Origin of the sequence: Halomonas sp. HG01 (assembly GCF_000968715.2) — a bacterium.
GTDB classification, from domain to species: domain Bacteria; phylum Pseudomonadota; class Gammaproteobacteria; order Pseudomonadales; family Halomonadaceae; genus Halomonas; species Halomonas halophila.
In genome coordinates, this window is sequence record NZ_CP022134.1 from 1,122,243 (window position 1) to 1,342,486 (window position 220,244).

The following is a 220,244-nucleotide window of genomic DNA, read 5'->3' on the forward strand; positions in this document are numbered from 1 at the left end:
ACACCTGGTTGTCGGTGCGCCGGGTCTGGGCGCCGACGTTGTACTGGGATAGGATCCGCCCGGTGGTCAGCAGCAGCGGGAAGCGGCGATTGGCGCGCTCCTCGGTGGCCACGTACTCGGTGATCGCGAAGCGGCCGCGGCCGATCGGGAAGTCCACCTCGTGCATGGTCGGGGTGCCCTCGGGATGCTCTTCGTTGCACGGCCACTGCAGGCTGCCGAGCTCGTCGAGCTTGTCGTAGCTGACCCCGGAGAAGGTCGGCGTGAGCCGCGCGATCTCGTCCATGATCTCGGACGGATGCGTGTACTCCATCGGGTAGCCGAGTGCACGCGCCAGGTCGACGGTGACCTCCCAGTCGGCCTTGCCGGCCACCGGCGGCATCACCTTGCGCACGCGATTGATGCGGCGCTCGGCGTTGGTGAAGGTGCCGTCCTTCTCCAGGAAGCTCGAGCCCGGCAGCAGCACGTGGGCGTACTTGGCGGTCTCGTTGAGGAAGATGTCCTGGACGATCAGGCAGTCCAGCGAGCGCAGCGCCGCCTCCACGTGCTGGGTGTCGGGGTCCGACTGGGCGATGTCCTCGCCCTGCACGTAGAGCGCCTTGAAGCTGCCCTCGATGGCGGCGTCGAACATGTTGGGGATGCGCAGGCCCGGCTCGTCATCGAGCTTGACGCCCCAGGCATCCTCGAAGCGGCCGCGCGCCGCGACGTCGGCGACGTGCTGGTAGCCCGGCAGCTCATGGGGGAAGGAGCCCATGTCGCAGGAGCCCTGGACGTTGTTCTGGCCGCGCAGCGGGTTCACGCCCACGCCCTCGCGGCCGATGTTGCCGGTGGCCAGCGCCAGGTTGGCGATGCCCATCACCATGGTCGAGCCCTGGCTGTGCTCGGTGACGCCCAGGCCGTAGTAGATGGCGCCGTTGCCGGCGGTGGCGTAGGTGCGCGCGGCGTGGCGCACGGCCTCGGCGGACACGCCGGTGATCGCCTCGGTGGCCTCCGGGGAGTGGCGCTCCTCGCTGATGAAATCACGCCAGGCGCGATACGCCTCGGTGTCGCAGCGCTTGGCGATGAAGTCGTGATCCTCGAGGCCCTCGGTGACGACCACGTGGGCCAGGGCGTTGACCAGCGCCACGTTGGTGCCCGGGCGCAGCGGCAGGTGCTGGGCATCCTCGAGGTGAGGCGTCTTGAGCAGGTCGATGCGCCGCGGGTCGGCGACGATCAGCGAGGCGCCCTGGCGCAGGCGCTTTCGCATCAGCGAGCCGAACACCGGGTGGGCGTCGGTGGGGTTGGCGCCGATCACGATGATGGCGTCGGCTTCCATCACCGAGTCGAAGGTCTGGGTGCCGGCGGACTCGCCCAGGGTGGTCTTCAGGCCGTAGCCGGTGGGCGAGTGGCAGACCCGGGCGCAGGTGTCGGTGTTGTTGTTGCCGAAGGCCGCGCGGATCAGCTTCTGCACCAGGTAGGTTTCCTCGTTGGTGCAGCGCGAGGACGTGATGCCGCCGATGCTCTCGCGGCCGTGCGCGTCCTGGATCGCCGTGAGGCGCTTGGCGGCGAAGGAGATCGCCTCGTCCCATTCGACCGGGCGCCAGGGCTGGTCGATGGCATCGCGGATCATCGGCGAGGTGATGCGGTCCGGATGGGTCGCGTAGCCGAAGGCGAAGCGGCCCTTGACGCAGGAGTGGCCGTGGTTCGCGTCGCCGCCCTTGTAGGGCACCATGCGCACCAGCTGGTCGCCCTTCATCTGGGCCTCGAAGGAGCAGCCGACCCCGCAGTAGGCACAGGTGGTGATCACGCTGTGCTCGGGCTGGCCGGCGTCGATGACGCTCTTCTCCATTAGCGTCGAGGTCGGGCAGGCCTGGACGCAGGCGCCGCAGGACACGCACTCGGAGTCCATGAAGGCCTCGTCCTGGCCGGCGGCCACCGTCGAGTCGAAGCCGCGGCCGTCGATGGTCAGCGCGAAGGTGCCCTGCACCTCCTCGCAGGCCCGCACGCAGCGCGAGCAGACGATGCACTTGCTGGGATCGAAGCTGAAGTAGGGGTTGGAGTGGTCGGTCTCGGCGGCCAGGTGGTTCTCGCCTTCGAAGCCGTAGCGCACCTCGCGCAGGCCCACCGCGCCGGCCATGTCCTGCAGCTCGCAGTCGCCGTTGGCCGGACAGGTCAGGCAGTCCAGCGGGTGGTCGGAGATGTAGAGCTCCATGATGTTGCGCCGTAGCTTGGCCAGCCGGTCGTTCTGGGTGGTGACCTTCATGCCCGCGGCGACCGGGGTGGTGCAGGCCGCCGGCGTGCCGCGCTTGCCCTCGACCTGGACGGCGCACAGCCGGCAGGAGCCGAAGGCTTCCAGGCTGTCGGTGGCGCACAGCTTGGGAATGTTGATATCGGCCAGGGCCGCGGCGCGCAGCACCGAGGTGCCCTCGGGCACGGTGATCTCGACGCCGTCGATCTCGAGGCTCACCGGGGCCGCGTCGGCGGCGGGGGCCGGCGTGCCGAGGTCCTTTTCGTGCTGGCTGGGGTCGAAGTGCTGAATCATGAGCGGTCTCCTTCCGGCGCGCGCTGGAAGTCGTCGGGGAAGTATTTCAGGGCGCTCTGCACCGGGAAGGGCGTCATGCCGCCCATGGCGCACAGTGACCCGTCTTCCATGGTCTCGCAGAGCTCGCCGAGGAGCTCGAGGTTGGCGTCGCGGTTCTCGTTGGCACGGATGCGGTCGATGACCTCCACGCCGCGGGTCGAGCCGATGCGGCAGGGCGTGCACTTGCCGCAGGATTCGACCTTGCAGAACTCCATCGAGAAGCGGGCCTGCTCGGCCATGTCCACGCTGTCGTCGAACATCACCACGCCGCCGTGGCCGACGCCCGCGCCGACCTCGGCGAAGGTCTCGTAGTCCAGCGGCATGTCCCACTGGTTCTCGGGCAGGTAGGCGCACAGCGGGCCGCCGACCTGCACCGCGCGCAGCGGGCGACCGCTGGCGGTGCCACCGCCGAACTCTTCCATCAGGGTGCGCAGGGTGGTGCCGAAGGCCAGCTCGACCAGACCGCCGCGCTGGACGTTGCCGGCCAGCTGCAGCGCCAGGGTGCCGCGGGAGCGGCCCATGCCGTGGTTGGCGTAGGCCTGTGCGCCCTCGGCGAGGATGAAGGGCACGGCGGCCAGCGACAGCACGTTGTTGACCACGGTGGGGCGGCCGAACAGGCCCTCGATGGCCGGCAGCGGCGGCTTGAAGCGGACCAGGCCGCGCTTGCCTTCGAGGCTCTCCAGCAGCGAGGTCTCCTCGCCGCAGATGTAGGCGCCGGCGCCCAGGCGCACTTCCAGATGGAAGGCGCGGCCGCTGCCCTGGAGGTCGTCGCCCAGGTAGCCGGCGGCCTCGGCGCGCGCGATGGCGTCGTCGAGGATCTCCTTGGCCAGCGGGTACTCGGAGCGCAGGTAGATGTAGCCCTGGGTGGCGTTCACGGCGAGCCCGGCGATGGCCATGCCCTCGATCAGCACGTAGGGGTCGCACTCCATGATCAGGCGGTCGGCGAAGGTGCCGGAGTCGCCCTCGTCGGCGTTGCAGACGATGTACTTCTGGTCCGCCGGGGTGTCGAGCACCGTCTGCCACTTGATGCCGGTGGGGAAGGCCGCGCCGCCGCGGCCGCGCAGGCCGGAGGCCTTGACCTCCTCGACGATGTCCTGGGGCTCGAGCGCCAGCGCGGCCTCGAGGCCGCGGAAGCCGTCGTGGGCCTTGTAGTCATCGACCGACAGCGGATCGGTCACGCCGATGCGGGCGAAGGTCAGGCGCTGCTGGCGGGCGAGATAGGGGATCGACTCGGTCGGCCCCTGGGCCAGCGCGTGGCCGTCACGACCCTCGAGCAGGCCCTCATCGAGCAGCGACGGCACGTCGGCGGGCGTCACCGGGCCATAGGCGACGCGGCCGGCGGGGGTCTCGACCTCGACCAGCGGCTCGAGCCAGGCCAGGCCGCGGGAGCCGTTGCGCACCACGGTCAGCTCGAGGCCACGCCGTTCGGCCTCGCGCTCCAGGCGCGTGGCGACGGCGTCGGCGCCCAGCGAGAGGGCGGTGGTATCACGGGGAACGAAGACGCGGACGCTCATCCGAGCACCTCCAGCGGCTGGGTGCGGAGTTCATCGACCAGGGCATCGAAGCTCTCGGGCGTCACGCGGCCGAGGATCTGGTCGTCGACGCGGACCGATGGGCCGCAGGCGCAGTTGCCCAGGCAGTAGACGGCCTCGAGGGTGATCTCGCGGTCGGCGGTGGTCTGGTGGTAGCCGACGCCGAGGGTGGCCTTGGCATGGGCTTCCAGGGTGCGGGCACCGCGGGCCTGACAGGCCTCGGCGCGGCACACCTGGACCACATGGCGCCCCGGCGGCGAGGTGCGGAAATGGTGGTAGAAGCTGATCACCCCGTGCACCTCGGCGCGGGTGAGGCCCAGCGATTCGGCGATGATCGGCACCGCGCCTTCGGGCACATGGTCGAAGCGGTCCTGAAGGGCGTGCAGGATCGGCAGCAGGGCGCCGGGCTTGTGCTTCAGGGCGTCGATCTCGGCCTGGACCGCCTGGGGCGTCCACTCTCGGGAATCGTTCATCGAGTACCCCTGGTTATCATTGTAGCTGGCTTTTAAATATGCACGCTTCTTCATATTTTGGGCGGGGCGTGCGTCACGGTCGCGGTAAAGCTAGCATTGGTGTTTCCATGGCGAAATATGAAACTTACTTCACATGAAGCGTATCCGCATCACGCCGGCCTGGTACTTCAGCGACGAGGCCGGTAACCAGCTCGATCCCAAGCTGTTCGGCCTGCTCGAGGCGGTGCATCGCCACGGCAAGCTCACCCAGGCCGCCGAGGCTGTCGGTATCTCCTATCGCCATGCCTGGAACCTGCTCAACAAGTGGGGCGAGTTCTTCGGCATCGCCCTGGTCGACCTCGAGCGTGGCAAGGGTGCACGACTGTCGCCACTGGGCGAGAAGCTGCTGTGGGCCGAGCAGCGGGTGATTGCCCGACTGGGGCCGCAGTTGGAGAGCCTGGGCTCCGAGCTCAACCTCGCCATCCAGCAGACCCTCGAGGGCGTCAAGCCGGTGCTGCGGCTCTATGCCACCCACGGCTATGCCGTGGAGCTGCTCCCGGCCTATCTCGATGAGCTGCGCCTCGATCTCCAATATTGTAGTTCCCGTGAGGCCCTCTCGGCGCTGCATCGCGGGGCCTGCGATCTGGCCGGTTTCCACCTGCCGCGGGGGGAGGTCGGCAAGCGGGTGAGCCGCGGCTATCGAGACCTGCTCAAGCCGCGCAGCTATCGCGTCATCCGCTTCATCACCCGACGCCAGGGGTTGATCGTGGCGCCGGGAAATCCATTGGGTGTCAAAGGGTTGAACGATCTGGCCAAGGGCGAGGTGCGCTTCATCAATCGCCAGGTGGGGTCGGGCACCCGGGCGCTGCTGGACGGCCTCCTCGAGGGCGAAGGGCTCGCGACGCGGCGCATCCGCGGCTATGAACTCGAGGAATACACCCACTCGGCGGTGGCGGCCTATGTCGCTGCCGGCATGGCAGAGGTCGGTTTCGGGGTGGAGGCGGCGGCGCGGCGCTTCGGTCTCGACTTCGTGCCGCTGGCGCTGGAGGACTATCTGCTGGTCGGTCATCGGCGCAGCCTGGCGGAGCCCAAGCTGCAGTCGCTGTGTCAGGTGATCGCCGGCGAGGCGTTTCAGGCGGCGGTGGCGGAGCTGCCGGGCTATCGGCCGGATCGCTGCGGCCAGGTGGAGGGCATCGAGTCGCTGCTGCCGGATTGACGCACGCGGCGCCGGGCGGCGCCGCGTGACAGGCCTTGTTCAGGTCAGGCTCAGGTCAGGACATGGCCCAGCGCCAGGAAGCCGCCGGCGGTGATCAGGGCGCCGATCAGCGCGTAGGGGAACTGGGTCAGGCCGTGCTGCATCGGCAGGCAGCCGCTGCCCTGTGAGGACAGCACCGAGGAGTCGGAGAAGAAGCAGGCGTGGCTGCCGAAGCTCGAGGCCGACAGCAGGGCACCCACCACCAGCGGCATCGGGGCATCCATGTGCTGGGCCATGGGGACCACGATGGGGATCGAGATCACGAACACGCCCCAGGAAGAGCCCGTGGCGAACACCACTACCGCCATGGACACGAACACCAGGACGGGCAGCAGCGCCGGCGTCAGATAGGGGGCGAGGGCATCGATCATGAACTGGGTCATGCCCAGCTGGTCGTTGACCTCGCGCAGCACGAAGCCCACGGCGACGATGGCCAGCGGCAGCATCATGGTACGGAAGCCGTCCATGATGCCGTCCATCAGGCTGGCGAAGGTCGCCAGGCGCTGGATGAGGTAAAGCACCAGGGTGAACAGGGTGGCGACCATCACGCCCTTGAGCAGGTCGATCTCGAAGTAGGCGCTGGCACCGATCAGTACCGCCATGGGGGCGAGGAAGTTGAACACGCCGCGCCACGGCGACTGGTTGGGCGTCGTCTCCCCCAGGGCTTCGTCCGGGGCGCCGTCGGGGATCGGCTGGCCGGCCCGGGCCCGGGCTTCGGCGGCCTTCATCGGGCCGATGTCGGGCAGCTTGCCGCTGGCCACCAGCACCACCAGGCCCATGGCCACCCAGCCGTAGAGCATGAACGGGATCGATGCGATGTAGAGTCCCATGCCGGGGCCGTCGGTGGCGCCGTTGGTTTTCAGCAGTTCGGCGAAGTACACCGCCCAGGTGGAGATCGGCACCAGGATGCAGATCGGCGCCGCCGTGGAGTCGACGATATAGGCCAGCTTCTCGCGGGAGACGCCGAAGCGGTCGGTGAGACGCTTCATGGCCGCCGAGGTTGCCAGGGCGTTCAAGTAGTCGTCGATGAAGATCAGCACGCCCAGCAGCGCGGTGCTGAGCATCGACTGACGGCGCGTCTTGACCAGCCGGGTCATGACGTGACTGAAACTCAGGGTGCAGCCGGACTTCTCGAGCATGGCGATGAAGCCGCCCATCAGGCCGCAGACCAGGATCAGCCAGGCGATGGTCTCGTTCATCATCACCGACAGCGAGATGTCGGCCAGCTCGCCGACGAAGTCCTCCGGCTGCAGCATGATCAGGCCGGACAGCGCGCCGATGGCCAGCGCCTCGAGGGTGCGGTGCGTGGCAATGGCCACCACCAGCACGATCAGCGAGGGGACCAGGCTGGCCCAGCCGTAGTCGCTGCCGGGGTCGTGGGTCAGCGTCAGCGCGGTGACCGTGCCCAGCACGGCCAGCACCAGCAGCAGGGTGCGGCCGGTACCGTCCCGGGCCGGCAGCGAGGGTGAGAAGGGGTGGGTGGTGCTCATGACGACCTCCATCTTGTGGTGTTGTGAGGTTCGGCAGGCGCGAGGCGAGCCTTGGGTCGTTGTGATCGTTGCCGGCGCGACCGTGCCGCGTCCCCGCGGGCGGTGATGCCGCCCACGGTCGAAGGTGGAAGGATGGCTTTCCTGCTCAGACGTGGCGCAGGTACCAGTCGTATTCCAGCTTGCTGACCGCCTGCATGGCCTGGTCGCGCTCGGCACGGCGGTTGGCGAGGAAAACGCGCAGGAACTGTGGTCCCAGGGCTTCGGTGAGCGCCTTGCTCTCCTCGAGCAGGTCCAGGGCCTGGCTCCAGCTGTTGGTCAGGCTGGGGGCGACCTGGTCGTAGGCATTGCCGGTGATCGCCGGCGGAGGCGTCATTTGCTGGTGCAGGCCGTGTTCGATGGCCGCCAGCAGGGTGGCGACCAGCAGGTAGGGGTTGGCGTCGGCGCCGGCCACGCGGTGCTCCAGGCGCCGTGCGGCGTTGGGGCCGGAAGGAATGCGCACCGCCACCGAGCGGTTGTCGAAGCCCCAGGTCGGCGCCATGGGCACGTAGAGGCCGGGCTGGAAACGGCGGAAGGAGTTGAGGTTGGGCGCGAACAGGGCCATCGAGGCGGGCATCATCGCCAGCAGCCCGGCCACCGCCTGCTTGAGCCGGGGGGTGCCCAGCGGGTCGCCGTCTTCGGCGGCAAAGACGTTGTGCCCGCTCTCGTCGAGCAGGCTGATATGCACGTGGGTGCCGTTGCCGGCCTCGTCCCCGTATGGCTTGGCCATGAAGGTGGCCTCGAAGCCGTGCCGCAGGGCGATGCCCTTGATCAGGCGCTTGAGCAGCACGGCGCTATCGCAGGCCGCCAGGGCATCGTCGCAGTGAATCAGGTTGATCTCGAATTGACCGGGGGCGCATTCCTTCAGGGCGGTATCCAGCGGGAGGGCCTGGGTCTCGGCGGCGGTGTGCACCTCCTCCAGGAAGTCCGCGTATTCGTCGAGCTCGCTGATCGAGTAGAGCTGGCTATGCGTGGCGCGCTCGCCCGTCGCCGGTGAACAGGGCGGCTGCACCATGCCCAGTTCGTTTCGGCTGCGATCCACCAGGTAGAACTCCATTTCCACCGCCACCACCGGGGTGAGGCCTTCCCGCTTCAGCCGTTCGAGCACGCCGGCGAGCAGCTGACGCGGGTCGACGGGGTACGGGCCGCCGTTGCTGTCTTCCATGGTCATCAGCAGCTGCGCCTGGCGGCCATCGCGCAGCCAGGGCGTCGGCATCAGGGTGCCCGGCACGGGGCGGCAGACGCGGTCGCCGTCGCCGGTGTCCAGTCCTAGCCCCGTGGCTTCCACCGTGTTGCCGAGAATGTCCAGAGCGAAGACCGAGGCCGGCAGGTTGATGCCGTGCTCGAAGGCCTTCTCCAGGTTGTCGTGGGGGATGCGCTTGCCGCGTATCACGCCGTTGAGGTCGCTGATCAGCAGATCGATGCTGGTGACCTCGGGGTGGCGGGCCAGGAAGTCGCGGGCTTCGTCGACGGGGTAAGAGGGCATGATGACACCTGTTTTTAGGATGTTGGCATGGTCGTCATCATTGGTGTTCTTCGCTTTTGTTGTCAAATTTTTTACGTTTATGGCGCTTTTGACAATGTGGTGATTTCCGTATTTTTGATTTTTATCTCAATAATATCAGTGTGTTGTGATTTATTTTCTGATGCTGTCGCTTTCGTCGGGTTGGCAAGATTAAGCAACCAAGATATGTTGAGCAAACCATAACAACTTTCTGTCCTGTCGTTTCGAGGAGGCTGCCATGCAGAGCCGACCCCTGGTGGGAGTGATCGCCTGTCGCCGTGAGGTGGAAGGGCATCCCGCCCATATGGTGACCGACAAGTACCTGAGCGCGCTGCGCGACTACGGGCTCGAGCCGGTGATACTGCCGGTCTGGGAGGGGGGCGATGCCGCCGCTGTGACACCGCTGCTGTCACGTCTGGACGGCCTGCTGCTGACCGGGAGTTACACCAACGTCGATCCAGCCCGCTACGGCGCCGAGCGGGCGCCCGAGAACACCCGTGACGATCGTCATCGCGACGCCGCGGCCATGGCCTGGGTGCCGGCGGCGCTGGACCTCGGTCTGCCGCTGCTGGGGATCTGCCGCGGTTTCCAGGAACTCAACGTGGCCTTCGGCGGCAGTCTTCACCAGGCGGTTCAGACCGTGCCCGGCATGCTCGATCATCGCGAGCGGGCGGGCGAGCGGGCGGCCCAGTATGCGCCGGCCCACGAGCTTTCGATTCGCCCGGGCGGACGCCTGTCGGCGCTGTATCCCGAGCCTCGCTCTCGGGTCAACTCCCTGCACCAGCAGGGCATCGACCGCCTCGGCGAGGGCCTGACCGCCGAGGCCCAGGCGCCGGACGGCCTGGTCGAGGCCATCTCGGTGACCGATGCGCCGGGCTTCACCCTGGCCGTGCAGTGGCATCCCGAATGGCAGCCTCGGGAGCATCCGCTCTACGACGCCATCTTCCGCGGCTTCGCCGAGGCCTGTGGCGACCATGCTCGCGTCGCCGCCCCGGTCGCGACCCCGGCCTGATCGGCCGCGAGTGTCATCAAGGAGAATCATCATGCAGACATCGCAATATCAGGCCCGCGACCGCGCGCATCATCTTCATCCGTTCACCGATTTCAAGGCGCTGGGCGAGGAGGGCAGCCGCGTCGTGACCCATGCCGAGGGCGTCTACATCCACGACAGCGAGGGGCACCGTATCCTCGACGGCATGGCGGGACTGTGGTGCGTGAACCTGGGTTACGGCCGTCGCGAGCTGGTCGAGGCGGCGACCGCTCAGCTCGAGCGGCTGCCCTACTACAACACCTTCTTCAAGACCACGCATCCGCCGGCCCTGCAGCTGGCCGGGAAGCTCTGTGAGCTCGCCCCGGCACACGTCAATCATGTCTTCTTCACCGGCTCGGGTTCCGAGGCCAACGACACCGTGCTGCGCATGGTGCGCCGCTACTGGGCGCTGAAGGGGCGCCCCGGCAAGCGCTGGGTCATCGGCCGCGAGAACGGCTATCACGGTTCCACCCTGGCCGGCATGAGCCTCGGCGGCATGGCGCCCATGCACGACCAGGGTGGGCCCTGCGTGCCGGAGATCGCTCATGTCGCGCAGCCCTATTGGTTTGGCGAGGGCCGTGACCTGTCGCCGGAGGCCTTCGGGCGCCGCTGCGCCGAGGCGCTGGAGGACAAGATCCTCGAGCTCGGCGAGGAGAACGTCGCCGCCTTCATCGCCGAGCCGGTCCAGGGGGCCGGCGGCGCCATCATGCCGCCGGCGAGCTACTGGCCGGCGGTGAAGGCCGTGCTGGCCAAGTACGACATCCTGCTGGTCGCCGATGAGGTGATCTGTGGCTTCGGTCGCCTCGGCGAGTGGTTCGGCAGTCAGCACTTCGGCCTCGAGCCGGACCTGATGCCGATCGCCAAGGGGCTTTCCTCGGGCTACCTGCCGATCGGCGGCGTGCTGGTCGGCGATCGGGTGGCCGAGGCCCTGATCGAGGAGGGGGGCGAGTTCTTCCACGGTTTCACCTACTCGGGGCATCCCACCTGCGCCGCCGTGGCGCTGAAGAACCTGGAGCTGCTGGAGGCCGAGGGCGTGGTCGATCGCGTGCGCGATGATCTGGGGCCCTATCTGGCCCGGCGCTGGGCCGAGCTGGGCGAGCATCCCATCGTCGGCGAGGCGCGCTCGCTGGGGCTGATGGGCGCCCTGGAGCTGGTCGCCGACAAGGCCTCGGGTGCGCGCTTCGACAAGTCGCTGGGCGCCGGCAACCTGTGCCGCGATCTGTGCTTCGAGGCGGGGCTGGTGATGCGCTCGGTGGGCGATACCATGATCATCTCGCCGCCCCTGGTGATCACCCGCGACGAGATCGATGAACTGGTGCGCCTGGCCCGCCAGGCGCTCGACGAGACCGCGGCTCGCCTGGCCGAGCATGCGGTGACCGACAACGCCCCGCGAGAGGAGATTCGCGCATGAGCCCCGCCCCGACGACCCGTGACGACTGGCAGGCGCTGGCCGCCTCGCTGGTCGAGCAAGGCTTCGAGACCCGCGCCTACGTCGACGATGCCTTCGTCGACGCCGTCGACGGCGCGACCCTGACCACCGTCAACCCGGCCACCGGCGAGGCGCTGGCCGAGGTGGCGAGCTGCGACGCCGCCGACGCCGAACGGGCGGTATCGGCCGCCCGGCGCGCCTTCGACGCCGGCGAGTGGTCGCGCCTGGCCCCGGGCCAGCGCAAGGCCGTGCTGCTGCGCCTGGCCGAACTGATGGAGGCCCATCGGCACGAGCTGGCGCTGCTCGACACCCTGGACATGGGCAAGCCGGTCGGAAGTTCGCTCGGCGACATGGCCGGCGCCATCGGCTGCATTCGTCACCATGCCGAGTCCATCGACAAGCTCTACGGCGAAGTCGCGCCCACCGGCGAGGAGAGCCTGGGGCTGGTGCTGCGCGAACCGCTGGGGGTGGTGGCCTCCATCGTGCCGTGGAACTTCCCGCTGATGATGACCGCCTGGAAGATCGGCCCGGCGCTCGCCGCCGGCAACAGCGTAATCTTGAAGCCCTCGGAGAAGTCGCCGCTGTCGGCGCTGCGCCTGGCCAGCCTGGCCCGCGAGGCGGGCCTGCCGCGCGGCGTGTTCCAGGTGCTGCCGGGCTTCGGCCATACCGTGGGCAAGGCGCTGGCGCTGTCGATGGACGTCGACTGCCTGGCCTTCACCGGCTCCACCGGGGTCGGCAAGCAGCTGATGCAGTACGCCGGCCAGTCCAATCTCAAGAAGGTGTTCCTGGAGTGCGGCGGCAAGAGCCCGAACCTGGTGTTTGCCGACTGCAAGGATCTCGACAGGGTCGCCGAGCACGCCGCCGGGGCGATCTTCCACAACCAGGGCGAGGTGTGCATCGCCGGCTCGCGGCTGCTGGTCGAAAACAGCATTCGCGAGGCCTTCGTCGACAAGGTGCTGGCCGCCGCCGAGCGCATGCAGCCCGGCGACCCGCTGGACCCGGACAGCTTCATGGGTGCGATGGTCGACCAGGCCCAGTACGAGCGGGTGCTCGACTATATCCGCCGCGGCGTGGCGGAGGGCGCGACCCTGCGCGCCGGTGGCGAGGCCACCGCCATCGAGGGCAAGGGGCTGTTTATCCCGCCGACGGTGTTCGACGGCGTCACCGAGACCATGGCCATCGGCCGCGAGGAGATCTTCGGCCCGGTGCTGTCGGTGTTCGGCTTCGACAGCGAGGACGAGGCGGTGCGGCTCGCCAACGACAGCGACTACGGCCTGGCGGCCGGGCTGTGGAGCCAGGACATCGATCGCATCATGCGCGTCACGCGCCGGCTGCGCTCGGGCCAGGTGTTCGTCAACAACTGGGCGGACATGGACCAGACGGTGCCCTTCGGCGGGGTCAAGCAGTCGGGCAACGGGCGCGACAAGTCGCATCACTCGCTGGAAGAGTACTCCGATCTCAAGAGCGTGTGGATGACGCTGGCGCCCTGAGGGGCGGAGCCTGGAGCACTGATGGGGGAGGGGAACCCTCGACTTGCCGGCCGCGGTTCGCCGCGGCCGGCTTTTTTCGTGCCGCGGGCTCGGTCAGGAAACGGCGTCCTGGGCGGCGGCCAGGGGGGGGAAGGATTGCGGCGCTGTTCGCCGCGTGGCACACCCGTCACCTCGTCAGGCGATCGTCGGCCGGCTCGTTATGGGGGGGGCGTCGAATGAGCGCCGGGAGCGGAATTTTCTTGTACAATGGTTGTTTCTAAGTTGTACGAAATTCTGGCTCTTGCGGAGGAAATGGCATGTTGAACTGGCTCAAGCGAGACCCGCTTAAGAAGCTTCAGCGGCAGTACGAGCAGAAGCTGGAGGAGGCCATGACGGCTGCACGCAACGGTGACATGCGGTCCAATGCGGTGCTGACCGAGCAGGCCGAGGCGCTGCGGGCGGAGATTGAGCGGCAGAAGAGCTGAAAGCGGCGGTGGCCGGCTGGCCTGGCGAATGACCCGATCGAGGCGCGGTGCGTGGAGTCGTCCGCCCCACGCCTCATCCGGGAAAGGGGGGAGGATTAGGCCGTCGTGTCCTGACCGGCGCGGCGCTTGGCGACCGACTCGCCGCTCAGGCCGAAGTCCTGGGGCGCGATGTCGGAGAGCACGATGCGCACGCTCTCCGGGGTGCAGTCGATGGCCTCGACGCAGGCCGCGGTGATCTTCTCGATCAGGGCTTCCTTCTGCTCGGCGCTGCGGCCTTCGATCAGCTGGATGTTGACGTTCGGCATGGGGGTCTCCCGGGGTGGGGGCGATGTCCGGCGGTGGTGCCGGGGCGTCGCCACGTTCAGAAGCTGCGGGCCGGGGTGGCGCAGCTGACCAGTCGGCAGGCGACCTCGCCGACGTTGCGAAAGCGATGGGGGACGTTGGTGTCGAAGTAGTAGGCCTCGCCGGAGATCAGCACGCGGGTCTCGGCGCCGATGGTGATCTCGATCTCGCCCTCCAGCACTACGCCGGCTTCCTCGCCCTGGTGGGCGATCATCTCGCGGCCGGTGTCGGCCCCCGGGGGGTAGGTCTCGACCATGAAGTTCAGCGCGCGGGCGGTGCGATTGCCGCCGACCAGCTTGTAGATGACGTCGCCGCTGCCCACGTCGGCCAGCTCGTCGGCCGAATAGAACACCTGGTCGCGGCTCTCCAGGTCCATGGTGAAAAAGTCGCCGACGCTCATGGGGATGGCATCGAGGATCTTCTTCAGTGAGCTCACCGAGGGGCTGACCTTGCCCTGCTCGATGAGCGACAGGCTGGAGTGGGTGACGCCACAGCGCTTGGCCAGTTCGCGCTGGGAGATGCCTCTCAGTTTACGCAGGGCACGCAATCGCGCGCCGACGTCTTCTGCCATGGTTCATCCTCTGAAGTCGACGGGGCGGGCCGGTCAGGCCCGCCCCTCGGGGCTCAGCACAGGGCGTCGAGCTTTTCCTTGAGCAGGGCGTTGACCTGCTGGGGGTTGGCGGTGCCGCGGGAGGCCTTCATCACCTGGCCGACGAAGTAGCCGATCATCTTGCCGCGCTTGTCCGGCTCGGCGTCGCGGTACTGGGCGACCTGGGCCGGACTGTCCGCGATCACCTGATCGATCATGGCCTCGATGGCGCCGGTGTCGGTGACCTGCTTCAGCCCCTTGGCCTCGATGATGGCGTCGGCGCTGTTGTTTTCTCCCCCGCCTTCGCCGTGCCACAGCGCCTGGAACACCTGCTTGGCGGCCTTGCCGTTGATGGTGTCGTCCAGCACCCGGACGATCAGGCCGCCGAGCTGGTCGGCGGAGACCGGGCTGTCGACGATCGCCAGGCCCTCGCGGTTCAGGGCGCCGGACAGCTCGCCCTGGACCCAGTTGGCGGCCTGCTTGGCGTCGCCACAGACCGCATGAACGCGCTCGAAGTACTCGGCCATGGCACGGCTCGCCGAGAGCACGCCGGCGTCGTAGGCGGAGAGGCCGAGCTCGCCCTGGAAGCGCTCGCGCTTGGCGGCCGGCAGTTCCGGCAGCTGGCCGCGCAGGTGGTCGACGTAGGCCTGGTCGAGCACCACCGGCAGCAGGTCGGGGCAGGGGAAGTAACGGTAGTCGTTGGCCTCCTCCTTGGTGCGCATGCTGCGGGTCTCGTCGGCCTCGGGGTCGTAGAGACGGGTCTCCTGGACCACCGTGCCGCCGTCCTCGAGCAGCTCGATCTGGCGCTCGACCTCGAACTCGATGGCACGCTCGACGAAGCGGAAGGAGTTGACGTTCTTGATCTCGGCGCGGGTACCGAAGGCTTCCTGGCCCTTGGGGCGCACCGAGACGTTGACGTCGCAGCGCATCGAACCCTCGGCCATGTTGCCGTCGCTGATGCCCAGATAGGTCACGATGGAATGGATCGCCTTGAGGTAGGCCGCGGCCTCCTTGGCCGAGCGCATGTCCGGCTCGGAGACGATCTCCAGCAGCGGCGTGCCGGCGCGGTTGAGGTCGATGCCGGTCATGCCGTGGAAGTCCTCGTGGAGCGACTTGCCGGCGTCCTCCTCGAGGTGGGCGTGATGCACGCGGATGCGCTTGCTCTCGCCGTCGTCGAGCAGGATCTCGACCTCGCCCGGGCCGACGATCGGCTCATACATCTGGCTGGTCTGGTAGCCCTTGGGCAGGTCCGGGTAGAAGTAGTTCTTGCGGTCGAACACCGAGACCTCGGGGATCTCGGCGTGGATGCCGAGGCCGAACTGCACGGCCATGGCCACTGCCTGCTCGTTGAGCACCGGCAGCACGCCCGGCAGGCCCAGGTCGACGGCGCAGGCCTGGGTGTTGGGCTCGGCGCCGAACGCGGTGGAGGCGCCGGAGAAGATCTTGGAGCGGGTGGCGAGCTGGACGTGGACCTCCAGCCCGATCACGGTTTCCCATTGCATCAGGCGGTCTCCTCGGCGAGGTCGGGACGGCGCAGGTGCCAGTCGGTGGCCTGCTGGAACTGGTGGGCGACGTTGAGCAGCTGGGCCTCGGCGAAGTGGGTGCCGAGGATCTGCAGGCCCACGGGGCGGCCGCCGGCGAAGCCGGCCGGCACGCTGATGCCGGGGATGCCGGCCAGGTTGACGGCGATGGTGTAGATGTCCTGCAGGTACATCGACACCGGGTCCTTGTTGGCGCCCAGGTCGAAGGCCGGGGTCGGCGAGGCCGGGCCCATCAGCACGTCGACCTCCTCGAAGGCGTCGAGGAAGTCCTGGCGGATCAGGCGGCGGACCTTCTGCGCCTGCTTGTAGTAGGCGTCGAAGAAGCCCTCGGAGAGGGTGTGGGTGCCGATCAGGATGCGCCGCTTGACCTCCTCGCCGAAGCCCTCGCCCCGGGAGCGCTTGTAGAGGTCGATCAGGTCGGTCGGGTTCTCGCAGCGGTGGCCGAAGCGCACGCCGTCGAAGCGCGACAGATTGGAGGAGGCCTCGGCCGGCGCGATCACGTAGTAGGCCGGGATCGCATAGTGGGTATGCGGCAGGCTGACCTCGCGCACCGTGGCGCCAAGCGATTCGTAGACCGCGATCGCCTCGCGCACCGCGCTCTCGACCTCGGCGGAAAGGCCGTCGCCGAAGTACTCCTTGGGCAGGCCGATCTTGAGGCCGGACAGCGGGGCGTCGAGGCCCTCGGTGTAGTCCGGCACGCCGCGCGCCACGCTGGTGGAGTCGCGCAGGTCGTGGCCGGCGATGGCGCCGAGCAGGTGGGCGCAGTCCTCGGCGGTGCGGGCCATGGGGCCGGCCTGGTCGAGGCTCGAGGCGTAGGCGATCATGCCGTAGCGCGACACGCGACCGTAGGTCGGCTTCAGGCCGGTGATGCCGCAGAAGGCCGCCGGCTGACGGATCGAGCCGCCGGTGTCGGTGCCGAGCGCCGCCGGCACCAGGCCCGCGGCCACCGCGGCGGCGCTGCCGCCGGAGCTGCCGCCGGGCACGGCGCCGAGGTCCCAGGGGTTCTTCACCGCGCCATAGAAGCTGTTCTCGTTGGACGAGCCCATGGCGAACTCGTCCATGTTGGTCTTGCCGAGACTCAGGGTGCCGGCCGCGGCCAGTTTCTCGACCACGGTGGCGTCGTAGGGCGCGTCGAAGTTGTCGAGCATCTTCGAGCCGCAGCTGGTCTTGACGCCCCGAGTGCAGAAGATGTCCTTCAGTGCCAGCGGGAGGCCGGTCAGCGGGCCGGCCTCACCGAGCGCGCGGGCGGCATCGGCGCGATCCGCTGCTTCGAGCGCGGCATCGCCAGTAACGGTGATAAAGCTGTTGAGCGCGCCGTCATGGCGCTCGATGCGCGCGAGCAGATGTTCGGTCAGCTCGCGGCTGGAGAACTCGCCGGCCGCCAGGGCGGCGGCGAGTCCGGTCAGTGTCTGGTCGTGCATGGGGCCGGGGCTCCGTGATGACATGTCATTGACGACGAAAGAGGGAGGCGGTCATTCGACGACTCGCGGCACCAGATAGAGGCCGTTCTCCACCGCGGGGGCGCAGCGCTGGAAGGTCTCGCGCTGGTCGGCCTCGGTGACCTCGTCGGCGCGCAGGCGCTGGGTGGCGTCCAGCGGGTGGGCCAGCGGGGCGACGCCGTCGGTGTCGATCGACTGCAGCTGGTCGGCCATCTCCAGGATGCGGCCCAGGTCGTCGAGGTAGCGGTCGGCCTCACCCTCGTCCAGGCCGAGACGGGCCAGGTGGGCGGCCCGGAGAACGTCTGCGTGTTCAAGCGCCATGATCGGGTGTCCTCGAAAGGGTGGCAGAAAAGACCGCAGAAGTTATCACATTCGCGTCACGGCGGGCAGGGGCCAGGGGCGTGGCGCTTGCCGCTGGGGGGGTGCAGTGATACGGTTTGCCCCCGCACAGGGTCCCCGGTCTGCACTAGGTAACGACTTCATGTTCAAACGTTTGAGGGGGCTGTTTTCCAGCGATCTGTCGATCGACCTGGGGACGGCCAATACGCTGATTTACGTCCGCGGGCGCGGCATCGTGCTCGACGAGCCGTCGGTGGTGGCGATCCGCCAGTCCGGCAACATGCGCAGCGTGGCCGCCGTGGGTGCCGACGCCAAGCGCATGCTGGGCCGCACACCGGGCAACATCACCGCCATCCGCCCGATGAAGGACGGCGTCATCGCCGACTTCACCGTGACCGAGCAGATGCTGCAGTACTTCATCCGCAAGGTCCATCAGAGCACCTTCCTGACGCCGAGCCCGCGGGTATTGGTCTGCGTGCCCTGCATGTCGACCCAGGTCGAGCGCCGCGCCATCAAGGAATCCGCCGAGGGCGCCGGCGCCCGTGAGGTGTTCCTGATCGAGGAGCCCATGGCCGCGGCCATCGGCGCCGGTCTGCCGGTCGAGGAAGCCCAGGGCTCGATGGTTGTCGACATCGGCGGTGGCACCAGCGAGATCGCCATCATCTCGCTCAACGGCGTGGTCTATTCCGAGTCCATCCGCGTCGGTGGCGACCGTTTCGACGAGGCGATCATCGCCTACGTGCGTCGCCACTACGGCAGCCTGATCGGCGAGTCCACCGCCGAGCGGATCAAGGAAGAGATCGGCTGCGCCTACCCCGGCGGCGAGCTGCGCGAGATCGACGTGCGCGGCCGCAACCTGGCCGAGGGCATTCCGCGCAGCTTCACCCTGAATTCCCACGAGATCCTCGACGCCCTGCAGGAGACCCTGGGCTCCATCGTCGCGGCGGTGAAGAGCGCGCTGGAACAGTCGCCCCCCGAGCTGGCCTCCGACATCGCCGAGCGCGGCCTGGTGCTGACCGGCGGCGGTGCGCTGCTGCGCGATCTCGACAAGCTGATCGCCGAGGAGAGCGGCCTGCCGGTGGTCGTCGCCGAGGACCCGCTGACCTGCGTGGCCCGCGGCGGCGGCAAGGCCCTCGAGATGATCGATCAGCATACGTTTGAACTGCTCTCCAGCGACTGACGTTGGAAAGCGCTGATTTATTGCTGCGCTCGATATCCTGGCCACCGGCGGTGCCGGTACGCCGGCCCGGTCGGCTCTCATGTAGCAGGCTACACTGCGGGCGCTGTGCTCCGGCGGCGGCCAGGCTAGGCGCCCCCGCCTCTCGTCGCTCGCGACATAAATCAGCGCTCTCCCGCGGAAGCTAGAAGCACCAGGGGCGGGTGGCCTCTCGACGGCCTCGCCTAGGCGTCGCGGCAAGAGGCCCGACGCCGCCAAGGAGAATAGGGAGAGGACGCCATCAAACCGCTGTTCTCGCACGGCTCGGTGCCGGGGTATCGCATGCTGCTCTGCGCGCTCCTCGCCGTGGCCCTGATGTTCGCCGATCTGCGTTTCACGCGCATGGAGCCCGTGCGGGCCCAGCTGTCGACCCTGGTGGCGCCGGTCCAGTGGCTGGTCAGCCTGCCCAGCGACGCCCTCAACTGGGCGTCGCTGGCGTTTTCCGACCAGCGCGAGCTGCTCGACGAGAATCGCCAGCTGCGCGAGCAGATCCTGACCCTCTCGCATCGCGTCCAGCGCATGGCCAGCCTGACCGCCGAGAACGTGCGGCTGCGCGAGCTGCTGGATGCCACCCGCGAGCATGACATTCCCTTCATCACCACCGAGCTGCTGTCGCTGGACCCGGATCCCTTCAGCCACCGCATGGTCATCGACCGCGGGCAGCGCGACGGCGTCTTCGTCGGCCAGCCGGTGATGGATGCCGCCGGGCTGGTGGGGCAGGTGACCTCGGTGTCGGCCTACGCCAGCCGGGTGCTGATGGTGTCCGACGCCAGTCACTCGCTGCCGGTCCAGGTCAACCGCAACGGCCTGCGCTTCATCCTTCAGGGCACCGGCCAGTACGACGCCCTCGGCGTGCTGCACGTGCCGGACACCGCGGATATCCGCGAGGGCGACCTGCTGATGACCTCGGGGCTGGCCGGGCGTTTTCCGCCCGGCTATCCGGTGGCGCGGGTCACCTCGGTGGTCCACGATCCCGGCGAGCCCTTCGCCCGGGTCGAGGCCCGCCCGGTGGCCCAGCTGCAGCGCGCCCGCCATTTCCTGTTGCTGTTTCCGCCGGAGCCCCCCGAGGCGCCGGGCCGCGGGGGCTGGACGGTCGCGCTCGACCAGGCCGCCGTCCAGGCGGCGCTGGAAATGTTCGGTCCCGTCGAGGAGGACGAATAATGGCCGCACGCGCGACGGCGAGCCTGCCCTGGATCTGGCTGACCCTGCTGCTGGCGCTGTGCCTTCAGGTGATGCCGCTGGCCGATGGCTGGCAGATCTGGCGCCCGGACTGGCTGGGACTGATGCTGATCTACTGGTGCATGAAAGCGCCCCACAAGGTCGGGGTCTTCCACGGCTTCGCGCTGGGCATCCTGGTGGACCTGATTCAGGGCGCGCCGCTGGGACAGAACGCTCTGCTGCTGTCGCTGCTGGCCTTCCTGTGTGCCCTGGTCTATCCGCGTTTCCGGGCCTACTCGCTGCTCCAGCAGGCGGTGCTGATCCTGGTGCTGCTGGGCACGGTGCAGCTGGTGGAGCAGTGGCTGCGGACCCTGCTGGGCCCCTTCGCGATTCACCTGTCCTTCCTGCTGCCCTCGGTGATCGGGGCGCTGCTGTGGCCCTGGCTGACCACGCTGTTCCGCGTCTTCCGGCGCCGTGGCAGCGAGGAGTGAGCCGGATGACGATGTCCGATGCCGCCACCGATGCTCCCGAGCCGCCGCTGATCCGGCTGGCCTCCGCCTCGCCGCGCCGCCGGGAGCTGCTGGCCAGCATCGACGTGCCGGTCGAGGTGCATCCGGTCGACCTCGACGAGACACCGCGGCCCGGCGAAGCCCCCGAGGCCTATGTTCGACGCCTGGCCGAGGACAAGGCCCGGGCTGGGGCGCTGGGCAGCACGCTGCCCACGCTCGGCTCCGACACCGCGGTGGTGTGTGACGACGCCATCCTCGGCAAGCCGCGCGACCGCGAGCACGCCGCCGCCATGCTGCGCTCGCTGTCCGGGCGCACCCATCGGGTGCTGACCGCGGTGGCGGTGACCGGCCCGGCGGGCCTGCTGAGCGCCTGCGTGACCACGCGAGTGACGCTACGCGAGATCACCGAGGCCGAGGCCGCCGCCTACTGGGCCATCGGCGAGCCCGCCGACAAGGCCGGCGGCTATGCCATTCAGGGCCGGGCGGCGCTGTTCGTGTCGCGTCTCGAGGGCAGTCATTCCGCGGTGGTCGGCCTGCCGCTGTTCGAGACCGCTGAATTGCTGGCCCGACAGGGCGTGCCGCTGTGGAACCGCGCTATGTCATAATGCCTCGAGTTTCCTCTGGACAAGGATTTCCGCATGAGCGGTGAAGTACTGATCAACCTGACCCCGATGGAGACCCGGGTCGCCGTGGTGGAGAACGGCGTGCTCCAGGAAGCCTTCATCGAGCGGGCCCGGCGCCGCGGCATCGTCGGCAACATCTACAAGGGCAAGGTGGTGCGTGTACTGCCGGGCATGCAGGCTGCCTTCGTCGACATCGGCCTCGAGCGGGCCGCCTTCATCCACGCGCATGAGGTGATGCCCTCCGGGACCCCGGCCGACGAGCAGGCCTCCATCGGCCACCTGCTCCACGAGGGCCAGTCGCTGGTGGTGCAGGTCACCAAGGACCCCATCGCCTCCAAGGGCGCGCGCCTGACCACGCATCTCTCGGTGCCGTCGCGCTACCTGGTCTACATGCCGGACTCGCCGCACAACGGCGTCTCCCAGCGCATCGAGGACGAGCGCGAGCGGGAGCGGCTGCGCGAGCTGGTCGAGGCCGCCCAGGCGGAACAGACGCTGGAGGTGACGGGCGGCTTCATCGTGCGCACCGCCGCCGAGGGCGTCACGCAGGAGGAAATGGCTGGCGACATGCACTTCCTGCTGCGCCTGTGGCGCAAGGTCAGCGAGCGCAAGGTCACCGCCTCGGCCCCCAGCGTCATCTACGATGACCTGCCGCTGTTCATGCGCACCCTGCGCGACGTGATGCGCGACGACATCGAGAAGGTGCGCATCGATTCCCGGGAGAATCACGTCAAGCTGCTGGAGTTCGCCGAGGAATTCATGCCCTCGGCGGTGGAGCGCATCGAGCACTACGCTGGCGAGCGGCCGATCTTCGACCTGTTCAGCGTCGAGGACGAGATCCAGAAGGCGCTGGGACGCAAGGTCCAGCTCAAGTCCGGCGGCTACCTGGTGATCGATCCCACCGAGGCCATGACCACCATCGACGTCAACACCGGTGGCTTCGTGGGACATCGCAACCTCGAGGAGACCATCTTCAAGACCAACCTCGAGGCCGCCACCGCCATCGCCCGCCAGCTGCGGCTGCGCAATCTGGGTGGCATCATCATCATCGACTTCATCGACATGGAGGAGCCGGAGCATCAGCGCCAGGTGCTCCGCGTGCTGGAGAAGTCGCTCGAGCGCGATCACGCCAAGACCAAGTGCACCGGCGTCACCGAGCTGGGGCTGGTGCAGGTGACGCGCAAGCGCACCCGCGAGAGCCTCGAGCAGACCCTGTGCGAGGCCTGCCCGTCCTGCCATGGTCGCGGCACCCTCAAGACCCCGGAATCGGTGTGCTACGAGATCTTCCGCGAGATCCTGCGCGAGGAGCGGGCCTACAGCGCCGAGACCTATACGGTGCTGGCCTCCCAGCCGGTGGTCGATCGCCTGCTCGACGAGGAGTCCGCGGCGGTGGCCGACCTGGAGGAGTTCATCGGCAAGACCATCCGCTTCCAGGTCGAGGCCCACTACTCCCAGGAGCAGTACGATATCGTGCTGATGTGAGCCCATGTCGAGGACTCGCCTGGCCATTCGCTGGACCCTGACGCTGCTGGCGGCGGCGCTCACCCTGGTGGCGGTGCTCACCCTGGTGCTGCGCCTGCTGCTCGGTCAGGTCGATCAGCTCACCCCGCGCCTGGAGGCGCTGCTTTCGGCCCGCTTCGAGGCTGCAGTGAGCCTGGAGGCGATCGAGGGTGGGCTGGCCGGATTCGATCCCGAGCTCGAGCTGCGCGGACTCTCGCTGCGTGCGGCCGGCGGCGACCGGCCCCTGCTCGAGCTCGGCGACGCTCGCCTGCGGCTCGATGCCGGTGCCAGCCTGCGCGATGGCATGCCGGTGGTGTCCGATGCGCGGCTGTCCGATCTCACCCTGCATCTCTATCAGGCCGAAGACGGCCGATGGCACTGGCCGGAGCCGGCCGACGTGCCCCCCGAGCTGATTCCCGATAGCGAGTTCGATCTCGAGCGCCTGGACTTCTGGGTCGGCGTGCTGCTGCGCCAGCGCGCCTGGGCCGAGGACATCGAGCTGGTGCTGCACGGCCGCGAGCACGAGGCGGTGCTCGCGGCGCCGCGGCTGCTGATGGTCGGCGATGCCCGACGCACGCATCTGGAGGGGCGGGTGCGGCTGCGGGGCCGACCGGGGGAGGCCGCGAGCGTGGTCATGGAGCTGGTGCCGGGCGAGGGGCTGGACGATTTCGGCGCGGCCCTGCAGGCCGACATGAGCCTCGACAGCCTGACCGGGCTGTCGTCGCTGTTCGGCGTCGAGGGGCTGCCGGACTTCGACGACCTGGCGGGCGAGGCCCGGCTGTGGGGGCGCTGGACCCACGGGCGCCTGGCCGACGCGCGCCTCGACGTCACCGCGCCACGCCTGGTGCTGGGCACGACGGTAGACGACGCCGAGGCGTCGGATATCGTGCTCGACAACGCCATGCTGCGGGGCCAATGGCGGCGCACGGCCGGCGCCGAGGACTGGCAGGCCTGGGTGCAGGCCGACGCCGAGCAGGTCGCCGGCCCCGAGGCCTCGGCCGAGGCGCGAGCGCTGCCTCGGGACTGGTATCTTCAGGGCGACGACAGCGACTGGTGGCTCACCACCGGCCCGTTCGATCTCGAGGCCCTGGCCGCCTGGCGCTCCCGGCTGCCGCTGCCGGAGGCGCTGGACCGCGGCGTGGCCGCGCTGGCCCCGCGCGGGCGCATCGAGGCCCTCGGCGCCGGGGTGAAGGATGGCGTCTGGCAGGCCCGGGTCAGTGCCAGCGAGGTGAGCGTGGCGCCCTGGAACGAAGCCCCGGGCGGCGGTCCGCTGGCGCTGTGGCTGGAGGCCGACGGGAATCACGGCAGCGTGCGCTTCGCCGGCGGCGAGGGCAGCACGCTGGCCTTTCCCGAGGTCTTCGAGGCGCCGATGTCGCTCGATCATGCCAGCGGCGAGGTGAGCTGGCGCTACGACGGCGAGCGCGGCTTCGTCAGCGGGCGGCACCTCTCGGCGGGCTGGCGCGGCGCCGAGGTGAGCGGCGACTTCGGCCTGGCCACCGGTGGCACCGGCCGCGGCGGCTTCGGCCTGGCGCTGGATTTCCGTGACGTGGACGCTCGCTCGCGGCCGTTGATCGACTGGCTGCCGATGGTGGTGCTGCGCGAGGAAGCCCCGGAGCTCGCCGACTGGCTATCCGGCGGCCTGGCCGGGCGGGTGCCTGCGGGGGCGCTGCGCCTGCACGTGCCGCTGCGCGACGAGCAGACCGGGCTTTCCACCATCGAGCCGACCCTGAACCTGGATCTCGAGGTCGAGGCCGGGCGGCTGCCGTTCGCCGACGGCTGGCCGGCGCTGGATGACGTGGCCGGCCGCCTGCGCCTGCGCGGCGAGACCCTCGAGGCCGAGGTGGATGCCGCCGAGAGCCTGGGCATCCGCACCCGCGACGCCGAGGTGCGCCTCGAGGACGATCGGCTCTCGGTCAGCGGGCCGCTCGTCGCCGACGCCCCGGCACTCTCGGGCTATCTTGCCGCGATGCCCGTCGATGGCATCGAGGCGGTCACCGACTGGCAGGCCGAGGGGAGCGTCGAGGCCGGCCTGGACCTCGAGATGGCGTTGGACGAGCCCCAGGCGCTGCAGCTCGACATCGCCGGCGACGCCGACCTGCCGCGCCTGACCCATGCGGCGAGCGGGCTTTCGTTCCGCGACATCAGCGGGCCGCTGGCCTGGCGCCAGCGCGGCGAGGCCGGCTCCCTCGACGGTCGATTGAGCGGACGGCTGCTGGGCGGGCCGGTCAGCGCCACGCTGGCCACCGGCGAGGGACGTGTCGCGCTGTCGGGCACTGCCCGCGCCGGGGCGCTGACCGAGCTGGGCGCGCCGGCCGGCATCGGCGGCATGCTGTCCGGCCCGCTGGCCTGGCAGGGCGACGTGGATCTCGACGCCGAGACGCCGATCTTGAACCTGTCGAGCGAACTGCGCGACCTGGTCATCGACCTGCCGGCGCCGCTGGGCAAGCCGGCCGGCACGCCGCGGGACCTGCGCCTGACCTTCGCCCTGGCCGAGGCCGGGCCCTGGTCGGGCCGGCTGGGTGCGCGCCTCGGCTGGCGCTGGCGCCCCGGGCGCGGCGGCCAGGGGCAGGCCTGGCTGGGCCGCGAGGCACCGGCGACCTGGCCCAGTGAATCCGGCTGGTCGCTGCAGGCCTATCTGCCGCGCGTCGATGCCGAGGCCTGGGGCACCGCCCTGGCGCCGTTGTCCGCCGGCGTGGACGGTGCCGGCGAGGGGCTGGCGGGCAGCGGCGCCATCTCGCACCTGATGCTGGATACCGATTGCCTGAGCGTCGAGCGGCGCTGCCTGGGCTCGATGATCGTCGAGGGAGCCCCGACGGCCGGCGGCTGGGACCTGGCCCTGGACGGCAGCCTGCTGACCGGCCGGCTAGCCTATCGGCCGGGGCTTTCGCAGCCGCTCGACGTCTCGCTGTCGCGGCTGCGCCTCGACGGCCTGCTGCCGGCCGAGGCGGCACCGGTCTCCGCGGGAGGCGGCCGCCTGCTCGAGGAGCTGGAGGTGCCACCGACGCCGGTCGCCATGCCGGCGTCTCTCGAAGCGCTGCCGGCGGTTCGGCTGGGCATCGATGAACTGAGCTATCAGGGTCGACGGTTCGGGCCGCTGAACGCCCAGTGGCGGGCCGAGCCGGATCGCCTGGTGATCGATCCGCTGGCGCTGACGCTGGGCGAGATCGATGCCCGGGGCAGCCTGACCTGGGAGGCCGCCGGCCCCGAGGCGAGCCTGACCCGGGCACGGCTGGACATCGATGGCGGCGACCTGGGGTCGGCCCTGGAGGCGCTGGGCCAGCCGGTGGCGATCCGCAACGCCGAGACCCGCGTCGACGGACAGCTGGCCTGGCCCGGTGCGCCCTGGCAGTTCGCCCTGGCGCGCTCCCGGGGCAACCTGGCGGTCGAGCTGCGCGACGGTCGTTTCGTCAACCTGGAATCGCCCTCGGCGCGGCTGGTCGGCCTGCTCAACGTGGACAACCTGCTGCGCCGGCTGACCCTGGACTTCTCCGACGTCACCGGGCGGGGCACCGCCTTCGATCGTGTCAGCGGCGATGCGACCCTGTATGGTGGGGTGCTGGAGACCCGCGGTCCGGTCGAGATCGACGGTCCGGCCACCCGCTTCACCCTCGACGGCAGCGTCGACCTGGCGCGGAGGGAACTCGACCAGCGTCTGGGCATCACACTGCCGGTGAGCAACAACCTGCCCCTGGCGGCGGTGATCGCCGGGGCGCCGGTGGTCGGAGGGGCGCTGTTCATCGCCGACAAGCTGTTCGGCGACGCCCTCGACCGCGTGACCCGAATTCACTATCGCGTGGAGGGGCCCTGGACCTCGCCGCGCATCGCTCTGGAAAGTGCCGAATGACATCACACACGCAACCCCTGCTCGACCAGGCCGCCGAGGCGCTGCTGACCCCCGGCGGGCTCGATCTCGATGCCCTGGATACCGGCCTCGGCCACGCCATGGGCGCCGGCATCGACTACGCCGATCTGTATTTCCAGCGCAGCTGGCACGAGGGCTGGGTGCTGGAGGACGGTGAGGTCAAGGAGGCCAGCTACAACATCGACGGCGGCGTCGGCGTGCGTTCCCTGGCCGGCGAGAAGACCGGCTTCGCCTACTCCAACCAGATCTCCATGGAAGCCCTGGCCGAGACCGGTCGCACCGCCGCCGGCATCGTGCGCAGCGGCCAGAAGGTGGGCGCCGCGCCGCGCGTGGTGACGGCGCCGACGTCTCGCTATGCCGGCATCGATCCGCTGGCCGGACTCTCCGCCGACGAGAAGGTCGCCATGCTCAAGGAGGCCGATCGCGTGGCCCGGGCTGCCGACCCGTCGGTGAGCCAGGTCAGCGCCTCGCTGACCGGCGTCTATGAGGTGGTGCTGGTGCGTGCCAGCGACGGCACCCTGGCCGCCGACGTGCGCCCGCTGGTGCGCTTCAACGTCAGCGTGATCACGGTGCGCGACGGCCGCCGCGAGCGCGGGAGCGCCGGCGGCGGTGGCCGCTATCCGATGTCGCGCCTGCGCGACGAGAATGTCGCCGAGCGCTTCGCCAAGGAAGCCGTGCGCCAGGCGCTGGTCAACCTCGACGCCGTGGACGCCCCGGCCGGCCAGATGCCGGTGGTGCTGGGGGCCGGCTGGCCCGGCATCCTGCTCCACGAGGCGGTGGGCCATGGCCTGGAAGGCGACTTCAATCGCAAGGGCAGCTCGGCCTTCGCCGGCCGCATGGGCGAGCGCGTGGCCGCGCCCGGCGTGACCGTGGTCGACGACGGCACCCTGGCAGACCGGCGTGGTTCGCTGTCCGTCGACGACGAGGGCACGGCGACCCAGTGCACCACGCTGATCGAGGATGGCATCCTGACCGGCTACATGCAGGACAAGCTCAACGCCCGGCTGATGGGCATGGCGCCCACTGGCAACGCCCGCCGCGAGTCTTTCGCCCACATGCCGATGCCGCGCATGACCAACACCTACATGCGTGCCGGCCAGGACGACCCCGCCGACATCATCAAGAGCGTCTCACGCGGTATTTATGCCGTGAGCTTCGGCGGCGGCCAGGTGGACATCACCTCGGGCAAGTTCGTGTTCTCGGCCAGTGAAGCCTACCTGATCGAGGACGGTCGCATCACCGCGCCGGTCAAGGGCGCGACCCTGATCGGCAACGGCCCGGAGGCCATGGGGCATGTGTCGATGATCGGCCACGACCTGGAGCTGGATACCGGCATCGGCGTATGCGGCAAGGAAGGGCAGGGTGTGCCGGTGGGCGTCGGCCAGCCGACGCTGAAGCTGGACGAGCTGACCGTCGGTGGAACGCAGTCCTAAAGCTTGAAGCTGTAAGAGCGCCGCTTCGCGGCGGGAAGCTGGAAGAGAAACCCATGGCCTGACGGGAGGACTTCCAGCTTCAGGCTTCAAGCTTCCGGCTTTACAGCTCGGCGGTCTCGCGGATCAGCTTGAACAGCCGGCGGGCGTTGGTCGGCGGCTTGCCCTGATCGCGTTCGCGGCGGGCGTTGCGGATCAGCTGGCGCAGGGCCTGGCGGTCGACGTCGGGGTAGTCGGCGATGAAGGCCTCGAGGGCGTCGTCGTCCTCGATGAGGCGGTCGCGCCACTGCTCCAGGCGGTGGAAGGCGTGGTCGCGGCGCAGCTGCTCGCGGTCCATCTCGTCGAACACCGCCTGGATGCCGTCGAGGTTCTCGCGGCGCATCAGCTTGCCGACGTACTGCATGTGCCGGCGGCGGGCCTCACGGGCGCGGATGCGGCCGGTCTCCTCGATGGCCGCCAGCAGGTCGTCGGAGAGCGGGAAGCGGTCGCGTTCGGCCTCGCGCATGGCGATCAGCCGTTCGCCGAGCTCCTGGAGGGCATGCATCTCGCGCTTGAGCTGCGACTTGCTGGGCCGTTCGTCGGCCGAAGAGAAATCATCCTGGGTCATGCGGCGTCCTGATTCATGAGAGGGGCGTTAGGCATTGGCCCAGTATACCAGCCCGCCGCGTCGGGCTGGCCAAACGACCATGTTGTGTATCGGCCGCCTGGCCGGTCGAGTGAGGAGTCAAGACGATGACACAGGCTTTCGATGCCGTCGCCCAGCAGTCGCTGCTGGAAACCCGTGCCGAGGCGGCCCTGGCGCTGGCCCGCCGGCTCGGCGCCGATGCCTGCGAGGTGGGCGCCAGCGTCGACCAGGGCGTGGGCGTCAACGTGCGCGAGGGCGAGGTCGAGACCGTCGAGCTGTCCCGCGATCAGGGCATCGCGGTGACTGTCTACGTCGGCCAACGCAAGGGCAGTGCCTCGTCCACCGACGCCTCCGAGGCGTCGATTCAGGACGTGGTCGAGAAGGCCATGGCCATCGCCCGCTACACCGGCGAGGACCCGGCCTCGGGGCTCGCCCCGGCCGATCTGATGGCCCAGGAGCTGCCGGACCTCGACGTTCATCACCCCTGGGCGTTGTCCACCGAGGAGGCGGTCGAGCTGGCGCTGGCCTGCGAGAACGCCGGCCGCGGCCAGGCGGGCATCAGGAGCTCCGACGGCGCGGGGCTGTCCAGCGGTGAGGGCGTGCGCGTCTACGCCAACAGCCACGGCTTCCTGGGCAGTCAGCGCGGCAGCCGCCACTCGCTGTCCTGCATGCTGATCGCCGAGGACGAGCACGGCATGCAGCGCGACTACGACTACACCAGCGCCCGCGACCCTCGCGAGCTACTGGCGCCCGAGGCCGTGGGCGAGAGCGCCGCGCGGCGCACCCTGCGCCGGCTCGGCGGCCAGCGCCCGGCCACCGGGCGGATGCCGGTGCTGTTCGATCCGAGCCTGGCGTCGGGGCTGGTCGGCAGCTTCTTGAGTGCCATCGCAGGCGGCGCCCTCTATCGCCAATCCTCCTTCCTGTGCGACCGCCTCGGCGATGCGCTCTTCCCCGAATGGTTCTCGCTGCAGGAGAAGCCGCGCCTGGTGCGCGGCATGGCCAGCAGCGCCTTCGACGGTGACGGCGTGGCGACCCGCGACAACGTCTTCATCGATCAGGGACGGCTGGCCAGCTACATGCTGTCCGCCTACAGCGCGCGGCGACTGGGGATGGAGACCACCGGCAACGCCGGCGGCGCCCGCAACCTGCGCCTCAGCGCGCCGCTCGAGTCCCAGGAGGCGCTGCTCGCGCGCATGGATCGCGGGGTGCTGGTCACCGAGCTGATGGGTCAGGGCGTCAACGGCGTTACCGGCGACTACTCCCGCGGCGCCGCGGGCTTCTGGGTCGAGAACGGCCGCATCCAGCACCCGGTGGAGGAATTCACCATCGCCGGCAACCTGGCGACGATGTTCCGGGGACTGGTCGGCGTCGGCGACGACATCGACACCCGCGGAAGCATCCATACCGGCAGCTGGCTGATCGACGAGATGACCGTGGCCGGCAGCTGAGCCGGACACGGTAACGACAAAAAGCCCGCGAGACGCTCGCGGGCTTTTTTGTACGATGTTGTCGTGGTCCGGGTGCCGGTGCTCAGCGTTTCGGGCGGTAGTGTTCGTCCACGCCCAGCCGTTCGAGCAGGCGAGTGAACAGGAAGGCCTCGTTGCCCTTGAGCGAGCGGCTCAGGCAGTCCAGGTACTCGCGGCGCGGATAGCGCCGCCAGCGCGGTGCCTTGTAGGCATCGAGGTCGATGGCGAACAGGCGACCGTCGCGAACCAGGAAGTTGTCGGTGTGCAGGCCGCGGCAGTGAATGCCGTCGCGGTCGAAGGCGACCAGCGCGTCCAGATACTGTTCCTGCAGGTCGGGGGAGTCGAGGATCAGCTGCTTGAGCGGTACGCCATGGATGTTCTCCGTGACCAGCCGATAGGGGCGCGCCTCGACGATGGTCGGCGTGGCGATGCCGAGGGTTTCGAGCCGCGAAGCAATGAGGGCGAAGTTGCGCCCGGGGTAGGGCCGGATGCGCGCCAGGTAGCGCAGCCGGTCGACGGTCTTTGGCTGGAAGGTCTTGATGAAGTGGTCGCGCTCGGGATCGAAGTGGACTCTGGAGTACTTGCCGGTCTGGATCAGCTGCATGGTCCTGCTCGGTAGAGGGGGAGTGATGGCGCCGTCGAGACGGCCTCTGGTCAGGCTTCTTCGTCGAAGCGGGCCGCGAAGAGGGCTTCCAGCGCATCCAGCACCGCCTCGCCGTCGTCGCCGTCGGCCTCGAGGGTCAGTTCGGTGCCGCAGGGCGCGGCCAGCATCAGCAGCGCCATGATGTTGGTGGCATCGGCCTGCTGGTCGCCATGGCAGACGGTGACGCGGGAGGCGTAGGGTTGGCAGCACTGCACCAGGCGGGTGGCGGCCCGGGCGTGCAGGCCGCGCTTGTTGGTCAGGGTGAGCTTGCGGCTGGGCACGTGACTAGCGGTCCTTGGCGTCGTTCGGGTCGGGAAGCGTGAGTTGCAGGCCGAGCTCGCGATGGCGCAGGCGCACGCCGGCGTGGGTCTCGGCAAGACGCCGGGACAGTCGCTCGGCCAGGTAGGTGGAGCGGTGCTGGCCGCCGGTGCAGCCGATCGCCACGGTCAGGTAGCTGCGCTGGCTGGCGCGGTAGCGGGGCAGCCAGCGTTCGATCCAGGCCAGGATGTCGTCGGCCATCTCGTCGACCACCGGGTAGCCCTCGAGGAAGGCGATCACGCTGTCGTCGCGGCCGGTGGCATCACGCAGCCGCGGGTCCCAGTAGGGGTTGGGCAGGCAGCGGGCGTCGAACACGATATCGGCGTCCAGGGGCACGCCGCGCTTGAAGCCGAACGACTCGAGGGTCAGCGTCAGCCCTTCGCGGCGATGCCCGGCGACCTGGTCGGTGATGCGGCCACGCAGGTCATGCACCGAGAGCCGCGAGGTATCGATCAGCAGATCGGCGAGGTCGCGGATCTCCGACAGGGCGTCTTCCTCGCGATCGATCGCCTCGGCCAGGGTCATTTCGGTATCGCGGGTCAGGGGGTGTCGGCGCCGGGTCGCGGAGTAGCGCTCCAGCAGGATGCGTGCATCGGTGGTCAGGTAGATCACCTGGCACTGGATGTCGCGGGCACGCACGTCCTCGAGCAGCGTCGGGAAGCGTTCCAGGGCATGGGGCAGGTTGCGGGCGTCGATGCTGACCGCGACGGCGCTGCGCAGGGACTGGCCGCTGCGCAGCTCGTCGACCAGCGGTCCGAGGAGCATCGCCGGGAGGTTGTCGATGGCGTAGTAGCCGAGGTCCTCGAGGGCCTGCAGGGCGATCGACTTGCCGGAGCCGGAGCGTCCGCTGATGATGACGAGCTGCATGACGGATCGGGTCTCCTGGTCGGGGGCGGCCCTCAGCTGCGTCCGCTGGCGGCCGGTGCCTGTCGTCGGATGGCGTCGAGGAGGCTGTCGTGCAGCTCGCGCTGGCTGCCGGCCCGACGCAGGGCGCTGCGGGTCGCGGCGTCGTTCATCACGCCGGCGACCTGGCCGAGCAGGGCGAGATGCGCGTCGTCGGCTTCCTCGGGGACCAGCGGCACGAACACCAGGTCGACGGGTTCACCGTCGATGGCGTCGAAGTCGACCGGTTCGTCGAGCTTGAGAAAGCCGGCGATAGGGGCCTTGCAGTGAGGGTTGCGGGAATGGGGGATGGCGACCCCGTGCCCGATGCCGGTGCTGCCCAGGCGCTCCCGCCCGATCAGCCGGCTGAAGACCTCCTGGCTGTCGAGGCTGGGAATGTTCTGGGCGATGAAGGTGCTGAAGAACTCCAGCACCCGTTTCTTGCTCCCCCCGGGCACACCGAAGAGGGTGCGCTCGGGGGGCAGGATGGCTTCGAGTGACATGACTCAGCGGACGCTTGCGGCGCCCTGGGCGCGGGCCTGAGTCTTTTCCTTGTGCTTGACGAGCTGGCGGTCCAGCTTGTCGGCAAGGGCGTCGATGGCGGCGTACATGTCGGCGTCCATCGCTTCGGCGTGCAGATCGGCACCGGCGGCGTGCAGCGTGCAGGCGGCCTGTTGGCGTTCCTTCTCGACGGAGAGCGTCACCTGAACGGTGGTGATGTTGTCGTAATGGCGTTCCAGGCGGGAGAGTTTCTCCTGCACGTAGTCACGCAGGGGCTCGGTCAATTCCACGTGATGGCCGGTGAGGTTGACTTGCATGACACGCTCCTTGCTCCTTGGGTGGTGACTCGATTGTAACCCTTTTTGGTGCCTTGCAAACCCCCCGTGCCAGACGCGTTTTCATACTCTGGAACCCCCCCGTCGGGAGGGCCTCAGCCGAGGCGCTTGCGCTGGCTGGAGGAGGGGATGTGCATCGCTTCGCGATACTTGGCGACGGTGCGTCGGGCCACCTCGATGCCCTCCTCGGCGAGTAGGGTGACCAGCTTGCTGTCGGACAGCGGCTTGCGCGGCGGTTCGCCCTCGATCAGCTTGCGGATGCGGGCGCGGATCGCGGTGCTGGAGTGGGCATCCTCGCCGTCGCCGACCTGGCTCGAGAAGAAGTACTTGAGCTCGAAGACGCCGCGGGGGGTGTGGATGAACTTCTGGGTCGTGACCCGAGAGATGGTCGACTCGTGCATCTCCACCGTCTGGGCGATGTCGGCCAGGATCAGCGGCTTCATGGCCTCTTCGCCGTGCTCGAGGAACTCGATCTGGCGGGTCATCACCTCGTGGCCGACGCGCAGCAGGGTGTCGTTGCGGCTGGCCAGGCTCTTGATCAGCCAGCGCGCCTCCTGCAGGTGGTCCTTGAGGAACTGGTTGTCGTCGCTCTTGTCGGCGCGCTTGATCAGCGCCGCGTAGTCGGGCTGGATGCGCAGCCGCGGCATCGCCTCGGGGTTGAGCTCGACGCGCCAGCCCTGGGGCGTGTAGCGGGCGATCAGGTCGGGAATCACGTAGTCGCTGTCGCCGCTGGCGAATTCGCTGCCCGGGCGCGGGTCGAGGCCGCGGATCAGGCCGATGACCTCGTCGAGGGTCTCGTCGTCGAGCCCCAGACGCCGCTTGAGCAGCCGCCGGTCGTTGCCGGCCAGGGCCTCGAGGAACTGGCGTACCAGGCGGCGCGCCTGGGGCAGCAGCGGGGTGTCGTCGGTCAGGGTGGCCAGCTGCAGCAGCAGGCACTCGCGCAGATCGCGGGCGAACACGCCGGTGGGCTCGAACTGCTGCAGGCGCAGCAGCACCGCTTCGACCTCGCGGGTAGCGAGCCCGTCGAGGCCCTGGGCGCGCAGGCCGTCGCGCAGCTCGTCGAGCGGTTGATCCAGATAGCCGTCCGGCGTCACGGCATCGATCAGGCTCTCGGCGATGCGGGTCTCGCGTTCGTCGAGCTCGCTCATGGCCAGCTGCCAGACGAGGTGGCTCTGCAGGCTCTGGCCGGCGGCCTGGCGCTCGAAGTCGGGAGCCTCGCCGCTGCCGCCGGCGTCCTGGAAGGTGTCCGACCAGTCGCTGTCGACGCTGAGTTCTTCCGGAATCTCGTCGGACCAGTCGTCGTCCGGCGTCTCCCCGGCGGCCTGCTCGCCGAAGTCGTCCTCCAGCTCCAGCATGGGATTGGCTTCCAGGGCCTGTTGGATCTCCTGGCGCAGATCAAGGGTCGAGAGCTGCAGCAGGCCGATGGCCTGCTGCAGCTGGGGCGTCATGGTCAGCTGGGTGCCGACACGCAGTTGGAGGGATGCCTTCATGGCCATGGCAAGCGTTCCGGTCCTGCGGCAAAGAGGCCTTCCACCCTAGTGTGGGTGTGCCCGCCGTGCAAGCCTTTGCTCAGCAATTAGCATGCCAATGGCAATTGCCATGCCTGTCTGTGCATGGCGACAATATATCAGTGACTTGCGAAGCCAATAGGCTCAGAGTCGGAAGTCCTGGCCCAGGTAGACGTCGCGTACCCGCTGGTTGGCGAGGATGGCCTCGGCGTCGCCTTCGGCGATGATCTGGCCGTCGCCGACGATGTAGGCGCCGTCGCAGATGTCCAGCGTCTCGCGCACGTTGTGGTCGGTGATCAGCACGCCGATCTCGCGGGCCTTGAGCTGGCGGATGATGCCCTTGATGTCGCCTACCGAGATCGGGTCGACGCCGGCGAAGGGCTCGTCGAGCAGGATGAAATCGGGTTCGGTGGCCAGCGCCCGGGCGATCTCGACCCGCCGGCGCTCGCCGCCGGACAGGCTCATGCCCAGGTTGTCGCGGATGTGGGTGATGTGGAACTCCTCCAGCAGTGCCTCCAGGCGCGCCTTGCGGCCGGCACGGTCGAGGTCACGGCGGGTCTCGAGAATGGCCATGATGTTGTCGGCCACCGACAGCTTGCGGAAGATCGAGGCTTCCTGGGGCAGGTAGCCGATGCCGGCCTGGGCGCGTTGGTGCATGGCGGCGCCGGAGAGGTCGCGGTCGTCGATGACGACGCGGCCGGCGTCGGCCCGGACCAGGCCGACGATCATGTAGAAGGAGGTGGTCTTGCCGGCGCCGTTGGGGCCCAGCAGGCCGACGATGCGGCCCTGCTGGATCTCCAGGCTGATGTCGTGAACGACGCGACGGCGCTTGTAGCTCTTGGCGAGGTTCTGGGCACTCAGGGTCTTCATGGGCCGTCCTGCTGTTCCGGCTCCAGGGTCATGCGCACGCGCTGGCGCTCGCCGATGCCCTCGGCGTCGGAGCGGGCCTGCACCACCCGGCGGTCGAGGAAGTATTCGAGGTAGCCGCCGTCGAAGGTGTCGCCGCCCTGGTGCAGCTCGGCCTGGTCGACGAGCTCGATGCGCCGCTCGGCCACGTGGTAGACCACGGTGCGGCCCCAGGCGCGGACCAGGGGTTGATCGGGGGCGGGCTTCTGCTCCAGGTAGGCGCGCTGGCCGGTGGCGGTGGCGGTGGTCAGCTGGCCGGCCTCGTTGCGCTGGATCTCCACGCGGTCGCCGGTCAGCTGCATGCTGCCCTGCTGGATCTGCACGTCGCCCTGATAGACGGCGGTGCCGGCGCGGTCGTCGAGGTCCAGGCGGTCGGCCTCGACCTGGATGGGCGCGCTGGCGTCGCCTTCCAGCGCCAGGGCGGCGGGGGCGGCCAGCGCGGTGGCGAGCAGCGCTGCGCTGAGCAGTGAAGCGAGGGATCGCGTCATGACTCGGGGTCCTCCTGGGGGTCCGGCGGGTGGTGGCCGCGCACATTGTCGGTCAGTCGGGCGCGGTTGTCATCGAGCCAGGCGTCGAAGCGCTCGCCGCGCATCCACTGCGGCGGCTGGCTCAGTCGTGCCGGCGTGTCGCTCCAGGCGTGACCGGCGATGCTGTCGTAGTACAGGCGTTCGGTCTCGAGCCGCCAGCGTTCCTCGGGGGCGGTCAGCACCGCCTGCCCCTCGAGGGTGAGCAGGCGCTGGCCGTCTTCCAGGCGTCCGCGCTCGGCGTCGGCCAGCCATTGCCGGCCTTCGCTGTCGCGAAGCTGGGCGTGGGGCGTGGTCAGCCGGGTGACGTCGTCGATGGGCGTGTGCTCCAGGCGCGGCGTGGTGAGGCGCTGGTGAGGCGCGCCCTGGGCGTCGAATCGCGTCAGGTGCGCGTTCTCCAGGTAGTAGTCGGGCTCTCCCGTCTCGCCCTGGGGCGCGGGGCCCGGCGGTGCCTCGGGGCGCTGGTCGAGCAGCGCCAGGCCGCCGCCCAGGGCGAGCAGCAGCAGGAACAGCCAGGTGCGAAAGCCGGGACGAGGGAGGCGCATGGCGTCAGTCCTGGCCGTTCAGATAGGTGTCGAGCACGGCGTCCAGGCTGTCCTGGGCCTGGAGCAGGGTGTCGCAGATCTCGCGAACCGCGCCATGACCGCCCTCGCGTTCGGTGACCCAGTCGGCGTGCCGACGGATGTAGCTCGGCGCGCCGGGGACGCTGATGCCGACGCCGGCCCGATGGATCGGGGCCAGGTCGGGCAGGTCGTCACCGCAGTAGGCGACCTGGGAGAGGTCGAGTTCGAGGTCTTGGCACAGCTGGCGCAGCGTCGGCAGCTTCTTCTCGATGCCCTGATGCAGATGCCGGATGCCGAGCGCGCTGGCGCGGCGAGTGACCATCGGCGAGTCGCGGCCGGTGATCAGCGCCACCTGGATGCCGGCGCGCTGCACCAGCTTGATGCCGTGACCGTCGAGGGTATGAAAGGCCTTGAGGCTGTCGCCGTCGGCATCGAAGTAGAGGCGGCCGTCGGTCAACACGCCGTCCACGTCCAGGGCCAGCAGGCGCACCTGTCGCAGGCGCTGGACCAGGTCCGGGTTCAGCAGGGGGGCGTCGAAGGGCATGGAATCTCCTTGGGTCAGATGACGCCGCTGGCCAGCAGGTCATGCATGTGTAGCGCGCCCACCGGGCGGCCGTCATCGTCGACCACGGCCAGGGCGGTGATGCGGTTGTCCTCCATCAGCCGCACGGCCTCGGCGGCCAGGGTGTCGGGCGAGGTCCGTTTGCCGGGGGTCGTCATCACCTGATCCACGGTCAGCGACGACAGGTCGCTGAACTGATCCAGGGTGCGGCGCAGGTCGCCGTCGGTGTAGACCCCGGCCAGCCTGCCCTCGGGGTCGATGACGCAGGTGAAGCCCAGGCCCTGACGGGTGATCTCCAGCAGCGCATCGCGCAGCGGGCTGCCCAGCGCGACCTGCGGCAGGCGGGCGCCCTGATGCATCAGGTCCGAGACCTTGAGCAGCAGCCGCTTGCCGAGGCTGCCGCCGGGATGCGAGAGGGCGAAATCCTCGGCGGTGAAGCCGCGGCTCTCGAGCAGCGCCACGGCCAGGGCATCGCCCAGTGCCAGGGCGGCGGTGGTCGAGGAGGTGGGCGCCAGATCCAGCGGGCAGGCCTCGCGCTCGACGCCGGCGTCCAGGTGGGCCTCGGCGTGGCGAGCCAGGGTCGAGCCGGGGCGCCCGGTCATGCTGATCAGCGGGGTGCCGAGGCGCTTGAGCAGCGGCAGCAGGGCGGTGACCTCGGCGGTCTCGCCGGAATTCGACAGCGCCAGCACCACGTCGCCCGGCGTGATCATGCCCAGGTCGCCGTGGCTGGCTTCGCCCGGATGCACGAAGAAGGACGGGGTACCGGTACTGGCCAGGGTGGCGGCGATCTTGCTGCCGATGTGGCCGGACTTGCCCATGCCGGTGACCACCACGCGGCCGCGACAGGCCAGGATCAGCTCGCAGGCGCGCTCGAAGTCGCCGTCCAGGCGCGCGACGAGGGCGCCGATGGCCTGCTGCTCCAGCCGCAGGGTGCGTTCGGCGCTGGCCAGCAGGCCGGTGAGGGAGGAGGTGTCGTCTGTCATGGGAGGATTGTTGCCTGTCGCGGGGTTGGGCTCAAGGGCGGACGGCCGATTCGGCGCCGGCGGGCCACGCAAGAGGGCGCTCATTGAACCCGCTGAGGCCGTGCTGCGCAAGCCGGCACATGACGGCGCTGGCGCCCCGGTCGATGGTTAGGATACGATGTTCGATAATCTATCAGGGAATTCATTGGATGACCGATTCTCCCCTCATCGAGGTGGAGGGCCTGCGCTTCTCTCGCGGAGAGACGGAGATCTTCCGCGGCCTCGACATGGCGGTGCCACGCGGCAAGATCACCGCGATCATGGGACCCAGCGGCACCGGCAAGACCACCCTGCTCAAGCTGATCGGCGGCCAGCTCGCCCCTGACGCCGGTCGGGTGATGATCGGCGGCGAGGACGTGCACGCCCTGTCGCGCAAGGCGCTGTTCCGGATGCGTCGGCGCATGGGCATGCTGTTCCAGAGCGGGGCGCTGTTCTCCGATCTCGACGTGTTCGAGAACGTGGCCTTTCCGCTGCGCGTGCACACCGACCTTCCCGAATCGATGGTCCGCGACCTGGTGCTGATGAAACTTCAGGCGGTGGGCCTGCGCGGCGCCCGAACGCTGATGCCGTCGGAGCTTTCCGGCGGCATGGCGCGGCGCGTGGCGCTGGCCCGGGCGATCGCCCTGGACCCGGACCTGATCCTCTACGACGAGCCCTTCGTCGGCCAGGACCCCATCTCCATGGGCGTGCTGGTGCAGCTGATTCGCCGGCTCAACGATGCCCTGGGGCTGACCGCGGTGGTGGTGTCCCACGATATCAAGGAGACCCTGTCCATCGCCGACTACGTCTACGTGATCGCCGACGGCCAGGTGATGGCCCAGGGCACGCCACAGAGCCTCGACGTGGATCGCGACCCCAGGGTCAGCCAGTTCGTTCACGGCGAGCCGGACGGCCCGGTGCCGTTCCACTATCCCGCCAGGGATTTCCATGAGGACCTGCTGGGCACGGGAGGCGCGAGATGATGGCGATGATTCAACGTCTGGGACGCCTGGGCTTCGGCGTCGCCGAGGGACTCGGCCAGGCGACGCTGCTGCTCGTCCAGTCGGCAGTGGGCGTGCCCTCCGGCGAAGGGATCCGTCTGTGGCTGCGCCAGATGTACTTCGTGGGCGTGCTGTCGCTGGCCATCGTGATGGTGTCGGGGTTGTTCATCGGCATGGTGCTGGGCCTGCAGGGCTACACCATCCTGGTCGACTTCGGCGCCGAGGATGCGCTCGGCCAGATGGTGGCGCTGTCGCTGCTGCGCGAGCTGGCGCCGGTGGTGGCGGCGCTGCTGTTCGCCGGCCGTGCCGGCTCGGCGCTGACCGCCGAGATCGGCCTGATGAAGGCCACCGAGCAGCTCACCAGCATGGAGATGATCGGCGTCGACCCGCTGCGCCGGGTCGTTGCCCCGCGCCTGTGGGCCGGTTTCGTCGCCCTGCCGCTGTTGACCATCGGCTTCGGCGTGATCGGCATCTGGGGCGGCGAGCTGGTCGGCGTGAAGTGGCTGGGCGTCTTCGAGGGCTCCTATTGGGGCAACATGCAGGCCAGCGTCGAATTCGTCGATGACATCCTCAACGGCCTGATCAAGAGCCTGGTGTTCGCCCTGGTGGTGACCTGGATTGCGGTCTATCAGGGCTACGCCCTGGTGCCGACGTCGGAGGGCATCGCCCGCGCCACCACGCGCACCGTGGTCTATGCCTCGCTGGCCGTGCTGGGGCTGGATTTCGTCCTGACCGCCCTGATGTTCGGCGGGCTCGCCTGAGGCGGAAGCATGATGGCGGCTGTCGGCCGCCGCGGATTTGTGGAGACATGGAATGAAGCGCAGCAAGACGATGGAACTCGGAGTCGGCCTGTTCATGCTGGCCGGCATCCTGGGGCTCCTGTTCCTCGCCCTGAGGGTCAGCGGCCTGAGCCTCGCGCCCCCGGGCGACGACTTCCGCCTGGAGGCCAACTTCGCCAACGTCGGCGGTCTCAAGCCGCGTGCCCGGGTCACCATGGCCGGTGTCACGGTGGGGCGGGTCGAGAGCATCGACCTCGACACGGAGTGGTACGACGCGCGGGTGGTGCTGACGCTCGACGACGAGCTGGAAGGGGCGCTGCCCGAGGATACCACCGCCGCGATTCTTACCTCGGGACTGCTCGGCGAGCAGTACGTGGGACTGTCGGTGGGCGGCGCCCCCGAGACGCTGGCGGACGGCGATCGCCTGCGCGATACCCAGTCCGCCCTGGTGCTGGAAGAGCTCATCCAGCAGTTCGTGTCCAACATGGCCAAGGAGTGAACCCGATGAACGCAACGAGCCTTTCCCGGCGCCTGGTCGGCGCCATGACGATCCTGGTGATGTGCCTGATGGCGCTGCCGGCGGTCGCCCAGGCCAACACCCCGGAACAGTTGATCCGCGACAGCATCGACGAGCTGATGGGCGATATCGAGGGGCGTCGGGACTACTACCGCGAGCATCCCGACGAGCTCGAGGTCGTGGTCGACGACAGCCTCGAGCAGGTGGCCGATTTCCGCTATATCGGCGCCAGCGTCATGGGCCGCTATTTCCGCAACGCCACCCCGTCGCAGCGCTCGCGCTTCGTCGACACCTTCCGTCAGACGCTGATCGATACCTATGCCAAGGGACTGGTGACCTTCGATTACCAGGACATCCGCGTGCTCGACAACCAGGATGCCGGCCGCTACGAGGACCAGGCCAGCGTCGAGATGGAAGTGGTGGCCAGTGACGGTACCGTCTACCCGGTGAGCTATTCGCTGCGTCAGGATGACGGCCAGTGGAAGGTGGTCAACGTGATCGTCAACGGCATCAACCTGGGGCTGACCTTCCGCAACCAGTTCGATCAGGCGATGCGCGACCAGAATCGCGACTACGACGCCGTGATCGATGGCTGGGCGCCGGAGCTCGCCGTCGACGAGCTGGAGCAGGGCGAGGCAGGATGAGCGTGCTGCTGGAGAACGGTGCCAATCGCCTCGAGGTCGATGGCGAGGTGCTGTCGGTGTCCGGCGAGGTCGACTTCGACGGGGCCGCGGAGATTGCCGCCGCCGGCCAGCGCTGGCTTGCCAGCCAGAGCGAGGGTAGCCGCGTGGTCTTCGATCTCGGCGGGGTGGGGCGCGTCAGCAGTGCGGCGGTCAGCGTGCTGCTGGAGTGGACGCGCCAGAGTCGGGCCGGTGGCCTCACTCTCGAGGCGGTGCGGCTGTCGCCGCCGCTGGCCCGGCTGACCGAGGTCGCCGGAGTCGATACCCTGCTGCCGGTGGAGGCGAGCGTCGACGCCACCGAAGCGTGAGCGGCACCATGACGGCAAGGGGCCGGGAGCGACGGGCGTCGCCCCGGCCCCTTCGTGTTTCGAGGCTCGTCATGACCAGGCGTATCGTGTCGAGACTCGTCGGCTGGCGCGCATGTCGCCATACGCGCACGTCGCCATACGCGCACGTCGCCAACGGCGTCGCTTTTCATTACCATGGTCGGCCTGTTCGTCCCGTCATCGCATCGCGGTGGCGCTTTCACGGATCAACCATTTTCTAGCGAGGGTTCGATGCTTCCCACTGAGGTCAAGGCGCTGCTCGAGAGCCGGCTCGATGGCTGCGAATTTCATATCCAGGGCGAGGGCTGCGACTTCCAGGTGGTCGCCGTCGGCGAGGTGTTCGAAGGGCTGTCCCGGGTCAAGCGACAGCAGCTGATCTACGGCGCGCTGTCCGACGAGATCGCCTCCGGCGCCCTGCATGCCGTGACCATCAAGACCTACACGCCCGAGCAGTGGCAGGGTGCCGCCGAGAACAAGGGGGCCTGAGGCTCGAGGTGACATGGACAAGCTGATCATTACCGGCAACGGCCCCGTCGATGGCGAGGTCTGGGCCAGCGGTGCCAAGAACGCCGCCCTGCCGATTCTCTGCGCGACCCTGCTGGCCGACGAGCCGGTGACCATCGGGAACCTGCCGCACCTGCAGGACATCACCACCACCCTCGAGCTGCTCGGCCACATGGGCGTGCAGCCGGTGATGGGCGAGCGCATGAGCATCCAGCTCGACGGCGCCCAGGTGACCGACTGTCACGCGCCCTACGAGCTGGTCAAGAAGATGCGCGCCTCGATCCTGGTGCTCGGACCGCTGCTGGCCCACTTCGGCCAGGCCGACGTGTCGCTGCCCGGCGGTTGCGCCATCGGCTCCCGGCCGGTCGATCTGCATATCCGCGGCCTCGAGGCCATGGGCGCCGACATCCGCGTCGAGGGTGGCTACATCCGCGCGCGGGTCGACGGTCGCCTCAAGGGGGCGACCATCTTCTTCGACACCGTCACCGTCACCGGCACCGAGAACCTGCTGATGGCCGCGGTGCTGGCCGAGGGCACCACGGTGCTCGAGAACGCCGCCCGCGAGCCGGAGGTCACCGACCTGGCCGAATGCCTGATCAAGATGGGCGCGAACATTCGCGGCCACGGCACCGACACCATCGTCGTCGAGGGCGTCGAGCGGCTGCACGGCGCCGAGCACGACGTGATGCCGGACCGCATCGAGACCGGCACCTTCCTGGTCGCCGCGGCGCTGTCGCGGGGCAGGGTGAAGGTGCGCAACACCCGCGCCGACATCCTCGAGGCGGTGCTGGCCAAGCTCGAGGAGGCCGGTGCCACCGTGACCACCGGCGAGGGCTGGATCGCGCTGGACATGCACGGCAAGCGGCCCAGGGCGGTCAACGTGCGCACCGCGCCCTATCCGGCCTTTCCCACCGACATGCAGGCCCAGTTCGTGGCCCTGAACGCGGTGGCCGAAGGCACCGCCCGGGTGGTCGAGACCATCTTCGAGAACCGCTTCATGCACGTCCAGGAGCTCAACCGCATGGGCGCGAGCATCGCGCTCGAGGGCAATACCGCGGTGATCACCGGCGTCGAGAGCCTGTCCGGTGCGCCGGTCATGGCCACCGACCTGCGCGCCTCGGCGTCGCTGGTGATCGCGGCGATGATGGCCGAGGGCGAGACGCTGGTCGACCGCATCTACCACATCGATCGTGGCTACGAGTGCATCGAGGAAAAACTGCAGCTGCTGGGCGCCAAGATCCGGCGCATTCCGGGCTGAGCCGACAACAGGCGAGACCATGAGCAAGCAACTGATTCTGGCCCTGTCCAAGGGCCGCATTCTCGACGAGACCCTGCCGCTGCTGGCCGAGGCCGGCATCACGCCCGCCGAGGACCTGGGGGCCAGCCGCAAGCTCTTGTTCGACACCAACCTGCCGGACGTCAAGCTGGTGGTGATCCGCGCCACCGACGTGCCCACCTACGTCCAGCTCGGCGCCGCCGACGTGGGCGTGGCGGGCAAGGACGTGCTGCTCGAGCACGGGGCCGAGGGCCTCTACGAGCCTCTGGACCTCGAGATCGCCGGCTGCAAGCTGATGACCGCGGGGGTCAGCGGTGCCGAGCCGTCCCACGCCCGGCGTCGGGTGGCCACCAAGTTCGTCAACGTGGCCAAGCGCTACTACGCCGAGCAGGGCATCCAGGCCGAGGTGATCAAGCTCTACGGCGCCATGGAGCTGGCGCCGCTGATGAACCTGGCCGACGAGATCGTCGACATCGTCGATACCGGCAACACCCTGCGGGCCAACGGCATGGAGCCGCGCGAGCTGATCGCGCCGATCTCCACCCGTCTGGTGGTCAACAAGGCGGCCATGACCATGAAGCACGACCGCCTCAAGCCGCTGATCGCCCGCCTGCGCGAGGCGGTCGAGCGGCGCAGCGCCGAGGCGCCGGCCTGAGCGGCCGGTCATCCCTGAGAGGAGAGCAATCGTCATGAGTGAAGTGTCCGCCGGCCGCCTCGAGATCGCGCGTCTGTCCACCGCCGACGCCGACTTCGAGACACGCCTCGATGCCCTGCTGGCCTGGGAAGGCGTGTCCGATGACGAGGTCCAGCGCCGCGTCGCCGACATCCTCGAGGCCGTGAAGACCCGCGGTGATGCTGCCGTGGTCGAGACCAGCAACCGCTTCGATCGCCTCTCGGCGTCGAGCATGGCCGATCTGACCCTGGGGCCGGATCGCCTGCGCCAGGCCTTCGATGGCCTGCCCGAGGCGCAGCGCGAGGCGCTGGCCACCGCCGCCGACCGGGTGCGCCGCTACCACGAGCACCAGAAGCCCGAATCCTGGCAGTACACCGAAGATGACGGCACGGTGCTCGGCCAGCAGGTCATGCCGCTGGACCGCGCCGGCATCTACGTGCCCGGCGGCAAGGCCGCCTATCCGTCCTCGGTGCTGATGAACGCGCTGCCGGCTCACGTGGCCGGCGTCGGCGAGATCGTCATGGTGGTGCCGACCCCGGATGGCGTGCTCAACGAGCTGGTGCTGGCCGCCGCCCACCTGGCGGGCGTCGATCATGTCTTCACCATCGGCGGCGCTCAGGCCGTGGCCGCGCTGGCCTACGGCACCGAGACGGTGCCGCGGGTCGACAAGATCGTCGGCCCCGGCAACATCTACGTGGCCACCGCCAAGCGAGCGGTGTTCGGCCAGGTCGGCATCGACATGATCGCCGGTCCCTCGGAGATCCTGGCGGTCTCCGATGGCGGCACCGACGCCGACTGGCTGGCCATGGACCTGTTCTCCCAGGCCGAGCACGACGAGGACGCCCAGTCGATCCTGGTCAGCTGGGACGGCGATCACCTGGAGGCAGTCGGCGAGGCCATGGCCCGGCTGCTGCCGACCATGGAGCGCGAGGCGATCATTCGCACCTCGCTGGCCGAGCGCGGCGCGCTGATCCACTGCCGCGACCGCGACGAGGCGGTGGCGCTGATCAACCGTATCGCCCCGGAGCACCTGGAGCTGTCGGTGGAAGCCCCGCAGGACTGGCTGCCCGAGGTGCGCCACGCCGGCGCCATCTTCATGGGTCGCTACACCGCCGAGGCGCTGGGCGACTACTGTGCCGGCCCCAACCACGTGCTGCCGACCTCCGGCACGGCGCGCTTCTCCTCGCCGCTGGGCGTCTACGACTTCCAGAAGCGTTCCTCGCTGATCGGCTGCTCCGCCGAGGGCGCCTCGACCCTGGGCCGCACGGCCTCGGTGCTGGCCCGCGGCGAGTCGCTGACCGCCCATGCCCGCAGCGCCGAGTACCGCATCCGCGACTGAGGGCCCTTCGGGCCTTGCCAGGCAACAACGACCGCGGCCCCGTCAGCGACGGGGCCGCGGTCGTTTCGGCGGAAGGGTGTCGCTCAGGGCGAGTCGGGCTTCTCGAGGGACAGCGGGCGCGACGGCGTGGGACGCTCGGCGACCTCGAGGGTGATCTCCAGGGGCTCGCCGCCGCGCACCACCGTCACCGGCAGATCGGTGCCGGGGGCGATGTCGGCGATGTCGCTCATGGTCTGTCGCGGATCGAGAATCGGGTTGCCATCCACCTTGAGCAGCACGTCGCCGGGCTGCAGGCCGGCATCATCCGCCGGGCCGTCGGGCACCACGCCGGCGATGATCACGCCGGTGGGTGCCGCCAGGCCGAAGGAGGCGGCCAGCTCCGGGTTGAGCTCCTGGGCCTCGACGCCCAGCCAGCCGCGCACCACCCGGCCCTGGGTGACGATCTGCTCGAGGATGCTGCGTGCCAGGTTGGCGGGGATGGCGAAGCCGATGCCCTGGGAGCCGCCGGAGCGCGAGAAGATGGCGGTGTTGATGCCGACCAGTGCGCCGTCCGGATTGATCAGGGCGCCGCCGGAGTTGCCCGGGTTGATGGCGGCATCGGTCTGGATGAAGTCCTCGTAGGCGTTGAGCCCCAGGTGGCTGCGGCCGGTGGCGCTGACGATACCCATGGTCACGGTCTGGCCGACGCCGAAGGGATTGCCGATGGCCAGCGCCACGTCGCCGATCGCCGCCTGGTCCGAGTCGGACAGCTCGATGACCGGCAGGTCGTCGAGGTCGATGCGCAGCACCGCCAGGTCGCTCTCGGGGTCGGTGCCGATGACCTCGGCCAGGGTCTCGCGGCCGTCGCGCAGTGCCACCTGGATCTGGTCGGCGCCGCGGATCACGTGGTGGTTGGTCAGCACATAGCCGTCGGCGCTGACGATCACCCCCGAGCCCAGGCTCGACAGCATGCGCTGGCGGCGCGGAGCGTCATCGCCGAAGAACTGGCGGAAGAAGGGATCGGACATCAGCGGATGACTGTCGCGCTCCACCACCCGCGAGGAATAGACGTTGACCACCGCCGGGGCGGCCTGTGCCACGGCGCTTGCGTAGCTGGCCGGGCCTTCGCCGCGTTCCATGGGCGGGGCTTCGCGCAGGCTGGGGGCCGGCCGCTCGACCTCGTCGGCGGTCTGCAGCGGGGGCGGCGAGGTGGCGACGGGCGGCGTGGCCTGGCGACCCACCAGTCGCGGGAAGGCGTTGAGCAGCACGATGGCCAGCAGCAGGCCGATCAGGATGGGCCAGACATAGGGGAGGGCGCGTCGCATGCGGCGGGCTTCCTTCTGGTGCGTGGTCGCAGGGTGGCGGGGCGGCGGTTTAGAATGGCTCGAATTGTAACATTGCATGCGTGAACCGTCCGGAGGCTTCATGACGACATCCACGGAACTGGTGGCGGCCTGCGATCGGCTGCTGTCACCGGCGCGATTCAAGGACTACACCCTCAACGGCCTGCAGGTCGAAGGCCGCGAGCGGGTCGCTCGGGTGATGAGCGGCGTCACCGCCTGCCAGGCACTGCTCGACCAGGCGGTGGCCTGGGACGCCGATCTGCTGCTGGTGCACCATGGCTATTTCTGGAAGAACGAGCCGGTGGCGGTCACCGGCATGAAGCGTCGCCGGCTGGCGACCCTGCTGGCTCATGACATCGGCCTGCTGGCCTATCACCTGCCGCTGGACGCCCATGCCGAGCTTGGCAACAACGCCCGCTTGGGCGAGCGGCTGGGCTTCGTGGCGGAAGGCTGCGCCGACGGCGAGCTCGGCGAGGGGCTGATCTGGCGGGGGCGGCCTTCCGTGCCGATGAGCGCGGCGGCGCTGGCCGAGCATGTCGGTGAGCGGCTGGGTCGCGAGCCGCTGCTGGTCGAGGCGCCCGGCGGCGGCGAGGTCCGGCGCGTGGCCTGGTGCACCGGTGGGGCCCAGGACATGATCGCCGAGGCCGCGGCGGCCGGGGCCGATGCCTTCATCTCCGGCGAGATCTCGGAGCGCACCACGCACCTGGCGCGGGAGCTGGGCATCCACTACCTGGCGGCGGGGCATCACGCCACCGAGCGCTACGGCGTCCAGGCATTGGGCGAACGCCTCGCCGCGGAGTTCGGCATCGAGCATCGCTTCGTGGATATCGACAACCCCGCCTGACGGCGGCGGGGCGTGGACGCGAAGACGCCGCCCATGGAGCTCGAGCCATGGGCGGCGTCTTCGTGTTCGTGGCGGGTTCCCGGATCGGGCGCCGGGAGGGCCTCAGTAGCGGGGTGGCTGGGGCGCGTCGGCGTCGTTCTGCTTGAGGCCGAAGTCCTCCGAGAGGGTGCCGCGGTTGCCATCGGCGTAGTCGCGGGGGGCGGCGACATCGTCGTCGCTTTCGACCTCGGGCGTCGTGGGCGTGGCGGCGGCCAGGTCGGCGCGCTGCGGGGCTTCGGCCCCCAGCCGGCTGCTGGCCTCGCTCACTTCCTGGTTCAGCGCGGCGGCGAGGCTGCCGAGACGCTCGACGTGATCGCCGACGCCGTCGCGAAGTTCGGCCAGCTGGCGGTCGCGTTCGGCGAGGCGCTGGCGCAACATCTGCACGTTGCGTGCGCCCGCATTCATCAGGTGGTAGCCCATCACGCCGAGGCCGATCCCGGCCAGCAGGCAAGCGGCGCCCAGCATCCAGTTGATATTGCTTAATTCCACATCGTTCTCCTGAGCGGTCTCTCGGCTCGGCATCGGCGGCCGGCTCCAGCGCCGGGCGGGCCGGCGGCCCATTATAGGGCCGAGGCAGATGCCGGGGTCAACGGCCGGCCGGCGATGCCAAGCGACGCCCCGGTGGGTATAATGCCCCTCTTTCACCGGATGCCGAGGACCGTCGCCCCCATGTCCATGAGCGAGCGTCACAGGATGCCGACCGCCGCCGAGCCGAACACCCCGATGGGCCGCTATCGTGCCGATCTCGAGCGCGCCGATTTCGCCTTCGATCCCGCCCAGGAACAGGCCGTGACGCACCTGCAGCGCCTGTTTGACGACCTGCTGGCCAAGCCGCGCGAGTATGCTCGGCCGGCGTCGGCGGGCAAGGGGCTGAAGTCGCGGATGGCCGGGCTGTTCGGCCGCCGCGGCGAGCCCGAGGCGCCGGCGCTGCCGGAGGTGACCGGGCTCTATTTCTGGGGCGGTGTCGGGCGGGGCAAGACCTACCTGGTGGACACCTTCTTCGAGGCGCTGCCCTTTCCCGAGAAGATGCGCACCCACTTTCACCGTTTCATGCAGCGGGTGCACAACGAACTCGAGCACTACAAGGGCGAGAAGAACCCGCTGACCCTCGTGGCCGACAAGTTCGCCGCCGAGGCGCGGGTGATCTGCTTCGACGAGTTCTTCGTCAAGGACATCACCGACGCCATGATCCTGGCCAACCTGCTCGAGGCGCTGTTCGCCCGCGGGGTGGTGCTGGTGGCGACCTCCAACATCGTGCCGGCCGACCTCTACAAGGATGGCCTGCAGCGCGCGCGCTTCCTGCCGGCGATTGACCTGCTGGAGCGTCACTGCGAGGTGGTCAACGTCGACTCCGGCATCGACTACCGACTGCGCGCCCTGGAACGCGCCGAGATCTTTCATTCGCCGCTGGACGAGGCCGCCGAGGCCGAGCTGTCACGCAGCTTCCGCGAGATCGCCGGCCACGAGGGCGAGGACGGGGCGCCGATCGAGATCAATCATCGGGTGCTGCACAGCCGGCGGCTGCATGACGACGTGGTGTGGTTCGCGTTCGACGAGCTCTGCGACGGCCCGCGCAGTCAGAACGACTACATCGAGCTGGCTCGCGAGTACCACACCGTGCTGGTCTCCAGCGTGCCGTGCATGGACGGCGCCAGCGACGACCAGGCCCGGCGCTTCATCAACATGGTCGACGAGTTCTACGACCGCGGCGTCAAGCTGCTGATGTCCGCCGAAGCGCCGGCCGAGCGGCTCTATCGCGACGGCAAGCTGGAGTTCGAGTTCGAGCGGACCCTCTCGCGCCTCCAGGAGATGCAGTCGAGGGAGTATCTGGCCCTGCCGCACAAGCCCTAGCCGGTGCACGAAAGTCGCTGCGCTCGGCTATACGGCGTTAAAAATCAGCTCGTGCGCGAGCCCGGTCAAAGTCCTCATTTACGGCCAGTAAACTCGCACGCGAGCCCGGTCCGCCTTCTCGCTGATTTTTGCCTTGTCTAACCTTCGCTCGCTGACTTTTCGACTTTTCAGATGTTGGCTTGAGCGTTTTTGTGCAAGGGATTCCTGCCTTGGGGCGGAAAGCATTGTCCTGATGGAGTAGGGCGTGTAGAATTCGCGCGCTTGACCGTTGTCGTCCGCGGACGGCAACCAAGAAAAATAGGGATGGTCCGAACCGCCGAGCCGGGGCAGGACCCAATACATCGATTTGGTGATTCACCCATGAAGACGTTCACTGCCAAGCCGCAGTCCGTCCAGCGCGACTGGTACGTCGTCGACGCTGCGGACAAGACTCTGGGCCGTCTGGCCACCGAGATCGCTCGCCGCCTGCGTGGCAAGCACAAGCCGGAATACACCCCGCACGTTGACACTGGCGACTACATCGTCGTGATCAACGCCGAGAAGGTGCATGTCACCGGCAACAAGGCGAGCGCCAAGAACTACTATCGTCACACCGGTTACCCGGGTGGCCTGCGCTCCATGAACTTCGAGAAGATGATCGCTCACGCACCGGAGCGCGTCATCGAGTCCGCGGTCAAGGGCATGCTCCCGAAAGGCCCGCTGGGTCGTGCCATGTACTCCAAGCTCAAGGTCTACGCCGGCACCGAGCATCCGCACGCCGCGCAGCAGCCGCAAGAACTGAACATCTGAGGGAGCTTTCGCCATGACACAGCAGTATTACGGTACCGGTCGCCGCAAGACCTCTACCGCCCGCGTCTTCCTGAAGCCGGGCACTGGCAAGATCACCGTCAACAACCGTGATCTGGACGAGTTCTTCGGCCGTGTCACCGGTCGCATGGTCGTCCGTCAGCCGCTCGAGCTGACCGAGACCCTCGGCCAGTTCGACGTCTACGTGACCGTCAAGGGCGGCGGTGGCAGCGCCCAGGCCGGCGCCATTCGTCACGGCCTCACTCGCGCCCTGATGCAGTACAACGAAGACTTCCGCAAGCCGCTGCGTGAAGCCGGTTACGTCACCCGTGACGCCCGTGAAGTCGAGCGTAAGAAGATCGGTCTGCGCAAGGCCCGTCGTCGTCCGCAGTTCTCCAAGCGCTGATCTGCGACGAGCCTCGTCAAGAACGCCCGGGTCCTCAGGACCCGGGCGTTTTTTTTGTGCGAGGTCAAGAGATTGGCGTCTTGCCGCTGCCGGTCGGCCGCGGCGTGTTGTGAAGGGTGGCCCCTTTACCTACCATGGTTAGCATTCCTCACCCCCTGTGGTCGCGGCTCTGGTGGCTCGCGCAGCAATGGCGGGCAAATCGCTGATGGGAGAATACCAACAATGGCAGACAGCGGCGTGAACAAGGGGCGACGCCGTTTCCTCGTGGGCGCTACCTCCGTCGTGGGTGCGGCGGGCGCGGTCGGGGTCGCGGTTCCCTTTTTGTCCTCCTGGCAACCGAGTGCCCGGGCGCGTGCCGCCGGTGCGCCGGTCAAGGCGGATATCTCCAAGCTCGAGCCCGGTCAGCGCATGACCGTCGAATGGCGTGGGCGCCCGGTGTGGGTGCTCTACCGGACGCCCGAAATGATCGAGCGCACCGAGGCGCTCGGCGGTGATCTGCTGGCCGACCCCGGCTCCGAGGAGCCCCAGCAACCCGGCTATGCCGATGGCACGATGCGGTCCATTCGCCCCGAGATCGGGGTGCTGGTCGGTATCTGCACCCATCTGGGCTGCTCGCCGCTGTTCAAGCCGGACCCCGGGGCCGACGATGTCGGCGTCGCCGACTGGCCGGGCGGTTTCTTCTGCCCCTGTCACGGGTCGCGCTTCGATCTGGCGGGTCGCGTATTCGCCAACGTGCCGGCACCGCTGAATCTGGAGGTGCCCCCGTATCGCTTCGAGAGTGACGACGTCATCGTCGTCGGTGAGGATGAGGAGACGGCCTGATGGCGAACCCCGATAAGCCCAAGGCGGAGCGCGGCGTCATGCGCTGGGTCGACGATCGCTTTCCCGCCACTCAGATGTGGCAGGAGCACCTGTCGAAGTACTACGCGCCGAAGAACTTCAACTTCTGGTACTTCTTCGGCTCGCTGGCGCTGCTGGTGCTGGTCAACCAGATCCTCACCGGCGTCTGGTTGACCATGAGCTTCAATCCTTCCGCCGAGGGCGCCTTTGCCTCGGTGGAATACATCATGCGCGACGTGGAGTGGGGCTGGCTGATTCGCTACATGCACTCCACCGGCGCCTCGGCGTTCTTCGTCGTGGTCTACCTGCACATGTTCCGCGGCCTGCTCTACGGCTCATACAAGGCGCCCCGGGAGCTGGTGTGGATCTTCGGCATGGCGATCTACCTGGCGTTGATGGCCGAGGCCTTCATGGGCTACCTGTTGCCCTGGGGGCAGATGTCCTACTGGGGCGCCCAGGTGATCATCTCGCTGTTCTCGGCCATTCCTGCCATCGGGCCGGACCTGGCCCAGTGGGTACGCGGCGACTACCTGATCTCCGGCATCACCCTGAACCGCTTCTTCGCCCTGCATGTGGTGGCGCTGCCGATCGTGATCCTGGCGCTGGTGGTGCTGCACATCATCGCCCTGCACGAGGTCGGCTCGAACAATCCCGACGGCATCGACATCAAGGCCAAGAAGGACGAGAGCGGCAAGCCGCTGGACGGGATTCCCTTCCATCCCTACTACACGGTCAAGGACATCGTCGGCGTGGCGGTCTTCCTGTTCGTGTTCTGTGCGGTGATCTTCTACTTCCCGGAAGGCGGCGGGTACTTCCTCGAGAAGCCGAACTTCGAGCCGGCGAATCCGTTGAAGACGCCGGATCACATCGCGCCGGTGTGGTACTTCACGCCCTTCTACGCAATCCTGCGCGCGATCAATTTCTCGCTGTTCGGCCTCGACGCCAAGTTCCTCGGCGTGGTGTGCATGGGCGCGGCCATCGCGGTGCTGTTCGTGCTGCCCTGGCTGGACCGCAGCCCGGTGCGTTCGATTCGCTACAAGGGCTGGATCTCGAAGCTGATGCTGGCGCTGTTCGCGGTGAGCTTCATCGTGCTTGGGGTGCTCGGGGTGCTGCCGCCGACCGCTGCGCGCACGGCGCTGGCCCAGCTGTGTACCGTGCTCTACTTCGCCTTCTTCCTGCTGATGCCGTTCTACAGCCGCTGGGAGAAGACCAAACCCGTTCCGGAAAGGGTGACTGGCTGATGAAAAAGGGACTGCTGGCTCTGATCCTGGCCCTGCTTCCGATGCTCGGTTTCGCCGCCGGAGGTGGCGCCCATCTGCAGGAGATGACCCCCGACCTGCACGATCGAGCATCGCTGCAGCGTGGCATGAAGCTGTTCGTCAACTACTGCATGGGGTGTCACTCCCTGCAGTATCAGCGCTTCTCCCGCGCGGCGGAGGATCTGGGCATGCCTCAGGGGCTGGTGGAGGACAACCTGATCTTCGCCGAGTCGGTGGGCTTCAACGACCAGATGCACAATGCGATGTCGGCGGAGGACGGCGAGGACTGGTTCGGCGCGGCGCCGCCGGATCTGACCCTGGAGGCGCGGCTGCGCGGCACCGACTGGATCTACTCCTATCTGCTCGGCTTCTATCGCGATCCGTCACGGCCCACCGGCGTCAACAACCAGGTCTTTCCGCTGGTGGCGATGCCCAACGTGCTCGAGCCGCTGCAGGGCGTGCAGGAGAAGGTCTGCGCCGCCAGCGAGCATCCCGTCGAGGGGGCCGAGCTTGATCCGCTGACCGGCAAGTATCAGTCCTGTGAGGTGCTGCAGGTGACCCAGCCCGGCGCCATGGAGCCCGGCGAGTTCGAGGAGGTGGTCTATGACCTGACCAACTTCCTGGCCTATGTCGGCGAGCCGTCGCGGCTCAAGGCCGAGGCGCTGGCGCCCAAGGTGCTGATCTTCATCTTCGTCTTCGGCATCATTGCCTACCTGCTCAAGCGCGAGTACTGGCGCGACATTCACTGACGAATCCGGCCGCGCGGGCGCATGGCTTCGGCCATGCGCCCGCGTCGTGTGCCGTGGCGATAGCGGGACGCCACACGACGCCCCGAGATGGGGTGCGTCGTGTTATCATCCCGCCACGAACTGATGCGAGGATTGTTTCATGGGTGTAGTGGCCAAGCGGTCGTCGATGATCTTCTATTCCGGGGGCGATGATCATTACAGTCATCGGGTACGTATCGTGCTCGCCGAGAAAGGGGTGGCGGTGGATATCGTCGAGGTCACCGAGGAGAGCCACCCCGAGGAGCTCGCCGATCTCAACCCCTACAACAGCGTGCCCACGCTGCTTGACCGGGACCTGGTGCTCTACGAGTCCAAGGTGATGATGGAGTACCTCGACGAGCGGTTCCCGCATCCGCCGCTGCTGCCGGTCTATCCGGTCGCCCGGGCCCAGAGCCGGCTGTGGATGCATCGCATCGAGCGCGAGTGGTGCCCGCTGGTCGAGCAGATCCAGAACGGCACCAAGAAGGAAGCCGAGAAGGCGCGCAAGGAGTTGCGCGAGAGCCTGGTCGGCATCTCGCCGATCTTCGAGGACATGCCGTTCTTCATGAGCGAGGAGTTCACCCTGGTGGACTGCTGCCTGGCACCGATCCTGTGGCGTCTGCCGGCGCTCGGCATCGAGATGCCGGAGAAGCAGATCAAGCCGCTGATGGGCTACATGGAGCGCGTCTTCGATCGCGACGGCTTCCGGGCCTCGCTGAGCGAAGCCGAGCGCGAGATGCGTCCCTGATCGTTCTTTCACGCCCCGGCGTCGCGCCGGGGCCGCTTTTCTGGAGGGCCAATCGATGCAATCGAGTCGTCCCTATATCGCGCGGGCCCTGTACGAGTGGCTGCTGGACAACGAGCTGACGCCCTACATCGTGGTCGATGCCGAGCAGGCGGGCGTCGAGGTGCCGCGCCAGTTCGTGCAGAACGGCCAGATCGTGCTCAACCTCGGCGTCAGCGCGATCCGCGACCTGTCGATGACCAACGAGGCCATCGCCTTCTCGGCACGCTTCGGCGGCAAGCCGACCCAGATCATGGTGCCGATCGAGGCGCTGATCGCGATCTATGCCCGCGAGAACGGCGTCGGCATGGTGTTCGGTCATGAGCCGGTTATGCCGGCCGATGATGCCAATGACGTGGCCGAGGAGGCGTCGGAGGACGAGGCGCCGGGGCTGTCCAGCGTCGACAGCGACGATGGCGATGCCGGCGGCGAGCCGGAGCAGGCGCCGAAGAAGGGGCGTCCCTCGCTGCGCGTGGTCAAGTAGCGCGTCGTTCCCGCCGCCATGCGCGGAACCTGACAGAAGAACGGCAGGCCCTCGGGCCTGCCGTTCTTCGTTCCGTGCCGCCGGATGGCGGGGCGCGAGGGCGTCAGTCGAGGTAGTCGAAGACCTTGACGATGCGCTGCATGCCGCCGACGTTGCGGACCGCGGCGACGATGCGCTCGGCCTCCTGGCGGCGCACGATGCCCATCAGGAAGACGCTGTCGTTCTCGGTGACGATGCGCAGCTTGCTGGAGTCGATGGCCTCGTTGGCGACCAGCGCGGTGCGGATGCGGGTCTTGAGCCAGGTGTCGGTGAGACGCTGGCTGGTCGGCAGGTTGGCGGCCACGCTCAGCTGGTTGTGGACGCGGCGCACGTTGCGCACCTCGCCGGCGATGCGCTCGGCCATGTTCTTGAGTTCCTGGCTCGGTACCTGGCCGGTGAGCAGCACCACGCCGTTGTAGCTGTCGACGTTGATGCGGGCGTCGCCAAGGCGGGCGTCGGTGGTGCCGAGGTTGTGGGCGACCTTGGTCTCGATGCTGTCGTCCTCGACCTTGGTGCCGACGGTACGCTCGCTGTAGTTCTCGTTGATGGGGCCGGAGGTGGTGGCCGCGGTCATGGTGGTGCAGCCGGACAGGGCCAGCAGCAGGGCCAGGGAAAGGCCCAGGAGGCGGGACTTGTCGATCATGGGCATCACTCGCTTGCGCCGAAGAGTTGTTCGTCGATGAGGTCGCACAGGCAGTGGATCACCAGCAGGTGAACCTCCTGGATGCGGGCGGTCGAGGTGGCCGGCACGCGGATCTCGCAGTCGTCCTGGCCGAGCAGCGAGGCCATGTTGCCGCCGTCGCGGCCGGTCAGGGCGACCACGGTCATCTCGCGGTCGTGGGCGGCCTGGATGGCCTGCACCACGTTGCCGGAATTGCCGCTGGTGGAAATCGCCAGCAGCACGTCGCCGGGCTGGCCCAGGGCACGAATCTGCTTGGAATACACCTCGTTGTAGCTGTAGTCGTTGGCGATCGAGGTCAGCGTCGAGGTGTCGGTGGTCAGCGCTAGGGCCGGCAGGCTGGGGCGCTCGCGCTCGAAGCGGTTGAGCAGCTCGGACGAGAAGTGTTGGCTGTCGCCGGCGCTGCCGCCGTTGCCACAGGCCAGGATCTTCCCTTCGTTGACCAGGGCCTGGACCATCATCTGGCTGGCGACCTCGATGAAGGGCGGCAGCACCTCGCTGGCGTAGGTCTTGGTGTCGATGCTGGCGTTGAAGTGTCCGAGAATGCGGTTCTGGAAATCCATCGTGGCTTCCTGGTCCTTGGGCGATCAGAACGCTTCGAAGGCGTTTCGGACCCAGGTGAAATCGAGGTCCGGCGGCGTGCCGGTGGCGGCCAGCACATCGAAGCGGCAGGCACATGATAGCCGGTTGCGTTGCAGATAAAAACGCGCCGCCTGGATCAGGCGGCGCTGCTTGGTGGCGTTGACGGTCTCGAGCGGATGGCCGTGGCGGGTGTCGCGGCGGTGGCGAACCTCGACGAATACCAGCACATCGCCGTCGCGCATCACCAGGTCGATCTCGCCGCCCCGGGCGTGTTGGTTGGCGGCCACGAGGGCGAGGCCGCGGGCCGCCAGCCAGTCCGCGGCGAGGCGCTCGATGCGAGCGCCGCGGGCGCGGGCGTCAGCGGGATGCGTCATCGGTGAAGTGGCTCATGTCCAGCGCCGGCTGGGGCACGCCGTCCTCGAAGCGGGCCCAGGGCAGCTCGCGGTGGATGCGGCCGTCCTGGTCGGCGCTCAGGGTGCCGGTGGCGCCGAACAGCTCGCTGCCGGGGATGGCCTGGAACTGGGGCAGACGCCGGGCCAGCTCGTAGGCGTCCACGCCCATGGCCATCAGGCGGAACATGTTGGGGTCGGACTCCTCGCGCAGCTGGCGATAGCTGTCGAGGAAGGGCAGGGCCTCTTCGCCGCCCACGGCGGCGTCGGGAATCTGCCAGGGGATGTCGAGGAACATCACGCCATTCAGGTCCTTGTCCAGGCGCGGCTGCGGGCGCCCCTCGTAGAGGTGCGAAGTGGCGTAGACCGACAGCTCCTGCTTGTAGGCGTAGTAGTCGATGGTCGGTGGCACCTGGCGAGCGTAGTCGGGCAGGGCCAGCAGGAACAGCATGTCGGGGCGGCTCGAGCCCAGCGCGCGGCGCGTGCTCTCGGTGGCCGGCCGGCCGGGGTTGTAGCGTACGGCGTTGGCGATCCGGCCGTCGCGATCGCGCCAGGCGTCGGCGAACGCCTCGCCGACCCGGCGTCCCCAGGCGTTGTCCGGTACCAGCAGCGAGGCGCTGCGATGGCCGTCCTGGCGGCCGCGAGCCGCCACCGAGCGAGCCTCGTCCTCGGCCGAGAGGCCGTACTGGAAGAGCCCTTCGGCGCTGTTGCGCTCGTCCTCGCCGTAGTTGAGGGCCAGCGTCGGCATCGGCACCCGGTCGCGGCGCTCCAGGGCGGTGACGGCATCCTTGTCCAGCGGCCCGATGACCACCTGGGCGCCGCGCTGACGGGCCTCCTGATAGAGGGCGTCGAAGTTGCCGCCGGAGGAATCGATGAAGGTCAGCTGGATGCCGCGGCCGCCGCCGTTCACCTCGTTCATGTGGTGGGCGCGCAGGCCTTCCTCGAGGGCGTCGGCGACCCCGGCCAGCGGGCCGGATTCGGGCAGGAAGACGGCGATGTGGCGCACGTCCTGGCCGCGCAGGTCGCGCAGCGCCAGGATGTCGGCGGGCAGCTGCCGGGCTGCGGGATGATCCGGATAGCGACCGCGCCAGTCGTCGAGGCGGGCGAACAGGCGTTCGATGTCGCCGCCGCTGGTGCGCACCAGCTCGGCGAGATCGAGCCAGGCCCGGGTCGGGTCGCTGGCGCCGTCACGCAGCTCGTCGATGGCGCCGGGCGTCAGGCGCGAGAGCTGCTCCCAGATCGGGTCGTTGAGATCGATGCGACCGGTATCGGCCTGCAGGCGAAGCAGCGTCTGGGCGGCGGCGCGGGTCTCGCCGATCTGGCCGAGGGCGCGGGCCTGGCGTTCGCGCAGCAGCGCGGCCTGGTCGCGAGGCAGCTGCAGCTCGTCGAGCTGCTGGGCGGCCTGGATCACCGCGGAGGGGTCTCCCTCGGTCTCGCCGAGGTCGGACAGCAGCATCGCCCAGCGTCCGCGATCCTCGGGGGGCAGCCGGCTGTCGTCGATGTCCTTGACGATTTCCAGCGCCTGGGGGCGGCTGCCCTGGCGTGCTAGGATATCGGCCGCCCGAAGCCGCGACTTGGCGGCCTGTTCGGGGGCCTGCTGTTCGGCCTGGGCCAGCAGCTGGTTCGGATCGCCGACGGGCTGCCGTTCGGTGATGCCGGGCTGGAAGGCACAGCCGGCCAGCCACATTGCCACGAAGGCGGCGGCCAGCGGGCCGCGAGACGAAATCTTCATGAATCCTTCCTTGTCCTCACGTGCGGAGAGCTTCCCGGGAGCCGAAATGACAGACGCCATTACAGGGGTATTGTACGTGGTCGCCACGCCGATTGGGAATCTGGACGACCTTGCCCCCCGCGCCGCACGGCTGCTGGGCGAGGTCGAGCTGGTGGCCGCCGAGGATACCCGGCACACCTCGCGCCTGCTGCGCCACCTGGGCGTGGCGCCGCCGCTGCTGTCGCTGCACGAGCACAACGAGGCCGCTCGGGTCGAGCAGATCGACGCCCGGCTGGCCGCCGGGGAGGCCGTGGCGCTGGTCAGCGATGCCGGCACGCCCCTGATCAGCGATCCCGGCTTCGTGCTGGTGCGCGAGCTGCGCGCCCGCGGGCGCCGCATCGTACCGGTACCCGGCGCGTGCGCCCTGGTGGCGGCGCTCTCGGCGGCGGGCCTGCCCACCGATCGTTTCCTGTTCCAGGGCTTCCTGCCGGCCAAGGGCGGCACCCGGCGAGGACGGCTCGAGGCGCTGGCCGAGCGCGAGGAGACCCTGGTGTTCTACGAGTCTCCGCATCGCATCCGTGACACTCTGGCCGATCTCGGTACGGTGCTCGGCGAGCGTCAGGTGGTGCTCGCCCGTGAGCTGACCAAGACCTTCGAGACCTTTCTCGAGGGCGCCCCCGAGGCCCTGCTGGCGCGGATGGCGGACGACCCTGACCAGGCCCGCGGCGAGTTCGTGGTGATGGTGGCCGGCGCCGCGCCGAAGTCGGCCGACGAGGCCGCCAGCGTCGATGCCGATGCGCTGCTTTCCGCCATGCTCGCCGAGGGCGTGGGGGTCAAGCAGGCCGCGGCAGTGACCGCCCGGACCCTGGGAGGCGCCAAGAAACAGTGGTACGCCAGGGCGCAGGCGCTCAAGGACGGGGATTGAGGGGGTGGCGGGGCGCTGGTATGCTTGCCGCGGGAGTTGGCCAGACAGCCGCCGCCGGAGCGATCCGGGGGAGGAAAGTCCGGGCTCCACAGGGCAGAGTGCCAGGTAACGCCTGGGCGGCGCGAGCCGACGGAAAGTGCAGCAGAGAGCAGACCGCCTACGTCTCCTTCGGGAGGCCGGTAAGGGTGAAAGGGTGCGGTAAGAGCGCACCGCGCGCCTGGTAACAGTGCGTGGCACGGTAAACCCCACTCGGAGCAAGACCAAATAGGAACCCGTTGGCGTGGCCCGCGTTGGGTTCGGGTAGGTTGCTTGAGGGCGACGGTGACGTCGCCCCTAGAGGAATGGCTGTCCCCGACAGAACCCGGCTTATCGGCCGACTCCCCACGAATTCTTTGCGCGCCGCCGTCCGGCGGCGCCCCGCCATTTGCAAGACCAGCCGCCAAGAGAAGCGCATGACGTCATCCGCCCCCGAACACGCCCCCCGCGGCTTTCGCCATGCCAGCGTGCTGCTCGACGGGGCGGTCGACGCCCTGATTCATGATCCGGCGGGCCATTACCTGGACGGCACCTTCGGCCGCGGCGGCCACTCCCGGGCGATCCTCGAGCGGCTCGCTCCCGAGGGACGGCTGCTGGCCATCGACCGCGATCCCCAGGCCATCGCCGAGGCGGCGAGCATCGACGACGAGCGCTTCGCCATCGACCAGGGCGAGTTCGCCCGCCTGGGCGAGTTCGCCGAGGCGCGCGGCCTGCACGGCCGGCTGTCCGGCGTGCTGCTCGACGTCGGCGTCTCCTCGCCCCAGCTCGACGATCCGGAGCGGGGCTTCAGTTTCCTGCGTGACGGCCCGCTCGACATGCGCATGGACCCGACCCGTGGCGAGAGCGCCGCGGACTGGCTGGCCCATGCCGCCGAGGGCGAGATCGCCCGGGTGTTCAAGACCTACGGCGAGGAGCGCTTCGCCCGTCGGCTGGCCAAGGCGATCGTGGCCCGCCGCGTCGAGACGCCCTTCACCCGCACCGGCGACCTGGCCGAGGTGATCAAGGTCGCCCATCCCGCCTGGGAGAAGGGCAAGCACCCGGCCACCCGCGCCTTCCAGGCGCTGCGCATCCAGGTCAACGGCGAGCTCGACCAGCTCGATGCCGCCCTCGAGGCCGCCCTCGAGACGCTGGCCCCCGGCGGGCACCTGGTGGTGATCAGCTTCCATTCTCTGGAGGATCGCCGGGTCAAGCGCTTCATCCGGGATCACGTGCGCGGCGACACTCATCTGCCCAAGGGCATCCCGCTGCGCGACGACCAGATTCAGCGGCGCCTGGAGTCCGTCGGCAAGGCGCGCCGTCCGGGGCCGGAGGAAGTCGAGACCAACCCCCGCGCCCGCAGTGCGGTGATGCGCGTGGCGCGCAAGCGATACTGAGGTACGGCATGGCTCAAGGACGCGACGCCACTCCTTCTTCCTTCGCCTGGCCGCTGCGCCTGCGCCCGACCCTGGGGCTGGCGCTCAATGCCGTGCTGCTGGCGGCCTGCCTGGGCGCGGCCCTGGCCGTGATCGCCACCAGCCATCAGACCCGGGTGCAATACGCGCAGCTGCAGTCGCTCGAGCGTGAGCACCAGCAGCTGCAGACCGAGTGGAGCCAGCTGCTGCTCGAGGAGAGCGCCTGGTCCTCGCCGTCGCGCATCGAGCGGCTGGCCAGCGACCGGCTCGAGATGCGCCTGCCCGGCATCGACGAAGTCGAGGTCATCCGGCCATGAGTGCCACGCCTCGTCGCGGCAAGACGCGCCATGCCCCGTCGCCCATGGGGCAGGCCCGCTACCGGGTGATGCTGGGGCTGGTGCTGATCGGCCTGGCGTTGCTGGCCGGACGCATCGTCGACCTGCACGTCTTCGACCGCACCTTCCTGCAGGGGCAGGGCGATGCCCGGACCCTGCGCGTCGATCCCATTCCCGCCCACCGCGGCATGATCACCGATCGCCACGGCGAGCCACTGGCGATCTCCACCCCGGTGGTGACGCTGTGGGCCAACCCCCAGGATCTGCCCGACGATCGCATCCAGCGGCTGCGCCTGGCCCAGGCCCTGGGGCAGGAGCCCGAGGCCCTGAACGCGCGCATCGAGCGCTATGCCGATCGCGAGTTCATGTACCTGCGCCGCCGCATGACGCCGGTGGACGCCCAGGAGGTGCTCGACCTGCGCATCCCCGGGGTGCACAAGCGGGCCGAGTACAAGCGCTACTATCCCGCCGGTGAGGTGATCGCCCAGCTGATCGGCGTGACCAACATCGACGATCAGGGGCAGGAGGGGCTGGAGCTCGCCTATCAGTCCTACCTCTCCGGGGAGCCGGGGCGTCGCCGGGTGCTCAAGGATCGGCGCGGACGACTGGTCCGCGACCTGGAGGTGCTCCAGGAGGCCGAGCCCGGCGGCGACCTGACGCTGGCCATCGACCAGCGCCTGCAGTACATGGCCTATCGCGAGCTCAAGTCGGCGGTGGACGAGAACGACGCCGACGGCGGCGTGCTGGTGATGCTCGACGCCGATACCGGCGAGGTGCTGGCCATGGCCAACCAGCCGTCCTACAACCCCAACAATCGTGCCGGCCTCGATCCCGGCGGGTTGCGCAACCGCGCCATCGTCGACGTCTTCGAGCCCGGCTCGGTGATGAAGCCGCTGGCCATGTCGGCGTTGCTCGAGACCGGTCGGTTTCCGCCCGATACCGTGATCGACACGTCGCCGGGCTGGATGGTCATCGACGGTTACACCATCAAGGACGTCGCCAACTACGGCGAGCTCAGCCTGTCCGGCATCCTCGAGAAGTCCTCGAACATCGGCATGTCCAAGCTGACCCTGCAGCTCGACGACCCCGTGGTGCCCGAGCGCTATCGGGCGCTGGGCTTCGATCAGGTGCCGGGCACCGGCTTTCCCGGTGAGGCGGGGGGCAGCGTGCCGGCGCCTCAGGTCTGGTCCAGCAGCCAGTGGGCGGCGCTGTCCTACGGCTACGGCCTGTCGGTGTCCGCGCTGCAGCTGGCCGGGGCCTACACCGCCATCGCCAACCACGGCGAGCGCCTGCCGCCGTCTCTGTTGCGTCTCAATCGGCCGCCGGCCGGCGAGCCGGTGATCGAGCCCGACGTCGCCGACCGCGTGCTGGGTATGATGGACCGGGTGGTGGAGCCGGGCACCGGTGCCCGGCGTGCCCTGGTGCCGGGCTACAGCGTGGCCGGCAAGACCGGCACGGTGCGCAAGAGCGGCGGGGGTGGCTACGAGGAGAACGCCTACCGTTCGCTGTTCGTGGGCATCGCGCCGGTCTCCGATCCGCGCCTGATCACCGTGGTGATGATCGACCACCCTCGGGGCGACGCCTTCTACGGCGGTGCGGTGGCGGCACCGGTGTTCTCACGGGTGGCCGGCAGCGCCCTGCGGCTGCTGGACGTGCCTCCCGACCTGCTGGACGAGGATTCATGAGCGCCGCACCGTTCGCCGTTCGCCATGCGATCGTTCATCGCCCGACCGTCTATCGCCTGACCGTCTACCGAAAGGAGAGCCCATGGACGTGACCGCCGAGCGCCTGATCGAGGTCCTGATCGCCCACTGGCCCCGCCGGCGCGAGGCGCTGGCCGGGCTCGCGCTGCCCGACCGGCCGCGGCTGATCCTGGACAGCCGGGAGCTCGCCGCCGGCGACGTCTTCCTCGCCGTGCCCGGAGTATCCGTCGACGGCCGCGACTACATCGCCGTCGCCCTGGAGGCCGGCGCCGCCCTGGTGCTGGCCCATGACGACGACGCCTCGACGCTGCCGGACGACCCTCGGGTGGTGGCACTGCCACATCTGCGCACCCGGCTCGGCGAGCTGGGGCGCGACCTCTTCGACGTGCCCGAGGCGCTGGAGCTGATCGGCGTCACCGGCACCAACGGCAAGAGTTCGGTGACTCACTACATTGCTGCCCTGAGCGAACGCCTCGGTCGACCGGCCGGCATGATCGGCACCCTGGGCCACGGGCGCCCCGGCGCGCTGGTCGAGGGGCGGCTGACCACGCCGGGGCCGCTGGCGCTGCAGGCCGCCCTCGGCGAGCTCGCCGGCTCGGGCCTGGAGCGGGTGGCCATGGAGGTCTCGTCCCATGCCCTGGAGCAGCGGCGTCTCGATGCCTGCCGCTTCCGCGCCGCGGTGTTCACCAACCTGAGTCGTGACCATCTCGACTATCACGGCAGCATGGCCGCCTACGCCGCGGCCAAGGCGCGGCTGTTTCGTCGCAGCGAGCTCGCGCTGGCGGTGGTCAACGCCGACGACCCGCTGGCGCGGCTGATGCTGGCCGGGCTGGGTGAGGGCGTACGGGTGCTGGCGGTAGGCGAGGACGAGGCCGTGACCCTGCGGGTGGTGGACTGGGTGCCCCATGGCGAAGGCCAGCGCGCGCTGGTCGCCACGCCCGACGGCGAGCGCGTGTTGACGCTGCCGCTGATGGGACGCTTCAACTTGACCAACGTGCTGCTGGCCATCGCCACGCTGCACGGCCTGGGGGAGGCGATCGATGACCTGTTCGAGGCCGCCGACGGGCTCGCGCCGGTGCCCGGTCGCATGCAGGCGCTGGTCGGCGAGGGCGCGCCGACGGTGGTAATCGACTACGCCCACACCCCGGACGCCCTGGAGAATGCCCTACAGGCGCTGCGCGCCCATCTGCCCGACAGCGGCCGGCTGTGGTGCCTGTTCGGCTGCGGCGGTGACCGCGATGCCGGCAAGCGCCCGCTGATGGCCGCCGCCGCCGAGCGCCACGCCGACCGGCTGGTGATCACCGACGACAATCCCCGCTCCGAGGCGCCGGCGGCGATCCGCGAGGCGATGCTCGAGGGGCTGTCCGAGGCCGGCCGCGAGGCCGCCGAGGTGGTCGACGGCCGCGCCCGGGCGATCCGCGACGTCATCCGCGAGGCCGCCGCCGAGGATGTGATCCTGATCGCCGGCAAGGGCCACGAGGCCTATCAGGAGATCGACGGCGTCCGCCATGCTTTCTCTGATCTCGCCGAGGCCGAGGCGGCGCTGGCCGCCCGCCGAGAGGGAGAGGCATGAGCGGCGTCGGTCTCGAGACCCTGGCCGAGGTCGCAGCGGTGCTCGGCCTCGACGTGCCCGACGCCGATGTCGGCGCCGAGCTGTCGGTGGGCGAGATCGTCACCGACACCCGCCGCCTGGGCCCGGGGGCGCTGTTCGTGGCGCTGACCGGCGAACGCTTCGATGGCCATGACTTCATCGCCGCCGCCCGCGAGGCGGGGGCGGTGGCCGCGGTGGTCGAGCGTCGCGTCGACGATCCGCTGCCACAGCTCGAAGTGGCCGACGCTCGCCTGGCCCTGGGCCTGCTGGGTCGCGCCCGCCGCCGCGCCTGGGGCGGGCCGCTGGTCGCGGTGACCGGCAACAGCGGCAAGACCACGGTCAAGCAGATGCTGGCCACGCTGCTGGCCCGCCGCGGCGAGACCCTGGCCACCCGGGGCAACCTCAACAACGACATCGGCGCGCCGCTGACGCTGCTCGAGCTGGCCGCCGAGCACCGCCAGGCGGTGGTCGAGCTCGGGGCGAACCACCTGGGCGAGATCGCCTGGACGGCGAGCCTGGCCGAACCCCGGGTGGCGGTGATCACCAACGTCACCGGCGCCCACGTGGGCGAGTTCGGCGGCCTCGGGCGCATCGCCCAGGCCAAGGCCGAGATCCTGGCGTCGCTTCCTGGCGACGGGGTGGCGGTGCTCAACCGCGACGACCGCTACTTCGCCAGCTGGGCGAGCCTCGCGGCGCCGCGGGAGGTGCTGGATTTCGCCGTGGAAGGACCGGCGCGTCTGCGCGCCGAGACACTGGTTTGCGATCCGCTCGGACGCTATGCTTTCACGCTGTTTCACGATGATCGCGAACTGGGGCGCGTGCAGCTGGCGCTGCTCGGCCGCCACAACGTGGCCAATGCCCTGGCGGCGGCGGGCGCGGCGCTGGCCATGGGCCTGGCCCCGGACGACGTGCTGACCGGGCTCGAGGCCGTCGCGCCGATGCCGGGCCGGCTCAGTGCGGTGGAGGGTGTCAATGGCTCGCGCTTGCTCGACGATACCTACAACGCCAACCCCGGCGCGGTGAAGGCCGCCCTCGACCTGCTGGCCAGCCTGCCGGGACCGCACTGGTGCCTGCTGGGCGCCATGGGCGAGCTGGGCGAGGCCTCGGCGCGGCTTCACGAAGAGGTTGGCCATCACGCGCGCGAGCTTGGCATCGACTTTCTCGGCACCCTCGGCGAGGCGGCGCGGCCGGCCAGCCGCGCCTTCGGCGAGGCGGGGTGTCATTTCGACGATCGGGAGGCGCTGACGCGCCACGTCCTCCAACATCTGCCGCCAGGGGCCAGCGTGCTGGTCAAGGGCTCGCGCAGTGCCGGCATGGAGGCCGTGGTGTCGGCGCTGTGTCCGGATGCATCAAGGTAAGGCATTACATGCTGCTCTTTCTGGCTGAACTGCTGGCGCAATTCCAGAGCGCCTTTCACGTCTTCAACTATCTGACCCTGCGCATGATCCTGGGCACTCTCACCGCCCTGGTGCTGTGCCTGTGGCTCGGCCCGAAGGTGATCCGCCGGCTGGTGGAGCGCCAGATCGGCCAGGCGGTGCGTGACGACGGTCCCCAGTCGCATCTCTCGAAGGCCGGCACGCCGACCATGGGCGGCGCCATGATCCTGATGGCGATCGCCGTCAGCACCCTGCTGTGGGGCGATCTGCGCAACCACTACGTGTGGGTGGTGCTGGCCGTGACCCTGGGCTTCGGCGCCATCGGCTGGGTCGACGACTATCGCAAGGTGGTGGAGAAGAATCCCCGTGGCCTGCCGGCGCGCTGGAAGTACTTCTGGCAGTCGGTGATCGGTCTGGCCGCCGCGGTGATCCTCTACGTGACGGCCGCCTCGCCGGTGGAGACCAGCCTGATCCTGCCGCTGTTCAAGGACTTCGTGCTGCAGCTCGGGCTGTTCTACGTGGTGCTCACCTATCTGGTGATCGTCGGCAGCTCCAACGCGGTGAACCTCACCGACGGCCTGGACGGTCTGGCCATCATGCCCACCGTGCTGGTGGCCATGGGCCTGGCGGTGTTCGCCTATGCCAGCGGCAACACGGTGTTCGCCGAGTACCTGCAGATCCCGATGATTCCCGGCGCCGGCGAGCTGGCGGTGTTCTGCGCCACCATCGCCGGAGCGGGCCTGGGCTTCCTGTGGTTCAACACCTACCCGGCACAGGTGTTCATGGGCGACGTGGGAGCGCTGGCCCTGGGCGCGGCCCTGGGGGTGGTGGCGGTGATCGTGCGCCAGGAGATCGTGCTGTTCATCATGGGCGGCATCTTCGTCATGGAGACCGTCTCGGTGATCCTGCAGGTGGGCTCCTACAAGCTCACCGGGCGTCGGATCTTCCGCATGGCGCCGCTGCACCATCACTTCGAACTCAAGGGCTGGCCGGAGCCGCGGGTCATCGTGCGCTTCTGGATCATCACCGTGGTGCTGGTGCTGCTGGGCCTGGCCACCCTGAAGATCCGCTGATGCCGCATCGCTGAGGAGCCGCTGATGGTCAAGGTGCCCAAGGGCGTCACGCTGGTGGTCGGGCTCGGGGTCTCCGGGCGCGCCATCTGCCGCCACCTGCAACGCCTCGGGCGACCCTTCATGGTCGCCGACACCCGCGCCGCGCCCCCGGGGCTGGACGACTTTCGCGCCGCCCATCCGGGCGTGGCGATCCACTGCGCGGCGCTGACCGAGCTGGACATGGAGGCGGCCCGCGAGATCGTGGTCAGTCCCGGCGTCGATCCGGCAAGCCCCGGGCTCGATGCCCTGGCCGGTCGCCTCGGCGAATCCGGCGAGCCGCTCGTCGTCGGCGAGATCGCGCTGTTCGTGCGCGCGGCCCGCGCGCCCATCGCCGCCATCACCGGCGCCAACGCCAAGTCCACCGTGACCACGCTGCTCGGCGAGATGGCCGCAGAGGCCGGCCGGCGCGTGGCGGTGGGCGGCAACCTCGGCACGCCGGCGCTGGACCTGCTCGTAGAGCGGCCCGATGCCGAGCTCTATGTGCTCGAGCTGTCCAGCTTCCAGCTCGAGACCACGCCGCGGCTGGGCGCCGAGACCGCCGCCTTCCTCAATCTGTCCGAGGATCATCTGGACCGCCACGGCGACCTCGCCGGCTATCGCGCCGCCAAGCAGGCGATCTTCCGCGGCGCGCGCCACGGCGTGATCAACGCCGAGGACCCGGCCACCTGGCCGGACGCGCCGCCGCCGGCCCTCGATCGTTTCACCACGGCATCGCCCGAGGGCGAGGCGTGGGGCATCGCCGTCCACGACGACGGCAGCGGCCCACGCGACTGGCTGATGCACGGCACCGCGCCGTTGATGCCGGCCTCGGCGGTGCGCCTGCCGGGACGCCACAACCAGGCCAATGCCCTGGCGGCCCTGGCCATGGGGCATCGCCTCGGCCTGGGGATGGCCGCCATGCGCCGCGTGCTCGAGCGCTTCGCCGGCCTGCCGCATCGCGGCGAGCTGATCGCCGAGGTCGGCGGGGTGCGCTGGATCAACGATTCCAAGGGCACCAACGTGGGCGCGACCCTGGCCGCCATCGCCGGGCTCGGCCCGACGCTGTCCGGCCGCCTGATCCTGCTCGCCGGCGGGGAGGGGAAGGGCGCCGACTTCACGCCGCTGGCCACGCCGCTGGCCCGTCACGGGCGCGAGGCGATCCTGTTCGGCCGCGACGCCGAGCGCCTTGCCGCCGCGTTGGACGGCGCCGTGGCCTCGACCCGGGTCGATGACCTCGAGGCGGCCATGGCCAGGGCCGCCGAGATCGCCGCTCCCGGTGACTGCGTGCTGCTGTCCCCGGCCTGCGCCAGTCTCGACCAGTTCCCGAATTATCAGGCCCGAGGCGAGGCCTTCCGGGCCGGCGTCGAGCGCCTGGCCGAGGAGGAGCGCTCATGAGCCGCTTGGCCCGTCTTCGCGAACGGCTCTCCACCGCCGACCAGCCCTTCGACGGCTGGCTGGTGATCGCTGCTCTGGCACTGCTGCTGATCGGCTGGGTGATGGTGACCTCGGCCTCCAGCGAGGTGGCCTCGAGCCTGACCGGCAATGCCTGGTACTTCAGCCTGCGTCATGGCGCCTTCCTGCTGCTGTCGATAGCGATCGCGGCCCTGGCGCTGCGGGTGCCGCTGGCCTGGTGGAAGGCCAACGGGCCCTTGCTGCTGCTGGTCGGCATCGCCCTGCTGGTGCTGGTGCTGGTGGTCGGCCGCGAGGTCAACGGCAGCAAGCGCTGGCTGTCGCTGCCCGGCGTGCCGTTCAATCTCCAGGCTTCCGAGATCGCCAAACTGTGTCTGATCGCCTATCTGGCCGGCTATCTGGAGCGTTTTCTGCCCCAGGTGCGCCGAGAGTGGGGGGCCTTCCTGCGGCCCCTGGTGGTGCTGGGTCTGTTCGGCGGCCTGCTGATCTTCGAGCCGGACTATGGCGCCGTGGTGGTGATGACCGGTTGCGTGATGGGCATGCTGCTGATGGCCGGCGCGCCCTGGATTCGCTTCCTGCTGCTGATGGCGCTGGTGGCCGTGCTGGGCGTCGTGGTGGCGATCGCCGAGCCCTATCGCATGGCGCGCCTGACCAGCTTCGTCGACCCCTGGGCCGACCAGTTCGCCAGTGGCTACCAGCTGACCCAGGCGTTGATCGCCTTCGGTCGCGGGCAGTGGCTGGGCACCGGGCTCGGCAACAGTGTGCAGAAGCTGTTCTACCTGCCCGAGGCGCATACCGACTTCGTGTTCGCCGTGCTCGCCGAGGAGCTGGGGCTGGTGGGGGCGATCGCCGTGATCGGCCTGTTCGCGCTGCTGGTGTGGCGTGCCATGGCGGTAGGGCGGCGCGCCGAGCTGGCCGGCCTGGCCTTCGCCGCCTATGCCAGCTATGGCATCGCCCTGGTGATCGGTGCCCAGGCCTTCATCAACATCGCCGTGAGCAGCGGGATGCTGCCCACCAAGGGGCTGACCCTGCCGCTGCTGAGCTACGGCGGCTCGAGCCTGGTGGTGAGCTGCATCATGGTGGCGATGCTGCTGCGGGCCGACATCGAGACCCGCCAGGCCGTGCGCCGGGCCTCGCCGACCGCGGCTCGGGACACGGCGTCCGGGACCCGCGGTGCCGGCAAGCGCGCGGCCGCCAAGAGTGACCCTGGCAAGAGCAAAGGAACCCAAGCATGAGTCGACGCGAGGGGCGACGCGCCCTGATCATGGCCGGCGGCACCGGCGGCCACGTCATTCCGGCCCTGTCCCTGGCCCGTGCGCTGCAGGCCCGCGGGGTCGAGGTCGAGTGGCTGGGCAGCCCGCGCGGCCTCGAGAACCGTCTGGTGCCTGAGGCCGGCCTGCCGCTGCATCGCATCGCCGTGAGCGGGCTGCGAGGCAATGGCCTGGCCGGCTGGGCGATGGCGCCCTGGCGGCTGATCGGTGCGGTGCGCCAGGCCGGCCGGGTGATCCGCACCTTCGATCCCCAGCTGGTGGTGGGCCTCGGCGGTTTCGCCAGCGGCCCCGGCGGCCTGGCCGCCTGGCTGGCGCGCCGGCCGCTGGTGATCCACGAACAGAACGCCGTGGCCGGGCTCACCAACCGCGTCCTGGCACGGCTGGCGCGCGGGGTCTATGCGGCCTTCCCCCAGGCCTTCCCGGGCCGCGCCGAGGTGGTCGGCAACCCGGTGCGCAGCGACATCGCCGCCATCGGCGAGACGCCCCGCAACGCCGAGACGATGCGCGCCCGTCCGCTGCGTCTGCTGGTGGTGGGCGGCTCGCTGGGCGCGCTGGCGCTCAACCGGGGCATGCCCGAGGCGCTGGCCCGGCTGCCCGAGGCCGAGCGCCCCGAGGTGCGGCATCAGGCCGGCCGCGACAAGGACGCGGCGACCCGCGAGGCGTATGCGGGGCAGGGCGTGGCCGCCGAGGTGACCGCCTTTATCGATGACATGGCCGAGGCCTACGACTGGGCCGATCTGGTGGTCTGCCGGGCCGGGGCCCTGACCGTGGCGGAGCTGGCGGCGGCGGCCAAGCCGGCGCTGTTCGTGCCCTTCCCGCACGCGGTGGACGATCACCAGACCGCCAACGCCGCGGCCCTGGTGGCCCAGGGGGCCGCCGCCCTGATGCCGCAATCCGAGATGACTGCGGCGACGCTGGCCGACCGGCTGGCGGCGCTGCTCGACCCCGACACGCTTGCCACCATGGCCGCCGAGGCGCGAGGCTGTGCCCATCTCGACGCCGTGGAACGGCTGGTGGCCGGTTGTATGGAGACTGCTTTTGAGTGACCAGACCCTAGGGCCGGTACCCGGCCAAGCCACGCCTCCCCGCCTCGGGCGCGGGCTGGGCATGCGCCGTATCCGGCGCATCCACTTCGTCGGCATCGGCGGTGCGGGCATGTGCGGCATCGCCGAGGTGCTGGCCAACGAGGGCTACGACGTCAGCGGCAGCGACCTCCGGGTCTCGCCGGTGGTCAACCGCCTGCAGGCCTGTGGCGTGCGCGTGGCGATTGGTCATGCCGAGGACAATGCGCGCGATGCCGACGTGGTGGTCGTCTCCACGGCGGTGGATCCGGCCAATCCCGAGGTGCGCTGGGCCCAGGAGCATCGCGTGCCGGTGGTGCGCCGCGCCGAGATGCTGGCCGAGCTGATGCGCTTCCGTCATGGCATTGCCGTGGCGGGCACTCATGGCAAGACCACCACCACCAGCCTCACCGCCACCCTGCTGGGCGAGGGCGGGCTGGACCCGACCTTCGTGATCGGCGGCAAGCTCACCAGCGCCGGCACCAACGCGCGGCTGGGGGAGGGGGACTACCTGGTGGCCGAGGCCGACGAGTCCGATGCCTCCTTCCTGCACCTGCAGCCGATGGTGGCCATCGTCACCAATGTCGACGCCGACCACATGGCGACCTACGGCGGCGACTTCGAGCGCCTCAAGGACACCTTCGTCGAGTTCCTGCACAACCTGCCGTTCTACGGGCTGGCCGTGCTGTGCATCGATGACGCCAACGTGCGTGGGTTGCTCGAGCGGGTCAGTCGCCAGTTCGTGACCTACGGCTTCAGCGACGACGCCGACTACGGCATCGAGGACTTCGCTCAGTCGGCCGGCGAGGTGCGCTTCACCGCCCGGCGGCCCGACGGGCTGGCGCCGCTGCCGGTGCGCCTGGCCATGCCGGGGCGCCATAACGCCCTGAACGCCCTGGCCGCCATTGCCGTGGCCAGCGACGCCGGCGTCGACGACGACGCCATCCTGCGCGGGCTGGCGAGTTTCGCCGGGGTCGGTCGGCGCTTCCAGGTGCACGGCCATTTCCCGGCCCCGGCCGGTGACGGCGAGGTGATGCTGGTCGACGACTACGGCCACCATCCCCGCGAGGTGGAGATGGTCATCCAGGCGGTGCGCGATGGCTGGCCCGACCGCCGCCTGGTGATGGCCTACCAGCCGCACCGCTACTCGCGTACCCGGGACCTCTACGAGGATTTCGTGCGCGTGCTGGCGGGGGTCGATACGCTGCTGCTGCTTGACGTCTACGCGGCCGGCGAGACGCCGCTGCCCGGCGCCGACGGGCGCAGCCTGGCGGGCTCGATTCGCCAGCGCGGCGAGGTCGATCCGATCTTCGTCCAGGACAAGGCCGAACTGCCGGGACTGCTGGCCAAGGTGCTGCGCCCCGGTGACATCCTGATCACCCAGGGCGCCGGTGACGTGGGCGGCATCGCCCAGCGACTGGCCGACGCCCGTCTGGCGCTCGACGAGGTGACGCTATGACGACCGACGTGACCGGCCCGGGCCGGGTGGTGGTGCTTTACGGTGGGGACTCCGCCGAGCGCGAGGTCTCGCTGAAGAGCGGCGCGGCGGTGCTGGCCTCGCTCGAACGCAGCGGCGTCCAGGCGGTCGGCTTCGATCCCGCCGAGCAGGGCGGGCTGGCCGGGCTCGAGGCGCTGAGGCCGGACGTCGTCTTCATCGCCCTGCACGGGCGCGGCGGCGAGGACGGCACCCTGCAGGGCGCCCTCGAGCTGCTGGGCATCCCCTACACGGGCAGCGGGGTGATGGCCTCGGCGCTGGGGATGGACAAGCAGCGCACCAAGCTGGTCTGGCAGGCCCTGGGGCTGCCGACGCCGCAGAGCGAGATGCTCGGTCCCGACGCCGACTGGGCGGCGGTGGCGGAGCGTCTGGGGCTGCCGCTGATCGTCAAGCCGGTTCACGAGGGCTCGACGCTGGGCATCACCATCGTCGAGAGTCCCGAGGCCCTGGAGGCGGCCTATCGCGACGCCGCGCGCTTCGATGCCCGGGTGATGGCGGAGCGCTTCGTGCGCGGCGAGGAGTACACGGTGACGTTGCTGGGCGACAGTGCGCTGCCGGCGATCCGCGTCGAGGTGCCGAACGGCTTCTACGACTACGAGGCCAAGTACCTTTCCGACGAGACGCTCTACCACCTGCCCTGCGGCCTGCCGGCCGGCGACGAGGCGCGGCTCGCCGAGCTGAGCCGCGATGCCTTCGCCGCTATTGGTTGTGCGGGGTGGGGGCGCGTCGACGTGATGCGCGACGCCGAAGGGCGTTTCTGGTTGCTCGAGGTCAACACCGTGCCGGGCATGACCGATCACAGCCTGGTGCCTCAGGCCGCCGCTCACGCGGGTATCGACTTCGATGCGCTGGTGCGGCGCATCCTCGACACCGCCGGGCGGACCTGAGGCCATGGCGCGTCGCGGAGGCCTGATCGGCGTTCTGCTGCTGCTGCTGGTGCTGGGCGCCGGCGGCCGCGCGCTGTGGCTGTGGCTCGACCGGCCCGTGGAGCGTGTCTCGATCCGCGGCGACCTGGAGTACGCCAGCGCCGACTACCTGAGGAGCAAGCTGGCGCCGCTGGTGCGGGGCCAGACCTGGCTGTCGGCGGATATCGGCGAGCTTCGCGAGCAGGCTCGTGACATCGGCTGGCTGAGCGAGGTGCGCATTCGTCGCGAATGGCCCTACGCCCTGGTGTTCGAGCTGGTCGAACAGGTGCCGGTGGCGCGCTGGAACGACGATCGGCTGCTCAATCCGGCCGGGGATCCCTTCGCCTTCGCTCCGCTGGCGGCGCCGGAAGGGCTGGTGAACCTGGCCGGTCCGGCCGGCAGCGGGCCGGAGGTGCTGGCCTATCACGACACCCTGGGCGCCCGCCTGGCCGAGCATGGGCTGGGGCTGCGCCAGCTGCGGCTTGAGGATCGTGGTGCCTGGCGGCTGCAGACCGACGACGGCATCTGGGTGATGCTGGGCCGCAGCAATCGCGAGGCGCGTCTGGCGCGCTTCCTGGCGGCCTGGGATCGGGAGCTCGATGGCCTGGCGTCGCATATCCGCTACATCGACCTGCGCTATCCGAATGGCGTCTCGGTCGCCTGGCACGGTGAAAGCGAGCCGGACGAGGAAGACGGCGCTAAGGAAAGTTGAAGGCGATTCGCGAAACACACGCGATGAATGGAAGGGCCTCTCGGGTGTTCCTTTTGAGGAAAAATCGCCGTATCGTGACGGATGTTTTTCGCTCTGGGCTGGTGGAGCACGGGAACTTGTTCCTATAATTGGCCCAGGTTTTTCTATTGTTAATGCTTAATTTCCCCAAGCGGGTCAGCTCGAGGAGATTCCCCGACTCATGTCAGGTCCATCCAATGCGTCCAATATGGTAGTCGGGCTGGATATCGGAACGTCCAAGGTCGTGGCGATCGTGGGTCAACCCACCGACGATGGCGGCATCGAGATTGCCGGCATCGGCTCGCATCCCTCTCGCGGGATGAAGAAGGGCGTGGTGATCAACATCGAGTCCACGGTGCAATCCATCCAGCGCGCCGTGGAAGAGGCCGAGTTGATGGCCGGCTGCGACATCCACTCCGTGTACGTGGGGATCGCCGGCAGTCATATCAGCTCGATGAACTCCGATGGCGTGGTCGCCATCAAGGAGCGTGAGGTCGCGCCTGCCGATATCGAGCGCGTCATCGATTCGGCACGCGCCCGCGCCATCTCCGAAGGCCAGCGTGTGCTGCATGTGCTGCCCCAGGAGTTCGCCATCGACACTCAGGGCGGCATTCGCGAACCCCTCGGCATGTCCGGGGTGCGCCTGGAAGCCCGGGTACACCTGGTGACGGCGGCACTCAATGCGGTGCAGAACATCGAGAAGTGCGTGCGTCGCTGCGGCCTCGACGTGGACGCGATCATCCTCGAGCAGCTGGCCTCCAGCCATGCGGTGCTCACCGAGGACGAGCGCGAGCTCGGCGTCTGCATGGTCGACATCGGTGGCGGCACGACGGATATCGCGGTGTTCACCGAGGGGGCCATCCGCCATACCGCGGTGATTCCCATCGCCGGCGATCAGGTCACCAACGACATCGCCATGGCGCTGCGCACGCCGACCCAGCACGCCGAGGAAATCAAGGTCAAGTACGCCTGTGCGCTGACCCAGATGGCCGCCAGCGACGAGATGATCAAGGTGCCTAGCGTCGGCGATCGACCGGCCCGGGACCTGTCCCGCCAGTCGCTGGCCGAGGTGGTCGAGCCGCGCTACGAGGAACTGTTCACTCTGGTGCGCGACGAACTGCGACGCAGTGGCTTCGAGGATCTGGTCGCCGCCGGCATCGTGCTGACAGGCGGAACCTCGCGCATGGAAGGGGTGGTCGAGCTGGCCGAGGAAATCTTTCACATGCCGGTGAGAATCGCCTGTCCGCAGAACGTGCGGGGGCTCGCCGATGTGGTACGCAATCCGATTTATTCGACGGGGGTCGGTTTGCTACATTACGCTCTAAACGAGGCCCGTCAGGGGCACGGCCAACAAGAGACGTCGGGCAGTGGCATGTCGGCGCAGCCGAGGCGCGGAGACGCCTCCCGGCGCGGAGCAGGGGAAGGGATTCCGGCGCTGGTAAAGCTCAAGGGCTGGTTCAAAGGAAATTTCTGACAGGGCCGCGATCGCGGTCCAGGAGACGGGGCTAATGTTCGAACTGGTAGACAGTGCACCCTCAAGCAGTGCAGTCATCAAGGTCATCGGTGTCGGCGGTGGGGGCGGCAATGCCGTCAACCACATGGTCGAAAGCAGCATCGAAGGTGTCGAGTTCATCTGCGCCAATACCGATGCCCAGGCGCTCAAGCGGGTGGCGGCCAAGACCGTTCTCCAGCTCGGCAGCGAGATCACCAAGGGGCTGGGCGCCGGCGCCAATCCGGAAGTGGGCCGCCAGGCCGCCATGGAGGATCGCGAGCGCATCGCCGAGCTTCTCCACGGGGCCGACATGGTCTTCATCACCGCCGGCATGGGCGGTGGTACCGGTACCGGCGGTGCGCCGGTGGTCGCGCAGGTGGCCAAGGAGCTCGGCATCCTGACCGTGGCCGTGGTCACGCGTCCCTTCCCCTTCGAGGGCCCCAAGCGCATGCGCTCGGCCGAGGAGGGCATGAAGGAGCTCTCCGAGCACGTCGACTCGTTGATCACCATTCCCAACGAGAAGCTGCTCTCGGTGCTCGGCAAGAGCGCCAGCCTGCTCACCGCCTTCAGCGCCGCCAATGACGTGCTGCTGGGGGCGGTGCAGGGCATCGCCGAGCTGATCACCAGCCCCGGCATCATCAACGTCGACTTCGCCGACGTGCGCACCGTGATGTCCGAGATGGGCATGGCGATGATGGGCACCGGTGGGGCCACCGGCGAGAATCGCGCCCGCGAGGCCGCCGAGAAGGCGATCCGCAGCCCGCTGCTCGAGGACATCGACCTGCACGGTGCGCGTGGCATCCTGGTCAACATCACCGCCGGCCCGGACCTGTCGATCGGCGAGTTCAACGACGTCGGTGCCACCGTCCAGGAGTTCGCCTCCCAGGACGCCACCATCGTGGTGGGCACTTCCATCGACATGGAGATGACCGACGAGCTGCGCGTGACCGTGGTGGCCGCCGGTCTCGACGGTCAGCGTCAGCCGGCCGCGGCCAGCCAGGGCGCGCGTCGCGAGGCGGCCGGCGGTGGCGACTATCGCCAGCGTCAGCCGGCAGCCGCCAGCCGTCCTCAGCAGCAGGCCCCGGCCCCGGGCCGTGGCTCCGCCGCCGCGGCATCCAAGCCCGAGTCCCAGGAGGCGTCACGTCCCCAGCAGGAGCCGCGCAAGTCCCAGGAGCTCGACGACTACCTGGACATCCCGGCCTTCCTGCGTCGCCAGGCCGATTGAGCGCCGCTATCGTTTGCATAGACACGCCAAACGCACGTTGTTTTTGTTGAAACGTGCGTTTGGTGTTATAGTGAACGGTGTTTGATAACCACCGAGCCTGGCGACTGCCCATGATCAGACAACGCACACTCAAGAATGTCATCCGCGCCACCGGCGTCGGCCTCCACTCCGGCAAGAAGGTCTACCTGACCCTGCGGCCGGCGCCGGTCGATACCGGGATCGTGTTCGTGCGCACCGACCTGGACCCCGAGGTCCAGATTCCGGCCAGCGCCGACAGCGTGACCGACACCACGCTGTGCACCGCCCTGTCCAAGGACGGCGTCAAGGTCGCCACCGTCGAGCACCTGATGTCGGCCCTGGCCGGCCTCGGCATCGACAATGCCTACGTGGATGTCAGCGCCCCCGAAGTGCCGATCATGGACGGCAGCGCCGGCCCCTTCGTGTTCCTGATCCAGTCCGCCGGTATCGCCGAGCAGAACGCCGCCAAGAAGTTCATCCGCATCAAGCGTGAAGTGGTGGTGCGCGACGGCGAGAAGGAGGCGATCTTCCTGCCTCACCAGGGCTTCAAGGTCTCCTTTGCCATCGACTTCGATCATCCGGTGTTCGAGGCCCAGAAGCAGAGCGCCGAGGTCGACTTCTCGACCACTTCCTTCGTCAAGGAAGTGTCCCGGGCGCGCACCTTCGGCTTCATGCGCGATCTCGAGTACCTGCGCTCCAACAACCTGGCGCTGGGCGGCAGTCTCGACAACGCCATCGTGGTCGACGACTACCGGATCGTGAACGAGGGTGGTCTGCGTTACGACGACGAGTTCGTCAAGCACAAGGTGCTGGACGCCATCGGTGACCTCTACCAGCTGGGCCACAGCCTGATCGGCGAGTTCCGCGGGGTGAAGTCCGGCCACGCGTTGAACAACCAGCTGTGCCGCGCGCTGATGGAAAACCAGGATGCCTGGGAGATCGTCACCTTCGAGGAAGAGACTGCCAAGGCGCCGATTTCCTATGCCGCGCCGGCCATGGCCTGACGCCTCTCCGCGGTCGACGAGGTCGCATGAGCCCGATATGCCCGCTCGATGGTGAGGGGCTCGATGGTTGAGGCTCGATCACAAGCTCGGTAGAAGAAAGGCCCGCCAGTTCCTGGCGGGCCTTTCTCGTGGCCGGGAGGGTGTGGTGCGTCAGGGGTCGCGTTCCGCGTGGGAGGCGAGGCGTTCCAGGGCGCGCTTGAGCGTCGGGTCCTCGACGTCGGCGGCGCAGCTCGAGAGCTCGTCGGCGGCGTGCGCAGGCAGGTGGCGTGTCTGGCGTGGCGGCACCTTGGCCGGGCGTACCGGGCGGACCTTGAAGTCGAAGCCGGTCACCGCGGCGAAGCCCGGGAGTTCGTGAAGCAGCGACAGCAGGCGCGACTGCTCGTAGCGCAGCCGGGTCAGCCACACGGCGCGGTCGGTGATGACCGTCAATCGCCCCTGGTGGAAGCCGCCCACGAACAGATGCTCGCCGAGTTCGCTCGGCAGGTGGTCGCGCAGATGCTGCTGGGCCTGTTCGATCAGTCGGGCCCGCCGCATCAGGTTACCCAGCTCACCGCGGCCGTTCAGCACCTGGGACATGGGCTGGGCTCGCCACCGCTTAACCTTTATACTCATCAGCTTGATTCTCGGGTCCGGCCCGGGTGGGGAATCGTCGACCGTGTCGTCGACGGCCTTGGAACGCATGAGCCTAGCACAGGCACGGGAGTCCCTCGACAGCATGGACAGCCTTACCGCGGAGACAGGTCCGTCAGCGCCCGCCGAGCATGCCTCGGTGGAGCGCCGTCCGTCGGGCCGCCGGACGCCGCGCTGGTGGCTGGCCGGCCTGCTGGTCGGTTGCCTGCTGCCGGCGGGGCTGTCGCCGCTAGGGGCGGCGACGCCGGTCGAGCGCGTGATCCAGGTCTGCATTCTGGCGCCGGCGCTGATCCGGGCCAGCTCTCGCCTCCAGGCACGCCGGCGCGCCCGGCGCCGCTGGCCGGTCCGCCCCCTTCCTCGCCGTGCCGGCCGGCTCGCGCTGCGCCTGCCCAGCGTCGCGCCTCGGCAGCGGGCCGTGGCGGCGCATGATGTCCTGACCCGCCGCGGGCCGCCGCGGGTGCTTCTCGCCTGAACGACGAGCGGCCGGGAGTGCGTCCCGGCCTTGAGCACCCCAGCGATGGACCCTTCATGATCAACAACCTGTTACGCAAGGTCGTCGGTTCCAAGAACGACCGCGAAGTGAAGCGCATGGGCCGCACCGTGGCCCGCATCAATGCCCTCGAGAAGGATCTCGAGACCCTCGACGGCGCCCCGCTCCAGGCGCGCACCGCCGATTTCCGCGAGCGCCTGGACGGCGGCGAGTCCGTCGACAGCCTGATGCCCGAGGCCTTCGCCACCGTACGCGAGGCCAGCAAGCGGGTGATGGGCATGCGTCACTTCGATGTCCAGATGATCGGCGGCATCACCCTGAACGGCGGCCGCATCGCCGAGATGAAGACCGGCGAGGGCAAGACCCTGGTCGCGACCCTGGCCGTCTACCTCAACGCCCTGCCCGGCAAGGGCGTGCACGTGGTCACGGTCAACGACTACCTGGCGCGCCGCGACGCCGACTGGATGCGCCCCCTCTACGAATTCCTGGGCCTGACCGTCGGCACCATCTATGCCGGCCAGACCCCCGAGGAGAAGCGTGAGGCCTACGGCTGCGACATCACCTACGGCACCAACAACGAGTTCGGCTTCGACTACCTGCGCGACAACATGGCCTTCTCGCTGGAGGACAAGGTTCAGCGCGGGCTGCACTACGCCATCGTCGACGAGGTGGATTCCATCCTGATCGACGAGGCGCGCACGCCGCTGATCATCTCCGGTGCCGTGGACGAGAACACCGAGCTGTACAAGGTCGTCGACCGGCTGGCGATCCACCTGGCGCCCTGCACCGATGAAGAGGACCCGGAGAGCGGTGACTTCACCCTCGACGAGAAGCAGAAGCAGGTCGAGCTCACCGAGGGTGGCCATCACAGGGTCGAGCAGCTGATGCGCGACGAGGGCCTGCTCGGCGAGGAGGATTCCCTCTACGCCGCTCAGAACCTCAACCTGCTCCAGCACATGCATTCGGCGCTACGCGCCCGCCATCTCTACCAGCGTGACGTCGACTACATCATCAGCGACGGCCAGGTGGTCATCGTCGACGAGCATACCGGTCGCTCCATGCCGGGTCGGCGCTGGTCCGAGGGCCTGCACCAGGCGGTCGAGGCCAAGGAGGGGGTGACCGTCCAGCGCGAGAGTCAGACGCTGGCCTCCACGACCTTCCAGAACTACTTCCGCCTCTACGACAAGCTGTCCGGCATGACCGGTACCGCCGATACCGAGGCCTTCGAGTTCCGCCAGATCTATGGCCTGGACGTGGTGGTGATTCCCACCAACCGGCCGCTGGCGCGCAAGGACCAGAACGACCTGGTATATCTCAGCGCCGAGGAGAAGTTCGAGGCCATCATCGAGGACGTCAAGGTCCAGACCGAGGCCGGTCGCCCGGTGCTGGTGGGTACCGCCTCCATCGAGACCTCCGAGTACCTGGCCGAGCTGATGAAGCGGGCGGGCATCCGCTTCAACGTGCTCAACGCCAAGCAGCACCAGAGCGAGGCGCAGATCATCGCCCAGGCCGGTCGTCCCGGGGCCATCACCATCGCCACCAACATGGCCGGCCGTGGTACCGACATCGTGCTGGGCGGCAACTGGGAGGCCGAGGCCGCACAGCTCGAGTCGCCGAGCGAGGCCCAGATCGAGCGCCTCAAGGCCGAATGGCAGGAGCGTCACGAGGCGGTGCTCGCGGCCGGCGGCCTGCACGTGATCGGCTCCGAGCGCCACGAGTCGCGGCGCATCGACAACCAGCTGCGCGGCCGTTCCGGCCGCCAGGGCGACCCGGGCTCGACGCGCTTCTTCCTGTCGCTGGAAGACAACCTGATGCGGCTGTTCGGCTCCGAGCGCGTGCAGAAGCTGATGCAGGCCCTAGGCCTGGAGCGCGGCGAGGCGATCGAGCACAAGATGGTCTCCAACGCCGTGGAGCGCGCCCAGAAGAAGGTCGAGGGTCGCAACTTCGACATTCGCAAGCAGCTGCTCGAGTACGATGACGTGGCCAACGATCAGCGCCGGGTCATCTACGAGCAGCGCAACGAGATCCTGGCCGCCGACGACGTCTCCGAGAACGTCATCGGCATCCGCGCCGAGGTGCTCGACGAGGCGATCAGCGAGTTCGTGCCGCCCCAGAGTCTGCCCGAGCAGTGGGACCTGGCCGGCCTGGAAGATCACCTCAAGACCGAGTTCAACCTCGAGGCGCCGGTGCAGCAGTGGGCCGAGGAAGACCAGCGCTTCCATGAGGAGCAGCTGCGCGAGCGTCTCCACGAGATGCATCGCCAGGCCTACGACGAGAAGGTCGAGATCGCCGGTGCCGAGCTGATGCGTCGCTTCGAGAAGCAGGTCATGCTGCAGGTGCTGGACACCCGCTGGAAGGAACACCTGCAGTCCATGGACCACCTGCGCCGGGGCATCCACCTGCGTGGCTACGCCCAGAAGAACCCCAAGCAGGAGTACAAGCGCGAGTCCTTCGAGCTGTTCCAGACGCTGCTGACCAACATCAAGTCCGACGTCACGCGTATCCTCAGCCACGTCAAGGTGCGTCAGCCGGAAGAGGTCGAGGCCCTGGAACGTCAGCGGCGCGAGTCGCTGGAGCGCGAGAAGGCGGCCGCGGCCAGCCGCCACGACGCGCCCGAGGGGGCCGAGGCGGACACCGAGCAGGCCGCCGCCGCGGCGCCGGCCGGAGAGGCCCGCCCCCAGCGCCGCGAGGGCCCCAAGGTCGGACGCAACGACCCGTGCCCCTGCGGTTCGGGCAAGAAGTTCAAGCAGTGCTGCGGCAAGCTGAGCTGAGCTGATCGGTCGGGGGCCGGGCGAGCGTGCCGCGCCGGCCCCGCCAAGCGAATTCATACAGGAGACAGACGATGGCAGTGGGCCCTGCAAGCTTTCCCGAGATGCCGGTGATCGATGGGGTGCGCCTGGGCACGGCCCGGGCCGGGATCAAGGCCGCCGATCGCCGTGACCTGGTGGTGATCGAGGTGCCCGAGGGCGCCGCCGTGGCGGGCAGCTTCACGCGCAATGCCTTCTGTGCGGCCCCGGTGACCGTGGCCCGAGAGCACCTGGCGGCCTGCACCCTGCACGGCGAGGCGCCGCGCTACCTGGTGATCAACACCGGCAACGCCAACGCCGGCACCGGCGAGACCGGGCTGCGTGACGCGCGGACCACCTGCGCCGAGCTGGGTGGCCTGGCCGGGGTGGAGGCCTCCCGCGTGCTGCCGTTCTCCACCGGCGTGATCGGAGAGACGCTGCCCATGGAGCGGCTGCTGGGCGGCCTGCCCGAGGCGCTGCGCTGCCTCGACGAGAGCGCAGCGGGCTGGGCCGCGGCCGGCGAGGGTATCCTCACCACCGACACCCGGCCCAAGGGGGCCAGCGTGACCGTGCCGCTGGGTGACGAGACCGTCACCCTCAACGGCATCAGCAAGGGCTCGGGGATGATCAAGCCCAACATGGCCACCATGCTGGCCTTCGTGGCCACCGATGCGGCCATCGCCCCGGCGCTGCTGGATGAGCTGCTGCGCGAGGCCGTGGAGCGCTCCTTCAACTGCATCACGGTGGACGGCGATACCTCGACCAACGATGCCTGCATGCTGATCGCCACCGGCCGCGGCGCGGCCATCGACGATGACCGACGCCTGGCGATGTTCCGCGAGGCGCTCGACCGGCTGATGATCGAGCTCGCCCAGGCCATCGTGCGTGACGGCGAGGGCGCCACCAAGTTCGTCGGCCTGCAGGTCGATGGCGCGGTGACGCGTCAGGAGGCATTGGACGTGGCCTTCACCGTGGCTCACTCGCCGCTGGTCAAGACCGCACTGGCCGCCAGCGACGCCAACTGGGGCCGGATCCTCGCCGCCGTGGGGCGGGCGCCGCTGGAGGACTTCGACGTCGAGCGTGTGGTGATCGACCTCGGCGAGGTGCGCCTGGTGGAGAACGGCGGCCGGGCCGCCGGCTACACCGAGGAGGCCGGCAGCGAGGTCATGGCCCGCGAGGAGATCGCGATCCGCATCGACCTGGGGCGCGGCGAGCGCAGCGCCACCGTCTGGACCACGGATCTGACCCGGGAATACGTCGCCATCAACGCCGATTACCGCAGCTGAGCGCGCGGGGCCCGGCGTTCCCGGTTCGCATCAAGAGAGCAATCCCCCGCGCGTCGGCGCGGGGACAAGTGGGATAAGGTGAATGAACGCAATGGTCAAGAGAAGGGTGCATGTGGCGGCCGCCGCCATCATCAGCGCCGATGGTCGTGAGGTGCTGCTCGCCCGGCGCCCGTCCAACGTCGATCAAGGCGGCCTCTGGGAGTTCCCCGGTGGCAAGCTGGCGCCCTATGAAACGGGCCTCGAGGCTCTCAAGCGCGAGTTGCACGAGGAGCTGGGGGTGGAGATTCATCGCGCCCAGCCGCTGATCCGCATCCACCACGAGTACACCGACAAGCACATTCTGCTCGACGTCTGGCAGGTCCACGACTTCGCCGGCGAGCCCTTCGGGCGCGAGGGGCAGGCGGTGCGCTGGGTGCCGATGGAGGAGCTGTTCAACTATCCCTTCCCGGCGGCCAACGTGCCGATCCTTCGCGCGGTGATGCTGCCCACCGAGTACCTGATCACCGCCGAGGAAGAGGACGAGTCAGTGTTCCTGTCACGGCTGGAGCGGGCGCTGGTCGAGGATGGCGTGCGCATGGTGCAGCTGCGGGCCAAGGATCTGGACCGCGAGGGCTACCTGGCTCGCGCCGAGCAGGCCCTGGCGGTATGCCGTCGTCACGGTGCGCGGCTGATGCTCAACGGCGAGCCCGAGCTGCTCGACCAGGTGGATGCCGACGGCATCCATCTGACCAGCGTGCGGCTGATGAGCCTGGATCGTCGTCCGCTGCCCGAGGGCAAGTGGCTCTCGGCCTCGACCCACGACCGCGAGCAGCTGGACCAGGCCCATCGCGTCGGCTGCGACTTCGCGACCCTGTCGCCGCTGCGCACCACGCCTTCGCATCCGGAAGTGGCGCCGATCGGCTGGCACGATTTCCAGCAGCTGGTCGAGCATGCCGGCATGCCGGTGTTCGCGCTGGGTGGCATGACCCGCTTCGACGCCAATCATGCCCGCGCCGTGGGCGCCCAGGGCATCGCCTCGATTCGCGACTTCTGGAAGTAATCGGCGCCGAGCGACAAGCGCCGAGCTACAAGAAAACCCCGAAGGACAGTCCTTCGGGGTTTTCTTTTGCTTCAGGCAATTTCAGGCTCTCGACTTGCCGCTAGTCCCGATAACGGCGGGTCAGGTCGCCATAGGCGTCGACACGCCGGTCGCGCAGATAGGGCCAGATGCGTCGCACCGCCTCGCCACGCTCCATGTCCAGGGTCACCAGCAACCGCTCGGCCTGCTGGCCGGCGTGGGCGAGCAGTTCGCCCTGGGGGCCGCAGATGAAGCTGCCGCCCCAGAAGTCGATGCCCGGGCCGACCCCGGAGTGGTCGCTCTCGTGGCCGACCCGGTTGGCCACCACCACCGGCAGGCCGTTGGCCACCGCATGGCTGCGCTGGATCAGCGTCCAGGCGTCCTTCTGGCGTGCCTTCTCGTCGTCATCGTCCTGCGGGTCCCAGCCGATGGCGGTGGGGTAGAGCAGCAGGTCGGCGCCGGCCAGGGCCATCAGGCGCGCGGCTTCCGGATACCACTGGTCCCAGCACACCAGCAGGCCGAGGCGGCCCAGCGAGGTGTCGATGGGGGTGAAGCCTTCCTCGCGAGCGGCGTCATGATCGCCCGGGGTGAAGTAGAACTTTTCAAAGAAGCCCGGATCGTCGGGAATGTGCATCTTGCGATACTGGCCGACCCGGCCGTGGGCACCGTCATAGACCACGGCGGTGTTGTGGTAGAGGCCCGGGGCACGGCGCTCGAACAGCGAGCCCACCAGCACGATGTCGAGCTCGGCGGCCAGCGCCGCCAGCCGCTGGCCGGTGGGGCCGTCCAGTGGCTCGGCCAGGTCGAACAGGGCGGTGTCCTCGAACTGGCAGAAGTAGTGGGTGGCGTGCAGCTCCTGCAGCATCACCAGCTGGGCGCCGGCGCCGGCCAGTTCGCGGATACCGGCCTCGCTCTCGGCCAGGCTCCGGGCCTTGTCGGGCCAGGCCGGCTGCTGGACCAGGCCGACCTTGAGGGTGCGGGTCATGATGTCTCTCCTTCATGGCGGCGAGCCCCGGCCAGGGTGCCGCGGGGCAGCTGCATGGTCAGGCAGTGCAGGCTGCCATGCTGGCGGATCACGGTGCCGCAGTCGATGGGCACGATGTCGCGGTCCGGGAAGGCCTCGGCCAGGGCGGTGAGGGCGCGCGCATCGGCGGCGTCGCCGTAGGTGGGCACCAGCACCGCGCCGTTGATGATCAGGAAGTTGGCGTAGGTGGCCGGCAGGCGGCGACCGTCCTCGGCGTCGAAGCAGGGCGTGGGCCAGGGCAGCGGGATCAGCCGGTAGGGCTCGCCGTCGGCGCGGCGCAGCGCGCGCAGCTCGTCCTCCATGGCGGCCAGCGCAGGATGGTGCGGGTCGGTGTCGTCGTCGCAGCGCACGTAGGCGATGGTCCGCGGGTCGCAGAACCGGGCCAGGGTGTCCACGTGGCTGTCGGTGTCGTCGCCTTCCAGATGGCCATGGGCGAGCCACAGCACCCGCTCGGCGCCCAGCTCCTCGGCCAGCCTCGCTTCGATGGCGGCCCGGTCGAGGTGCGGGTTGCGGTTGTCGTTGAGCAGGCAGGCCCCGGTGGTCAGCAGGGTGCCCTGGCCGTCGCTCTCCAGGGCACCGCCTTCGAGCACCAGGTCGTGGGAGACCAGCGGCGCGGCGAAGACGCCGGCCGCGGCGAGGCGGCGGGTCAGGCTGTCGTCGCGGCTGGCCGGGAACTTGCCGCCCCAGCCGGTGAAGACGTAGTCGAGCAGCACGAGCTCGCCGTCACGTTCGACGGTGAGCGGGCCGTGGTCCCGGGCCCAGGTGTCGTCGGCCTCGGCGACCTGGAGAATGAGGCGCTCGGCGGAGACGCCGCGATGATGGAAGGCCTCGGCCAGCCGGGTGCGGGTGGCGTCGTCCGGCACGGCGATCAGTACCGGCTGGTAGCGGGCGATGGCCACTGCCAGGGTCTCGAGGGTCGCCTCGATGTTCGCCAGCAGCGGCGCCCAGTCGCTGTCGGGACTCGGCCAGGTCAGTTGCACGGCATCCTGGGGATGCCATTCGGGGAGCAGGCAGACGGCCATGGCAGGCCTCCTCGATGAAGGAATCCGGCGCAATGTAGGGGGCGGTGCGTCGGGATGCAAGTCCGACGAGGCCGTCGGCTTCGCGGTCGGCGAACCCGGGGGCCATGCCTCTGTCGGGCGTTTTCCCGCGTCGTCGAGCCGGCAAGGTGCAGTCATCGTGCAAGCCTTGCCTCCCCGATGCAGGGCCGGCCAAAAACACGTACCATGAGCGCCCGCCGACAAGGAATGCTCAAATGCTGGATCGTCTGCCTCTCCTGATCGGGTTGCGCTACGTGCGGGCCAAGCGACGCAACCACTTCATCTCCTTCATTTCCCTGACCTCCATGCTGGGCCTGACCCTGGGCGTGGCGGTGTTGATTCTCGTGCTGTCCGTGATGAACGGCTTCGATCGCGAGCTGCGCGAGCGGGTGCTGGGCATGGTGCCGCACACTCGCATCGAGGTGCCCTCCGGGCTCACCGACTGGCAGCCGCTGGCCGAACGCCTCCAGCAGCGCGAGCACGTCATCGGGGCGGCGCCCTATATCCAGCAGCAGGGCATGTTCTCGGTGGGCGGTCGCAACAACGGCGCCATGGTGAACGGCATCGAGCCCGAGTGGGAGAAGCGCGTCTCGATCGTCGACGAGCACATGGAGCGGGGAAGCCTCGACGACCTCCAGCCCGGCGAGTGGAACGTGGTGCTTGGCTCGATGCTGGCACGCCAGCTCGGGGTGACGGTGGGCGATCGGGTGACCCTGCTGGTGCCCGAGGCCTCGATCACGCCGGCCGGGGTCTTCCCGCGCCTCAAGCGCTTCACCGTCAGCGGCATCTTCAGCGTCGGCGCCGACCTCGATGCCAGCCTCGCCTACGCCAACATCGCCGACATGCAGACCCTGGCGCGCATGGGCAGCGACGTGGGCGGGCTGCGCCTGGAGCTCGACGACCTCTTCCAGGCCGGCAGCGTGACCCGCGCGATCATCGACGACCTGGGGCCGGGCTATCGCGGTCTGGACTGGACCTATACCCGGGGCAACCTGTTCCAGGCGATCCAGATGGAGAAGCGCATGATCGCGCTGCTGCTGACGGTGATCATCGCCGTGGCGGCCTTCAACATCGTCTCGACCCTGGTGATGGTGGTCACCGACAAGCATGCCGACATCGCCATCCTGCGCACCATCGGCGCCACGCCGCGCTCGATCATGGGCATCTTCATGGTCCAGGGGCTGGCGATCGGGGTGATCGGCATCCTGATCGGGGTGGGGCTCGGCGTGCTGCTGGCGCTGACCGTCTCCGACATCCTGGCCTTCGTCGAGTCGGCCTTCGGCATCCACTTCCTCGATGCCGGCGTCTATTTCATCAGCGAGCTGCCCTCGCAGCTGCTGTGGTCCGACGTGGGCCAGATCGTCTCCGCGGCCTTCGTGCTGACCTTCCTGTCGACCCTCTACCCGGCCTGGCGCGCGGCCCGGGTGCAGCCTGCCGAGGTGCTTCGCTATGAATGATCCCGCCATGACCCAGGAGATCGACCGTCCGGCCTCAGGGCGCGAGGTGATGCTGGCCTGCGACCGCCTGACCCGCGTCTATCGCGAGGGGCCGCGCGATCTCACCGTGCTCGACGAGCTGGCGCTCGAGGTGCGCGCCGGCGAACGGGTGGCGGTGGTCGGCAGTTCCGGCTCCGGCAAGACCACGCTGCTCAACCTGCTGGGTGGGCTGGATCATCCCAGCCGCGGCGAGGTGCGCATCGCCGGGCAGGCGCTGCACGAGCTGGGCAACGCCGCCCTGGGGCGCTTTCGCAATCGGCACATCGGCTTCGTCTACCAGTTTCACCACCTGCTGGCCGAGTTCACCGCCGTGGAGAACGCCGCGCTGCCGCTGATCGTGCGTGGCCATCGGAAGAAGGACGCCGAGGCCAGGGCGCTTACGCTGCTGGAGCGGGTGGGCGTGGCCGAACGGGCCGACCACAAGCCCGGCGAGCTCTCCGGCGGCGAGCGGCAGCGGGTGGCCATCGCCCGGGCGCTGGTCACCGACCCGAGCCTGGTGCTGATGGACGAGCCCACCGGCAACCTCGATCAGACCACCGCCGCCAGTATCCTGGGGCTGATGGATGAGCTGTCCGCCAGCGCCGCCTGTGCCTTCGTGATCGTGACCCACGATCCGAGCCTCGCCGCCCATCAGGACCGGGTGCTGCGCCTCGACGCGGGTCGCCTGACCCAGGACGCGCCCGCCGCCTGAAGCGCGGGCGGGCCGGCTGTCGACCTTTCCCGGCGCGATTACCTTTCTCGAGCGCGGTCGCCCAGCCGGTCCCGGCGGCGCCGCGCTCGACGCTTCCAGCTGCGCGAGACCTGCCAGCGCCACGCCAGGCGAATCGCCACGCTACCCAGGAGGCCGGCCAGGATGGCCGCCACCAGCGAGCCCGCCGCCAGCGCCGGCAGGGCGTCGATCATCTGAGTGGCGATCCATTCGGTGGACAGGCGGGTGGGGGCCTCCCGGGCGGGCAGGTCCAGCAGCCAGGCGCCCAGCCGATAGTTGCCGTAGAAGATCAGCGGCATGGTCAGGGGGTTGGTGATCCATACCAGGCCGATCGACAGGGGCAGGTTGGCGCGCAGCGCCCAGGCGCCCAGGGCGGCCAGCACCATCTGGCCGGGAATCGGCAGCAGCGCGCAGAACAGCCCGACGAAGAACGCATTGGCCACGCTGCGGCGCGACAGCATCCACAGCGAGGGGTTACCGATCAGGTGGCTCAAGAAGCGCAGTGAGCGCTGGCGCCTGAGGGTCTCGGGATGGGGCAGGTAGCGCTGCAGGAGACGGCGCGGCATGGGGATGGGCTCGCGGCTTCGGTATGCGCGCTATTATCCATACAAGCCCGCTCCCTCGCCATGGCGTCGCTCAACGCCAGGCCGTCATGCTGTCGCGGGCGCTCCGCTCAGGGATGATGATGCCCATGGCAACCGGACTGGCCCTGCCGCTCGCGCTGGCGGCCCTCCTCGGCACGCTGATCGGTGCCCTCGCCGACCAGGGCGCCTTCACCGCCTGGCCTCAGGCCGTGGGCCTGTCGCTGCTGGTCGGGCTGGCGGCTTGCCGCTGGCGCCTGGTGCTGCTGCTGTCGATGGTCGCGCTGGTCGCCGGCCAGCTGAGCGTGTTGCGCGGCGGCGAGCTGCCCGATGGGCTGACACGCCAGGACCTGGCCGTGGAGGGGCGACTGACGTCGGTGGTCCGGGAGGGTGTCCTGACGCGACTGACCCTGGCGGTGAGCGACTGTGAGCCGCTGGCCGCGGGCCTGCCGCGCTGCGATCGGCTGTCGCGGGTGCGGCTCAATGCCTACGACGCGCCGGTCATGAGCGTCGGCGAGCGTTGGCGCCTGACCGTCCGGCTGCGTCCGCCCGCGGGTTTCGCCAATCCGGATGCCTTCGACTATGGCGCCTGGCTGCGCCGGGAGGGTATCCACGCCACCGGCTACGTGCGCGAGGCGCCGCCACCGGCGCGTCTCGAGGCGGCCGGCGGCTCGATTCGTCGATGGGCCCTCGTCCGGCTCGATGAGCGTGATCTTTCCCCGCGCACGACGCGCTGGCTGGCGGCGCTGACCCTGGGCGTCGGCGAACGGCTGAGCGATGACGACTGGGCGCTGCTCAATGCCAGTGGCACTACCCATCTGATGGTCATTTCCGGGTTGCATGTCGGCCTGGTGGCCGGCGTGGCCCTGTGGCTGTCGCGCGGGGTGTCGCGGCTCGTCGCCCCGGGTCGCTGGCGGATGGCGATCTGGCCCTGGTGGGCCGCCGGGGTGGCGGCGGCGGCCTACGCCTGGCTGGCGGGGCTCGAGCCGCCCGCGCTGCGGGCGATGATCATGGCCCTGGTCGGGCTCTGGGTGGCCAGCGGGCGACATGCGCCCGGGCCCTGGCAGGCCTGGTGGCTGGCGCTGGCCCTGGTAGTGATCCTCGATCCGCTGGCGGTCTGGCGCCCCGGCGGCTGGCTGTCGTTCGGCGCCGTGGCCTGGCTGATCCTGATCTGGCAGGGGCGGCCTCGCCCCATAGGGTGGCGCGGCTGGCTGTGGGCCCTGGTGCGCAGCCAGCTGCTGCTGGCGCCGGTGATGGCGGGGGCGGTGTTGCTGGCCTTCGACCGGTTCGCGCCGGCGGCGCCGCTGGTCAACCTGGTGGCCGTGCCGCTCGTCGGCAGCGTCATGGTACCGCTGGGGCTGGCGGGCTGGGCCCTGGCCTGGGTGCCGCCGCTGGCGGATCTCGCCTGGTCCGCGTTCGGCACGCTGGCGGAGGGGCTAGCCCTCGGGCTCGAGACAGCGGCACGCCTCGCGCCGCTGCAGGAGCCGGCGCCGGCCGTGGCTCAGGCGTTGGGCGTGGCGCTGGTCCTGATCGGCCTGCTGTGGGGGCTACCGGGCCTCGCCGGGCGATTGCGCCTGGCCGGCACCGCGCTGCTGCTGGCCTGCGGTACGCTCGGGTTGTCGCCATCCTCGCCAGCGCCCGGTGAGGTGCGGGTGCGCGTCCATGACGTGGGGCAGGGGCAGCTGGTGGCCCTGCGCACCGCCCGCTACCGGGCGCTGATCGACACGGGGCCGCGCTTCCCCTCCGGCTTCATGCCCCTGTCGACGCTGTGGCCCGAGGGGCAACGCTTCGACGATGTCATCGTCAGCCATGCCGATCTCGATCATGCCGGCGGCGTCGAGGCGCTGATGATGGAGCATTCCGTCGGGCGCTACCTGGCGCCGCCGGGCAGCGCGCTGCCGGTGGCGACGGAGCCCTGCGTGGCGGGGCTGGCCTGGCAGCGTGACGGGGTGGATTTTCGCGTGCTCTGGCCGCCCGCGGGGGCCGCGGGGCTGTCCGCCAACGATGGCTCCTGCGTGCTGCTGATCACCGCGGGCCAGCAGCGGCTGTTGATCACCGGCGATGCCGGTGTGCGGGTGGAACATGAGCTCTTGGCGTGGCTCGAGGGGCCCATCGAGGCGCTGGTGGCCGGGCATCACGGCAGCGCGACCAGTTCCAGCCCCGGTTTCCTGGCCGCCGTCAGGCCACGGCAGGTGATCTTCAGCGCGGGCCGGGACAACCGTTTCGGCCACCCCGCGGCGTCGGTGGTGCGTCGCTTTCGGCGACTCGGCAGCTGTCTGTGGAACACGGCCCAGGACGGTGCCGTGACCCTGTGGCTGGGCGGGGAGGGGCGGGTCGAGCCCGCGCGCCCGGCGGCCTGGCGGCGCGGCGGTGTCGGACGCGGGTGCCTTGCGTTAGAATCGCCTGCAATGACGCCGGAGGCGCCGGTGACTGCTCGAGGGAGGTGACCCCATGACCCTGATGGAGGCCCTGATCGCCGGGGGCTGGCTGATGCTGCCGCTGCTCGGCTGTTCGCTGGTGGCGGTGGTGATCGTCGTCGAGCGCCTGTGGGCGCTGCGCGCCTCGCGCATCGCGCCGAGGGGGCTCGGCGAGGAAGTCTGCACGCTGGTGGCTCGCGGCCAGGTCAACCTCTACTGGCTGGAGAGCCATTCGCCGCTGGGCGGCGTACTGGCGGCCGGGCTGCGTAACGCCCGGCTCGGCCACGAGCAGGTCCGGGCGCGTTTCCAGGAGGCCGCCACCGCGGTGGTCCACGACATGGAACGCTTCCTCAGCCCGCTCGGCACCATCGCGTCGATCACGCCGCTGCTCGGCCTGCTGGGCACCGTGGTGGGCATGATCGAGGTGTTCGCGGTGCTCGTGTCGAACGATGGCGGCGAACGCACCGCGGATCTGGCCGGCGGCATCTCCCGGGCGCTGGTGACCACCGCGGCGGGCCTGACGGTGGCGATTCCCGCGCTGATGTTCCACCGCTACTTCCAGCGGCGGGTCGAGGACGTCACGGTGTGCATCGAGCAACAGGCCGGCCAGGTGGTGGAGTTCCTGGCCCATCACGACGGCGAACTGACCCTGGCCGAGCGCCATGAGGCGACGGCGGACTCCCGGACCGCGGACCCGGATCCGCTGGCGGGAGCCGGGCGCCCATGAGGGTACCGCGCAGGCGACGCGAGGCGGTGGAAGTCAACCTGACCCCGCTGATCGACGTGGTGTTCCTGCTGCTGATCTTCTTCATGGTGTCCACGACCTTCGAGACCCGGCAGGCGCTCGAACTGGTGCTGCCCGAGAGCGAGACCGGCGTGGCCGCCGAGGCCTCGCCGGTCACCGTGGTGGTCACCCCCGAGGGTGCGTATCGCCTGGGCGATCGCGCCCTGGCGCCAGGCGCGCTGGAAGCGGCGCTGGCCCAGGCGGCGCCGCGCGCCCGCGAGCACGGCCTGGTGGTCGAGGCCGACGGCCGCGCCGCCCACGCCGACGTGGTGCGGGTGCTCGACCGGGCCGGCGCTCTGGACATTCGGCGGGTGCGCATCGCCACCGCCAAGGCAACACATTCTGAAGCGGAGACACCGTGAGCGAACACTCGGGCTGGACCCTCTACAAGCGTCTGCTGGGCTATGTGAAGCCCCATTGGAAGGCCTTCGCCCTGGCCGTCGTCGGCTACGCCATCTACGCGGCGTCCAGCACGGCGCTGGCCGAGATGATGAAGCGGCTGATCGACGGCATCCAGAATCCGGATGCCGCCTTTCGCCTGATGCTGCCGCTGTTCGTGGTGGGCATGTTCGCCGCTCGCGGGCTGGGCACCTTCCTCGGCACCTATTTCATGAGCAACGTGGCCCGCAACCTGGTCCACGCGCTGCGCTGCGATGTCTTCAATCACATGCTGCACCTGCCGGGGCGCTTCTTCGACGAGCATTCCTCGGGACATATGGTGTCGCGGGTCACCTACCACGTCGAGCAGGTCACCGGGGCCGGCACCAAGGCGATCACCATCCTGCTGCGCGAGGGGCTGTTCGTGATCGGGCTGGTGGTCTACCTGCTGTGGACCAACTGGATGCTGACCCTGCTGTTCCTGGCCGTGACGCCGCTGATCGGCGGCGTGGTCAGCTACGCCAGCAAGCGTTTCCGGCGCATCTCCCGGCGCATCCAGCATTCCATGGGCGACGTCACCCATGTGGCCTCCGAGGCGCTGTCCGGCTACCGGGTGGTGCGTACCCATGGTGCCGAGGGATATGAAAAGGCCCGTTTCGCCGAGGCCAGCGAGGTCAACCGGCGCCAGAGCATGAAGGAGGCGCTGACCAAGGCCACCAGCACGCCGGTGATCCAGCTGCTGGTGGCGCTGTCGCTGGCGCTGCTGGTGTGGCTCGCCATGTCGCCGGCGATGCTGGACGACATGACCCCCGGCGAGTTCGTGGCCTTCATCACTGCGGCCTCGCTGATGGCCAAGCCGGTGCGACAGCTCACCGAGATCAATGCCACCGTGCAGAAGGGCATCGCCGCCGCCGGCGAGCTGTTCGGGCTGCTCGACGTGCCGCCCGAGGAGGACAGCGGCACCCGCGAACCGGGCCGTCTCGAGGGCCGCGTGACCCTGGAGGGCGTGCGCTTCGCCTACGGCCCCGACCAGCCTGAGGTGCTCAAGGGCATCGACCTGGACGTGGCCCCCGGCGAGATGATCGCCATCGTGGGCCGCTCCGGCAGCGGCAAGTCGACGCTGATGGGGCTGATGCCGCGCTTCTACCGGCCCACCGCGGGACGGATCTGCCTCGATGGCGTGCCGCTCGAAGATTTCAAGCTGCTGCCGTTGCGGCGCAGCATCGCCCTGGTCTCGCAGCAGGTGACGCTGTTCAACGCCACCATCGCCGACAACATCGCCTACGGCATCGACGATCCCGATCCGCAGGCGGTCGAGGCCGCGGCCCGGGCGGCCCATGCCCACGAGTTCATCGAGCGCCTGCCCGACGGCTACGCCACCGTGGTCGGCGAGAACGGGGTGATGCTTTCCGGTGGTCAGCGCCAGCGCCTGGCCATCGCCCGGGCGATCTTCAAGGATGCGCCGCTGCTGATCCTCGACGAGGCGACCTCGGCGCTGGACACCGAGTCCGAGCGCTACATCCAGGCGGCGCTCGAAGAGGTGTGCCGCGATCGCACGACCTTCGTCATCGCCCACCGGCTCTCCACCATCGAACGCGCCGACCGCATCCTGGTGATGGAGGGCGGCGAGATCGTCGAGCAGGGCAGCCACGCCGAGCTGCTGGCCCGCGAGGGCGCCTATGCGGCCCTGCATCGCCTGCAGTTCCAGGACGCCGAGACGGCATGAGCGGTGGCGTCGGCGAGCGCTGGCTCGAAGGGGCCTATGCCGGTTCGCTGTGGCTGTGGCCGCTGCGCCCGCTCGAGGCGCTCTACCGCCGGGTGATCGCGCGCCGCGCCCGGGCCTACGCCGAGGGGCGGCGCCAGGCCTGGCGGGCCCCGGTGCCGGTAGTCGTGGTCGGCAATATCACCCTCGGCGGTACCGGCAAGTCGCCGCTGGTGGCCTGGCTGGCGCGCCACCTGGGCGAGGCCGGCTGGCGGCCCGGTATCCTGTCCCGCGGCTACGGCGGCCGCGCCGATCGCTATCCGTTGCGGGTCGAGGCCGATACCCCGGCCTCGGCCTGCGGCGACGAGCCTCGCATGCTGGCCGACCAGACCGGCGTGCCGGTGGTGGTCGACCCGGACCGCCCGCGAGGCGCCCGGCGGCTGCTGGAGGAAGGCTGCGACATCCTGCTCGCCGACGATGGCCTGCAGCACCTGCCGCTGGGGCGCGACCTGGAGCTGGTGGTGGTGGACGGCCATCGCGGGCTCGGCAATCGGCGCTGCCTGCCGGCCGGGCCGCTGCGCGAGCCTGCCGAGCGGCTCGAGACCGTGGATGCCGTGCTGGTCAACGGCGAACCACGCGACGCGGCGCTGGCCGATCACTATCGCATGACCCTGGCGCCCGCCGGCTGGCGCCCGCTGGGCGGCGGCCAGCGCCGGGCGGTGGCGCCGGCGCCCTTCGTCGAACCGGTGCATGCCGTGGCCGGTATCGGTCGCCCGGCGCGCTTCTTCGAGACCCTCGAAGGCCTGGGTATCGCCCACTGGACGCACCCCTTCGCCGATCACCACCGCTTCACCGCCGAGGATCTGGCCTTCGAAGACGGCCGCCCACGGGTGATGACCGCCAAGGATGCGGTGAAGTGCCGCGGTCTGGACGCGGACGATGCCTGGGTGCTGGAGGTGGAGGCCGTCCCCGATCCCGATTTCGTCGCCTGGCTGGACGCACGCCTGGCGACCCTGTGAATTCCTGGCGGCCGCCTGCGTGCGGTCGCCGATGCTGACCCTGGAGGCGTGAGAGATGGACAAGCAACTGCTGGCGATGCTGGTCTGCCCGCTGTGCAAGGGCAAGCTGGCCTTCGATCGTGAGGCCGGCGAGCTGGTGTGCCGCTATGACGGCCTGGCCTATCCCGTGCGCGACGGCATCCCGGTGATGCTGCCCGACGAGGCGCGGGCCATCGACGTGGACGAGAAGCTGCCGCCGTCGACCGGCGCCGAGGGCTGAGGAGGCAAGATGCAGGACTTCATCGCCGTGATTCCGGCGCGCTTCGCCTCGACCCGGCTGCCGGGCAAGCCGCTGCTCGACATCGCCGGCGAGCCGATGGTGGCCCACGTCTGGCGCCGGGCCTCGGCCAGCGCCGCCGGACGGGTGGTGGTCGCCACCGACGATGCGCGCATTCGTGACGCCATGGCGCCGCTGGGCGCCGAGGTGGTGATGACCCGCGACGATCATCCCTCCGGCACCGATCGGCTGGCCGAGGTGGCCGATACGCTGGGCCTCGCCGATGACGCCGTGCTGGTCAACGTGCAGGGTGACGAGCCGCTGCTGCCGGCGACCCTGATCGACCAGGTGGCGGTGCGCCTGATGGACGATCCCGGCGCTTCCATCGCCACGCTGGCCGAGCCGATCGGCGACGTCGAGACGCTGTTCAATCCCAACGTGGTCAAGGTGGTGCGTGCGCTCTCGGGGCGGGCCCTCTACTTTTCTCGTGCGCCGATTCCCTGGGATCGCGAGGCCTTCGCCGCGCGGCCCGAGCTGCTCGAGACCGATGCCTGGCTGCGCCATATCGGCCTCTATGCTTACCGGGCGAGCTTCCTCGACGAGTATCGCCACTGGACGCCGTCGCCGCTGGAGCAGCTCGAGCAGCTCGAGCAGCTGCGGGCGCTGCATCACGGCCATGCCATCCAGGTCGCGCTGTCCCGCGAGCCGCCCCCGGCGGGCGTGGACACCGCCGAGGATCTCGCCCGGGTGCGACAGATCCTGGGGCAGGAGGAAGGCCGCGACGACGAGGGGGAGCGCTGATGCGGGTGCTGTTCGTCTGCCTGGGCAATATCTGCCGTTCGCCCACCGCCGAGGGCATGTTCCGCCGCCACCTCGACGAGGCCGGTCTCGCCGGCCGCGTCGAGGTCGACTCCTGCGGCATCGGCCCCTGGCACGCGGGCAAGGCGCCCGACGCCCGCGCCCAGGCCGCGGCCGCCGCGCGCGGGCTCGATCTCTCCGGCCTACGGGCCCGTCAGCTCGACGACGACGACTTCGGCCGCTTCGACTACCTGCTGGCCATGGACCACGACAACCTGGCGGCGCTGGAAGCGCGGCGGCCGGCCGACAGTGATGCCCATGTCGGCCTGTTCCTGTCCTTCGCCGGATTGCCCGATCGCGCCGTGCCCGATCCCTACTACGGCGGCGACGACGGCTTCGAGGAGGTGCTGGACCTGGTCGAGGCGGCCTCGCGCGGTCTCGTCGAGGACGTGCGTCGGCGACTGGAGGAGGGCGCTTGAGCCTGGACATCCTCGCCGACCACGACCTGACCGCCGCCAATACCCTGGGGCTTGGCTGTCGCGCCGAGCGCTTCGTCGCGCCGGACAATGCCGCCGAGCTCGGCGGGGCGCTGTCGATGGCCCGGGAAGCCGGCTGGCCGACCCTGGTGCTGGGCGGCGGCAGCAACCTGATTCTGCCCGCCTTTCAGCCGGGGCTGGTCATCCGGATGGCCATGAACGACTGGTGGCTGGAAGAGACCGGTGACGGGAGCGTGCGGGTGCACGCCGAGGCCGGCGTGGTCTGGCACGAGCTGGTCATGGCCCTGGCCGCCCGCGGCCTCTGGGGGCTCGAGAACCTGGCGCTGATTCCCGGGCACTGCGGGGCGGCGCCGATCCAGAACATCGGCGCCTACGGCGTCGAGCTCGCCGAACGCCTCGAGGCCGTGCATCTGGTGCATCTGGACGACGGCCGCGAAGCGGTGCTGGGGCCCGACGAGTGCGCCTTTGGCTATCGAGACAGCGTCTTCAAGCGCGCCCTGGCGGGGCGGGTGGCGATCACCCGGCTGGTGCTGCGTGTCTCGCGCAAGGCCGAGCCGCGCCTGGGCTACGGCGACCTGGCCAGTCGTGTCGGGGAGACCCCCACGCCGCTGGAGGTGGCCGAGGCCGTCTGTGCGGTGCGGCGCGAGAAACTGCCGGATCCGGAGGTGCTCGGCAATGCCGGCAGCTTCTTCAAGAACCCGGTGGTGTCGTCGGAATGCGCGGCGTCGCTGCGCGAGGCGTATCCCGACATGCCGAGCTTTCCGCTGGCGGATGGCCGCACCAAGCTGGCCGCCGGCTGGCTGATCGATCGTTGCGGCCTCAAGGGCTGGCGCGATGGCCCCTTCGGCGTCCACGACCGCCAGGCCCTGGTGCTGGTGCACCACGGCGGCGGCGATGCGCCCGGGCTGCTGGCCTTCGCCGCGCGGGTCGCCGAGACGGTGGAGCGGCGCTTCGGCGTGACGCTGGAGCGTGAGCCGCGGCTGGCGACAGAATAGGGACATCGGCGCTTCCGGCGCCTTCGGTAGACGCCAACGAAAACGCCCGTGGCCAATGGCCACGGGCGTTGTCTTTCAGGGGCGGGCGTCGGGTCAGCCTTGCTGGCTGTCCTGGCGCTTGGCCTCCTGTTCACGACGGCGGATTTCCCGCGGGTCGTTATGGGCGCGGCGGCGACGACGCGGCGTCTCGGCCTTGGCGTCCGCCTTGGGCGCTTCGGCTTTAGCGTCTGCCTTGGGCGCTTCCGCCTTGGCTTCGGCCTTGGGCTGTTCCGCCTTGGTCTCGGCCTTGGGCTGTTCCGCCTTGGTCTCGGCCTTGGGCTGCTCCGCCTTGGCGTCGGCCTTGGGCTGCTCCGCCTTGGCGTCGGCCTTGGGCTGCTCGGGCTTGGTCTCGGCCTTGGGCTGCTCGGGCTTGGTCTCGGCCTTGGGCTGCTCGGGCTTGGTCTCGGCCTTCGGCTGCTCGGGCTTGGTCTCGGCCTTCGGCTCTTCCGCCTTGGCGTCGGCCTTGGGCGCTTCAGCCTTGGTTTCGGCCTTGGCGTCTGCCTTGGTCCCGGCCTTCGGCTCTTCAGCCTTGGTCTCGGCCTTCGGCTGTTCCGCCTTGGTCTCGGCCTTGGGCTGCTCGGGCTTGGTCTCGGCCTTGGGCTGCTCGGGCTTGGTCTCGGCCTTCGGCTCTTCCGCCTTGGCGTCGGCCTTCGGCTCTTCCGCCTTGGCGTCGGCCTTCGGCTCTTCCGCCTTGGCGTCGGCCTTGGGCGCTTCCGCCTTGGCGTCGGCCTTGGCGTCTGCCTTGGTCCCGGCCTTCGGCTCTTCGGACTTGGCTTCGGCCTTCGGCTGTTCCGCCTTGGTCTCGGCCTTGGGCTGCTCGGGCTTGGTCTCGGCCTTGGGCTGCTCGGGCTTGGTCTCGGCCTTCGGCTGCTCGGGCTTGGTCTCGGCCTTCGGCTCTTCCGCCTTGGCCTCGGCCTTGGGCGCTTCAGCCTTGGTCTCGGCCTTCGGCTGTTCTGCCTTGGTTTCGGCCTTGGGCTCTTCCGCCTTGGTCTCGGCCTTGGGCTGTTCCGCCTTGGCGTCGGCCTTCGGCTCTTCGGCCTTGGACTGCTCGGCCTTGGCTTCGGTCTTCGCCTCTTCCGGCTGTGCTTCTGCCTTGGCGGCTTCGGCCTGCAGGCGCTGCTGTTCGGCCACGGACTCCGGGTTCAGGGCGTGCTGGCGACGACGCTGGCGCGGGTTGTTGCGGGTGCGCTTGGGCTTGCCGTCCGCCTCGGCTTGGCCGTCATCCTTGGCAGGCGTCGCTTCGGCGTCGCCCTTGGCCTTCTGGGGCTTGGTGTCCTGAGGCTTGTCGCTCTGGCGCTTGGTGTCTTGAGACTTGGCGTCCTGGGACTTGGGTTCCTGGGGCTTGCGGCCGCCCTGGTCCTTGTCCTTGCGCTCCTGTCCCTTGTTGTCCTGGCTCTTGCCTTCCTGAGACTTGCGGCCCTCGGACTGTGGACGGTTGTCGTCCTGGCGCTGGTTGCGACCGCGACCGCCGCGGTTCTGGCTCCCGCTCTTGTCGGCCTTCTCGCCTTTCTCGGAGCGGTCGCTACGGGCCTTGTCCTCGCCCTGACGTTGCGGCTTGGCGCTGCGCGTCTCGTCGCGATTGTCACCGCGCTCCTGACGCTGGTCCTGGCGCTGGCCGCCGCGACGATTGTTGCGCTGGCGGCCGTTACCGCCACCGGAGCGGTTGTCGCCGCTCTTGCCGCTTTCGCCACGCTGCTGGCTGCGCTCGTCGTTGCGGGCGGTGCCGGCCTGACGCTGGCCACTGCCCTCGGACTGACGCTGCTGGCTGGACGGGGGGGTCTCTTCACCGCTCAGCAGGCGAGAGAAGCCCTTGACCAGGCGGCTCAGCACGCCATCGCGAGCGGCGGGAGCGGCAGCGGGTTTTGCCGCCGGGGCCGGTTTGGCGGCGGGCTTCTGGGCGGGCCGCTGCTGCGTCGGCTTTTCGGCGGGCTTCGGCTTGGGCTTCGCCGGTTCGGCGGGCTCTTCCTGCAGGGAGGCCGGGGCGGGCTCGTGGTGCACTACGGTCTTGACCGCGGCCTCGTCGCGCTTGACCGGTTTGCCGAAGGCGGCCTCCGGCTCCTTGCCGACCTCGGTCTCGGTGGGCAGCTCGTGGCTGGGCAGGTGAGAGGTGCCTTCCTCGTCGACGTGGTCGTCGCGCAGGCGCTGCACGTCGTAGTGGGGCGTGTCCATCTCGGGGTTGGGCAGCAGCACCACGCGCACGCCCTGGCGGCGCTCGATGTCGGCCAGCATCGCCCGCTTCTCGTTGAGCAGGTAGGTGGCGACCGGGACCGGCAGGATGGCGCGGATCTGGGCGCTGCGCTCCTTCATCGCCTCTTCCTCGATCAGGCGCATGATCGACAGCGAGATGGAGCGCACGTCGCGGATGGTGCCCTGGCCGTCGCAGCGCGGGCAGACCACGCCGCTGGTCTCGCCGAGGGACGGGCGCAGGCGCTGGCGGGACATTTCCATCAGGCCGAAGCGCGAGATGCGACCGATCTGTACCCGGGCGCGGTCGATCTTCAGGGCGTCGCGGACCCGGTTCTCGACCTCGCGCTGGTTGCGCGCCGGCGACATGTCGATGAAGTCGATGACCACCAGGCCGCCAATGTCGCGCAGGCGCAGCTGGCGGGCGATCTCGTCGGCGGCCTCGAGATTGGTCTGCAGCGCCGTTTCCTCGATGTCGCTGCCGCGGGTGGCGCGCGCCGAGTTGATGTCGATGGAGACCAGCGCCTCGGTGTGGTCGATCACGATGGAGCCGCCTGAGGGCAGCTTCACGTCGCGCTCGTAGGCGGTCTCGATCTGGGACTCGATCTGGAAGCGCGAGAACAGCGGCACTTCATCGGCGTAGCGCTTGATCTTCTGCTGGTAGGAAGGCATCACCTGGCGGATGAAGCCCAGCGCCTCCTGGTGGACCTGTTCGCTGTCGATCAGCACCTCGCCGATGTCCTGGCGCAGGTAGTCGCGCATGGCGCGAATGATGACGTTGGACTCGCGGTAGATCAGGAAGGGCGCGGCGCGCTTGCCGGCTTCCTCGGTGATCGACTCCCAGACCTGGGTCAGGTAGTCGAGGTCCCACTGCAGCTCTTCGGGATTGCGGCCGATGCCGGCGGTGCGCACGATCAGGCCCATCTTGTCGGGCACGGTCAGGTGGCTCATGGCCTCCTTGAGCTGTGCGCGTTCCTCGCCCTCGATGCGCCGCGAGATGCCGCCGGCGCGGGGGTTGTTGGGCATCAGTACCAGGAAACGGCCGGCCAGGCTGATGAAGGTGGTCAGGGCCGCGCCCTTGTTGCCACGCTCTTCCTTGTCGACCTGGACGATGACTTCCTGGCCTTCCTTGAGCACTTCCTTGATGCTGGGGCGGCCCGAGGGTTCCTTGAGGAAGTACTCGCGGGAGATTTCCTTGAGGGGCAAAAAGCCGTGGCGTTCGGCACCGAAGTCGACGAAGGCGGCTTCGAGGGAGGGTTCCACGCGGGTGATCTTGCCGCGGTAGATGTTGGCTTTCTTCTGTTCCCGGGCACCGGATTCGATGTCCAGGTCGTACAGGCGTTGTCCATCGACCAGGGCGACGCGCAGCTCTTCGGGCTGGGTCGCGTTGATGAGCATCCGTTTCATGTCGTCTCGCAAAATGGACGCGCCGGTGGGCGCCCATGGGCAACGACGAAGGCGAACCGCTGGGTGCTGCGTGCTTGTGCTCAGCGCATGTCGCGGAAGCGGAACTGCGCCCGGCCGTGTCGGGGCCTGTTAGCGGTGGCGGGCCGGCACGGCAGGATCATGTTGAGTACGGGGCGGAGGCAGGACATGTTCTCGGCGGGTCGTCGTATTGCCCATCCGGTCCTGCGGTCACCGCCAACACCTGGCATTCATCGATTCGCCAACGCCGGCCTCCGGCACGGTGTTATACGTATCCCGTGGTCGCCGCTTGCTCGTCGGGAGCGAGGCGGGGCGGGCGTGGCGTCATATCGCTTTCTGTCGGCGGCGGGACCTCATGGGGGAGCGTCGTCGCGGCCTGATTTCGTCGTTCCGGCCTGCGTGTCTGTCGTGCAGGCGCCAAGCGGACGGTTCTGTCCATTGGAACGCCTCGGCAATATAACAGTAAAGGGGGTGCCCAGCAATTGGCGGCAGGACGGCGCACAGTGCGGTAGAATGCGGCCTTTACGACGGTGGCAAGTGGAGAGCGGGATGACCGACGGCCGCGAGGTTCAGTGGGTGGAAGTGACCGAGGGCCAGGTGGGTCAGCGGGTCGACAACTTCCTGATGACGCGCATCAAGGGAGCGCCGCGGGCGCTCATCTATCGCATCGTGCGCAAGGGCGAGGTGCGGGTGAACAAGAAGCGCGTCAAGGCCGATACCCGCCTGGCGCTGGGCGACGTGGTGCGCATTCCGCCGCTCAAGCTCGCGCCGCGTGAGGCGGTTCGCGAGGTCAGCGACAACCTGCGTAACCTGCTGGCCGGCAGCGTGCTGCTGGAAGGGCGGGACTGGATGGTGCTCAACAAGCCCTCAGGGCTCGCCGTGCACGGCGGCAGCGGGGTCAAGATCGGCCTGATCGAGGCCCTGCGCCAGGTGCGAGAGGATCTCGACTTCCTCGAACTGGTGCATCGCCTGGACCGTGACACCTCCGGATGCCTGCTGCTGGCCAAGTCGCGCCCGGCGCTGTTGAGCCTCAACGAGTCGCTCAAGCGGCACGAGATGAACAAGCAGTATCTGGCGCTGGTGGCCGGGCGCTGGCCGGCGCGCCGGGACTTCGTCAGCGCGCGCCTGGATCGCTTCGACGCCGGCAACGGCGAGCGCCGGGTGCGCGTGGACAGCGGCGGCAAGGTGGCGCGTACGCGCTTCGCGGTGCGCGAGGCCTTCGCCCGTGCCACCCTGATCGAAGCCGAGCCGATCACCGGGCGCACCCACCAGATTCGCGTGCACGCGGCCCATGCCGGCCATCCGCTGCTCGGCGACGACAAGTACGGCACCCGCGAGGCGGGGCGCATCGCCGCCCAGTTTGGGTTGTCGCGGCTGTTCCTGCATGCGGCGTCCCTGACCTTCCCCGAACCGACCAGCGGCAAGCCGGTGAAGATCCGCGCGCCGCTGGGCGAGACCCTCGACGGCGTGCTGGAAAGCGCCCGCAACGCCCGCTGATCCGGAGCCCGCATGCGTTACCGACTGATGATCTTCGACTGGGACGGCACCCTGATGGACTCGCTGGCGCGCATCGTGGCCTGCATGCAGGCGGCCTCGCGCGACGTCGGCTGGGGCGAGCTGTCCGAGGAGGCGGTTCGCGATATCATCGGCCTGGGGTTGCCCGAGGCCATTGCCAAGCTGTGCCCGGGGATCGGTCCCGAACAGGCCGAGGCCCTGCGCCAGCGCTATGCCTACCATTTCGTGGAAGGCGACGTCACGCCGATGGCCTTCTATCCCGGCGTGGTCGAGGGACTGGCGCGGCTGCGTGCCGACGACGGCAGCCGGCTGGCGGTGGCCACCGGCAAGAGCCGCCGCGGGCTCGATCGCATCTTCCGCGAGAGCGATTGCGGCCACTGGTTTCATGCCAGTCGCACCGCCGACGAGACCCTTTCCAAGCCGCATCCGCGGATGCTGCAGGAGCTGCTCGACGAGCTCGGGGTGCCGGTCGAGGAGGCGGTGATGGTCGGCGATACCGAGTACGACCTGGAGATGGCTCGGGCGCTGGGTATGGATCGTGTCGCCGTGACCTACGGCGTGCACGCGCCGGAACGGCTGGCGGCCAGTCGTCCGGTGTACACCGCCGAGGCCTTCCCGGCACTCATCGATTGGCTGCACGCCTGATCACGGCTTTTATCCTCGATAGACAGGAGGTGGCGTTATGGACGACGAGCGACGCGACGACTGGACCCAGGGGCCCGAGCTCAGTGCCCAGCAGGCGCGCGAGGAGAAACGGCGCCGCGAGGCCGCCGACGAGGCGTCTTCAGTGGCGGATGGCGAGGATGCCGAGACGCTTCGCGAGCGTCGCCGCCTGGCCCAGCAGGACATGCTCGATCGCTGGATCGATGGCGTGCTGGTCGAGCAGCGGCGCTCGCGGCGCTGGAAGCTGTTCTTCCGCTTCCTGTTCGCCTTTTTGATCCTGGCGTCGCTTTCCACCACGCTCTATGGGCTCTTCGTGGCGCCCGGAGCGACCGATGTGGCCGGTCCGCACCTGGGAGTCGTCGAGGTGAAGGGCGTGATCGATGGCGACTCCCGGGCCAGCGCCGAGCGTGTCATCGAGGGCGTGCAACGGGCCTGGGAGGCGCCGGACGCCGAGGCGGTCGTGCTGCATATCGACAGTCCCGGTGGCAGTCCTGTGCAGTCGCAGCGCATCCATGACGAGCTGATGCGCCTGCGCGAGCAGGGTGGCAAGCCGATCATCGCCGTGGTCGAGGACATCGGTGCCAGCGGCGCCTACTATATCGCCTCGGGCGCCGGCGAGATCGTGGCCGCGCCGGCCAGCCTGGTGGGCTCGATCGGCGTCATCAACGCCGGCTTCGGTTTCGAGGAGGCGATCGAGCGTCTCGGCGTCGAGCGTCGGGTGTTCGCCGCCGGTGAGAACAAGGCCTTCCTCGATCCGTTCTCGGATATCTCGCCGGAGCAGCGCGACTTCTGGCAGCGGGTGCTTTCCACCACTCACCGCCAGTTCATCGACGACGTGAAGGCCGGGCGTGGTGATCGGCTGGCCGACGACGAGCGGCTGTTCAGCGGCCTGATCTGGACCGGCGAGCAGGCGCTGGAGCTGGGGCTGGTGGATAAGCTGGGCAGTATCGACACCCTCGCGCGGGAGCGGCTGGAGACGCCGCGCACCCGGGATTACACGCCGCCGCTGGATCCGTTCGAGCGCCTGACCCGGCGCTTCGGCCGGGTCGCCGCCGAGTGGGCGGGCGTGCCCCAGGCGGCCTCGCCGCTACGCTATCAGCTCGCGCCCTAGTCCTGTGCCCGGGCACCTGCCCGTCTGACGATTCGTCGTCATCTGCCGCCCCGTGGCCCCGGCCGGGGCGGTTCGCGTTGAAGGGTGCTCAGGGGCTGCCCAGCGGGTCCATGCCTGCCTCGCGCAGCAGCTGGCAGAGGCGAATCAGCGGCAGCCCGATCAGGGTGTTGGGATCGTCGCCCTCCAGGCGCTCGAACAGGGTGATGCCGAGGCCTTCCATGCGGAAGCTACCGGCGCTGTCCAGTGGCCGCTCCCGCTCGACGTAGCGGGCGATCTCGGTGTCGCCGAGCTGGCGGAACACCACGTCGTAGCGCTCGTGGCAGACCCGGTGGCTGGCATGGCGGGTGTCGATCAGCGCCAGTCCGGTCAGGAAACTCACCCGATGGCCCGAGAAACGGGCCAGCTGGGCGCGTGCGGCGGCCTCGTCGGCAGGCTTGCCCAGTGCCTCGCCTTCGAAGACCGCGACCTGGTCGGAGCCGATGATCAGGTGGTCCGGCCAGTCGTCGGCCAGCCGCTCGGCCTTGGCCAGCGACAGGCGATGCACCAGTGCGCGGGGCGATTCGCCGGGGCGGGGTGTCTCGTCGATGTCCGGGCTGTCCCAGGCGTAGGGAAGTTCCAGGCGGTCGAGCAGCTGGCGGCGAAAGCGAGAGCTCGAGGCGAGTACCAAACGTGGCATGGTGGGGTCCTCGTGTGACACGGTGGGGCGGTCTCTGCCGCAACAGACGGGCATTGTAACCCCGAAGCGTGCGGGCTTTGACAGGGGGGAGGGGAGTGCCTATCATTGCGCGCCTATGTTGACCTCAAGACTCCCTGGCAGGGTCGAGCCTTACAAGCTCGCCGCGCATGCCGAACATCTCGAAGGCCTGGTGGCGCTGGGCGATATGCCCCGTCTCGCCGATGAAGCCGGTGTGCAAAACGGTGATGCCGAGGTATGGCTGGACTTCGCCATCGACGCCCAGGGGCGTCGAGAAATCCGCGGTCGTCTGACGGCCGAGCTGCAGCTGCTGTGTCGGCGCTGCCTCTCGCCCATGCCGCAGTCGGTCGAGAGCGAGTTCCTGCTGGGAATGGTCTCCAGCGACGCCCTGGCGGCCTCTCTGCCGAGCACCCATGAGCCGGTGCTGGTGGAAGACGAACAGCTGAACCTGCTGGCGATGATCGAGGACGAGCTGATCCTCAGTCTGCCCCAGGTGGTTTACCACGACGAGGCCGACTGCGCGGTCTCGCGCGACCAGCTGAGCAGTGGGGAGAGCGCCGAGTCGGTCTCGGACTCGCCCGCGGAGAATCCCTTTGAGGTGCTCAAGCAGCTCAAAGGCAAAACCTGATTACCTCATCGATTCACTCTGGAGTGATATCTCATGGCAGTTCAACAGAACCGCAAGACCCGTTCCAAGCGCGGCATGCGTCGCAGCCACGACGCCCTGGTTGACAACAAGGCCCTGTCCCAGGACAAGGAGACCGGTACCACGCACCTGCGTCACCACGTCTCTCCGGACGGCTTCTACAAGGGTCGCAAGGTCGTCGACGCCTGAGGCGACGCGTCCTATCGATCGCCATGACGCCTGACGCCCGCTGACATGCGGATTGCCGTCGATGCCATGGGTGGGGATCTCGGTCCCCGCGCTACCGTGGCAGGCGCCGCCAGCGCCGTCATGGCCGATCCCGAGCTCGATATCCGGCTGTTCGGCCCTGCCGCGCGGCTGGAGGAAGAGCTCCGTCGGCTGCCGCGGCCTCTCGCCGCGGCGTCGTCGCATCTGGAGATCGAGAATGCCCCCGGGGAGATCCGTCAGGATCAGCGTCCCGCCGAGGCGTTGCGCCGCGGTCAGGGTTCCAGCATGGCCGCCATGCTGGCCTGTCTGGCTCGGGGCGAGGCGCAGGCCGGGGTCAGTGCCGGCAACACCGGGGCGCTGATGGCGCTGTCGCGCCGCGCACTCGGTACCGTCGCCGGCGTGGCGCGACCGGCGATCAGCACGGCGATTCCCATCGATCGGGAAGGGCGCTGCTACCTGCTCGATCTCGGCGCCAACGTCGACGTCGAGGCCGAGCGACTGCTCGACTTCGCGCTGATGGGCGACGTCATGGCGCGCCATGTGGATGGCCTTGCGCGTCCGCGGGTGGCGCTGCTCAACGTCGGCGTCGAGGGCACCAAGGGGTCGGCGAGCGTGCAGCGGGCCGACGAGCTGCTGCGCGAGCGCGACGACCTCGACTATGTGGGCTTCGTCGAGGGTGATGGCATCTTCGCCGGGGAGGCCGACGTGGTGGTCTGTGATGGCTTCGTCGGCAACGCCGTGCTCAAGGCCAGCGAGGGGTTGGCCAAGATGCTGGTGCGACGGGTCCAGGCGACCTTCGAGGCGCACTGGACCAGCCGCCTGGTAGGCGTGCTGGCGCGACCGGCGCTGGGTCGCCTGCGCCGTGAGCTGGATCCGGTGCGTTACAATGGCGCCAGCCTGCTGGGCCTCAACGGCATCGTCATCAAGAGCCATGGCGGTGCCGATGCCGCGGGTTTCCACTACGCCGTGGCCCGTGCGGCGCAGGAAGTGCAGCATGGCCTGCCCGAGCGGCTGGCCGACGAACTAGGTCTTCGGCGGTCTGTCGTCGATTCGGCCGCCGGCGGCGACCGAACCGACAGCGGATCCAGGACTTCCGGCGTCGCCGCCACGGACAGCGACAGCGCCGGAATCCGTCAACAAGTGCAAAGGTGATCGACATGACACAACCCCTTGCCCTCATCTTTCCCGGGCAGGGCTCCCAGCAGATCGGCATGCTGCGCGAGCTGGCGGAGCGCTACAGCGTGGTACGCACGACCTTCGAGGAGGCCGCCGACGCGCTGGGCTACGATCTCTGGCAGGTGGTCCAGGAAGGGCCCGCCGAGTCGCTCAACGCCACCGCCTGCACCCAGCCGGCGTTGCTGACCGCCAGCGTCGCCATCTGGCGTGTCTGGCAGGAGCTCGAAGGGCCGCGCCCAGGCGCCATGGCCGGTCACAGCCTGGGCGAGTACAGCGCCATGGTGTGTGCCGGCGCGCTGTCTTTCGCCGACGGCGTGCGGCTGGTCAAGCTGCGCGGCGAGGCCATGCAGGACGCCGTGCCCATGGGGCAGGGCGCCATGGCCGCGATCCTCGGGCTGGACGATGCTGCCGTCGAGCAGGCCTGTGCCCAGGCTGCCGAGGGCGAAGTGGTGTCCGCGGTGAACTACAATGCACCCGGTCAGGTGGTCATCGCCGGCGCCAAGGGTGCCGTCGAACGTGCCATCGCCGCCTGTCAGGAGGCCGGTGCCAAGCGGGCCATGCCGCTGCCGGTGTCGGTGCCGTCGCACTGCGACCTGATGCGCCCGGCCGCCGAGCGCCTGGCCGCGGCGATGGATGACATCTCGCTGCGCGCGCCGCGTTACACCGTGGTGCAGAACGTCGACGCCCAGGCGCATGCCGATGTCGAGACCCTGCGCACGCGCCTGATCGAGCAGCTCTATCAGCCGGTGCGCTGGACCTCCTGTGTCGAGAACATGGTCGGCCAGGGCGCTGAGGTGTTCATCGAATGCGGGCCGGGCAAGGTGCTCACCGGCCTGAACAAGCGAATCGCACGGGGCAGCCGCGGGCTGGCGGTCAACGATCCCGACAGCCTTTCGGCGGCCCTCGAGCTGGCCCGCGAGGCGGCCGGCCAGTCGCCGTCGGCCAACGGCTGACCCCCTCTCCTGGACGAGAACGGAAGAGACCATGTCAAGCGAGTCTAGAGTTGCCCTGATCACCGGGGCCAGCCGCGGCATCGGCCGCGCCATCGCCCACGAGCTCGGCCGCCAGGGCCGCATCGTGATCGGTACTGCCACCAGCGATGCCGGCGCCGAGCGCATCGATGCCGACCTCAAGGCCCACGGGTTCGAGGGTGCGGGTCGCCGCCTCGACGTCACCGACCAGGCCAGCGTCGACGGCCTGATCCAGGCCATCAACGAGGAGTTCGGCGCGCCGACTATCCTGGTCAACAACGCCGGCATCACCCGCGACAACCTGTTGATGCGGATGAAGGAAGATGAGTGGGATGCGGTGATCGACGCCAACCTCAAGTCCGTGTATCGCGTCAGCAAGGCCTGTCTGCGCGGCATGACCAAGGCGCGTTTCGGTCGCATCGTCTCGGTCAGCTCCGTGGTCGCCACCATGGGCAACCTCGGCCAGACCAACTACGCTGCCGCCAAGGCCGGCATGGAAGGTTTCACCCGGGCGCTGGCCCGTGAGGTGGCCTCTCGCGCCATCACCGTCAACGCCGTGGCGCCTGGCTTCATCGCCACCGACATGACCGAGGCCCTGCCCGAGGCGCAGAAGGACGCGCTGCTGGGCCAGATTCCGCTGACGCGTCTCGGTCAGCCCGAGGAAATCGCGGCAGCGGTGGGTTTCCTGACCAGCGAGCCGGCCGGCTACATCACCGGCGAGACGCTGCACGTCAACGGCGGCATGAACATGCGCTGAAGCCGCGCCATGCGGCGGTTGCGTTGTCCTTGAGCGGTCTATAAACTACCCCGCAGCTTATTGGCTTGCGGATCTGAAACGGCTGGTTAGCAGTCGCTTAACGTGAACGACTGGAGTACTTCATAATGAGCACCATCGAAGAGCGCGTGAAGAAGGTTGTGGCCGAGCGCCTGAACGTCAAGGAAGAGGACATCCAGAACTCTTCTTCTTTCACCGAGGACCTCGGCGCGGATTCCCTGGATACCGTCGAGCTGGTGATGGCGCTCGAAGAGGAATTCGACACCGAGATTCCCGACGAGGAAGCCGAGAAGATCACCACCGTTCAGGAAGCCGTCGACTACGTCAACGCCCACCAGTAAGGGTGTTGTCGGACACCGCTTGCTGAGGTGTGCCCGGGACAACGCGTCCTGGTGAGAGAGCCGTCCTGCCATGCAGGACGGCTCTCGTGCTGTCTGGGGGCGGTGCGCGACCACAGCGGACGCGGAGTCGGGTATAATGCGCGCCAAGACGGCCCTGCGGGGCCGTGACACTATCTGGATCTGGAGGAGAGCGGATGGCTCGTAGAAGGGTTGTGGTGACGGGGCTCGGCCTGGTCACGCCAGTCGGCAATACCGTGGACGAGAGCTGGGGCAACATCCTGGCCGGCAAGAGCGGTATCGCCCCCATCGAGCACTTCGATGCCAGCGGCTTCAACACGCGGTTCGGCGGGTCGGTCAAGGACTTCGACATCAGCCCGTACCTGAACCCCAAGGACGCCCGCAAGATGGACCTGTTCATCCAGTACGGCGTGGCCGCGGGTGGGCAGGCGATCAGCGACGCCGCCATCGAGTGCACCGAGGAAAACGCCCACCGCATCGGCGTGGCGATCGGTTCCGGCATCGGCGGCCTGCCGATGATCGAGCATAACCACAACGCCCTCCAGAAGGGCGGCGCTCGCCGCATCTCGCCGTTCTTCGTGCCGGGCTCGATCATCAACATGATCTCCGGCAACCTGGCGATCCAGCACGGTTTCCGCGGCCCCAACATCGCCATCACCACCGCCTGCACCACCGGCACCCACAACATCGGCTACAGCGCCCGCACCATCGCCTACGGCGACGCCGACGTGATGGTCTGCGGCGGCGCCGAGATGGCCACCACGCCGCTGGGCCTGGGCGGCTTCTCCGCCGCCCGGGCGCTGTCGACCCGCAACGACGATCCGGCCGCGGCCAGCCGCCCCTGGGATCGCGATCGCGACGGCTTCGTGCTGTCCGATGGCGCCGGCGTGATGGTGCTCGAGGAATACGAGCACGCCAAGGCCCGTGGCGCGACCATCTACGCCGAGCTGACCGGCTTCGGCATGAGCGACGACGCCCACCACATGACCGCGCCGCCCGAAGACGGCAGCGGGGCGGCCCTGTCGATGGCGAACGCCATTCGCGACGCCAGGATCGATCCGGCCGGGGTGGACTACATCAACGCCCACGGTACCTCCACCGCGGCTGGCGACCTGGCCGAGAGCCGCGCCGTGCAGCGTGTGCTCGGCGAGGCGTCGAAGGACGTGGCGGTCAGCTCCACCAAGTCGATGATCGGCCACCTGCTGGGCGCCGCCGGCGCCGTCGAGGCGGTGTTCTCGGTGCTGGCGATCCGAGATCAGGTCGCGCCGCCCACCATCAACCTCGACAATCCCCAGGAAGGCTGCGAGCTGGACTACGTGCCGCATACCGCCCGTGAGATGAAGATCGACGTCAGCCTGTCGAACTCCTTCGGCTTCGGCGGCACCAACGGCACGCTGGTCTTCTCCAAGGTGTGAGCGGCACGGCAGGCGAGGGCGACGCCGACAGGCTGACGCCGGAGGGCGTGCCCTTCGACGACCGCGGCCTGGCCTACGGCGACGGCCTGTTCGAGACCGTGCTGGTGCGCGACGGCGAGCCGCTGCTGTGGGCCGAGCATCTGGGCCGGCTGGCCCGTGGTGCCGAGACCCTCGGCATTCCGCTGCCGGGTCGGGCCGCGCTCGACGCCTTGCCGGCACGGGCCGGCGAGGGGCTCGCGGTGCTCAAGCTGATGCTGACCCGCGGCTCCGGCGGGCGCGGTTACCTCGCGCCCGCCGAGCCCGAGCCGCGGCTGCGCTGGCAGGCCGTGCCCTTCGCCCCGGCCCGGGCGCGCTGGCGCGACGGCGTGCGGGTTCGCCACTGCCGGCTGCGGCTGGGCATCCAGCCGGCGCTGGCCGGCCTCAAGCACCTCAATCGCCTGGAGAACGTCCTGGCCCGGGCCGAATGGTCCGATCCCGAGATCGCCGAGGGGCTGCTCGGCGACGCCGAGGGGCGGCTGGTCGAGGCCACCTGCATGAATCTCTTCTGGTGGCAGGACGATGCCTGGTACACGCCGCGGCTCGACCGCTGTGGCGTGGCCGGCACCCTGCGCCAGGCGCTGCTCGCCGACGGCGTGATCCATGAGGGCGACACCTCCCCCGAAGCGCTGGCGACGGCCGAGGCGGTATGCCTGGCCAACTCCGTGCAGGGCCTGTGGCCGGTGACCCGGCTCGATGACGCCGACGGCCGCCGTCAGGCGCGCTGGGACATCGGCGATCACCATCGCGCCCTGCAGGCCGAGGCCCATGCGCGGCTCGGCTATCCCCACGACTGAACGAGGACTTCCCATGAGGCGAGTGGCCAAGCTGTTGCCGCTGCTGCTGATCCTGGCGGCACTGGTGCTGGGTGCGGGGTATCGCTACTGGCAGAGCCGTCTCGAGGCCCCGCTGGCCCTCGAGACGCCGACGCTCTACGAGGTGCCGGCCGGCGCCGGCTTCCATCGGGTGATCCGTGAGCTCGACGCGCGCGGCATCCTGTCCGACGGCTGGGCCTATCGTCTGCTGAGCCGTCTCGAGCCCGAGGCGCTGCCCGACCTGCGCCCCGGCGAGTATCGCCTGACGCCCGGCATGAGCGGCCGTGAGCTGCTCGGGCTGCTGGATCGTCTCGAGGTGGTCACCTACCCGCTGACGATTCCCGAGGGCTGGACCTTCGCTCAGATGCGCGCCGCGCTGGACGCCGCGCCCAAGCTCGAGCATCGCACCGCCGAGTGGTCCGACGCCGAGATCATGGCCGAGCTGGGTCGCGAGGACGAGCTGCCGGAGGGGCGCTTCTTCCCCGACACCTACCGCTATCGCAAGGGCATCAGCGATCTGGAGATTCTGCGCCAGTCGATGGTACGCATGGACGAGCTGCTGTCCGAGGCCTGGGCATCACGCGACGACGATCTGCCCATCGATACGCCCTATCAGGCGCTGATACTGGCCTCGTTGATCGAGCGCGAGACCGGTGCCCCCGAGGAGCGTGAGCGCATCGCCGGCGTCTTCGTGCGTCGCCTGGAGCGGGGCATGCGCCTGCAGACCGACCCCACCGTGATCTACGGCATGGGCGACGACTACGACGGCAACATCACCCGCGCCGACCTGCGTGAGCCCACGCCTTACAACACCTACGTGATCGACGGCCTGCCGCCGACGCCCATCGCCCTGCCGGGACGGGCGGCGCTGCAGGCGGCGGTGCAGCCCGCCGAGGGCGAGGCGCTCTATTTCGTGGCCCGGGGCGACGGCACCCACCACTTCTCGCGCTCGCTGCGCGAGCACAACAACGCCGTCAATCGCTACATCCGCAACCGCTGAGCATCGGAGGGGCCATGCAACGCCGAGGACGCTTCATCACCCTGGAAGGCGGCGAAGGGGTGGGCAAGTCCACCAATCTGGCCTGGGTCGCCGCGCATCTGGAGGACCGCGGCCTCGAGGTGGTGCGCACCCGCGAGCCGGGCGGCACGCCGCGCGCCGAGGCGATCCGCGGCCTGCTGCTCGACCCCGCGTCCGACGAGCCGCTGGACGCCGACGCCGAGCTGCTGCTGGTGTTCGCCGCTCGCGCACAGCACCTGGCACGGGTGGTGCGGCCGGCCCTCGAACGGGGCGCCTGGGTGGTCTGCGACCGCTTCACCGATGCCACTTTCGCCTACCAGGGCGGCGGGCGCGGGATTCCGGCCGAGCGCATCGCCGAGCTGGAGGCCTTCGTCCAGCAGGGGTTGCAGCCGGACCTGACGCTGCTGCTCGACATGCCGATGGCCGCGGCCCAGCGCCGGCTCGAGGGGCGTCTGGAGCACAGCGGTGGCCAGCGCGACCGTTTCGAGCGCGAGCGCGGCGAGTTCTTCGAGGCCGTGCGTCAGGCCTATCTGGCCCGCGCCGCCGCGGCGCCCGAGCGCATCGCCGTGGTCGACGCCGACCGCGCCCTCGCGGACGTGCAGGCCGAGCTCGGCCGCCGGCTGGACGCGCACCTGGAGGCGTCATGAGCGAGCCCGTCCGGCCGCTGCCCTGGCTCGAGCCACGCTGGCGGGAGCTGATCGCGCTGGCCGAGGCCGGCCGTCTGCCCCATGCGCTGCTGTTCTCCGGTCCCCACGGTGTCGGCAAGCCATCGCTGGCCGAGGCGCTGATCGCCCGCACCCTGTGCCAGGCGCCGGGGGAGGTCGCCTGTGGCCGCTGCCACGCCTGCCAGATGCTGGCGTCGGGCTATCACCCGGACCTGATGCGGGTGTCGCCGGACGAGGGCAAGCGCCAGATTCGCATCGATGCCATCCGCGAGATCAACGGCTTCGTCTCCCAGACCGCCCAGCAGGGCGGCTACCGGGTGATCGTCATCTCCCCGGCCGAGGCGATGAACGTGGCCGCCTCCAACGCCCTGCTCAAGAGCCTGGAGGAGCCCGGCGGCCGGACCCTGTTTCTGCTGCTCTCGGACATCCCTTCTCACCTGCTGCCGACCATCCGCTCGCGCTGCCAGCACTGGAGCCTGACCGCGCCGGACGAGGCCGACTGCCTCGACTGGCTGGCCGAACGGCTCGGCGGCCGCGAGGATGCCCGCTTCTGGTATCAGGCCGCCGGCGGACTGCCGCTGCGGGCCCTCGAGCTCGCCGAGCCCGACGCCCGGGCGCTGCGTCAGCAGCTCCACGAGACCTTCGACGCCCTGGTGCGCGGTGCCGAGCCGGTGGCCGAGGCCGCGCGGCTGGACCGCCAGTCCCTCGACGCCATCCTGTGGTACGGTATCGCCTGGCTCGAGGATCTGATCCGGCTGGGGCTGTCCGGCGAGAGCGCGACGCTGCGCAATCCCGACCTGCTGCCGCTCTATCGCCAGGCGGTGAAGAACGGCCGGGTGCGCGACTGGTTCCGCCTGCTGGACTATGCTCGCGAACAGCGCCGCCTGCTCGGCGCGGGGGGCAATCCCAACCCGCAGCTGGTGCTGGAGGCCTGGCTGGTGCGCTGGTCCGCGCTGCTGCGCTCCTGAAGACACTGCCCGAGGAGGCTCGCCGATGTCCGCCCAGAAGGCCCTCTCCCTGACCATCCGGGATATCCCCACGCTGCTCATGGCCTACATGCCGTCGCTGGAGCGGGGTGGCATCTTCGTGCCGACCCGGGAGCGCTACGAGCTCGGTCAGGAGGTCTTCGTGCTGCTGACCCTGCCCGAGCAGAGCGAGCGCCTGCCGATCACCGGCCGAGTGGTCTGGGTCTCGCCCGAAGGCGTCTCCGGGCGACGCGTGCCGGGCATCGGCGTGCACTTCGGCCTCGAGGACCAGGCCGTGCGCGATCATATCGAGACCCTGCTGGCGGGCCAGCTGGACAAGGCCGCGCCGACCTACACGCTCTGACCCGCGTCGAGCTTCCGAACGTATCCCTTTTTCGTGTGAACCTGCCGATGTTTGTCGATTCCCACTGCCATCTCGATCGTCTCGATCCCCGTACCCACGACGGCGACGTCGCCGCCGCCCTGGACGCCGCCCGCGCCCGCGACGTGCGCCAGTTCCTGGCCATCGCGGTCACCCTGGAAGAAGTGCCCGGTATCGCCGCCATCGCCCGCGAGCATGACGACGTGGTGATCTCCGCCGGCGTGCATCCGCTGCATGAGGTGCCGGAAGAGCCGAGCGTCGAGGCCATCAAGGAATGCGCGGAGCGCCATGAGGCGGTGGCGATCGGCGAGACCGGCCTCGACTATCACTACGACGGTGTCTCCCGCGAGGTGCAGCACGAGCGCTTCCGCCGCCACCTGATCGCCGCTACCGAACTCGAGCTGCCGGTGATCATCCACACCCGTGCCGCGCGCGAGGACACCCTGGCGCTGATCCGCGAGCACGTCGATCCGCGGGTCGGCGGCGTGCTGCACTGCTTCACCGAGGACCTGGACATGGCCCGCGAGGCGGTGGCCCACGGGTTCATGGTCTCGCTGTCGGGTATCGTCACCTTCCGCAACGCTGAATCGGTGCGCGAGCTGGCCCGCAAGGTGCCGCTGGACCGCCTGCTGATCGAGACCGACAGCCCCTACCTGGCGCCGGTGCCGCATCGCGGCAAGCCCAACGAGCCGGCCTGGGTGGTCGAGGTCGCCGAGTGCATCGCCGAGGAGCGCGGCATCAGCGTCGAGGAGGTGGCCATGCAGACCACTGCCAACTTCTATCGGCTGTTCAAGGCGGCCGTGCCCGAGGCGTCGGCGGAAGTCCGCGAGGCGCTGTCGAGCGCCGGCCTGGTGGTCTGATCCTGATCCGGCGCGCAAAGGAGGCGTCATGAACCTGGACACCTGGTTGGCCGGCATACCGCCCGAGGGCGAGATCCCGCCGCTGGAGCGCTGGCATCCCGAGTGCCGGGGCGACATGGATCTGACCATCGCCGCCGACGGTCGCTGGCTCCACGAGGGGGGCATCATCGCGCGTCCTGCGCTGGTGCGGCTGCTGGCGAGCGTGCTGCGCCGCGAGGACGACGGCGAGTATTACCTGGTAGCGCCGGCCGAGAAATGGCGTATCCGCGTCGAGGATCGCCCGCTGCTGATCGTCGAGGCCGAACGCGATGCCGCCGGCGACTGGCAACTCGTCACCAATGCCGGCGATCGCGTGAGGCTCGACGACGCGCACCGGCTGACGGTCAGCGATACGCCCCGCGGCGAGGCCGTGCCGGAGGTGCCGGTGCGCTTCGGGCTGGCCGCGCGCCTCGGGCGCAACGTCTTCTATCGCCTCGCCGACGCCGCCGAGTGCCGCGACGACGAGCTGGGGCTCGAGAGCGGCGGCGCCTGGCACTCGCTGGGCCGCTGGGACGACGAGGCATCATGAGGCTGACGTCGGAACAGCACGCCGTGGTCGGCCACCCCGAGGGGCATGCCCGGGTTGCCGCCGTGGCCGGGGCGGGCAAGACCACCACCCTGGTGGCGCGGGTGCTGCACCTGCTCGAACGCGGCATGGCGCCCGGGCGCATCCTGGTGCTGATGTTCAACCGCTCGGCCCGGGAGGACTTCCAGGCTCGGCTGGCCGCGGCGGCACCCGCCGGCCAGGCGCTGCCCGACGTGCGCACCTTTCACTCGCTGGGTCATCGCCTGACCCAGAGCCTGACCCGCTGGGGCGTGCTGGAGAACCGTCGGCTGCTGACCGCCGACTGGCAGCTCGAGCGGCTGCTGCGCCAGGCCACCCAGCAGGCGCTGGAGGCCTTCCCCGAGGCCGGCGAGCGCGCCCTGGAAGCCGAGAAGCTCGAGGCTCTGGCCCACTTCAGCGGCCTGGTGAAGGCCGAGATGGCCGAGCCCGCCGAGCTCTACGCCCGGCTCGACTTCGGCGAGGACACCGATCACTTCGTCGCCGCTTTCGAACACGCCGAGACACTGCTCGCCGATCAGGGCCTGATGACCTATGCCGACCTGCTGTACCGGCCGGTCCGGGCGCTGGAGGCCGATCCCGCGCTGCGCGCCCGGGTCCAGGGCTTCCTCGACCAGGTGATCATCGACGAGTACCAGGACATCAATCCTACCCAGCAGCGCCTGCTGGCGGTGCTGGCCGGGCGCCAGGCGGCGGTGATGGCGGTGGGTGACGCCAACCAGTGCATCTACGAATGGCGTGGCGCCCACCCCGACACCATGCTCGAGGACTTCACCGCCATCTTCGGCGAGGCCCGCGACTACCCGCTCTCCACCACCTTCCGCCACGGCCACGCCCTGGCGCTGGCCGCCAATCACGCCATCGAGGCCAACCGGCGCCGTCCGGACCAGCTGTGCCTGGCCGCGCCGGACAATCCCGACACCCGGCTGGCGGTGGGGCAGGGCAGCCAGGCGTTGCTCGACGAGCTGGCCGGCTGGCAGCGCGACGGCCGCCGTCTCGACGAGGCCTGCCTGCTGGTGCGCAGCTGGGCGCTGTCGGTGCCGCTGCAGCTGGCGCTGCTGCGCGAGGGCGTGCCCTTCCGTCTGTCCCGGGAGGACCGCTTCGTGTTCCGCCTGCCGCTGGTCGAGGCGCTGGCCGGCTATCTGGCGCTGGCGCTCGACGGCCAGCTGCTGCGCGACCCCGGCCACCTGCTGTTGCTGCTGTCCCAGCCGACGCCCTTCGTGCCCCGCGAACGCCTCTCGGCGCTGGCCGCCCGGCTGGCCGAGACCCAGCGCTGGCCGGAGCGCCAGGACCCGCTGCTGGCCTCGCTCAGGCCGCACCAGCGGCGGACCCTCAAACGTCGCTGGGCGCTGCTCTGCGAGCTGCCGAAACGCGGCGGCTGGTCGCCGGCCAAGCTGCTCGAGCACGTGGTCGAGGAGGTCGAGGCCGAGAAGGTGCTCAAGCGCGCCGCGGCACGCCGCGACAAGGGCGAGGAGGACGTGCGCCTGCTCGACGTGCTGGTGGAGCAGGCCAAGGAGGCCTCCGATCTCGCGGCCTTCATCGAGCTGCTGCGCCGCCCGGTGGAGAACCGCGATGACGGCGTGCTGATCACCACCGTGCACGGTGCCAAGGGGCTGGAGTGGCCGCTGGTGATGCTCGGCGGCGTCAACGAGGAAGACTTCCCGCACTACACCCGTGACAACCCGCTGAGTCCGCCGCGTCTCGAGGAGGAGCGGCGGCTGTTCTACGTGGCGATCACCCGCGCCTGCGAGCGGTTGGTGATGCTGCACGACGGCGGCGATCACCGGCCCAGCCGCTTCCTCGGCGAGACCGCCTGGCAGGACGGCCAGCGGGTGGCCGAGCGGCTGGTCGCCGAGGATACCGAGGCCGCCCCGTCGCCGCTGCGGGTCTCCCGCCCGGCGCTGGTGCAGCGCTATCTCGAGCGCCTGGGCCGGCCGCTGCCCGTCGAGGCCGCCGCGGCGCAGACGGGGCAGGTCGCCGATAGCGCGGCCGACTACCGGGTCGGCCAGCGCCTCAACCATGCCGTCTTCGGCGAGGGCGAGATCAGCGTGGTGGAAGGCGATCCGGCGAATCCGGTGATCGAGGTGCGATTCCGTCAGGCCGGCCGCAGGCGACTGATTGCCCGGCGGGCCCCCATCGAATGGCTGGAAGGAGAAGGCGCATGAACGTGTTGATCGAAGCCACCGCGCTGGCCGAGGCGCTCGCGGGCGATATGCCGCCGCTGGTGCTGGACTGCCGGGCGCGGCTCGGCGATCCCGAGGCCGGCGAGCGGCTGTGGCGCGAAGGCCATGTGCCGGGCAGCCAGCACCTGGACATGGATCGCGACCTGGCCGCCCCGGCCCGTGAGAACGGCGCGGGCGGCCGCCATCCGCTGCCGAGCCGCGAGGCCTTCACGGCGACGCTGCGCCGCCTCGGCGTCACCCCCGGGCGGCCGGTGGTGGTCTACGACGACGTGGGCGGTCAGCTGGCCGCGGCCCGGGCCTGGTGGATGATCGCCCGCTGGGCCGGGCATCCCGACGTGCGGCTGCTGAACGGTGGACTCGGCGCCTGGCAGGCCGCCGGCGGCGAGCTGCCGCTGGGGCGCGAGCCGGCGCCCGCGCCGAGCGACTGGGTGCCCGACTACCGCGACGATGTGCTGGTACAGGCCGACGAGGTGTTCTCCGGTCGAGCGCTGAAGCTCGATGCGCGCCCCGCCGAGCGCTTCCGCGGCGAGGCCGAGTCCGTCGATGCCATGGCCGGGCATATCCCCGGCGCACGCTCGCGGCCGAGCGCCGAGAACCTCGATGCGCACGGTCGCTTCAAGTCGCCCGAGACGCTCGACGCCGAGCTGCCGGACGCGGACCCGGTGATCGCCTACTGCGGCTCCGGCGTCACCGCCTGCCACGACATCCTCGCCTACGCGATCGCCGGCCGCCCGCTGCCGCGGCTCTACGTCGGCTCCTGGAGCGACTGGATCACCGACGCCGACCGGCCCATCGCCACCGGCGACTGAGCCTGGGCAGCGCCCGGAGAGGTAAGAGGGAAGAGCGGCGCTTCGCGCCTGGAAGCCTGAAGACAAACGCCCCGCAGGCTGTGTGCCTGCGGGGCGTTTTTTGCCTTTTTGACTCAGGCCTCCCTTACATGTTGGGGTAGTTCGGCCCGCCTCCCCCTTCCGGCGCGACCCAGGTGATGTTCTGGGCCGGGTCCTTGATGTCACAGGTCTTGCAGTGCACGCAGTTCTGGAAGTTGATCTGGAACGCGGGCTTGCCGTCGTCGTCCTCGACCACCTCGTAGACCCCGGCCGGGCAGTAGCGCTGCGCGGGCTCGGCGTAGGTCGGCAGGTTGTCGCGGATCGGCAGTTCCGGGTCCTTGAGGCGCAGGTGGCAGGGCTGGTCTTCCTCGTGGTTGGTGTTCGAGAGGAACACCGAGGAGGACTTGTCGAACGAGATCACGCCGTCCGGCTTGGGATAGTCGATCTTCTCGCACTCGGCCGCCGGCTTGAGGGTGGCGTGGTCCGGGGTGGTGTCGTGGACCGTCGGCAGCTTGCCGCCGGTGAGCTGGTCGAGGAAGTTGTAGGCGCCGCCGCCCACGGTGCCGTACTTGTGGATCGCCGGGCCGAAGCTGCGGCTCTCGTCGAGCTCCCGGTAGGCCCAGCTGGCCTGCCACTTGGCCTCGAAGGCGGTGAGATCGGCGCCGCCCTCGTCACCGGCCGCGATGGCCTCGAAGACGCTCTCGGCGGCCACCATGCCGGACTTCATGGCGGTGTGCAGGCCCTTGATCTTGGCGAAGTTCAGGGTGCCGGCGTCGCAGCCGATCAAGAGCCCGCCGGGGAAGGTCATCTTCGGCAGGCAGTTGAGGCCGCCCTTGGCGATGGCCCGGGCGCCGTAGGCCACCCGCGAGCCGCCCTCCAGGTACTGCTTGAGCACCGGGTGGTGCTTCATGCGCTGGAACTCGTCGAAGGGCGACAGGTACGGATTCTGGTAGGACAGGTCGAGGATCAGGCCGACCACCACCTGCTGATTCTCGGCGTGATAGAGGAACCAGCCGCCGTGGGTCGACTTGTCCAGCGGCCAGCCGGAGCCGTGCAGCACCAGGCCCGGCTCGTGCTTGTCGGCCGGCACGTCCCACAGCTCCTTGAGGCCGATGCCGTAGTGCTGCGGATCCTTGCCGGCATCGAGCTCGAAGCGCTCGATCAGTCCCTTGCCCAGGTGGCCGCGGGCGCCCTCGGCGAACAGGGTGTACTTGGCGCGCAGCTCCATGCCCGGCATGTGGCCGTCCTTGGGCTGGCCGTCGGCGCCCACGCCCATGTCGCCGACCAGGATGCCCTTGACCACGCCGTCCTCGACGATGGTCTCCTGGGCGGCGAAGCCCGGGAACACCTCGACGCCGAGCTCCTCGGCCTGTTCGGCCAGCCAGCGGCACAGGTTGCCGGCGCTGATCACATAACGGGTGAGGTCGCCGCCGGTGTTATGCATGGTCTTTGGCACCAGGGCATTGGGCAGCTTCTGGGCCTTCTCGGCGTCCTTGAGCAGATAGAGCTCGTCGCGAATCGCCGGCGTGGTCAGCGGCGCGCCGCGTTCCTGCCAGTCGGGGAACAGTTCCTGCAGGGCGCGGGGTTCGAAGACGGCGCCGGAGAGGATGTGAGCGCCGACCTCGGAGCCTTTCTCGACCAGGCACACCGTCAGCTCCTGTTCGGCCTCGTTGGCCTGCTGCATCAGGCGGCAGGCGGCGGCCAGCCCGGAGGGGCCGCCGCCGACGATGACCACGTCGAACTCCATGGCGTCGCGCTCGATCTGTTCTGTCATTGGATCCTTCTCCTCCCATCCCGACGACGTCCTGGCCGAGGCGGTCTCGGCATCGTCAGGGTGTTAAAACGGTCGTTTGCTTCCGGGGGTGTCCCATGGTCCGCATGATAGCCGGATTGGCCCCCCCTTACGATGGCCAAACCCCGGAAAGCCCCATTCCCGGCATGCCGGGGATTGTTGGAGTGGACCGGGCTGTGGCACATTTAGGGGGTTTTTCGGCAAGGCGCCTATCAAACGCTCGTCTGAAACGCATAAAAGCATATCGGCCAGTTCTATGGGCCAGTGTCGCGTTCCCTCAGCGAGTCGCCGAGCTCCGTTTCCCAGGTTCCGAGACAGAACCCAGCGAGGACATTATGAAGGTACTCGTCGCGGTCAAACGCGTCATCGACTACAACGTCAAGATTCGGGTCAAGCCGGACAACAGTGACGTCGATCTCACCAACGTCAAGATGGCCATGAATCCCTTCTGCGAGATTGCCGTGGAAGAGGCGGTGCGGCTCAAGGAAGCCGGTGTGGCCACCGAAGTGGTCGCCGTCACCGTGGGTCCGAAGGCCGCCCAGGAACAGCTGCGCACCGCGCTGGCGCTGGGCGCCGATCGCGCCGTGCACGTGCAGACCGAGGCGCCCGTCGAGTCGCTGGCCGCGGCCAAGCTGCTGGCCAAGGTCGTCGAGGAAGAGCAGCCGCAGCTGACCATCCTCGGCAAGCAGGCCATCGACAGCGACAACAACCAGGTGGGGCAGATGCTCGCCGCGCTGACCGGTCGTCCCCAGGGCACCTTCGCCTCCGAGGTCGCCGTCGAGGGCGAGACCCTGAAGGTCACCCGCGAGATCGACGGCGGCCTGCAGACCGTGGCCCTGCAGCTGCCGGCCATCGTCACCACCGACCTGCGCCTCAACGAGCCGCGTTACGCCAAGCTGCCCGACATCATGAAGGCCAAGAAGAAGCCGCTGGACACCAAGACGCCCGAGGAACTCGGCGTCGCGGTGGCCTCCGGCCTCAAGCTGGTTTCCGTCGAGCCGCCGGCCGAGCGTCAGGGCGGCGTCAAGGTGGGCTCCGTGGACGAGCTGGTCGACAAGCTGAAGAATGAAGCGAAGGTGATTTCATGAGTATCCTGGTCCTTGCCGAACATCACGACGGCCAGCTGGCCGAGATCACCGCGCACGTGGTCGCCGCCGCAAGGAAAATCGGTGGCGACGTTGACGTGCTGGTTGCCGGCGAGAACGTCGGTGCCGTCGCCGAGGCCGCCGCCAAGCTCGACGGCGTGAGCCGGGTGCGCGTCGCCGACGCCGCGGTCTATGCCCACCAGCTGGCCGAGCCGGTCGGCGACCTGCTGGTCGCGCTGTCCGACGACTATGGCCACGTGCTGGCTGCCGCCACCACCAATGGCAAGAACGTGCTGCCGCGACTCGCCGCGCTCAAGGACGTCAGCCAGATCTCCGAGATCATCGAGGTGGTCGGCGCCGATACCTTCAAGCGCCCGATCTATGCCGGCAACGCCATCGCCACCGTGCAGAGCGAGGACGCACTGAAGGTGATCACCGTGCGTCCCACCGCCTTCGATGCCGTCGGTGAGAGCGGAAGCGCGAGCGTCGAGGCCGTCGAGAGCGGCATCGACAACGCCCTGTCCTCGTTCGTCGACGAGCGGCTCGAGCAGAGCGACCGCCCCGAGCTCGGCGGCGCCAAGGTGGTGATCTCCGGCGGCCGCGGCATGGGCAGTGGCGAAAACTTCAAGCTGCTCGACGGCATCGCCGACAAGCTGGGCGCGGCCATCGGCGCCTCCCGTGCGGCGGTCGACGCCGGCTACGTGCCCAACGACATGCAGGTCGGCCAGACCGGCAAGATCGTGGCGCCGGAGCTGTACATCGCGGTGGGCATCAGCGGTGCCATCCAGCACCTGGCAGGGATGAAGGATTCCCGGGTGATCGTCGCCATCAACAAGGACGACGAGGCGCCGATCTTCCAGGTCGCGGACTATGGTCTCGTCGGCGATCTGTTCGAGATCCTGCCGGAGCTCGAGAGCAAGCTGTAAGGCGAAGATCGGGATCTTCCAGGTGGCGCTCTCGATGACCCGTGGTCTCGTCGGGGATCTGTTCGAGATCCTGCCGGAGCTCGAGAGCAAGCTGTAAGGCGAAGATCGGGATCTTCCAGGTGGCGCTCTCGATGACCCGCGGTCTTGTCGGCGACCTGTTCGAGATCCTGCCGGAGCTCGAGAGCAAGCTGTAACACTCTCTGCCGTCAGGTAGAAAACGGGCCGGCCTCTCCACGGAGAGGCCGGCCCGTTTGCGTTGGTGCGTCGTCGATGCTGAAGAGGTGGCGAGGAGGGCGGTTTAGCGGCGAAGCCAGCCGCCCAGCCGTCGGGCCATGGCCTGCCACTGGCTTTCCTGTGCCTCGGAGGGGCGACGGCCGGCCAGCCAGGCGGCAGCCTCCTGCAGCGGCGACACGATGGCGTCGAGCTGGCGCGCGCAGCGATCGCGACCCAGGCCGCCGGGGCATTGGGCCAGCAGCAGGCTGGCGTGGGCGAGGGCGGCATCGAGGGACTGCCAGGCCGCCGGATGACGAACGGCGGCATCACGGCAGCGTCTCAGTTCGCCGGTGAGCATCTCGACCAGGCCGGCGTCCAGCCAGCAGGGGTGGGACGGGGCTCGCGACGGCTTGTCCAGGTCATCGCGAAGCGCCCGGAAGGAGACCGAAAGGAAGATGCAGGTGTAATGCAGCTGTGATGTGTCGGCCGACATGGGCGGCGGCTCCTTTGATATTAATTCTCATTCTTTATGGGCGCCCGCGAGCTGTCAACCTCTCGGTGCTGGGTCTCGTTTGCGGTTGCGTCAGGCATTGATAATTATTCTTGTTCAAAGTAGGGTTTAGGGGATATGTCGGACCTTTCGGAGACAAGCGTGTCCTACCACCAATCCCGGCGCCGCCTCGCCGTGGCAGGCGTTGCCCTGCTCATGGTCGGTTCGGCGGCCGCCCAGTCGACGGTGCGCGATGAGGCGCTGGACGCCCAGCGTACCCAGGCCGAACTCCAGGCGCGTATCGACAACGCCGACGACGCCGTGCGCGACAAGCTCCAGGCACTGCGTCAGGCGCGCGAGGAAACGCGGCGTCTGAACGACTACAACGCCGAGCTGGCGCCGCTGGTCGAGCGTCAGGCCGATACCCTGGCCCGCCGTGACGAGGCGCTTTCCACCCTGTCCGAGACCCGCGAGGCCCTGCCGGGCCTGATGCGTGACATGGTCGAGCGTCTGCGTGCCTGGGTGGAGCGCGACATGCCTTTCCTGGAGGACGAGCGTCTGGCCCGGGTCGAGAACCTCGAGCGCCTGCTGGCCGATCCCGAGACGAGCCGCGACGAGAAGCTGGCGCGGATGCTGGCCGCCTGGCGCGCCGAGCTCGACTACGGCCGGGAGATCGATGCCTGGCGTGGTGAACTGGCCGGCGATGTCCCGCGCGAGGTGGATTTCCTGCGCCTGGGCCGGGTCGGCTGGTACTACTTGACGCCCGACGGCCATCGCGGTGGCGTGTGGAAGGCCGAGCAGGGCGGCTGGCAGCCGCTGGACGGCGCGGCTCTGACCGAGGTCCGCAAGGGGCTGGCCATCGCCCGCGAGCGGCGCGCCCCCGCGCTGCTGGAGCTGCCCGTTTCTCAACCCGTGTCTGCGTCAGAGACACCTGCCGGGGAGGACGCCTGATGCACCTGCCGACGGCAATGCGCGCCGCGCTGATGGGCCTGTGGCTGGCCGGCTTCCCCCTGCTGGGCCAGGCCCAGCCGGCGGTCGCGCCGGACGACGAGGCCGCGCTCTCGACCCTGCGTGCCGAACGCGAGGCCGCCGAGGCCCGTGACAACGCTCGCCTGGCCGAGCTGGTCGATGACGAAGCGGCGCTGGATGAGGCGCTGACCGAGGCTCAGGACGCACTGGCCGCCGCTCGCGAGCGACGCGAATCCCTCGACGCCCGGGAGCAGTCCCAGCGCGAGGCGCTCGAGGAGCTTAACGCCCGTCGCCAGGAACAAGGTGGTGATCTGCAGGCCCTGTTCGATGAGGTGGCCGGCGTCAGCGGCGAGCTGCGTGACGATCTCGCCGCCAGCTGGCTGACTCTCGGCGGTCAGGCCGAGCTGCCGCCGCGCCTCGAGGCCGACGGCATCCTCGGCGCCGATCAGGTGGCCGGCCTCGCCGACAGCCTGATGGCGCTGACGCGCGAGACCGCTCGGGTGGCGGAGTTCGAGGCGCCAGTGGCTGGCGCCGATGGCGAGGTGGCCGAGCGCTCGGTGCTACGCGTGGGCGATCTGCTGGCGGCGACCGACGACGGTCAGCTGCTCGAGCGTTCCGGTGAGGACGGGCGCCTGGCGGTGCTGCCGACGACGCCCGGGGCGATCGCCGACACCTTGGCGGCCTTCCGCAACGGCGAGGGCGACACCCTGGCCTTCGATCCGGCCGACGGGCAGGTCGTCGCGGCCATGGCGCAGACGCCGAGCCTCTGGGAGCGCTTCCAGCAGGGCGGTGCCGTGGGCTATGTGGTCGTGGCGCTGGGCGTCGTCGGCCTGCTGGTGGCGCTGGTGCAGTACCTCTATCTGACGCGGGTGACGGTGCGGCTGCATCGTCAGCTCGGTGATCTCGACCGGCTGCGCGACGACAATCCGCTGGGACGCGTGCTCAAGCGTTTCCATGCCCTCGGCCCGGGCCACGCGCCCGAGGCGCTGGAGGCCCGCCTCGACGAGGCGCTGCTCGCCGAGCAGCCGAAGCTCGAGCGCGGCCAGGGACTGGTCAAGATGCTCGCCGCCGTGGCGCCACTGATGGGCCTGCTCGGCACCGTCACCGGCATGATCGTGACCTTCCAGTCGATCACCGTGTTCGGCACCGGCGACCCGCAGCTGATGGCCGGCGGCATCAGTCAGGCGCTGGTGACCACGGTGCTGGGCCTGATCACCGCGGTGCCGCTGCTGTTCGCCCAGACGGCGCTCTCCAGCCGCAGCCGTTCGCTGATCGGTACCCTCGAAGGGCGCGCCAGTGCCGTGCTCGCCGACACCCTGGAAGCCGGCCGCGACGCCGCTTCCCCGAGCGTGACGCCGCGCCATGCCGATGCTCTGGCTTGATCCCCTGGCCTGGCTGGTCGAGGCCGGCGGCCCGGTGCTGGTGGTCATCATCGGCGTGGCGGTGCTGCTGTTCTCGCTGGGCCTGGAGCGCTGGTGGTTCTTCCGCTTCCACTATCGTCCGGCGCGCCACGCCCTGGTGGCGCGCTGGGTGGCCCGCGAGGATCACGCCAGCTGGAGTGCGCTGACCCTGCGCGAGATCTGGGCCCGCGAGCTGATCACCCGGCTGCGCGCGCCGCTGCCCTGGCTCAAGCTGCTGGTGGTGATCTGCCCGCTGTTCGGCCTGCTCGGCACGGTGACCGGCATGATCACCGTCTTCGACAGCCTGTCGGTGAGCGAGGTCAATCAGGCTCGTGCCATGGCCGACGGCGTGGCCCGCGCCACCCTGCCGACCCTGAGCGGCATGGCGGTCTCGGTGGTGGGGCTCTTGTTCATCGCTCGTCTCGAACACATCATCCGGCGCGAGGATCAGCGGCTGCACGACCGCCTGGCACGCGCCGCGGAGGACGCACATGCGTAGACGTCGACTGGCGGCGGCCGCTGAGGAGAGCAGCGAGGTCAACCTGACCCCGATGCTGGACGTGGTCTTCATCATGCTGATCTTCTTCATCGTGACCACCAGCTTCATCAAGGAGAGCGGGGTGGAGATCGAACGGCCCGAGTCCAGCGCGGCCTCGCCGCGGCCGGACGTTCAGGTGCTGGTGGCGATCACCCCCGAGGGCGCGGTGTGGGTCGACGGCGAGCCCGTGGACCTGCACCGGGTCGGTCCGCGCGTGGCCGGCCTGATCAGCGACGACGGCTCGGTGGTGATCCAGGCCGATCGCGATGCCACCACCGGCGTGCTGATCGAGGTCATGGATCGCCTGCGCGAGGCCGACGTCGACAACGTGGCGGTGGCCGCCCAGCGGAGCGGTGACTGATGCGGCTACCGGTTTCGCTGCTGGCCGGGGCGGCCCTGACCCTGGCGCTGTTCGCGCTGCTGGCCTTGCTGGTGGCACCGCCCGAGGCCGAGCCCGAGCCGCAGCAGGAGATCATGATGACGCTGGCCGAAGCGCCGGCCGAGATGGCGCCCGAGCCGGCCACGGCGGCCAGCGCGGCGCCACCGCCGCCGCCCAGTGCTCCGACGCCGCCGCCACAGCCGGCGCCGGCGCCCCAGGTCGACAGCGCCATTTCCCTGCCGGAGCCGGAGCTGCCGCCCATGGAAGCGCCGGAGACGCCGGTGGACGAGGCCTTGCCGGAGCTCACCGAGACGCCACCCGAACCGAAGCCAGAGCCCCGGCCCGAACCGCAACCCGAACCGCAGCCGGAACCCGCGCCGGCACCGGACCCTGCTCCGAGCCAGGCCACGGCGAGCACGTCGTCGTCGGCCCAGGCCGCGAGTCAGGCGGCCTCCAACGAGCCGGTGGACGTCGGGTCCTCCGCCCAGGCCACGCGTCGCGTGCCGCCCGAGTATCCCTCGCGGGCCCGCCGTCGCGGTCTCGAGGGCCACGTGGTGGTGCAGTTCATCATTCGCCGCGACGGCAGCGTCGAACGCGACAGCATCCAGGTGGTGGAGGCCAGCCCGCGTCGCGTCTTCGACCGCGTCGCTCGCCGCGCCATCGCCGGCTGGCAGTTCGCGTCCGCCGATCAGCGCCGTCGGGCCCGCCAGCGCCTGGAGTTCCAGCTGAGATGACGATCATGACGCCGACACGCCCGCTGTGCCTGCTCGCCTGGCTGCTGCTGTCCTCGCCCGCCCTGGCGGCGCCGACCCTGTCCGGGGCGCGCATCGACGACCTTCAGGGCCTCGAGCAGCGCCTGGGGCAGTCCGAGTATGCCGCCGTGCGCGAACGCGCCCTGAGCCAGGCCGATCGCCTGGCGGGCGGCAATGCCTCGGACCGCTGGGCCCGCGCCCTCTACCTGCAGCTCGCCGCCAGCGCCGCGGCGCGTCTCGACGATCCGCTGGCCGCCGCCGGTCATCTGGCCGAGGCGCGTGGCATCCGTGGCGTCGAGCGCGCCCAGGCGGATCGCTGGCTGCGCCAGGAGGCGGGACTGCGCCTGCGGGGCGATCAGCCCGAGCGGGCGAGGGCGCTGCTCGGCGACTGGTTCCAGCGTCACGCCGGCACCCGCGAGGATCACTGGCTGATGGTCCAGCTGCTGGCCGCCGAGGCCGACTGGGACGACGCGGCGCGCTGGGTGAATCGCGCCCTGAGTGGCGGCGGCGAGCCGAGCGAGGCGCATGCGACGCTGGCCGCCACCGTGCTGCAGCGTGCCGGCGACGAGGGCGGCGCGCTGGCGCTGATCGAGCGGCGTCTCCAGGGCGCCGACGGTAATGCCGAGACCTGGCGTCGAGCGGCCAGCCTGGCCCAGCGCCTGGGCGATCCGGGTCGGGCTGCGGCGATCTGGGAGGCCGGCTGGCGCCGCGGCGTGCTGTCGGGCGCCGAGGACCTGCACCAGCGCATCCGTCTGCACCTGGCCGGCGGCACGCCGGCGCGGGCCGCCGAGCTGCTGACTGTTGCTCTCGAGGAGCAGTCGCTGCCGGACGATCTCGAGCATCGCCGCCTGCTGGCGCGTGCCTGGCAGGCCGCGCGCGATCACGACGAGGCGTTGGCTGCCTGGCGCGACGTCGTCGAGCGCAGCGGGGCCGGCGACGACTGGCTGCGGCTGGGCGAGCTGGCCTACGGCTGGGGCGAGTGGGACATCGCCGGCGAGGCGCTGGCGAAGGCGCGTGATCTGGGTGAGTCCGAGGCGGAAGACTGGCTGTCGAGCCTGCCGGAGCAGGAAGGCGGTGAGGCAACAGGCGGGACCGAGGATGAGGCGGTGAATGCCGGGGGCAAGGCGTAGCGAGGGTTTTTGCCAAGGGTGAGGCGATCCTCGCCGAACGGGCTGGCCATGGATGGCCAGCACCGGTCCTTCAAGCGGAGCAGGATGCGAGAGTGCTGAAGGGCAAAAGTAGCGCCCAGGGAAGGGTTTACAGCGCCTCGTGATGGTCCGGCACCCCGAGGCTTGCCGCCGGGCAAGCGCTTCGCGAGATGATTACGCCTCGAATTCGGTCCACACGGGGGCGTGGTCGGACGGCTTCTCCATGCCGCGCAGCTCGTAGTCGATGCCGGCGTCGCGCACCCGGCCGGCCAGCGGCTCCGTCACCAGGATGTAGTCGATGCGCAGGCCGCGCTTCGGGTCGCGGTCGAAGCCCTTGGAGCGGTAGTCGAACCAGCTGAAGCGGTCGTCCACCTGCGGATGGCAGAGCCGGTAGCTGTCGGCGAGGCCCCAGGCCTTGATGCCCGCGAGCCACTCGCGTTCCACCGGCTGGAAGCTGGTCTTGCCCTCGCGCAGCCAGCGCTTGCGGTTGGGCTCGCCGATGCCGATGTCGATGTCCTCGGGCGAGATGTTGAAGTCGCCCATGATCGCCAGGCGCTCGTCCGGGGCGTGATGCTCGTTGAGCAGGCGCGACAGCTGGGCGTAGAACTCACGCTTGTGCGGGAATTTCACCGGATGGTCGACGCTTTCGCCCTGGGGAAAGTAGCCGTTCCACACCGTCAGCGGCTCGCCGCCGTCGATGCGCAGTCGCGCGCCGATCAGCCGGCGCTGGGCCTGTTCGCCGTCATCGGGAAAGCCGCGATGGATCGCTTCCGGGCCGTCCGGGCACTGCTCGTTGCAGATCATCAGCGCCACGCCGTAGTGACCCTTCTGGCCGTGAAAGTAAACGCTGTAGCCCAACGCCTCGACGGCCTCGACCGGGAACTCGCTGTCCTGGACCTTGGTCTCCTGCAGGCCGATCACCGCCGGACGATGTGCGGCGACCAGCGCCTCCAGCTGATGCAGCCGGGCGCGAATGCCGTTGATGTTGAATGACACCAGGCGCATCGGTCAGTCGTCCTTCTGCTCGGGCTTGTCGGGATGGATGGCGATCTTCTGGCCGCTTTCCTGGCGGGCCAGCTTGCGCTCCGCCTGCAGCTTGCGCTGCTGGCGCTTCTTGTCGGTGTAGCGCCGCGACGAGGTGACCTCGTCGGGGTTCTCGTGGCGCCACTGCTTGTAGTCCTTGCGCCGACCGGTGCGGATGGTCACCTTGTCGGCGATGGAACGGCTCTTCTTCCTGCGTGTCATGACACGGCTCCTCTTTCGATGGGCGCCATTCTAGCAGTCGGACGCTTCCCTTCGACAGCGGACGCGCCCTCGGCGCCCGAGACTGGTACAATGCGCGTTTGCGTCACGCATCGCTGATCGATGCACCTCCATCCACGAACATGGACGAGACAGCACAGCCTATGAGCGAGTCGGAACAGACCACAGCACCGGCCCAGACCGAGAACCGCAAGCCCAAGCGTCGCCGCCGCAAGCCGCGTCGCCGCCAGTCGAACTGGGATCTGCGCCAGTTCCAGGTCCCCGCCGTGGCGGGCAAGTGGCGCTTCCACGATTTCGACCTGCCGCTGCCGCTGATGCGTGCCATCCATGCCCAGGGCTTCGAGTACTGCACGCCGATCCAGGCCGAGGCGCTGACCCACACGCTGCTCGGTGGCGACGTGGTCGGCAAGGCCCAGACCGGCACCGGCAAGACCGCCGCCTTCCTGATCTCGATCCTCGCCTACTTCCTCGAGGAAGAGGCCCCGGACGGCCAGAAGCCGGGCGCGCCGCGGGCGCTGATCGTGGCCCCGACCCGCGAACTGGCGCTGCAGATCGAGAAGGACGCCAAGGCCCTGGCCCGCTTCACCAAGCTCAACGTGGCCAGCGTGGTCGGCGGGATGGACTACCAGAAGCAGCTCGAGGGCCTCGGCCAGCAGCTCGACATCCTGGTGGCCACCCCGGGCCGGCTGCTGGACTTCCATCAGAAGCGTGACGTCGATCTGACCCAGGTCGAGGTGCTGGTGCTCGACGAGGCAGATCGGATGCTCTCCATGGGCTTCATCCCCGACGTCAAGCGCATCATCCGCCATACGCCCAAGCCCGAGGAGCGCCAGACCTTCCTGTTCTCGGCGACCTTCACCGAGGACATCCTCAATCTGGCCAGCCAGTGGACCCGCGATCCGGCCCACGTGGACATCGCGGTCACCGTCGATAACGCCGCCGATATCGATCAGCGTGTCTATCTGGTCGGCGACGAGGACAAGGCGAAGCTGCTGGTGAAGCTGCTGCAGCAGGAGAGCTTCGACCGGGTGATGGTGTTCGGCAACCGCCGTGACCTGGTGCGCAAGCTTGACGGCCTGCTCAAGGACGCCGGCATCAATGCCGCCATGATCTCCGGCGACGTGCCCCAGAACCAGCGCATCAGCACCCTCGAGAAGTTCCGCGAGGGCGAGATCCAGGTGCTGGTGGCCACCGATGTGGCCGGCCGTGGCATCCACATCGAGGACGTCAGCCACGTCATCAACTACACCCTGCCCGAAGATCCGGAGGACTACGTCCACCGTATCGGCCGCACCGGCCGCGCCGGCGCCAAGGGTGTCTCGATCAGCTTCGTGGGCGAGGAAGACGCCTTCTCGCTGCCGGAGATCGAGCGCTTCATCAACGACAAGCTGCCCTGCGAGCATCCGCCGGAAGGGCTGCTGTAAGCTCTTAGCTTTAAGCTTGAAGCTGGAAGAGAAACACTCCGGCTGTGCCGGGCGCCAGCGCTTTCTCCGAGTGGCGTTGGGGTGACTTCCAGCTTCCAGCTTCTGGCTTCCAGCTAGGATTTTTATGCTAGACGAGGCCCTGAAGGGCGAGATCCAGGGCGCCTATCGCAAGGTGCTCGACGGCCTCGACCTCACCCCACGCTACGGCCAGCGGCTGATGATCGCCGAGATCGCCCGCACCCTGGGCGGCATCGAGGCCGATGACGCCGGCCAGCGCACCAGCCACGAGCACGTCTGCGTGCTCGAGGCCGGCACCGGCACCGGCAAGACCCTGGCCTATTTGCTCGCCGCGCTGCCGGTGGCCAAGGCCCATGGCAAGCGGCTGGTGGTGGCCACTGCCACGGTGGCCCTGCAGGAGCAGGTGCTGCACCAGGACCTGCCGGCGCTCAAGGCCCACAGCGGGCTCTCCTTCAACTTCTCCCTGGCCAAGGGCCGCGGTCGCTACGTCTGCGTGGCGCGCCTCGACCAGGCCATGGACGGGGGCGAGGACGACAATCCCACCCTGTCGCTGTTCGAGCAGGCCCTGGACAGCGGCGGCGACGATTTCCAAGAGCTCGTCCAGTCCCTCGGCGAGGCCTACGGCAACGGCCGCTGGGCCGGCGATCGCGACAGCTGGCCGGAGGGCATCGACGACGCCCACTGGCGCAAGCTGACCGTCGATCATCGTCAGTGCACCAATCGCCGCTGCGGACACTACGGTGCCTGTGCCTTCTTTCGCGCACGGCGCGAGCTGGACAGCGCCGAGGTGATCGTCGCCAACCACGACCTGGTGCTGGCCGACCTGGCCTTGGGCGGTGGTGTGGTGCTGCCGGACCCCGGCGACTGCATCTACGTCTTCGACGAGGGCCACCACCTGCCGGACAAGGCGCTCAACCACTTCACTCATCGCTTCGCCGTGGGCCATGGCCTGCGCTGGCTGAGCACGCTCAAGAAGTCGCTCACCGAGCTCAACCAGGCGCTGGCCGTGCAGCCCACGCTGGCGCGCCTGCTCTCGAGCCTGCCGCCGCTGTTCGAGGGGCTTGAGCCGCGCCTCGGCGACGCCTTCTCGCTGGGCCATCAGCTGGCCGGGCGTCCCGAAGGCCTGGGCGACGGCGAAGACAGCGCCCAGCATCGCTTCGAGATGGGCCGAACCCCCGACGCGCTGCGCGAACAGGCCGACGGCCTGGTGACGATGTTCGCCGAGCTGTCGCGGACCCTGGAGTCGATGGCCGATATCCTGCGCGAGAGCCTGGACCCGGAGAAGTCCACCGGACTGCCCAAGGAGCAGGCCGAGCCCTGGCTGCCGCTGGTGGCGCTGCTCCACGGCCGCGCGCTGGAGGCGCATGCCCTGTGGCAGGCCTTCGCCGAGACCGATCCGGAAGGCGAGCCGCCCCGCGCCCGCTGGCTGACGCTGGAGCGCTTCGGCGGCGACCCGGAGCTGACCTTCTCGGCGAGCCCGGTGTCCGCCGCCCATACCCTGGCGAAGTCGCTGTGGGGGCGCTGCTTCGGCGCCGTGGTGACCTCGGCGACCCTCACCGCCCTGGGCCGTTTCGAGCGGCTGCAGGAGCGAGCCGGACTGGCCAATCGCTATCGCTACCAGAGCCTGCCGAGCCCCTTCGACTACTCCCGGGCGGTGCTCAGCGTGCCCCGCGAGGCGGCCGACCCGTCCGACCGCGAGGGCCACGAGCGCGCCATCGTCGACTTCGTCGAGGCGCTCGGAAAAGACGAGGCGGTGCTGGCGCTGTTTTCCTCCCGCGCCCAGCTGCGTGCCGTGGAACGCGCGCTCTCGGAAGGCACGCGGGAGCGGGTGCTGGCCCAGGGCAGGCTGCCCAAGCGCGAGCTGGTGGAGCGTCACCGGGCGAAGATCGACAAGGGCGAGGGCAACATCCTGTTCGGCCTGGCGAGTTTCGCCGAGGGCATCGATCTGCCCGGCGACTATCTGACCCATGTGATCATCACCCGGCTGCCGTTCGCGGTGCCCGACGACCCGGTGGGCGCCACGCTGGCCGAATGGATCGAGCGCCAGGGCGGTAACCCGTTCATGCGCATCAGCGTGCCCGACGCCTCGATCAAGCTGGTCCAGGCCTGCGGCCGGCTGATCCGCAAGGAGGCCGATCGCGGTCGCATCACGCTGCTCGACCGCCGCGTGCTGACCCGCCGCTACGGCCGCGCGCTGCTGGATGCGCTGCCGCCCTTCGTGCGCGAAATCGACGGCCAGTAACGGGGCGTCTTCGCTCGCCGGCTTTTACACTCTTGTAAGATCACCCTTCCTCGGCGAGCAGCCGCTCGAGGTCGTGTCGCACGGCCTCGGGGGCGTCGCCGTCGCGGATCAATAGCCGCGCCTCGCCGTCCCGGTCGAAGGCGAAGACGCCGCTCGGATGGGAAATGGCATAGCCGCCGGCGGCGTCCTTCTCTCCGTAGCCGTAGGTCACCCGGTAGCGCTTGGTAAGGGCGTCGAGCTGCGCCCGGCTGCCGGTCAGCCCGACGATGGCCGACCCGAAGGCCTCGGTGTAGGCCGCCAGCCGCTCGGGGTCGTCCCTGGCCGGGTCGACCGAGACGAACAGGATCTGCATATCGTCCCGGGCCTCGGGGGGGAGGTCTCGCACCTGGCCGGCGAGCCGGGCCAGGGTGATCGGGCAGACGTCGGGGCAGTGCGTGTAGCCGAAGAACAGCAGGGCGACGCCACCCCGATAGCGGTCGGCCTCGACCGTCTCGCCGCGTTCGTCGACCAGCGTGAAGGCGAGCGGCGGCATCAGCGAGGCGATGTCCTTGGTCCGCCACTCCGGCTCGCCGCAGCCGGCCATGACCAGCAGGGCGAGAAGGAGGAGTGGCGCGCAGCAACGAGGCGGGGCGGGGGGCATGGCATCTCCTTTCAATGGGCCTGGGGCCGGGTCGGCGATGGCGTGTGGCCTGTCGCCTGGTCGCCACGGCGCAGCTGTCGCAGCACGATCAGGGTGCCGATCACGCTCATCATGGTGGCCGGAATCCAGGTGATCAGCCCGCCGATCTGCTGGTCGACCAGCGGCGCCAGCGGCCAGGCGCGCCCGCACACCTCGTAGACGTCGAACAGCACCGTGGGGCTGAAGGTCAGGTAGGCGCCGAGCAGGATCTGCGGCGGAATCACCACCAGCAGCAGCAGGATGCGCTTCCCGGGGCCTAGTCGGCCATGAGGCGTCAGCACCAGCCACCAGAACAGCAGGCCGTCGAGCAGCATGCTCCAGTTCATCAGCTGGTAGAGATGTCGGCTGAGCATGGCGTCGAAGTGCACCGACGGGATCAGCCAGAAGTAGATCAGACTGACGAACAGCAGCGGTGCGATGAGCGGATGCTGCAGTAGATCCAGCAGCGGGCGGGCGAGGCGGTGCGCCGAGGACGCCCAGGCCGGCAGTCCGGCGGCCAGCGCCCGGGGCGGCGCGGCCAGCACCAGCAGGAAGGGCGCCGCGTGGTGCAGCACCAGATGCTGAGCCCGGTGGGGAAAGAACATGTACTGGGCGAGGTAGTCGTAGCGGGTCTGGCTCACGACGTAGATCAGCGTCAGGCCGATCAGGAAGGTCGCGGGTCGCAGCCACCCCAGTGGCGAGACGTCCGGGTCGAGCGCACGCAGATGACGCACGCCGCGCCAGTAGAGGCCGAGCGCCGCCAGGCAGGCCAGCCCCCATAGCGGCTCGAATTCCCAGGGCGCGAGCCAGTGCAGCGCGGTCGCGAGGATCGAAGGTTCCGTCGACTCGGGCATCCGGGCTCCTCGTGGCGGGCGGCGCCTTTCGCCTCAAGCTAGCCGAGGCATGCCGGGCCGGCAAACGGGCCGCTCCACGATCGTGTCGACGCTTGAAACCCGTGTCAGCGTTGGTCACCATCCCGCGCTCGTGGATCGCGCCTACCGACAGGAGACCCGATGAAACTGATCCTGAGCCGCAAGGGCTTCGATACCTCCGCCGGCGGGGTGCCCAATCCGATCCTGCCCGACGGCCGGCTGCTGGCGCTGCCGATTCCCGATGCGCAGTCGGTGATGCCCTATGAGGCGATCACGCAGCAGGGCGAGCCGCTCGGGCCGCTGGTGCAGGATCTGACCCGGTGGCGTGTCTCGCCGGGTGACGGGGCGCATCTGGATCCCGATCTGCGGGCCGATCAGCATCCGCGCCCGGCAGGCTGGATGCCGCTGTTCGGACAGCGGGGCGCGGCCCAGAGCCATCTGCGCAACCAGGGCGTGGGGGCGGGCGACCTGTTCCTGTTCTTCGGGCTGTTTCGGCCCGTCGAGCGCGTCGACGGTGGCTGGCGCTTCGTGCCCGAGGCGTGGCCGCGTCACCTGTTATGGGGCTGGCTGCAGGTGGGCGAGGCGCTGACGTTGGGCGACCACCTGCCGGCGGGGCTCGAGTGGGCGCGCGAGCATCCGCACTGCCAGCGGCTCGGCGAGGCGCGCAATGCGCTCTATATCGCGCGTCACGCACTGGCGCTGCCGGACGGTGAAGGCGGCGGACTGCCGGGGGCAGGGATCTTTCCCGGGGAAACGCCCCGGCAGCGGCTGACCGCGCCGGACGCCGAGACGGTATCGCAGTGGCGCCTGCCGGGCTGGTGGCATCCCGACGAGGGGCGGGCGCCGCTGACCTATCATGCCGACCCCGGGCGCTGGGAAAGGCGCGGCGACGAGGTCGCGCTGCAGGCCGTGGCGCGAGGGCAGGAGTTCGTGCTGGACGCCGATCAGTATCCCGAGGCGATCCCCTGGGCGCGGGAGTTGATCCGCGAACACGGTGCGCTGGAGCAGGGCGCCCGTTCAGGGTGATACAACGCAGAGGGCCCGCCGAATGGCGGGCCCTTGTCGTGTCAGGCCCAGGTCAGGCGGCCTGGCAGCGCTTGGCCAGCGCCGGGGCCAGCTTGTCGTTCATGGTCTTGAAGGCCTGTTCGGTGGCGTCCCAGTCGATGCAGGCATCGGTGATGGAGACGCCGTAGGTCAGCTGGCTCAGGTCCTCGGGGACCTTCTGGTTGCCCCAGCCGATGTTGGACTCGACCATCAGGCCGATGATCGAACGGTTGCCTTCGAGGATCTGGTTGGTGACGTTCTCCAGCACCAGCGGCTGCAGGCTCGGGTCCTTGTTGGAGTTGGCGTGGGAGCAGTCGATCATGATGTTGGGCGTCACCGCGGCCTTCTGCAGCTCCTGCTCGGCCAGCGCCACGCTGACGCTGTCGTAGTTGGGCTTGCCGTTGCCGCCGCGCAGCACCACGTGGCCGTAGCGGTTGCCACGGGTGCGGATGATCGCCACCTTGCCGGCCTGGTCGATGCCCAGGAAATTGTGCGGATGGGCGACCGACTGCAGGGCGTTGACGGCTACGTCGAGGCTGCCGTCGGTGCCGTTCTTGAAGCCCACGGGGCCGGACAGGCCGGAGGCCATCTCGCGGTGGGTCTGGGACTCGGTGGTGCGCGCACCGATCGCCGACCAGCTGATGCAATCCTGCAGGTACTGGGGAGAGATCGGGTCCAGGGCCTCGGTGGCCAGCGGCAGGCCCATCTCGGCGAGTTCGACCAGCAGGCGCCGTGCGATGTGCAGGCCTTCCTCGATCTCGAACGAGCCGTTGAGATGCGGGTCGTTGATCAGCCCCTTCCAGCCCACGGTGGTGCGCGGCTTCTCGAAGTAGACGCGCATCACGATATAGAGGCTGTCCTTGACCTCGTCGGCCAGACGGCGCAGGCGGCGCGCATAGTCGAGGGCGGCATCGACGTCGTGGATCGAGCAGGGGCCGACCACCATCAGCAGGCGGGGGTCGCGGCCGTCGAGGATGTTCTGGATGACCTGGCGGCCCTCGATCACCGTGCGCTCGGCCTCCTCGGAGAGCGGGATGTCCCGCTTGAGGTCGGCCGGCGGGAGGAGGACGTCCTCGGCCAGGACGTTGAGGTTGTTGACCTGTTGCTCGGACATGGAATTCTGCTACCTGTATCGTGTCAGCGCTGATGCGGTATCAAGCGACTACTATCGCCCGCGTGACGGCCAAATTCAATCGAAGACGGAACTCCCCGGGCGCTTGAGCTGTCACATCGCCCCGCTGGCGGTCCCATGGGTCGCCTCGCCCGGACGGGCGCCCGTGGTGGCGTCCAGGCTTGATGCCGACCGGCGAAACAGGAACACTTGGTCTCCCGCCGAGAACGGCGCACGCTCACCCCAGGGTCTAGGTTGATACATATGGAAGCGACACCCGTCTCATCGCGACGCCCTCTCGAGGCGTCGCGGCAAGCTCCCGCCACGGGGAGGCGCTGAATGAGCCACCGGGAAACCGACCAGCAACTCGTCGAGCGCGCGCAGAAGGGAGATACCCGCGCCTTCGACCTGCTGGTGAAGAAGTACCAGCACAAGATCATCGGCCTGATCGGTCGCTACGTGCACGACCACGCCGAGGTTCAGGACGTGGCCCAGGAGGCATTCATCAAGGCCTACCGGGCGCTGGGCAAGTTTCGCGCCGAGAGTGCCTTCTATACCTGGATGTACCGCATCGCCATCAACACCGCCAAGAACCATCTGGTCTCCAAGGGGCGCCGTCCGCCGGGCAGCGACATGGACATCGTCGATGCCGAGGTGGTCGACCACAGCGGCCGGCTGGCCGACATCGAGACGCCGGAAGCGGCGATGGCGCGGGACGAACTGCAGACGGCCGTGTTCGAGGCCATCGAGGCGTTGCCCGATGACCTGCGCACGGCAATCACCCTGCGCGAGCTCGACGGGCTGTCCTACGAGGACATCGCCAACATCATGGATTGCCCCGTCGGCACGGTGCGCTCGCGCATCTTTCGGGCCCGGGAGGCCGTGGATCAGCACATCCGGCCGCTGGTCGCCACGTCGCGCAACCAGGAAACGGTCACCGAATGAGCCGAATTTTCACCGTTTTTGCCGATTGGCTGAACTGTCGGGCGACAGTGACGTCATATGCGGTGACCGATCCGTACACGATGAGGCAGGGGCCTCTCGACATGGCCGGCATGACGGCCAGTGTGGTCGGGAATCCGGGCTTCCAACAGGCTGCAAGGCAGTGTCGCCTTGACGATTGTGAGGGTGTAGAGACATGAGTCAGAACGCACGGGAATCGCTTTCTGCGCTAATGGACAACGAGGGGGACGAGCTGGAGCTGCGGCGCGTTCTCAAGTCGCTGGATGACGAGCCCGATGCGGCGGATGCCTGGCGCCGCTACCATCTGATGCGCAGTCTGATGCAGCGCGAGAATGAGGCCGATACCTCGGTGGATCTCTCGGCGGGCGTCATGGCTGCCCTGGAGGACGAGCCGGCACCCATGGCCGAGCCGTCGAAGGCCGCGCGTCGCTCCCTGCCGCTGGGGCGCAGCGCCGGCATCGCCGCGGCGGTGTCGCTGATGGTGATCACCGGGGTGCAGTTCTACAACGGCGCTTCCCCGCTGGGCGGTGGCGAGGCGCCGGTGGCGACCAACGCCGGGGTTTCCGGCGCCGGTGCCACCGCCGCCGCGACCCGCGCCTCTTCCGGGCTGGAGGCGCTGGGCGGCGGTAACGCGACCTTCGGCCAGGGGGCGTCGCTGGTCGACATGCCGATGTTCCCGGGCGGCAGCGCCGGCGAACAGGGGCTGATGACCGTCGGTGCCGGCGCGCCCATGGTGCTGTCGCCCGCCCAGCGTCAGTCGCTGCGGATGGATCGCCAGCAGGCGCTGCTGTTGCAGTCCTACCTGGATCGTCATGCCGAGGGTGCGGCGGCCACCGGGGGCGATTCCTGGATGCCCCTGCTGCGGGCCTCGGGAAGCGAGTCGCTGGGGCAGCGCTGATGGCGTCCCGGCGAAGGCGGTCGGTGCGCCTGCGGGCGTGGCGGCTGGTCAGCGCCGCTTGCATGGTCGCCGCCCTGGCTCCCGTCGCCCAGGCGTCGACCGGCATCGACTGTGCCCGGCTCGCCGAGCAGGACGAACCCGACTCGGCGCAGGCCTGGTACGAGCGCAGTCTCTGGGCCAGCCACTGCTACGACTTCCGGGCCAGGGCCGTGCGCATCGGCAGCGACGGGGTGCGCACCCTGGCCCTGTCTCACGAGGTCAAGGACGGCGTGGAGCGCGAGCGGGCCCGTTTCCTGGATGGCCCGGCCGTGGCCTTCGAGCGCGAGGGGCGCATCGCGCGTCCCGGTGGCCTGGCCAGCGCCGACGCCCGGGCCCAGGCGACTCCGCCCCATACCCTCGTCGAGCACCTCGACAGCCTCTATCGGCTCCAGCTTTCCGGCGCGGATCGCATCGCGGGTCGCGCCAGCGTGCGCCTGGACATCGAACCCCTCGATGATCATCGCTATGGTCATCGCCTGTGGCTCGATGCCGCCACTGGCCTGCCGCTGAAGAAGATCCTGCTCGACGAGCGGGGGCGGGTGCTCGAGACCTTCCAGATCACCGAGCTGCATGCTCCCGGCCTCCATCGCGGAGGCATCGAGCTGGTGTCGGCCGCGCCGCCTCCCGACGTGCCCTGGCGTCCTGGCTGGTTACCCGAGGGGTTCGTGTCCCAGCCCGTGGCGCCACAGGGCGAGCGCCACCCTAGCCCCCGTCACCGTATCTATGGCGACGGCCTCTCGACCCTGAGCCTGTTCGTCGAGCCCCTCGAGGATCGCGACCTCCTGATGCCCGGTCTTCATCGCCTGGGCGTCTCCCATGCGGCGGTGCTGCACCGGGAGCTGGGCGATCGTCCGCGGCAGGTCGTCGCCATGGGGGAGCTGCCCGCCGACGTGCTGCGTCGGGTCGTCGAGTCCGTGGTCTGGGTCGAGGACAGCGAGGGTGGCGAAATGGCCGATGCCCCCGACGAGACGACGGCGGAGCAGGCGGAGCCGGACGGCGATGACGCGCGCTGAGATTCACCCTTCCTCCGAAACGAACCCGGCATCGGGCCACCCCGGCTCGAACGGCCGTGCTGAACCTTTTGCCCGCTCCGGGGTTAAGGGGTAGGGCAGATGTCCTTGCCATCCATTGCACCTTGTCACAGGAGTCATTCATGACACGCATGACGCGCACGCTATCCCTCTGGGTGCTGCTGGTCGTGGGGCTGTTCGCCGCGCAGTCCGCCATGGCCCGCGAGTTGCCGGACTTCACCGAGCTGGTGAAGGATGCCGCCCCGGGGGTCGTCAATATCTCCACCTCGCGCATGGTCGAGCGTCCCGACTCGCCCTTCCGCGGCTTCGGCAATCAGGAGATCCCCGAGATCTTCCGTCACTTCTTCGGCGACCAGCTGCCGATGCCGCGTGGCCAAGGGCCGGGACGCAGCCACAGCGAGGAGCGCCAGTCGCTGGGATCGGGCTTCATCATCAGTGAAGACGGCTACATCATGACCAATGCCCACGTGGTCGATGGCGCCGATCAGATCCTGGTGCGGCTCAACGACCGCCGCGAACTCGAGGCCGAGCTGGTGGGGGCCGACGAGAAGACCGACGTGGCGGTGCTCAAGGTCGAGGCCAGCGACCTGCCGACCCTGGAGCTCGGCGACTCCGACCGGCTCGAGGTGGGCGAATGGGTGGCGGCCATCGGTTCGCCGTTCGGCTTCGACCACTCGGTGACCTCCGGCATCGTCAGCGCCATCAACCGTACTCTGCCGCGGGATGCCTACGTGCCCTTCATCCAGACCGACGTGGCCATCAACCCCGGCAATTCCGGCGGTCCGCTGTTCAACCTCGACGGCGAAGTGGTCGGCATCAACTCCCAGATCTTCACCCGCAGCGGCGGCTTCATGGGGCTGTCCTTCGCGATTCCCATCAACGTGGCGATGGACGTGGCCGACCAGCTCAGGTCCAGCGGCTCCGTCGAGCGCGGCTGGCTCGGCGTGATGATCCAGCCGGTGTCACGGGAGCTGGCCGAATCCTTCGGCATGGACAATCCGGAAGGCGCGCTGATCGCCGATCTCGACCCCGAGGGGCCGGCGGCCCAGGGCGGGCTCCAGGCCGGCGACGTCATCCTCTCGGTCGACGGCGAAACCGTCGATCGTTCCAGCAAGCTGCCGCGCCTGATCGGCCACGTCTCGCCGGGCGGCGATGTGGCGATCACGGTGCTGCGTGACGGCGAGCGCCAGACCCTGGACGTCGAGGTCGGCGAGTGGCCGGACAGCCAGAAGGCCGGGGACAGCAGCGACGGCGATGCTTCGCCCGCCCGCCTCGGCGTGGTGGTCCAGTCCCTCGACGAGACCCAGCGCAGCAAGATGGAGCTCGATCACGGTGTCCAGGTCACTCGGGTCGATCCCGACGGCATCGCCGCGGCTGCCGGCATCCGTACCGGCGACGTGCTGGTCAGCATCGCCCACCAGGCGGTGGAGAGCCCCGCGCAGCTCGCCGAGCTGGTCGCCGAGCTGCCGGCCGGCAGCGCGGTGCCGGTACGGCTGTATCGCGACGGCCGTTCCTACTACGTGGCCCTGCGCCTGGCCGACGACTGAGCCTGACCCGCTCTCGTCGTGACCCGCGACCCGACGGCCCGCGCCGTCGGGTCGCTGTATCTGGAAGGCGCATCCCGCTACAATGCCGCCATCTCACTCGACGCACCCGAAGAGGGCGGCAAGCCTGTAGTCAGTATAGGGTTGTGTACACGAACCGGATCTTTTCGAATGTCAGAAAGCGATAACCGCAAAGTAATCAATGGGATACGGAACTTCTCCATTATCGCCCACATCGATCATGGCAAGTCGACCCTGGCCGACCGCCTGATCCAGACCTGTGGCGGGCTCACCGAACGCGAGCTCAAGGAGCAGGTCCTCGATTCCATGGACCTGGAGCGTGAGCGCGGCATCACCATCAAGGCCCAGTCGGTGACGCTGGATTATCAGGCCGCGGACGGCAATACCTATCAGTTGAACTTCATCGACACCCCGGGGCACGTGGACTTCTCCTACGAGGTCTCGCGCTCGCTGTACGCCTGCGAGGGTGCTCTGCTGGTGGTCGATGCCGGCCAGGGCGTCGAGGCCCAGTCGGTGGCCAACTGCTACACCGCCATCGAGCAGGGTCTCGAGGTGCTGCCGGTGCTCAACAAGATGGACCTGCCCCAGGCCGACCCGGACAAGGTGTCCACCGAGATCGAGGAGATCATCGGCCTGGACGCCACCGACGCCTGCCAGGTCTCGGCCAAGAGCGGGCTCGGCATCGACGCGCTGCTCGAGCGCCTGGTGCGCGACATCCCGCCGCCCAAGGGCGACCCCGAGGCGCCGCTGCAGGCGCTGATCATCGACTCGTGGTTCGATAACTACCTGGGCGTGGTGTCGCTGGTGCGGATCTTCGACGGCACGCTGAAGAAGGGCGACAAGATCCGCATGACCTCCACCGGCCGCGACTGGCAGGCCAACGAGGTCGGCATCTTCACGCCGCTGCGCCGCGAGACCGGCGTCCTGCGCGCCGGCGAGGTCGGTTTCGTGGTCGCCGGTATCAAGGACATCCACGGTGCGCCGGTGGGTGACACCATCACCCATGCCAAGACGCCGGACGTCAAGCGCCTGCCGGGCTTCCAGAAGGTCAAGCCGCAGGTCTATGCCGGCATGTTCCCGGTCTCCTCCGATGACTACGAGGAGTTCCGCGACGCCCTGGAGAAGCTGGCGCTCAACGATGCCTCGCTGGACTACGAGCCGGAGAACTCCGACGCCCTGGGCTTCGGCTTCCGGGTCGGCTTCCTCGGCACCCTGCACATGGAGATCATCCAGGAGCGGCTGGAGCGCGAGTACAATCTCGACCTGCTGACCACCGCGCCGACGGTGATCTATGAGCTGCTGATGAAGGACGGCGAGGTCCGCTACGTCTCCAACCCGTCCAAGCTGCCGGACATGGCCGACGTCGAGGAGATGCGCGAGCCGGTGGTGCGGGCCAGCATCCTGGTGCCCCAGGAGTTCGTCGGCAACGTCATCGCCGAGTGCGAGCAGCGTCGCGGCACCCAGCTCGACATGCTGTTCCTCGGCAGCCAGATCCAGCTCACCTACGAGCTGCCCATGGCCGAGGTGGTGATGGACTTCTTCGATCGCCTGAAGTCGATCTCCAAGGGCTACGCCTCGCTTGAATACAACTTCGAGCGTTTCGAGGCCGCCCAGCTGGTGCGTCTCGACGTGCTGATCAACGGCGACCGGGTCGATGCCCTGGCCATCATCATCCACCGCGACCATGCCCATTCCCGTGGCCGGGCGCTGGTCGAGAAAATGAAGGAGCTGATCCCGCGCCAGATGTTCGACGTGGCCATCCAGGCGGCGATCGGCGGCCAGGTGGTGGCACGTTCCACCGTCAAGGCGATGCGCAAGAACGTGACCGCCAAGTGCTACGGCGGCGACGCCTCGCGCAAGAAGAAGCTGCTCGAGAAGCAGAAGGCGGGCAAGAAACGCATGAAGCAGGTCGGCCGGGTGGAAATCCCCCAGGATGCCTTCCTCGCCGTGCTCAAGGTCAACGACGACTAGGGAAGGCAACGACCGATGGACTTCACACTCCTGCTGACGGTGGCCGTGCTGGTCACCGGCGCGATCTGGCTGCTCGAGCTGATCTGGTGGCGGCCGGCGCGCCGGGGCCGCCTGACGGCCAGCGTCGAGGCCGGCACCACCGAGGGCGCCGACCCCGCCGCCCGCGAGAAGGCGCTCAAGGAGCCCTGGCCGGTGGACTACGCACGCTCCTTCTTCCCGGTGCTGCTGGTGGTGCTGGTGCTGCGCAGTTTCGTGGTAGAGCCCTTCCAGATCCCGTCGGGCTCGATGCGCCCGACCCTCGAGGTGGGGGACTTCATCCTGGTCAACAAGTTTGCCTATGGCCTGCGCCTGCCGGTGCTGGACACCAAGGTCGTCGACGTGGGCGAGCCCGAGCGCGGCGACGTCATGGTGTTCCGCTTCCCCAACGATCCCTCGGTCGACTTCATCAAGCGCGTGGTCGGCCTGCCGGGCGACCGCATCCGCTACGAGGGCAAGCAGCTGTTCGTCAACGGCGAACCGGTGCCCAAGACGCTGCTCGAGAACGGCCCCGAGTCGGCGCCCGGCGAACGGCTGCTGGAAGAGCAGCTGGGCGAGGCGCCGCACCCTATCTACAATAATCCACGCGATCCCGGCCCGCAGATGCGCGAGATCACGGTGCCCCCCGGTCACTACTTCACCATGGGGGACAACCGCGATCACTCCAACGACAGCCGCTACTGGGGCTTCGTGCCGGAGCAGAACATCGTGGGCAAGGCCTTCGCCGTCTGGATGCACTGGAATGGCGGGCTGCCGAATTTTACCAGTGTACGCCGTATCCAATGAATGCCGGGAGCGGCATTCCTTGCATGACATAGCAGGAGCTTCGTGAGCAATTCCCTGACCCAATTCAGCCGCCGCATCGGCCATGACTTCGCGCAGCCCGACCTGCTCGAGCTGGCCCTGACCCACCGCAGCTACGGCGGCCGCAACAACGAACGCCTGGAGTTCCTCGGCGACTCCATCGTCAACTTCGTCATCGCCGAGGACCTCTTCCAGCGCTTCCCGCAGGCGCGGGAAGGACAGCTGTCGCGCCTGCGTGCACGCCTCGTCAAGGGCCAGACCCTGGCCGAGCTGGCCCGTGAGATGGAGTTCGGTGGCCACCTGCGGCTGGGCTCCGGCGAGATGAAGAGCGGCGGCCATCGCCGCGACTCGATCCTCGCCGATGCGGTCGAGGCGGTGATCGGTGCCATCTATCTGGACGCCGGCATGGAAACCGCCCGGGCCCGCGTGCTGGCCTGGTACGCCGAGCGCCTGGAGGCCATCAACCTGCAGGACACCCAGAAGGATCCCAAGACCCGGCTGCAGGAGTTCCTGCAGTCGCGTCAGTCGGCGCTGCCGCGCTACGAGGTGATCTCGGTGGAGGGCGAGGCCCATGCCCAGACCTTCACCGTCGAATGCCACGTGGAGATGCTCGAGGAGCATACCCGGGGGATCGGATCCAGCCGCCGCCACGCCGAACAGCAGGCCGCCGAGATGGCCCTGTCCCGCCTCGAAGGCCATGGAGGTCGCTCATGACACAACGCTGTGGTTTCGTGGCCATCGTCGGCCGCCCCAACGTCGGCAAGTCGACGCTGATGAACCGCATTCTCGGTCAGAAGATCTCCATCACCTCGCGGCGCCCGCAGACCACGCGCCATCAGGTGATGGGCATCAAGACCGAGGGCGACGACCAGTTCATCTACGTCGACACCCCGGGCATTCACATCCTCGAGAAGGATCGTGACAAGGCCATCAACCGCTTCATGAACCAGGCCGCCACCCAGGCCCTGCGTGACGTGGATGCAGTGGTCTTCATCATCGACCGCACGCGCTGGACCCAGGAAGATCAGGTGGTGCTCGACCGCCTGGCCAAGGTCGAGGTGCCGGTGATCCTGGCGGTCAACAAGGTCGATCGCCTCAAGGACAAGAAGGAACTGCTGCCCTGGCTGGAATCGGTCGGTGCGCGGCGGGACTTCGCCGCCATCGTGCCGATTGCCGCCAAGCACGGCACGCACGTGGAGGCGCTCGAGGCCGAGGTCGCCAAGCACCTGCCCGAGAGCATCCACTACTTCCCCGAGGATCAGGTCACCGACAAGAGCCAGCGTTTCCTGGCCGCGGAACTGGTGCGCGAAAAGGTCATGCGCCAGCTCGGCGACGAGCTGCCCTACCAGATGACCGTCGAGATTGAGGAGTTCCGCGACGAGGGTCGGGTGGTGCACATCAGCGCCCTGATCATGGTCGAGCGCCACGGGCAGAAGAAGATCCTGATCGGCGAGCGCGGCGAGCGGATCAAGAAGATCGGCCGCGAGGCGCGCCTCGACATGGAACGGGCGCTGGACGCCAAGGTCATGCTCAACCTCTGGGTCAAGGTCAAGAGCGGCTGGTCCGACGACGAGCGGGCCTTGAAGAGCCTGGGCTACGATTTAGACTGATTTCGAGCTTCGAGCTTCGAGCTTCGAGCTTCGAGCTTCGAGCTTCGAGCTTCGAGCTTCGAGCTTCGAGCTTCGAGCTTCGAGCTTCGAGCTTCGAGCTTCGATTCTCTTGAACGGCGTCTTATGATCCCCCAGCCGGCCTATCTGCTGCACAAGCGCCCCTACCGTGAGACCAGCGCCCTGGTCGAGCTTCTGACGCTCGATCACGGGCGCGTGCGGGCCGTGGCACGAGGCGTGCAGCGCCCGGGCAGTCGTGCCCGGGCGACCCTTCAGCCCTTCGCGCCGCTGCACATCACCTGGAGCGGTCAGGGCGAGCTCAAGCGCCTGTCGCTGATGGAGAGCCGTGCGCCGGCGGCGATGTTGGTGGGGGAGGGGCTGCTGTGCGGCCTCTACGCCAACGAGCTGCTGACCCGGCTGCTGCCGGTGGAGCTGCCGGTGGCTGATGTCTTCGCCTTCTACGCCGCCGCCCTGGAGGCGCTGTCGCGCCCCGACGGCCGGGCCGGGGCCCTGCGTCGCCTGGAGCTGTCGCTGCTCGAGGCGCTGGACGCCGAGCCGCGCTTCTGCACCCCGGGCGGCGAGTCCCTCAACCCCCAGACGCGCTATCGCTTCGACGTCGATTCCCGCGCCTTCCTGCCCGCCGAGACCGGCATCGACGGGCGTACGCTCAAGCTGCTGTCCGGCGGCGACTGGCGCGAACCGGGGCTCGCCGGTCCGGCCAAGGCGGTGACCCGGGCGGCGCTGGCGCCGCTGCTGGGCAGCCGGCCGCTGCGCTCCCGGGAGTGGATGCAGCAGCTGGTGGCGCGGCGCCGGACCGGCGAGAGCGCCGCCCGCGGCTGAACGGCCCGGCCTGAACGGTATGTTCCGGACGGCGGGCCAGGGCGCTTGGGCGACCGTCCGCTTACCCTTATCCTTGTGACCCTGTTTCCCTCGTATTCCGGACCTGGAGAGTTTCCCATGCATCCTCCCCGCATCCTGCTCGGCGTCAACATCGACCATATCGCCACCCTGCGTCAGGCGCGCGGCACTCGCTATCCCGATCCCGTCCAGGCGGCGCTGCTGGCCGAGGAGGCCGGGGCCGACGGCATCACCGTCCACCTGCGCGAGGACCGCCGGCACATCCAGGAGCGTGACGTGCGGCTGCTGGCCGAGGTGCTCAACACGCGCATGAACCTGGAAATGGCGGTCACCGAGGCGATGCTGGCGCTGGCCGAGGAGATTCGCCCGGCCCACGTGTGCCTGGTGCCGGAGAAGCGCGAGGAACTGACCACCGAGGGTGGCCTGGATGTGGTCGGCGGCTTCGAGGCGATCGAGGCGGCCTGCCGCCGTCTCGCCGCGGCGGGCTCGGAAGTGTCGCTGTTCATTGACCCGGAGCCGGCGCAGATCGAGGCGGCGGCCAAGGCCGGGGCGCCGGTGATCGAGCTGCACACCGGGGCCTATGCCGAGGCCAAGGGCGCGGAGGCGGCCGCCGAGCACGCCCGTCTGGTCGCCGCCGCGGAGATGGCCGGCGAGCTGGGGCTGACCGTCAACGCCGGGCACGGCCTGCACTACCATAACGTCGAGGCCATCGCCGCCATCCCGGGGCTGCACGAACTCAACATCGGCCACGCCATCATCGCGCGGTCGCTGTTCGTCGGTCTCAAGGAGGCGGTGGCGGAGATGAAGCGCCTGGCCATCGCCGGCCAGGAGGCGGGATTCGTGGCGGCGCTCGATGAGCACGATCACGAGCATGATCACGACCATCAGGCCGACGGCAGCTGCTGCGGATGATCCTCGGGGTCGGCACCGACATCGCCCGGGTGGCGCGCTTCGAGACCGCCCAGGCGCGTCACGGCGAGCGCTTCGCCCGGCGGGTGCTGGGCGACGACGAGCTGGCAGGGTATCGGGAGCGCGGTCAGCCGGCCGCCTTCCTGGCCAAGCGTTTCGCCGCCAAGGAGGCCTTCGTCAAGGCGCTGGGCACCGGGCTGCGTCACGGCATGCGCTGGAGCGAGATCCAGGTGGTCAACGATGCCCTCGGGCGTCCGGCGCTGGTGCTGTCCGGGCGTGCCCGGGAGCTGGCCGAGGCCGAAGGCGTCAGGAACCTTCACCTGTCGCTGTCCGACGAGGCGGCCTTCGCCGTGGCCTTCGTGGTGCTCGAGGCCTGAGGCGGGGTGCCGGGGCGTCCCGGCACCTCATCGGATCAGGCGCCGGACGTCGACGTCGAGGCGGGCTGAGCCGCCTGCCAGTCGCGCAGCGCGGTCATGGCCGCGTAGAGGTCCGGCAGCAGCGGTGTCACCGCTTCCAGCCCGCGGGAGCGCAGCCGGGTTTCCAGGGTCTCGGCCAGCAGCCCCAGGCGCGGCACGCCGCAGTAGCGGCAGGCGCCGTTGAGGGCGTGAATGGCGTCGAGCAGCGCCTCGGCATCGCCGACTTCCATGGCCTGGCGAACCTGGGCTTCGCTCTCGTCCAGCGAATCGATCAGCTGGCCCAGCAGCTTGCGGGCCAGCGCCTCGCGGCCGCCGGCCAGCTGGGTGCCCAGGGCCAGGTCCACCGAGGCCAGCTCGCCATCGGTGGCCGGGTCGGCCTCCGGCGCCTCGCCGGCTTCCTCGAGCGCCAGGCCCACGCCCAGGTGATGACGCAGCAGGCTCGACAGCTGGGCGGTGTCCAGCGGTTTCTCGAGCACGCCGTCGAGGCCGCTTTGCAGCAGCTGGCGCCGCTGTTCGCTCTGCACGTGGGCGGTGACGGCGATGATCGGTACATGGCGCCAGTGCCCGCCCAGCTCGCGCAGCGCGCGGGTCGTTTCCACGCCATCCATGCCGCGCATGCGGATGTCCATCAGCACCACGTCGAAGCGTCTCTCCTGGGCCATGGCCAGGGCCTCCTCGCCGCTGGCGGCGAGTCCCACCTCCAGCTGCGGGCCGCTGATCAGCTCCTGGAGCAGCAGGCGGTTGGATTCGGTGTCGTCCACCACCAGCAGGCTCAGCGGGCCGCGGGGCGCCGTCGTCTGGCGGGCCGGCAGCCGGTCGCGACGGACTCGCGTCAGAGCGCGGCTGATCGATTCCACCAGGGTGCGCCGCGACAGCGGCTTGCTCAGCACCTCGCCGCCTTGGGGCAGCGGCAGCGCCGGCAGATCGGGCGGGCTGGCATTGACCAGCAGCATCGCCGGACACTCCAGGCGCTCCAGGCGCTGCTGCAGGGCCGTCTGCCCCGACGGCGACAGGTCCGCGTCGGTCAGGCCGAACACGGCCAGCGCCGTCTCGTGGCCGAGCGCCTGCCGCTCTCCGATCACGCGGGCTCCCCAGCGCCCCAGCAGGTGACGCAGGGCGGAGCGGGTCGGGCCGTGGGGCTCCTCCAGCACCACGCACTTGCCGTCGAGGGTCATCTCGGGTTCGCGCTCTTCCGGGGTCTCCGGCGGGCACGCCAGCGGCAGGCTGAAGGCGAAGGTCGAACCCTCGTCCGGGGTGCTCTCGACGCTGATCTCGCCGCCCATCTGTTCCACCAGCTGGCGGCTGATCGCCAGCCCCAGGCCGGTGCCGCCGAACTCGCGCTGGTGGCTGGCATCGGCCTGCCGGAAGGCCTGGAACAGCCGGCGCTGGGCCTCGTCGCTCATGCCGATGCCGGTATCGCTGACCGCCACCCGCAGCACCACGTGCCCGGCGGCACGTTGCTCGACCATCACGCGGACGATCACCTCGCCGTGCTCGGTGAACTTCACGGCGTTGCCGACCAGGTTGGTCAGCACCTGGCGGATGCGCAGCGGGTCGCCGCTGAGGGTCTCCGGCACGTCGTCGTAGACCAGGCCGAGCACCTGGATGCCCTTGGCCTGAGCCTGGGGCGCCTGCAGCCCCAGCACCTCGTCGACCAGGGCCACCATGTCGAGCTCGGTGTGTTCGAGTTCCAGACGACCGGCCTCGATCTTGGAGAAGTCGAGCACGTCGTTGACCAGCATCAGCAGGTTGTCGCAGGCGCGCTGCACGTGGTCGAGCCATTCGCGCTGCCGGGGCGCCATCTCGGTGCGATGCAGCAGGCGGCAGAAGCCGATGATGCCGTTGAGCGGGGTGCGGATCTCGTGGCTCATGTTGGCCAGGAATTCCGACTTGGCGCGGTTGGCTTCCAGGGCGCGGCGGTGCGCCAGGTCCAGCTCGATGTTCTGGACCTCGATGGTCTCCATGGATTCCTGCAGTTCGCCGGTGGCCTGCTCGATCTGGGCCTGCAGGTCGTCGCGGGCCGAGGCCAGGTGCTCGCCCAGGGCGTTGAGCCGCTGGGCGAGGCGGGCCAGCTCGGCCTCCTTCGGCACCGATAGCGGCTGCGGGGCGCCGCCGGCGGTCAGCCATTCCAGCGAGCGGGTGACGTCTTCCAGCGGCTGGGTCAGTCGCCGGCTCAGGCCGTAGGCCACCAGGAACAGCAGCAGGCCCACGATCAGCAGCAGCAGCCCGCCGCTGGCCAGGTGACGATAGTAGGTGAGGGGCAGCGTCGAGGCGTCGATGTCCAGCGTCAGCCGGGCGCCGGGCGCCCCGGGCAGCGCCGCCTGCAGCCGCCAATGTCGACCGTCCTCGATCAGCGCCGGACCCTGGGGGGACACAAGATCGCTGGCCTGGCGCAGTCGGCCGAGCTCCAGGCGGCGTTCGCCGTCGGCGCCCAGGATTCGCAGGGCGCGCACGTCCTCCAGCTCGAGCAGGCGACCGGCCAGGGCCTCCAGTTCGGCCGCGTCGCCGGCCGCCAGCGCCTGGCCCAGGCTGGGGGTCAGCAGATCGGCGGCCTGTGTCAGGCGCTCGCGCAGCTGCAGCCGATGATGGCGATCGTCCAGCTCCGTGACCGCCACCACCAGCAGGGCGATCAGCACCAGTGGCAGGGCGAGGATGGCCAGCATCAGGCGGGTCTTCAATGACATCGGGAGGGCTCGTCGGCTGGGGTGTCGTGCCCCAGTATGCCACAGCCGGCCGGGATGCCTGTCCAGTGTCGGTGCCCGAGGATATAATGCCGAAAAGACGTTTCCAGAAGGACGGTTGCATGCATTTCCCCACCCTGGAGGAGACCATCGGCCACACGCCGCTGGTCCGCCTGAAGCGCATCACGGCCGGGCGCAACAACACCCTGCTCGCCAAGCTCGAGGGCAACAATCCTGCCGGGTCGGTCAAGGACCGTCCGGCGCTGTCCATGCTCGAGCAGGCCGAGGCGCGGGGCACCATCTCTCCGGGCGACACCCTCGTCGAGGCGACCTCGGGCAATACCGGCATCGCCCTGGCCATGGCCGCGGCGATCAAGGGCTATCGACTGATCCTGATCATGCCGGAGAACGCCTCCAGCGAGCGCAAGCAGGCCATGGCCGCCTACGGCGCCGAGCTGATTGAGGTCAGCCGCGAGGGTGGCATGGAGGCGGCCCGCGACCTGGCCGAAAGCATGATCGCCCGGGGCGAGGGCAAGCCGCTCGACCAGTTCGCCAACCCCGACAATCCGCTGGCGCACTATCGGGGCACCGGTCCCGAGCTGTGGGAGCAGACCGGCGGCACCATCACCCATTTCGTCAGCTCCATGGGCACCACCGGCACCATCATGGGTGTCTCCCGCTACCTCAAGGAGCAGAGCCCCGAGGTACGCATCGTCGGCCTGCAGCCGGAAGACGGCGCCAGCATCGCCGGCATTCGCCGCTGGCCCGAGGCCTACCTGCCGGGCATCTTCGAGCCTGCCCGGGTCGATCGGGTGCTCGACATCGGCCAGGCCGAGGCCGAGGAGCACATGCGTCGCCTGGCCCGGGAGGAGGGGATCCTGTCCGGCGTGTCGTCCGGCGGGGCGCTCGCCGGCGCCCTGCGCATCGCCGAGGAGGTCGAGAACGCGGTGATCGTGTTCATCGTCTGCGACCGCGGCGACCGCTACCTGTCCACCGGCCTGTTCGCCCCGGAGTCCTGAGGTGGGGCTGGGACAACGACGGCCCGCGCGCAAGAGTGCCGGCGTCTCGGGGCTTCAGACGGCGAAACGCGGCCAGAAGGCCGCCAACGGCGGCGGCGATCAGGGCGCCATCCTGACGATCGACGGCCTGGCCCATGACGGCCGCGGCGTGGGGCGCCTGGGCGACGGCAAGACGGTGTTCGTCGACGGTGCCCTGCCGGGCGAGCGCGTCGAGATCGCCGTGCATCGGACCCGCCAGCGCTTCGACGAGGCCCACGTGCGCGAGGTGGTCGAGGCCTCGCCCGAGCGCGTCACGCCGCCCTGTGCCCACTACGGCACCTGCGGCGGCTGCGACCTGCAGCACCTGAGCCTGGACGGGCAGCGTCGCCACAAGCAGGCGGTGCTGCGCGAGCTGCTGGCCCGCCAGGGCATCGCCCCGGACGGCGAGCCCGAGCTGCTGGCCGAGGCCGGCGAAGGCTATCGGCGCCGGGCGCGCCTCGGCGTCAAGGTCGATGCCGATGGCCGGGTGCACCTGGGCTTCCGCGCCCGGCACAGCCACCGGCTGGTGGACCTCGACGACTGCCCCATTCTGGTGCCGGCACTGGCCGCCCTGCTGGCGCCGCTGCACCGACATCTGGCCGAACTGGAGGCGCCGCGTCAGGTCGGCCATCTGGAGCTGTCCTCGAGCGACGCCGGCGTGACCCTGGTGGTCCGCCAGCTGCGCGAGCACGACGGCGATACCCGTCGCTGGCGCGAGTTCGCGCTGGCCCGGGGCTTGCATCTGGCACGCTGGGTGGGCCGCGAATCGCCGGCCTTCGAGTGGCTGACGCCGGCGCCGGACCTTCACGCCCATCTGGCGGTCGATGAACGCTCGCTGCAACTGGGTTTCGCCCCCGGCGATTTCCTTCAGGCCAACGAGGCGGTCAACCAGCGCATGGTGACCGAGGCGCTGGCGTGGCTCTCGCCCCTGGCGCCCGGCGAGCGGGTGCTCGACCTGTTCGCTGGGGTCGGCAACTTCAGCCTGCCGCTGGCGGCCCTGGGCGCCGAGGTGACGGCGGTGGAGGGCAGTCCGGCGATGGTCGAGCGGCTGGCCGACAACGCCCGGCGCAACGCGCTCGAGCTGACGGCCCGGCAGGCCGATCTCAGCCGCGCCGAGGCGCTGGGCACGCTGCTCGATGTGCCCGGGCTGCGCCAGGTGCTGCTCGATCCGCCCCGCGACGGCGCCGAGGCCGTGTGCCGAGCGCTGGCCGAGCGGCCGGTGCCGCGGGTGCTCTATGTGTCCTGCGATCCGGCGACCCTGGCGCGGGATGCCGCGCATCTGGTGCGGGCGGGCTACGTCATCCAGCGGTGGGCGGTGGCCGACATGTTCGCTCACACCGCTCATCTGGAATCCATGCTGCTGCTCGAGCACCCGGACGCCGGGCAGCGGGGCGAAGGAGCGTCAAGAGATGGTTAAAGTGCGGGAAGATCAGCCCCTGACCGAGCGGGGAACGGTGGATATTCCCCGTTGGGTCGCGCGCCTGCAGGACGACGTCAAGCTGCGCGATGCCGAGGAGATGCGCGTGGCCTGCGAGCTGGCCGAGCGTCTCGAGCAGGAGTCCGACCGGCCCCACAAGGCCTGGCTCAAGGACGGATCGAGCTTCCGCATGGGCCTGGAGATGGCCGATATCCTCGGCGAGCTGCGCCTGGACCAGCCGGCCCTCGAGGCCGCGGTGCTCTATCGCGCGGTGCGCGAGGGGCTGATCGACCTGGCCGAGGTCACCAAGCGCTTCGGCCGGGAGGTGGCCGGGCTGATCGACGGCGTGCTGCAGATGGCCGCCATCAGCACGTCCCAGATGCCCTGCCAAGGACTGAGCCAGCACGACCAGCAGGACAATCTGCGCAAGATGCTGGTCAACATGATCGACGACGTGCGGGTGGCGCTGATCAAGATCGCCGAGCGTACCTGCGCGCTGCGCCAGGTGCGCGACGCGCCCCGCGAGAAGCGCCTGCAGGTGGCCCGCGAGGTGTTCGACATCTACGCACCGCTGGCCCACCGGCTGGGCATCGGCCACCTCAAGTGGGAGCTGGAGGACCTGTCCTTCCGCTACCTGCACGAGGAGGACTACAAGACCATCGCCCGCCAGCTGGCCGAGAAGCGTCTCGACCGCAACCGCTACATCGAGGATGTGGTGGCCACCCTCAAGGGGCTGATGGAGGCCCAGGGCATCCATCAGTACCAGGTGGACGGCCGCGCCAAGCACATCTACTCGATCTGGCGGAAGATGAAGCGCAAGGCCATCGACTTCTCCCAGGTCCACGATATCCGCGCGGTGCGAATCCTGGTCCCCGAGATCACCGACTGCTACACCGTGCTCGGCATCGTCCACTCGCGCTGGCACCACGTGCCCACGGAGTTCGACGACTACATCGCCAACCCCAAGAAGAACGGCTATCAGTCCCTGCACACGGCGGTGTTCGGCCCCGAGGGCAAGGTGCTGGAGATCCAGATCCGCACCTTCTCGATGCACGAGGAGGCCGAGCTCGGGGTCTGCGCCCACTGGCGCTACAAGGGCCACGACACCAACGCCAGAAGCGCCAGCTACGAGGACAAGATCGCCTGGCTGCGCCAGGTGCTCGAGTGGCAGGAGGAAGTCGGCGACTTCGGCGACATCCGCGAGGGCCTGTCCAGCGACGTGGCGCCGGACCGCATCTACGTCTTCACCCCCGACGGCCACGTCATCGATCTGCCGCGGGAAGCCACGCCCATCGACTTCGCCTACCGGGTGCACACCGAGGTCGGTCACCGCTGTCGCGGAGCCAAGGTCAACGGGCGCATCGTGCCGTTGACCTACCGGCTCGGCACCGGCCAGCAGGTCGAGATCCTCACTGCCAGCAAGGGCGGGCCGAGCCGCGACTGGCTCAACCCCAACCTCGGTTACGTCTGCACCTCCCGGGCGCGGGCCAAGATCCAATCCTGGTTCAAGCACCAGGCGCGGGACCGCAACCTCGAGGAGGGGCGCGTCCTCTTCGAGCGCGAGATGAAACGCCTGGACGTCGGCGACATGGATCTCACCCGGCTGGCCAACCAGGTCAACTATGCCGGCCCCGAGGACATGTACGCCGCGCTGGGGGCCGGCGACCTGCGCATCGGCCAGGTGCTGCACCAGGCCCAGCAGCTGTTCGGCGAGAGCGACGACCAGGAGCAGCTCGACAAGCTGCTGGCCAAGCCGCGCAAGGCCGCCGACAAGCCGGAGGGCGACGGCATCACGGTGCTCGGGGTCGGCAACCTCAAGACCAGCATGGCCAACTGCTGCCATCCGGTGCCCGGCGAGTCGATCGTCGGCTTCATCACCCAGGGGCGCGGCGTCACCGTGCATCGCGAGGACTGCCCCAACATCCTGCAGCTGCGCCTCGACGAGCCCCAGCGGGTGATCGAGGTGGAGTGGGGCGAGCGGGCCCGCACCCAGTATCCGGTGGACATCGAGATCCAGGCCTGGGACCGCTCGGGGCTGCTGCGCGACGTGACCGCCGTACTCAGCCACGAGAAGGTCAACGTGCTGTCGGTGAACACGCTCACCGATACCGACGACGGCATCGCGCGGATGCAGATCACCCTGGAAGTGGACGGCCTGGAGACCCTCGGCCGGCTGTTCTCGCGCATCCAGCAGCTGTCCAACGTCATCGAGGTGCGTCGCCTGCGGGCCGGCGGCAAGGGCAAGAACAAGAAGAAGGGCAAGAAGAAATGAGCGAGCGCCGCTTCGATCTCGACGACCTGCTGACGCTGATGGCGGTGCTGCGCGACCCCGAGCAGGGCTGCCCCTGGGACGTGAAGCAGGACTGGGACAGCATCGTGCCCCACACCCTGGAGGAGGCCTACGAGGTCGCCGACGCCATCGAGCGTCGCGCCTACGACGAGCTGCCGGGCGAGCTGGGCGATCTGCTGTTCCAGGTGGTCTACTACAGTCAGTTCGCCGCCGAGGAGGGTCGCTTCGACTTCCATGAGGTGGTCCACGTCCTGACCGCCAAGATGCTGCACCGTCATCCGCACGTCTTTCCCGACGGCACCCTGGCCTCGCGACGAGAGGACGTGAGCGCCGCCGAGGTGGAAACGCAGCAGGTACACTCGCGCTGGGAGTCGCTCAAGGCCGAGGAACGCGACGCGCGGGCCGAGGAAGCGGCCACGGCCTCGGTGCTGGACGACGTGCCGCGCAACCTGCCGGCGCTGTCCCGGGCGGCCAAGCTGTCCAAGCGCGCCGCCCGGGTCGGCTTCGACTGGCCGGACAGCCGCGGCGTGATCGCCAAGCTGCGCGAGGAACTCGCCGAAGTGGAAGAGGCGCTGGCCGAGGGCGATCATGACCACGCTCGGGAGGAGGTCGGCGACCTGCTGTTCGCCGCCGTCAACCTGGCGCGCACCCTGGACGCCGATCCGGAACGCTGCCTGCGCGGCACCAACGGCAAGTTCGAGCGCCGTTTCCGCCGGCTGGAGGCCGCCCTTCAGGAAGAGGGCGTGACGCCGGCGGAGGCGGGGCTCGAGCGCATGGAGCGGCACTGGCAGGCGGCGAAGCGACACGATAACCACAACGATATTCCCCCCACCCACGAGTGAAGGAGAATCCTGGACATGAGCCACGACCTGCACGAATCGCTGCGGGACAACGTCCGCATCCTGGGCGACAGTCTGGGGCGTACCATTGCCGATGATCTTGGCAAGGACTTCGTCGATCGCATCGAGACCATCCGCGGCCTCGCCAAGCAGGGTCGCCAGCGCGAGGCCGACAGCAACCGCCAGCTGATCGACTACCTGCGTGGCCTGCCGGACAGCGACCTGCTGCCGGTGACCCGTGCCTTCAACCAGTTCCTCAACCTGGCCAACATGGCCGAGCAGCACTATCGCGCCCGCTTCCGCCGAGTCGAGGACTACAAGCCCGGCGCCCAGCCGGTGCTCGGCGAGCTGCTCGAACGCGCGCGCAGCGAGGGCCACACGCCGCGCAAGCTGGTCGAGGCGCTCGCCAACATGCGCGTCGAGCTGGTGCTGACCGCCCACCCGACCGAGGTCATTCGTCGGACCCTGATCCAGAAGTACGACGCCATCGATGACTGCCTGACCATCATCGAATCCTCCGCCGACTATCCCGAGCGCGCCGCCCGCGCCCACGGCCGCCTCGAGGAGCTGATCAGCCAGGCCTGGCACACCGACGAGATTCGCCACGAGCGCCCGACGCCGGTGGACGAGGCCCGCTGGGGCTTCGCGGTGATCGAGAACTCGCTGTGGCAGGCGGTGCCGGACTTCCACCGCGACCTCGACAATCTGCTGCTCGATACCGCCGGCGAGCGGCTGCCGCTGGACGCCGCGCCGATCCGCTTCGCCTCCTGGATGGGTGGCGACCGCGACGGCAACCCCAATGTCACCGCCAAGGTCACCCGCGAGGTGCTGCTGCTGGGCCGCTGGATGGCGGCGGACCTCTACTCGCGCGACCTCGAGCAGCTCAAGGCCGAGCTCTCCATGTGGAAGGCCAACAGCGCGCTCAAGGCCGAGGTGGGCGACGTCGCCGAGCCGTATCGCGAGCTGATCAAGCGCCTGCTGAGCAAGGTCGAGGCCACCCGCGACTGGGCCCAGGCCCAGCTCGACGGCGTCAACTACGACGGCGGGCCGATCATCGAGACCCGCGACCAGCTCTATGCGCCGCTGCTGGCCTGCTACCGCTCGCTGTGCGACGTGGGGCTCGACACCATCGCCAATGGCGTGCTGCTCGATACCCTGCGCCGGGTCTCGGTGTTCGGCGTCACCCTCACCAAGCTCGACCTGCGTCAGGAATCCACACGCCACGAGCAGGTGATGGAAGAGCTCACCGACAGCCTGGGACTCGGCCACTATCGCGACTGGAGCGAGGAGCAGCGCCAGGAATTCCTGCTCGACGAGCTGTCTTCCCGCCGGCCGCTGATTCCGCGTCGCTGGGAGTGCTCCGCCGAGACCCGCGAGGTGATCGATACCTTCCGCGTGATCGGCTCCGAGCACGTCGAGGCCCTCGGTACCTACATCATCTCCATGGCCGGCCAGCCCTCCGACGTGCTGGCGGTGGCGCTGCTGATGAAGGAAGTGGGCGGCGAGGCCACGCTGCCGATCGCGCCGCTGTTCGAGACCTTGGACGACCTCAACCGCGCCGGCGACGTCATCGACCGGCTGCTGGCGCTGCCGGGCTATCGACGGCTGATCGGGGATCGTCAGGAAGTGATGATCGGCTACTCGGACTCGGCCAAGGATGCCGGCCAGCTGGCCGCGGCCTGGGCCCAGTACCGGGCCCAGGAGACCCTGGTGGAGGTCTGCCGGCGCCACGACGTCGACCTGACGCTGTTCCACGGCCGCGGCGGCACGGTGGGTCGCGGCGGCGGTCCAGCCCATGCGGCCATCCTGTCCCAGCCGCCGGGATCGGTGAACGGCAGCCTCAGGGTGACCGAGCAGGGCGAGATGATCCGCTTCAAGTTCGGCCAGCCCGACATCGCGCTGCGCTCCATGGAGATCTACGCCTGTGCGGTGCTCGAGGCCTCGCTGCTGCCGCCGCCGGCCCCCGAACCGGCCTGGCGCGAGGAGATGGACCGCCTCGCCGGCGTGGCCCACCAGGCCTACGTGGGCGTGGTGCGCGAGGACCCCGACTTCGTGCCCTACTTCCGCTCGGTGACGCCGGAGACGGCGCTGGGTCGGCTGCCGCTGGGTTCGCGCCCCGCCAAGCGGCGCCAGGACGGCGGCGTCGAGACCCTGCGCGCCATTCCCTGGATCTTCGCCTGGACCCAGACGCGGCTGATGCTGCCGGCCTGGCTGGGCAGCGGGGAGGCCTTCGCCGAGCGCATCCAGGAGCCGGGCGGGCTCGAGGTGCTGCGCGAAATGCGCGACCGCTGGCCGTTCTTCGGCACCTATCTCGACATGCTCGAGATGCTGCTGGCCAAGGCGGATGTCAGCATCGCGGCCTACTACGAACAGCGCCTGGTCGACGAGCCGGCCCTGCAGGCCCTCGGCGAGCGGTTGCGCGAGCGCTTCGGTCGTCTCAACGGTGCGGTGCTCTCGATCCTGGATCAGGACGAGCTGCTCGAGAGCACGCCGTTGATCCGTCAGGCAGTAGAGGTGCGCAACCCCTACATCGACCCGCTTCACGGCCTTCAGGCCGAGCTCCTGCAGCGTAACCGCGACGCCGATGGCGCGATCAGCGGCGACCTGTCCCGGGCGCTGATGGTGACCATGGCCGGCATCGCCGCCGGGCTGCGCAACACCGGCTGATCCCCGGCGCCGTGCGAGGCGCGCCGAGCGACAGAGCACCCCGAAGGCCCTTGGCCTTCGGGGTTTTTCGTCTGATGCAAGCGGTGAGGCGCCCCCGGTCTGCGGCGTGGAGGCCTGGTGGAACAGGCTAGAAGGGCAGATGCACCGAGGCGGTGACCATGTTGAGGTGTTCGAGCGCGGGGTCGTCGACGCGCTCGACCTCCAGGCGGCTGACCCAGTCGTTGTCGAAGTCGAGCCGTGCACCGAAGCCGTTGACGCGCGTCATGCCGCCCTGGGAGAGCTCGGGGGCGTGGCCGCTGGCCGCCTTGCCCTGCCAGCCGGCGAGGCCCGACTTGGCGTAGAGACCGAAGGCACCGAAGCGCACGCCGGCCAGCAGGCTGCCGCCGAGGCTGGTGGTATCGAGCAGGGTGTCGCGGGTCGCACTGGTCACGGGGACGTCGTTGCTTTCCCGATAGCGGATCTCGGCGCCGAAGTCGAAGCTCGGCAGGTCGTGTGGCGACAGGCCGGCGGTGAGACGGAAGCCCGATGTCACGCCATCGGGGCTCTGGACGTTGCCGCCCAGCAGCTGCACCCCGTTGTCTAGGCGAGCGAGGGCGGTGTCGTCACCCGCGTAGGCGGGCTCGTCGGCGCCTGCCAGCGCAGGGGTGGCGCTCAGGGTGGGGAGCAGCAGCAGGGCGATCAGCATCGACCGCCATGGACTCGGGATCTTCATCGCTCAGGCCTGGAGAGGGTGCCCGTCGGGTATCGTTACCAGAATGAGGCTAGCAGGTGACACCCGAGACGGCCAGGCGATGCGTCACTGTCGGGCGACGGAGCCGGACACGGAATCGGTCTCGGCCAGCCGGGCGTGGAGTCCCGCCAGCGCCGGCGTCGCCAGGCCGTGGTGGCGCCCGGCCGCCAGCAGCGGGCCGAGAATGGCCTCGTGCTCGGTGGGCCGGCCGGCCTGCACGTCCTGCAGCATCGAGGCGCGATTGTTGGCGGTCGACGACACCACCGACCACACCTGCGCCGACCAGCCGGCCGCCGGGGCCGGAATGGCCTCGGCGGCCATCACCGCCGAGACTTCCTCGATCACGGCCTCGACCATGGGCCGGAAGGGGCGATCACGCAGCTGGCCGTTGCGGATCCGGAAGCGGGCGACCAGCGGGTTGATGGCGGCATTGACGGCGAGCTTGTGCCACAGCCTCACGTGGATATCGTCCACCGCGACGGTAGTCAGCCCTGCCGTGTCGAGGCCTGCCGCGATGTCTTCGGCCAGCCGGGTGTGGCGGCCGGCGAGATCGCCGATCACGGTCTGCCCGCGGCCGGCATGCACCACGCCCTCGTCGCCATTCAGATACGCGCCCTCGGTGGTGCTGGCGCAAAGCACCGGGCCGGTCCAGCGCTCGCTCAGGCGCGGCTGAACGCCGTAGCCGTTCTGCCACAGCACCAGCGGCGTGTCCGGGGCCAGCCCGGGGGCGATGGCCTCGAAGGCGGCCTCGGCGGCGTAGGCCTTGGTGGTCAGGTGCACGATATCGGCGAGTCCGTCGGGCAGCGTCGCGGGCGTGACGCTGTCGAGCTCGTGCGAGAGCGTTTCGCCGGTCGGGGTGGTCAGGGTCTGACGGCGCGGCAGCTCGCGGCGGCCGACCAGCGTCACGGGCATCGTGGCGGCCAGGTGCAGCGCCAGCAGTCGCCCGACGGCCCCAGGCCCGAGGATCAGCGTGTTCATGAGGACGTGCTCCGCCTGCGTCGGGCGGTGCCGGCCTTGGCGCCTTTTGCGGCCTTGCCGGCGCCGCCTCGGCCGGTGCCCTTGCTACCGCCCTTGCTGGCGCTTCGGCTTCCGCTGCCGCGTCGTGTCTTGCCACCCGACTTGCCCGAGCGAGCCGCCGGTTCGGCGCCTCGCGCATTGGCCAGAGACTGCCGCAGGCGGCCGGCGTCGGCGCGGCCGAGCAGCTCGCGCAGATCGGTGACGAGGGCGTCGAGGAAGGGCGCCGGGGCGTCGCCGTCCTCGGCGATGGCGGAGAGCCGCTGTTCCCACAGGGCGGTGCGTTCCGGGCGGCTCACGGCCTCGGGCAGCGAGGCGATCAGGGCATCGCCCAGGCGGGTGGCGCGCAGGGCCTTGCCTTCGCGCACCAGATAGCCGCGGGTCTCCAGGGTCTCGAGGATGCCGGCGCGGGTGGCCTCGGTGCCCAGGCCGTCGGCGTCCCTGAGCGTGCGGCGCACCGCCGGGTCGTCCACGTAGCGGGCGATGTTCATCATCGCCTTGATCAGGCTGGCGTCGGTGAAGGGCTCCGGCGGGCGGGTCTCGCGGTCCTCCACGCCGGCGCCCTCGACGCGGCACGCCTCGCCCTCGTCGAGCGGCGGCAGCGGCGGGGCCTCGTCGCGGGTGGTGAACAGCGGCTTCCAGCCGGGATCGAGAATCTCCTGGCCACGGGCGCGGAACAGCTCACCGATGATGGTGAACTCGACCTTCACCTCGCGGGTCGAGAGCGCAGGATAGAACTGGGCCAGCACGTTGCGCGCGATCAGCCGGAAGACGTCGGCCTCCTGGCGCGAGAGCTTCGCCGGATCGGCGGTCTCGCCGGTGGGCGCGAGGGCATGGTGGGCGCCGACCTGCTTGTCGTTCCAGGCCTTGGAGCGCATCGCAAAGTCGGCGCCGGTGAGCCAGCCGCGCAGGGTGTCGTCGCCGGCGCAGGCGCCCTCGAGGGTGCGGCGGGCCCCGGCGAAGTGCTCCTCGGGCAGATAGCGGCAGTCCGAGCGCGGATAGGTGATCAGCTGGTGGCGTTCGTAGAGGCGCTGACAGATGTCCAGTACCGCCTTGGCCGAGAGCCCGTGGCGGCGGGCGGCGTCGACCTGCAGCGCCGACAGCGAGTAGGGCAGGGGCGCGGCCTGGCGCTTGTCGCGGCGCTCGAGCTTGGTCAGCCGGCCCTCGGCGCCGGGCAGGCGCTCGGCGAGCGCGGCCGCCGGGGCGCGTTCTAGCAGCCGCCCCTGATCGTCCAGCGGATGTCCCTCGCCGGGCGCCCACCAGGCCCTCAGACTGCCGCGGGTAACCGCCAGATCGGCCCACAGCACGTAGAAGGGCCTGGGCGTGAAGTCGCGGATCTCGGCGTCGCGGCGTACCACCAGGCCCAGCACCGGCGTCTGCACCCGGCCCACCGAGAGCACGCCGTCGTGCCCCGCCTGTCGGCCGATCAGCGTCCAGGCGCGGGTCAGGTTGATGCCGTACAGCCAGTCGGCCCGGGAGCGGGCCTGGGCGGCGCGGTAGAGCGGCGCGTAGCGGGCGTTGTCCTCCAGCCGCGATAGCGCGCGTTTCACGGCCGGGGCGTTGAGATCGTTGACCAGCAGCCGCGACACCGGCCCCTTCCAGCCCAGGTGCTCGATCACTTCCTGCACCAGCAGCTGGCCCTCGCGGTCGGGGTCGCCGGCGTGGACGACCTCGCCGGCCTGCTTGAGCAGCCGGCGGATCACCGCGATCTGCCCCCTGGCCTTGGGCCGCGGGGCGAGTTTCCACTGCTCGGGCAGGATCGGCAGGGTATCGAGCCGCCAGCTCTTGAGGGCGGGATCGTAGGCCTCGGGCGGGGCCTGTTCCAGCAGGTGGCCGAGGCACCAGGTGACCGTGGTATCGCCGGCCACCAGGGCGCCGTCCTCGCGGCGAACGGCGGCGGGCAGGGCGTCGGCGATGGCCCGGGCCAGGCTCGGCTTCTCGGCGATGATCAGGCGCATGGGTCCTCGTCGTCGGCATCACGGGCGATGGAAGAAAGTATGGGAATTCTTACAGTATTTACCACGGGCCGCCAGGGGTAAGATGGGGCGATGCTGTACAATGCTTGTCACACTTTATCGGAGGGCGTGATAGATGCGCGAACGCGGCCGCACACGGCGCCTGCTGGGCCTGGGCACTCGTACCGGCGGGGCACTGCTGCGTACCCGACTGGGCGGGCAGGCCGACTGGCGTGCCCTCGGCGAGGCGCTGTTCGAGGGGCTCTCCGAGCTCAAGGGGCCGGCCATGAAGCTGGCCCAGGTGATGTCCCAGTGGGATGATCTGCTGCCGCCGGAGCTGGCCGACGAGCTGGCCCGGCTGCAGCGCCAGGCCACGCCGATGCCCTGGGAGTCCATTCAGGGCACGCTCGAGGCGCAGTACGGCGACCTGGAGGCGGTCTTCGCCGAGGTCGAGACCGCGCCCTTCGCCAGTGCCTCCATGGGCCAGGTGCACCGGGCGGTGACCCGAGATGGCGAGACGGTGGTGCTCAAGGTGCAGTACCCCGGCCTCGCCGAGGTGCTGGAGGGCGATCTCGCCCAGCTGCGTCGCCTGATGCGTCTGGGACGCTGGTTCAAGGTGCCCCAGGCGCGCCTCGATGCGCTGTTCGAGGAGCTCGCCGCCGGCCTGCGCGACGAGCTGGACTACCGGGCCGAGGCCGAGCACCTGGCGGGTTACCGGGCGCGCTATGCGCATCTCGACTCGCTGGTGATCCCCGAGCCGCTGACCGATCTCTGCGGGCCCCATGTGCTGGCGATGCGCCACGTGGCGGGCACGCCGCTGCGCGAGCTGGAGGATGCCGACGACGCCGTGCGTCAGCGGGTGGCCACGACCCTGGCCGACTGGCTGACCGAGGAGCTGTTCACCTTCGGCGAACTGCACGCCGATCCTCATGCCGGCAACTTCGCCGCCGATGACGAGGGTCGGCTGGTGATCTATGACTTCGGCGCCGTCATCCCGGTGCCCCGTGAGCGGCTGTCGGCGATGATGCGTCTGCTCGAGGCCACCCTGGCCGCGGACCCCATGGCCATGGATGCGGCGATGCTCGAGCTGGGCGGTCGCCAGGGGGAGGGCGCGCCCCTGGCGCTCTACCGCGAGGCCGCCGAGGCCGTGGGCCCGCTGTTCGCCCCCGGCATCCAGGACTTCGGCGACGTACGCGTGCACCGCCGGCTGCGCGAGCTGAGCCCGCGGGTGTGGGCGGCCATGGATCGCCTGCAGCCGCCGGCGGACACCCTGCTGCTGTCGCGCACCCTGAACGGCCACTACTGGAACCTGGTGCGCCTCGGCGCGCGGCTGGACATGGATGCCCGGGTACGGCCCCTCTTCGCGCAGGTGTCGCGGTGAGCGGCTGCCAGCCCGGCCCGCGGCTGGTAGACTGTGCGGTTTTTCGGCAGGGGAGACGGCCATGCTGGCGGTATGGGTAGAACAGCTGCTGGGGTTCGCCTCGGGCGCCCTCAAGGCGATTCGCGAAGACGAGCGTTATCCGACGCTGATGGCCTGGGCGCGCGAGGAAGGTCCCAAGCTCACCGGGGATCCGGCCATGGCCCAGGCGCTGGCTCCGGAGCTGTGGTCGCAGACCCCGCTGGCGCGGCTGGACTTCGAATGCGAGGCGCTGGCCCGCCCGGGGCGCAACGAGCCCTGCTGGTGCGACTCAGGGCGCAAGACCAAGCGCTGCTGCGGCGCCGTCAGCCTGCCGGGCGAGGTGCCCGATCACCTGATGTGGATGCTGTCGCTGCGCGAGTGGAAGGGCGATACCCTCAAGGCCGCGCTGGCCAGCGGCAAGGCGCCTGCCCAGGCGCTGCTCGAGGCCGGGCTGATCGCCGCCGAATCCGGCCAGCGCGGTCGCGCCCAGCAGATCCTCGAATCGCTGTTCGAGACCGCCGACTGGTCGCGCCTGCCGGAGCAGGCCGAGCCGGCCTTCGAGATCCTGGTCGATCTCTATCAGGAACGCGGTTTCCATCGCAAGCGCGAGGCGCTGCTCGATGCGGTGCTCGATCGCGGCCCGCTGTTCCTGCGCGGCGTGGCCCTGGAGCGACTGTGCCTGATGCATCTGGACAACGACGACCTGGACAGCGCCCGGGCCGCCTTCGTGCGCGCCCAGCAGGCGCTGCCGGACTCGCCGACCCTGGCCTACATCGAGGCCATGCTGCTGCTGCACGAAGGGCACGAGGAAGAGGCCCGGGAACGTTCGAGCTTCTGGTTCCGCCGCCTGTCCCGCCAGGGTGAGCTCGACCCCGACCAGCTGCAGTTCCTCTCCGACCTGGCCGACAATCCCGGCGCCACCCTGGCCGAGCAGCTGCTCAACGCCGAGGAGGACCTGGCCGAGCCGCTGGTGGCGCTGCAGGCGTTGCTCGAGTCGCTGGACGGTGCGCCGACGCTGGATCTGCGCGTCGAGGAGGGCCAGCTGGCCTATCACCGCAGTGCCCGGGAAGACACCCTTTATGCCGCCTTCCGCGCGGTGTTCCCCGCCGAGGTCGAGAACGAGGCGCCGCTGGGCTTCGACGACGATCCCTGGCAGGCCGCCGGAGAGTGGCTGCCGGCGCTGTGCGCCCATCCCGAGTGGCTCGATTCGCCGGCGGTGGTGCAGTCGCTGGCGCTGGCGATGACGAGCCGCTTCGGCAGCCTGCCCTGGATGGCGCCGAGCCTGTTCGAGCCGCTGTCCGCGCGCCTGGAGGACTGGCTGGAGCAGGCTCGAGAGGCGAGCCAGCAGTCCGCCGGCGAGGCGGCACTGGGCTGGGACGCCGCCGACAACGCGGTGTTGTTGCGCACCGGCCTGGCGCTGGTGGTGGGCATGGAACGCGGTGCACGGCAGCGCTCCCGGCACCTGGCCGAGCGGCTGCTCGAGCTGGACGACCGTGACAGCCTGGGGCTGCGCGAACTGGTGCTCGACCAGCTGCTGCGCGAGGGTCGCGATACCGAGGCCCTCGCGCTCAGCGAGTCGGCGCTGGCCAAGCCGTCCGAGGACGAGGCGGTGCTGGGGCTGCTGATGGGGCGCGTGCTGGCATTGTACCGCCTGGATCGCGTCGACGAGGCCATCGAGGCGCTGAGCGAGTCTCGGCGCCATAACGGGCACGCCCTGGCGCTGCTGTGCGCCGAGAACCCGCGTCCGCCCAGCCCGTCGGGCGACGGCACCGCGGCACCCGGCTCGCGGGCCGAGGCCTGGCAGTACCGTACCCTGATGCGTGACCAGTGGCGCGCCACCCCGGGCGCGCTGGAATGGCTCGCCGGTCGGCTGGACTGAGCGGCGGGACCGAGTGATCGGCCTCAGGCCGTCGTCGGTGCCGGCGCCAGACGACGGTCTCGGCTGACCCAGACCGCCAGCGCGATGGCCGGCAGACCCAGCACCGAGGCCGCCAGGAAGAAGTCCGCATAGCCGTGAGCTTCGACCACCAGGCCGCCGAAGCCGCTCAGGAACTTGCCGGGCAGGGTCATCAGCGAGGAGAACAGTGCGTACTGGGTGGCGGTGTAGGCGCGTGAGGTCAGTCCCGAGAGGAAGGCGATGAACACCGCGCTGGCCAGCCCGTTGGAGAGGTTGTCGCCGACGATGGTGACCACCAGCATCGGCAGGCTGTCGCCGGCCAGCGAGAGGGCCACGAACAGCAGGTTGGTCAGGGCGGTGGCGGTGGCGCCGAGGATCAGGATCGGCCCCACGCCGTAGCGTGCCACCAGCAGGCCGCCCAGCAGACCGCCGCCGATGCTCATGGCGATGCCGAACACGTTGGTCACGTTGGCGATGGCCTCGAGGCTGAAGCCCAGATCGATGTAGAGCGGGTTGGCCATGGAGGCCATGGCCAGGTCGCTGATCCGGAACACCGCCACGAAGGCCAGCAGCCATAGTGCCTTGAGCCCGTGCCGGCCGAAGAAGTCGGTGAACGGGCAGACTACCGCGCCGATCACCCAGGCGCCCAGGCGGCGCAGCCAGGCCGGCCGGCCGCGGCTGGCACGCAGGAAGGCCCGTACCCGTGGCTCGTGGATCAGCTGGGTGGCGAGCGCCTGGCGTTCGGGTTCCGGGCGCACCAGCACCGTCAGCATGCCCACTGCCATCAGCGCCGCCATCGCCAGGTAAGCGACGTGCCAGGACGCCAGCGAGGCCAGGTAGAGCGCCCCGGCGCCGGCGGCGATCAGCCCGCCGCGATAGCCGATGATGTAGGTCGAGGCCATGGCCGCCTGCAGATCCTCCGGCGCCGACTCGATGCGAAAGGCGTCGATAGAGATGTCCTGGGTCGCCGAACCGAAGGCTACCAGCAGCGCGAACAGCGCCACCAGCGGCAGCTGGCTGGGCGGGTCGAGACTGGAAAGCCCCACCAGGCCTATGGCGATCATCGCCTGGGCCAGCAGCATCCAGCCGCGGCGCTGGCCGAGCCAGCGGGTCAGGCCGGGCAGCGCCAAGCGGTCGACCACCGGCGCCCAGAAGAACTTGATCGAGTAAAGGATGCCGATCCAGGCGAAGAAGCCGATCGCCGCCACCTCGACGCCGTCGCTGCGCAGCCAGGCCGAGAGGGTGGAGAACACCAGCAGGAAGGGCAGGCCCGCCGAGAAGCCCAGGAACAGCATGGTCAGTACCGGGGCGCGCAGATAGACCGACAGGGCGCTGCGCCAGCTGCGGTGCGCGGTGGGGGTCGGCATGGCGGGGCTCTCCTTGCGATGGGTCAGGTCACGCGCCGGGCCATCGATGCTAAGATGTCGCCCACGACGGGGCTCGGTGACGCCGGCGGCGCGCGCCGCCGATTGTTGCAGAGCCCCGGCGCCGACACCAGCCAGAGACGATCGACGACATGCGAGATGACGACCTTTCTCTCGAGGGCGCCGAGGACGCGGTGCCGCGCTGGTATGCGATCCAGTGCAAGGGCGGCGAGTCCTTCCGGGCCGCCGAGCATCTGGGCAACCAGGGCTACGAGGTCTTCCATCCTGTTCTAGAAGTGCAGAAGAAGCGCCGAGGCAAGCTCGAATGGGTGAGCGAGCCGCTCTTCCCCTATTACCTGTTCATCCGCCTCGACCGGCTGGTCAGCAACTGGCGACCGATCCGCTCGACGCGGGGCGTGCTCAAGCTCGTGACCTTCGGCGGCGAGATGCCGGTGGCGGTCGGTGACGGGCTGATCGAGGTCCTGCGCCGCCAGGCCAGCCAGGATGACGACGACGTCGCTCACGTCTATTTCCGCGCCGGCGAGACGGTGGAGATCACCGAGGGGCCGTTCAAGGACCTCCAGGCGGTCTTCGCCAGTCACAAGGGCGAGGAGCGCGCCATCGTGCTGCTCAACATGCTGCATCAGCAGCAGCGCCTGGAAATGCCCGTCTCCCGGCTGCGCCGCCGCGACTGATACGATTCCCCCTTCCTTTCATTTCCCCGTACCGGAGGTCCCATGACCATCGCCCCCCAGCGGGTCGTGATCCTGCACTACGTGCTGAGCGACGAGGACGGCCAGATCCTCGACGATTCCCGTGCCCGTCAGAAACCGCTCGAATACCTGCACGGCCACGATAACCTGATGGCCGGGCTGGAGCGCGCCCTGGCCGGCAGCGAGGCCGGCGCCGAGCTCGAGGTGACCCTGGCCCCCGACGAGGCCTACGGTCGGCGCGACGAGGCGCTGGTGCGCGAGGTCGGCCGCGATGCCTTCCCGGTGCCCGACCTTGCCCCGGGCATGCGCTTCCAGACCCGTGGCGACGACGGCCCGGAGATCGTCACCGTGCTCGAGGTGCGCGACGACGGCGTGCGGATCGATACCAATCATCCGCTGGCCGGACGCACCCTGCACTATCGGCTTGAGGTACTGGAGGTGCGCGAGGCCACTCGTGCCGAGCTGGCCAAGGGCCATCCGCTGCCGCCAGGCACCACGCCGGACCAGGTGGAAGACAAGAAGGTGATCTGAGCGTTGGACCCGAGAGCGCCGGCCGCGTCCTCATCGGCGTGGCCGCGTGTCCCCCTCTTTCTCTCCCGCCCTGTCTTCCTGTCTTCCTTCCTCCCGTCCTCCCTTCTTGCTGCCCTTCAGCGCGATGCGGCACCGTTTCCGGGGCCGATGATCTTTCCTCGGGTGCGTCGTGCGGTCGTGGAACTGACCTGGATCAAGCCCGTGCGGCCGGCAGGTACGCACCGGGCGGCGCACTTGACGCAGATCAGCGTATCGCCCGTGTCGGGTCGCTAGAGTGGAGTCATCACATCGCGACGGGAGGCAAGCACCATGTACTGGGATGATGCCGTGATCTTCGGGCTTGCCACCGTCGGCATGATGATCGCCTTCATGGGCGGCTGGATCGCCTTCGTCATCCGCGACCACCATCGTCGCAACAAGAAGCGCTGATCCACCGTTCCACCGTCGTCAGGGGAGGGGGGATTCCCCCCACTAGGCCGACCCTTCGGGGCCGGCTTTTTTTTGTGCGTCGTCCGGGGAGAGGCTTGCTCAACGGTCGGCGGTCAGGCGTTCCGGCAGGCCGGGCGCCGCGGGCGTCCAGCGTCGGGCCAGGGCGCGCATCACTCGCTCGGGATACCAGGTCTTGCCCAGGCTGCCGTTGTAGCGGGCCAGGGCGCGGGTGAGATCGCCGTCCTCCACCGCCAGGTAGTGGGCCAGTATCGTGCAGCCGTAGCGCAGGTTGCGGATGGGGTCCTTGAGGTCGTCGGCGGGCAGCCCGAGCTCCCGGATCCAGAACGGCATGATCTGCATCAGCCCCACGGCGCCGGCTGAGGATACCGCCTCGGCGCGGAAGGCGCTCTCGACCTGAATGACCGACAGCACCAGCGAAGGCGGAAGGCCGGCCAGGCTCGCTTCCTGATGGATGCGGGCCAGCAGCGTCTGGCGACGATCGGCATCGGGCACGTAGCGCGCCAAGCGCGGTGCCATGTCGTTGATCCACTGGCGGGCCGCCCACACTTCGGCGGGCGAGCGCGGCGTCTGCCGGGCGCCGTCCAGGGTCGGGCGCAGCGTGGCGGGGGGCGGCGGCAGGGCCTGAACCACCGGCGCCCGGTCCAGGACCGGGCGCACGGAGAGGGCATCGAGGAAGTCGCTGCCCGTTTGGTCCTCGAGCGGCTGGGCGACGAGCGGCGTCGCCAGCAGCAGGGAGGCGGCCGCCGCCAGGGCGGCCGTCAGGTACCGCTTACCGGGCGTCGATCTTCTCGCGCAGGAAGGCGAGGATGTCCCCGGCGGGGACCATGGTGGCGTCGCTGTCACGGCGTCCCTTGTACTCCAGTTCACCCTTGTCCAGCCCGCGGTCGCCGACCACCAGGCGATGGGGAATGCCCATCAGTTCCTGGTCGGCGAAACGCACGCCGGGGCGCAGGTCGCGATCGTCGAGCAGCACGTCGAAGCCGGCGGCGCTGAGCTCCTGATAGAGACGCTCGCTTTCCTCGCGCACGCGCTGCGACTTGTGAGCGTTCATCGGCACCACGGTGACGTGGAAGGGCGCGATGGCGTCCGGCCAGATGATGCCGCCGTCGTCATGGTTCTGCTCGATGGCGGCGGCCACGACCCGGCTCACCCCGATACCGTAACAGCCCATCCAGGGGTGCGCGGCCTTGCCGTTGGCGTCCAGTACGGTGGCATTCATCGCTTCGCTGTACTTCTGGCCCAGCTGGAAGACGTGCCCGACCTCGATGCCGCGCTTGATCGACAGCGTGCCCTGGCCGTCCGGGGAAGGATCGCCCTCGACCACGTTGCGCAGGTCGGCGACCTTGGGCAGCGGCAGGTCGCGCTCCCAGTTGATGCCGAAGTAGTGCTTGCCGTCGACGTTGGCGCCGGCGCCGAAGTCGCTCATCATCGCCACGCTGCGGTCGATCACGACCGGCATGTCGAGGTTCACCGGGCCCAGCGAGCCGGGGCCGGCGCCGGCCGCCGCGCGGATCTCTTCCTCGGTGCCCATGGTCAGCGGGCTCGCCACCTCGGGCAGGTTCTCGGCCTTGACCTCGTTGAGCTCGTGGTCGCCGCGCACCAGCAGCGCGATCAGGCCGCCCTCGGTGGCGTGCACCATCAGCGTCTTGATGGTCTTCTCGATCGGCAGGCCGTGCTGCTCGACCAGCGCGGCGATGGTCTTGGCGTCCGGCGTGTCGACCAGGCGCAGCTCCTCGGCGGGGGCGGCGCGCTCGCCCTGGGGCGCCAGCGCTTCGGCCTTCTCCATGTTGGCGGCGTAGTCGGACTCGGTGGAGAACACGATGTCGTCCTCGCCGGAGTCGGCCAGCACGTGGAACTCGTGGGAGCCGGTGCCGCCGATGGAGCCGTTGTCGGCGATCACCGGGCGGAAGTCGAGCCCCAGGCGGGTGAAGATGCGCACGTAGGTGTCGTACATCACCTGATAGGTGTCCATCAGCGAGGCTTCGTCGATGTGGAAGGAGTAGGCGTCCTTCATCACGAACTCGCGGGAGCGCATCACGCCGAAGCGCGGGCGGATCTCGTCGCGGAACTTGGTCTGGATCTGATAGAAGTTCGACGGCAGCTGCTTGTAGCTGGCGATCTCGCGGCGCACCAGGTCGGTGATCACTTCCTCGTGGGTCGGCCCGACGCAGTAGTCGCGCTCGTGGCGGTCCTTGAGGCGCAGCAGCTCGGGCCCGTACTGGTCCCAACGGCCGGATTCCTGCCACAGCTCGGCGGGCTGCACGGCCGGCATCAGCACTTCCTGGCCACCGGCGCGATCCATCTCCTCGCGGACGATCCGCTCGACCTTGCGCAGGGTGCGAAGGCCCAGCGGCAGCCAGGTGTAGAGCCCCGAGGTCAGGCGGCGGATCATCCCCGCGCGCAGCATCAGCTGATGGCTGACCACTTCGGCGTCGGCGGGCGTTTCCTTGAGGGTGGAGATCAACAGTTGCGTGGCGCGCATGGGTCGCGGATATCCTCGAAAGCGTCGTATAGAGGGGATGGGCCGACCGGATATGAGCGGCCCGAATTGAACGGCATTGTACGACCAAGCGCGAGTGGCGGCAAAAGCGACGCGAGGCGCCGGCGCGGCTACGCCTTTGGTCGAAGGCGGGCGGACATATGTAGCTGGCAATCTATTAGCGTGGAATGATTAAGGCAGGCCGCCGGTCACTTCCGACGGTTCCTTCCCCACCGACGAGGAGATTGCAGGCGTGTACGACGACGATCGCATCCGGCAGCGCTGCCGCTGGCCGCAATGGCATGACAGGCTCCGTTCGGCCGAACAGGCCGCGGCGCTGATCGAGGATGGCATGACGGTCGGGATGAGCGGTTTCACCCGGGCCGGCGAGGCCAAGGCGGTGCCGCTGGCGCTGGCCGAGCGGGCCGCCCGCGATCCGCTGTCGATCACCCTGATGACCGGGGCGTCGCTCGGCAACGACCTGGACCGCCTGCTCACCGAGGCCAACGTGCTGGCGCGGCGCATGCCGTTCCAGGTCGACACCACCCTGCGCCGGGCGATCAACGACGGGAGGGTGATGTTCATGGACCAGCATCTGTCCGAGACCGTCGAGCTGTTGCGCAACCATCAGCTCGCCGATCTGGACGTGGCGGTGGTCGAGGCCTGCGCGATCACCGAGGACGGCGGCATCGTGCCGACCACCTCGGTGGGCAATTCGGCCAGCTACGCGCTGCTGGCCGACAGGGTGATCGTCGAGCTCAATCTGGCCGCGCCCGCCGAGCTCGAGGGCATGCACGACATCTTCGTGCCGGCCATGCGCCCGACGCGTCCGCCGATCCCGGTGGTGGCGCCGGACTCGCGCATCGGCACCACGGCCATTCCCGTCGACCCGTCACGCATCGCCGCCATCGTGGTCACCGAGGGCCAGGACAGCGCCTCCACCGTGCTGCCGCCGGATGCCGATACCGCGCGCATCGCCGAGCACCTGATCGGCTTCTTCGCCGACGAGGTCGAGGCGGGGCGCCTGACGCCCTCGCTGCTGCCGCTGCAGGCCGGCATCGGCAGCATGGCCAACGCGGTGATGTGCGGCCTGGCCGAGGGCCCCTTCGAGCACCTGACCATGTACTCCGAGGTGCTCCAGGATTCCACCTTCGACCTGCTGGACGCCGGCAAGCTCGATTTCGCCTCCGGCTGCTCGATCACCCTCTCCGAGGCCTGCGGCGAGCGCGTCTGGCCGCGTCTGGCCGAGTACCGCGACCGCCTGGTGCTGCGGCCCCAGGAGCTCTCCAACCATCCCGGTATCGTGCGCCGGCTCGGGGTGATCGCCGTCAACACCGCGCTGGAGGCCGACATCTACGGCAACGTCAACTCCACCCACGTGAACGGCTCGAAGATGATGAACGGCATCGGCGGCTCCGGCGACTTCGCGCGCAACGCCCAGCTGTCGGTGTTCGTCACCAAGTCGGTGGCCAAGGGCGGGGACCTGTCGAGCTTCGTGCCCTTCGCCAGCCACGTCGACCACACCGAGCATGACGTCGATATCCTGGTCTCCGAGCACGGCCTGGCCGACCTGAGGGGGCTGGCGCCACGGGAGCGCGCCGAGGTGATCATCGAGCGCTGCGCCGATCCCCGCTATCGCCCGGCACTGCGGGACTACTTCGCCAGGGCCTGCGCGCGCGGCGGGCACACGCCGCACTGCCTGGAATCGGCGCTGTCCTGGCATGTGGCCGCCCAGCGTGACGGCCACATGCGCTCGCTAATCGAACAGGTCGAGCCGCGTTCGGCCTGACGCCGCGCGCGAATCCCGCCTCCGGGTGGCGGCGGCTGGATGCCATCCACCTGATCTTTCCGGAGCACCGGCTGCGTTCTTCCAAGGTCGCCGCCTTCGTCGACGACCTGATGGCGCGGCGCGAGCGGCTGTCGCCGCGCCTCGAGGCGGGCGGTTGAGACGTTAGGTGAACGTCTCTTGGGTGATGCCCGTGGCCAGGCAGGCGTCCTGCAGGGACCAGTCGGCGTGGTTGTTGACCTGGCCGTGGTCGCGCAGGGCGCGGATCGCGGCCAGATCGAGGCGGGCGATCTGCCAGCCCGGGGTGGCATCCGCGGCCCGGGTCAGCACGCCATCGGGCGGAAAGCCGTGGTCGCAGGGCGTGTAGATGCCGGCCCGGCCGACGTTGATGTCCACCGCCGGCGACCACAGCGCCTCGCCCACCGTGGGCGAGTGCACGATCGCCACCTGCTGCTCGATGGCGCGGGCCTGGGCGCTGAGCCGCACGCGCTGGAAGCCGGCCTCGGTGTCGGTGCAGCTCGGCACCAGCAGCAGCTCGGCGCCGGCGTCCACCAGCGCCCGGGCCAGCAGCGGGAACTCGCTGTCGTAGCAGATCAGCACGCCCAGCCGCCCGGCCGGGGTGTCGAAGACCTTGAGGCCGTGGCCGGCCTCGACCCCCCATTCGTCGTTCTCGAAGCGCGTCATCACCTGCTTGTCCTGATGGCCCAGGTCGCCGTCCGGGCCGCACAGCCAGGCGCGATTGACGAAGCGGCCGTCATCGAGCCGCCAGGGCAGCGAGGGCGCGAGCAGGGTCACGCCATGCTCGCGGGCAAGCTCACGCCAGGTCTCGACGACGGCATCGCGCCAGGGCTGCAGGCCGTGCAGCTGGGCCGCCAGGTCGCCCTGCTCGGTTTCGGGCAGCAGCGAGGCCAGCTCCATGGCGCCGTACTCGGGAAACACCAGCAGCTCGGCGCCGCGGCTGGCGGCGTCATGCACCCAGCGTGCCGCCTTGGCCTGGAAATCGGCGAAGGTGGCGAAGCGGTCGATGGGGTACTGAGCGGTTGCCACGGTCACCGTCGGGCGGTGGTTCTCGCTCATGAATCCAGGGCCTTGAGCCAGAAGATCATCGGCTTGGCGGTCTCCTCGTCGGCATCGATGTCCTTCCAGCTGAAGGTGGTCGATAGCGACGGCGTGCGGCGATAGCCCCAGGCGTTCCAGAAGTCGTGCAGCGGCCGATAGTCGTCCGGCTTGAGCGGATGGTCGACCGGACGCTCCACGGCACAGAAGGCCGCATGGCCGAAGCCCTCGCTTTCGGCGTGGCTCTCGCGGGCCTCCATGAAGGCCTTGCCGATGCCGCGGCCGCGGTATTCGGGCAGCAGCACCGACTCGCCGTAGTAGAAGACGCCTTCGGGGCGGTAGCCGGCGGCTTCGAAGGGTGCGCGGAAGTCGTCGACCTCGTCGTCCAGCGGCTGGCCGGTGGCCGCGCCGACCAGGGTGTCGCCGTCGAAGGCCAGCACGAAGAAGCTTTCCGGATTGGCGGCGTAGCGCTCGAGGTAGCTGGCCTCGTAGGCCTCGTCGCCGTCGTAGAGATAGGGGAAGTCACGGAAGACCCGGATGCGCAGCTGGGCCAGGGCCGGCAGGTGCGGGGTGATGTCGCGTCCCCGGCAGATGGATAGGGTCGGGTTCGCCATTGGCTTGCTCCAGGGAGGAAAATTGTTATTGGGTCGCGGCACCCTAGCAGATGCGCCCGGGCTGACGCAGTGCGGCGGCGACGCCAGCGGTGCCGAGCGCGACATGGCTCAGGCGACGTTGCCCGCGGCGCGCCAGCGACCGATGGCCAGGGCGACCAGGCCGGCCACGAGCCCCCAGAAGGCCGAACCGATGCCGCCCGGCGCGATACCCGAGGCGGTGACCAGGAAGGTGAGCAGGGCGGCATCGCGCTGGCTGACATCGCCCAGGGCGTCGGCCAGCGACGCGCCGAGGGTCGGCAGCAGTGCCAGGCCGGCGATGGCGACCACCAGCTCGCCGGGCAGCGCGGCGAACAGCGAGCTCACGGTGGCGCCAAACAGCCCCAGCAGCAGGTAGAAGCCGCCCGCCGCGACCCCGGCGGCGTAGCGTCGCCGCGGGTCGTGATGCGCCTCCGGGCCCTGGCAGACCGCGGCGCTGATCGCCGCCAGATTGAGTGCGAAGCCGCCGAAGGGGGCCAGCGCCAGGCCGGCCAGCCCGGTGCCGCCGACCAGCGGCGAGATCGGCGGCTGGTAGCCGGCGGCGCGCAGGGCGGCCACGCCGGGCAGGTTCTGGGAGGCCATGGTGACCACGAACAGCGGGATGCCGACGCCGATCAGCGTGCCGAGGTCGAAGCTCGGCGCCGTATACGCCGGCACCGCCAGCGCCGGGGTGATGGCGCCCAGATCCAGCAGGCCCTGAGCCTGGGCCACCAGGCCGCCCACGGCCAGCACCAGCGGGATGGCATAGCGCGGCCACAGCCGCTTGGCCACCAGGTAGGTCAGCCCCATTGCCAGCGGCAGCACCAGCCGGTGTTCCACGGTCATCACCAGATCGAGCCCGAAGCGCAGCAGCACGCCGGCCAGCATGGCCGAGGCCAGCGCACGCGGCAGGCGGTGCATCAGACGCTCGAACAGTCCGGTCACGCCGCACAGGGTGATCAGCAGCGACGAGAACAGGAAGGCGCCGATCGCCTCGCTCATGGGTAGCCCCGGCAGGCTGGTGGCGAGCAGCGCCGCGCCCGGGGTCGACCAGGCGGTGAGCAGCGGCATGCGGTAGCGCAGCGAGAAGACCAGGGTGGTGACGCCGGAGCCGATGCCCAGCGCCCACAGCCAGGAGCCGATCTCGGCCTGGCTGGCGCCGGCCGCCTCGGCGGCCTGGACGATGATCGCCGCCGAGCTGGAATAGCCGATCAGCACCGCGATGAAGCCGGCGGTGAGGGTCGACAGGCTGCTGTCGCGCCACAGCGAGGAACGCTCGGCGGTGGCGGGGCTCGGCGTCGGCCGGCTTGACGTGGACATGGGAGGGCTCCGGAAACGTGTGCGCTATAACGTACGATGGCGTCACCCTAGCACCGTGCGCTATAACGCACAAATGGGCAGGCACGCCACGGCGGCCGCGCTACAATGGCGCCTTTCCATCCATTCGAACGATCTATCAGAACGAACTATTAGAACTGTCCGAACGCGACCGGGAGAGGCCGATGCAGGAGATCTCGCAGCACATTGCCGAGCGGCTCAGGACGCTGCGCCGCGCCGAGGCCTGGAGCCTCGATCGCACCGCTCGGGAGACCGGCGTCAGCAAGGCCATGCTGGGCCAGATCGAGCGCGGTGAATCAAGCCCCACGGTGGCGACGCTGTGGAAGATCGCCAGCGGCTTCCGCGTGCCGTTCTCGAGCCTGTTCGAACCCGAGGCCGTCGGCGAGGGTGATGACGCGACCGGCGCCGCGCGTCAGGCCGCGCCGGCCTCCAAGGGCGATGCCGCCGGCATGGCGGCCGTGCCGCTGTTTCCCTTCGACCCCGCGCTCGGCTTCGAGCTGCTGGTGGGGACCCTGGCCGCGGGCGCGGTCAGCGAGTCGGCGCCCCACGCCCCGGGCGTGGTCGAGCATCTGGTGGTGGTCGAGGGCGAGCTGGAGGTGCGAGTGGACGGCGTCTGGCGGCGTCTGACGGCGGGCGAGGGGCTGCGCTTCGGCGCCGATCGGCCCCACGCCTATCGCAACCCGGGCCAGGGGGCGGCGCGCTTCCACGACGTCATCCACTATCCCCGCGGTGCTGGTGTCTCTCCGGGCGACGGGATTGGCGAGGCCAGCTCGGGATCGGACAGCGCCTCGGGGCGGTAGTGAGCGAGCAGCGCCCACAGCCGAGCGGCAGTGTCGGCGTCCGGCCGGCCGCGATGGTCGGCTGGCCGATAGCGCATCTGGAAGGCTCGCAGCGCGCCTCGGGTCGCGCCATCGAGCTTGCCGCTCGGTGTGACCGCATAGCCCCAGGCCGCCAGCGCCCGCTGCAGGGTGGCGAGCGGCGGCGGGCCCGCGGCGAAGAGCCGACGGTAGCGGGCCAGGTCGGCTTCCAGCGGCCAGGTGCCGATGCCGGCCGCGTACAGGCGCCGCCAGGGGAAGGCCGGTCCCGGATCGATCTTGCGCGTGGGCGCGATCTCGGCGTGGCCGAGCAGATCGGTGGGGGCGATGTCGTGGCGCGCGATCAGGTCCCTGAGCAGGGCGATCAGTGCCGTGATCTGGTCGTCGGGGAAGGGCGCCCAGTTCACCTTCGAGGCGGTCTCGATGGGCGTGCGATCCGGCCCGGCGTTGACCAGCTCGATGCCCAGCGAGCTGTCGTTGAGGTGGGTGCGGCCCGCCCAGGCGCTGGCACCGGCGTGCCAGGCGCGGCGCGATTCGTCGACCAGGCGATAGACGCGCGGCGCGCCGAGATCCCGGCCGGACTGGCGCGCCACCAGATAGTGGGCGCTGACGCGGGGCCCGGTGAGAATCTCGAGCGAGGTCGCCTCGTCCTCGTCGGTGTAGTGCAGCACCAGAAAGCGTACCCGGCTGGAGTGGGCGCTGGACGGGTGGCTGTCGTCGATCGCCACGCCGGTGGGCTCGACGAGGCGTTCGCCGCCGGCGCAGCCGCCCAGCAGCAGGGCGAGCACTAGATAGGGCAGTTTCCCGAATCGCATGGCTCAGGCCGTCCAGGGCAGCTGGCGCACCGCCAGACCCAGCGCCAGGGTGGCGGTGACGCTGAGCAGGGTGCCCAGCAGCACGTACTCGGTGAGCTTGCGGTCGCGGCGGGCGCGCAGATCGCCGAAGCGCAGCACCGACTTGGCGGTGAGCAGAAAGCCCACCGCGGTCAGCTCGTCGAGCAGCACCAGGGTCAGCACCAGCAGCCGTTCGAGCATGCCGATGCGAGCCCCGGCGGCGACCAGGGTGCCGGGGTCGGTGACCTCCTCGCTCCAGGGGCGCATGGTCAGCGCGATGGCGATGGCCATGGGGCGGGTGACCAGCAGGTAGGCGAGGGCGTGCGCCATCACCTCGGGGCGGCTCAGCCAGTCGGCCGCCGCGGCGAGCGGTGCCAGGCTGCCCAGCGAGGCCAGCCAGACGCCGACCAGCACGGTCAGATGCAGGGCCTGATCGAGCAGAAACCAGCACAGCCGCCGCGGGTCCAGATGCGCCTTGCCCAGGTCGATCAGCGCGTGGCTGGCGGCGATGGTCACCGACCAGGCCGCGGCGGCGAGCGGATCGATGCTGGCGACGACCAGCACCGCCAGGGCCAGCAGCCCATGGATCCCGGCATGCAGGTAGAGCACGCCGGCACGGGCCTTGTCGCGCTGGCGTGCCTCGACCCAGCGTCGCGGCTGGAGCAGGAAGTCGCCCACCAGGTGAGCGATGATCAGGGCGAACAGCGTCGTCAGGGCCGTGGCGGTCATGGCGTCGCCTCCTCGCCGGCGAGCGAGGCGCGGACATGCGTCAGGGTGTCGGCCAGCAGGGCCCAGCGGGCGGCGCGCAGCCGCTTGTGGACGCTGGGCTGGCGAATGCCCAGCCGCTCGGCCAGCGCCTGCTGGGTGAGATCCTCGGTCAGACGCAGGCCGACCGCCTCGGCGGCGCGGGGCGACCAGTCGGCCAGCAGGGCATCCAGATGGCGGATCAGCAGTGCCTCGCAGGAGCCCTCATCGACGTCGGTATGCCGCAGGGCGAGGTGCGTCTCCGACGCATTCAGCGCGTCCAGTGCCTGGCCGGAGGCGACGAAGACCGGGCCATCGGCGGAGGCCAGCGCCTCGCCGGGCCGCCAGTCGTCGTGCCCCACCGCGACGGCGAGCCGGGCATCCCAGCGGTGTCCGGTCTCGGAGTGCGCGATCAGGGCGGCACGCAGCGCCACGGCCGCGTCCAGGGCCGCCTCGGCCCGGGCGATGGCGAGCTGGAAGCCGTCGCCGCGATAGCGCTGATAGTCGCCCTCGTGGCGCTCGGCGAGGCCCGCCAGGGTCGTCTCGAGCACTCGGTGGAGGCGTGGGCCCTCTTCGAGGCGGCGCGAGTCGATGATGTCGCCGGTGATGACGGCGAGGCGTGTGGCCATGGGGGCTCCCGAGGACGGCGGTCATGCCTCAGGATAGATTCTCGAGGCTATTTTTCAATGTAATAGCCTCATAAGGCTATATTTAGGCGCCTCACGCCTCACGCCTCACGCCTCACGCCTCACGCCTCACGCCTCACGCCTCACGCCTCACTGAGGGGAGACAAGGAGTATGGGACATAGGGGGAAGTGGGATTTGGTGGCAGCAAGGAAGACATAGCGGGACGGGAAATGCGGCGTGGCGCGGGCTGGCGAGCAGTGGCGCGGCGCGGACGGGCTGAACGGGACGGGCGGTGATGGTTTGGGACAACGGGCCGCCGAGGGGCAGATAGGCCACATGAAGTGAGACGGGCGCCGCGATGGCGCCCGTTGTGTTTAAGGGCGTTCAAAGCATCCGGCGAGTAATCGCCCCATACCCACTGTTTAAGGGCCAGCACCTGGCGGCGCAGCCAAGCCACCTCCGAGCACGTCATGGCGCCGCACGGCTGCCGGGCCTGGCGGTCGCTGCCCTCGTCTTCCTGCCGATCCTTCCTTTCGACGTTGCCACCGATCACCACCGTGCCGGTGTTGTTGACGATGTCGCCAATGCTGATGTGGGTCGAGCCCCTGCCGGCGCCGTCCTGGCGGCTGTCGTCCTCGTCGGCTATCGCCTCGTCGATCTTCTTCAGCAAGTCGTCGATCACTGCCTTCCCCCCTGCGTCTATCTGAATGCCGCCAGCTCTATGACGTTGTCCAGGCTGGCTTCGTCCATCGGCTGTTCCTGCCGGATATAGAATTCGTACACCAGGCGCACGATGCGCGCGCGGGCCTTGGGCGACAGGTCCGGGCGGCGCTTGTCGATCAGCGCCAGCACCTTCAGGGCGATCTCCTCCAGGGCGTCGAGGTCGGCGTCGGGGCGGCCCAGCTCGGCCGGCGGCTCGCCGCCCTCGGGGTCGCCTTCGCCCGTCGCCAGCCATCCCACCGACACGCCTGCGACTCTGGCCATTTTCACCAAGGAGGTGACCTGTGGCTCAGACTTCCCGTTTTTCCATTTGTTGATCACGGACGTGGATACGTCAGCCTTGTAGGCCATGCTCGTAGGGCCGCCGGCACGATCTATGGCCACCTTCAGGCGATCGCAAAACGCGTCAACCTTCCCGGCCTGAACATTGACCTGATCACTAGAAGAAGTTTGACGCGTCATAGTTATCTATAACCTCTTGATATTCAGTTATTTTCCCGTCTTTATCCACGTTCGTGCACTCCTTTTGAACATTGACGCACTCTGTTTGTGTTGACGTGATCCACGTTCGTGGCTCAGTATGTAGCCATGACGCAACACACATGCACCAAGAGAGCGTTGGCACATGACCAAAAGCAGCAGTCCGAAAAAAGCCGCCCTCAAGGACTGGCACCGCGCAGACATTGTCGCGGAGCTCCGTAAGGCCGGCTGGAGCCTGCGCCGCCTGGCGACGCATCACGGCTATGCCTCTCCGACCACCCTGACGAATGCGCTGGCCCGGCCCTGGCCGAAGGGCGAGCGGATCATCGCGGAGGCGATCGGCATTGACGCGGCCACGATCTGGCCGAGCCGCTATCACGCCAAGGGTACCACTGGCGCCCGCAAAGGGCATCGGGATACGAACCGTCGAAACGCTGCATAAGACCGCCCTCATTCGTCGTTCGAGTTGAGCGTAGGCCGCCGACCCAGGCCCGCCTAGACACAAGATGCGACGACGTTTGGAGGCCCCTGAAAGAAGGAGGGTGCAAATGACGCGCAAGCGCTGGAAGCCAACCACCCCGCAGACCATGCAGCACGCGATCCGCCTGTGCCTGGACTATGCGCTGCACAAGCACAACCGGAGCGTGCCGCGAGTGGCGGACCTGATCGGCACCACCGAGTGGACCGTCTACGGCTGGATGAAGGACGGCTCGATCCCGAGCAAGCGGATCCGCCCGTTCGAGTTCGCCTGCGACGCCACGTTCGTGACGCAGTACATCGCCGCCAGCGCGCAGAAGCTGGTGATCGACATCCCCGCCGGGCGAGCCAGCAACCAGGACGAGCTGCTCGATCTGCAGAACCGACTGAACGATGCCGTGGCGCTGCTGACGCGCTTCTATCGCAGCGAGGCCGAGGCGGCCGACGTGCTGCACGGCGTCACCCAGGCCATGGAGCAGCTGGCCGGCCACCGGGAGAACGTGCGCAAGCACGACGCCCCGGAGCTGGCGCTGTTCGAGGGAGCGGAATCATGACGCGGGAATGGTACGCCCCCAAGGAGCTGGCCGGCCTGCCCGGCATGCCCGACACCCACAGCGCCGTGGTGCGCCGGGCCAAGCGTGACGACTGGGAGAGCCGTCGCCGTGCCGGGCGTGGCGGTGGCCGCGAGTACGCCTTCGACTCGCTGCCGACCGAGACCCAGGCCGCGCTGCTCAAGCAAGCCCAGCCGGCCGCACCGGCCCGCCCGGCCCCGCGCCGCAGCGCGAGCCCGGCGGTGGTCGACCGCGAGAGCCTGTGGGCCGCCTACGAGCGCCGCCCCCAGGGACTGAAGGACGAGGCCGCCCGCAAGCTGCAGGTGCTGCAGGCCGTGGAGCGGCTGGTAGAAAGCGGCACCGGACGCTCGCGGGCCATCCAGGAGACCGCCAAGGCGTTCGGCGAATCGCGCTCCACGCTGTACCGCTGGTTCAAGGACGTGAAGGGCGTTGATCGGGCCGACTGGCTTGCCGCCCTGGTACCGGCCTACACCGGCCGCAGCGCGGGCGCCCAGTGCAGCAGCGAGGCCTGGGAGTTCTTCAAGGTTCAGTACCTGCGCCCCGAGGCGCCGAGCATTGCCGCCTGCTACCAGTGGACCCAGGACGCCGCCCGCCAGCACGGCTGGACGATGCCGAGCCAGCGCACCATCACCCGCTGGGTGGACCAGATTCCCACCACCACCCGGGTGCTGGCGCGGGAAGGCGAGGAAGCGCTGATGCGGCTCTACCCCGCGCAGCAGCGCACGGTGCGCGACCTGCACGCCATGTACTGGCTGAACGGCGACGGCTACAAGCACAACGTTTTCGTCCAGTTCCCGGACGGCACCATCGACCGCCCCAAGACCTGGTTTTGGCAGGACGTCTACAGCCGCCGGATCGTCGGCTTCCGTACCGACCGCACCGAGCACACCGACATGATCCGCCTGGCCCTGGGCGACGTGCTGGAGCGTTTCGGCATCCCCGAGCACGTGACCATCGACAACACCCGGGCCGCCGCCAACAAGTGGATGACCGGCGGGGTGAAGACCCGCTACCGCTTCAAGGTGAAGGAGGAAGACCCGGTCGGCCTGATGCCGCAGCTGGGCATCCAGGTGCACTGGACCAGCGTGTTCAAGGGCAAGGGCCACGGCCAGGCCAAGCCGGTGGAGCGCAGCTTCGGCGTGGGCGGCCTGGGCGAATACGCCGACAAGCGCTACGAGCTGCGCGGCGCCTACACCGGCCCCAACCCCATGGCCAAGCCGGACAACTACGCCGAGCGCGCCATCCCCTTCGAGACGTTCTGCGAGGTGCTGGCCGACGCCATCCGCCAGTGGAACGAGAAGGCGGGGCGCCGCACCGAGATCTGCGACGGCCGGCTCTCCTTCGCCCAGGCGTTCGACGAGAGCTACCAGCGCAACGCCGACAGCATCCGCCGCCCGACCAGCGCGCAGCGCCGCATGTGGCTGCTGGCCGCCGAGGCAGTGACGGTGCAGCGCGACAGCAGCCTCTCGCTGAAGGTCGGCAGCGGCCCCAACGGCAAGAACCGCTACGGCAGCGACGCCCTGATCGAGCACATCGGCCGCAAGGTCGTGGTGCGCTTCGACCCGGACGCCCTGCACCAGGCGGTGCACGTCTACCAGCTCGACGGCCGCTACATCGGCGAAGCCGAGTGCCAGTTCGCCGTGGGCTTCGGCGACAGCCGCGCCGCCCGCGAGTGGGCCCGCAACCGCACCCAGCGGACCAAGGCCGCCAAGCACCAGGCCGAAGCCGAGCAGCGCATGAGCGCCATGGAAGCCCTGGACTACCTGCCCGATCCCGAGCCCGAGGACAGCGCGCCGCTGCAGACCGGCGTGGTGCGCGGCAGCTTCGGCGAACGCAAGCGCGTCGCGGGCAGCGACCTGGTGCAGGACGAGGACGTGGGCGAGGCCGACAGCGCCGCCGAGAAGTACAGCTGGGATTCGATGGTGAAGGGCAGCTTCGACCAGTGGAAGAAGCGCCAGATCTAGGCAGGAAGGCCCCGGGAGTCAGCACCTCCCGAGGCCTGCAGCAACGGGCCCGAGGGCCCATCACAACGCAAACGGAGTGTATCAGATGAGCGATAGCAAGGTGACCCAATTGGACAAGACCCGCGGAGCGCACGACGAGGCCCTGATCAGCGAGGTGCGCGGCATCATGGAGGCCGAGAGCCTGTCGCAGACCGCGCTGTCCCAGCTCACCGGCGTGGGCAAGGCCCGCCTGAGCCAGTGGCTGAACGGGGTTTACAAGGGGAATGTGGCGGCCGTCGAGACCGACGTGCGCCGCTGGCTGGAGAGCCGCCAGGCCTCCGCCGCCCTGGAGGGCCAGATGCCCACCGCCCCCGAGTGGGTGGAGACCCCGTCCGCCCGGGCCGTGCTCTCGGCGCTGTCCTTCGCGCAGATGGCCGAGGCCGTCTCGGTGATCTACGGCGGCGCCGGGGTCGGCAAGACCACCACGCTCGCCCGCTACCGCGACCAGGCCCCCAACGTCTGGGTGGTCACCGCCACCCCCGCGGCCTCCGCGCCCGGCCCGATCCTGGCGCGCATCGCCCAGGTGCTGGGCATCCGCGCCTCCGGCGCCGTGCACGTGGTCGAGGCCAACATCATCGAGCGCGTCAGCGAGACCCGCGGGCTGCTGGTGATCGACGAGGCCCAGCACCTGACCCACCGCGCCCTGGACGCGATCCGCTCGATCCACGACGCCGCCGGCATCGGCCTGGCCCTGGTCGGCAACGAGATCGTCTACAGCCAGCTGACCGGCGGCAGCCGCAGCGTCGGCTTCGCCCAGCTGTTCAGCCGCGTGGCCAAGCGGGTGCGGCTGTCGCGGGCCAAGGACGCCGACGTGACCGCGCTGCTCGAGGCCTGGGGCATCGCCGACAAGGAATCCCGCCAGCTGTGCCTGGGCATCGGCCGCCGCCCCGGCGCCCTGCGCGGCCTGTCGCAGACCCTGCGCCTGGCCAGCATGTTCGCCGCCGCCACCGGCGCCGCCCGCCCCAGCGCCGAGCATATCCGCGACGCCTGGCAGGACCTGGGAGGTGAAGCGTGAACGCCCCGACCGTGATCCCCGGCCCGCATCACCCCGACCTGTTCGGCGGCGAGACGCCGCAGCAGTGCTCGCCCAACGACCTGGCGGCGTACCGCGTGGGCGTCGCCCCGGCCGGCCACCGCGAGGTGCGGGTGGTGCTGGAGCTGGCCGCCTTCACCGCGCCGCAAGCCTGCCGCCGCGCCGAGGCCATCGTGCTGGGGCGCGAGCCGGCCGGCGAGCTGGAAACCGTGAGCCTGGAGCGCCTCGAGCGCCCCGTGACCGCAGACGAGAAGCGGGCCTACCTGGCCCGCCACGGAGGTGTCGCATGATTTACCCCGACGAGACCCTGGACTACTACGCCGACCGTTTCATGCTGCTGGGTCTGTCCCGCGCGGGGCTGACTCTGGCGCAGTACTTGGCCAATCCCGAGCGTTCCGAACGGCTCGGCGAGTACACCCGGCTGCGCCTCGAGCGCCACGGCGTGTCGTTCCGCCAGTTCCTCGCCGATCCCGAGGCCGGCCGTCGGCAGGCCCTGATAAGAGAGCCGCTTCTGCAGGCGCAGCATGCCGCATCCCTTCGCCTGTGGGCCGCCCAGGACACCGGCCTGTCGCCCCGCGGCGCCTGCTACGACGCCACGCCATCCATCCCCCTGCAGGACCAGGCCTGGCCCGACCTGGTCGCCCGCTGGCGCGCCGAGACCGACGCCGCCGAGCGCCCGGTCGCTCACCTGCCGCAGCGCAACGGCGCCGCCATCGAGCCGCTTCGCCATCACCGCCACCCGCGCAGCGGGGCCGCCGACTTCACCCGGAGGAAGGCTCAATGAAGGTATTCGCTTCCCAGGACGACCTCGACATCGCCCTCGAAAACGAGATCCGCGAGATCCTCGGCCGCGCCGCCGATCCGCTGACGCTGACCGAGATCTACGCCCACACCACCCTGGCCGAGGGCCGCCACAGCGTGGCCTCTCGGGTGTCCTCCATGGCCCAGCACGGCGCCCTGGTGACCCACCCGCACGGCGACGGGCGCCGCTACAGCCTGCCGATGCTCGCCCAGGGCGAGGACGTCGCCCCGCCCACGACCATCAAGGGGCGCGTGGAGGCGCACCTGGCGCACGTCGGCAAGCCGCTGTCGCTGCGCCAGATCGCCGACAACCTGCGCCTGGACCGCAAGGCCGTGACCCGTGCGCTCAACGCCCTGGGCCGCGCCGATCGGGTCGCGAAGATCCAGCTGGAGCGGGGCCGCGTGGCGTGGCAGACGATCGACGCCGAGCGCCCGGTGCCGGCCACGCCCGAGCCGGTCGCACCCGAGCAGGCACAGCCCAGCATGCAGCAGCTGATCGCGGATCTTCGCCAGGCCAGGGGTGGCCCCTCGGCCAGCCTCGAAACCAGCGACGAGGCCGCCGCCGAGCCGGTGTTCGCCCTGGCCAGCGACGGCAGCCTGACCCTGTGCGCCCACGAGACCGAGCTGCTGCTGGACGCCGACGAGACCGAGGCGCTGATGGCCTACCTGGCGCCCTGGGTGATCAGCCGCCACGCCGACAGGAGATCCGCATGACCGTACTGCAACGCCTCGCCAGCCTGGAGCAGATCGGGCAAAGCCCGGTCGCCCAGGTGCTGCAAGACATGGGCGCCCTGGGCGCCAACCAGGTCGCCATCACCGTGCGCGACGACAGCGACACCGTACTGGGCGGGCTGGTTTGCCTGCACGGCCCCAACGCCCAGCGCTACATGCAGGCCATCGACGCCGTAACCCGTGAGATCGAAGCCGAGGAGCAAGACCGTGAACAGTGAGACCCCCATGGAAACCGTGAACAAGCGCGCCGAGGACTACGCCGCCGAGCGCGACCGCCTGTGCCAGCTGGTCGAGACCCTGGAGCGCCAGGTGGAAGACGCCAAGCGCCAGGCCCTGCCGGAGATCCGCGACGCCGTGCGCCGCACCAGCGAAGCCCACGACCGGCTGCGCGCCTCGGTCGAGGCCAACCCCGAGCTGTGGGAAGGCAAGCGCCGCACCGTGGTGATCGCCGGGGTGCGCGTGGGCATGACCAAGGGCAAGGGCAAGCTGACCTGGGACGACGCCGCCCAGGTGGTGAAGCTGATCCGCCGCCACTTCCCCGACCAGTCCGAGGCGATGATCCGCGTGCGCGAGGAGCCGATCCGCAAGGCCCTGGCCGAGCTGACCGTGACCGAGCTGAAGCGCGTGGGCGTGACCGTCGAGGAGGCCGACGACCAGGTGGTGATCAAGCCCACCGACAGCCAGGTGGACAAGCTGGTGGCCAAGCTGCTCGAGGACGCCGAGCGCTTCGAGGAGGCGGCATGAACGAGGTCGCCGCGCGCTGGAGCTCGCGCAAGTTCTGGTCGGCGATGGCCTGGCAGGCCGTGATGGTCTGGCTGCTGATCGCCGGCCACCTGCCGGTCGAGGTGTTCGAGACGCTGACCTGGCTGCTGCTGGGCGGCTACATCGCCGGCAACGTCGCCCAGAAATGGCTGCTCAAGGAGGCGTCATGACCCAGTCCGTGATCATTCGCGTGCGCCGCGCCAGCGGCGATGCCTATGCCGCCAGCGGCGGTGGTAAGCGTGCCACCTGCGCCTATAGCCCGATGGAGGCCGCCCGCCGCTGCGCCGGCAAGCACTACGACGAGCCCCGCCTGCAGCTGCTCGATCCCGAGCCGGACGACCGGGAGAAAGGCGTGCTGTACCGCTTCGAGGTGACGTCCGACAACCGCTAAGCGAAACGCCCCGCCCAGCGCGGGGCGTCTGCCGGGCGTGGTGGCCCGGCACTGATGAGCAGCCAACGAGGAAAGCCATGGACCGCAAGATCCTGGACAAGATCAAGAAGTGCTTGCGGCTGGCGCAGTCGAGCAACGCCAACGAGGCGGCCGCCGCGATGCGCCAGGCGCAGAAGCTGATGGAGATCCACGGCGTGACCGCCGATGACGTGGCCGTGAGCGACGTCGAGAGCCACGTGGCCAAGGCCGGCGCCGGCAAGACCCCGCCCAGCCACGTGGCCATGCTGGCCAACATGGTCGCGGGGGCGTTCGGCGCCGAGATCGTCTACAGCCCGCTGTACGACGGCGAGCGCTGGATCGGCCGCGTCGAGTTCTACGGCGTGAACGGTGCCGCCGAGGTCGCGGGCTACGCCTTCGAGGTGCTGGGCCGTCAGCTCAAGCGCGACCGCAACGCCTATCTGGCCACCCTGAACAAGCGCATCAAGCGCGCCACCAAGGTGCGTCGCGGCGACCTGTACGCCCAGGCGTGGGTGAATGCGGTGGCCCGCCAGGTGGTGCCGCACCAGCGCAGCGAGGCCGAGGACAGGACCATCGCCGCCTATCAGGCGAAGCGCTGGGAGGAGCCGCTGGAGACGCGCCAGGCCCGCGACAACACCAAGGGCATGCGCAGCCACGACATCGACGCCCTGCACCAGGGCCGGCGCGACGGCAAGAAGGTCAGCTTCCACCAGGGCGTGAATGGCCAGCGGCAGGCGGCGATCGGTGAGGTGGCGTCATGAGCAAGTGGCAGCAGCTCGAGGAGCGACTGCAAGGCGTGTTCGGCGGGGCGACGATCCTCGCCGATGGCCACGAGGTATCCCTGCAGAAGCGCCTCGACGGCGAGAAGCTGGTGATCCAGGTCGGTGTCGACGGCTGGATCAAGGGCGCCTGGACGGACGTCGACGACCAGGGCAACCCGACGCATCCAGAGGGGCGCTTCTATCGCCCCGTGCGCCGGCGCCTCTACCAGCTCAAGGAGTACAAAGAGCTTCGCAAGGTGTTCGGCAAGCGCAAGGCCGACGAGATGACGGCGCTTCGCACCATGATCGTCAGCCCCTACTGGAACAGCCCGCGCCCGCTGATCAGTCACCTGAAGAAGCACTTCCCGGATCTCGAGCTGAAGGCCGACGAGGTGACGTCATGATCAGCAAGAACAAGCTGGCCCAGATCCATATCGCCCGTCAGCAGCTCGGCCTCTCCGATGACGAGTACCGCGCCATCCTCGCCCGCACCGTGGGCGTGAGCAGCGCCAAGGAGCTGACGGACAGCAACGTCGGCCGGGTGCTCCACGAGTTCAAGCGGCTGGGCTGGAAGCCCAAGGCGCCCAAGCGCGCCGGCCGGCAGCCCAACACCCTGAACAGCGAGGAGATGCTGCAGAAGATCGAGGCGCAGCTGTGCGAGTTGGGTGCGTCCTGGGCCTATGCCGAGGCCATCGCCCGGCGCCAGACCGGCATCGCCAAGCTGGAGTGGCTGAAGACCGAGAAGCAATACCGCGGCGTGATCGCCGCCCTGGACGTCGAGCAGGAGAAGCGCGACCGGCTGGCGGCCATCGACCGCCACCTGGAGAAGACCGGCCAGACTCGCGACGCCTTCGCCGCCCAGTGCCAGCTGCCCCACGGCTGGGAGCGCAACCTGCTCACGCTGCGCGCCATCTGTGAAGGCCTCGAACGCCTCCGATAACCCCCGTTTAACCGCTGGAGAACCGATGGATATTCGCTGCCCCTGCTGCCACAGCCAGTTCAACCTGGAGCACGTCACCGAAGACGAGGCGCTGCGCGAGATGATGGCGCTGCTGGCCGACCTGCCGCGCGACGTCTCCCGGCCGCTGGTCGCCTACGTGGGGCTGTTCCGCGGCAAGACGCGGGCCACCGCCTACGAGCGGCAGCTGCGCCTGTCGCGGGAGGCGCTGGCCCTGGCCAGCGACACCAGCCTGGTCGGCGCGGCCATGTCCGAGACCGTCGAGGCGATTCGCGCCAAGCGCGAGAGCGGCCAGGACACCCGCCCGCTCAAGAACCACAACTACCTCAAGAGCGTGCTGACCTCGCTGGGTGCCCGCGCCGAGGCCAGTCAGGCGGTGGCCAGCGTCGAAGACGCCACGTCACGCAAGCCTTCCAGGGGCGTGATGCGTGCCCTCGAAGCAATGAACCGGGAGCGCCAATCATGAGCCGGACGCCTCAACCCATTCCGCAGTGGTTCCGTGACGAGATCTTCGACGGTCTGGGGCGGCTGCTGGTGCTGCGCCTCCCTGGCGCGCCCTGGGAGGAGGAAGCCGAGCACACCCAGAGATCCTGGACAGAAGCGTTGTGGGCCGCCCCCATCGGGTGGGATGCCGAACTCGACACGCATCGACTGCGTCAGGCCTTCACCCGTCTGGCCGGCCAGGTCAACCGCTGGCCGGCGCCTCGCCAACTGCTCGAACTGCTGCCGGACCGCCCGCAGCAGCCGCGCCTGGCCAAGCCGCCGATGAGCGAGGCGCAGCGTAAGAAGAACAAGGCTCGACTGCGCGAAATGATGACCGAGCTGGGCATTTCCTCACGCCGCAAGGAGAACCGCTGATGCTGGACGTTCGCGAGATCCAGGAGCTGCCGCAGTCGCTGACCGACGTGGCCGAGGCCATCGGCCTGGCGGCCACCCTGGCGTTGGTGGAGCATGCCGGCGGGGTGCGCATCTACGTGCCCGAGCGTCTGGGCGACGAGCACCGGCTGATCGACTGGCTGGGCCGCGAAGCGGCGGTCCGCCTGTCCGAGGCGCTGGCCATGGAGGAACTGGTGGTGCCGCGCTGCGCCGACGCCCTGCGCCGGGTGCGCAACCGCCAGATGCGCCTGGAGCGCGACCAGGGCGCCCGCCCCGCGGAGCTGGCCCTGCGCTACCGGCTCACCGAGCGCCAGGTCTACACCATCCTGTCCCGGGCCGACGACGAGGCCCGGGACCAGATCTCCCTGCTGTAAGCCCGGCTAGACCGCGCTGGCCGGGCGCGCTAACCTGCCTGCACTTCCCGCCCCGCGCCGCACCCCGCGGCATCCGCTGAAGCCCTTCGCCTGCATCTCACTTAGTCCCAGAAGGTACCGTCAGGTTTCACCGAGACCCGACGATCCCTACTGGAGACGGCCCCGATGTTCACCACCCTGATCGACAAGCTGCGCGCGCTGCCCTGGCTGCTGCTGGCCCTGATGGCCACCGCCGTGGTGGCATGGCTCGCCCCCTATCAGCTCGGCGTGCTGGTGTGGTCGTTGTCCAAGCTGGCCTTCGGCGCTTACCTGGGCTACTGGATCGACCGCACCATCTTCCACTACGCCCGCCCGCACGACTTCTTCCACATGGCCAATCGCCTGGCCGACCAGGATCTGCGCAACGGCGCCCGTCACCTGCGCCACCTGCGCCACCAGGCCAGCCTGGCGACCCTGCGCCGCGCGGCGGTGATGGCGGCCGCCATCCTGGCGCTGGGCCTGGGGGTCTGAGATGGCCGCCCACGGTGACAAGGCCCGGTCGCTCCTCGAGGAGGGGGAGCGGCTGGTCGCCGAGATCCACGCCCTGGAGGGCGAGCCGGCCCCGGGCCTGCGCCTGCTGACGCTCTACCTGCGCCTCGAGGACGTGGTGGCCCGCGTTCGCGCCCTGCAAGAGGAGGCGCCGTCATGACCACCAAGGAGCGCGGCGCCCTGGCGACGCTGGTGATCCTGCTGGCCATGGCCCTGCTGGCCGCCTGCGAGCGCGCCGCCGCCCAGGGCATCCCCGGCAACGCCGCCCACTACCAGCGCGAGCTGACGCGCATCGTGCAGCAGGAGTTCGGGCTGCCGGCGCCGGTGACGGTGCATGCCGCGCAGATCCACCAGGAGAGCGCCTGGCGCAGCGACGCCGAGAGCCCGGTGGGCGCCCAGGGGCTTTCCCAGTTCATGCCCTCGACCAGCGAGTGGATCGCCGAGATCTACCCCGACCTGGGCGAGGCCGCCCCCTATTCGCCCGCCTGGGCCATGCGCGCCCAGGCCCGCTACAACCGCTGGCACTGGCGCCGGCTGTCGAGCGCCGCCGATGGCTGCCAGCGCTGGGCCTTCGCCCTGAGCGCCTACAACGGCGGGCTGGGCTGGGTCTACCGCGACCAGCGCCTGGCCCGCGCGGCCGGCGACGATCCCGCCGTGTGGTGGGGCAGCGTCGAGCGCCACACCCGCCGCGCCGACTGGGCCGAGCGCGAGAACCGCCACTACGTGCGGCGCATCCTGCGCGAGCTGGTGCCGCGCTACGACCGCGCCGGCTGGCAAGGGGGCGAGCCATGTTCCTGAAGCTGTTCCGCCTGCTGCCCGGCCGCGTGTGGCTGATCGGCGCCCTGGTCGCTGCCGTGGTCGGTGGCTGGCTGTGGCACCAGACCGTGACCGCCCGGCTGGAGCTGGCCGTGACCGAGGCGCAGTTCGAGGCCGACTCGCTGCGCCGCGGGCGCGACGCCTGGCAGGCGCGCGCCAACCGCTACCGCGACGATCTGGTGACGGCGATCGCCGAGCAGGCCCATGCCGAGCGCGCCGTGCGCGAGCTGCAGGACAGCCTGGCCGAGGTCGACGAGCGCTACCGCGCCCTGCGTCAGCGCATCGCCCGGGCCCCGGCCGAGGACGACGGTCCGGTGGCCCCGGTGCTGCGCGACACCCTGGAGGCGCTGCCATGAGCCGCCACGCGCTCGTTGTGGCTGCCGGCATCATCGCAGCGGTCGGCATTGTCTGCTTTCCCGGTCGCGTCGCTCGATGGGCGGTACTGCCTTTACTGGCCCTGCTGCTGACCGCCTGCGCCAGCACGCCTGAGCCGCTGCCGGAGCCTCTGGCCACGCCGGTAGTATGCGCCCCGGGGCCGGGCATGACCGAAGACGAGGCCTCGCCGGACAAGCCGGCGGGGGAATACACCCAGCGCGACGTGGCGCGCTACGTGGCCGAGGTCCACCAGTGGGGCAGTCGGGGATGGACGAAACTGGCGCGCGTGCGCCAATGGAGCAGGGACTGTGTGGACCGAGCAGCAGTACGAGACGGCGGCCGCGCTGAGTGAGCGCGAGCGCGAGACCGCCCTGGAGGCGCATCGAGCGCGCATGGCCCGTGCCGAGCCATCGCCCGACGGGCGCTGCGAGGCGTGCGGGGAGTCGATCCCGGCGGCGCGGCTCGCCGCCTGGCCGACCGCGCGGCGCTGCGTGCCCTGCCAGGAAGATCACGACAAACGCCAATCACGCTACGCGAGGGAATGATGGGAGAAGCAATCGACTGGACGATGGCGCGCTTCCTGCTGGACGTGTCGCAGGTCGTCGGGCTGCTGGGCGTGTCGGCCTACGCCTGGTGGATCAACCGGCACCGCGCCACCGGCAAGGCCATCGAGCAGGCCAACGAGCGCATCGACGTGCTCGAGCGGCGCGTGGACGGCGTGGACCACGACCTGCGGCACCGGCCGAGCAGCGACGAGCTGCGCGACCTGTGGCGCAAGCTCGACGAGACCAACCAGGGGCTGGCCCACGCCGCCTCGACCAACGAAGCCCTGGGCAAGCAACTGAGCCTGGTACATCAACACCTGCTGGAGCAACGCAAATGAGCTATGAGCGCATCCTGACCGAGGACCGGCGCCTGCAGATGCTGCGCCTGCTGGAGCAATCCGCCGGCTACAGCGCCAACGCCATCCTGCTGGGCAACGCCCTGGAGGGCATGGGCCACGCCGTGAGCCAGGATCGCCTGGCCACCGACCTGGAGTGGCTGGCCGAGCAGGACCTGGTGGCCCTCGAGGAGATGGGCAGCGTGACCGTGGCCACCCTGACCGCCCGGGGTGGCGACGTGGCCGCCGGCCGCGCCCGCGTGCGTGGCGTCAAGCGTCCGATGCCGGGGGAGTAAGCCATGGCCCGCCGCAGCAGCGTCGCCAAGCTCGACCCGCGGATCCGCGAGAGCGTCGATCGCGCCATCCGCGACGGGCGAGCGACCATCGACCAGATCGTCGAGCAGCTCGACAACATGATGGGCGACGACGCGCCCAGCCGCAGCGCCGTGGGGCGTTACGTCAAGTCGGCCCGTCAGCAGATGCAGCGCTACCGCGAGGCCCAGGAGCTGGCCAAGGTCTGGGTGGGCAAGCTGGAGGAAGACCCGGACGGCGACGTCGGCCGCCTGCTGTCGGAGATGCTGCGCACCGTGGCCTTCCAGCAGCTGGCCAATGCCGGCGACGACGACGCCGAGATCAGCACCAAGGACATCATGTTCCTGGCCGGGGCGATCAAGGACCTGGCCAACGCCGACAAGGTGAGCATGGAGCGCGAGCTGCGCATCCGCAGCGAGGTGGCCAAGCAAGCCGCCGACAAGGCCGCCGAGGTGGCCAAGCGCGGCGGGCTTTCCAAGGACATGGTGGACGACCTGCGCCGCGAGCTGCTGGGCATCGCCAAGTAACCAATCAGGAGACGGGCCATGAGCAAGTCAGAGATCCAACAGGAGATTGCCGCCAAGGGCCAGACAGCACCGCGTGTTACGCCTGCTGACATCGAGGCCAGCATAGCCAGCGAGCACTACTTCACCGCCGCCGATGGTCGCGCCGGTGCGCTCGCTGCCGAGACATACGAGGGGCGCGAATCACCAGCCAACGACGACCATGATCTGGAGGCGCTGGGGCTTCTGACGTTCTGTGTCCTGGTCCTGCGCAACGGCTTCACCGTGACCGGCCAGTCAGCCTGTGCCAGCCCTGAGAACTTCGACCCGGCGATGGGCCGCAAGGTCGCCCGGGAAAACGCCGTCGAGGAGATCTGGCCCCTGGAAGGCTATTTGCTCAAGCAGAGGATGTCCGATAAATGACCGAGGTGCCCGCGAAGCTGCCGGCCACCCACGCCGCCGACGCCCCGCCGCCGGTGCTGCTGGACTACCAGCAGGCGTGGATCGCCGACGACAGCCAGCTGAAGGTCAGCGAGAAGTCGCGGCGTACCGGCCTGACCTGGGCCGAGGCCGCCGACGACGTGCTGATCGCCGCCGCCGCCACCGGGGCCGGCGGTCAGAACGTCTATTACATCGGCTATAACCAGGACATGGCCATCGAATACGTGGAGGCCTGCGGCATGTGGGCGCGGGCCTTCAACCACGCGGCCAGCGCCGTCGAGGAAGGGATCTGGGAAGACGACGGCGACGACAAGAACATCAAGACGTTCACCATCAAGTTCCCCGACAGCGGCCACCGCATCGTGGCGCTGTCGTCGCGGCCCGCCAACCTGCGCGGCAAGCAAGGCGTGGTGGTGATCGACGAGGCGGCCTTCCACGACAAGCTCGGCGAGCTGCTCAAGGCGGCCCTGGCGCTGCTGATCTGGGGCGGCAAGGTGCGCGTGATCAGCACCCACAACGGCGAGCGCAACCCCTTCAATGAGCTGATCAACGACATTCGCGCCGGCAAGCGCGCGGGCTCGGTGCAGCGCATCACCTTCCGGGAGGCGGTCGACCAGGGGCTCTATCGCCGGGTGTGCCTGCGCCTGGGCAAGGAATGGAGCGCCGAGGGCGAGCGCGAGTGGATGCGGGGCGTCTATGCCTTCTACGGCGACGCGGCCAGCGAGGAGCTGGACGTGGTCCCGTCCCAGGGCTCGGGCGCCTGGCTGTCCCGCGCACTGATCGAGGCGCGCATGGTCGACGGCCCGCCGGTGCTGCGCCTGCGCATGGACGACGACTTCAAGCACTGGCCGGTGCACCTGCGCGAGGCCGAGATCCGCGACTGGTGCGACCGCGAGCTGGGGCCGCTGCTGGCCTCGCTGCCGCCGGAGCTGCTGGTCTCGGTGGGCGAGGACTTCGGCCGGGTCTCGGACCTGACGGTGATCGTGCCGATGGTCACCGGCGCCGACCTGGGGCGGCGGGTGCCGTTCATCGTCGAACTGGGCAACATGCCCTTCGAGCAGCAGCGCCAGGTGCTGTTCTACCTTTGCGACCGGCTGGCGCGCTTCCACGTCGGCGCCCTGGACGCCCGGGGCAACGGCGCCTATCTGGCCGAGGTGGCCACCCAGCAGTACGGCGCGCGGATCCACGAGGTGCAGTTCACCGAGGCCTGGTACCGCGAGCACATGCCGCCGCTGAAGGCGGCGTTCGAGGACGGCGAGCTGGCGATCCCCAAGGACTCGCACCTGCTCGACGACCTGCGCGCCATCAAGCTGGTGGACGGCGTGGCCCGCCTGCCCAAGAGCACCGGCCAGCAGCAGCGCCACGGCGACGCCGCGATCGCCCTGGCGCTGGCCTACTACGCGACCCGCCAGGACGGCGTGGAAATCGACTTTCGCTCCACCGGCATCCAGCGCAGCGGCTACGAGGCCGGCCGCGTCCAGGGGGACGTGGGCTGGGGTGTCGTCGGGGGCGGCATGGACACAGGGGGATTCTAGATGGCGAGCGAAGCGCCGAAGCCGGAGATGCAGGAGGTCGCGTCCACGCTGGATGGGCGCGACATCACGCGCGGGTACGTCACGCCGCTGCAGCTGCTGCAGCCCACCGACAGCGTGCTGGCCACCCGGGGCGGTGGCGACCTGCGGCTCTACGAGGAGCTGCTGCGTGACGACCAGGTGAAGGCCACCTGGCAGCAGCGGCAGCTGGCGGTGGCGTCCGCCGAGTGGGAGGTGGAGGCCGGCGGCAACCGCCGCCAGGACAAGGCCGCCGCGGCCTTCCTGCGCGAGCAGCTGCAGTCGATCCGCTTCGACCGGGCCACCACCAACATGCTGCACGGCATCTTCTACGGCTACGCCGTGGCCGAATGCCTGTGGGGCCGCGAGGGGCGCTACGTCACCCTGGATGCGCTCAAGGTTCGCAACCGGCGGCGCTTCCGCTTCGACGGCGCGGGACGCCTGCGCCTGCTGACCGCCAACAGTCCGAATGGCGAGCTACTGCCGGAGCGCAAGTTCTGGCACTTCTCGACCGGCGCCGACCACGACGACGAGCCCTACGGCCAGGGCCTGGGGCACTGGCTGTACTGGCCGGTGTTCTTCAAGCGCAATGGCCTGCGCCTGTGGCTGGTGTTCCTGGACAAGTTCGGCCAGCCCACCGCCAAGGGCACATATCCCGGGTCGAGCACCGAGCCGCAGAAGCAGAAGCTGCTGCAGGCGCTGCAGGCGGTGCATTCCGACTCGGGGGTGATCGTGCCCGAGGGCATGCAGATCGAGCTGATCGAGGCCGCGCGCAGCGGTACCGGCGACTACACCTCGCTGTACGACCGCATGGACCGCGCGATCGCCAAGGTGATCCTGGGCCACACCGGCTCCAGCGAGAGCACCCCGGGCCGCCTGGGTGGCGAGGACATGGCCGGCGAGGTGCGCGACGACATCACCAAGGCCGACGCCGACGTGGTCTGCGAGAGCTTCAACCAGTCGGTGGCCAGGTGGTTGACCGAGTGGAACTTCCCCACCGCCAAGACGCCGCGCGTGTGGCGGCGCATGGGGCAGCCCGAGGATCTCAACAAGCTGGCCGAGCGCGACGAGCGCGTGTCGCGGCTGGGCTATCGCCCCAGCCTGCGCTACATCCAGGAGCGCTACGGCGACGGCTGGGAGGTCGACAACCGCCCACCCCAGCCGGCGGCGCCGGTGGGCTTCGCCGAGGGCGACGACAGCGCCAGGCGGCGCGGCGACATGATGGCCGACCGCCTGGAGCGCGAGGCCGAGCCCGCCTGGGGCGAGATGATGGAGCCGGTGCGTCGCCTGGTGGCCAATGCCTCGAGCCTGGCCGAGATCCGCGACGGCCTCGAGGCGCTGTATGCCGAGATGCCTAGCGAGCCGCTGGCCAAGGCGATGCAGCAGGCCATCGCCACCGCCGAGCTGTCCGGCCGGGCCGACGTCAGCGAGGGCGAGTGATGGCCGTCGAGTACCAGGATCTGCCGTTCGAGGAGGCCATCGCCTTCTTCCGCAACAAGGTCGACATGCCCAGCACGCGCTGGACCGACGTGTGGAAGGAGGCCCACGACAGCGCCTTCATGGTGGCGGGCGCGGCCAAGGCCGACCTGCTCAACGACCTGCGCGCGGCGGTCGACGAGGCGATCAGCCAGGGCACTACCCTGGAGACGTTCCGCGAGCGCTTCGACGAGACCGTGGCGCGCACCGGCTGGGAGTATCGCGGCGGGCGCGGCTGGCGCACCCGGGTGATCTACGAGACCAACCTGCGCACCGCCTACGCCGCCGGGCGTCATGCCCAGCTCACCGATCCCGACCTGCTCAGGGTGCGGCCCTACTGGCAGTACCTGCACGGCGGCAGCGCCGACCCGCGCGAGGAACACCTGAAGTGGGACCGCATGGTGCTGCGCGCCGACGATCCCTGGTGGAACGAGCACTACCCGCCCAACGGCTGGGGCTGCAGCTGCAAGGTGGTGGCCAAGGGGCCGGCCGACCTCGAGCGCATGGGCAAGGAAGGCCCCGACAATGCGCCCACGGTGACGCGCGAGCCCTGGCAGGACACCACCGGGGCGCGCCAGGAGGACGTGCCCCAGGGCGTGGATCCCGGCTTCAACTACCCGCCCGGCAAGAGCGTGGCCGCGCGCACCCGCGAGACCGTGGAGCGCAAGCGCAGCCAACTGCCCGACGCCCTGGCCACGGCGATGATGACCGAGATCCGCGCCGCGCTGCGCGAAGACCCCGACGATCTGGACTGAGACCTGGAGTAAGTCCCATGGCCGGTATCAAGCTGAACTACGACATCAACGACGAGCAGGTCGCCGAGATGCTGGGCCGCATGCGCGAGAACCTGGAGAACCTGCGCCCGGCGCTGCTGGAGATCGGCGAGCACCTGCAGGGCTCGGTGGAGGAGCGCTTTCGCACCGAGACCGACCCCGAGGGGCGGCCCTGGGAACCGCTGTCGGACTTCACCAAGGCCAACAAGCGCAACGACCAGATCCTGACCGAGAGCGGCGGCGCCGGCCTGCGCGGCTCGATCCACTACCGGGTGGGCCGCGACAGTCTCGAGCAGGGCACCAACAAGATCTATGGCGCCATCCACCAGCTGGGTGGCACCATCAAGGCCAAGGGCGGCGCACTGGCCATCGGCCGGCCCGGTGGCGCCTTCGCCCTGGTCAAGCAGGTGACCATCCCGGCGCGCCCCTACCTGGGCCTGTCCGACGAGGACCGCCAGGTGATCGACGAGATCCTCAGTCGGTATGCGCTGGGCGGTCAGGGCGGCGCCACCTAGAACGGCCTGTGAGGCCGCACAAGCGACGTTCGCTTTCCCCGCCCCCATGTTACGACTCGATTTTTTTACACGCGCCTGCGGCGATTTAAACAGGGTTTAAACAGCTTGCCCGTGGCGGCGGTCGCTGGTTATATGGGTTTCGCCCTCGCGGCCGCCGCTTTTCCTCCTCGCTCGACCCGCCGGCCCCCTCCGGCTTTCCGCTGAAGCCCTTCGCCTTACCGCCCGCCATGGCGCCCTCGATACTGGCCCCCACGAACACGGGAGGCCGCCATGCAGCGCATCGAGATTTTCCGGCCGGGCACGCACACCGATATGTCCGGCGAGACCATCGGATTCACCGAGCAGCAGCTGCGCGAGAGTGCCGCCGCCTACGATCCGGCGCTGCATGAAGCGCCCATCGTGGTGGGGCACCCGCGCCACGATCACCCCGCCTACGGCTGGGTGAAGTCCCTGGCATTCGCCGACACCCTGACCGCCGAGCCCGACCAGGTCGAGCCGCAGTTCGCCGAGCTGGTCGAGTCCGGCCGCTTCAAGAAGGTGTCGGCGAGCTTCTACCGCCCCGACTCCCCCGCCAATCCCAAGCCCGGCGTGTACTACCTGCGCCACGTGGGCTTCCTGGGCGCCCAGCCCCCGGCCATCAAGGGCCTGAAACAGATCGAGTTCGCCGACGGCGACACCGGCGTGGTGGAGCTGGAGTTCGGCGAGATCCGCGGCGGCATCCTGCAGCGGCTGTTCCGCGGCCTGCGCGACAAGCTGATCGCCGACGACGGCCTGGAGGCCGCCGACAAGGTGCTGCCCGACTGGGAGATCGAGCACCTGGAGGAGCGCGACGCGCCGAGCTATGGCGAGCGCCCCTCTCACCAACCGCCACACCCCAAGCCCACCCCGGAGGTGACCGACGTGGACAAGCAAGAACTGGAGCGCCGCGAGCGCGAGGCGGCCGAGCGCGAAAACCGGCTCAAGGCGCAGGAGGCCGCCTTCGCCGAGCGCGAACGCAAGGCGCAGGCCGAGGCCAGCGCCACCCTGGTCGACGACCTGGTGAAGCAAGGCCGCGTGCTGCCCAAGCACCGTGACGGCCTGGTGGCCTTCATGGCCAACCAGGACGCCGAGGAGGCCCTGGAGTTCGGCGAGGGCGACGACAAGGTGAAGACCACCGATCGCGCCTGGCTGGAAGGCTTCCTCAAGGAGCTGCCCGTGGCGGTGGACTATGCCGAGCGCGCCGGTGCCGGCGGCGAGGAAGCCGAGGGCGCCGGCTACCAGACCCCGGACGGCTACGGCGTGGACCCGGACAAGGCCCGCCTGCACGCCCGGGCGGTGGCCTACCAGGAGAAGAACGACTGCGACTACATCACGGCGGTCAACGCCGTGCAGCGCGGAGGTAACCAGGCATGAGCCAGAAGATCGTCGTACTCGCCCTCACCGTGACCGCCTCGGGGGCGGTCGCCGGGCATCGTTTCGTGGGCTTCGATGGCGTCCAGGTGGCCGCGTCCGGCGGCGACGCCATGGGCGTGTCCGGCCATGACGCCGTGGACGGCCAGGACCTGGCCCTCGATGTCATCGGCACCACCGTGGTCGAGACCGCCGGCGCCATCGCCGTGGGCGACGAGGTGGTCAGCGACGCCAGTGGCATGGCCATCACCAATCCCGGCGTGGGCGGCGAGGTCGTGCTGGCCCGCGCGCTCGACTCGGCGGCCGGCGCCGGTGAGTTCATCGAGGTGCTGCTGGCCCGCTAAACGGCCGGTAACCCGCTTTCAAGGAGACGTTAACCGATGGTCATGAACAACCAGCAAGTCCGGGTGATCGACCCGATCCTGTCCAACGTCGCCCAGGGGTATCGCCACCCCGAGCGCGTCGGCTTCGCCCTGTTCCCCCGCGTGCCCGTGAAGCAGCGCGGCGGGCAGATCATCGAGTTCGGGCGCGACTCGTTCAAGCGCTACAAGACGCGCCGCGCACCGGGCGCCAACACCAAGCGCGTGCAGTTCGGCTATGAAGGCAAGCCGTTCTCGCTGGTGCAGGACGCCCTGGAGGGCCAGGTGCCCTGGGAGCACATGCAGGACGCCAACCAGGTGCCCGGCATCGACCTGGGTACCCAGGCCACCAACGAGACCATGAACATCATGTCGCTCTCGCTGGAGATCGAGCAGGCCGAGCTGGCCACCAACCCGGCCAACTACAGCGTGAACAACAAGATCACCCTGTCGGGCACCGACCAGTGGACCGACGGCACCAGCGACCCGGCGAAGCAGATCCGCGAGTACCGCGAGGCGGTGCGCTCGATCATCGGCGTGCGGCCCAACACGCTGGAGATCCCGGCGGCCGGCTTCAACGCCCTGTGCGAGCACCCCAAGATCCTGGAGCGCTTCAAGTACACCAGCTCCGACTCGATCACCGCCGAGATGCTGGCCCGGCTGTTCAACCTGCGCCGCATCGTGATCGGCGAGGCGGTGTACATGAACGAGGGCAGCGACCAGATGGTGGACGCCTGGGGCAATGCCGCGGTGCTGGCCTACGTGCCCGAGCAGGTCAGCTCCCGGGCCGAGCCCTCCTTCGGCTACACCTACACCCTCGAGGGGCACCCGATCGTCGAGGAGCCCTACAACGAGCGCAACGCCAAGAGCTGGATCTACCCGGTGACCTACGAGCGCGCCCCGGTGCTCTCCGGCATCGAGTCCGGCTTCCTGATCCAGGACGTCGCCGCCCAGTCGTAAGCCCATGCACCCGGCCCGCCGACCGGCGGGCCGGCACGCCACGAGGTGAGCCATGAAGTATCCGGTACGTGAACCCCTGCGCCACAACGGCAAGACCCACCGCCCGCCCGGCGAGGTCGAGCTGGACCCCAAGGAAGACGCCGCCGAGATCGAGCACCTGACCCGCAAGGGCGTGATCGGCGCACCGGGTGACGCCGACGAGGCGGACGCCCAGGACCAGGCCAAGGACGACGAGGCGGCCACCGCCAACGCCGATGACGCCACCCCCGAGCAGGACGGCGAGAGCGCTGCGAAGGATGACGGGGCCGAGGCAGGCGACAAGACGGCCAGCAAGCCCGCGTCGCGCCGGACCGCCGGCAAGACCACCAAGGCGAAGGAGTAACGGGCCATGTACGCCAGCGTTGCCGACCTCGTCGAGCGTTTCGGCGAGACCGAGATCATCCAGCTGACCGACCTCGAGCACACGGGCGCCATCGACACCGCCGTGGCCGAGCGTGCCCTGGAGGACGCCAGCGTCGAGATCGACGGCTTCCTGGCGGCCCGCTACCGGCTGCCGGTGACGGACACGCCGCGGCTGCTGTCGCTGCTGTGCACCGACATCGCCCGCTACCGGCTGCAGCAGCCGGTGGCCACCGACCAGGCTCGGCAGCGCTACGAGGATGCCATCGCCCGGCTGAAGGCCGTGGCCCGGGGCGAGATCAACCTGCCCCTGGCCTCGCCGCCTCCGGCCAATGCCGCCCCGGCCACCACCGGCGGTGGGCGCCGGGTATTCGATGACGACGCACTGAGGGGCTACTGATGATCGCCGAGGCAGAAGACGCCATCGTCGCGGCCTGCCAGGAGGTGCTGGGGACCACCGTGCGCACCGTCGACGTGCTGCCCGGCCCCTGGGACCAGGACGCGTTGACCCTGGCCTTTCGCTCCATGCCGGGGGTGTGGGTCTACTTCGACGGTGGCCAGCCCGGCAAGGGCCAGCGGGGCGATCGCCTGAACGCCAGCTTCCTGGTCTACGCCGTCACCAGCCACGCCAGCGGCGGCCGCGCACGCCAGCGCGGCGACACCCGGGAGATCGGCGCCTACGAGATCGTCGAGCGCGTGATGCCTCGTCTGGGCGGGGCCAAGGTGGCCGACCTCGGCTCCCTGATGCCCCAGGGGCTGCGCGTGCTGACCCCGGCCAGCGCCCAGCGCAAGGGCGTGGCCGTCTACGAGATGGCCTTCTCCCTGGAGATGGGCTTCCCGTTCGTCCGCGATGCCGCCGACCTGGCCGACTTCGCCACCTTCCACGGCACCCATCACGTCGGCGATGGCCCCGACACCGAGAGCCATCTCGAGCTACCCACGGAGGACTCACCGTGACCGACAACAACCGCCAGCGTTACGTCAAGCCGGCCCGCCAGGGCCTGGTGGTGCGCCAACCGCACAACGCCCGCCCGCTGCCCGCCGAGGGCGCCTGGGTGGCATGGAACAGCTACTGGATGCGCCGCATGGCGGAAGGCTCGGTGGTCAAGGGCACGCCGCCCAAGCCCGCCAAGCGCACGCCGGCCAAGGCCGCCAGCCAGCCCCAGGAGGACTAACCGATGACCGTCAGCTCCACCGTCTTCAACCAGATCCCGTCGGCGCTGCGCGTGCCCGGCTGGTACATCGAGTTCGACAACCGCCTCGCCGGCAACAGCGTCTTCATGGGCAAGCTGCTGGTGCTCGGCCAGATGCTGACCGGCGGCACCGCCACCGCCGGCCAGGCCGTGCGCGTGACCAACCCGGAGCAGGCCGACGGCCTGTTCGGCCGCGGCTCGATGCTCGCGGAGATGATGCGCGCCATCAAGGACGTCGACATCTACACCGAGACCTGGGCCATCCCGCTGGAGGACGACGCCGCCGCCACGGCCGCCGCCGGCAAGATCGCCGTCACCTCCGGGGCCAGCGAGACCCGCCCCCTGGCGCTCTACGTCGCCGGCTACCGCGTGTGGGTCGAGCTGACCGCCGGCGGCACCCCGGAGGACGCCGCCCAGGCCATCGCCGACGCCATCAACGCCGAGGACCGCATGCCGGTGACCGCCGCCGTGAACGGCACCACCGCCAGCGAGGTCGACCTGACCTGCCGCTGGAAGGGCGAGACCGGCAACGACATCGACCTGCGCGACAGCGTGAAGGGCGAGCCGCGCCCCCAGGGCGTGGTGCTGAGCTACACCCCGCCCACCGGCGGCGCCGCCAACCCGGATCTCTCCACCGCGATCGCCGGCATGGGCAGCGAGTGGTGGAACTGGGTCGCGCTGCCCTACACCGACACCACCAGCCTGGAGGCCATCGAGGGCGAGCTGGCCGACCGCTACGGCCCCATGCGCCAGATCGGCGGCCGCGCCTTCGCCGCCTTCCGCGGCACCCACAGCGAGACCGCGACCCTCGGCAACGGCCGCAACTCGCCCCACGTCAGCGTCATGGGCACCGGCCCGGCGGTGTCGCCGACCTGGCTGTGGGCGGCCACCGACGCCATCGTCGGCGCCGCCGCGCTGGCCAACGATCCGGCCCGCCCGCTGCAGACCCTGGCACTGCCCGGGCTGATCGGCCCCGCCGAGAGCGATCGCTGGACCGACGACGAGCGCAACCTGCTGCTGTTCGACGGCATCGCCACCTACACCGTGGCCAGCGACGGCACCGTGCGCATCGAGCGCCAGATCACCACCTACCAGGAGAACGCCGCCGGCATCGCCGACGACAGCTACCTGGACATCAACACCCCGGAGACCCTGGAGCGGATCCGCTTCGAGCAGATCTCGCTGTTCGCCCAGAAGTACCCGCGCCACAAGCTGGCGGCCGACGAGGACCGTGAGTTCTACGACCCCAGCCAGCCGATCATGACCCCCAAGGTGGCCAAGACCGAGCTGCTCAACCTCTACGAGCTGACGCTGATGGGCGCCTACGGCTGGGTGCGCGACTACGAGGGCTACGCCGAGAGCCTGCAGGCCAATATCGACCCCGACGATCCCAGCCGGCTGAACGTGATCGACCAGCCGATGCTGATCGGCCAGTACCGCGTGCATGCCCAGCAGACCCAGTTCCGTCGCTGAGGGATAAGCGGCGGATAACCACCCGTTAACAGGAGGACAACTCCCCATGAGCGGAAAGATCACCGGGCGCGCCACCATCCGAGTGAACGGCCAGGAATTCCCCAGCGAGCGCGGCGCCACCCTCAACCCGGGCGGCGTCAACCGGGCCACCAAGATGGCCGGTACCCGCGTCTACTACAACGAGGAGCCGGTCGCCCCGACCCTGCAGTGCACCGTGCTGCACACCGAGGAGATGGACCTGGTCGAGATCGGCAAGATCGTCGGGGCCACGGTGCTGTTCGAGGCCGACAACGGCCAGGACTACATGCTCACCGGCGGCTTCGTCACCGAACCGCCCGCGCTCAACAGCAGCGAGGGCACCTTTCCCCTGAACATGGCAGCTCGCACCTGCCGGAGGGTCTAACCGATGGACGACAACCTCGACACCCTGCGCGACCAGATCGACGGCATCGAGCTGACCGACGAGGAGCGCGCACGCCTCGACGACCAGGGCGACGCCCTGGTCATCACCCTCGAGGAGCCGCTGGTCTACACGCACAGCAAGCTCGACGACGGCCCGCGCACCCTCGAGGCGCTGACCCTGCCCAAGCGGGTCAAGGGCAAGCACCTGAAGAAGATGGACCAGGCCAGCGGCGAGATCGGCAAGGGCCTGGCCCTGGTCGCCGCCCTGGCCGGCCTGCCGGCCCACGCCATGGACGAGCTCGATGCCCGCGACATGGACCTGTGCCTGGTGGCCATCGAGCCTTTTTTGCCCAAGCGCCGCAAGACTGGGCGTCGCTGATCCGCGCGGTCGCCGTCACCTTCACCGGCTTCAACCCGGTAGAGCTGCTCGAGCTCGACGTCGACGACCTGGTCTGGTGGTACCACCAGGCCGCAACCCTGGCCGAGGAGGTCAAGCAACATGGCCAACATGGCGACTAGCATCGTCCTGGAGCTGGTGGACCGGGTGACCCGCCCGGTGCGCCGCGTCCAGCAGGCGTTGGCCGGCCTCGGCCGCCGGGCCGGGCTCGACCGCCTGGGCGCCTCCGCGCGCCGGGCCAATGCCGCCATCGGCACCACCATCGAGCGGGCCAAGGGCCTCGGCGAGCGCATGCTGTGGATGGGCGGGCTCGCCGCCGGGGCGGTGTGGGGCGTGGAGCGGCTGGTCTCCGGCGTCACCGACGTCGGTACCGCCGTCCAGGAGAGCGCCGAGCGGCTGAGCGTGGGCACCACCTGGCTGCAGGAATGGCAGGCCGTGGGCAGGAAGTTCGGCGTGGGCAACGACGCCCTGGTCGACGGCCTGAAGGAACTCAGCATGCGCGCCGACGAGTTCGTGATGACGGCCGGCGGCCCCGCCGCCGAGGCCTTCGGGCGGCTGGGGATCGGCGTGGAGGAGCTGCGCAAGACGGGTGGCGACACCGCCGCCATGTTCGACCTGGTGCGCTCGCGCCTGGGGAGCCTGGAGAACGACGCCGCCCGCCAGCGGGTGATGGACGAGATCTTCGGTGGCCAGGGGGCCGAGCAGATGGTGGCCATGCTGGGCGCCACCCGCGAGGAGGTCGAGGCCATCATGCGGGCCGCCCGCGAGCGCGGCGAGATCCTGACCCCCGAGGAGATCGAGAACTCCCGCGAGTACACCCGCCAGATGGGCAGCCTGCGTCAGTCGCTGTTCGGCATCCAGCGCACCGTGGTGGGCGACCTGCTGCCCGCCATCACCGACTGGATGGACCGCATGAGTGAGCTGGCCAGCGTCAATCGCGAGGCGGTGAGCGAGCGCATCCTGGAGGGCATTCGCGAGACCTGGCGCGGCATCCGGCTGATCGGCGGCGCCGCGTCCTGGGCGGCCGATCGGGTCGGGGGCTTCGGCAACCTGATCGCCATCCTGGCCGGGGTCTTGGCGGGGCGCTTCCTGCTGTCAGTGGCTCAGTCAGTGATGGCCCTGCTGGGCTTCGGGAAGCAGCTGGCTCTGTTTGCGGTGCGGTCGGCCACTATGGCCATCCGAGGGATCGTGGCACTCACCAGAGTGCTGCTGGTGTTCGCAGCCAGAGGGGTGGGCATGGCGGCCACGGGCCTGGTCGCCCTGACCCGAGGACTGCTGGGCGTGGCGGCGCGGGCGGTACCGGCGGCGATCGCCGGCATTCGAGCGCTGTCGCTGGCCATGCTGACCACCCCGGTCGGCTGGATCATCACCGGCATCGCGGCGGTGGCCGGCGCGGCCTACCTGATCTATCGCAATTGGGACGGCATCGCCGCCTGGTTCGGTGGCCTCTGGGACGACATCACGGCCTGGTTCGACCAGGGCATCGGCGGAATCATGCGCGACCTGGCCAGCTGGAGCCCGGCGGGGCTGCTGCTGCGCGCCATCGACGAGGTGTTCGAGCTGTTCGGCGCGCGCCCGCTCTCGGAGACCGGCGCCGAATGGATCGGCACCCTGGTGGACGGGGTGTCGTCGAGCTGGCAGGCCATCACCACCTGGGCCAACGAGCGCCTCGAGGCGCTGGGCGAGATCTTCGGCGGCTTCGACCTGGCCGAGATCGGCGGCGCCTGGATCGACGGCCTCAAGGCCGGCATCGGCGAGCAGTGGGAGGGGCTGACCGGCTGGCTGCGCGGCAAGCTCGACAGCCTGACCGGCTGGATGCCCGACTGGGCCCGGGAGGGGCTGGGCATCGAGACGCCCAGCGTGCCGCAGCCCAGTGCGCCCCAGGCCGGCGCGGCCGTGGGCAGCGGCACCCCGATGCCGGCACAGGGCGCCGCGCGCGCCGAGGTCGGCGGCGAGCTGCGCATCATCGTGGACGGTGAGGGCCGGCCCCGGGTCGCCGAGGCGACGCCCCGGGGCGGCATGGGCTTCGACGTGGAGTCGGGTCTGCTGGGGGTGATGCCGTGAGGTTAAGACTTGCGTGGAAGGTCGTCGGCGTTGGCCTGCTTTTCGTGGGCTGCGTCTTTGACCCACTGGTTATAGCCGGCACCGGCAAGAACGAACCAGATGCCCAGATACACGCCCCAGTGCATATCGGGTATCCACCAGTAGACGCCGCCTGTCAGCAGCGCGCTGACCACGATCGCCGCGACCATGATCTTGTCCGTCGTTTTCATGGGTATATCCCTTCCATCAGTTCCAAGCGTACCCAAGGGAGCCTAGCACATGAGCTGGCGTGATCGACTCGACCCCGAGCTGCGCGGCAGCTTCCGCGGCGTGGACTTCCACGTGGCCAGCGCCGACGCCCAGGGCGGCCGCCGCTGGCTGGTGCACGAGTACCCGCGCCGCGACCGGCCCTACAGCGAGGACATGGGCCGCCGCGCCAAGGAGTGGCGGCTGGAGCTGTTCGTCGCCGGCGACGACTACGACCGCGAGCGCGACGCCCTGATCAAGGCCCTGGACGCCCCGGGTGCGGCCACCCTGGTGCACCCGTACCTGGGCACCTTCTCGGCGGTGGCCAGCGACGTGCGCTGGCGGGAAAGCACCCGCCAGGGTGGCGTCTGCACCTTCCAGGTCACCTTCAGCGAGAGCGGCGAGGAGGCCTACCCGGCCACCAGCCTCGACACCCGGCGCGAGCTGTCGCTGGCGGCGGACGCCGCCGAGGCCTCGCTGCTCGAGGACTTCACCGACCAGTGGAGCGTCCAGGGGCTGCAGGGCTGGTCGCTGGTGGCGGTGGAGCGCGACCTGCTCGCCGTGATGGGCGACCTCGAGCAGATGGTGGGCGACGTCGCCGACGAGATCACCGACGTCATCCGCGCCCCCGAGGATCTCGCCGACACCGTCCTGGGCGGCTACGCGCGCCTGCGCAACGCCGTGATGCGCCCGATCACCGCCCTGGACCTCTACAGCGGCAGCAGCCGGCTGGGCAGCCCGGCCACCGATGGCACCGGCCGCGTGCGCCTGAGCCCCGGCACCCCGGTGCGGGCGGCCCGGGTGCTGCGCGAGCTCGGCACCAGCGGCCGCAACGTCGAGATCCCCATCGCCGACACCCCGGAGCGCCGCCAGCGCGGCCGCAACACCATCGCCGCCCAGCGCCTCAGCGGCCGGGCCGCCGCCGTCACCGCCGCGCGCCTGGTCGCCGACACCGACTGGATCAGCCGCCAGGACGCCGAGGACGCTGGCGGCCAGGTGCTGGCCCTGATCGACGAGCTGACCATCGCCCAGGGCGACGCCACCATCGACGCCTCAGGCGGCGAGTCGACCACCGCCGCCAGCGTGCGCGAGCCGATCAGCGACGCCGTCTATGCCGCCCTGGTGGCACTGCGCGTGGCGGTCTCCGAGGACCTGCGCACCCGCGCCACCGCGCTGCCCGGCATGACCACCCACACCCCGCAGGTGAACACCCCGGCGCTGGTGCTGGCCCATCGCCTCTACGGCGACGCCACCCGCGCCGACGAGATCGCTGTGCGCAACAACGTCCCACGCCCCGGCGCCCTGCGCGGCGGCATTCCCCTGGAGGTGCTGAGTGATTGAGCCCACCGACCGCCCGCCGGTCGTCCTGCAGATCGGCAGCCAGCGCCACCAGGGCTGGCAGAGCGTGCGCATCCGCCTGAGCCTCGACCAGGTCGCCGACGACTTCGAGCTGGGCCTGACCGAGCGCTGGAGCGAGGCCGGCCAGGTGCGGCCGGTGACGCCCGGCGAGGCCTGCACCGTCGCCGTGGGCGACGAGCTCGTGGTGACCGGCTACCTGGACGAGGTGCTGCCGGACTACGACGCCGAGCGCCACAGCATCACCGCCCGGGGCCGCAGCCGCGCCGCCGACCTGGTCGACTGCAGCGGCATCGACCAGCGCTTCGACGGCCGCACCCTGGTGCAGATCGCCCGCGCCCTGGCCGAGCCCTACGGCATCGAGGTGATCGACCGCATCGGGGCTAGCCGCCCGCTGCGTGCCTTCGCCCTCGAGGACGGCCAGCCCATCGCCGAGGCCCTGGAGCGCGCCGCCCAGATCCGCGGCGCGCGCATCGTCAGCGACGCCGAGGGCCGGCTGCTGATCGTGCATGCCGTGCAGCGCGAGATCCGCACGCCGCTGGTGCTGGGCAGCAACATCCGCGCCGGCCGTGGCCAGTTCAGCGACCGCGACCGCTTCAACGAGTACGTCGTCGAGGGGCAGACCCCGGGCGACGACAGCTGGCACGGCGAGGCGGCGGCCAGTCCGCGCGCCCGCGCCCAGGATCCCCGCGTGCGCGCCCCGCGCCGCACCCTGATCGTCAGCGACACCCCGGCCGATCCCGCCGACTGCCAGGCCCGCGCCGAGCTGGAGGCCCGCCGCCGCTGGGCCCAGGGGCGCGGCATCACCTACACCGTCGGCACCTGGCGCCACGAGCAGGGCGTCTGGCGCCCGGGCGACCTGGTGCCGGTGCGCGATCCCTACCTGGGCCTGGACGAACGCCTGCTGGTCAGCGAGGTGCAGCTGCTCGAGGACGACCAGGGCCGCCGCGCCGAGCTGCGCGTCGCACCCCCGGCCGCCTTCGAGCCGGTGCCGGTACCCGAACCCAAGCCCGAGGCCTCCTCGAGCGGCACGACCGGCAGCCCCGCCGGCTGGGGGTGGTGATGGCCGATCAACGACGCGCCTGGCAGCGCCTGGCCGGCCCGCTGTGGCGGCGCATCCGCCTGCTGGTCAGCCGCGGGGTGCTCAAGCTGGTCGACGACTCGCTGAAGCTCCAGGGCGTGCAGGTCACGCTGCTGGGCGGCGAGCCCGCCCAGGCCGAGCGCTTCCAGCAGTACGGCATCACCAGCCACCCGCACCCCGGCGCCGAGGCCGTGGTGGCCGCCGTGGGCGGCGCCCGGGCCCACCTGGTTGCACTGGCGGTGGACGACCGCCGCTACCGCCTCAAGGGCCTCGCCCGGGGCGAGATGGCCATCTACGACGACCAGGGCCAGAAGGTCCACTTGACCCGCAGCGGCATCGTGATCGACGGCGTCGGCAAGCCGGTGAACTTCGTCAACTGCCCGGACGTGTACATGGACGGCAACCTGCGCGTCACCGGCGACGTCTACGACGGCGTCAGCTCCATGCAGGGGATGCGTGACATCTACAACGATCACGACCACGCCGAGAACGACAGTGGCGGGCCTACCGATCCGCCCAACCAGGGGATGAACTGATGGACATCGCGCTGCGCTACGACCCCGCCGAGCAGTGGTACGACCTCGCCCTCGAGGACGGCGACCTGGCCACCGACGAGGGCCTGCACACCGCCGTGGTGCTCTCGCTGTTCACCGATCGGCGCGCGCTCGAGGCCGACCGCCTGCCCGATGGCGTCGGCGACCGGCGCGGCTGGTGGGCCGATGCCTACCACCCGCGCCCCCACGGCTCGCGGCTGTGGCTGCTGAGCCGCGAGAAAGAGGAGGACAGCGTGCTGCGCCGGGCCAAGGAATACGCCGAGGAGGCCCTGGCCTGGATCGTCGAGGACCGCATCGCCGAGGAGGTCACGGTCGAGGCCAGCCACCTGCGCCGGGGCGTGCTTCAGCTGCGCATCCAGATCCGGCGCGGCGGCGAGGCGACGCTGGATCGCCAATACGAGTACGTCTGGCAGAACGCCGCGTGATCAAGGGATGAGCGGAGGGATAAATGGCGTTTAAACGACCCACATTGGCGGAGCTGCTGAACCGCATCGACCAGGACCTGGTGTCCCGGCTGCCCGGCGCCCAGGCGGCCCTGGCCACGCGCCTGACCAAGGATCTGGCCACCGGCCAGGCCGGGGCGGTGCACGGCCTCTACGGCTACCTGCAGTGGCTGGAGAAGCAGCTTTTCCCCGAGACCTGCGACGACGAGAACCTCTACCTGCACAGCGCCGGCGTGCCGCGCCGCGCGGCCGCCACGGCCACCGGCCCGGTGGACTTCACCGGCGACGAGGGCGCGGTGATCGTCGAGGGCACCCGGCTGCAGGTCGACGACCAGGAATACGCCACCACCGAGGAGGTGAGCATCGCCGGTGGGGTGGCCACCGCCCAGGTCGAGGCCGTGGAGGCCGGCCTGGCCGGCAACCAGTCGGCCGGTACCCAGCTCAACCTGGTGTCGCCGGTGGCCGGCGTCAACAGCGCCGCCACCGTGGGTGCCGACGGGCTCGCCGGCGGCGTCGACCTGGAGGCCTTCGCCGCCTGGCGCGACCGCATCATGCTGCGCCGGGCGCGGGTGCCCCGGGGCGGTGCCGAGGGCGACTGGGAAGGCTGGGCGCTCGAGGTCGCGGGCGTGACCCGCGCCTGGGAGGATCCGCTGGGCATGGGCGCCGGCACCGTCGTGCTGCGCATCATGGCCGACGACGCCCCGGACGGCCCGCTGCCGTCCCAGCAGCTGCTCGACGCCGTCTTCGACCACGTCACCACCAAGAAGAACGTGACCGCCCACCTCTACGTGATCGCGCCCACCGGCGTGGCCTTCGCGCCGCAGCTCTCGGTGGTGCCCGACACCGCCGAGGTGCGCGCCGCGGTGGCCACCAACCTCCAGGACCTGGTCGAGCGTGAAGGCGAGCCCGGCGGCACCCTGCTGATCACCCGCATCCGCCACGCCATCAGCACCGCAGCCGGCGTCGAGGACTATGACCTGCAGTCGCCCAGCGCCAACGTCACCTATGCCACCGGCGAGCTGCCGCTGTGGGGAGGCGCCACGTGGATCACCTGAGCGCCGACACCTACCGCCAGCTGCTGTTCAGCCTGCTGCCGCCCGGCCGCATCTGGCCCACCGCGCCGGAGAGCCGCCTGCAGCGGCTGCTGGAGGGCGAGGCCCAGGAGCTGGAGCGGGTCGACCGCCGCGCCCTCGAGCTGCTCGCCGAGGCCGATCCGCGCCAGGCGCTCTACCTGTTCGAGGAGTGGGAAGCCAGCTACAGCCTGCCCAGCGCCTGCGCGCCGGCCGACCAGTCCATCGCCGACCGCCGCGCCGCCCTGGTCGGGCGCATCGTCGGCCAGGGCGGCATGCGTGCCGCCGACTACATCGAGCTGGCCGACGGCCTCGGCTACCAAGGCGCCACCGTGGAGGAGTTCCGCGAGGCCACCGTCGAGGTCGACACCGCCACCGGCCACACCGGCGCCGTGATCGGCGACGACCTCAACGGCGAGGACTGGGACTGGACCTGGCGCATCACCTTGCCCAGCGACGTGATCCGCCAGTCCGTCATCAACGAAGCCCAGATCGGCGACCCCCTGCGCAGCTGGGGCGACGAGCTGGTCGAGTGCTCGCTGCGCCACGCCGCACCGAGCTGGCTCATTCTGCAAATCGGCTATCAAGCCTAGAGGAGACGCACCGTGGAAAAGGTAGGAGCCTTTACCGAGCGGGCCACCACCGAGGGCGAATGGCGCCCCGGCAACCCCTCAACCGGCCAGCAGGCCACCCCCATGCTGGCCGACTGGTTCAACATGCTGCAGCGGGAGCTGCTCGCGGTGCTCGCCGATGCGGGCATCACCCCCGATGTGGCGGACGAGGCCCAGTTGCTCGCGGCGATCCGTGGCCTGGCCGCCACCACCACCCAGAAGGGCACCGTCGAGAAGGCCACCACCGCCGAGGCCAAAGCAGGGGCCGCCAACAAATACCCAGACGCGGCGGGGGTGCATGAGGCTTTCAATCAGCACGGTCTGGGGGCATTCGCGCCGGACATCTCTGATGGCAGCGTCGATGAAAAGTTATACGGCGGCTGGTGGACAGTGAGAGCGGGGACCGGCGGTGTAGACCCATTCCAGACATACCGTCTACTGGTGCTTCCGCATGATAATCTTGGCGCCGGCGCTCAGTTAGCTATTTCAGTAGATGGCTTATTTAAATTTCGATCCAGGGAGGGTAGTGCCTGGGGAGCGTGGAGGGAGATTTTCCATAACGCCAATCAACTGGCGCTTGGCACGACGCCGGATTCTGGCCGTCAGGCGCTGCAGCTGAGCACGTTGCAATTTGCTGATTATGATGCAAATCGCACCTACACCACCGGCGAGGTGGTGCGCGGCAGCGATGGCCAGTTCTACGAATTCTACGACCGCGATCAGGCCGGCACCGTCCAGGGCGTCGACCCCACCAACGCCGCCAACCGCCCGCACGTCTGGATGGCGTGGGACGGCGTCAAGCCGGGCTCCACCATCGAGTGGCGCAGCGAGACCCTACCAGAGGGCTACGTCGAGAACGACGGCGCCGAGATCAGCCGCGCCGACTACCGGCGCGTGTTCGCGGCGCACGGTACGACGCATGGCGCGGGGGATGGCAGCACGACGTTTCTGCTGCCGGATGACAGGGGCGAGTTCAAACGTGGCTGGGATAACGGCCGCGGGGTCGATGCAGGGAGGACGCTGGCCGGGCATCAGATGGACCAGATGCAGCAGATTACGGGCAGCATCAGCAATTTAAATGCTAACGACCACGACGGTAACGCAGTAACAACGGGGGCTCTCAGCGTAATACTGAGCAGCACCGCAGGGTCAGCGTTTGCATCGAGTGAGGCCCGAGTAGAAAGCATTTTGCTGGATTCTGCCGACTCTCCCGACGCTCGGACTGGCGATAGCACATATCCCCGCAACAACGCCGTCATCTATCTGACCAAAATCTGAGGAGCCGAGCATGCGTATCTACGACATCAATCTCGCCGACGGCACCGTGATCGACCCGGCAGGCCGCGAAGCGCCCCTGGATCCCATGCGCCGCGAGCCGCGCATTCCGGCCGGCGCGACCAGCATCGAGCCGCCGGCTACCGGCGAGCGAGAGGCCGCCCGCTGGGCGGGCGACGCCTGGGAAGTGGTGGCCGACTGGCGCGGCCATGTCTACTGGCTCGCCGATGGCAGCCGCCACGAGATTGCCGAGCTCGGCGTCGAGCCGCCGGCCGAGGCACTGGACGAGGCCCCGCCCGAGCCCCTCGGGGATCTCGCCGCCCGGAAGCGCGATGACCTCGAGGCCGGCCGCAAGGCGTCGGAGCAGGCGGGCATCACCTACAACGGCATCCGCTACGCCGGCGATCCCAGCAACCGCCAGGCGCTGATGGAGGCCCTGGACCTCGCCGACACCACCGGCCAGACCACCTTCGCGAGCTGGAAGGACAGCGACGGCCTTTTCCACGCCGACCACCCAGTCAGCGACGTCCGCCAGGCGCTGCTCGACATCGCCACCCGCCGCGGCCAGCTGATCGCCCGCGAAGGCGAACTCAACGCCCAGATCGACACCGCCCTGGCCGCCGAAGACCGCGCGGCCCTGGAAGCGGTGGAGTGGTCGGAGACGTAGGGGCAGGGAATCACCGTGATTCCCAAGGCTCGCTGGCTCTGGTTAGATGGATGAGCATTCACTGATACCCAGGAGGGACCCATGGAGATCACCGTCGGCGAGCTGAAGCGGATGCTGGAGATCCATAACGACGATGATGTGCTCAGCTTCTGTGGCTTGGACTTCTACCGCTTGAAGCGTCGTGGCCCGAAGCTCGTACAGGTGGAGTTCGACCAGCAGGTCACCACCGATGATGAAGGCCGGGTGATCATCGACGACTGAGCCCGTCAGAACCCCCTAGTAAGCAACGAATAACGGCCGGTTAACCCCGGCCGTTTTCATGTCCCATACCTTGTGGCTCAATGTCTCAATTTATGCGGCGCGCTACACTCACGCCTCACGCCTCACGCCTCACGCCTCACGCCTCACGCCTCACGCCTCACGCCTCGCCCGAGCCCGGCGAGCGATAGGCCTCGACCAGGGTGGCCGGATCCGCCTCGCCGTGCCCGCGAGCGGCATGACCGCGCATCAGCTGGGCGGCCAGCGCCCCGGTCAGCCGTGCGAAGTCTCAACGAGGTCCACTGTTGATGGGCAGGTCCAGATGGGGAATGCCTGAATCAGGACGTGAATAGCGCCCGGCCTGGAACGGCCGGGCAGGCGGGATCAGGCTGCCTTGTTGCGACGGCGCTGGCGATACTGGTCGGCGACCACGGCGGCCACGATGATGGCGCCCTTGACGATGTCCTGGTAGTAGGCATCGACGCCAAGGAAGGTGAAGCCTGAAAGCATGACGCCGAGGATCAGGGCGCCGATCACTGTGCCGGTGACGCGGCCGTAGCCGCCGGCCAGGCTGGTGCCGCCGATGACGGCTGCAGCGATAGCGTCGAGTTCGTACATCAGGCCCATGCCGGCTTGGCCGGTTCCTGCGCGTGCCGAGGCCACGACGCCGGCCAGGCCGGCCAGCAAGCCGCCGATGGCGTAGACCAGCACCAGGTGGCGCCGCACGTTGATGCCGGACACCCGGGCCGCCTGGGGGTTGGCGCCGATGGCGTAGGTATACTTGCCGTAGCGGGTGTATTTGAGGGCGATGTGGAAGATCACGGCGACCGCGAGAAAGATGATCACCGGATTGGCGCCGGAGCCGATCCAGGTGAACTGCTCGGTCAACATGCTGACCGGCTGGCCGTCGGTATAGGCCCGGGCCAGGCCGCGGGCGCTGACCATCATTCCGAGGGTGGCGATGAAGGGCGGAATCACCGCGAACGAGATCAGGGCGCCGTTGACCAGGCCACACAGGGCGCCGACCAGCATCCCGGCGACGAGCGGGACGATCCAGGGCATGTCGGTCAGGGCCGGGTAAACGGCACGCACGTACTCCGACTGTTGCGCCAGGCTGGCCGTGACCATGGCCGTCAGGGCCAGTACCGACCCGGACGACAGGTCGATGCCGCCGGTGATGATGATCTGGGTCACCCCGATAGCGATGATACCGATGATCGACATCTGCAGGATCATGATCAGCAGTCGCTGCGGGTTCATCAGGAATGAATCCCCGCGCACGATCCAGCCGATGATCTCGAAGAGCACGGCGATACCGACGAGTACCAGCAGGATGCTGACCTCGGTCGGGACCTTGCGCTTGCGTTTCTTGACCACCTCAAGCGGTCGAGAGGTGTCCGGCATGTCGTTTGCGTTAGCCATGATGTTCACTCGTTGTTGTTGATCTCGATGTGTATCAGGCGCTCTCGGCCGGTGGCGTCACCGGCGAGGAAGCGAGTTCCATGATGTTGACCTGGTCGGCGTCGCCGCGGTCGAGGAAGCCGGTGGTCCGGCCTTCGTGCATCACCATGATGCGGTCGCTCATGCCGATGACCTCGGGCAGCTCGGACGAGATCATGATCACCGCGACCCCTTGGCCGGCGAGCTTGCTGATCAGCTTGTGGATCTCGGCCTTGGCGCCTACGTCGATGCCGCGGGTCGGTTCGTCGAGGATCAGGATGCGCGGATTGGTCATCAGCCAGCGGCCGATCAGCACCTTCTGCTGGTTACCGCCGGAGAGGTTGCCGATGCGCTCGTCGAGGCTGGGGGTCTTGACCCTCAGCAGCTCCTTCATTGCGCTGCACTCTTGTTCGAGGCGACCCTGTTCGACGAAGGCGCTTCGGGTGTAGCCATCGCGCAGCACGGCCATTTCCATGTTCTCGATCACCGACAGCCCCAGAAACAGGCCGGTCTCCTTGCGGTCCTCGGTGAGCAGGGCGAGGCCCCGCAGCATGGCCTGGTGGGGAGAAGAGATCACCGTCTCCTGGCCGTCGATGGCGATGCTGCCGCCGGTGGCCGGCGTCACGCCGAAAAGCGTCTCGGCCACGTTGGTACGGCCCGAGCCGACCAGGCCGGCGATGCCGAGAATCTCGCCGGCGCGCACATCGAAACTGATGTCCTCGAAGATGCCCTCCAGCGCCAGGTTCCTGACCGAGAGCACCACGTCGCGGATCGGGACCTCCTCCTTGGGGAACATCTGGGTGACCTCGCGTCCCACCATCAGCTTGATGATCTCGTCGGAGGTCAGATCGCTGGCCGGAGCGGCATGGATGAACTGGCCGTCTCGGAACACCGAGATGTCGTCGGCGATCTCGAAAACCTCGTCCATCTTGTGGGTGATGTAGATGATGCCCTTACCCTGGGCCTTGAGGTCGGCGATGATGCGGAACAGGTGCTCCACTTCGCGGTCGGTCAGTGCCGAAGTGGGTTCGTCCATGATCAGCACGTCGGATTCATAGGAGACCGCCTTGGCGATCTCGATCATCTGACGGCCGGCCACGCTGAGGTGGCGCACCTCGGTCTCCGGGTCCATATCGATGCCCAGGCGCTCGAACAGCTCCTCGGTCATCCGGTTCATCCGGCGATGATCGACCAGCCCCAGCACATTGATCGGCTCGCGGCGGATCCAGATGTTCTCGGCAATGGTCATGAAGGGCATCAGGTTGAGCTCCTGATGGATCATGGCGATGCCGGCCTCGAGGGCATCCAGCGGCCCGTTCAGGCTCAGGGGCTTGCCATGCAGGCGGACCTCGCCTCGCTCGGGGATGTAGATGCCGGCAATGATCTTCATCAAGGTCGACTTGCCGGCCCCGTTCTCGCCCATCAGGGCGTGTACGGTGCCTGGCCGGATCCTGAGCTGGACGTTATCCAGGGCGACGACGCCGGGGAAGGTCTTGCGGGCGTCGACGACCTCGAGCAGGTAGCGATCGGCGCCGCCGTGGGGGTCTTGTCGTGTGTTCATCGTTGCCATGTCGCACGCTCCGACGATGTTCGCGTTGCCCCGCCCGGTGGGACGGGGCTGGCGGCATCAGTTGAGGAAGTCGTCGAGGTTCTCGGGAGTGACCAGCTGGAAGGGGACCATGTTGATGTCGTCCACGGGCTCGCCGTTGACCATGTCGATGGCGGCCTGAACGGCGCCGCCGCCTTGGCCTTCCGCGTCCTGGAAGACGGTGACGGCCAGCTCGCCCCGCTGCATGGATTCGAGCGCATCGCGGGTGGCATCGATGCCGCCGACCAGGATCTCGTCGGGTGAGATCCCGGACTGTTTCATGGCGATCAGCGCGCCCAGGGCCATCTCGTCGTTGTTGGCGGCGACGGCGTCGATCTGCTCGCCGCCGACGATCCAGTTGTTCATCAGATTGATGGCGTCGGTGCGCTGATAGTCGGCGGGCTGCTCGGCAACGATGTCGAGATCGGGATACTCCGCGGCGACCTCCTTGACCCCGTCCCAGCGCTTGTGGGTGGCCCCGGACGATAGCTCGCCGAGCATCACGGCCACGTTGCCCTTGCCGTCAAGCCGCTCGGCGATGGCCTCCATCTGCAGCGTGCCCGAGAGTTTCTGATCCGAGCCGACGAAGACGACGTTGTCGTTGTCCAGGTCGTTGCCTTCTGGCTGGCGGTTCACGTAGACCAGCGGGATGCCATGGTCGACGGCGGTCTTGGTCATCATCTGGGTGGCGGCGGTATCCACCGGGTTGATGATGATGGCATCGACGTCCTGCGCGGCCAGTGTCTGGATCTGACTCAGCTGGCGGCCGATGTCGCCCTGGGCGTCCAGGAACTGGATGTCGTGGCCCTGTGCTTCCGCCCCGGCCTGCATGGCGTTGCGCATGGTGGTGAGGAAGTTGTCGTCGAACCAGGCCACCGACGCACCGATGGTGGCGGCCATGGCAGAAGAGCTGCAGGCAGCGAATAGGGCGGTACCAAGGAATAGGCGTTTCATGGAGGGTCTCCCGAATATTGTTCGTTATGCTCGCGGCTGGCATGCCGTTAGGAGTGAGGAATCCCGTAGAATCCTATTTGGAATCTAGATTCCAAAATCAATAAATGCAAAAGAAATATTCTATACTTTGGTATTAATGGAATTTTTGTTTCTTTTTTGGGTGGAGCCGAGTGCTGGCCGATACGGGGGCTGGACACAAAAAACCCCGCCGAGGCGGGGAAAACGTCAATTCGGAGAAATTGACGCGGAGAGAAGCCAGTAAAGAGTTGAGTTACTGGTGGGCAATCCAATCGTGAGCAGGATCGTTCTGGAACTTCCACTTGCGTTTAGGGCCGGCCATCACGTTGAGATAATAGAGCTCGTAGCCGTGGGGGGCTCCGACCGGATGGTAGCCGCGCGGTACCATCACGCAGCAGCCGTTCTCGACTGCCATGGTCTCGTCCAGGCTGCGGTCATCGGTGTAGACCCGCTGGAAGGCGAAGCCCTGGGAGGGGTTGAGGCGGTGGTAGTAGGTCTCCTCGAGGATCGACTCTTCGGGCAGATTGTCCACGTCGTGCTTGTGCGGGGGGTAGCTGGACCAGTTGCCCGGGGGGGTGTAGACCTCCACCACCAGCAGGCCGTCGGCCGGCTCGGTCTCAGGCAGGATGTCCTGGATGTGGCGGGTATTGGTGCCGCTGCCGCGAGTGCTCTGCTGGATCTGGTCGGGGGCGATCAGCCGGGGCGCGTGGTTGCCGTGCCCCGGGGCACTGCAGACCGCGAGTTCCATGTCGGTGGTCGCCTCGACCTCGAAGCCGACGCCATCGGGCAGGTATACCGCATAGGGTGGCACCTTCTCGAAGATGTCCATGCGCTCGCCGATATCTTCCCAGCGATGCTCGCCGCAGCTCACGGTGGCGCGACCGGTGAGAAGCACCAGGCAGTGTTCCCGGTTGCCAGTGTTGGCCTCCAGGCGCTGGCCTTTGGTCAGCTGGTGGATGCGGAAGCCGACGTGCTCCCAGCCGGCGGATTCCGGCGTGATGTCGAGTACCGTGCCCTGATCATCGGGCGCGTGAGGGCGTACCAGCAGTGAAGTCATGGGGCGCTCCTGTCGAGTTCAGTGAGTGTCATCCAGCGGTGTATTGCCTGCCTGCTGCGCAGGGGCGCCGTCGTCGTGTTCCAGGACGACGGCGAATCGGATCTTGGATTACTGGGACCGCGCGGGTGCTGCCGGCGGTATGGGGCGTTGGCCGGGTCAGGCCTGTGCCTCGTCGCCATCACGGCCGGAACGGTCGCGGGCCTTGTCCTGGCGCATTCCCAGCGCGATGGCCAGGGTTTGGGTCAGGCAAAGCGAGGCCGTCAATCCGCGGAAGCTCTTGACCTCTGCCTCGTGTACCACCAGTGAGACATCGGCGATGCGAGCCAGCGGGCTGAGGCTCGAGTCGGTGATTACCACCAGCGGGATACCGCGTTTTCGGGCCTCGTCTGCCACCTCGCGGGATTCGGGAGCATAGGGTGAGAAACTGACCACCATCAGGGCGTCCTGAGGCTCGATGTTGCGTACCTGCTCGCCGTACATGCCGCCCAGGCCATTGACCAGGTAGGTGCTTTTTTCGATGTGATGCAGGGCGTAGGTCATGTAGCTCGCGACCACGAAGCTGCGTCTCGCCCCCATTACGTGAATGGCACGCGCCTGCTCGAAGATGTCCAGAGCTCGCTCCAGGTGCCGGGGATCAATGTTGCCCGGTAGCTGATCGAGCACCTCACGGTTGGCCTCGGCAAATTCCCACAGCAGCTGGGTGCTGTCCGGCGTCTCGCCGGTGGCTGAGCGCACGGCGCGAATGCGCTCGCTGTAATTGGGTAGTTCGTCCACCAGTCGCGAGCGAAACAGCTGCTGCATCTCGGAGAAGCCCGAGAAGCCGAAATGGTTGGCGAAACGGATCAGCGTCGACGGCGTGACACTCGCCCTCTCGGCCAGCTTGGCTACGGTGGCAAAGGCCACCTCCTGGGGATGATCGAGCAGGAAGCGTGCCGTTTGCTGGAGGCGACGGCTCAGCGCCGGATAGTCCGACGTGATGCGCTCTTCCAGTGTGGTGAAGTCCTGAGGGGGCTGGCTCATGGTTGCGCCTCGCTGGTGGGGCCTGATGCGCTCATTTCATCGTGATGCCCAGAATAGCGCAGAGGGAATAAAAATTCCATTTCTACGTTAGTATAGAATGGCTGGCGGAGCAATTTTTCCG

General features: G+C 69.4%; 228 protein-coding genes and 2 other RNA genes (1 of these 230 only partly in view). 168 read left to right on the top strand and 62 right to left on the bottom strand.

Annotated elements, in window-relative coordinates:
• The 3 genes in view from fdhF to UN84_RS05230 are tightly spaced (each overlapping or abutting the next) and all read right to left on the bottom strand, a layout consistent with a single transcriptional unit that may run on beyond the window.
• On the bottom strand, positions 1-2,518 hold the 5' portion of the coding sequence (gene fdhF, locus UN84_RS05220) for a formate dehydrogenase subunit alpha (RefSeq protein WP_046079804.1). 350 nt of this gene lie to the left of the window's left edge; 2,518 of the gene's 2,868 nt are visible here — the first part of the coding sequence; it begins with the start codon at positions 2,516-2,518; the stop codon falls past the left edge of the window.
• Positions 2,515-4,071 (bottom strand): formate dehydrogenase beta subunit, encoded by a 1,557-nt coding sequence (locus UN84_RS05225; RefSeq protein WP_046079803.1) that lies wholly within the window; start codon positions 4,069-4,071, stop codon positions 2,515-2,517. Before UN84_RS05225 ends, fdhF begins: the two co-directional genes overlap by 4 nt.
• Positions 4,068-4,562 (bottom strand): formate dehydrogenase subunit gamma, encoded by a 495-nt coding sequence (locus tag UN84_RS05230; RefSeq protein ID WP_046079802.1) that lies wholly within the window; start codon positions 4,560-4,562, stop codon positions 4,068-4,070. The genes UN84_RS05225 and UN84_RS05230 overlap by 4 nt, the downstream gene beginning before the upstream one ends.
• A gap of 133 nt (positions 4,563-4,695) precedes the next feature.
• Here UN84_RS05230 and UN84_RS05235 point away from each other — a divergent pair, with 133 nt between their 5' ends.
• A complete protein-coding gene (locus tag UN84_RS05235) occupies positions 4,696-5,757 on the top strand; it encodes a substrate-binding domain-containing protein (RefSeq protein WP_035597874.1) in 1,062 nt (353 codons plus the stop codon).
• A gap of 50 nt (positions 5,758-5,807) precedes the next feature.
• On the opposite strand, the gene UN84_RS05240 is transcribed toward UN84_RS05235, so the two are convergent.
• Together UN84_RS05240 and UN84_RS05245 are read right to left on the bottom strand one after the other, a co-directional pair.
• Positions 5,808-7,286, bottom strand: coding sequence for a Na+/H+ antiporter NhaC family protein (locus UN84_RS05240; protein ID WP_046079801.1), 1,479 nt, complete (start codon positions 7,284-7,286; stop codon positions 5,808-5,810).
• A 145-nt stretch (positions 7,287-7,431) separates the two neighbouring features.
• Entirely contained in the window at positions 7,432-8,808 is a 1,377-nt protein-coding gene (locus UN84_RS05245; RefSeq protein ID WP_046079800.1) for a glutamine synthetase family protein, read from the bottom strand.
• Positions 8,809-9,064: 256 nt separating this feature from the next.
• Between UN84_RS05245 and UN84_RS05250 the strand changes: the two genes are divergently transcribed.
• The 4 genes from UN84_RS05250 (at position 9,065) to UN84_RS05265 (ending at position 13,239) form a co-directional block, all read left to right on the top strand.
• Positions 9,065-9,838 (top strand): gamma-glutamyl-gamma-aminobutyrate hydrolase family protein, encoded by a 774-nt coding sequence (locus tag UN84_RS05250; RefSeq protein ID WP_046079799.1) that lies wholly within the window; start codon positions 9,065-9,067, stop codon positions 9,836-9,838.
• 31 nt (positions 9,839-9,869) lie between these two features.
• Positions 9,870-11,267: an aspartate aminotransferase family protein gene (locus UN84_RS05255; protein ID WP_046079798.1), complete on the top strand. Its 1,398-nt coding sequence runs from the start codon at positions 9,870-9,872 to the stop codon at positions 11,265-11,267.
• Positions 11,264-12,775: an aldehyde dehydrogenase gene (locus tag UN84_RS05260; protein WP_173834966.1), complete on the top strand. Its 1,512-nt coding sequence runs from the start codon at positions 11,264-11,266 to the stop codon at positions 12,773-12,775. The genes UN84_RS05255 and UN84_RS05260 overlap by 4 nt, the downstream gene beginning before the upstream one ends.
• A 296-nt stretch (positions 12,776-13,071) precedes the next feature.
• On the top strand, positions 13,072-13,239 hold the full coding sequence (locus UN84_RS05265) for a DUF6435 family protein (RefSeq protein WP_107180767.1): 168 nt from the start codon (positions 13,072-13,074) through the stop codon (positions 13,237-13,239).
• A gap of 95 nt (positions 13,240-13,334) precedes the next feature.
• Here UN84_RS05265 and UN84_RS05270 read toward each other — a convergent pair whose 3' ends face one another.
• Genes UN84_RS05270 through gatC form a run of 5 tightly spaced genes read right to left on the bottom strand, consistent with a single transcriptional unit; the run spans position 13,335 to position 17,471 of the window.
• Positions 13,335-13,544 (bottom strand): 2-hydroxymuconate tautomerase family protein, encoded by a 210-nt coding sequence (locus UN84_RS05270; protein WP_046079791.1) that lies wholly within the window; start codon positions 13,542-13,544, stop codon positions 13,335-13,337.
• Between the two features lie 56 nt (positions 13,545-13,600).
• Complete coding sequence (locus tag UN84_RS05275; protein WP_046079790.1) at positions 13,601-14,152, bottom strand: cupin domain-containing protein; 552 nt, start codon at positions 14,150-14,152, stop codon at positions 13,601-13,603.
• Between the two features lie 53 nt (positions 14,153-14,205).
• Positions 14,206-15,672: an Asp-tRNA(Asn)/Glu-tRNA(Gln) amidotransferase subunit GatB gene (gene gatB, locus UN84_RS05280; RefSeq protein WP_046079789.1), complete on the bottom strand. Its 1,467-nt coding sequence runs from the start codon at positions 15,670-15,672 to the stop codon at positions 14,206-14,208.
• Positions 15,672-17,132, bottom strand: a complete 1,461-nt coding sequence (gatA, locus tag UN84_RS05285; protein ID WP_046079788.1) for an Asp-tRNA(Asn)/Glu-tRNA(Gln) amidotransferase subunit GatA — start codon at positions 17,130-17,132, stop codon at positions 15,672-15,674. The genes gatB and gatA overlap by 1 nt, the downstream gene beginning before the upstream one ends.
• A 51-nt stretch (positions 17,133-17,183) precedes the next feature.
• Positions 17,184-17,471, bottom strand: a complete 288-nt coding sequence (gene gatC / locus UN84_RS05290; protein ID WP_035598414.1) for an Asp-tRNA(Asn)/Glu-tRNA(Gln) amidotransferase subunit GatC — start codon at positions 17,469-17,471, stop codon at positions 17,184-17,186.
• 160 nt (positions 17,472-17,631) lie between these two features.
• Between gatC and UN84_RS05295 the strand changes: the two genes are divergently transcribed.
• From UN84_RS05295 to tldD, 7 genes are all read left to right on the top strand, one after another.
• On the top strand, positions 17,632-18,669 hold the full coding sequence (locus UN84_RS05295; RefSeq protein WP_035598417.1) for a rod shape-determining protein: 1,038 nt from the start codon (positions 17,632-17,634) through the stop codon (positions 18,667-18,669).
• Between the two features lie 318 nt (positions 18,670-18,987).
• On the top strand, positions 18,988-19,866 hold the full coding sequence (gene mreC / locus UN84_RS05300) for a rod shape-determining protein MreC (RefSeq protein ID WP_046079787.1): 879 nt from the start codon (positions 18,988-18,990) through the stop codon (positions 19,864-19,866).
• Positions 19,866-20,354 carry a rod shape-determining protein MreD gene (mreD, locus tag UN84_RS05305; protein ID WP_046079786.1) on the top strand — a complete coding sequence of 163 codons (489 nt, stop codon included), beginning with the start codon at positions 19,866-19,868 and terminating at the stop codon, positions 20,352-20,354. The genes mreC and mreD overlap by 1 nt, the downstream gene beginning before the upstream one ends.
• A gap of 5 nt (positions 20,355-20,359) precedes the next feature.
• Positions 20,360-20,977 carry a Maf family protein gene (locus UN84_RS05310; protein ID WP_046079785.1) on the top strand — a complete coding sequence of 206 codons (618 nt, stop codon included), beginning with the start codon at positions 20,360-20,362 and terminating at the stop codon, positions 20,975-20,977.
• Between the two features lie 33 nt (positions 20,978-21,010).
• Positions 21,011-22,474, top strand: coding sequence for a ribonuclease G (gene rng / locus UN84_RS05315; RefSeq protein WP_046079784.1), 1,464 nt, complete (start codon positions 21,011-21,013; stop codon positions 22,472-22,474).
• A 4-nt stretch (positions 22,475-22,478) separates the two neighbouring features.
• Entirely contained in the window at positions 22,479-26,336 is a 3,858-nt protein-coding gene (locus UN84_RS05320; protein WP_046079783.1) for a YhdP family phospholipid transporter, read from the top strand.
• Complete coding sequence (tldD, locus tag UN84_RS05325) at positions 26,333-27,787, top strand: metalloprotease TldD (protein WP_046079782.1); 1,455 nt, start codon at positions 26,333-26,335, stop codon at positions 27,785-27,787. Before UN84_RS05320 ends, tldD begins: the two co-directional genes overlap by 4 nt.
• Before the next feature lie 100 nt (positions 27,788-27,887).
• Here tldD and yjgA read toward each other — a convergent pair whose 3' ends face one another.
• Positions 27,888-28,391 (bottom strand): ribosome biogenesis factor YjgA, encoded by a 504-nt coding sequence (gene yjgA, locus UN84_RS05330; RefSeq protein WP_046079781.1) that lies wholly within the window; start codon positions 28,389-28,391, stop codon positions 27,888-27,890.
• 125 nt (positions 28,392-28,516) lie between these two features.
• Here yjgA and pmbA point away from each other — a divergent pair, with 125 nt between their 5' ends.
• Positions 28,517-29,857, top strand: a complete 1,341-nt coding sequence (gene pmbA / locus UN84_RS05335; RefSeq protein ID WP_046079780.1) for a metalloprotease PmbA — start codon at positions 28,517-28,519, stop codon at positions 29,855-29,857.
• Positions 29,858-29,939: 82 nt separating this feature from the next.
• On the opposite strand, the gene UN84_RS05340 is transcribed toward pmbA, so the two are convergent.
• From UN84_RS05340 to UN84_RS05390, 11 genes are all read right to left on the bottom strand, one after another.
• Complete coding sequence (locus tag UN84_RS05340; protein ID WP_046079779.1) at positions 29,940-30,479, bottom strand: hypothetical protein; 540 nt, start codon at positions 30,477-30,479, stop codon at positions 29,940-29,942.
• Between the two features lie 50 nt (positions 30,480-30,529).
• A complete protein-coding gene (locus UN84_RS05345; RefSeq protein ID WP_035592380.1) occupies positions 30,530-30,799 on the bottom strand; it encodes an HPr family phosphocarrier protein in 270 nt (89 codons plus the stop codon).
• A 4-nt stretch (positions 30,800-30,803) separates the two neighbouring features.
• Positions 30,804-31,703, bottom strand: a complete 900-nt coding sequence (gene rapZ, locus UN84_RS05350; RefSeq protein ID WP_046079778.1) for an RNase adapter RapZ — start codon at positions 31,701-31,703, stop codon at positions 30,804-30,806.
• A 32-nt stretch (positions 31,704-31,735) separates the two neighbouring features.
• Entirely contained in the window at positions 31,736-32,221 is a 486-nt protein-coding gene (locus UN84_RS05355; protein WP_046079777.1) for a PTS sugar transporter subunit IIA, read from the bottom strand.
• A gap of 3 nt (positions 32,222-32,224) precedes the next feature.
• Positions 32,225-32,536: a ribosome hibernation-promoting factor, HPF/YfiA family gene (gene hpf, locus UN84_RS05360; RefSeq protein ID WP_016854429.1), complete on the bottom strand. Its 312-nt coding sequence runs from the start codon at positions 32,534-32,536 to the stop codon at positions 32,225-32,227.
• A gap of 113 nt (positions 32,537-32,649) precedes the next feature.
• A complete protein-coding gene (locus UN84_RS05365) occupies positions 32,650-34,050 on the bottom strand; it encodes an RNA polymerase factor sigma-54 (RefSeq protein WP_046079776.1) in 1,401 nt (466 codons plus the stop codon).
• 156 nt (positions 34,051-34,206) lie between these two features.
• The gene (gene lptB, locus UN84_RS05370; RefSeq protein WP_046079775.1) at positions 34,207-34,932 is read right to left on the bottom strand and encodes an LPS export ABC transporter ATP-binding protein; all 726 of its coding nucleotides are present in this window, start codon (positions 34,930-34,932) and stop codon (positions 34,207-34,209) included.
• Positions 34,929-35,456 carry a lipopolysaccharide transport periplasmic protein LptA gene (gene lptA, locus UN84_RS05375; RefSeq protein ID WP_035592396.1) on the bottom strand — a complete coding sequence of 176 codons (528 nt, stop codon included), beginning with the start codon at positions 35,454-35,456 and terminating at the stop codon, positions 34,929-34,931. The genes lptB and lptA overlap by 4 nt, the downstream gene beginning before the upstream one ends.
• Positions 35,453-36,037: an LPS export ABC transporter periplasmic protein LptC gene (gene lptC, locus UN84_RS05380; RefSeq protein ID WP_046079774.1), complete on the bottom strand. Its 585-nt coding sequence runs from the start codon at positions 36,035-36,037 to the stop codon at positions 35,453-35,455. Before lptC ends, lptA begins: the two co-directional genes overlap by 4 nt.
• A gap of 4 nt (positions 36,038-36,041) precedes the next feature.
• Complete coding sequence (locus tag UN84_RS05385; protein WP_046079773.1) at positions 36,042-36,599, bottom strand: KdsC family phosphatase; 558 nt, start codon at positions 36,597-36,599, stop codon at positions 36,042-36,044.
• Between the two features lie 14 nt (positions 36,600-36,613).
• Positions 36,614-37,600 (bottom strand): KpsF/GutQ family sugar-phosphate isomerase, encoded by a 987-nt coding sequence (locus UN84_RS05390; protein WP_035592405.1) that lies wholly within the window; start codon positions 37,598-37,600, stop codon positions 36,614-36,616.
• Between the two features lie 188 nt (positions 37,601-37,788).
• On the opposite strand from UN84_RS05390, the gene UN84_RS05395 reads away from it, so the two are divergent.
• From UN84_RS05395 to hisD, 9 genes are all read left to right on the top strand, one after another.
• Complete coding sequence (locus tag UN84_RS05395) at positions 37,789-38,601, top strand: ATP-binding cassette domain-containing protein (protein ID WP_046079772.1); 813 nt, start codon at positions 37,789-37,791, stop codon at positions 38,599-38,601.
• A complete protein-coding gene (gene mlaE / locus UN84_RS05400; protein ID WP_035592411.1) occupies positions 38,598-39,380 on the top strand; it encodes a lipid asymmetry maintenance ABC transporter permease subunit MlaE in 783 nt (260 codons plus the stop codon). The genes UN84_RS05395 and mlaE overlap by 4 nt, the downstream gene beginning before the upstream one ends.
• A gap of 52 nt (positions 39,381-39,432) precedes the next feature.
• Entirely contained in the window at positions 39,433-39,897 is a 465-nt protein-coding gene (gene mlaD, locus UN84_RS05405) for an outer membrane lipid asymmetry maintenance protein MlaD (RefSeq protein WP_035592413.1), read from the top strand.
• 5 nt (positions 39,898-39,902) lie between these two features.
• Positions 39,903-40,559 (top strand): MlaC/ttg2D family ABC transporter substrate-binding protein, encoded by a 657-nt coding sequence (locus UN84_RS05410; protein ID WP_046079771.1) that lies wholly within the window; start codon positions 39,903-39,905, stop codon positions 40,557-40,559.
• Positions 40,556-40,903: an STAS domain-containing protein gene (locus UN84_RS05415; protein ID WP_046079770.1), complete on the top strand. Its 348-nt coding sequence runs from the start codon at positions 40,556-40,558 to the stop codon at positions 40,901-40,903. Before UN84_RS05410 ends, UN84_RS05415 begins: the two co-directional genes overlap by 4 nt.
• A gap of 249 nt (positions 40,904-41,152) precedes the next feature.
• Positions 41,153-41,407 (top strand): BolA family protein, encoded by a 255-nt coding sequence (locus tag UN84_RS05420; protein WP_016854417.1) that lies wholly within the window; start codon positions 41,153-41,155, stop codon positions 41,405-41,407.
• A 13-nt stretch (positions 41,408-41,420) separates the two neighbouring features.
• Positions 41,421-42,683 (top strand): UDP-N-acetylglucosamine 1-carboxyvinyltransferase, encoded by a 1,263-nt coding sequence (gene murA / locus UN84_RS05425; RefSeq protein WP_046079769.1) that lies wholly within the window; start codon positions 41,421-41,423, stop codon positions 42,681-42,683.
• Positions 42,684-42,702: 19 nt separating this feature from the next.
• The gene (gene hisG / locus UN84_RS05430) at positions 42,703-43,356 is read left to right on the top strand and encodes an ATP phosphoribosyltransferase (protein ID WP_035592422.1); all 654 of its coding nucleotides are present in this window, start codon (positions 42,703-42,705) and stop codon (positions 43,354-43,356) included.
• A 34-nt stretch (positions 43,357-43,390) separates the two neighbouring features.
• On the top strand, positions 43,391-44,713 hold the full coding sequence (hisD, locus tag UN84_RS05435; protein WP_046079768.1) for a histidinol dehydrogenase: 1,323 nt from the start codon (positions 43,391-43,393) through the stop codon (positions 44,711-44,713).
• 83 nt (positions 44,714-44,796) lie between these two features.
• Here the strand turns inward: hisD and UN84_RS05440 are convergent, their stop codons facing one another.
• Entirely contained in the window at positions 44,797-46,017 is a 1,221-nt protein-coding gene (locus tag UN84_RS05440; RefSeq protein WP_046079767.1) for a S1C family serine protease, read from the bottom strand.
• A gap of 100 nt (positions 46,018-46,117) precedes the next feature.
• On the opposite strand from UN84_RS05440, the gene UN84_RS05445 reads away from it, so the two are divergent.
• Entirely contained in the window at positions 46,118-46,879 is a 762-nt protein-coding gene (locus UN84_RS05445) for a Nif3-like dinuclear metal center hexameric protein (protein WP_035592426.1), read from the top strand.
• A 102-nt stretch (positions 46,880-46,981) separates the two neighbouring features.
• On the opposite strand, the gene UN84_RS05450 is transcribed toward UN84_RS05445, so the two are convergent.
• Positions 46,982-47,407: a YhcB family protein gene (locus UN84_RS05450; protein ID WP_161796815.1), complete on the bottom strand. Its 426-nt coding sequence runs from the start codon at positions 47,405-47,407 to the stop codon at positions 46,982-46,984.
• Between the two features lie 180 nt (positions 47,408-47,587).
• Here UN84_RS05450 and zapE point away from each other — a divergent pair, with 180 nt between their 5' ends.
• From zapE to UN84_RS05490, 8 genes are all read left to right on the top strand, one after another.
• A complete protein-coding gene (gene zapE / locus UN84_RS05455) occupies positions 47,588-48,769 on the top strand; it encodes a cell division protein ZapE (RefSeq protein WP_046079765.1) in 1,182 nt (393 codons plus the stop codon).
• Between the two features lie 360 nt (positions 48,770-49,129).
• The gene (gene rplM, locus UN84_RS05460; RefSeq protein ID WP_016854409.1) at positions 49,130-49,558 is read left to right on the top strand and encodes a 50S ribosomal protein L13; all 429 of its coding nucleotides are present in this window, start codon (positions 49,130-49,132) and stop codon (positions 49,556-49,558) included.
• Positions 49,559-49,571: 13 nt separating this feature from the next.
• The gene (gene rpsI, locus UN84_RS05465) at positions 49,572-49,961 is read left to right on the top strand and encodes a 30S ribosomal protein S9 (RefSeq protein ID WP_035592430.1); all 390 of its coding nucleotides are present in this window, start codon (positions 49,572-49,574) and stop codon (positions 49,959-49,961) included.
• Positions 49,962-50,183: 222 nt separating this feature from the next.
• Positions 50,184-50,783 carry a ubiquinol-cytochrome c reductase iron-sulfur subunit gene (petA, locus tag UN84_RS05470; RefSeq protein ID WP_046079764.1) on the top strand — a complete coding sequence of 200 codons (600 nt, stop codon included), beginning with the start codon at positions 50,184-50,186 and terminating at the stop codon, positions 50,781-50,783.
• On the top strand, positions 50,783-52,042 hold the full coding sequence (locus UN84_RS05475) for a cytochrome b (protein WP_035592434.1): 1,260 nt from the start codon (positions 50,783-50,785) through the stop codon (positions 52,040-52,042). Before petA ends, UN84_RS05475 begins: the two co-directional genes overlap by 1 nt.
• Entirely contained in the window at positions 52,042-52,809 is a 768-nt protein-coding gene (locus UN84_RS05480) for a cytochrome c1 (RefSeq protein WP_046079763.1), read from the top strand. Before UN84_RS05475 ends, UN84_RS05480 begins: the two co-directional genes overlap by 1 nt.
• Positions 52,810-52,948: 139 nt before the next feature.
• A complete protein-coding gene (gene sspA / locus UN84_RS05485; protein ID WP_035592439.1) occupies positions 52,949-53,575 on the top strand; it encodes a stringent starvation protein SspA in 627 nt (208 codons plus the stop codon).
• 55 nt (positions 53,576-53,630) lie between these two features.
• The gene (locus tag UN84_RS05490) at positions 53,631-54,095 is read left to right on the top strand and encodes a ClpXP protease specificity-enhancing factor (RefSeq protein WP_046079762.1); all 465 of its coding nucleotides are present in this window, start codon (positions 53,631-53,633) and stop codon (positions 54,093-54,095) included.
• Between the two features lie 103 nt (positions 54,096-54,198).
• On the opposite strand, the gene UN84_RS05495 is transcribed toward UN84_RS05490, so the two are convergent.
• Genes UN84_RS05495 through UN84_RS05510 form a run of 4 tightly spaced genes read right to left on the bottom strand, consistent with a single transcriptional unit; the run spans position 54,199 to position 57,516 of the window.
• Complete coding sequence (locus tag UN84_RS05495) at positions 54,199-54,777, bottom strand: BON domain-containing protein (protein ID WP_035592448.1); 579 nt, start codon at positions 54,775-54,777, stop codon at positions 54,199-54,201.
• Between the two features lie 5 nt (positions 54,778-54,782).
• Positions 54,783-55,376: a phosphoheptose isomerase gene (locus UN84_RS05500; RefSeq protein ID WP_016854401.1), complete on the bottom strand. Its 594-nt coding sequence runs from the start codon at positions 55,374-55,376 to the stop codon at positions 54,783-54,785.
• A gap of 24 nt (positions 55,377-55,400) precedes the next feature.
• Positions 55,401-55,769, bottom strand: coding sequence for a YraN family protein (locus UN84_RS05505; protein WP_046079760.1), 369 nt, complete (start codon positions 55,767-55,769; stop codon positions 55,401-55,403).
• Positions 55,753-57,516, bottom strand: coding sequence for a penicillin-binding protein activator (locus tag UN84_RS05510; protein WP_107182409.1), 1,764 nt, complete (start codon positions 57,514-57,516; stop codon positions 55,753-55,755). Before UN84_RS05510 ends, UN84_RS05505 begins: the two co-directional genes overlap by 17 nt.
• Before the next feature lie 46 nt (positions 57,517-57,562).
• On the opposite strand from UN84_RS05510, the gene rsmI reads away from it, so the two are divergent.
• From rsmI to lpxC, 17 genes are all read left to right on the top strand, one after another.
• Positions 57,563-58,420 (top strand): 16S rRNA (cytidine(1402)-2'-O)-methyltransferase, encoded by an 858-nt coding sequence (rsmI, locus tag UN84_RS05515; protein WP_046079757.1) that lies wholly within the window; start codon positions 57,563-57,565, stop codon positions 58,418-58,420.
• A gap of 32 nt (positions 58,421-58,452) precedes the next feature.
• Positions 58,453-58,805, top strand: an RNA gene (rnpB, locus tag UN84_RS05520) — RNase P RNA component class A.
• Between the two features lie 67 nt (positions 58,806-58,872).
• The gene (gene rsmH, locus UN84_RS05525; RefSeq protein WP_046079756.1) at positions 58,873-59,829 is read left to right on the top strand and encodes a 16S rRNA (cytosine(1402)-N(4))-methyltransferase RsmH; all 957 of its coding nucleotides are present in this window, start codon (positions 58,873-58,875) and stop codon (positions 59,827-59,829) included.
• 8 nt (positions 59,830-59,837) lie between these two features.
• Positions 59,838-60,164: a cell division protein FtsL gene (gene ftsL / locus UN84_RS05530; RefSeq protein ID WP_046079755.1), complete on the top strand. Its 327-nt coding sequence runs from the start codon at positions 59,838-59,840 to the stop codon at positions 60,162-60,164.
• Positions 60,161-61,867, top strand: coding sequence for a peptidoglycan D,D-transpeptidase FtsI family protein (locus UN84_RS05535; protein ID WP_107182405.1), 1,707 nt, complete (start codon positions 60,161-60,163; stop codon positions 61,865-61,867). The genes ftsL and UN84_RS05535 overlap by 4 nt, the downstream gene beginning before the upstream one ends.
• Positions 61,868-61,949: 82 nt before the next feature.
• A complete protein-coding gene (locus UN84_RS05540; protein ID WP_052719380.1) occupies positions 61,950-63,458 on the top strand; it encodes a UDP-N-acetylmuramoyl-L-alanyl-D-glutamate--2,6-diaminopimelate ligase in 1,509 nt (502 codons plus the stop codon).
• A complete protein-coding gene (locus UN84_RS05545; protein WP_046079752.1) occupies positions 63,455-64,834 on the top strand; it encodes a UDP-N-acetylmuramoyl-tripeptide--D-alanyl-D-alanine ligase in 1,380 nt (459 codons plus the stop codon). Before UN84_RS05540 ends, UN84_RS05545 begins: the two co-directional genes overlap by 4 nt.
• Positions 64,835-64,842: 8 nt before the next feature.
• Entirely contained in the window at positions 64,843-65,925 is a 1,083-nt protein-coding gene (mraY, locus tag UN84_RS05550; protein WP_035592476.1) for a phospho-N-acetylmuramoyl-pentapeptide-transferase, read from the top strand.
• 24 nt (positions 65,926-65,949) lie between these two features.
• Entirely contained in the window at positions 65,950-67,338 is a 1,389-nt protein-coding gene (gene murD / locus UN84_RS05555) for a UDP-N-acetylmuramoyl-L-alanine--D-glutamate ligase (RefSeq protein WP_107182403.1), read from the top strand.
• Positions 67,335-68,588 (top strand): putative lipid II flippase FtsW, encoded by a 1,254-nt coding sequence (gene ftsW / locus UN84_RS05560; protein ID WP_046079749.1) that lies wholly within the window; start codon positions 67,335-67,337, stop codon positions 68,586-68,588. Before murD ends, ftsW begins: the two co-directional genes overlap by 4 nt.
• On the top strand, positions 68,585-69,670 hold the full coding sequence (gene murG / locus UN84_RS05565) for an undecaprenyldiphospho-muramoylpentapeptide beta-N-acetylglucosaminyltransferase (protein ID WP_046079748.1): 1,086 nt from the start codon (positions 68,585-68,587) through the stop codon (positions 69,668-69,670). The genes ftsW and murG overlap by 4 nt, the downstream gene beginning before the upstream one ends.
• 61 nt (positions 69,671-69,731) lie before the next feature.
• Positions 69,732-71,144 carry a UDP-N-acetylmuramate--L-alanine ligase gene (gene murC / locus UN84_RS05570; protein WP_046079747.1) on the top strand — a complete coding sequence of 471 codons (1,413 nt, stop codon included), beginning with the start codon at positions 69,732-69,734 and terminating at the stop codon, positions 71,142-71,144.
• On the top strand, positions 71,141-72,067 hold the full coding sequence (locus UN84_RS05575; protein ID WP_046079746.1) for a D-alanine--D-alanine ligase: 927 nt from the start codon (positions 71,141-71,143) through the stop codon (positions 72,065-72,067). Before murC ends, UN84_RS05575 begins: the two co-directional genes overlap by 4 nt.
• A gap of 4 nt (positions 72,068-72,071) precedes the next feature.
• Positions 72,072-72,797 carry a cell division protein FtsQ/DivIB gene (locus tag UN84_RS05580; RefSeq protein WP_046079745.1) on the top strand — a complete coding sequence of 242 codons (726 nt, stop codon included), beginning with the start codon at positions 72,072-72,074 and terminating at the stop codon, positions 72,795-72,797.
• Positions 72,798-72,996: 199 nt separating this feature from the next.
• Positions 72,997-74,289, top strand: a complete 1,293-nt coding sequence (ftsA, locus tag UN84_RS05585; protein ID WP_035592493.1) for a cell division protein FtsA — start codon at positions 72,997-72,999, stop codon at positions 74,287-74,289.
• Between the two features lie 34 nt (positions 74,290-74,323).
• Positions 74,324-75,532, top strand: a complete 1,209-nt coding sequence (ftsZ, locus tag UN84_RS05590; protein ID WP_035592495.1) for a cell division protein FtsZ — start codon at positions 74,324-74,326, stop codon at positions 75,530-75,532.
• 110 nt (positions 75,533-75,642) lie between these two features.
• Entirely contained in the window at positions 75,643-76,554 is a 912-nt protein-coding gene (lpxC, locus tag UN84_RS05595; RefSeq protein ID WP_046079744.1) for a UDP-3-O-acyl-N-acetylglucosamine deacetylase, read from the top strand.
• A gap of 150 nt (positions 76,555-76,704) precedes the next feature.
• Here the strand turns inward: lpxC and UN84_RS05600 are convergent, their stop codons facing one another.
• Entirely contained in the window at positions 76,705-77,130 is a 426-nt protein-coding gene (locus tag UN84_RS05600; protein WP_081945697.1) for a DUF721 domain-containing protein, read from the bottom strand.
• Between the two features lie 103 nt (positions 77,131-77,233).
• Here UN84_RS05600 and UN84_RS05605 point away from each other — a divergent pair, with 103 nt between their 5' ends.
• From UN84_RS05605 to UN84_RS05620, 4 genes are all read left to right on the top strand, one after another.
• Entirely contained in the window at positions 77,234-77,656 is a 423-nt protein-coding gene (locus tag UN84_RS05605; RefSeq protein ID WP_237022364.1) for a hypothetical protein, read from the top strand.
• 56 nt (positions 77,657-77,712) lie between these two features.
• Positions 77,713-80,445, top strand: coding sequence for a preprotein translocase subunit SecA (gene secA / locus UN84_RS05610; protein ID WP_046079743.1), 2,733 nt, complete (start codon positions 77,713-77,715; stop codon positions 80,443-80,445).
• Between the two features lie 71 nt (positions 80,446-80,516).
• On the top strand, positions 80,517-81,746 hold the full coding sequence (gene argJ, locus UN84_RS05615; protein ID WP_046079742.1) for a bifunctional glutamate N-acetyltransferase/amino-acid acetyltransferase ArgJ: 1,230 nt from the start codon (positions 80,517-80,519) through the stop codon (positions 81,744-81,746).
• Positions 81,747-81,837: 91 nt separating this feature from the next.
• Positions 81,838-82,785: a Nudix family hydrolase gene (locus UN84_RS05620; protein ID WP_046079741.1), complete on the top strand. Its 948-nt coding sequence runs from the start codon at positions 81,838-81,840 to the stop codon at positions 82,783-82,785.
• A 100-nt stretch (positions 82,786-82,885) separates the two neighbouring features.
• Here UN84_RS05620 and UN84_RS05625 read toward each other — a convergent pair whose 3' ends face one another.
• Together UN84_RS05625 and UN84_RS05630 are read right to left on the bottom strand one after the other, a co-directional pair.
• Positions 82,886-83,788, bottom strand: a complete 903-nt coding sequence (locus UN84_RS05625; RefSeq protein WP_046079740.1) for a carbon-nitrogen hydrolase — start codon at positions 83,786-83,788, stop codon at positions 82,886-82,888.
• Complete coding sequence (locus tag UN84_RS05630) at positions 83,785-84,849, bottom strand: agmatine deiminase family protein (protein ID WP_046079739.1); 1,065 nt, start codon at positions 84,847-84,849, stop codon at positions 83,785-83,787. The genes UN84_RS05625 and UN84_RS05630 overlap by 4 nt, the downstream gene beginning before the upstream one ends.
• Positions 84,850-85,082: 233 nt before the next feature.
• Between UN84_RS05630 and UN84_RS05635 the strand changes: the two genes are divergently transcribed.
• Both UN84_RS05635 and UN84_RS05640 read left to right on the top strand, forming a co-directional pair.
• Entirely contained in the window at positions 85,083-86,324 is a 1,242-nt protein-coding gene (locus UN84_RS05635; protein ID WP_035599416.1) for a lipoprotein-releasing ABC transporter permease subunit, read from the top strand.
• Positions 86,317-87,054, top strand: coding sequence for an ABC transporter ATP-binding protein (locus UN84_RS05640; protein WP_046079738.1), 738 nt, complete (start codon positions 86,317-86,319; stop codon positions 87,052-87,054). The genes UN84_RS05635 and UN84_RS05640 overlap by 8 nt, the downstream gene beginning before the upstream one ends.
• 38 nt (positions 87,055-87,092) lie before the next feature.
• Here the strand turns inward: UN84_RS05640 and UN84_RS05645 are convergent, their stop codons facing one another.
• Positions 87,093-87,638: a DUF2062 domain-containing protein gene (locus UN84_RS05645; RefSeq protein WP_035599421.1), complete on the bottom strand. Its 546-nt coding sequence runs from the start codon at positions 87,636-87,638 to the stop codon at positions 87,093-87,095.
• Positions 87,639-87,763: 125 nt separating this feature from the next.
• Between UN84_RS05645 and UN84_RS05650 the strand changes: the two genes are divergently transcribed.
• The 9 genes from UN84_RS05650 to murB are packed head-to-tail and all read left to right on the top strand — an operon-like array spanning position 87,764 to position 96,499.
• Positions 87,764-90,100, top strand: coding sequence for a DNA internalization-related competence protein ComEC/Rec2 (locus UN84_RS05650; protein WP_046080460.1), 2,337 nt, complete (start codon positions 87,764-87,766; stop codon positions 90,098-90,100).
• A 4-nt stretch (positions 90,101-90,104) separates the two neighbouring features.
• Positions 90,105-90,797 (top strand): MotA/TolQ/ExbB proton channel family protein, encoded by a 693-nt coding sequence (locus UN84_RS05655; RefSeq protein WP_052719378.1) that lies wholly within the window; start codon positions 90,105-90,107, stop codon positions 90,795-90,797.
• Positions 90,794-91,216 (top strand): ExbD/TolR family protein, encoded by a 423-nt coding sequence (locus UN84_RS05660; protein WP_035599426.1) that lies wholly within the window; start codon positions 90,794-90,796, stop codon positions 91,214-91,216. The genes UN84_RS05655 and UN84_RS05660 overlap by 4 nt, the downstream gene beginning before the upstream one ends.
• The gene (gene msbA / locus UN84_RS05665) at positions 91,213-92,958 is read left to right on the top strand and encodes a lipid A export permease/ATP-binding protein MsbA (RefSeq protein WP_035599429.1); all 1,746 of its coding nucleotides are present in this window, start codon (positions 91,213-91,215) and stop codon (positions 92,956-92,958) included. Before UN84_RS05660 ends, msbA begins: the two co-directional genes overlap by 4 nt.
• Complete coding sequence (gene lpxK / locus UN84_RS05670; protein ID WP_046079737.1) at positions 92,955-93,953, top strand: tetraacyldisaccharide 4'-kinase; 999 nt, start codon at positions 92,955-92,957, stop codon at positions 93,951-93,953. Before msbA ends, lpxK begins: the two co-directional genes overlap by 4 nt.
• Positions 93,954-94,008: 55 nt before the next feature.
• Positions 94,009-94,212 (top strand): Trm112 family protein, encoded by a 204-nt coding sequence (locus UN84_RS05675; protein ID WP_016854367.1) that lies wholly within the window; start codon positions 94,009-94,011, stop codon positions 94,210-94,212.
• A 9-nt stretch (positions 94,213-94,221) separates the two neighbouring features.
• Entirely contained in the window at positions 94,222-95,010 is a 789-nt protein-coding gene (kdsB, locus tag UN84_RS05680; protein ID WP_046079736.1) for a 3-deoxy-manno-octulosonate cytidylyltransferase, read from the top strand.
• Positions 95,010-95,486 carry a low molecular weight protein-tyrosine-phosphatase gene (locus UN84_RS05685; RefSeq protein ID WP_046079735.1) on the top strand — a complete coding sequence of 159 codons (477 nt, stop codon included), beginning with the start codon at positions 95,010-95,012 and terminating at the stop codon, positions 95,484-95,486. Before kdsB ends, UN84_RS05685 begins: the two co-directional genes overlap by 1 nt.
• A complete protein-coding gene (gene murB, locus UN84_RS05690; RefSeq protein WP_173834967.1) occupies positions 95,483-96,499 on the top strand; it encodes a UDP-N-acetylmuramate dehydrogenase in 1,017 nt (338 codons plus the stop codon). Before UN84_RS05685 ends, murB begins: the two co-directional genes overlap by 4 nt.
• Before the next feature lie 93 nt (positions 96,500-96,592).
• Here the strand turns inward: murB and rne are convergent, their stop codons facing one another.
• Positions 96,593-100,129 (bottom strand): ribonuclease E, encoded by a 3,537-nt coding sequence (gene rne, locus UN84_RS05695; protein WP_173834968.1) that lies wholly within the window; start codon positions 100,127-100,129, stop codon positions 96,593-96,595.
• Between the two features lie 567 nt (positions 100,130-100,696).
• Here rne and UN84_RS05700 point away from each other — a divergent pair.
• From UN84_RS05700 to sppA, 3 genes are read left to right on the top strand one after another with little or no spacing between them, the layout of a single operon-like run.
• The gene (locus tag UN84_RS05700) at positions 100,697-101,644 is read left to right on the top strand and encodes an RluA family pseudouridine synthase (protein WP_046079732.1); all 948 of its coding nucleotides are present in this window, start codon (positions 100,697-100,699) and stop codon (positions 101,642-101,644) included.
• A 12-nt stretch (positions 101,645-101,656) separates the two neighbouring features.
• Positions 101,657-102,307, top strand: a complete 651-nt coding sequence (locus UN84_RS05705; protein WP_046079731.1) for an HAD family hydrolase — start codon at positions 101,657-101,659, stop codon at positions 102,305-102,307.
• A 37-nt stretch (positions 102,308-102,344) separates the two neighbouring features.
• Positions 102,345-103,436: a signal peptide peptidase SppA gene (gene sppA / locus UN84_RS05710; protein WP_046079730.1), complete on the top strand. Its 1,092-nt coding sequence runs from the start codon at positions 102,345-102,347 to the stop codon at positions 103,434-103,436.
• Between the two features lie 88 nt (positions 103,437-103,524).
• Here the strand turns inward: sppA and UN84_RS05715 are convergent, their stop codons facing one another.
• Positions 103,525-104,112: a Maf family protein gene (locus UN84_RS05715; protein WP_046079729.1), complete on the bottom strand. Its 588-nt coding sequence runs from the start codon at positions 104,110-104,112 to the stop codon at positions 103,525-103,527.
• Between the two features lie 115 nt (positions 104,113-104,227).
• Here UN84_RS05715 and UN84_RS05720 point away from each other — a divergent pair, with 115 nt between their 5' ends.
• From UN84_RS05720 to UN84_RS05795, 16 genes are all read left to right on the top strand, one after another.
• Positions 104,228-104,758: a YceD family protein gene (locus tag UN84_RS05720; protein WP_035599068.1), complete on the top strand. Its 531-nt coding sequence runs from the start codon at positions 104,228-104,230 to the stop codon at positions 104,756-104,758.
• A gap of 33 nt (positions 104,759-104,791) precedes the next feature.
• Positions 104,792-104,965 (top strand): 50S ribosomal protein L32, encoded by a 174-nt coding sequence (rpmF, locus tag UN84_RS05725; RefSeq protein ID WP_035599067.1) that lies wholly within the window; start codon positions 104,792-104,794, stop codon positions 104,963-104,965.
• Between the two features lie 45 nt (positions 104,966-105,010).
• Positions 105,011-106,135 (top strand): phosphate acyltransferase PlsX, encoded by a 1,125-nt coding sequence (gene plsX / locus UN84_RS05730; RefSeq protein ID WP_107182387.1) that lies wholly within the window; start codon positions 105,011-105,013, stop codon positions 106,133-106,135.
• 5 nt (positions 106,136-106,140) lie between these two features.
• Positions 106,141-107,112 carry an ACP S-malonyltransferase gene (fabD, locus tag UN84_RS05735; protein WP_035599061.1) on the top strand — a complete coding sequence of 324 codons (972 nt, stop codon included), beginning with the start codon at positions 106,141-106,143 and terminating at the stop codon, positions 107,110-107,112.
• Positions 107,113-107,143: 31 nt separating this feature from the next.
• Complete coding sequence (gene fabG, locus UN84_RS05740) at positions 107,144-107,887, top strand: 3-oxoacyl-ACP reductase FabG (protein ID WP_046079726.1); 744 nt, start codon at positions 107,144-107,146, stop codon at positions 107,885-107,887.
• Between the two features lie 125 nt (positions 107,888-108,012).
• A complete protein-coding gene (acpP, locus tag UN84_RS05745; protein WP_016854353.1) occupies positions 108,013-108,246 on the top strand; it encodes an acyl carrier protein in 234 nt (77 codons plus the stop codon).
• A gap of 194 nt (positions 108,247-108,440) precedes the next feature.
• Entirely contained in the window at positions 108,441-109,679 is a 1,239-nt protein-coding gene (fabF, locus tag UN84_RS05750; protein WP_046079725.1) for a beta-ketoacyl-ACP synthase II, read from the top strand.
• Complete coding sequence (gene pabC, locus UN84_RS05755; protein WP_237022365.1) at positions 109,676-110,512, top strand: aminodeoxychorismate lyase; 837 nt, start codon at positions 109,676-109,678, stop codon at positions 110,510-110,512. The genes fabF and pabC overlap by 4 nt, the downstream gene beginning before the upstream one ends.
• Before the next feature lie 13 nt (positions 110,513-110,525).
• Complete coding sequence (gene mltG, locus UN84_RS05760) at positions 110,526-111,530, top strand: endolytic transglycosylase MltG (protein WP_046079724.1); 1,005 nt, start codon at positions 110,526-110,528, stop codon at positions 111,528-111,530.
• Between the two features lie 14 nt (positions 111,531-111,544).
• Positions 111,545-112,195, top strand: coding sequence for a dTMP kinase (tmk, locus tag UN84_RS05765; protein WP_046079723.1), 651 nt, complete (start codon positions 111,545-111,547; stop codon positions 112,193-112,195).
• Positions 112,192-113,181 (top strand): DNA polymerase III subunit delta', encoded by a 990-nt coding sequence (locus tag UN84_RS05770; RefSeq protein ID WP_046079722.1) that lies wholly within the window; start codon positions 112,192-112,194, stop codon positions 113,179-113,181. Before tmk ends, UN84_RS05770 begins: the two co-directional genes overlap by 4 nt.
• A 25-nt stretch (positions 113,182-113,206) precedes the next feature.
• Positions 113,207-113,542 carry a PilZ domain-containing protein gene (locus UN84_RS05775; RefSeq protein WP_046079721.1) on the top strand — a complete coding sequence of 112 codons (336 nt, stop codon included), beginning with the start codon at positions 113,207-113,209 and terminating at the stop codon, positions 113,540-113,542.
• A gap of 47 nt (positions 113,543-113,589) precedes the next feature.
• Entirely contained in the window at positions 113,590-114,420 is an 831-nt protein-coding gene (locus UN84_RS05780) for a TatD family hydrolase (RefSeq protein WP_035599039.1), read from the top strand.
• A gap of 28 nt (positions 114,421-114,448) precedes the next feature.
• Entirely contained in the window at positions 114,449-114,988 is a 540-nt protein-coding gene (locus UN84_RS05785; RefSeq protein ID WP_046079720.1) for a DUF1285 domain-containing protein, read from the top strand.
• Positions 114,985-117,186, top strand: coding sequence for an ATP-dependent helicase (locus UN84_RS05790; protein ID WP_046079719.1), 2,202 nt, complete (start codon positions 114,985-114,987; stop codon positions 117,184-117,186). Before UN84_RS05785 ends, UN84_RS05790 begins: the two co-directional genes overlap by 4 nt.
• A complete protein-coding gene (locus UN84_RS05795; protein ID WP_046079718.1) occupies positions 117,183-118,013 on the top strand; it encodes a sulfurtransferase in 831 nt (276 codons plus the stop codon). The genes UN84_RS05790 and UN84_RS05795 overlap by 4 nt, the downstream gene beginning before the upstream one ends.
• 124 nt (positions 118,014-118,137) lie before the next feature.
• On the opposite strand, the gene UN84_RS05800 is transcribed toward UN84_RS05795, so the two are convergent.
• Entirely contained in the window at positions 118,138-119,805 is a 1,668-nt protein-coding gene (locus tag UN84_RS05800) for an electron transfer flavoprotein-ubiquinone oxidoreductase (RefSeq protein ID WP_046079717.1), read from the bottom strand.
• Positions 119,806-120,158: 353 nt separating this feature from the next.
• Here UN84_RS05800 and UN84_RS05805 point away from each other — a divergent pair, with 353 nt between their 5' ends.
• Positions 120,159-120,911: an electron transfer flavoprotein subunit beta/FixA family protein gene (locus tag UN84_RS05805; protein ID WP_035599028.1), complete on the top strand. Its 753-nt coding sequence runs from the start codon at positions 120,159-120,161 to the stop codon at positions 120,909-120,911.
• Positions 120,908-121,834, top strand: coding sequence for an electron transfer flavoprotein subunit alpha/FixB family protein (locus UN84_RS05810; protein WP_046079716.1), 927 nt, complete (start codon positions 120,908-120,910; stop codon positions 121,832-121,834). Before UN84_RS05805 ends, UN84_RS05810 begins: the two co-directional genes overlap by 4 nt.
• 298 nt (positions 121,835-122,132) lie before the next feature.
• Here the strand turns inward: UN84_RS05810 and UN84_RS05815 are convergent, their stop codons facing one another.
• Positions 122,133-122,540: a hypothetical protein gene (locus UN84_RS05815; protein ID WP_046079715.1), complete on the bottom strand. Its 408-nt coding sequence runs from the start codon at positions 122,538-122,540 to the stop codon at positions 122,133-122,135.
• Between the two features lie 159 nt (positions 122,541-122,699).
• On the opposite strand from UN84_RS05815, the gene UN84_RS05820 reads away from it, so the two are divergent.
• From UN84_RS05820 to UN84_RS05845, 6 genes are read left to right on the top strand one after another with little or no spacing between them, the layout of a single operon-like run.
• Positions 122,700-123,488, top strand: coding sequence for a DUF3450 domain-containing protein (locus tag UN84_RS05820; protein WP_082090926.1), 789 nt, complete (start codon positions 122,700-122,702; stop codon positions 123,486-123,488).
• The gene (locus UN84_RS05825) at positions 123,488-124,888 is read left to right on the top strand and encodes a MotA/TolQ/ExbB proton channel family protein (protein WP_237022366.1); all 1,401 of its coding nucleotides are present in this window, start codon (positions 123,488-123,490) and stop codon (positions 124,886-124,888) included. Before UN84_RS05820 ends, UN84_RS05825 begins: the two co-directional genes overlap by 1 nt.
• Entirely contained in the window at positions 124,869-125,405 is a 537-nt protein-coding gene (locus UN84_RS05830) for a MotA/TolQ/ExbB proton channel family protein (RefSeq protein WP_046079714.1), read from the top strand. Before UN84_RS05825 ends, UN84_RS05830 begins: the two co-directional genes overlap by 20 nt.
• Entirely contained in the window at positions 125,398-125,805 is a 408-nt protein-coding gene (locus UN84_RS05835; protein WP_046079713.1) for an ExbD/TolR family protein, read from the top strand. The genes UN84_RS05830 and UN84_RS05835 overlap by 8 nt, the downstream gene beginning before the upstream one ends.
• Positions 125,805-126,557, top strand: a complete 753-nt coding sequence (locus UN84_RS05840; protein WP_082090925.1) for an energy transducer TonB — start codon at positions 125,805-125,807, stop codon at positions 126,555-126,557. The genes UN84_RS05835 and UN84_RS05840 overlap by 1 nt, the downstream gene beginning before the upstream one ends.
• A gap of 5 nt (positions 126,558-126,562) precedes the next feature.
• A complete protein-coding gene (locus tag UN84_RS05845) occupies positions 126,563-127,705 on the top strand; it encodes a tetratricopeptide repeat protein (protein ID WP_237022367.1) in 1,143 nt (380 codons plus the stop codon).
• Positions 127,706-127,897: 192 nt separating this feature from the next.
• Here UN84_RS05845 and xthA read toward each other — a convergent pair whose 3' ends face one another.
• Together xthA and UN84_RS05855 are read right to left on the bottom strand one after the other, a co-directional pair.
• Entirely contained in the window at positions 127,898-128,728 is an 831-nt protein-coding gene (gene xthA, locus UN84_RS05850; protein ID WP_046079710.1) for an exodeoxyribonuclease III, read from the bottom strand.
• Between the two features lie 3 nt (positions 128,729-128,731).
• Entirely contained in the window at positions 128,732-128,968 is a 237-nt protein-coding gene (locus UN84_RS05855) for a hypothetical protein (protein WP_035596714.1), read from the bottom strand.
• A 161-nt stretch (positions 128,969-129,129) separates the two neighbouring features.
• Here UN84_RS05855 and UN84_RS05860 point away from each other — a divergent pair, with 161 nt between their 5' ends.
• A complete protein-coding gene (locus UN84_RS05860; RefSeq protein WP_046079709.1) occupies positions 129,130-130,410 on the top strand; it encodes a DEAD/DEAH box helicase in 1,281 nt (426 codons plus the stop codon).
• A 124-nt stretch (positions 130,411-130,534) separates the two neighbouring features.
• On the top strand, positions 130,535-132,670 hold the full coding sequence (dinG, locus tag UN84_RS05865; RefSeq protein ID WP_046079708.1) for an ATP-dependent DNA helicase DinG: 2,136 nt from the start codon (positions 130,535-130,537) through the stop codon (positions 132,668-132,670).
• A 40-nt stretch (positions 132,671-132,710) separates the two neighbouring features.
• Here the strand turns inward: dinG and UN84_RS05870 are convergent, their stop codons facing one another.
• Both UN84_RS05870 and UN84_RS05875 read right to left on the bottom strand, forming a co-directional pair.
• Positions 132,711-133,310, bottom strand: a complete 600-nt coding sequence (locus UN84_RS05870; protein WP_046079707.1) for an SCO family protein — start codon at positions 133,308-133,310, stop codon at positions 132,711-132,713.
• Positions 133,311-133,321: 11 nt separating this feature from the next.
• On the bottom strand, positions 133,322-134,182 hold the full coding sequence (locus tag UN84_RS05875; protein ID WP_046079706.1) for a cytochrome c oxidase assembly protein: 861 nt from the start codon (positions 134,180-134,182) through the stop codon (positions 133,322-133,324).
• A gap of 159 nt (positions 134,183-134,341) precedes the next feature.
• On the opposite strand from UN84_RS05875, the gene UN84_RS05880 reads away from it, so the two are divergent.
• Positions 134,342-135,226, top strand: coding sequence for a hypothetical protein (locus tag UN84_RS05880; protein ID WP_046079705.1), 885 nt, complete (start codon positions 134,342-134,344; stop codon positions 135,224-135,226).
• Between the two features lie 52 nt (positions 135,227-135,278).
• Here the strand turns inward: UN84_RS05880 and UN84_RS05885 are convergent, their stop codons facing one another.
• Positions 135,279-136,358: a 3-deoxy-7-phosphoheptulonate synthase gene (locus tag UN84_RS05885; RefSeq protein ID WP_046079704.1), complete on the bottom strand. Its 1,080-nt coding sequence runs from the start codon at positions 136,356-136,358 to the stop codon at positions 135,279-135,281.
• Between the two features lie 336 nt (positions 136,359-136,694).
• Between UN84_RS05885 and rpoE the strand changes: the two genes are divergently transcribed.
• The 11 genes from rpoE to acpS all read left to right on the top strand — a co-directional run bounded on the left by rpoE (position 136,695) and on the right by acpS (position 147,413).
• A complete protein-coding gene (rpoE, locus tag UN84_RS05890) occupies positions 136,695-137,300 on the top strand; it encodes an RNA polymerase sigma factor RpoE (RefSeq protein WP_035596730.1) in 606 nt (201 codons plus the stop codon).
• A gap of 193 nt (positions 137,301-137,493) precedes the next feature.
• A complete protein-coding gene (locus UN84_RS05895) occupies positions 137,494-138,216 on the top strand; it encodes a sigma-E factor negative regulatory protein (protein ID WP_046079703.1) in 723 nt (240 codons plus the stop codon).
• 23 nt (positions 138,217-138,239) lie between these two features.
• On the top strand, positions 138,240-139,268 hold the full coding sequence (locus UN84_RS05900) for a MucB/RseB C-terminal domain-containing protein (protein ID WP_082090923.1): 1,029 nt from the start codon (positions 138,240-138,242) through the stop codon (positions 139,266-139,268).
• 140 nt (positions 139,269-139,408) lie between these two features.
• Positions 139,409-140,833: a DegQ family serine endoprotease gene (locus UN84_RS05905; RefSeq protein ID WP_046079701.1), complete on the top strand. Its 1,425-nt coding sequence runs from the start codon at positions 139,409-139,411 to the stop codon at positions 140,831-140,833.
• Positions 140,834-141,001: 168 nt separating this feature from the next.
• The gene (gene lepA / locus UN84_RS05910; RefSeq protein WP_046079700.1) at positions 141,002-142,822 is read left to right on the top strand and encodes a translation elongation factor 4; all 1,821 of its coding nucleotides are present in this window, start codon (positions 141,002-141,004) and stop codon (positions 142,820-142,822) included.
• A 15-nt stretch (positions 142,823-142,837) separates the two neighbouring features.
• Positions 142,838-143,644 carry a signal peptidase I gene (lepB, locus tag UN84_RS05915; RefSeq protein WP_046079699.1) on the top strand — a complete coding sequence of 269 codons (807 nt, stop codon included), beginning with the start codon at positions 142,838-142,840 and terminating at the stop codon, positions 143,642-143,644.
• 42 nt (positions 143,645-143,686) lie between these two features.
• A complete protein-coding gene (gene rnc / locus UN84_RS05920; protein WP_046079698.1) occupies positions 143,687-144,376 on the top strand; it encodes a ribonuclease III in 690 nt (229 codons plus the stop codon).
• Positions 144,373-145,272 (top strand): GTPase Era, encoded by a 900-nt coding sequence (era, locus tag UN84_RS05925; protein ID WP_035596747.1) that lies wholly within the window; start codon positions 144,373-144,375, stop codon positions 145,270-145,272. The genes rnc and era overlap by 4 nt, the downstream gene beginning before the upstream one ends.
• A gap of 123 nt (positions 145,273-145,395) precedes the next feature.
• Complete coding sequence (gene recO / locus UN84_RS05930) at positions 145,396-146,109, top strand: DNA repair protein RecO (RefSeq protein WP_046079697.1); 714 nt, start codon at positions 145,396-145,398, stop codon at positions 146,107-146,109.
• A 117-nt stretch (positions 146,110-146,226) separates the two neighbouring features.
• The gene (gene pdxJ / locus UN84_RS05935; RefSeq protein WP_046079696.1) at positions 146,227-147,039 is read left to right on the top strand and encodes a pyridoxine 5'-phosphate synthase; all 813 of its coding nucleotides are present in this window, start codon (positions 146,227-146,229) and stop codon (positions 147,037-147,039) included.
• Positions 147,036-147,413: a holo-ACP synthase gene (gene acpS / locus UN84_RS05940; protein ID WP_046079695.1), complete on the top strand. Its 378-nt coding sequence runs from the start codon at positions 147,036-147,038 to the stop codon at positions 147,411-147,413. The genes pdxJ and acpS overlap by 4 nt, the downstream gene beginning before the upstream one ends.
• A 35-nt stretch (positions 147,414-147,448) precedes the next feature.
• Here acpS and UN84_RS05945 read toward each other — a convergent pair whose 3' ends face one another.
• Complete coding sequence (locus UN84_RS05945) at positions 147,449-150,136, bottom strand: ATP-binding protein (protein ID WP_046079694.1); 2,688 nt, start codon at positions 150,134-150,136, stop codon at positions 147,449-147,451.
• 119 nt (positions 150,137-150,255) lie between these two features.
• Here UN84_RS05945 and cysM point away from each other — a divergent pair, with 119 nt between their 5' ends.
• Genes cysM through ppc form a run of 5 tightly spaced genes read left to right on the top strand, consistent with a single transcriptional unit; the run spans position 150,256 to position 158,383 of the window.
• Complete coding sequence (gene cysM / locus UN84_RS05950; RefSeq protein ID WP_035596759.1) at positions 150,256-151,152, top strand: cysteine synthase CysM; 897 nt, start codon at positions 150,256-150,258, stop codon at positions 151,150-151,152.
• A gap of 1 nt (position 151,153) precedes the next feature.
• Positions 151,154-152,587, top strand: coding sequence for a 23S rRNA (uracil(1939)-C(5))-methyltransferase (locus tag UN84_RS05955; protein WP_046079693.1), 1,434 nt, complete (start codon positions 151,154-151,156; stop codon positions 152,585-152,587).
• Positions 152,580-154,859, top strand: a complete 2,280-nt coding sequence (gene relA, locus UN84_RS05960; protein ID WP_046079692.1) for a GTP diphosphokinase — start codon at positions 152,580-152,582, stop codon at positions 154,857-154,859. The genes UN84_RS05955 and relA overlap by 8 nt, the downstream gene beginning before the upstream one ends.
• Positions 154,856-155,719, top strand: coding sequence for a nucleoside triphosphate pyrophosphohydrolase (mazG, locus tag UN84_RS05965; RefSeq protein WP_046079691.1), 864 nt, complete (start codon positions 154,856-154,858; stop codon positions 155,717-155,719). The genes relA and mazG overlap by 4 nt, the downstream gene beginning before the upstream one ends.
• A 15-nt stretch (positions 155,720-155,734) precedes the next feature.
• Positions 155,735-158,383 carry a phosphoenolpyruvate carboxylase gene (gene ppc / locus UN84_RS05970; RefSeq protein WP_046079690.1) on the top strand — a complete coding sequence of 883 codons (2,649 nt, stop codon included), beginning with the start codon at positions 155,735-155,737 and terminating at the stop codon, positions 158,381-158,383.
• A 127-nt stretch (positions 158,384-158,510) separates the two neighbouring features.
• Here ppc and UN84_RS05975 read toward each other — a convergent pair whose 3' ends face one another.
• From UN84_RS05975 to UN84_RS05985, 3 genes are all read right to left on the bottom strand, one after another.
• Complete coding sequence (locus tag UN84_RS05975; RefSeq protein ID WP_237022368.1) at positions 158,511-159,068, bottom strand: hypothetical protein; 558 nt, start codon at positions 159,066-159,068, stop codon at positions 158,511-158,513.
• A 111-nt stretch (positions 159,069-159,179) separates the two neighbouring features.
• A complete protein-coding gene (locus tag UN84_RS05980; RefSeq protein WP_046079689.1) occupies positions 159,180-160,091 on the bottom strand; it encodes a ketopantoate reductase family protein in 912 nt (303 codons plus the stop codon).
• A complete protein-coding gene (locus UN84_RS05985) occupies positions 160,088-162,085 on the bottom strand; it encodes a DNA topoisomerase III (protein ID WP_046079688.1) in 1,998 nt (665 codons plus the stop codon). Before UN84_RS05985 ends, UN84_RS05980 begins: the two co-directional genes overlap by 4 nt.
• A gap of 133 nt (positions 162,086-162,218) precedes the next feature.
• On the opposite strand from UN84_RS05985, the gene UN84_RS05990 reads away from it, so the two are divergent.
• Together UN84_RS05990 and UN84_RS05995 are read left to right on the top strand one after the other, a co-directional pair.
• Positions 162,219-163,463 (top strand): ABC1 kinase family protein, encoded by a 1,245-nt coding sequence (locus UN84_RS05990; protein WP_046079687.1) that lies wholly within the window; start codon positions 162,219-162,221, stop codon positions 163,461-163,463.
• Between the two features lie 61 nt (positions 163,464-163,524).
• Positions 163,525-165,360, top strand: coding sequence for an SEC-C domain-containing protein (locus UN84_RS05995; RefSeq protein ID WP_046079686.1), 1,836 nt, complete (start codon positions 163,525-163,527; stop codon positions 165,358-165,360).
• A 23-nt stretch (positions 165,361-165,383) separates the two neighbouring features.
• Here UN84_RS05995 and UN84_RS06000 read toward each other — a convergent pair whose 3' ends face one another.
• Entirely contained in the window at positions 165,384-166,745 is a 1,362-nt protein-coding gene (locus UN84_RS06000) for an AmpG family muropeptide MFS transporter (RefSeq protein ID WP_046079685.1), read from the bottom strand.
• 149 nt (positions 166,746-166,894) lie between these two features.
• On the opposite strand from UN84_RS06000, the gene rfaH reads away from it, so the two are divergent.
• The 3 genes from rfaH to ccoM all read left to right on the top strand — a co-directional run bounded on the left by rfaH (position 166,895) and on the right by ccoM (position 168,415).
• Positions 166,895-167,437, top strand: coding sequence for a transcription/translation regulatory transformer protein RfaH (gene rfaH / locus UN84_RS06005; RefSeq protein ID WP_046079684.1), 543 nt, complete (start codon positions 166,895-166,897; stop codon positions 167,435-167,437).
• Positions 167,438-167,479: 42 nt separating this feature from the next.
• The gene (locus UN84_RS06010) at positions 167,480-167,986 is read left to right on the top strand and encodes an FKBP-type peptidyl-prolyl cis-trans isomerase (protein ID WP_046079683.1); all 507 of its coding nucleotides are present in this window, start codon (positions 167,480-167,482) and stop codon (positions 167,984-167,986) included.
• Positions 167,987-168,295: 309 nt separating this feature from the next.
• Positions 168,296-168,415: a cytochrome c oxidase subunit CcoM gene (gene ccoM / locus UN84_RS17510; protein ID WP_281288357.1), complete on the top strand. Its 120-nt coding sequence runs from the start codon at positions 168,296-168,298 to the stop codon at positions 168,413-168,415.
• 99 nt (positions 168,416-168,514) lie between these two features.
• On the opposite strand, the gene UN84_RS06015 is transcribed toward ccoM, so the two are convergent.
• Together UN84_RS06015 and UN84_RS06020 are read right to left on the bottom strand one after the other, a co-directional pair.
• Positions 168,515-169,093, bottom strand: coding sequence for a lytic transglycosylase domain-containing protein (locus tag UN84_RS06015; protein ID WP_046079682.1), 579 nt, complete (start codon positions 169,091-169,093; stop codon positions 168,515-168,517).
• Positions 169,094-169,205: 112 nt separating this feature from the next.
• Entirely contained in the window at positions 169,206-170,918 is a 1,713-nt protein-coding gene (locus tag UN84_RS06020; RefSeq protein ID WP_046079681.1) for a proline--tRNA ligase, read from the bottom strand.
• A 250-nt stretch (positions 170,919-171,168) separates the two neighbouring features.
• Here UN84_RS06020 and UN84_RS06025 point away from each other — a divergent pair, with 250 nt between their 5' ends.
• Entirely contained in the window at positions 171,169-172,704 is a 1,536-nt protein-coding gene (locus UN84_RS06025; RefSeq protein ID WP_173834969.1) for an acetyl-CoA hydrolase/transferase family protein, read from the top strand.
• 162 nt (positions 172,705-172,866) lie between these two features.
• On the opposite strand, the gene UN84_RS06030 is transcribed toward UN84_RS06025, so the two are convergent.
• From UN84_RS06030 to UN84_RS06040, 3 genes are all read right to left on the bottom strand, one after another.
• Positions 172,867-173,778, bottom strand: coding sequence for a carbon-nitrogen hydrolase family protein (locus UN84_RS06030; protein ID WP_082090922.1), 912 nt, complete (start codon positions 173,776-173,778; stop codon positions 172,867-172,869).
• Positions 173,775-174,371: a GNAT family N-acetyltransferase gene (locus UN84_RS06035; protein ID WP_046079680.1), complete on the bottom strand. Its 597-nt coding sequence runs from the start codon at positions 174,369-174,371 to the stop codon at positions 173,775-173,777. Before UN84_RS06035 ends, UN84_RS06030 begins: the two co-directional genes overlap by 4 nt.
• A 108-nt stretch (positions 174,372-174,479) precedes the next feature.
• Positions 174,480-175,706 (bottom strand): benzoate/H(+) symporter BenE family transporter, encoded by a 1,227-nt coding sequence (locus UN84_RS06040; protein ID WP_046079679.1) that lies wholly within the window; start codon positions 175,704-175,706, stop codon positions 174,480-174,482.
• Positions 175,707-175,888: 182 nt separating this feature from the next.
• Here UN84_RS06040 and UN84_RS06045 point away from each other — a divergent pair, with 182 nt between their 5' ends.
• Positions 175,889-176,524: a helix-turn-helix domain-containing protein gene (locus UN84_RS06045; RefSeq protein ID WP_046079678.1), complete on the top strand. Its 636-nt coding sequence runs from the start codon at positions 175,889-175,891 to the stop codon at positions 176,522-176,524.
• On the opposite strand, the gene UN84_RS06050 is transcribed toward UN84_RS06045, so the two are convergent.
• The 5 genes from UN84_RS06050 to UN84_RS06070 all read right to left on the bottom strand — a co-directional run bounded on the left by UN84_RS06050 (position 176,443) and on the right by UN84_RS06070 (position 179,925).
• Positions 176,443-177,354: an N-acetylmuramoyl-L-alanine amidase gene (locus tag UN84_RS06050; protein ID WP_046079677.1), complete on the bottom strand. Its 912-nt coding sequence runs from the start codon at positions 177,352-177,354 to the stop codon at positions 176,443-176,445. The genes UN84_RS06045 and UN84_RS06050 overlap by 82 nt on opposite strands.
• 3 nt (positions 177,355-177,357) lie before the next feature.
• The gene (locus UN84_RS06055; RefSeq protein WP_046079676.1) at positions 177,358-178,101 is read right to left on the bottom strand and encodes a DUF3307 domain-containing protein; all 744 of its coding nucleotides are present in this window, start codon (positions 178,099-178,101) and stop codon (positions 177,358-177,360) included.
• Positions 178,098-178,745 carry a hypothetical protein gene (locus UN84_RS06060; protein WP_046079675.1) on the bottom strand — a complete coding sequence of 216 codons (648 nt, stop codon included), beginning with the start codon at positions 178,743-178,745 and terminating at the stop codon, positions 178,098-178,100. The genes UN84_RS06055 and UN84_RS06060 overlap by 4 nt, the downstream gene beginning before the upstream one ends.
• 140 nt (positions 178,746-178,885) lie before the next feature.
• Positions 178,886-179,425 (bottom strand): hypothetical protein, encoded by a 540-nt coding sequence (locus tag UN84_RS06065; protein WP_152662873.1) that lies wholly within the window; start codon positions 179,423-179,425, stop codon positions 178,886-178,888.
• 17 nt (positions 179,426-179,442) lie between these two features.
• A complete protein-coding gene (locus tag UN84_RS06070) occupies positions 179,443-179,925 on the bottom strand; it encodes a helix-turn-helix domain-containing protein (protein WP_082090920.1) in 483 nt (160 codons plus the stop codon).
• Between the two features lie 163 nt (positions 179,926-180,088).
• On the opposite strand from UN84_RS06070, the gene UN84_RS06075 reads away from it, so the two are divergent.
• The 43 genes from UN84_RS06075 (at position 180,089) to UN84_RS06285 (ending at position 206,506) form a co-directional block, all read left to right on the top strand.
• Positions 180,089-180,385 carry a helix-turn-helix domain-containing protein gene (locus UN84_RS06075; RefSeq protein WP_046079673.1) on the top strand — a complete coding sequence of 99 codons (297 nt, stop codon included), beginning with the start codon at positions 180,089-180,091 and terminating at the stop codon, positions 180,383-180,385.
• Positions 180,386-180,491: 106 nt separating this feature from the next.
• Positions 180,492-180,974, top strand: coding sequence for a hypothetical protein (locus UN84_RS06080; protein WP_046079672.1), 483 nt, complete (start codon positions 180,492-180,494; stop codon positions 180,972-180,974).
• Positions 180,971-182,956 (top strand): transposase domain-containing protein, encoded by a 1,986-nt coding sequence (locus UN84_RS06085; protein WP_173834970.1) that lies wholly within the window; start codon positions 180,971-180,973, stop codon positions 182,954-182,956. Before UN84_RS06080 ends, UN84_RS06085 begins: the two co-directional genes overlap by 4 nt.
• Positions 182,957-183,041: 85 nt before the next feature.
• The gene (locus UN84_RS06090) at positions 183,042-184,010 is read left to right on the top strand and encodes an AAA family ATPase (protein WP_052719374.1); all 969 of its coding nucleotides are present in this window, start codon (positions 183,042-183,044) and stop codon (positions 184,008-184,010) included.
• A complete protein-coding gene (locus UN84_RS06095; protein WP_046079669.1) occupies positions 184,007-184,318 on the top strand; it encodes a hypothetical protein in 312 nt (103 codons plus the stop codon). The genes UN84_RS06090 and UN84_RS06095 overlap by 4 nt, the downstream gene beginning before the upstream one ends.
• Positions 184,315-184,812 carry a hypothetical protein gene (locus tag UN84_RS06100; protein WP_046079668.1) on the top strand — a complete coding sequence of 166 codons (498 nt, stop codon included), beginning with the start codon at positions 184,315-184,317 and terminating at the stop codon, positions 184,810-184,812. The genes UN84_RS06095 and UN84_RS06100 overlap by 4 nt, the downstream gene beginning before the upstream one ends.
• Positions 184,809-185,543: a DNA glycosylase AlkZ-like family protein gene (locus tag UN84_RS06105; RefSeq protein ID WP_046079667.1), complete on the top strand. Its 735-nt coding sequence runs from the start codon at positions 184,809-184,811 to the stop codon at positions 185,541-185,543. Before UN84_RS06100 ends, UN84_RS06105 begins: the two co-directional genes overlap by 4 nt.
• Positions 185,540-185,779: a hypothetical protein gene (locus UN84_RS06110; RefSeq protein WP_046079666.1), complete on the top strand. Its 240-nt coding sequence runs from the start codon at positions 185,540-185,542 to the stop codon at positions 185,777-185,779. Before UN84_RS06105 ends, UN84_RS06110 begins: the two co-directional genes overlap by 4 nt.
• Complete coding sequence (locus UN84_RS06115; RefSeq protein ID WP_152662871.1) at positions 185,769-186,305, top strand: host-nuclease inhibitor Gam family protein; 537 nt, start codon at positions 185,769-185,771, stop codon at positions 186,303-186,305. The genes UN84_RS06110 and UN84_RS06115 overlap by 11 nt, the downstream gene beginning before the upstream one ends.
• Positions 186,302-186,493, top strand: coding sequence for a hypothetical protein (locus UN84_RS06120; RefSeq protein ID WP_046079664.1), 192 nt, complete (start codon positions 186,302-186,304; stop codon positions 186,491-186,493). Before UN84_RS06115 ends, UN84_RS06120 begins: the two co-directional genes overlap by 4 nt.
• Positions 186,490-186,714, top strand: coding sequence for a hypothetical protein (locus UN84_RS06125; RefSeq protein WP_046079663.1), 225 nt, complete (start codon positions 186,490-186,492; stop codon positions 186,712-186,714). Before UN84_RS06120 ends, UN84_RS06125 begins: the two co-directional genes overlap by 4 nt.
• Positions 186,713-186,782: hammerhead ribozyme type II (locus UN84_RS06130), an RNA gene on the top strand. Before UN84_RS06125 ends, UN84_RS06130 begins: the two co-directional genes overlap by 2 nt.
• A gap of 9 nt (positions 186,783-186,791) precedes the next feature.
• Positions 186,792-187,493, top strand: coding sequence for a DUF7168 domain-containing protein (locus UN84_RS06135; RefSeq protein ID WP_046079662.1), 702 nt, complete (start codon positions 186,792-186,794; stop codon positions 187,491-187,493).
• A complete protein-coding gene (locus UN84_RS06140) occupies positions 187,490-187,897 on the top strand; it encodes a hypothetical protein (RefSeq protein ID WP_046079661.1) in 408 nt (135 codons plus the stop codon). The genes UN84_RS06135 and UN84_RS06140 overlap by 4 nt, the downstream gene beginning before the upstream one ends.
• Positions 187,894-188,433 (top strand): gp16 family protein, encoded by a 540-nt coding sequence (locus tag UN84_RS06145; RefSeq protein WP_046079660.1) that lies wholly within the window; start codon positions 187,894-187,896, stop codon positions 188,431-188,433. Before UN84_RS06140 ends, UN84_RS06145 begins: the two co-directional genes overlap by 4 nt.
• Before the next feature lie 25 nt (positions 188,434-188,458).
• Positions 188,459-188,917, top strand: coding sequence for a hypothetical protein (locus UN84_RS06150; RefSeq protein WP_046079659.1), 459 nt, complete (start codon positions 188,459-188,461; stop codon positions 188,915-188,917).
• Positions 188,914-189,309 carry a hypothetical protein gene (locus UN84_RS06155; protein WP_046079658.1) on the top strand — a complete coding sequence of 132 codons (396 nt, stop codon included), beginning with the start codon at positions 188,914-188,916 and terminating at the stop codon, positions 189,307-189,309. The genes UN84_RS06150 and UN84_RS06155 overlap by 4 nt, the downstream gene beginning before the upstream one ends.
• A complete protein-coding gene (locus tag UN84_RS06160; protein WP_046079657.1) occupies positions 189,309-189,701 on the top strand; it encodes a Mor transcription activator family protein in 393 nt (130 codons plus the stop codon). Before UN84_RS06155 ends, UN84_RS06160 begins: the two co-directional genes overlap by 1 nt.
• Positions 189,702-189,866: 165 nt before the next feature.
• Positions 189,867-190,211, top strand: a complete 345-nt coding sequence (locus UN84_RS06165; RefSeq protein ID WP_046079656.1) for a putative holin — start codon at positions 189,867-189,869, stop codon at positions 190,209-190,211.
• Position 190,212: 1 nt separating this feature from the next.
• A complete protein-coding gene (locus UN84_RS06170; protein ID WP_161796814.1) occupies positions 190,213-190,389 on the top strand; it encodes a hypothetical protein in 177 nt (58 codons plus the stop codon).
• A complete protein-coding gene (locus UN84_RS06175) occupies positions 190,386-191,027 on the top strand; it encodes a transglycosylase SLT domain-containing protein (protein ID WP_046079655.1) in 642 nt (213 codons plus the stop codon). The genes UN84_RS06170 and UN84_RS06175 overlap by 4 nt, the downstream gene beginning before the upstream one ends.
• Positions 191,018-191,401 (top strand): hypothetical protein, encoded by a 384-nt coding sequence (locus UN84_RS06180; protein ID WP_046079654.1) that lies wholly within the window; start codon positions 191,018-191,020, stop codon positions 191,399-191,401. Before UN84_RS06175 ends, UN84_RS06180 begins: the two co-directional genes overlap by 10 nt.
• Positions 191,398-191,772, top strand: a complete 375-nt coding sequence (locus UN84_RS06185; protein ID WP_152662870.1) for a hypothetical protein — start codon at positions 191,398-191,400, stop codon at positions 191,770-191,772. Before UN84_RS06180 ends, UN84_RS06185 begins: the two co-directional genes overlap by 4 nt.
• 40 nt (positions 191,773-191,812) lie before the next feature.
• The gene (locus tag UN84_RS17530) at positions 191,813-191,965 is read left to right on the top strand and encodes a TraR/DksA family transcriptional regulator (RefSeq protein ID WP_442908410.1); all 153 of its coding nucleotides are present in this window, start codon (positions 191,813-191,815) and stop codon (positions 191,963-191,965) included.
• Entirely contained in the window at positions 191,962-192,303 is a 342-nt protein-coding gene (locus UN84_RS06195; protein ID WP_152662869.1) for a hypothetical protein, read from the top strand. Before UN84_RS17530 ends, UN84_RS06195 begins: the two co-directional genes overlap by 4 nt.
• On the top strand, positions 192,300-192,596 hold the full coding sequence (locus UN84_RS06200) for a VpaChn25_0724 family phage protein (RefSeq protein ID WP_046079651.1): 297 nt from the start codon (positions 192,300-192,302) through the stop codon (positions 192,594-192,596). Before UN84_RS06195 ends, UN84_RS06200 begins: the two co-directional genes overlap by 4 nt.
• A 3-nt stretch (positions 192,597-192,599) precedes the next feature.
• A complete protein-coding gene (locus UN84_RS06205; protein WP_046079650.1) occupies positions 192,600-193,139 on the top strand; it encodes a DUF3486 family protein in 540 nt (179 codons plus the stop codon).
• Positions 193,140-193,157: 18 nt separating this feature from the next.
• Positions 193,158-193,538 (top strand): Gp49 family protein, encoded by a 381-nt coding sequence (locus UN84_RS06210; protein WP_046079649.1) that lies wholly within the window; start codon positions 193,158-193,160, stop codon positions 193,536-193,538.
• On the top strand, positions 193,535-195,091 hold the full coding sequence (locus UN84_RS06215; protein ID WP_082090918.1) for a hypothetical protein: 1,557 nt from the start codon (positions 193,535-193,537) through the stop codon (positions 195,089-195,091). The genes UN84_RS06210 and UN84_RS06215 overlap by 4 nt, the downstream gene beginning before the upstream one ends.
• Positions 195,092-196,546 (top strand): DUF935 domain-containing protein, encoded by a 1,455-nt coding sequence (locus UN84_RS06220; protein WP_046079648.1) that lies wholly within the window; start codon positions 195,092-195,094, stop codon positions 196,544-196,546.
• Positions 196,546-197,337, top strand: a complete 792-nt coding sequence (locus UN84_RS06225) for a phage head morphogenesis protein (protein WP_046079647.1) — start codon at positions 196,546-196,548, stop codon at positions 197,335-197,337. Before UN84_RS06220 ends, UN84_RS06225 begins: the two co-directional genes overlap by 1 nt.
• A 17-nt stretch (positions 197,338-197,354) precedes the next feature.
• Positions 197,355-197,870, top strand: a complete 516-nt coding sequence (locus tag UN84_RS06230) for a phage virion morphogenesis protein (protein WP_046079646.1) — start codon at positions 197,355-197,357, stop codon at positions 197,868-197,870.
• A gap of 270 nt (positions 197,871-198,140) precedes the next feature.
• Positions 198,141-199,262, top strand: a complete 1,122-nt coding sequence (locus UN84_RS06235; RefSeq protein ID WP_046079645.1) for a hypothetical protein — start codon at positions 198,141-198,143, stop codon at positions 199,260-199,262.
• Positions 199,259-199,603: a DUF2190 family protein gene (locus UN84_RS06240; RefSeq protein WP_046079644.1), complete on the top strand. Its 345-nt coding sequence runs from the start codon at positions 199,259-199,261 to the stop codon at positions 199,601-199,603. The genes UN84_RS06235 and UN84_RS06240 overlap by 4 nt, the downstream gene beginning before the upstream one ends.
• Before the next feature lie 36 nt (positions 199,604-199,639).
• Positions 199,640-200,578, top strand: coding sequence for a major capsid protein (locus tag UN84_RS06245; RefSeq protein ID WP_046079643.1), 939 nt, complete (start codon positions 199,640-199,642; stop codon positions 200,576-200,578).
• A 52-nt stretch (positions 200,579-200,630) separates the two neighbouring features.
• The gene (locus UN84_RS06250; protein WP_046079642.1) at positions 200,631-200,960 is read left to right on the top strand and encodes a hypothetical protein; all 330 of its coding nucleotides are present in this window, start codon (positions 200,631-200,633) and stop codon (positions 200,958-200,960) included.
• Between the two features lie 6 nt (positions 200,961-200,966).
• A complete protein-coding gene (locus UN84_RS06255) occupies positions 200,967-201,377 on the top strand; it encodes a gp436 family protein (protein ID WP_046079641.1) in 411 nt (136 codons plus the stop codon).
• Complete coding sequence (locus UN84_RS06260) at positions 201,377-201,934, top strand: DUF1834 family protein (protein ID WP_046079640.1); 558 nt, start codon at positions 201,377-201,379, stop codon at positions 201,932-201,934. The genes UN84_RS06255 and UN84_RS06260 overlap by 1 nt, the downstream gene beginning before the upstream one ends.
• On the top strand, positions 201,931-202,152 hold the full coding sequence (locus UN84_RS06265) for a DUF2635 domain-containing protein (protein ID WP_046079639.1): 222 nt from the start codon (positions 201,931-201,933) through the stop codon (positions 202,150-202,152). Before UN84_RS06260 ends, UN84_RS06265 begins: the two co-directional genes overlap by 4 nt.
• Positions 202,153-202,155: 3 nt before the next feature.
• Positions 202,156-203,643, top strand: coding sequence for a phage tail sheath subtilisin-like domain-containing protein (locus UN84_RS06270; protein ID WP_046079638.1), 1,488 nt, complete (start codon positions 202,156-202,158; stop codon positions 203,641-203,643).
• A 46-nt stretch (positions 203,644-203,689) separates the two neighbouring features.
• On the top strand, positions 203,690-204,046 hold the full coding sequence (locus UN84_RS06275; RefSeq protein ID WP_046079637.1) for a phage tail tube protein: 357 nt from the start codon (positions 203,690-203,692) through the stop codon (positions 204,044-204,046).
• 3 nt (positions 204,047-204,049) lie between these two features.
• Positions 204,050-204,424 (top strand): phage tail assembly protein, encoded by a 375-nt coding sequence (locus UN84_RS06280; RefSeq protein ID WP_046079636.1) that lies wholly within the window; start codon positions 204,050-204,052, stop codon positions 204,422-204,424.
• A gap of 129 nt (positions 204,425-204,553) precedes the next feature.
• Positions 204,554-206,506 (top strand): hypothetical protein, encoded by a 1,953-nt coding sequence (locus tag UN84_RS06285; protein WP_173834971.1) that lies wholly within the window; start codon positions 204,554-204,556, stop codon positions 206,504-206,506.
• Between the two features lie 2 nt (positions 206,507-206,508).
• Here the strand turns inward: UN84_RS06285 and UN84_RS06290 are convergent, their stop codons facing one another.
• On the bottom strand, positions 206,509-206,715 hold the full coding sequence (locus UN84_RS06290; RefSeq protein WP_046079634.1) for a hypothetical protein: 207 nt from the start codon (positions 206,713-206,715) through the stop codon (positions 206,509-206,511).
• A 49-nt stretch (positions 206,716-206,764) separates the two neighbouring features.
• Here UN84_RS06290 and UN84_RS06295 point away from each other — a divergent pair, with 49 nt between their 5' ends.
• From UN84_RS06295 to UN84_RS06335, 9 genes are all read left to right on the top strand, one after another.
• Complete coding sequence (locus UN84_RS06295; RefSeq protein WP_046079633.1) at positions 206,765-208,072, top strand: DNA circularization protein; 1,308 nt, start codon at positions 206,765-206,767, stop codon at positions 208,070-208,072.
• Positions 208,065-209,150: a phage baseplate assembly protein gene (locus UN84_RS06300; RefSeq protein ID WP_173834972.1), complete on the top strand. Its 1,086-nt coding sequence runs from the start codon at positions 208,065-208,067 to the stop codon at positions 209,148-209,150. The genes UN84_RS06295 and UN84_RS06300 overlap by 8 nt, the downstream gene beginning before the upstream one ends.
• Positions 209,150-209,704 (top strand): phage baseplate assembly protein V, encoded by a 555-nt coding sequence (locus UN84_RS06305; RefSeq protein WP_046080447.1) that lies wholly within the window; start codon positions 209,150-209,152, stop codon positions 209,702-209,704. Before UN84_RS06300 ends, UN84_RS06305 begins: the two co-directional genes overlap by 1 nt.
• Positions 209,704-210,147, top strand: coding sequence for a phage GP46 family protein (locus tag UN84_RS06310; protein WP_046079632.1), 444 nt, complete (start codon positions 209,704-209,706; stop codon positions 210,145-210,147). The genes UN84_RS06305 and UN84_RS06310 overlap by 1 nt, the downstream gene beginning before the upstream one ends.
• Positions 210,148-210,170: 23 nt before the next feature.
• Positions 210,171-211,220 (top strand): baseplate J/gp47 family protein, encoded by a 1,050-nt coding sequence (locus UN84_RS06315; protein WP_046079631.1) that lies wholly within the window; start codon positions 210,171-210,173, stop codon positions 211,218-211,220.
• Complete coding sequence (locus UN84_RS06320) at positions 211,208-211,828, top strand: YmfQ family protein (RefSeq protein ID WP_046079630.1); 621 nt, start codon at positions 211,208-211,210, stop codon at positions 211,826-211,828. Before UN84_RS06315 ends, UN84_RS06320 begins: the two co-directional genes overlap by 13 nt.
• A 12-nt stretch (positions 211,829-211,840) precedes the next feature.
• The gene (locus UN84_RS17320) at positions 211,841-213,124 is read left to right on the top strand and encodes a tail fiber protein (protein WP_052719372.1); all 1,284 of its coding nucleotides are present in this window, start codon (positions 211,841-211,843) and stop codon (positions 213,122-213,124) included.
• A 10-nt stretch (positions 213,125-213,134) separates the two neighbouring features.
• Positions 213,135-213,788: a DUF4376 domain-containing protein gene (locus UN84_RS06330; RefSeq protein WP_152662867.1), complete on the top strand. Its 654-nt coding sequence runs from the start codon at positions 213,135-213,137 to the stop codon at positions 213,786-213,788.
• A gap of 81 nt (positions 213,789-213,869) precedes the next feature.
• Positions 213,870-214,049 carry a hypothetical protein gene (locus tag UN84_RS06335; protein ID WP_046079629.1) on the top strand — a complete coding sequence of 60 codons (180 nt, stop codon included), beginning with the start codon at positions 213,870-213,872 and terminating at the stop codon, positions 214,047-214,049.
• 381 nt (positions 214,050-214,430) lie between these two features.
• On the opposite strand, the gene UN84_RS06345 is transcribed toward UN84_RS06335, so the two are convergent.
• From UN84_RS06345 to UN84_RS06365, 5 genes are all read right to left on the bottom strand, one after another.
• Complete coding sequence (locus UN84_RS06345) at positions 214,431-215,468, bottom strand: ABC transporter permease (RefSeq protein ID WP_046077728.1); 1,038 nt, start codon at positions 215,466-215,468, stop codon at positions 214,431-214,433.
• Positions 215,469-215,502: 34 nt separating this feature from the next.
• Positions 215,503-217,047, bottom strand: coding sequence for a sugar ABC transporter ATP-binding protein (locus UN84_RS06350; RefSeq protein ID WP_152662811.1), 1,545 nt, complete (start codon positions 217,045-217,047; stop codon positions 215,503-215,505).
• A gap of 66 nt (positions 217,048-217,113) precedes the next feature.
• Positions 217,114-218,028 (bottom strand): substrate-binding domain-containing protein, encoded by a 915-nt coding sequence (locus UN84_RS06355; RefSeq protein ID WP_046077730.1) that lies wholly within the window; start codon positions 218,026-218,028, stop codon positions 217,114-217,116.
• A 271-nt stretch (positions 218,029-218,299) separates the two neighbouring features.
• Positions 218,300-219,103: a 5-deoxy-glucuronate isomerase gene (gene iolB, locus UN84_RS06360; protein ID WP_046077731.1), complete on the bottom strand. Its 804-nt coding sequence runs from the start codon at positions 219,101-219,103 to the stop codon at positions 218,300-218,302.
• A gap of 156 nt (positions 219,104-219,259) precedes the next feature.
• Positions 219,260-220,123: a MurR/RpiR family transcriptional regulator gene (locus UN84_RS06365; protein ID WP_046077732.1), complete on the bottom strand. Its 864-nt coding sequence runs from the start codon at positions 220,121-220,123 to the stop codon at positions 219,260-219,262.
• Positions 220,124-220,244: the final 121 nt, after the last annotated feature.

Excerpts from the sequence above, each read along its gene's own strand:
- UN84_RS05780 (WP_035599039.1), top strand. The coding sequence starts at position 113,590 with ATGTTTGTCGATTCCCACTGCCATCTCGATCGTCTCGATCCCCGTACC.
- argJ (WP_046079742.1), top strand. The coding sequence starts at position 80,517 with ATGGCAGTGGGCCCTGCAAGCTTTCCCGAGATGCCGGTGATCGATGGG.
- ftsZ (WP_035592495.1), top strand. The coding sequence starts at position 74,324 with ATGTTCGAACTGGTAGACAGTGCACCCTCAAGCAGTGCAGTCATCAAG.
- UN84_RS05440 (WP_046079767.1), bottom strand. The coding sequence starts at position 46,017 with ATGCGACGCGCCCTCCCCTATGTCTGGCCCATCCTGATCGGCCTGCTG.
- UN84_RS06105 (WP_046079667.1), top strand. The coding sequence starts at position 184,809 with ATGAAGGTATTCGCTTCCCAGGACGACCTCGACATCGCCCTCGAAAAC.
- UN84_RS06075 (WP_046079673.1), top strand. The coding sequence starts at position 180,089 with ATGACCAAAAGCAGCAGTCCGAAAAAAGCCGCCCTCAAGGACTGGCAC.
- UN84_RS05810 (WP_046079716.1), top strand. The coding sequence starts at position 120,908 with ATGAGTATCCTGGTCCTTGCCGAACATCACGACGGCCAGCTGGCCGAG.
- fabD (WP_035599061.1), top strand. The coding sequence starts at position 106,141 with ATGACACAACCCCTTGCCCTCATCTTTCCCGGGCAGGGCTCCCAGCAG.
- UN84_RS06165 (WP_046079656.1), top strand. The coding sequence starts at position 189,867 with ATGTTCACCACCCTGATCGACAAGCTGCGCGCGCTGCCCTGGCTGCTG.
- mraY (WP_035592476.1), top strand. The coding sequence starts at position 64,843 with ATGCTGCTCTTTCTGGCTGAACTGCTGGCGCAATTCCAGAGCGCCTTT.
- UN84_RS06160 (WP_046079657.1), top strand. The coding sequence starts at position 189,309 with ATGCTGGACGTTCGCGAGATCCAGGAGCTGCCGCAGTCGCTGACCGAC.
- plsX (WP_107182387.1), top strand. The coding sequence starts at position 105,011 with ATGCGGATTGCCGTCGATGCCATGGGTGGGGATCTCGGTCCCCGCGCT.
- UN84_RS06135 (WP_046079662.1), top strand. The coding sequence starts at position 186,792 with ATGGACCGCAAGATCCTGGACAAGATCAAGAAGTGCTTGCGGCTGGCG.
- rne (WP_173834968.1), bottom strand. The coding sequence starts at position 100,129 with ATGAAACGGATGCTCATCAACGCGACCCAGCCCGAAGAGCTGCGCGTC.
- UN84_RS06170 (WP_161796814.1), top strand. The coding sequence starts at position 190,213 with ATGGCCGCCCACGGTGACAAGGCCCGGTCGCTCCTCGAGGAGGGGGAG.
- UN84_RS06020 (WP_046079681.1), bottom strand. The coding sequence starts at position 170,918 with ATGCGCGCCACGCAACTGTTGATCTCCACCCTCAAGGAAACGCCCGCC.
- UN84_RS06315 (WP_046079631.1), top strand. The coding sequence starts at position 210,171 with ATGGCGTTTAAACGACCCACATTGGCGGAGCTGCTGAACCGCATCGAC.
- UN84_RS06210 (WP_046079649.1), top strand. The coding sequence starts at position 193,158 with ATGAGCAAGTCAGAGATCCAACAGGAGATTGCCGCCAAGGGCCAGACA.
- UN84_RS05545 (WP_046079752.1), top strand. The coding sequence starts at position 63,455 with ATGAGCGGCGTCGGTCTCGAGACCCTGGCCGAGGTCGCAGCGGTGCTC.
- mreD (WP_046079786.1), top strand. The coding sequence starts at position 19,866 with ATGGCCGCACGCGCGACGGCGAGCCTGCCCTGGATCTGGCTGACCCTG.
- murA (WP_046079769.1), top strand. The coding sequence starts at position 41,421 with ATGGACAAGCTGATCATTACCGGCAACGGCCCCGTCGATGGCGAGGTC.
- yjgA (WP_046079781.1), bottom strand. The coding sequence starts at position 28,391 with ATGACCCAGGATGATTTCTCTTCGGCCGACGAACGGCCCAGCAAGTCG.
- UN84_RS05225 (WP_046079803.1), bottom strand. The coding sequence starts at position 4,071 with ATGAGCGTCCGCGTCTTCGTTCCCCGTGATACCACCGCCCTCTCGCTG.
- UN84_RS06205 (WP_046079650.1), top strand. The coding sequence starts at position 192,600 with ATGGCCCGCCGCAGCAGCGTCGCCAAGCTCGACCCGCGGATCCGCGAG.
- sppA (WP_046079730.1), top strand. The coding sequence starts at position 102,345 with ATGGACGACGAGCGACGCGACGACTGGACCCAGGGGCCCGAGCTCAGT.
- lptA (WP_035592396.1), bottom strand. The coding sequence starts at position 35,456 with ATGACGCGATCCCTCGCTTCACTGCTCAGCGCAGCGCTGCTCGCCACC.
- UN84_RS05980 (WP_046079689.1), bottom strand. The coding sequence starts at position 160,091 with ATGAACACGCTGATCCTCGGGCCTGGGGCCGTCGGGCGACTGCTGGCG.
- UN84_RS05475 (WP_035592434.1), top strand. The coding sequence starts at position 50,783 with ATGGCGAACCCCGATAAGCCCAAGGCGGAGCGCGGCGTCATGCGCTGG.
- ftsA (WP_035592493.1), top strand. The coding sequence starts at position 72,997 with ATGTCAGGTCCATCCAATGCGTCCAATATGGTAGTCGGGCTGGATATC.
- UN84_RS06280 (WP_046079636.1), top strand. The coding sequence starts at position 204,050 with ATGGACGACAACCTCGACACCCTGCGCGACCAGATCGACGGCATCGAG.
- UN84_RS05860 (WP_046079709.1), top strand. The coding sequence starts at position 129,130 with ATGAGCGAGTCGGAACAGACCACAGCACCGGCCCAGACCGAGAACCGC.
- UN84_RS06080 (WP_046079672.1), top strand. The coding sequence starts at position 180,492 with ATGACGCGCAAGCGCTGGAAGCCAACCACCCCGCAGACCATGCAGCAC.
- UN84_RS17530 (WP_442908410.1), top strand. The coding sequence starts at position 191,813 with ATGGCCCGTGCCGAGCCATCGCCCGACGGGCGCTGCGAGGCGTGCGGG.
- UN84_RS05490 (WP_046079762.1), top strand. The coding sequence starts at position 53,631 with ATGCAATCGAGTCGTCCCTATATCGCGCGGGCCCTGTACGAGTGGCTG.
- UN84_RS06100 (WP_046079668.1), top strand. The coding sequence starts at position 184,315 with ATGATTTACCCCGACGAGACCCTGGACTACTACGCCGACCGTTTCATG.
- UN84_RS06350 (WP_152662811.1), bottom strand. The coding sequence starts at position 217,047 with ATGAACACACGACAAGACCCCCACGGCGGCGCCGATCGCTACCTGCTC.
- UN84_RS06255 (WP_046079641.1), top strand. The coding sequence starts at position 200,967 with ATGTACGCCAGCGTTGCCGACCTCGTCGAGCGTTTCGGCGAGACCGAG.
- UN84_RS05510 (WP_107182409.1), bottom strand. The coding sequence starts at position 57,516 with ATGAAGATTTCGTCTCGCGGCCCGCTGGCCGCCGCCTTCGTGGCAATG.
- UN84_RS06355 (WP_046077730.1), bottom strand. The coding sequence starts at position 218,028 with ATGAAACGCCTATTCCTTGGTACCGCCCTATTCGCTGCCTGCAGCTCT.
- UN84_RS05620 (WP_046079741.1), top strand. The coding sequence starts at position 81,838 with ATGGTCAAGAGAAGGGTGCATGTGGCGGCCGCCGCCATCATCAGCGCC.
- UN84_RS05600 (WP_081945697.1), bottom strand. The coding sequence starts at position 77,130 with ATGTCCCAGGTGCTGAACGGCCGCGGTGAGCTGGGTAACCTGATGCGG.
- UN84_RS05495 (WP_035592448.1), bottom strand. The coding sequence starts at position 54,777 with ATGATCGACAAGTCCCGCCTCCTGGGCCTTTCCCTGGCCCTGCTGCTG.
- UN84_RS06245 (WP_046079643.1), top strand. The coding sequence starts at position 199,640 with ATGGTCATGAACAACCAGCAAGTCCGGGTGATCGACCCGATCCTGTCC.
- UN84_RS06250 (WP_046079642.1), top strand. The coding sequence starts at position 200,631 with ATGAAGTATCCGGTACGTGAACCCCTGCGCCACAACGGCAAGACCCAC.
- UN84_RS05320 (WP_046079783.1), top strand. The coding sequence starts at position 22,479 with ATGTCGAGGACTCGCCTGGCCATTCGCTGGACCCTGACGCTGCTGGCG.
- UN84_RS06200 (WP_046079651.1), top strand. The coding sequence starts at position 192,300 with ATGAGCTATGAGCGCATCCTGACCGAGGACCGGCGCCTGCAGATGCTG.
- rapZ (WP_046079778.1), bottom strand. The coding sequence starts at position 31,703 with ATGCAGCTCGTCATCATCAGCGGACGCTCCGGCTCCGGCAAGTCGATC.
- petA (WP_046079764.1), top strand. The coding sequence starts at position 50,184 with ATGGCAGACAGCGGCGTGAACAAGGGGCGACGCCGTTTCCTCGTGGGC.
- relA (WP_046079692.1), top strand. The coding sequence starts at position 152,580 with ATGGTTAAAGTGCGGGAAGATCAGCCCCTGACCGAGCGGGGAACGGTG.
- xthA (WP_046079710.1), bottom strand. The coding sequence starts at position 128,728 with ATGCGCCTGGTGTCATTCAACATCAACGGCATTCGCGCCCGGCTGCAT.
- UN84_RS05235 (WP_035597874.1), top strand. The coding sequence starts at position 4,696 with ATGAAGCGTATCCGCATCACGCCGGCCTGGTACTTCAGCGACGAGGCC.
- UN84_RS06310 (WP_046079632.1), top strand. The coding sequence starts at position 209,704 with ATGGACATCGCGCTGCGCTACGACCCCGCCGAGCAGTGGTACGACCTC.
- UN84_RS05805 (WP_035599028.1), top strand. The coding sequence starts at position 120,159 with ATGAAGGTACTCGTCGCGGTCAAACGCGTCATCGACTACAACGTCAAG.
- UN84_RS05245 (WP_046079800.1), bottom strand. The coding sequence starts at position 8,808 with ATGCCCTCTTACCCCGTCGACGAAGCCCGCGACTTCCTGGCCCGCCAC.
- UN84_RS05265 (WP_107180767.1), top strand. The coding sequence starts at position 13,072 with ATGTTGAACTGGCTCAAGCGAGACCCGCTTAAGAAGCTTCAGCGGCAG.
- rpsI (WP_035592430.1), top strand. The coding sequence starts at position 49,572 with ATGACACAGCAGTATTACGGTACCGGTCGCCGCAAGACCTCTACCGCC.
- rpoE (WP_035596730.1), top strand. The coding sequence starts at position 136,695 with ATGAGCCACCGGGAAACCGACCAGCAACTCGTCGAGCGCGCGCAGAAG.
- UN84_RS05410 (WP_046079771.1), top strand. The coding sequence starts at position 39,903 with ATGAACGCAACGAGCCTTTCCCGGCGCCTGGTCGGCGCCATGACGATC.
- UN84_RS05310 (WP_046079785.1), top strand. The coding sequence starts at position 20,360 with ATGACGATGTCCGATGCCGCCACCGATGCTCCCGAGCCGCCGCTGATC.
- hisD (WP_046079768.1), top strand. The coding sequence starts at position 43,391 with ATGAGTGAAGTGTCCGCCGGCCGCCTCGAGATCGCGCGTCTGTCCACC.
- UN84_RS05295 (WP_035598417.1), top strand. The coding sequence starts at position 17,632 with ATGTTCAAACGTTTGAGGGGGCTGTTTTCCAGCGATCTGTCGATCGAC.
- fabF (WP_046079725.1), top strand. The coding sequence starts at position 108,441 with ATGGCTCGTAGAAGGGTTGTGGTGACGGGGCTCGGCCTGGTCACGCCA.
- pmbA (WP_046079780.1), top strand. The coding sequence starts at position 28,517 with ATGACACAGGCTTTCGATGCCGTCGCCCAGCAGTCGCTGCTGGAAACC.
- UN84_RS05480 (WP_046079763.1), top strand. The coding sequence starts at position 52,042 with ATGAAAAAGGGACTGCTGGCTCTGATCCTGGCCCTGCTTCCGATGCTC.
- UN84_RS05800 (WP_046079717.1), bottom strand. The coding sequence starts at position 119,805 with ATGACAGAACAGATCGAGCGCGACGCCATGGAGTTCGACGTGGTCATC.
- UN84_RS05260 (WP_173834966.1), top strand. The coding sequence starts at position 11,264 with ATGAGCCCCGCCCCGACGACCCGTGACGACTGGCAGGCGCTGGCCGCC.
- mreC (WP_046079787.1), top strand. The coding sequence starts at position 18,988 with ATGCTGCTCTGCGCGCTCCTCGCCGTGGCCCTGATGTTCGCCGATCTG.
- UN84_RS06175 (WP_046079655.1), top strand. The coding sequence starts at position 190,386 with ATGACCACCAAGGAGCGCGGCGCCCTGGCGACGCTGGTGATCCTGCTG.
- UN84_RS05365 (WP_046079776.1), bottom strand. The coding sequence starts at position 34,050 with ATGGCCATGAAGGCATCCCTCCAACTGCGTGTCGGCACCCAGCTGACC.
- murD (WP_107182403.1), top strand. The coding sequence starts at position 65,950 with ATGGTCAAGGTGCCCAAGGGCGTCACGCTGGTGGTCGGGCTCGGGGTC.
- UN84_RS05880 (WP_046079705.1), top strand. The coding sequence starts at position 134,342 with ATGAAACTGATCCTGAGCCGCAAGGGCTTCGATACCTCCGCCGGCGGG.
- UN84_RS05275 (WP_046079790.1), bottom strand. The coding sequence starts at position 14,152 with ATGGCAGAAGACGTCGGCGCGCGATTGCGTGCCCTGCGTAAACTGAGA.
- UN84_RS05505 (WP_046079760.1), bottom strand. The coding sequence starts at position 55,769 with ATGACGCATCCCGCTGACGCCCGCGCCCGCGGCGCTCGCATCGAGCGC.
- UN84_RS06150 (WP_046079659.1), top strand. The coding sequence starts at position 188,459 with ATGGATATTCGCTGCCCCTGCTGCCACAGCCAGTTCAACCTGGAGCAC.
- sspA (WP_035592439.1), top strand. The coding sequence starts at position 52,949 with ATGGGTGTAGTGGCCAAGCGGTCGTCGATGATCTTCTATTCCGGGGGC.
- UN84_RS05250 (WP_046079799.1), top strand. The coding sequence starts at position 9,065 with ATGCAGAGCCGACCCCTGGTGGGAGTGATCGCCTGTCGCCGTGAGGTG.
- UN84_RS05240 (WP_046079801.1), bottom strand. The coding sequence starts at position 7,286 with ATGAGCACCACCCACCCCTTCTCACCCTCGCTGCCGGCCCGGGACGGT.
- tldD (WP_046079782.1), top strand. The coding sequence starts at position 26,333 with ATGACATCACACACGCAACCCCTGCTCGACCAGGCCGCCGAGGCGCTG.
- UN84_RS06345 (WP_046077728.1), bottom strand. The coding sequence starts at position 215,468 with ATGGCTAACGCAAACGACATGCCGGACACCTCTCGACCGCTTGAGGTG.
- lptB (WP_046079775.1), bottom strand. The coding sequence starts at position 34,932 with ATGAAGACCCTGAGTGCCCAGAACCTCGCCAAGAGCTACAAGCGCCGT.
- UN84_RS06290 (WP_046079634.1), bottom strand. The coding sequence starts at position 206,715 with ATGAAAACGACGGACAAGATCATGGTCGCGGCGATCGTGGTCAGCGCG.
- UN84_RS05640 (WP_046079738.1), top strand. The coding sequence starts at position 86,317 with ATGAATGATCCCGCCATGACCCAGGAGATCGACCGTCCGGCCTCAGGG.
- UN84_RS05685 (WP_046079735.1), top strand. The coding sequence starts at position 95,010 with ATGCGGGTGCTGTTCGTCTGCCTGGGCAATATCTGCCGTTCGCCCACC.
- UN84_RS05270 (WP_046079791.1), bottom strand. The coding sequence starts at position 13,544 with ATGCCGAACGTCAACATCCAGCTGATCGAAGGCCGCAGCGCCGAGCAG.
- UN84_RS06295 (WP_046079633.1), top strand. The coding sequence starts at position 206,765 with ATGAGCTGGCGTGATCGACTCGACCCCGAGCTGCGCGGCAGCTTCCGC.
- UN84_RS06050 (WP_046079677.1), bottom strand. The coding sequence starts at position 177,354 with ATGCGATTCGGGAAACTGCCCTATCTAGTGCTCGCCCTGCTGCTGGGC.
- UN84_RS06185 (WP_152662870.1), top strand. The coding sequence starts at position 191,398 with ATGAGCCGCCACGCGCTCGTTGTGGCTGCCGGCATCATCGCAGCGGTC.
- mlaD (WP_035592413.1), top strand. The coding sequence starts at position 39,433 with ATGAAGCGCAGCAAGACGATGGAACTCGGAGTCGGCCTGTTCATGCTG.
- UN84_RS05230 (WP_046079802.1), bottom strand. The coding sequence starts at position 4,562 with ATGAACGATTCCCGAGAGTGGACGCCCCAGGCGGTCCAGGCCGAGATC.
- UN84_RS05645 (WP_035599421.1), bottom strand. The coding sequence starts at position 87,638 with ATGCCGCGCCGTCTCCTGCAGCGCTACCTGCCCCATCCCGAGACCCTC.
- UN84_RS05825 (WP_237022366.1), top strand. The coding sequence starts at position 123,488 with ATGCACCTGCCGACGGCAATGCGCGCCGCGCTGATGGGCCTGTGGCTG.
- UN84_RS06285 (WP_173834971.1), top strand. The coding sequence starts at position 204,554 with ATGGCGACTAGCATCGTCCTGGAGCTGGTGGACCGGGTGACCCGCCCG.
- UN84_RS06010 (WP_046079683.1), top strand. The coding sequence starts at position 167,480 with ATGACCATCGCCCCCCAGCGGGTCGTGATCCTGCACTACGTGCTGAGC.
- UN84_RS05390 (WP_035592405.1), bottom strand. The coding sequence starts at position 37,600 with ATGACAGACGACACCTCCTCCCTCACCGGCCTGCTGGCCAGCGCCGAA.
- UN84_RS05445 (WP_035592426.1), top strand. The coding sequence starts at position 46,118 with ATGACGACATCCACGGAACTGGTGGCGGCCTGCGATCGGCTGCTGTCA.
- UN84_RS06090 (WP_052719374.1), top strand. The coding sequence starts at position 183,042 with ATGAGCGATAGCAAGGTGACCCAATTGGACAAGACCCGCGGAGCGCAC.
- UN84_RS06260 (WP_046079640.1), top strand. The coding sequence starts at position 201,377 with ATGATCGCCGAGGCAGAAGACGCCATCGTCGCGGCCTGCCAGGAGGTG.
- zapE (WP_046079765.1), top strand. The coding sequence starts at position 47,588 with ATGTCCATGAGCGAGCGTCACAGGATGCCGACCGCCGCCGAGCCGAAC.
- gatA (WP_046079788.1), bottom strand. The coding sequence starts at position 17,132 with ATGCACGACCAGACACTGACCGGACTCGCCGCCGCCCTGGCGGCCGGC.
- UN84_RS05945 (WP_046079694.1), bottom strand. The coding sequence starts at position 150,136 with ATGTCATTGAAGACCCGCCTGATGCTGGCCATCCTCGCCCTGCCACTG.
- hisG (WP_035592422.1), top strand. The coding sequence starts at position 42,703 with ATGAGCAAGCAACTGATTCTGGCCCTGTCCAAGGGCCGCATTCTCGAC.
- UN84_RS06225 (WP_046079647.1), top strand. The coding sequence starts at position 196,546 with ATGGCCGTCGAGTACCAGGATCTGCCGTTCGAGGAGGCCATCGCCTTC.
- UN84_RS05870 (WP_046079707.1), bottom strand. The coding sequence starts at position 133,310 with ATGCCCCCCGCCCCGCCTCGTTGCTGCGCGCCACTCCTCCTTCTCGCC.
- gatB (WP_046079789.1), bottom strand. The coding sequence starts at position 15,672 with ATGCAATGGGAAACCGTGATCGGGCTGGAGGTCCACGTCCAGCTCGCC.
- UN84_RS05995 (WP_046079686.1), top strand. The coding sequence starts at position 163,525 with ATGCTGGCGGTATGGGTAGAACAGCTGCTGGGGTTCGCCTCGGGCGCC.
- UN84_RS05885 (WP_046079704.1), bottom strand. The coding sequence starts at position 136,358 with ATGTCCGAGCAACAGGTCAACAACCTCAACGTCCTGGCCGAGGACGTC.
- UN84_RS06045 (WP_046079678.1), top strand. The coding sequence starts at position 175,889 with ATGCAGGAGATCTCGCAGCACATTGCCGAGCGGCTCAGGACGCTGCGC.
- UN84_RS05500 (WP_016854401.1), bottom strand. The coding sequence starts at position 55,376 with ATGGATTTCCAGAACCGCATTCTCGGACACTTCAACGCCAGCATCGAC.
- UN84_RS06275 (WP_046079637.1), top strand. The coding sequence starts at position 203,690 with ATGAGCGGAAAGATCACCGGGCGCGCCACCATCCGAGTGAACGGCCAG.
- UN84_RS05395 (WP_046079772.1), top strand. The coding sequence starts at position 37,789 with ATGACCGATTCTCCCCTCATCGAGGTGGAGGGCCTGCGCTTCTCTCGC.
- UN84_RS05660 (WP_035599426.1), top strand. The coding sequence starts at position 90,794 with ATGAGGGTACCGCGCAGGCGACGCGAGGCGGTGGAAGTCAACCTGACC.
- rpmF (WP_035599067.1), top strand. The coding sequence starts at position 104,792 with ATGGCAGTTCAACAGAACCGCAAGACCCGTTCCAAGCGCGGCATGCGT.
- murG (WP_046079748.1), top strand. The coding sequence starts at position 68,585 with ATGAGTCGACGCGAGGGGCGACGCGCCCTGATCATGGCCGGCGGCACC.
- UN84_RS05415 (WP_046079770.1), top strand. The coding sequence starts at position 40,556 with ATGAGCGTGCTGCTGGAGAACGGTGCCAATCGCCTCGAGGTCGATGGC.
- UN84_RS05630 (WP_046079739.1), bottom strand. The coding sequence starts at position 84,849 with ATGGCCGTCTGCCTGCTCCCCGAATGGCATCCCCAGGATGCCGTGCAA.
- UN84_RS05835 (WP_046079713.1), top strand. The coding sequence starts at position 125,398 with ATGCGTAGACGTCGACTGGCGGCGGCCGCTGAGGAGAGCAGCGAGGTC.
- rplM (WP_016854409.1), top strand. The coding sequence starts at position 49,130 with ATGAAGACGTTCACTGCCAAGCCGCAGTCCGTCCAGCGCGACTGGTAC.
- rfaH (WP_046079684.1), top strand. The coding sequence starts at position 166,895 with ATGCGAGATGACGACCTTTCTCTCGAGGGCGCCGAGGACGCGGTGCCG.
- mltG (WP_046079724.1), top strand. The coding sequence starts at position 110,526 with ATGAGGCGAGTGGCCAAGCTGTTGCCGCTGCTGCTGATCCTGGCGGCA.
- ftsL (WP_046079755.1), top strand. The coding sequence starts at position 59,838 with ATGGCTCAAGGACGCGACGCCACTCCTTCTTCCTTCGCCTGGCCGCTG.
- UN84_RS05830 (WP_046079714.1), top strand. The coding sequence starts at position 124,869 with ATGCCGATGCTCTGGCTTGATCCCCTGGCCTGGCTGGTCGAGGCCGGC.
- UN84_RS05650 (WP_046080460.1), top strand. The coding sequence starts at position 87,764 with ATGGCAACCGGACTGGCCCTGCCGCTCGCGCTGGCGGCCCTCCTCGGC.
- mazG (WP_046079691.1), top strand. The coding sequence starts at position 154,856 with ATGAGCGAGCGCCGCTTCGATCTCGACGACCTGCTGACGCTGATGGCG.
- lepA (WP_046079700.1), top strand. The coding sequence starts at position 141,002 with ATGTCAGAAAGCGATAACCGCAAAGTAATCAATGGGATACGGAACTTC.
- lepB (WP_046079699.1), top strand. The coding sequence starts at position 142,838 with ATGGACTTCACACTCCTGCTGACGGTGGCCGTGCTGGTCACCGGCGCG.
- UN84_RS06230 (WP_046079646.1), top strand. The coding sequence starts at position 197,355 with ATGGCCGGTATCAAGCTGAACTACGACATCAACGACGAGCAGGTCGCC.
- UN84_RS05845 (WP_237022367.1), top strand. The coding sequence starts at position 126,563 with ATGACGCCGACACGCCCGCTGTGCCTGCTCGCCTGGCTGCTGCTGTCC.
- UN84_RS05985 (WP_046079688.1), bottom strand. The coding sequence starts at position 162,085 with ATGCGCCTGATCATCGCCGAGAAGCCGAGCCTGGCCCGGGCCATCGCC.
- UN84_RS05340 (WP_046079779.1), bottom strand. The coding sequence starts at position 30,479 with ATGCAGCTGATCCAGACCGGCAAGTACTCCAGAGTCCACTTCGATCCC.
- UN84_RS05625 (WP_046079740.1), bottom strand. The coding sequence starts at position 83,788 with ATGACCCGCACCCTCAAGGTCGGCCTGGTCCAGCAGCCGGCCTGGCCC.
- UN84_RS05875 (WP_046079706.1), bottom strand. The coding sequence starts at position 134,182 with ATGCCCGAGTCGACGGAACCTTCGATCCTCGCGACCGCGCTGCACTGG.
- UN84_RS05720 (WP_035599068.1), top strand. The coding sequence starts at position 104,228 with ATGTTGACCTCAAGACTCCCTGGCAGGGTCGAGCCTTACAAGCTCGCC.
- UN84_RS05700 (WP_046079732.1), top strand. The coding sequence starts at position 100,697 with ATGACCGACGGCCGCGAGGTTCAGTGGGTGGAAGTGACCGAGGGCCAG.
- UN84_RS05840 (WP_082090925.1), top strand. The coding sequence starts at position 125,805 with ATGCGGCTACCGGTTTCGCTGCTGGCCGGGGCGGCCCTGACCCTGGCG.
- tmk (WP_046079723.1), top strand. The coding sequence starts at position 111,545 with ATGCAACGCCGAGGACGCTTCATCACCCTGGAAGGCGGCGAAGGGGTG.
- UN84_RS05605 (WP_237022364.1), top strand. The coding sequence starts at position 77,234 with ATGAGCCTAGCACAGGCACGGGAGTCCCTCGACAGCATGGACAGCCTT.
- UN84_RS06240 (WP_046079644.1), top strand. The coding sequence starts at position 199,259 with ATGAGCCAGAAGATCGTCGTACTCGCCCTCACCGTGACCGCCTCGGGG.
- UN84_RS05355 (WP_046079777.1), bottom strand. The coding sequence starts at position 32,221 with ATGTCACTCGAAGCCATCCTGCCCCCCGAGCGCACCCTCTTCGGTGTG.
- hpf (WP_016854429.1), bottom strand. The coding sequence starts at position 32,536 with ATGCAAGTCAACCTCACCGGCCATCACGTGGAATTGACCGAGCCCCTG.
- UN84_RS06030 (WP_082090922.1), bottom strand. The coding sequence starts at position 173,778 with ATGAGCGAGAACCACCGCCCGACGGTGACCGTGGCAACCGCTCAGTAC.
- rsmH (WP_046079756.1), top strand. The coding sequence starts at position 58,873 with ATGACGTCATCCGCCCCCGAACACGCCCCCCGCGGCTTTCGCCATGCC.
- UN84_RS05770 (WP_046079722.1), top strand. The coding sequence starts at position 112,192 with ATGAGCGAGCCCGTCCGGCCGCTGCCCTGGCTCGAGCCACGCTGGCGG.
- era (WP_035596747.1), top strand. The coding sequence starts at position 144,373 with ATGACACAACGCTGTGGTTTCGTGGCCATCGTCGGCCGCCCCAACGTC.
- UN84_RS05895 (WP_046079703.1), top strand. The coding sequence starts at position 137,494 with ATGAGTCAGAACGCACGGGAATCGCTTTCTGCGCTAATGGACAACGAG.
- UN84_RS06035 (WP_046079680.1), bottom strand. The coding sequence starts at position 174,371 with ATGGCGAACCCGACCCTATCCATCTGCCGGGGACGCGACATCACCCCG.
- lptC (WP_046079774.1), bottom strand. The coding sequence starts at position 36,037 with ATGCGCCTCCCTCGTCCCGGCTTTCGCACCTGGCTGTTCCTGCTGCTG.
- UN84_RS05705 (WP_046079731.1), top strand. The coding sequence starts at position 101,657 with ATGCGTTACCGACTGATGATCTTCGACTGGGACGGCACCCTGATGGAC.
- UN84_RS05795 (WP_046079718.1), top strand. The coding sequence starts at position 117,183 with ATGAACGTGTTGATCGAAGCCACCGCGCTGGCCGAGGCGCTCGCGGGC.
- secA (WP_046079743.1), top strand. The coding sequence starts at position 77,713 with ATGATCAACAACCTGTTACGCAAGGTCGTCGGTTCCAAGAACGACCGC.
- UN84_RS05575 (WP_046079746.1), top strand. The coding sequence starts at position 71,141 with ATGACGACCGACGTGACCGGCCCGGGCCGGGTGGTGGTGCTTTACGGT.
- rsmI (WP_046079757.1), top strand. The coding sequence starts at position 57,563 with ATGACAGACGCCATTACAGGGGTATTGTACGTGGTCGCCACGCCGATT.
- cysM (WP_035596759.1), top strand. The coding sequence starts at position 150,256 with ATGCATTTCCCCACCCTGGAGGAGACCATCGGCCACACGCCGCTGGTC.
- UN84_RS05815 (WP_046079715.1), bottom strand. The coding sequence starts at position 122,540 with ATGTCGGCCGACACATCACAGCTGCATTACACCTGCATCTTCCTTTCG.
- UN84_RS06220 (WP_046079648.1), top strand. The coding sequence starts at position 195,092 with ATGGCGAGCGAAGCGCCGAAGCCGGAGATGCAGGAGGTCGCGTCCACG.
- UN84_RS06040 (WP_046079679.1), bottom strand. The coding sequence starts at position 175,706 with ATGTCCACGTCAAGCCGGCCGACGCCGAGCCCCGCCACCGCCGAGCGT.
- UN84_RS06155 (WP_046079658.1), top strand. The coding sequence starts at position 188,914 with ATGAGCCGGACGCCTCAACCCATTCCGCAGTGGTTCCGTGACGAGATC.
- lpxC (WP_046079744.1), top strand. The coding sequence starts at position 75,643 with ATGATCAGACAACGCACACTCAAGAATGTCATCCGCGCCACCGGCGTC.
- kdsB (WP_046079736.1), top strand. The coding sequence starts at position 94,222 with ATGCAGGACTTCATCGCCGTGATTCCGGCGCGCTTCGCCTCGACCCGG.
- UN84_RS06195 (WP_152662869.1), top strand. The coding sequence starts at position 191,962 with ATGATGGGAGAAGCAATCGACTGGACGATGGCGCGCTTCCTGCTGGAC.
- ccoM (WP_281288357.1), top strand. The coding sequence starts at position 168,296 with ATGTACTGGGATGATGCCGTGATCTTCGGGCTTGCCACCGTCGGCATG.
- mlaE (WP_035592411.1), top strand. The coding sequence starts at position 38,598 with ATGATGGCGATGATTCAACGTCTGGGACGCCTGGGCTTCGGCGTCGCC.
- UN84_RS06365 (WP_046077732.1), bottom strand. The coding sequence starts at position 220,123 with ATGAGCCAGCCCCCTCAGGACTTCACCACACTGGAAGAGCGCATCACG.
- UN84_RS06125 (WP_046079663.1), top strand. The coding sequence starts at position 186,490 with ATGACCCAGTCCGTGATCATTCGCGTGCGCCGCGCCAGCGGCGATGCC.
- ppc (WP_046079690.1), top strand. The coding sequence starts at position 155,735 with ATGAGCCACGACCTGCACGAATCGCTGCGGGACAACGTCCGCATCCTG.
- UN84_RS05385 (WP_046079773.1), bottom strand. The coding sequence starts at position 36,599 with ATGCCCTTCGACGCCCCCCTGCTGAACCCGGACCTGGTCCAGCGCCTG.
- UN84_RS06140 (WP_046079661.1), top strand. The coding sequence starts at position 187,490 with ATGAGCAAGTGGCAGCAGCTCGAGGAGCGACTGCAAGGCGTGTTCGGC.
- UN84_RS05715 (WP_046079729.1), bottom strand. The coding sequence starts at position 104,112 with ATGCCACGTTTGGTACTCGCCTCGAGCTCTCGCTTTCGCCGCCAGCTG.
- UN84_RS05975 (WP_237022368.1), bottom strand. The coding sequence starts at position 159,068 with ATGCTGATCGCCCTGCTGCTGCTCCCCACCCTGAGCGCCACCCCTGCG.
- UN84_RS05855 (WP_035596714.1), bottom strand. The coding sequence starts at position 128,968 with ATGACACGCAGGAAGAAGAGCCGTTCCATCGCCGACAAGGTGACCATC.
- fabG (WP_046079726.1), top strand. The coding sequence starts at position 107,144 with ATGTCAAGCGAGTCTAGAGTTGCCCTGATCACCGGGGCCAGCCGCGGC.
- UN84_RS05635 (WP_035599416.1), top strand. The coding sequence starts at position 85,083 with ATGCTGGATCGTCTGCCTCTCCTGATCGGGTTGCGCTACGTGCGGGCC.
- recO (WP_046079697.1), top strand. The coding sequence starts at position 145,396 with ATGATCCCCCAGCCGGCCTATCTGCTGCACAAGCGCCCCTACCGTGAG.
- iolB (WP_046077731.1), bottom strand. The coding sequence starts at position 219,103 with ATGACTTCACTGCTGGTACGCCCTCACGCGCCCGATGATCAGGGCACG.
- UN84_RS05990 (WP_046079687.1), top strand. The coding sequence starts at position 162,219 with ATGCGCGAACGCGGCCGCACACGGCGCCTGCTGGGCCTGGGCACTCGT.
- acpS (WP_046079695.1), top strand. The coding sequence starts at position 147,036 with ATGATCCTCGGGGTCGGCACCGACATCGCCCGGGTGGCGCGCTTCGAG.
- UN84_RS06085 (WP_173834970.1), top strand. The coding sequence starts at position 180,971 with ATGACGCGGGAATGGTACGCCCCCAAGGAGCTGGCCGGCCTGCCCGGC.
- UN84_RS06235 (WP_046079645.1), top strand. The coding sequence starts at position 198,141 with ATGCAGCGCATCGAGATTTTCCGGCCGGGCACGCACACCGATATGTCC.
- UN84_RS06180 (WP_046079654.1), top strand. The coding sequence starts at position 191,018 with ATGTTCCTGAAGCTGTTCCGCCTGCTGCCCGGCCGCGTGTGGCTGATC.
- UN84_RS06120 (WP_046079664.1), top strand. The coding sequence starts at position 186,302 with ATGAACGAGGTCGCCGCGCGCTGGAGCTCGCGCAAGTTCTGGTCGGCG.
- UN84_RS05535 (WP_107182405.1), top strand. The coding sequence starts at position 60,161 with ATGAGTGCCACGCCTCGTCGCGGCAAGACGCGCCATGCCCCGTCGCCC.
- UN84_RS05790 (WP_046079719.1), top strand. The coding sequence starts at position 114,985 with ATGAGGCTGACGTCGGAACAGCACGCCGTGGTCGGCCACCCCGAGGGG.
- UN84_RS06335 (WP_046079629.1), top strand. The coding sequence starts at position 213,870 with ATGGAGATCACCGTCGGCGAGCTGAAGCGGATGCTGGAGATCCATAAC.
- UN84_RS05255 (WP_046079798.1), top strand. The coding sequence starts at position 9,870 with ATGCAGACATCGCAATATCAGGCCCGCGACCGCGCGCATCATCTTCAT.
- UN84_RS06305 (WP_046080447.1), top strand. The coding sequence starts at position 209,150 with ATGGCCGATCAACGACGCGCCTGGCAGCGCCTGGCCGGCCCGCTGTGG.
- dinG (WP_046079708.1), top strand. The coding sequence starts at position 130,535 with ATGCTAGACGAGGCCCTGAAGGGCGAGATCCAGGGCGCCTATCGCAAG.
- UN84_RS05785 (WP_046079720.1), top strand. The coding sequence starts at position 114,449 with ATGAACCTGGACACCTGGTTGGCCGGCATACCGCCCGAGGGCGAGATC.
- UN84_RS06060 (WP_046079675.1), bottom strand. The coding sequence starts at position 178,745 with ATGGCCACACGCCTCGCCGTCATCACCGGCGACATCATCGACTCGCGC.
- UN84_RS05580 (WP_046079745.1), top strand. The coding sequence starts at position 72,072 with ATGGCGCGTCGCGGAGGCCTGATCGGCGTTCTGCTGCTGCTGCTGGTG.
- UN84_RS06330 (WP_152662867.1), top strand. The coding sequence starts at position 213,135 with ATGCGTATCTACGACATCAATCTCGCCGACGGCACCGTGATCGACCCG.
- murC (WP_046079747.1), top strand. The coding sequence starts at position 69,732 with ATGCGCCGTATCCGGCGCATCCACTTCGTCGGCATCGGCGGTGCGGGC.
- gatC (WP_035598414.1), bottom strand. The coding sequence starts at position 17,471 with ATGGCGCTTGAACACGCAGACGTTCTCCGGGCCGCCCACCTGGCCCGT.
- UN84_RS05905 (WP_046079701.1), top strand. The coding sequence starts at position 139,409 with ATGACACGCATGACGCGCACGCTATCCCTCTGGGTGCTGCTGGTCGTG.
- rng (WP_046079784.1), top strand. The coding sequence starts at position 21,011 with ATGAGCGGTGAAGTACTGATCAACCTGACCCCGATGGAGACCCGGGTC.
- UN84_RS05655 (WP_052719378.1), top strand. The coding sequence starts at position 90,105 with ATGACCCTGATGGAGGCCCTGATCGCCGGGGGCTGGCTGATGCTGCCG.
- ftsW (WP_046079749.1), top strand. The coding sequence starts at position 67,335 with ATGAGCCGCTTGGCCCGTCTTCGCGAACGGCTCTCCACCGCCGACCAG.
- pdxJ (WP_046079696.1), top strand. The coding sequence starts at position 146,227 with ATGCATCCTCCCCGCATCCTGCTCGGCGTCAACATCGACCATATCGCC.
- acpP (WP_016854353.1), top strand. The coding sequence starts at position 108,013 with ATGAGCACCATCGAAGAGCGCGTGAAGAAGGTTGTGGCCGAGCGCCTG.
- UN84_RS06055 (WP_046079676.1), bottom strand. The coding sequence starts at position 178,101 with ATGACCGCCACGGCCCTGACGACGCTGTTCGCCCTGATCATCGCTCAC.
- UN84_RS05775 (WP_046079721.1), top strand. The coding sequence starts at position 113,207 with ATGTCCGCCCAGAAGGCCCTCTCCCTGACCATCCGGGATATCCCCACG.
- UN84_RS05675 (WP_016854367.1), top strand. The coding sequence starts at position 94,009 with ATGGACAAGCAACTGCTGGCGATGCTGGTCTGCCCGCTGTGCAAGGGC.
- UN84_RS06110 (WP_046079666.1), top strand. The coding sequence starts at position 185,540 with ATGACCGTACTGCAACGCCTCGCCAGCCTGGAGCAGATCGGGCAAAGC.
- UN84_RS05420 (WP_016854417.1), top strand. The coding sequence starts at position 41,153 with ATGCTTCCCACTGAGGTCAAGGCGCTGCTCGAGAGCCGGCTCGATGGC.
- UN84_RS06145 (WP_046079660.1), top strand. The coding sequence starts at position 187,894 with ATGATCAGCAAGAACAAGCTGGCCCAGATCCATATCGCCCGTCAGCAG.
- UN84_RS06270 (WP_046079638.1), top strand. The coding sequence starts at position 202,156 with ATGACCGTCAGCTCCACCGTCTTCAACCAGATCCCGTCGGCGCTGCGC.
- UN84_RS06000 (WP_046079685.1), bottom strand. The coding sequence starts at position 166,745 with ATGCCGACCCCCACCGCGCACCGCAGCTGGCGCAGCGCCCTGTCGGTC.
- lpxK (WP_046079737.1), top strand. The coding sequence starts at position 92,955 with ATGAGCGGTGGCGTCGGCGAGCGCTGGCTCGAAGGGGCCTATGCCGGT.
- UN84_RS06215 (WP_082090918.1), top strand. The coding sequence starts at position 193,535 with ATGACCGAGGTGCCCGCGAAGCTGCCGGCCACCCACGCCGCCGACGCC.
- UN84_RS06070 (WP_082090920.1), bottom strand. The coding sequence starts at position 179,925 with ATGACGCGTCAAACTTCTTCTAGTGATCAGGTCAATGTTCAGGCCGGG.
- UN84_RS05540 (WP_052719380.1), top strand. The coding sequence starts at position 61,950 with ATGGACGTGACCGCCGAGCGCCTGATCGAGGTCCTGATCGCCCACTGG.